A 230686-nucleotide genomic window follows, 5' to 3' on the forward strand; every position below is an offset into this window, starting at 1 on the left:
AAACCGTGCTGAACGGGCCGAAGCCCGCGTCGACGGCGCCGCGACGAGCGTACGGGCCGGGCCGGGCCGCGGGGGAGTCCAGGAGCTGGATGAAGACCCGAAACGGCGAGGCCGGACCAGCCGAACGGGCGGCGCCCTACGCTTGGCGCATGAGCGTCGTCGAGGACATCGGCAAGAGCAGGTACGTCAGCCTCACCACCTTCCGGCGCAGCGGCACAGGCGTCGCGACCCCCGTGTGGCACGCGCTGCACGACGGCGAGCTGTTCGTGGTGTCCGCCGCGGATGCCGGCAAGGTCAAGCGGATCCGCAACGACGGCCGGGTCACGGTGACGGCCTGCGACGTCCGGGGGCGGGTCAAGCCCGGGGCGCCGAGCGCGACCGGGACGGCGCGGCTGCTGGACGACGCGGGGACGCAGGCGGCCCGCGGGTACATCGAGCGCAAGTATCTGCTGTCCCGCCTGGGCAACGGTCTGAGCCGGCTGCTGCGCCTGCGCCGGCCGGACTCGATCGGCATCGTGATCAGCATCTGACCGGCGATAGGGACGACGGGGGACACGGAAGAGGGCCCGGGCGACGCGCGACCCGGGCCCTCAACACGTGGTACCGCTAGCTCAGCGTGACGGCCGTGTCGTCGATGACGAAGGAAGTCTGCAGCGACGAGTCCTCGCTGCCGCTGAACTTGATGCTCACCGTCGAACCGGCGAAGGAGTTCAGGCTGAAGCTCTTGAGCTGGTAGCCGGAGGCCTTGTTCAGGTTGGACAGCGTGCCCAGCGTGGTCGAGCCGGCCGAGATGGTCAGCTTGTCGTACTGGGTGGTGGTCGTCGTCTCAGCCGAGTCGATGTGCACGTAGAACGTGAGTGTCGCCGTGCAGCCGGCCGGGATGGTGACCGACTGGTTGATCGCCTCGGTGTGCGTCGAGCCGTAGCCGTCCAGCCAGGAGCTGTACGTGCCACCGTGGGCGGCCTGGCCCTGGCTGGCCCACTGGCCGATGGTGCCGGTGGTGCCGGACCAGTTCGCCGTGCCGGACTCGAAGCCGGGGTTGAGCAGCTTCTGGCCCGTGCAGCCGCCGGTCGGCGGCGTGGTGGTGGGCGGAGCGGTCGTCGGCGGCGCGGTGGTGGGCGGCGGCGTGGTGCCACCGGTGCAGGTCGGGTCGCCCGACTGCGCCGGCACGGACACCGCGTCCCACGCGGCCTTGACCGTGTTGAACTGGGTGCAGCTGCCCGGGAACAGGTTCTTGGCCGCGGTCAGCGTCCAGGTGCGGTACTTCAGGTACGACGACGACGAGGTCTTCATCAGCATCGCGTTGTACATGACCTTGATGGCGTTCTGGATGCCCAGCGGGTTGCTGACGGTCGAGCTGTTGCAGGTCGGGCTGGCGGGCTGGCCGTTACCGGCGGAACCCTGGGCCATCAGGTAGAACCAGTGGTTGCCGGGGCCGGCGGCCGCGTGGACCTCCTGCGACGGCGTGCTGCTGGAGTAGCAGTTGGAGTCGCCGACGGCCGACGGGTTGTACATGTTGCGGATCGGGCCGCTGCCGACGAGGTTGACCTCCTCGCCGACCAGGTAGTCCGGCGGGTCGTTCGGGTTGTTCGCGTACCACTCGGTGGCCGCGCCGAACGTGTCCGCGACGAACTCCTGGGTGCCGCTCTTGGAGATACCGCCCGGCGTGTGGTCGTCGATGCCGTGGCCGTTCTCGTGGCCGACGACGTCGGCGGAGGCGATCCACTGACCGGCGGTGTTCTTGCCGATCTGGACCTGGGTGCCGTCGTAGTAGGCGTTCTGGTCGTTCAGGCCGACCCGCAGCGGCCAGCCGCCGCCGGCGCCGTCGAAGCCGTTACGGCCGAGCCACGACGACAGCATCGAGATCTCCTGCTGCGCGACGTACAGCGCGTCGACGCAGCCGGTCTCGCGGTTGGTGCCGGTCCCGTTGCCCCACACGTCGTCCGAGCCGCTGAACGTGGTGTTGTTCGCCGCGTCCTGGCAGGACAGGCCCGTGATGGACGGGTCCTTGAGGCTGTAGGTGCTGCCGGAGTGCGTGGTGTTGAGCGTCACCGAGCCGTTGATCCAGCCGGTGCCGGAGCCCTCCATCACGTGCTCGGTCGTGTTGAGCACGGCGCCGGTCAGCGCGTCGACGTCGACGCTGAGCCGGCTCACGCCCTCCGCGCCGATGCCGTTCAGCGTGGTCTCGTAGGCGAGCTTCGCCGCGCCGTCGAGCGTGTAGACGACGAGCTTGGTGCCCTCGACGTTGCTGACGGAGGTCAGCTGCTTGCGGGCGACCGCCTCGGCGTCCGAGGCCTTGATCTTCGCGGTGGTCGAGAGGTTGCCGATCGCCTTGGTCTGCGACACCGACGTGTACGTCGTCGCGCCGGACTTGTCGGTGACGACGACGAAGTCGCCGCCGACGACGGGCAGGCCCTTGTAGGTGCGGTCGTACGCGATGTACTTCGAGTTGCCGTAGGCCGTGACCGACTTCTGCACGTAGGCGTCGTCGGTGCTGGGCTGGATCGCGCTCGGCTTGCTCTTGACGAACGAGTCGACCTGCAGGGCGGCGGCGGCGTTGGAGACCTCGACCCCCTCCGCGGAGGGGGCTGGGGGCGAGGCTTGCACGGCCGCGGCCGTGCCGGCTGTTACCAGCCCGACCGCGAACACACCGGCCGCTGTAGCGAACCGTGGTGAGAGCTTCAAAGGGTGCCTTCTTTCAGCAACGACCCACCCCACCGGGGAATGTTGACGGGGTGCGCCGGAACCAATGGAGACACGCGCTCGTCGAAACGTGTGGTTGACCGGCGTGCGCGCCGTACGGCCGGCCTGCCTCCCCATCGACTTGCAGCGATGCGGTGACGATCACACATTCATCAATCTTTGGACAAGAGTCGATTCCCTAGCTTGACCCTCGCCCCCACCCTGTACTTCGGGTGGTGAAACATGTTGGAAATCTTGCGCTCCGTAGAGACCGGGCCGGAAATACCGCTACTCCTCGTTAACTTTTAACTGGCAAGTAGCTCTTTGTGAGTGATCGACGTCGGTCCGTGGTGGTGTTAGGGTGCCTCGGTGAACGCCGAGCCGATCGACGCGGTGGCCGCCGTCGTCTCGGAATACGGGATCGCGGGGCGCCGGCTGCGCGAGCTGATCGCCCGCCTGACCGAGTCCACCGCGACCCTCGACGATCTCGTCCGCGACTTCGCCGTGCCGCGCCGCACGGTCGAGGCGCTGCTGCGCGCGGCCGGGCCGGACGTGCACGCCGAGGCCGGGCGCTTCACGATCGTTTCGTCGATGCGGCAGCGGTACCGTGCGTGCTTCGGCGCCGACGCCCTGCACCACGACCCCGAGGTGCCGGACATGGCCGGGCTCGTCGCCGCCGCCCCCGCCGCCGACCAGGAGCTCGACCACGTCTCGGCCACCGCGGAGACGGCCGAGCGCCGCGCCCGCTGGCTCGCCACCACCTACGACCTGGCCGGCGCCCACCTGGTGTGCATCGGCGACCACGACCTGACCTCGCTCGCCGTGCGCCGAGCCGTCCCCGGCCTGCGGGTCAGCGTCGTCGACGTCGACGAGCGCCTGCTGGCCTACATCGACGCCCAGCGCGCCGGCATCGCCTGCTACTCCGCCGACCTGCGCTTCGGCCTGCCGCCGGTGCTCGCCGGCAGCGCCGACCTGATCTTCTCCGACCCGCCGTACACCCCCGAGGGCGTGCAGTTGTTCCTCGGCCGGGGCGCCCAGGCACTGCGCGACCGCACCAACGGCCGGCTCGTCATGGCCTACGGCTTCAGCCCGCTGACCCCGGCGCTGGGCCTCAAGGTCCAGCGCGCCCTGCTCGACCTCGACCTGGTCATCGAGGCGATGCTGCCGGCCTTCAACCGCTACCACGGCGCCCAGGCCGTCGGCAGCGCCAGCGATCTCTACGCGTGCCGCCCGACCTCGGGCACCTGGCAGGTCCTGGACCGCCGGCTCGACCGGCTGGCCGGCTCGGCCAACATCTACACCCACGGCGGCCGCTCGCTGGAGGGCACCGCGGCCCGCGGCCCGGCCCGCGTCCTCGGCGGCGGCCCGCTCGCCGCGGACGAGGTCTCCCTCGACCTGACCGCCGACCCCGGCCCGTGGCTGGCCCGGGTGCTGCTCGCCCTCAACGCGCCCGCGGTGACGCTGCTGGTCGCCAACAACCACCCCGACCTGCGCGACGAGCCCTCCCAGGCGGCCCTGCGCGCCCTGGTCGCCGCGAAGTACGACCTGAGCCTGCGCCGCAGCACCCCCGGCCCCCGCCAGGCCACCGTCGAGGCGACCCGCCGCCCCGCGCCCGGCCCCGCCGACGTGGCCGGCTGGCTGCTCACCCACGCCCACGGCAAGGTCGGCAACGTGCTGCGGGATGCCTTGCTGCGCGCGGATCCGACCCTGGCCAGGTCGGCCGCCCGGACCCGGGCCGAGGCGCTGGCCGCCCGGCCCGAGCACCTCGACGCGCGCCTGCTCGACCTGCCCCGGCACGCCATCGTCACCCTCCTGACAGCGGGACAGGCCATCCGATAGTCCGCACAGGTTCAGGGTTCAAGGCGCCTCCGGCGCGGAGGGCCTGAAGAGGTGCGGCTTTGGGTGGAGCGCTATTCATGGTGGTAGCGGCACTGCACGATCTGGACGGTGTCGTCGACGATCCGGTGCACGAGCCGGTGCTCCTGGTCGATGCGGCGGGACCAGAAGCCGGCCCAGTTGCCGCGAAGCTGTTCGGGCTTGCCGATGCCCTGGTGGCCGTTGCGGCGGATGTCCTCGATCAGCGCGTTGACCCGGCGGAGCAGCTGACGGTCCTGCTGCCAGCTCAGGTAGTCCTGCCAGCCCCGGGAGGCGAACTGGACCTTCACGCGGCTTCCGCGTCGCCGTCCGGGTCGATCAGGTCGTGCACCTCGCCGCCGCCGGCGCGCAGTTCCTCGATGGCCTCGTTCAGCCGCCGAGCGTTGGCGGGGCTGGCCATCAGGTAGGCCGTCTCCTTCAGCGACTCGTACTCGCGCAGCGAGATGATGACCGCGGCCTCACGTCCAGACCGCGTGACCACAACCTCTTCGGCATCGTCCACGACCTGGTCGATACAGCAACCAGCCGCACCGAGCCCGGACCACGCCGAAGCTGAAACCGTTGTGCTGCGACGGGTTCAGCTCGTCCCGCTGCCGAGACGTTGTATCAACGCCTCGGTAGCGCAATGATTGGACACATGACCATCGCCGCATGGCCCGTGGCTCATCGTAGTCAGCTTGTTCATGCGTACAAGCCTGGCGAACGCTCAGCCTCGGAGGGCCCGTTCCGGACGCTACGAAAGCACGCTTGGGCAACGTCTGGCGTCCGGGTCACGCCTCGCCATGGAAGTCGGCTTGAAGGTCAATTGACCATATTTAGCTCCCTCAATCTGGAGTCAGCTCGGCTCGCTAGGCACGGAAACAGGGAAGCGGCTGTGCGCATCGCAGCTGCGGCGACCACCCTGGAGTCTGGGCCTACATTCAGATCTCTTAGTGAGATCCTCGCCGAAATGCCCGCATTGGATGCCAAAGACGTGGTGGATGGCGTTATTCCCGACCCTGCGCCTGAAGGATTGATGCGGGCGCTCAGAGCCGTGGCGCACGAGACTGAGCGGATTCGCGACCACGTAGCAGGCGCCGAGCTCGCAGAGATCATCGTCGGCCGGGTCAAGGAAATACACGAAAGTTATGTGCTCCTTGTGCTGATGAGTGGTCCCGAGACACTCATCCCACGCTGGATGGCGCGTGCGGCTGGGAGAGCTACGGTGGGCGCCCTCCTAGCTCTTGTGACGGACAAGCTTGACGGTGCCAGTGCTGTCGTTGAGGCTCTGCCAGCGATAGACGTCAACGACGATACACAGATAGGCGCTTTTACGCCGTTCGGGCGAAGTGACAAGCGGGCGCTCAGCATCACTGCTGCTGATGAGCGCTTGCTTGCCGGAGAACCAGAACCCCTACACGTGCTGATACCGGTCGCGGTCCAGCGATGACCGAGCCCGAGTGGCTTGTCCGCGCGGGTCGGGCAGACGACCGGGAGATCCTTGCCTCGTTCTCCTGCGCGGATCTGGCACACGCATGGGAGCTTGAAGTAGAGCATTTCATCCAGAAGCAACTGCTGGACGAATGGGCTTTGGCGCCCCAGCGCGGCTGACGACGATCCGCGGCTCCTGCTCGGCTTCACTATGCAGGGAGATCTGTTCGGTGTGGCGGCGCACGAGCGAGTATTTTTGCAACGACAAGATGGCGCGAAGTTCGCCGCCACTAAGCTGGAAATTGTCGCGTTGGCAAAGAGTTGGCAGAGGCGACGATTTGCGGCCGGTGATCGAGCGAGTGACGTGCTGATGTCGGCCGCAATGGCCGATATCGCCGAACGAGTGCCGCCACGCGACGCTCGCGTCTTTGCAATCGTGCACGAAGACAACCTGCGCAGCCTGGCGCTTTGTCGTCGACATGGCCTCGTTCAAGAGTTGAGCCGCGCGCATCCGCAGTATCGCCGACCTATCACTGCCCACCGCTCGTCGCCCTAGACGAGTGATTCGTGTGCCCAGCAGAACTGGAGGTGAGACCGTGAGCGGGCCAGGGCTCCGGCAAGGTAGTTGTATGACCGGTTCAGGTGATTCCGAGTAGTTGGAGTGGTCGGTAGGGGTTTCTGCTGTTGTGGCGGAGCACCTGGATGATCATCGAAAGGCCACGCCCGCCCCTATACCGCCACAATCCGGAGCGTCCACACCCAACCACCCGCAACGGTCATATCGCTACCTTGCCGGATCCCTAGGGTGCCGATGCTCTCTCGGGTGTGGAGGCGGAATATGTCGCGGAGGATCGGCGCCTCGGTGTCGTGCGGGACGAGTTTGGCGGTGGTGGGCACCGCGGGTGGCCGGGTGCCCACCGCCAGCAGTGCGGTCAGCGGGTAGCGCACGCCGCGTGGGTCACGCGGGGTCTGCAACCGCGGTCAGCGCGCGCGGCAGGCCGCTGTGTTCGCCACCGGTGACGGCGCGGCCGGGCTGATGGCGGTGGATGCCGTGACGGCCAGTACCGAGATGAACGACGATGCCATCGGCGGGTGCCGCCTTCCTCGGAGCCGTGAAGCGTCACACTCCATGATCATCGATGCGGCCTCACCCGCTTCCTTCGCCTCCGCAGCGGCCAATCACGCTTCAAACCCACTGGTCAAAGGCTTCCCGCCCGCCTATGCAATGGCCCTGACAATGACGCACCTGGCTACCCGGAACCAGCTGAACAGTTGCTCGGAAAACCTCCGGGTGCCGACCTGTGGATCGACCGGACTCGACCGGTTATCCTAGTTGCGCAGCAGCTCGCATCGGCGATGGATCGGTGGTGGCGCTGCGTGACCTGTCATCGTCTACCACCCCATTCTGTCAATGTGGCGACACAGTTTATTGATGTGTCGTTGGCTGTGGCGCAACTGCGCCGTTGCGCATCCCTGATAATGTCCATCTTTGGGAAAATTCCGACAAGCTAGCGTATTGCCGCCGCAATGTCCGCGCGCTCGAGGTTGATCTGGATGGATATAATCACCGAGTAGACGGATACAATCACCGAGCCGGCGCGTCGGGCCACCCTCGGAGGGGACTGATGGAACTGCGACTCCTCGGCCCGCTTGATCTTGTCATAGGTGACCGCTCGCTCCACATCGGCGGGCCGCGGCAGCAGGTCATCCTGGCCATGCTCGCGTTGAACGTCAACAAGGTGACCTCGATCGACACCCTCATCGAGGCGGTCTGGCAGACGACTCCTCCGATCACCGCCCGTGGCCAGGTCCAGGTGTGCATCTCGGGGTTGCGCAAACTGTTCACCGAGGCCGGTTTCCCGGAGGCGATCAGCACCCGGGAGCCCGGTTACACGCTGCGGCTGGCGCCAGAATATATGGACAGCCTGAGGTTCGTTAAGCAACTCGCCGCAGCGAGGGTCCACATCGACGCCGGCCGCACCGTCGACGCGGTCACCACGCTCCGGGCGGCGCTGGCGTTATGGCGCGGCCCGGCCCTTGCCGGGGTGCAGAGCGAGCTCGTCCGGCGCGGCGCAACCGGGGTGGAGGAGTTACGGGCCGCCGCGATCGAGGACCGACTCCGCCTGGAGCTCAAGCTCGGCTGGCACCTGGAGCTTGTTCCCGAGCTCCAGTCACTGATCGGCGAATACCCGCTGCGCGAGCGGCTGTACGGATATCTCATGCTGGCGCTTTACCGGTGCGGTCGCCAGGCCGAGGCGCTGGGGATCTACCGCCGGGCCCGCGCCACGCTGATCGGAGAGGTCGGCGTGGAGCCCGGTCCGGAGCTCCAGGATCTCGAGCGGGCCATCCTGCACCGGGACCCGTCGATCGACGGTCCGCGGGTCGAGGCGGTGCACGAGGCGCCGGCGGTGCGCAGCGAGCCGCTGCCGGAGCTGGGCCGGCGGATGTTGCCGCGGCAGCTGCCGGCGGGCATCGCGGACTTCACCGGCCGGGTCGTCGAGATCGAGGAGATCACCCGGCTGCTGTCCGAGCGGGAGGCCCGCCACGCGATGCAGATCGTGGCACTGTCCGGCCGGGGTGGCGTCGGCAAGTCGAGCCTGGCGGTACATGTGGCGCACATCCTCAACGAGCGGTTCGAGGACGGGGTCCTCTACGCCGAGTTACGCGGCTCCACCGGCGGCGACGGGACCGCCATGCAGTTGGCGCGGTTCCTGCGCGCGTTGGGCATGCAGGGCGCCGCGATCCCGGACGAGGTGGGCGAGCGGGTGGCGCTCTACCGCAGCTGCCTGGCGTCGCGGCGGGTGCTGGTCCTGCTCGACGACGTGATCGACGAGGAGCAGGTGCTGCCGCTGTTACCGGGTAGCCCGACGTGCGCGGTGATCACCACCAGCATCCATCGACTGACCGGCATACCCGGCGCGCACCACGTCACCGTCAACGCGTTCGGGCCGAACGAGTCGATCGAGATGCTCAGCCGGATCATCGGTCCGGCCCGGGTGGAGAGCGAGCAGACGGCGGTCGCCGAGCTGGGCGAGCTCTGCGACGGGTTACCCCTGGCCCTGCGTATCGCGGCGGCCCGGCTGTCGTCCCGGACGCGTTGGCCGGTCAGCCGGCTCGTGCACCGGCTGCGCGACGAGGTCGGGCGGCTGGACGAGCTGGAGCACCGCGGCTGGGAGTTACGGTCCAGCATCGCGCTGACCCACGAGAGCCTCGACGAGTCCGCGGAGCGGTTGTTCCTGCTGCTGTCGATGATCGGGGCCACGGACGTCGCGTCGTGGATCGGTGCGGCGCTGCTCGATACCGATCTGTCCACCGCGGAGGAGACCCTCGAGCGGCTGGTCGACGCGCACGTGCTGGAGATGGTGGAGTTCCCGGACGCCAGGGGTGTGCGGTACCGGTTCCACGACCTGATCCGAGTCTACGCGCGGGAGCAGCTGGCGAAGATCGAGCCCGGCGAGCGGGACGCGGCGCTGGTCAGGGTCCTCGGCGCGTGGCTGGCGCTGGCCGAGTTCGCGCACAGCAAGGAGTACGGCGGCGACTACACGATCATCCACGGCTCGGCGCCCCGCTGGCGTCCGCAGAACGCCGACCTGGGCTTGATCGTCAGCGACTCGATGGACTGGTGGGACAGCGAGCGTCCGGCGCTGGTGGCCGCGGTGCGCCAGGCGGCCGACGCCGGGCACCACGAGGTGTGCTGGGACCTGGCGCTCAGCTGCACCACGCTGTTCGAGTCGCGGGGCTACTACGACGACTGGAAGGAGGTCGTCGGCGTCGCCCTCGCCGCGGTGCAGCGCGCCGGGAGCCCCACCGGGATCGCCGCCATGACGTACTTGACGGGCACGCTGCTCATGTTCCAGAGCCGGTTGACCGAGGCGGCGGACTGCTTCCGGCGGGCCATGGACCTGTTCGAGGCCCAGGGACACGACCACGGCAGGGGACTCGTGCTGCGCAACTGGGCCCACGTGGACGGTCTGCAGGGCAACAGCGACGAGATGATGGCGAAGTACGGTCGCGCGCTGGCCCTCCTGCAGGACGTCGGCGACCGCATCGGCGCCGCGCACGTCATGCGCAGTCAGGCGAAACACTGGCTCGCCAGTGGCGACCTGACCACCGCCCGGCAACTGCTGGGTCCGGCTCTGGACATCTGCCGCGAGGTGGGCTGCGTCCGCGTCGAGTCGCAGGTGCTGCACAGCTTCGCGGAGCTGCACACCATCGCCGGCGACCTGGATCTGGCCCGCGAGCAGCTCAACCGGGTGCTGCGGGTGGTCCGGGACCGCGGCGACCGGATGGGTGAGGCGCACGTGCTCTACGGGCTGGGTATCGTGCGTTACCAGGAGGGCCGGCTGGACACCGCGCGGGCCATGGTCACGCACGCGCTGGAGATGGCCCGCGACTGCGGCGACCTGATGATCGAGGCGAAGTCCCACTTCACCCTCGGGGAGATCGAGATCGCCCAGGGTGACCGGGAGTCCGGCGTCACCCACCTGCGCGCCGCGGCGCGTCTGTTCGAGGATCTCGGCGCGACCGCGTGGGCGGCGCAAGCGCGGGTGCTGCTGCCGGCCGTCGAGGGTAGCGACACCGACGCCGACTCCTACTCCGCGCTCACCGAGAGCTGATCCGGCGGAGCATCCAGGCCGCGTTCGCCAGGGACCCTGGCCCCGCCGCAGCGCCGGCCGGCCGCTGCCGTGCGTACAAAGGCCGGCGAATCCCATTGAAAGCGAACTGGAGGCCGCCCGAAAGCGGCCGGTGATGTGATGTCAGGGGCACAAGACGACGTGGTCGGTTGCCGCCCCGGTCATCATTTCTTCGACATCGACGGACGCGAGGTCGAAATGCCGCACGTGAATATCAAATACTTTCCGGTCGCCCTGTCCGAGACCCAGGAGTCGGTACTGCTGCAAAAAGTGACGGACGCCGTGACAACTGCGTTCGGGGTTGACGAAGGCGTGGTGTCGATTTCCCTCGAACCGGTCGAAAAGGACCAGTGGACCGAGCGCGTGTACCGTCCCGAAATCGTCAACCGCACCGACGTCCTGCGCAAGGTCCCGAACTACTGAAGCGGAAGGACCGGTCCGGTGGAGGACCTGCCAAAGTTACTGCGGACGCTCCGGGAGGACCTGCGCACCGTCGTCGAGCGCGATCCGTCCGTACACACCAAGCTCGAGGCACTGCTGCACCCCGCGCTTCCGGCGGTCTGGACCCATCGCCTGGCCCACCGGTTGCACCGGCGCGGCTGGCGCGTCCTGGCCCGGCTGGCGATGACGATGGCCCGGGCGGTCACCGGCGTGGAGATCCATCCGGGTGCGGTGCTGGGCCGCCGGGTGTTCGTCGACCACGGTGCATCGGTGGTGATCGGTGAGACCGCGGTCGTCGGCGACGACGTCACCATCTACCCCCAGGTGACCCTCGGCGCGGTCGGCTGGCGCCGGGACAACCTGCGAACCGAGGGCGAGCGCCGGCACCCCAAGATCGGCGCCGGCGTCCTGCTCGGCACGAACGCCACCGTGCTCGGGCCGGTCGAGATCGGTGAGGGTGCGGTCATCGGCGCGCAGGCGCTCGTCGTCGACGACGTACCCGCGTTCGCCCGGGTGCTGGCACCCGTCGCCGGTCCGCATCGCCGCGGCCGCGCGGCGGAGCGCCGAGGCGAGCCCGGCCAGCCGCACGCCGTCGAGCTGTTGCGGCACAACGCATCGGCCGGCTCCTGGTGAGTGCGCCGGCACCCGGACGACATTTGCTAACGACACTGGAGGTGGGACTCATGGGCCAGACCGTGCAAGCGACGCGCCGCGTCGCGGACAGCATCGAAGACCTGATCGGCAACACACCGCTGCTGCGTCTGCCGGTGGACGGCGGCGCACCCGGCGTCGAGGTATTAGCCAAGCTCGAGTCCGCCAACCCGATGGCGAGCATCAAGGACCGGGCGGCCCTGTTCATGCTCCGCGCCGCGGAGGCGGCCGGGCTGATAGGCCCGGGCGGCACCGTGATCGAGGCGACCTCCGGCAACACTGGGATCGCACTGGCGGCCCTGTGCGCCGCCCGCGGCTACCGGTGCGTGATCGTCATGCCGGACAGCGCGACGGTGGAACGGATCGGACTGCTGCGCGCGCTGGGTGCCGAGGTGGTCCTCTCCCCGCGGGAGCAGCGCTACCAGGGCGCCATCGACAAGGCCGAGGAACTGCAGGCCGAACTGCCGGGGTCGTGGTTTCCCCGCCAGCACGCCAACGCGGACAACGTACGGGCTCACCGCGAGACGACCGGACCCGAGATCTGGGCCGACACCCACGGCGGGGTCGACATCCTGGTCTGCGGCATCGGCACCGGTGGCACGCTGTGCGGTGCCGCGTCCTACCTGAAGGAACAGAACCCCGCCGTCGCCGCCGTCGCCGTCGAACCGGCGGCCTCGCCGCTGCTGTCCCAGGGATTCGCCGGCACCCACGCCATTCCCGGGCTCAACGGCGGCTTCGTGGCACCCACCACCGACCTCACCTTGATCGACTCGGTCCTGACGGTCACCGACGCCGAAGCCCTGGACACCGCCAAGTGGCTCGCGCGCCGGGTCGGCGTGCTCGCCGGCATCTCGTCCGGCGCGGCGGTGCACGGCGCGCTGCGCGTCGCGCGTCGCGCGGAGAACGCGGGCAAGACGATCGTCGTCGTGCTCCCGGACACCGGCGAACGGTACCTGAGCGTCTGGTCGACCGAGACCGAACCGTCCGCGACCGTCCCGTCAGGAGAGCGACGATGAACCCCGAGAAGACGCTGCTGCTCGTCGGCGGCCTAGATGAGACCCTGGTCAAGGCGAAGGAACTGGGCCTCGATGTCCTGCTGCTGCAGCACCCCGGCAAGGTGACCGAGGAGCAGGAGACCTACGCGGACGTCCGGCACGTGCTCGACTACACCGACTGGTCGCTGACCCGGCCGCTGGTCGAGCAGTTGTACGAGACGTACGGGTTCACCGCCGCGGTGTCGTTGACCGAGCCGGGGCTCGAGATCGCCGGCCGGATCAACGATCTGTTCGACCTCGGCGGCACCGGCTACGACGTGGCGCACCGCATCCGCGACAAGTGGACGATGCGGCAGCACCTGGCGCGGTACGACCCCGCCGCGGTCGGCGCCGCGCTGCTGGTCACCCGGGAGGACCTGGATTCCTTCGGTACACGCTACGGCTTCCCGTTCATCGTCAAGCCCACCGACGCCACCGCTAGCATCGGCGTGTTCCGGGTCGACGGCCCGGCCGACCTCGACCGGGTGTGGAGCCGGGTCGCCGAGCTGCGCGGCACCCGGACCGACCGCATCTCCGACATGTACGTGCTCGAGGACTTCCTGATGGAGGAGTACGTTTACGGCCCGGAGTTCAGCGTCGAGTCGTTCAGCTTCGCCGGCCGGCACGTGGTCGTCACCATCACCGAGAAGTTCTCCGGCGAGGGCCACTTCGCCGAACTGGGGCACGCGGTGCCCGCTCGGCTGGACGAGGAGACCTGGGACTCGATCCGCGAGTCCGTGGCCGTCTTCCTGGACCGGATGGGCTTCCGGGACGGCGTCTGCCACACCGAGGTCAAGGTCGACCCGCGCGGCCCCACCGTCATCGAGGGGCACAACCGCTTCGGCGGCGACGCCATCCCGGACCTGGTCCGGGCGGCCTACGGGGTGGACCTGACGACCCTCGCGGTCGGCTGGCCGTTCGGTCTGGTGGACGAACTGCCCGACCGGCCGCGGGCACACGCCGGTGCGTGCGCACGGTTCATCGTCGGCGAGCCCGGCAGCGTACTGTCGATCGACGGTGTGCAGCGGGCCACCGAGCAGCCGGGCGTCCTCGCCGTGCGGATCACCGCGAAGGTGGGCGACCCGGTGCACGCGTTGCGCGACAACTGGGACCGGCTCGGGCTGGTCGCGGTCACCGCGGCGGACACCGACGCGGCCGTCCAACGCGCCGCGGACGTCATCCGCGACACGGTCGACATCCGGATCGCCGGCGACGGCGGGCAGATCCACGTCGCCCGGGTCGCCGAGGTGGCCGACCGGGTCACCGCGGCGGTGGGTCGGTCATGAGCGTCCTGGTCTTGCACCGCAACCCGTTCGAGCCGTTCCCCTACGACCGGTGGCTCGCCGACTATCCCGGTGAGATCGTCGTGCTGGCCGCCGCCGACAAGCTGCGCAGCTTCGGCGAGCCGGTGCCCACCGGCAATCTCGGGTTCGACCGGCTGGAGTTCCTGGAACGCTTCGACGACGACGAGGAGGTCCGCAAGCACGCGCTGGAGTTGGCCGTCGAGTTCACCGTCGACCGGGTCGTCGCGCACCACGAGGCGGACGTGGACACCGCGGCGTGGTTGCGTGAACGGTTGAACCTGCCCGGCGCGTGGCCGGCCGACCTGCTCCCGTTCCGCGACAAGGCTCTGATGAAGCGGCTCGCGCAGCGCGCCGGCGTCGAGGTCGCCCCGCACACGGTGGCGGGCACCGCCGCCGAGGCGCTGGCGTTCGCCGAGGCGCACGGCTTTCCCGTGGTGCTCAAGGAACGCGCCGGCTACAGCGCGATCGGGCTCAGGATCCTGCACGACCGCGCTGCACTGGCGGACTCGCTTGCCGAGGCGTACTCCGCCGGCCCGCGCACGGACCTGTTGATCGAGGCGTTCGTGCCGGGCCGGATGTGCCACGTGGACGGGCTCGTGATCGACGGCCGGATCGTGCTGGCCTGGCCCTCGCAGTACCAGTACGATCTGGCGTCGTTCGGCTCGGACCCCGGTGCGCGGGTCGACCTCACCCTCGACCCGGACGACCCCCTCACCGACCGCCTGCTCGCGATGACGGCTCGCCTGGTGACGGGGCTCAAGCGCGCGGAGGGCCGGCAGTACCCGCACGCCTTCCACGCGGAGATCTTCCACACCCCTGACGACCGCCTGGTGCTGTGCGAGATCGCGAGCCGCCCGGGCGGCGCCAAGATCCGGGAGGTGTTCCACGCCATGTTCGGCATCAACCTGGGCGAGTACGCCACCCGCGCCCAGCTCGGCCTGCCCCTGCCGGCGCTCGCGGAAACCCTGCGCGGCGGCCCGCCGCCGCGTCCCCGGGTGATGTCCGGCCAGGTGCTGATGATGAAGCGACCGGGCGTGGTGCGGGCGGTTCCCGAGGCCCCTGCCGAGTCGTGGGTGGAGCGGTTCTGGGTGTACGCGCAGCGGGGTCAGACCATCCCCGCGGCGTCGGGTTCAGCGGACTTCCTCGCCGCCGCGATCGCCACCGCCGCGACCCGCACCGAGTGCGAGCACCGGCTCCGCACCCTCGGCGCACGGCTGGTGTCCCAGACCGACATCGTTGCGGAACCCTGAGAACCGAGGAGGCCACCCGGGACCGGGGGAGCAACCAGGACCGGGGAGCAACCTGAGCACAGACGACGATCGGCGCGGCTGGATTCTCCCAGCCGCGCCGTTGTGTTCCGGTGTCACTCGCCGTACAGGAAGACGCCGGCGGCCCGGGTGCTGGCGTTGGCGCTGATGCTGATCACCGCGTCGGTGCTGCTCGGCAGCGCCCGGGCATAGGCGCCGGCGTAACCGTCGGGCATCACGTACATGCCCCAGACCGCCCACCAGTCCTCGACCTGCCCGGTCCGTGGGTCCACGACCGGCTCCGCCCGTGGGGTCACCCGCTCCTGCACCACGCAGCCGGCGACGGACGCCTGCTTGATGGCCAGCCACCACTGCTCGTCGTCGGTCTCCCAGCCGGGCACGATCCCCGAGCCGCCGTTGGTCGCGTTCGGCTTGAGGATCAGCTCCTCGCGCCGTTCGCGGCACTCCGCCAGAGTGTCCTCGTCGTCCACCGTGGACGGTCCGCCGAGTGCGCGGGTCCACGGCAGTACCCGGTCGATCAGGGCCAGTTCCTCGGCGCTGAATCGGTCGTGCCAACGCGGGTCGGACAGCAGCGCCAGGCAACCCTTGTTGCCGTAGAGGCTGCTGGCCATCGGCGTGAACAGCACCGCCGTGCCGGCCTCGTGGGCCCGGAAGATCGGCTCGACCAGCGCCTCGCCGTCCGGCAGCGCGCACGTCTCGTCGACCGCGAAGGTCCGCAGGATGACGTCGATCGGGACGTCGCCGAGGTAGAGCTTGCCCGACCGTTCCACGACGTCGCCGACCTCGCCGAGGTGGAAGTCGAGGCCCAGCTCGCGCAGCCGGCGGCGCAGCGAGCGCCAGATGGCGCCGAGGTTCGTCATCCCGCCGGGCGACTCCAGCAGCGCGACGACCGGTTCCCGGCCGGGTGCCACCGCCTCGCCGGCCCGGCGCAGCGTCGTGGCCGCGTGCTGCGTGGTGTCGGTGAAGCTGAGCCGGTGCGCGTCGGCGAACGCGGCGAACGCGTCCACCGTCAGCAGGCCGGCGGGGATGCCCTGCGACTTGTCGATCCCGCCGAGTTCGCTGGCGATGTTGAACTCCAGCAGGCGGAAGCGCGTACCGTCGTGGTAAAGATCGGCGCGGCCGTACAGCGGCGGGGCGACATCGCCGAGCCGGCGCATCAGTGCTTCCGCGCGCGGGTCGATCCGCAGCTGCGCGCAGTACCGGCCGAAGTCGCCGTCGAACAGCCGGTGCGGTAGCGAGGTCATCAGGTGGAACAGGCCGACGACGTCGTCGGCGAAGGCGTGCATCTCGGCCGCGGCGGCGAACAGCGGCCGGGCGAGCAACCGGCCGTCGACCGTCGCGGCGATCTCGGCCGGCAGCGCCGCGTCGTCCATCGCGGTGCGCAGCGGGCTGCCCGGCGCCAGGCACTGCTCGACGTAATGTCGGGTCACGGGGTCAGTCATGGTCCGTTCTCCTTTGTGTCCGGTAGGGACGGGTGGTTGGTCACCATCCGAACTACGCCTTGGCGCTGACCGGGGTGACGAGCTCGTCCCGGGCGGTGGGGCGGGCGAGGAGGACACGGTACTGCTGCACGATGACCAGCCCCATCGCCGCGTAGAGCAGCGCGATGCCCCACGGCGGGACCACCGAGCCGATGGTGATGAACAGCGCCGCGATCCCCTGCGCCAACCGGAGGTTTAGGTTGTACACCGCCATGTAGCGGGTGCGGGAGTTCTCCGGCACCATGTTGGCCAGCATCGTCTGCCGCACCGGCACGCTCATCAGCTCGCCGACCGTGAACACCAGACCGGCGATCAACAGAGCCCAGCCGATGTCGCTGACCGCCAGCACCATGTAGCCGCCCACGAACATGGCGGTGCCGAGGTACAGCACCGCGCGGTCGGAGAACCGGCGGAACAGCACGTGCGCGAACAGCATGAGCGCCACCACCAGGATGGTGTTCTCCGCGCGCAGGATGCCCAGCATTCGCACGCCGTCGACCCGGACGGCGAAGGACCCGACCTCGACCAGGTTCTGCACCGGCAGGTGCAGGTTCAGCCGTACGGCCACGTAGTTGATGATCTGCAGCTCGATCCCGAGGATCAGCGTGGCCGCCACCATCAGCCGGATGAACCCGCTGTCCCGCAGTACCAGCGCGTAGCCGGCGGTGAACTCCTTCAGCCGCGAGGTGCGCGGCGCTGCGTCCGCCGCGTTCGGAAGGGTCTCCGGGATCAGCAGGTACGTGGTGACCACGATCCCGGCGGTACAGGTCGACGCGATGGTGAGCATCAGTGTGAAGTGCCCGTTGTACAGCCAGGCGCCGAGCAGCGAGCCGACCGCCAGGGCGAGGTTGGTCGCCCAGTAGATGAGCGTGTAGGCCGCCTTGCGGGTCTCCGGCGTGGTGACGTCGACGATCATCGCGTCGTTCGCCGGCAGTGCGACACTGGCGGCGAGCTTGTTGAGCAGATATCCCGCGTAGACCACCAGGGCGTTGCCCCACCAGTGCGAGTTGCCCAGAGCCATCAGGGTGTACGTGGCGAAGATGCCGAACTCCGCGACCAGCAGCGTACGCCGCCGTCCCCGGGTGTCGGAGATGTGCCCGCCGCCCAGCATGCCCAGCGCGCCGATGGTGACCACTACGATGATCAGGACCCCGGCGGCCGCCACGCCGAAGGAGAACGCCAGATAGATGGCCATGAACGACGTGATCATCGAGTCGAGGAGCCGGTTGAAGAAGTTGACCAGGACCCGGATCCGCAGCACCGGGTTCATGGTGAACGGGTTCACGCCGGGTCACCCGCTGTGGGCGCGATGTCGATGGTGAGGAGCGCCTCGACCTGGTGGGCACGCTCCAGCGTCTGCTCGGCCGACTCGCCGCTGACGATGACGAAGCCGTGCCGGGTCCGCCAGTCCACCGTCTCGGGGATCACGTCGCCCGGACCGAAGGGCAGGTTCAGGTCGTAGACGAAGTCCAGTGCCCGGGCCTCGTCGAGGCCGTCCACCGACCGGACGGTACCCAGCGGAAGGGTGAAGTAGTGGATCCGCGCGCTGGCCGTGGGGACGACCGGGTCGAGCGGCCGCCCGGACAGCGCCACGAAGACCGATCGCATGATGTCGAAGCCGCTGGAGAGCTTGACCAGGTGGGGGATCCGGTCACCGCCGAGCCGGGCCTGCGACTCGACGATCCGCGGGCCGTCCGGTGTCAGCTTCACCTCGGTGTGCGCGGGGCCGTTGCGGTAGCCGGCCACGGTCAGCAGATCCACCGTGATCTTGGCGATCGCGTCGGTGTCCGGCGACGGCGGCTCGGGGTGCACGTGTCCGAACTCGACGAACAGCGGTGGCGGACCGAGGATCTTGCGGGTCACCCCGATCACGTGGTGGACGCCCCGCGCGCTGATCGTCTCCACGCTGAACTCCGGTCCGCGCAGGTACTCCTCGACCAGCACCGGGCCGTCGTACCCGTACGACTCCAGCAGCGTTCCCCAGGTGGCCAGGTCGGCCTCGTCGTGCAGCAGCAGCACGCCCCGGCTGCCGGACAGCTCGGTCGGCTTCACCACGACCGGCAGGGTGAACCCGTCGAGCAGCGCGGCGACGTCCTGCCACCGCGGCGCGTGCGCGTACCGCACGGGGGACAGGTCGTGCTCCGCCAGGGTGCGGCGCAACTCCAGCTTGTCGTTGAGGATCTCGATCGACCGGACGGGGTTGACCTCGATCCCGAGTTCCTCGGCGACCTGGTACGCGAGCAGCATGCTCTCCTCGGCGCCGACGTGGTAGAGGTACTCGGGCTCGAACTCGGCGACCGCCTTGTGTAGCGCCTCGCGGTAGCCCTCGTGGTCGTCGAAGTCGGTCACCAGCAGGGTCTCGGCCACCTCGGCGATGTCGGCGAGGTACTTGTCGGTACCAGCGCCGAACGAGCCCTCGGCGACCTTGCGGTCCCAGATCGCGAAGATCTGGAAGCCCTCCTCCCGAGCCTTGGGGATGTAGTCCAGGTACGGCATCACCATGAGGACCTTGGTGGACATCTTCTGATCGGACATTGCGAATTTCTCCTCCGGCGAAGGGAATCGTGGGCGTGCGCGATCTGCCGACCCGGTGGGTCGGCTGCTGATCAATGGCTGCGACGGGACGCCTGTGCGGCTCCGGACGTGCGATCGGGGTAGCGACGCTGTCGCTACCCCCAAGGCGATGCACAACGGAAACGGCCGTTGACGGGCGGCAACGGCGACGATTTTCTTCCCAGTCGTCACCGGATTTTGATAGGGCTCCGCCGTCGATTTAGCGTGACAGTTGCCGACTTCGGCTGTCAACACATGTCACGGCGGGGTGCGGCGGGACGTTCACTGCGACGAGCTTCGTGGATCGTTCGTGTCCAGGCCGTGGCGCCGACCCGTGGTTCACCAGATGGTGTCCTGCGGGGTGTTCGGGTTGGGCACCCCTCCGGCGCCGATCCGCGGGGCCGAGACGCCGTCGCTCTTGCCGGTCCAGTGCGTGTCCCGCACGGTGAGGGCCAGCATGCCGAGGGCCGTCAGGAGCACGGCCGCGAGCATCACGAGCTTCACGCGGACGGGGATCGCAACGGTCGGGGTGGCGGTGGTGCACACGTGATTCCTCCAAGGTGGCTGTCGGTCGACTGACGTGCGTCAATCGACGCCGACATCCTGCGCGCGGGTGACTTCAACTCACCCCTGACCGGCTTCCGACCTCCGCATAGCGGGTCGGAAGCCGACGAGAAGGCACACGGGGCATAGTGCTGCGAAGACCGAACACACGTGAGGCCGTGAGGTGGATCTGGAATGGGCACGACGTTTCGGCTCGGCCTCGACGACGTACACCGAGCGCTCGACGCCATCGACCCGGTGGGACTGGTCGTCGCCGAGCTGACCGGCCGCGGCCTTGTTGTTCCTGGTCCGGTGCTGCAGGTCGAGACCAACCACCCCGAGCCACACGTGGTGACGCGGGAGACGCATTCGTCGATACGCGTTCTCCTCTCGGCGGACGCGTTGCGGGCGGTGCGGTGCGCGAGCCTCACCGTCATCGCGGCGCAGTTGCTGGTCCCGCCGGGAGCGGCGACGGTGTGCGTGCTGGGTTCCGGTCTGCGGGCCGAGCTCATGATGCGCATGCTGGCGCGTTACGTGCTGGGCATCAGCCACATCGCGGTGTGCGCCGTCGACGGGCCGACCGGGGCCATCGTCACCCAACGGGTCATCGATGAACTGGAGCTGTCCGGGATCGGACTCGCCATCACCTCGCGGGTGGACGAGGCGACGTTCGGGGCCAACCTGGTGGGGATCGCCACCACCGGGTCGCTGACCGACCTGGAGAGCCGGCACATCAGCAAGGCGGCGGTGCTGGTCAACTGCGGCGGCCGGCCGGTGCCGCCGAGCGTGGTCGACCACGCGTTGCTGGTCTGCGTCGGCGACCGCGCACTGCGCGAGCAGCACGCACACCGGTACGAGGCGGCGCAGGTCCAGCCCAACTCCGCGCGCCGGCGCCGGGTGCGCTACCCGCGGCCGGTGCCCACCGACTTCGCGGACCTGTTCCAGGACGGCCGGACCGGGCCGACGATCTCGGCGCTGGGCGTCGTGGTGGTGGACGTGCTCGACCCCGACCAGGTGAGCGCCGCGCTCACGTACGAGATGACGTCGGTCGCCCGCCGGCTGGGCCTGGGCACCGCGACCAACCTTCCAGACCACGACGAGGGACGACAATGACCGAGACGCTTTGCGATCTTCCCGCGTGTTCACGATCCGTCATCGACGGCTTCCGGCTGTGCGCGCCTTGCCGGCACACCGCGCGAGAGGAGCTGCGTTTGTTACCCGGGCTGTACCGCGACTGTGAGGAGAACCTGGTCCGGACCCGGCAGGGCATCGCCGAGCGGGTCCGGACCAGCGGGGCGCCCGGCATCGTCCTCAACGAGTCGGCCGTGCGCGTCCGGTCCGACATCGCCGACGTGTTGTCGTCGTGGTGCGCGCTCGTGGTCCAGGAGCGCCGCCCCGCCCGCCGGCCACGCTCCCGTGCCGCGGCCGACCTGACCGCCTTCCTGGACCCGCACGTGGACTGGCTCGCCCGGCACCCGGCCGCCGGCGACTTCGCCGCCGAGGTGCACGCGCTGACCGCCGTCGCCCGCCGGGTGAGCGACCGAACCGATCAGGACCCGCGCACGCTGGGTCGCTGCGACCGCCAGGGCTGCGGAAGCAGCGTGCACCTGTATGACGGCGCCGACGGGACGGCTCGCCAGGCCCGCTGCACGGCCGGCCACGTGTGGCAGCCGCACGAGTGGCTGCGGCTGAGCCGGGGCAACGCGGCCAGGGACGCGGAGCGTGCGGCGTGAACGACAGCGGCAGGCGCCGCCGGACCGTCCCGACGCAACTGGCCGCGCTCGCCGTGGGCGTGTCCGAGGCGACCATCCGCAAATGGGCCAGCCGCGGCAAGTTGCGCCGCTACGGTAGTCCGGGACGCGCCGAGTACGACCTCGATGAATTGTTCGCGATGTGCCGGACGGCCGCGGGCAACTAATCGTCACGAATACGGCAACCCTTGGTCGGACATAACGACCAAGGGTTGCTTGCCGTGTAGATCAGGACACTCAAGAATGGGTGTTGACATGCCGTCGGTGAATCTGTCACGCTTTTCCCGGGGCGCCACCGTGCCCATCGCGAGATGGTTCAGGACGAACCCCGCGGTGCTGCTGAACCCGCGTTCTTCGCGAGCCTGACGGCCTTCCTTTCTTGAATCGGCGCGCGAACCACCGGTCCGTGCCGGCCCTTTGACGCGTCACGATTCCCGCTATTCCCCTTCCGGTCGCGCCTGCGCCGCCGGATGTCGGGGCGATTGTCGAGAACGCGGCACTTCTGGTGCAAGTCCACGTGAATGATCGGAGGTGGCCACGTCCCGTGGCTCGTTCTGACAGTACGCACGAAATCGCGATCATCGGTATTGGCAGTCGCTTTCCAGGTGCTTGCGGACCGGCCGAGTTCTGGCAGCTGCTGCGGTCCGGCACCGAGGCGGTCACGACATTCACCTCCGAGGAACTGGCCGCCGCCGGCGTACCGGCCGCGGTCGCCGCGGATGAGCACTACGTGCCGATCGCGGGAGTGATCGAGCGGCCCGACCTGTTCGACGCCTCGCTGTTCGGCATCAACCCCAAAGAGGCGACCCTCATGGATCCCCAGCACCGGGTGATGCTGGAGTGCGCGTGGGAGGCGCTGGAGGACAGCGGGCACGATCCCAGCGACATCGCCGGCCGGGTCGGGGTGTTCGCCGGGTCCTACAAGAACGACTACCTGAAGCTCCTCGGTCCGCAAACCGGGTCGACGCAGCAGTTCCTGGCCGGGGTGTCCAACGACGCGGACTACCTGGCCACCCGGATATCGTTCAAGCTCGACCTCACCGGCCCGTCGGTGTCGGTGCAGACCGCGTGCTCGACGGCGCTGGTGGCGGTACACCTCGCGGCCGAGTCGCTGCGCGCCGGCTCGTGCGACCTCGCGCTGGCCGGTGGCGTGACGATCAGGGCCGGCCAGCACCCCGGCTACCTGTATCACGAAGGCGGGATCTACTCCCCGGACGGGCACTGCCGGGCGTTCGACGCCGCCGCGCAGGGCACCGTCATCGGCGAGGGTGCCGGCCTGGTGGTCCTCAAGCGGCTGGCCGACGCGCTCGCCGACGGCGACCCGATCCGCGCCGTCATCAAGGGATCGGCGGCCGGCAACGACGGCGCCGACCGGGTCGGCTTCTCCGCGCCGGGCGTGTCCGGTCAGGCCAGGATCGTCCAGGCGGCACTGGAACAGTCCGGGATCGCGCCGGACACCATCGGCTACGTCGAGACCCACGGAAGCGGCACCCCACTCGGTGACCGGATCGAGATCGACGCGCTCACCCGCGCGTACCGGGCCGCCGGCTGGACCGGTGGCACCCGGGCGATCGGTTCGGTCAAGACGAACATCGGCCACACGCACGCCGCGGCCGGCATCGCCGGGCTGATCAAGACGATCCTGGTGTTGCAGCATCGCGAGATCCCGCCCAGCCTGCACTTCACCGAGCCCAACCCGCGCATCGACTTCGACAGCTCGCCGTTCCGGGTCAACGCCGCGCTGAGCCCCTGGCCCGGGAACGGCACCGCACCGCGGGCCGGGGTCAGCTCGTTCGGCATGGGCGGCACCGGCGTTCACATGGTGCTGGAAGCCGCGCCGGACCCGGCGGTCGACGCTTCCGCCGCCGGCCCGCACGTGCTACCGCTGTCGGCGAACCACCCGGCGGCGCTGGACCCGGCCGGCGAGCGGCTGGCCGACCATCTGGCCGCCGACCCCGAGGCCGGCCTGGCCGAGGTCGCGCGCACCCTGCAGGGCGGCCGGCACGCGTTCGACCACCGCCGGGTGCTGGTCGCGGCCGATCGGGCGGACGCCGTCGACGTCCTGCGTGGACGGGCCCCGGCGCGGCTCATGACGCTCAGCTCGACCGGCGTGCCGCGGCGGATCGCGTTCCTGCTGCCCGGCCTCGGCGAGCAGTACGAGCACATGGGCGCGGACCTCCACCGGACCGACCCGGTGTTCCGGCACGCGCTGGACCAATGCCTGGACATCCTGGCCGACGGCGCCGGACTGGACCTGAGGCCGGTGCTCTTCCCGGCCGACCGGCCCCGGCGGGGGGCCACCGGCAAGCCCGACCTGCGCGCGATGCTCGGCCGCTCGGCGGCCGCGCCCCAGCCGTCCCGGCTCGACGAGACCGTGTACGCCCAGCCGGCGACGTTCGCCGTGGAGTACGCGCTGGCCCAGTTCTGGTTCGCCCGCGGGGTCCGCCCCGACGCGCTGGTCGGCTACAGCCTCGGCGAGTACGTGGCGGCCACCCTGGCCGGGGTGTTCTCGCTGGAGGACGCGCTGTACCTGACGGCACAACGGGCCCGGATGATCAGCGAGCTGCCGCCCGGCGCGATGCTCGCCGTGCAGCTGCCCGAGGAACGGCTGGACGACGTGCTCGACGCCGACCTGTCGGTGGCCGCGGTCAACGGTCCGGATCTGTGCGTAATCGCCGGACCGGAGGTCGCTGTCGCGGCGCTGGAGGAGCGCCTCGTGCAGCGGGGCGTCGCCGCGCGGCGGCTGCGCACGACCCACGCCTTCCATTCCACGATGATGGAGCCGCTCGTTCGTGACTTCGTCGGGGTGGTGCGCGGGGTCAGCCGCAACCATCCGGAGATCGCGTACCTGTCCAACGTGACCGGCGACTGGATGACCGAGGCGGACGCCGTCGACCCGGCCTACTACGGCCGCCATCTGCGCGAGGCCGTCCGGTTCGGGGACGCGGTACGGCGGCTGTGGCAGCAACCCGGGCGGGTACTGGTCGAGGTCGGCGTGGGCCGGCCGCTCGGCTCGATGGCCCAGCAGGCGCGTCCGCGCGGCGCCGACGCGGGCTCGCTGGTGCTCGGATCGTTGCCCGGGCTCACCGACGGCGGCTCCGACGGGTCCTGGACCGCGGAGAGCACCGCCAAGCTCTGGCTGTGCGGCGTCGACATCGACTGGGACGGCGTGTCGCCCACCCGGCGGCGGGTGGCGCTGCCCACGTACCCGTTCCAGCGGCGCAGCTTCTGGCCGAAGCCGAACATCGGCGCACCGGCGGTCGTCGAGCCGGACGCCGGCGGCGTGGCGGTCGCCGAGCCCGAGGAAGCCGGCGACGGGCGCCGCGATCTCGCGGATTGGTTCTACACGCCGCGGTGGGAGGTCGTGCCGCCGGCCGCCGGGCCCACGCCGGGCGGAGGCTGGCTGGTCTTCGCCGACCGGCTCGGCGTCGCTGACGAGCTGGTGCGCGAGCTGGCGGACCGCGGCGACGAGGTGACCGTGGTGCGCCGCGGCAGTGGGTTCGCGGCCGACCCGGACGGTTCGTACGTCGTGGATCCCGCGAACGCCGGCGACTACGTCGAACTGCTGAACCGGATCCGGTCCGGCGGCGAACTGCCGCGACGGATCGCCCATCTGTGGCTGGTCGGTCCCCGCGCCGACGACCCGACGGACCCCGCAGCCGTCGAGGAGGCCACGGTCGCCGGCTTCACCAGCGTGCTGGCCCTGGCGCAGGCGATCGGCCGGGAGTCCCTCACCGACCCGGTCGACGTGGCAGTGATCTCCACCGACCTTCACGGCGTCGTCGACGGCGACCGCCCGCACCCGGCCAAGGCACTGGTGCTCGGGCCGTGCCGGGTCTGGCCGCTGGAGAACCCGTCGGTCGCCTGCCGCAGTGTCGACCTCGCCTTCACCGACGCCGGCGAGGACCGGCGCGCGCTGGCCGGCCGGCTGCTGGACGAACTGGACCGGCCGGTCGCCGCCGCCACCGGTACCGCCGTGGTGGCCATTCGCGGCGGGATGCGCCTGCGCCAGGAGCACCGCCCGACCCGGCTGGTCGCCCCCACGGAGCGGACGCGACTGCGCACCGGCGGGACGTACCTGATCACCGGCGGCCTCGGCGGGATCGGCCTGTCCCTGGCCGAGCACCTGGCCGCCACCGTCCAGGCGAACCTGGTCCTGGTGGGCCGCTCCGGCCTGCCGCCCCGCGACAAGTGGCCACAGTGGACGGACCGGCCGGCGACGGACCCGACGGCCGAACGGATCCGCGCGGTGCGACGGGTGGAACGAGCCGGCGGCACGGTGCTGGTCGCGGTGGCCGACGTCACCGACGCCGACCAGCTCCGCGCGGTGGTGACCGCGGCGGTCGACCGGTTCGGCGCTGTGCACGGGGTCGTGCACGCCGCCGGGGTGCCCGGCGGCGGCCTCATGCAGCTCAAGGACGCCGGCCGGGCGGCCGCGGTGCTGGCCCCGAAGGTCGCCGGGGCGCTGGCATTGCGGCACGCGTTCGCCGGGCTCCCGTTGGACTTCCTGGTGCACTGCTCGTCGGGCATCGCCGTCACCGGTGGCGTCGGCCAGGTCGACTACTGCGCCGCCAACGCGTTCCTGGACGCGCTGGCGCACCACGACCACCACGGCGGGCAGCCGGTCGTCTCGGTGAACTGGGATGCCTGGCAGGGCATCGGGATGGCGGCCCGCAGCATCGGCGGCACCGCCGTGGAGCCGCCCACCGACCGTGCGGTCCGGCACCCGTTCATCGAACGGCGACTGGCCGGCACCGACGAGCGCTACGCGATCTACGTCAGCACGTTCGACGCGGCCGATTCCTGGCTGGTGGACGAGCACCGCATGCTCGGCCGGGCAGTGGTGCCCGGGGTGGGGCACCTCGAGTTGGTCCGCGCGGCGTTCGCCGACCACCGCGGGCACGGCGACCGCCGCGACATGGGGGTCGACCTGAGCGACGTGACGTTCTACACCCCGATCGTGGTCGCCGAGGGCGGCCGCACCGAGGTGCGCACCGTGCTGGAACACGACGGCGACGGCACCGGGTTCGTCGTGATCAGCGCACACCCGGACCCGGACGCCGGCCGCGCGCGGTGGCAGCTGCACTCGTCCGGTCGGGTGGCCGCGCTGGACGACACCCCGGCCCGGCGGATCGACGTCGAGTCGTTGACGGCAGTCCTGCGCGACATCGGCCGGCCGGAGCACGACGGGCCGATGGGCTTCGGCGCGCGGTCCCAGTGCCTGCGCCGGATGTACGTCGGGGACGGCGAGTTCCTGGCCCGCATCGAGCTGCCCGAGCAGTTCCGCGCCGATCTGGACCAGTTGGCGCTGCACCCGGCGCTGCTGGACATCTCGACGGCTTTCGTCGGCGTCTACCACGCCCGGGAGTTCCGGATCCCGATCTCCTACGGGCGGCTGCGGATGTTCGCCCCGCTCGCGGCGGCCGTCTACAGCCACCAGGTGTACCGGGACCGCGACGAGGTCGGCAAGGAGACGCTGACCTCCGACGTGACCATCACGGACCTGGCCGGCAACGAGCTGGTGCGGGCCGAGCGGTTCGTGCTGAAGAAGGTGCACGACCTGGACGGCCGGCTCACGGCGGCGCAGGCGGCGGCCACCGGCAAGACGCGGCTGTACGAGCACCCGCCGGTCGCCGATCCGGGTGCGCGCCAGCCGGAGCACACGGCCGGCTTCCTGCGCACCGCCCTGGACCACGGGATGTCGCCGGCCGAGGGGACCGACGTGTTCGACCGGATCCTGGCGGCCGGACCGAGCCCCCAGGTGCTGGTGAGCACCCGGGACCTGGTGGACGTGCTCGACGAGGTGGCGAGGCCGCGCACCGGCGCGACCGGGGACGGCCGGCAAGGTGAGCCCGACAGTGCGCAGTACCACCCGCGTCCGGAACTGCTGACGCCGTACGAAGCACCCCGCGACGGCGTCGAGGAACGGCTCGCGGAGCTCTGGCAGGAACTGCTCGGCCTGGAGAAGGTCGGGGTCAACGACCACTTCTTCGAACTCGGCGGGCATTCGCTGCTCGGGCTGCAACTGGTGCCCCGGCTACGCGAGGCGTTCGCCGTCGACCTGCCGGTCGGCGCGATCTTCGACGCGCCGACCGTCGCCACTCTCGCCGGTGTTGTGCGCGACGCACGCGCGTGAGTCCGGCCGCAACCCCGGAACAGAGGAGAGGACAGCATGCCGGAAATCGAAGTGCGTAACGTCGGCGTCATCGGCGCCGGCGTGATGGGCAGCGAGGTGGCCCTGGTCCTGGCGCAGGCCGGGCTGGGCGTCGTCCTGGTCGACATCACCGAGGACGCCCTCACCCGGGCCCGGCAGAGCATCGACAACGCGTTGGTGCTGCAGAAGATGTTGCGCAAGCGGGACGGCGTCGCCGGGTCCACAGTGGACCGCAAGGAGATCGTCGGCCGGATCGTGTTCACCACCGACCTCGGCGACGTCGCCGAAGTCGACTTCGTGATCGAGAACGTCACCGAGGACTGGGACGTCAAGCGGCCGGTCTTCGAGGCGCTCGACTCGCTGTGCAAGCCACACGTCGTTTTCGCCGTGAACACGTCGATCATCCCGATCACGCAGGTCGGCGGGGTGACCGGGCGGCCGGACAAGATCGTCGGCGCGCACTTCATGAACCCCGTGTCGCTCAAGCCGATGGTGGAGGTGATCAGGGGGTATCACACGTCGCCGGAAACCGTGCAGGCGATGCTCGATCTCCTCGCCACGATCGGCAAGGAGGGCGTCGTCGTCGCCGACTCGCCCGGCTTCGTCTCCAACCGGGTACTGATGCTGACCGTCAACGAGGCCGCGTACCTGGTGCACGAGCGCGTCGCCGAGCCGATCGAGGTGGACCGCATCTTCAAGGGCTGCTTCGGCCACCGCATGGGGCCGCTGGAGACCGCCGACCTGATCGGCCTGGACACCATCCTGCTGTCCATCGAGGGCCTGTACCGGAGCTTCGGCGACAGCAAGTACCGGCCCTGCCCGCTGCTGAAGCAGCTCGTGCACGCCGGCCTGCACGGTCGCAAGAGCGGCCGTGGCTTCTACGACTACCACTAGACACGAGAGGTGCCATCCGTGGTCGAGGCAAAGGTCAGGGACTACCTGGCGGGATTCTTCAAGGAGCACGAGTTCGCCGACGACGAGGACATCTTCGCCAGCGGCTACGCCAACTCGATGTTCGTCATGCAGCTCATCGTCATGGTCCAGCGCGAGTTCTCGATCACGCTGGAGGACGACGACCTCGAGTTCGACAACTTCCGGTCGATCGAGGCGATCGCACGGCTGGTCGCCGCCAAACGCGGCGTGCTGGCCGGGGCGTGAGGCTGGTCGACACATGAACGCGACCGCCGGTGTGCTGTCGCTCACCGACAGCCAGAGCAAGGTTCTGCACGAGTACCGGCAGTTCACCGCGACCGAGATCGCACCGTTCGCCAACGAGTGGGATCGGGCCGGGCGGCTGCCCCGCGACATCGTCGTCGCGATGGGCCGGGCCGGGTACCTGGGTGCGCTGATCCCCGTCGAGTACGGCGGCAGCGCGCTGGACATCATCGAGTTCGGTTTGCTCAACGAGGCGCTCGGCGTCGGCTGCTCCTCGGTGCGCAGCGTCCTGACCGTGCACAGCATGGTGAGCTACGCGATCGCCCGGTGGGGCAAGCCCGAGGAGCGGGAGCGGTGGCTGCCCCGGATGGCCCGGGGCGAGTGCGTCGGCGCGTTCGCGCTGAGCGAGCCCGGCGCCGGCAGCGACGCGGCCCGCATCACCACGTCCGCCCGGCCCGACGGGGACGGCTACGTGCTCGACGGCACGAAGAAATGGATCACCTACGGGCAGGCGGCCGACGTCTTCCTGGTGTTCGCCCGGATCGACGAGCGGATCACCGCCTTCGTGGTGCCGCGGGACAGCCCCGGGCTCACCGTCGTGCCGATCGCCGACATGCTCGGCACCCGCGCGTCGATGATCGCCGAACTGCGGTTCGACAACTGCAAGGTGCCCGGCACGGCGTTGCTCGGCCGGCCCGGGTTCGGGCTGGTCGCGATCGCCGGTCCGGCACTGGAGTATGGACGCTACAGCGTGGCGTGGGGCGCGGTCGGGCTGTTGCAGGCATGTCTGGAGGAGTCCCTCTCGTACGCGCGACAGCGCCACCAGTTCGGCTCGGTCATCGCCGAGCACCAACTGATCCAACGACTGCTCAGCGACATGGCGACCACGGTCTCGGCCGCGCGGTTGCTGTGCCTGCAGGCGGGCCGGCTCAAAGAGACCGAGCACCCCGACGCGGTCGCCGCGATCTGGATGGCCAAGTACTTCGCGTCGACCGGGGCGTTCCGCGCCGCGGCCGACACGGTGCAGATCCACGGCGCGAGCGGCTGCCTGCCCACCTCGTCGGCCCAGCGCATGCTGCGCGACGCGAAGGTCATGGAGCTCATCGAGGGCAGCACCCAGATCCAACAGATAGTGATTTCGGAGCGGGTGTGCGCGACCGCACCCGACGGAGAGGGACCACGATGACCGTGAAGTGCCTGGTGTGGGATCTGGACAACACGCTCTGGCACGGCACGCTGCTGGAGAACGACGAGCTGACGCTGGTCCCGGAGGCGGTCGCCGCCCTCCGGGCCCTGGACGAGCGCGGCATCCTGCACTCGGTCGCCAGCCGCAACGACCCCGGAGCCGCGCTCGCCAAGCTGGAGGAGTTCGGGCTGGCCGGATACTTCCTCTACCCGCAGATCGGCTGGGACCCGAAGTCGGCGTCCATCAAAGCGATCGCCACCGAGCTCAACATCGGCATCGACAGTCTGGCGTTCATCGACGACCAGCCCTTCGAGCGGGAGGAAGTCGCCTTCAGCCTGCCCGAGGTGTTGTGCGTCGACAGCGCCGAGGTGGCCACGCTCGTCGACCGGCCCGAGTTCACCCCGACCTTCGTGACCGCGGACTCCCGTCGGCGCCGCGAGATGTACCAGGCCGACCGCGTCCGCAAGACCGCCGAGGCCGACTTCGGCGGGGTGCAGGAGGCGTTTCTCGAAGGCCTCGAGATGCGGTTCGAGATCAAGGAGGCGACCGAGGACGACCTGCAGCGCGCCGAGGAGTTGACGCTGCGCACCAACCAGCTCAACACCACCGGATACACCTATTCCTACGCCGAGCTCGACGAGTTCCGCAAGCTCGACCGGTATCTGCTGCTGACCTCGACCCTGCAGGATCGCTACGGCCCGTACGGCACGATCGGCCTCACCCTGGTCGAGAAGGGCGACGACGCCTGGACCGTCAAGTTGCTGCTGATGTCGTGCCGAGTGATGTCGCGCGGTGTGGGAACGATTGTCATCAACCATTTGAAGCGGCTGGCGGCGGCCGAGGGCGTGCGGCTCCTCGCGGAGTTCGTGCAGACCGACCGCAACAGAATGATGTACGTCTCCTACAAGTTCAACCGATTCTCCGAATTGGAGCGTCGCGACAGTTTCATCCTTTTCGAAGCCGATCTCAGCGCCATTCCTACCGACCCGTCGTACGTGACGGTGGCCATTCCCCAGAAGGAGTCGAATCAATGACGCAGGCGCCCGTAACCACCCGATTGACCAACGCCGACCTGCTCGAGGCCACCCGCGCGGTCATCGCCGGCGGCGGTAGCAGCAACATGCGCAACCTCGGCATCCAGACCCCGCTGGTGCTCGACCGGTCGGCCGGGTGCCGGATCTGGGACGTCGAGGACAACGAGCTCATCGACGTGAACATGGGCTACGGCCCGCACCTGTTCGGGTACGCCGATCCCGACGTCCTCGGGGCGGTCGCGGATCGGCTCCTGCTGGGTGCCATCACCGGCATCCCGCACCGCCTCGACCACGAGGCCGGCGAGCTGATCGCCGCCACCGTCCCGAGCATCGAGCAGGTCCGGTTCGCCAACTCGGGCACCGAGGCGATCACCTCGGCGCTGCGGCTGGCCCGCTACGTCACCGGCCGGTCGGTGGTGGTCACGTTCGAGGGTCACTACCACGGCTGGAGCGAGACGGTCCTGCGCAAGGCATCGATCACCAGCAACGGCGTCGGCGTGCACGGCGCGCAGCCGGGTGCGCCGGGCATGATCCCCGGTGCGCTGGCGCACACGCTGCAGCTGCCCTGGAACGACTTCGCGGCGCTGGACGAGGTGTTCTCGGCGCGGGGCGATGAGATCGCGGCCGTGATCCTGGAGCCGATCTGCGGCAACGCGGGCATGGTGCACGCCGCGCCGGGCTTCCTGGAGCGGATCGCCGACCTGACCACGAGCCGAGGCGCGCTGCTCGTCTTCGACGAGGTGATCACCGGATACCGGGTGGCCCTGGGCGGCGCGCAGGAACTGCTGTCGGTGCGTCCGGACCTGACCATCGTGTCGAAGGTGCTCGGCGGCGGTTTCCCGGTCGCGGCGTTCGGCGGCAGCAAGGAGATCATGGCGCCGCTGGCCCGCAACGAGGCCTTCCACGCCGGTGTGTTCGCGGGCAACCACGCCGCGATCACCGCGGCCGTCGCCATGGTCACCAAGCTGCGCGCCAACCCGTCGGTGTACGACGCGCTCGACGTCGCCGGTGACTACCTGCAGCAGCGGCTGACCGGGTTGTTCGCCGCGGCCGGGCGGAACGTCCGGATCTGCCGCAGCGGGTCGGTGATGTCGGTGGCACTGCTGACCGACGTCCCCGACGTCGACCTGGACTACGACGCCGCGGTGTCGTCCATCGACTTCGCCGCGCACCGCCGGCTGCAGCTGCTGTGCCAGGAAGGCGGCCTGTACTTCCACCCCAACCCGCTGGAGCCGTGGTTCCTCAGCACCGCGCACACGCCCGATGTGCTGGATGCCGTGGTCTCCGTCATCGAGGAGTCCCTGGCCAGGCTCTGAGCCCGGCCGGGTGGACCGAGCAGGAGACCGCATGAGTATCGAGCAACTGAGCCAGGTCCTGGTGGACCTGGGCGTCGAGGTCGACGACATCTACCCTGGCGTGCGGCTGCGGGCCGGTCTCGCCCTCGATTCCGTCGAGACGGCGGAGCTCGAGATCGAGCTGCGCCGGCAGTTCGCCGTCCAGGTCGACCTGTGGGACGCGCACGACTACTCGCTCGGCGAGCTGGCCGCGCTCGTCGAGGCCGCGTCCGGGGCCGCTGCCGCGCCGCTCGGCGACGGGCTGGTCGAAGCCGGCGCCGCCGCACCGGTGGACCGGCACCACCCGGAAGCCGTCCCGACGGTGCCGGCCGAGCGTGCGCGGGCGTACCGCGACGCTGGCTGGTGGCGGGCGGAACCGCTGCACAGACTGCTGCTGGGCCACGCCGGCCGGGACCCGGACAAGTGCGCACTGGTGGGCCCGGACCGGCGGCTCAGCCACGGCGAGCTGCGCGCCACCGTGGCCCGGGTCGCCGGTCTGCTCCGGGACCGCGGGATCGGTCCCGGCGACCGGGTGGTGGTGCAACTGCCGAACTCCGTGGAGTTCGTGGTGCTCCTGCTCGCGTTGATCAGCATCGGCGCACCGCCGGTGCTGGTCACCTCGACGCTGGGGGAGTACGAGCTGGACCGCATCCTCGAGGTGACCGAGCCGGTGGCGGTCGCGGTGCCGGCGAGCACCCGCCGCGTCGACCACCTCGGCAGCGTGCGGCGGCTGCGGGAGCGGCACCGGTCGATCAGGCACGTGCTGGTCGCCGACCCGGGCGTGCCGGACGGCCCGGACGTGGCCGGCCTGACCGGTTGGTGCGCGTCGACCGGAGGCGCGCCGCAGCTGTCGGCCGGCGGGGTCGACCCGACCGGCGCCGCGCTGTTCCTGCTGTCCAGCGGCACCACCGGGCCGTCGAAGGTGATGGCCCGCACCCACGAGGACTACGGCTACGTGGTCCGCGGCACGTCGGCCGTCGCCGCACTGTCCGAGGAGACCGTGTACCTGGCCGTACTGCCGTCGACCCACACCTTCACGCTCGCCTATCCGGGCATCATGGGCACCCTGGCCGCCGGCGGCACCGTTGTGCTGGGCAGCGCGCAGGATCCCCGGCACGCCCTGGAGCTCGTCGAGCGGGAGCGGGTGACGCACACCGCGGCGGTGCCCGGTCTGGTCACCCAGTGGGTCACCATCCTGCGCACCGAGCCGCGCGACGTGTCGAGCCTGGGTGTGCTGCAGGTCGGCGGGGCACGGCTGGACCGGGCCCTGGCGGAGGCGGCGACCGCCGCGTTCGGGTGCGTGATCCAGCAGGTGTACGGCATGAGCGAGGGCCTCGGGAACTTCACCCGGCTCGACGACCCGCGCGAGGTGACGTTCGCGACCCAGGGACGACCGGCGTCGCCGGGCGACGAGATCCTGATCGTCGCCGAGGACGGGACGGCGGTCGCACCCGGAACGGTCGGCGAGCTGCTGACCCGCGGACCGTCGACCGTCGCCGGATACTTCCGGGACCCGGCGGCCACCCAGCGGGCGTTCACCGAGGACGGCTTCTACCGCACCGGCGACCTGGTCCGGCTGCGGCCGGACGGCAACCTCGAGGTCACCGGCCGGATCAAGAACCTGATCAACCGTGGCGGGGAGAAGGTCAGCGCCGAGGAACTGGAGGAGCTGACCCGGGAACTGCCCGAGGTCGCGGCGGTCGGTGCCGCGCCGATGCCGCACCCGGTCCACGGGGAGGCGGTCTGCCTCTTCGTGGTGCCCGCCGACGGGAGCCGGCCGGACCTGCGGGAGGTCCGTCGCCACCTGCAAGCCCGCGGCCTCGCCGGCTACAAGCTGCCGGAGCGGCTGGAGCACCTCGACTCGATGCCGCTGGTCGGCGTCGGCAAGGTAGACCGCAACGCCCTGCGGCAACGCGCACAGGCCCTGGTCGACGCCGACCGTGCTGAGGCCCTGAGCCGCTAACCGACCGGGTCGTGCCCGGACGGCGCGCCATGGCTGCCGGGCACCAACCGCGCAAACCCTCTTATCGCCCATCACGGGAAGGTGAAAACCATGTCCCTGTCCGAGAAAGCCATCCTCACCAAGGAACAGCGTCTCGCGTTCGCCGCGGACGACACCGTGGGCGGCGGCAACCTGCTCCGGTCGGCCATCAAGGCCAACCCGCGTCCGGACGTCGCGTTCATCCGCTCCGGACGGCCGCTGACCAACACCGACGGCGAGCAGCAGACCGACTTCAGCCTGATCCAGCTCGACCAGCTCGCCCAGAGCTGGTCCGTGTGGTACCTGGGGCAGGGCATCCGCCCGCGCGACCGGGTCGGGATCTACATGAAGGACTTCTTCGCCTACTCCGTGCACTACTACGCGCTGTCCCAGATCGGCGCGGTCGCCGTGCTGATCAACAGCAACGCGTCCCAGGAGATCGCCTCCTCGCTGCTGCGCCGAACCGCCCCGGTCGCGCTCTACACGGACCGGCCGCACCTGGCGGTGCTCGGCGACACGGTCGGCGAACTGACCAGCCTGCGCTGGATCCAGGTGGAGGAGGAACTGCCGGCGCCGCCGGCCGCCACTCTGCCGGAGGAGCAGCGCTGGCGGCACGCGCCGGAGGACCCGGTCTCGATCCTGCACTCCTCCGGGACGACCGGCCTGCCGAAGCCGGTCATCCAGACGCACCGGTCCAGCGTGGCCGGGCCGCGGTTCCGGCTCACCCAGGACGACCCGACGCTGGGTCGTGGCGGCGCCATGATGGCCGCACTGCCGCAGTCGCACCTCGGGTGTATCCACTACATGACGTACGCCATCTTCGCCGGTACGCCGATCGTGCCGCTCTTCGACCCGAGCCCGACGCAGATGGTGGAGGCGATCGCGCTGCACAAGCCGACGTCGGTGATGGCGTTCGGCCACGCCTGCGCCGACCTCGCCGCCCTGGACCTCGCGCCGGGTGCGGTCGACTCGGTCGACGTGTGGGTCACCACGGCCGACGCGGTGCACGAGGCGCACATGCGCAAGCTGCTCGCCCACCGCAGCCCCGAACTGCCGCCGTCGTCGTTCCTGGACCGGCTCGGGACCACCGAGCTCGGTTGGGCGGTGCTGCTGAAGAGCCGGACGCTGGCGTCGCCGCGCAACGACCGCTGCGTCGGCAAGCCGGTCGGCGTCTCCGAGGTCGCCGTGCTGCGCAAGGACGGCACCGAGTGCGGCGTCAACGAGGTCGGCCTGCTCGGCGCCCGCGGCCCGGCGATCACCGCGGGCTACTGGAACGACGCCGACACCACCTACCGCAGCCGGCTCGGCGGCTACTGGACGCCGGGCGACATGGTCTACCGCGACGAGGAGAACAACTTCTACCACGTCGACCGGGCGGTCGACACCATCAACACCAACCGCGGCCCCGGTTACTCCATCCTGATGGAGGAGACGCTGCTCAGTGAGGTCGCCGAGATCCTCGACTGCGCCGTCGTCGCCGGTCGGCAGGACGGGGAGACGGTGGCGGTCGGCGTGGTGACCACCAGCGTCACCGACCCCGACCCGCTGATGTTGGTCAAGCAGGCCAACGAGGCGCTGCGCGCGGCGGGTTACCCGGAGCTCTCGCTGCTGGAAGTGGTCGACTCGATCCCGGTCGGGGTCACCGGCAAGGTCCTCAAGCGCAAGCTGCGGGAGCAGTACGGCGACCTCACCGCGTACCTCGGCGACGGTAGGTCGAAGGCCGTCGCCGTGGCGTCCGCATCGCTGGCCGGGTGACCGCGCCGCGCCCGCACCGTTCCGAACGATCCCGGCTCGGGCCGGCCCGGCGTGGACACGCCGGGCCGGCCGGGTCTGCCGCACATAGGAGCCTCGTATGACGGACACCCGACCGACCATCCTGACCGGGCTGATCGGCGCCGGCATCGGCGCCTCGCTGAGCCCACCCCTGCACGAGCGCGAGGCGGAGCTCAACGGCCTCCGGCTCGCCTACCGGCTCATGGATCTGAACACCCTGGGATTGGCGGTGTCCGAGACCCCGGCGCTGCTGGCGTCGGCCCGCCGGCAGGGCTTCACCGGGGTCAACATCACCCATCCGTGCAAGCAGGTCGTGCTCGACCAACTGGACGACCTGTCCCCGGAGGCGGAGCTGATCGGCGCGGTCAACACGGTGACGTTCACCGGCGGGCGCAGCGTCGGGCACAACACCGACTGGCACGGGTTCGACACGAACCTCGAGACCGGGCTGCCCGGTGCCGCCCGCGGTCGCGTGATCCTGCTCGGCGCGGGTGGTGCGGGTGCGGCGGTGGCCTACGCGATGCTGCGCACCGGGACCGAGAAGCTCGTCGTGATCGACCTCGACCGGTGCCGTACCGACGATCTGGTGCGGCGCATGGCCGACATCTTCGGGGCCGATCGGATCGTCGGCGCCGGCCTCGATCGGCTCAAGGCGACGCTGGGATGCGTCGACGGCCTGATCCACGCCACGCCGGTCGGCATGGCCGCCCATCCCGGCTTGCCGTTCCCGACTCGCTGGCTGCGGCCCCGGGTGTGGGTCGCGGACCTCGTGTACGCACCGCTGCGCACCCGGCTGCTGACCGAGGCCGCGGCCGTCGGATGCCGCACCGTTTCCGGCGGCGGGATGCTCGTGCACCAGGCAGCCGAGGCGTTCCGGCTGTTCACCGGGGTCACGCCGGAGGTCGGCCGGATGATCGAGCACTTCACGGCGCTCACCTCCGGCGTGGCGGTGCAAGCCCGTACCCCCGATCCGGTCGCCGGCTGACACCAGCACTGCCGCAGAGAGGACGAACGATGAATGAGGTGCTGCCCCGGCTGCGCTCGGTGCTGGACGACCTGCCCGGTTTCCGGCCCGGTCCGGTGCATGCCGCCGCGAACGGCACGGTGCACCTGCTCGCGGCCAACGAGTCGCCGGACGGGCCGCTGCCGTCGGTGGCGGCGGCCGTCGCCGACGCGATCGGCGACATCAACCGCTACCCCGATGGCGCCGTCACCGCGCTGAACGAGGACATCGCCCGCCGGCTCGGGACCGACCCGGACCAGGTGGTGGTGGGCTGCGGCTCGGTCGGCGTCGCCCAGATGCTCTTCGAGGCGGTCGGCGAGCCCGGCGCGGAGGTGGTCTACGCCTGGCGCTCCTTCGAGGCTTACCCGGTGCTGGCGGCCCTGGCCGGGTTGCGCAAGGTCGCGGTCCCCCTGCGCGGGGATCGGCACGACCTGACCGCCATGGCCGCGGCGATCACCGCCGACACGCGCCTGGTCATCGTGTGCAACCCCAACAATCCCACGGGTACGGTCATGCGGCGCGCCGAGATCGAGCGGTTCCTGGCGGCGGTGCCGGCCGACTGCCTGGTCGTGTTCGACGAGGCCTACCACGAGTACGTGCGCGACGCCGACGTGCCGGACGCGCTGACGCTGCTGGACGGGCGGCCCAACGTCGTGGTGCTGCGTACCTTCTCGAAGGCGTTCGGCCTGGCTGGTCTGCGGGTCGGCTACCTGGTCGCGCATCCGCACGTCGCCGCGCAGGTCCGCAAGACCCGGTTGCCCTATGCGGTCAACCACCTGGCGCAGGTCGCGGCGCGCGCGTCGCTGCGCGCCGAGGACGAGTTGCGCGCACGGGTCGAGGACGTGGTGAAGGAACGCGACCGGATGCGCAACGCACTGCTCGACGCCGGCTGGTCGGTTCCCGCGAGCGAGGCGAACTTACTATGGTTGAAGCTCGGTGACGAATCGGTCGGCTTCGCCGCCGCTTGCGCCGCGAGCGGAGTGAACGTCAAGGCTTTCCCCGGCGAAGGTGTCCGCGTGTCGGTCGGCGCTCCCGCTGCCAACGACGCTTTGCTGGCGGTGGCGTTCGACTATTCCCGCCCGTCCGAGCACTGATCATGGAGGAGAACCCGATGACAAGCACCGCGGAATCGCCGGCGCCGCCGGATGTGACGCTCTACTTCGACCCGGTCTGCCCGTTCGCGTGGGTCACCTCGCGCTGGATCCTCGAGGTGGAGAGCCTTCGCGACATGGCGCTGAGGTTCCGCGTGATGAGCCTCTCGGTGCTCAACGAGCACCGCGAGATCGACGCGTGGTACCGGGAGTTCTGCGACAACGCGTGGGGCCCGGTGCGGGTCGCGATCGCCGCCGCCGAACACCACGGCGAGGGGGTGCTGCGCGACCTCTACACGGCGATGGGTACCCGGATCCACAACCAGGGCAACGAGGACTACCCGACCGTGATCGCGGAGTCGCTCGCCGAGGTGGGCCTGCCGGCCGCGCTCGCCGAGGCGGCGACCAGCACCGATTACGACGAGGCGCTGCGCAAGAGCCACCGCGACGGCATGGAGCCGGTCGGGGACGAGGTCGGTACCCCGACGATCCACATCGACGGGATCGCGTTCTTCGGGCCTGTGCTCAAGTCGATCCCGCGCGGTGAGCAGGCCGCCCGGATGTTCGACGCCTGCCGCGAGCTGGCCTCGTTCCCGAACTTCTTCGAGCTCAAGCGGTCCCGGGGCGGCAAGTTCGACTTCAGCTGACCAGGCCCGCACCATGAGCTAGGCACCAACAACTACGCCGTTCCAGCAGCGCCAGTCGTCGAACGACTGGCGCTGCTGCTTTGTCATGCCGTTTCTCCACCCTTCATCACCGCGTCTGCGGGGAGGGAGTCCCGGGTTGTCCAGAATCGATGTCCTCTACGCATTCCCGTCCACCGTTCCGTCCACCGAGATCAGCGAGTGGCTGGCACACTTCGAGTCGGCGGGCGCCGATCCGACGCTGTACTGGCTCGGCGCCACCCCGGTGATCGCCGCGAGCGGTACCGCCGGCGCCGGGCCCACCCACCTGACCAGGCCGGACGCCACCGTCCGCACGACCGGTGACTCCCGGCTGGGCCGGCGCGAGCTGCGGCCCGGTGGCACGGTCGTCCCGATCGGTCCCACCAGGGTCGGCGACGGCAGCATCGCCGTCTTCGCCGGCCCGTGCGCGGTGGAGAGCGCCGAACAGTACGACACCATCGCGGCGATCGTCGCCGAGAACGGCGCGGTCGGCCTGCGCGGCGGCGCGTTCAAGCCACGCAGCTCGCCGTACTCCTTCCAGGGGCTGCGCTGGGCGGCCCTCGACCTGCTGGCCGAGACCCGCCGCAAGACCGGGCTGCCGGTGCTGGCCGAGGTGGTCGAGGCCGCGCACGTCGAACGGATGGCCGCGGTCGCCGACGGCCTGCAGATCGGCGCGCGCAACATGCAGAACTTCGAACTGCTCAAGGAGGTCGGCGCGGCCGGCATGCCGGTCGTGCTCAAGCGCGGGTTCGGCTGCCGGGTCGACGAGGTCCTGGCCGCCGCCGAGTACATCCTGGCGGCCGGCAACGACCGGATCGTCCTGTGCGAGCGCGGGATCCGCACGTTCGAGACGGCCACCCGGTTCACCCTGGACATCTCGGCGGTCGCGTTGATGAAGCAGCGCAGCCACCTGCCGGTGATGGTGGACCCGAGCCACTCCACGGGCAACCCGGCGCTGGTCGGGCCGGCGTCGCTGGCCGGCGTCGCCGCCGGGGCGGACGCCCTGCTGGTGGACGTGCACACGGATCCGGAGCGGGCGTTGTGCGACGGCAACCAGGCGTTGCTGCCGGCCGCGTTCCGCGAGCTCATGGCCCAGCTGGAGAGCTTGGCGATGGGCCTGGGCCGGCCGTTGGCCGGCGCTGGTCGACTGCCCGTGCCGGCGGCCGGCATCGCCGTGACCGCCTGAGCCGCGAGCTCTCCGGTATCCGATCGAGGACCTTTACGAAAGGATCCTTGTGTTCAGCGACACGCATGGATACGTCCGGCAGCCCGCCGCCACGCGGGGGCCGTCGTGAGTCACACGTCCTTACCCCACGCGGATCCGACCCGCGACCTCCACGGATCGGGCGGTGGGCCGGTCATCGACGACCGGTGCCTGCCCGATCTGCTTCGCGACCAGGTGGCGCGGCGACCCGGCGACATCGCTGTCGTCGGCGCGGCCGGATGCCTGACCTACGCCGGTTTCGCAGCGGCGGCCGGGGAACTGGCCGCGTACCTCCAGCACCTCGGCGTGCGGGCCGACGACCGCGTCGGCGTGTTCGTCGAGCCGTCCACCGACCTGATGGTGGGCGTCTGGGGCGTGTTGTGCGCCGGCGCGGCCTACCTGCCGTTGTTGTGCGAGTACCCGCGTGAGCGGCTGCGCCACATGATCTCCGACGCCCGCGCGCGGGTCGTCGTCACCCAGCCGGGGCTGCGGTCCCGGCTGGCCGAGCTGGCCCCGGCCGGCACGGTGATCGTCACGCGAGAGGACGCGCAAGGCTTCGGGGGACACCTCGATCGTGCCGCCCGCCCGACCGACCTGGCCTATGTCATCTACACCTCGGGCAGCACCGGAAAGCCCAAAGGCGTGCTCATCGAGCACCGGGCGATCGTCAACCAGATGCGGTGGCTCGAGGCGGAGCACCGGATCGGCCCGGAGCGCACCGTGCTGCAGAAGACGCCGATCGGCTTCGACGCGGCCCAGTGGGAGATCCTCGCGCTGGGCCTCGGCAGCCGGGTCGTCGCGGGCGGACCGGGCCTGCACCGGGACCCCGAACGGCTGATCGAGACGATCGTCGCGCACGGGGTCACCACGCTGCAGTGCGTTCCCACGCTGTTGCGGGCCCTGGTGGACACGCCGGGGTTCGATCGGTGCACGTCCCTCGTCCAGCTGTTCAGCGGTGGCGAGGTGCTGTCCCGGCGGCTCGCGCTGGACTGCTTCCGGGTCCTGCCGGACGTGGAACTCGTGAACCTCTACGGGCCCACCGAGTGCACCATCAACGCCTCCGCCTTCCGGGTCGACCGGGACCAGGTCGCGGACGGGCCACCGAGCATCTCCATCGGCGCGCCGGTGTACCACACCCGCTACCACATCCTCGGCGCCGACCGGCTGCCGGTGGCCGTCGGCGACATCGGCGAGCTCTACATCGGCGGCGTCCAGCTCGCCCGTGGCTACCTGCGCCAGCCGGAGCTGACCGCGGAGCGGTTCGTCGACAACCCGTTCCGGGCGGGACCCGACGACGACCGGCTGTACCGCACCGGCGACCTCGCCTACTGGAACACCGACGGCACCGTCCAGTTCGTCGGCCGCACCGACAACCAGGTCAAACTGCGCGGCTTCCGGATCGAGCTGGACGAGATCCGCCGGGTCATCGAGACCCACGACTGGGTCCGGAACGCGGCCGTGGTGGTGCGGGCCGACCCGCGCGGCGACCGGCAGGACCTGATCGCGTTCATCGAGCTGAACCCGCTGGAAGCGGCGCTGATGGACCAGGGTAACCACGCCGCGCACCACCAGTCCAAGCAGGCGCACCTGCAGACCCGGGCACAGCTGTCCGACGCCGGCTTCCGCGACGCCGATGAGCTCGCCGACCGGCCCTGGGTCGACCTGCCCGGGCGGGTGCCGACGCCGGCCCAACGGCGGGAGGTGTTCGCACGCAAGACCTACCGCTTCTTCGAGGGAGGCGAACTGTCCCGGTCGGACCTCGTCGAGCTGCTCGGCCGGCGTCGGCCCGCCCCGTGGACCCGGCGCGAGCCGGCCGCGCTGGACCTCGCCGAACTGGGCGGGATCCTGCGGTACTTCGGCCAGTTCCACAGTGTGGAACGACTGCTGCCGAAGTACGGCTACGCCTCGCCCGGCGCGTTGTACGCGACACAGCTGTACCTGGAGCTCAACGGTGTCGCGGGCCTCGCGGCGGGCTGGTACTACTACCACCCGGCGCAGCACCGGTTGGTGCTGATGGACGGCGCGGTCACCGCGCCGTCCGGCACGCTGCGGGTGCACTTCCTCGGCAAGCGGCGGGCGATCGAGCCGATCTACCAGAACAACGTGGATGAGGTGCTGGAGATCGAGGCCGGTCACATGGCCGGCCTGTTCGACGAGATCCTTCCCCGCCACGGGCTGAGGCTGGTCGCCCACGGACGCCCGGCGGCGGCCCCGCGGCGCGTGGCAGGCGCGGCCGACGACCACTACATCGGCGCGTTCGACGTGCTGCCCGACGACGGTAGCCCGGTGGACGCGATCGTCGACGTCTACGTGCAGCCACACGCCGGCAGGGTGGCCGACCTGCCCGCCGGGCAGTACCGCTACACCGGCCACGAGCTCGTCCGGGTCGCCGACGAGATCATTCTCGAACGCCACGTGATCGCGATCAACCAGCAGGTGTACGCGCGGTCGGCCTTCGGCATCGCCCTGGTCAGCCACGCGGCCGAGGGCTGGCGGGACTACCTCGATCTCGGCCGCGCACTGCACCGGCTGCAGGCCAACGTGTCGCACGTCGGCCTGATGTCCGCCGGGTACAGCTCGAAGTCGGGGCATCCGTTGCCGGCGGCCACCCGGCTGGCGGCCGTGCTGGCGCCGGTCGGCCGCCGGGCGGGTCCGTGCTACTTCGCCGTGGCCGGCCCGGTCAGCGAGGACCAGGTGCGCGGCATGGGCATGGCGGAGGACGTCGTGCACATGAAGGGTCCGCTGGAGATGATCCGCGACGACCTGGTCAACTACCTGCCCGACTACATGATGCCGAACAAGGTCGTCATCCTGGACCGGCTCCCCCTCACCGCGAGCGGCAAGATCGACACGAGGTCGCTGGCCGAGCTCGAGGTCGGCGGCGCGGACCGCGAGGACCGGCCGTTCGTCGCACCGCGTACGGACACCGAGCGGCGGATCGGTGACATCTGGCGGCAGGTCACCCAGCAGGACCGGGTCTCGGTCCACGACGACTTCTTCGAGTGCGGCGGCAACTCGCTGATCGCGGTGGCGCTGGTGAACCGGATCAACCGGGAGTTCCGGCGGTCGCTGCCGCTGCAGTCGCTGTTCACCGCGCCGACCGTGGAGCGGCTCGCCCGGCTGGTCGACGGCGGCCGGCGCACGTCCAGATCGGACGGAGCGGCGGCGAAGGCCGCCTCCAACCGGCTGATCCGGCTGGCCGCGCACGGCCCGTACCACCCCATCTTCTGCTGGCCGGGTCTCGGCGGCTACGTGATGAACCTGCGCACGCTGGCCAGGCGGATCGAGGGGGACCGACCGTTCTTCGGGGTGCAGGCTCACGGCATCAACGACGGCGAGGAGCCCTACGCCACTCTGGCGGAGATGGCCGCGCGGGACCTCGAGCTCATCCGGGAGCGGCAACCCACCGGGCCCTACACCCTCTGGGGCTATTCGTTCGGCGCGCGGGTCGCCTTCGAGACCGCGTACCACCTGGAACGCTCCGGCGATCAGGTGGAGAACCTGTTTCTCATCGCCCCGGGCTCGCCCCGGATCCCAGCCGACGGAACGCGGGGACAGGGGTACCGCGACAGCGTGTACCTGACGGTTCTGTTCTCCGTCTTCGCCGGCGGCATCGACCACCCGCTGCTGCGCCGCTGCCTGGCCGAGGTCAGCGACGCGGACAGCTTCATCGCGTTCGTCGTCCGGCACTTCACGCTCGATCCCGGCCTGGTCCGCCGGGTCGTGCGGGTGGTGGAACACACCTACAAGCTCAGCTACGCACCGGACGAACTGGCCGACCGTCCGATCAACGCCCCGATCACGATCTTCAAGGCCGGCGGCGACGAGCCCTCCTTCCTGGAGAACGCCGAGGCCTGCCGTACGCACGCACCGGGCGTCGTCGCCCTGCGCGCCGACCACTACGGCCTGCTCCGCGGAACTGGCGTCGAGGAACTGGCGGCGTCGGTCGTCGGGGCACCCGCGCGCTGACCGTTCTCTTCCTACGTCATGGGGGTAATCCGATGGGCATCTCGAGTTGGCGCGTCCTGACCGGAGAGGACGACGAGTTCGCCGCGCCGACCGCGATCGCGCAGTGCGCTTGGGTGAGCCAGCTGCGTCCGCTGATCGCCGAGCTGAGCAAGCCCGGAGATCTCGTGTTCGACCCGTTCGCCGGCTGGGGCACGACCCTGATCGCCTGCGCGGCCGAGGGGAGGCGCGGCATCGGTGTCGAGATCTCGCCGTCGCGCGTCGAGCAGGCGCGCGAGCGGCTTGCCGGCCATCCGGACCAGACCATGCTGTGCGGCGACGCCCGTACGCCACCGGTGGCGGCGGACTCGATCGATCTGGTGCTGACCGACCTGCCGTACTTCGGCACCGCGCTGGACGCCGGGTCCGACGCGGACGGCACCCTCTACGCGCTGCGGGAGTACAAGGACTACCTCGGCGCGCTGGACGAGGTGTTCGCCGCGCTGGCGACCGTGCTGCGGCCCGGCGGCATCGCGGTGGTGTGCGCGCAGAACCGCCGGATCGCCGACCGGTTCGTGCCGCTGGCCTGGGACACGGCCCGGGTGCTCGGCCAGCACCTGACGCTGGGCGATGAGCGCGTCCACCTCTACGACAAGGCCGCGAGCGGCTCCGACCCGCTGGTGACCAACCGCGCGCACGAATACGTGCTGCTCGCCACGAGGAACTGAAGCTCGTCCACGCAACCGACAACCGCTCGCCCCGCCGGCCGCTACGCGCAGGCGAGGGTCGATGAACGCTGCTTTTATGGAGGTCGAATTGGAAACCGTTGGTGCGCGGAGGCCCCGCCCCGCCGCCGTTCTGGACATCTGCGTCATCGGAGCCGGTCCGCGTGGCCTGTGCATCGTGGAGCGCATCTGCGCCAACGCGGAGGCCATGGACCGCGACGTGGTGGTGCATCTGGTCGATCCGTTCGTGGACCGCGGCGGTCGGGTGTGGTCGACAGACCAGTCTCCGGTGCTGTTGATGAACACCATCGCCTCGCAGGTGACCGTGTTCACGGACCCGACAGTGACCTGCCGGGGGCCGATCCGGCCGGGCCCGAGCCTGTTCGACTGGGCCCGGATGCTCCCGCTGATGGAGCCGTTCGACGAGTACCCGGCCGCGGTGCTGGCGGAGGCAGAGCGGCTCGGGCCGGACTCTTACCCGTCCCGCTCCTTCTACGGACACTACCTGAGCTGGGTGCTGCGCCGGCTGCGGCAGACCGCACCTCCCGAGGTGACCATCCAGGTGTACCCGCAGCTCGCGGTCGGTCTGGACGAACAGCCGGACGGCACACTCACGGTGCGGCTCGCCGACCGGTCCACGGTGGACGACGTATCGGTGGTCGTGCTGGCGCAGGGACACCTGGACATGCCGCTGGGTCTCCAGGAGAGCCGGCTCAGCCAGCTCGCCGGGGCCGCCGGACTGACCTATGTCGCGCCGGCGAACCCGGCCGAGGTCGACCTGAGCGCCGTGCTGCCGGGCGAGCCGGTCGCGCTGCGCGGCATGGGCCTGAACTTCTTCGACTACCTGGCGATGCTGACCCTCGGCCGGGGCGGCCGGTTCGACAGCGTCGAAGGCCGGCTGGCATACCGGGCGTCCGGGCGGGAGCCGGTGATCTACGCCGGGTCCCGGCGCGGGGTGCCCTACCATGCCCGCGGTGAGAACCAGAAGGGCGTCTCGGGCCGGCACCAGCCGGTGTTCCTGACCGCCGACGTCATCGAGCGGCTCCGGGCCCGCGCCGACCGCGGCCACCCGCAGACGTTCCGCGCCGAGGTCTGGCCGCTGATCGCCCGCGAGGTGGAACTGGTCTACTACACCGCGCTCATCCGGCAACGCCGGGGCGAGCAGGCCGCGGAGCGGTTCCAGCTCCGGTACGTCGCGGCCGATCCGGCTCTGGTCGGGGACCTGCTGGCCGAGTCCGGGATCGGCGAGGAGGACCGGTGGGACTGGGACCTGATCGCGCGGCCGCACGCGGGACGCCGGTTCGGTTCTCCGGCGCAGTTCCGGACCTGGCTGCTGGATCTGCTGCGGCGCGACGCCGAGCGGGCCCAGGGCGGCAACGTCGACGAGCCGGTGAAGGCCGCACTGGACGTGCTCCGCGACATCCGCAACGAGGTCCGGCTGATCGTCGACCACTCCGGGCTGACCGGCACCTCGTACCGCGACGAGCTGACCGCCTGGTACACCCCGCTCAACGCATACCTGTCGATCGGGCCGCCGGTTCGGCGCATCGAGGAGCTGATCGCGCTGATCGAGGCCGGCGTGGTCACGGTGCTCGGACCCGGAGCGGATGTCGATGTGAGCGCGGACGGGTTCGCCTTCCGCGCGTCCGATGTGGACGGTGCCCAGATCGTGGTGCGTACCCTCATCGAGGCGCGCCTGCCGGAGCTGGACATCCGCCGCACCAGCGATCCGTTGCTCGGCCATCTGCGGCGCACCAACCGGTGCCGGCCGTACCGGATCCCGGACCCTGCCGGGCCGGGCTACGAGTCCGGCGGCCTGTCCGTCACGCCCGGCGACCACCACCTGGTGCTTGCCGACGGCCGGGAACACCCGCGGGTGTTCGCCTACGGTGTACCGACCGAGGCTGTCCACTGGGTCACCGCGGCCGGTGCCCGCCCCGGGGTGAACTCGGTGATGCTCAACGAAGCGGACGAGATCGCGCGGGAGGCGCTGCTTGTCCCGGTGCCGGTCCGCGCCGACGCGCCGACGATGGTACAGCTGCAAGGAGGGTTCCACCATGAGTAACCACGCCACGGACTCCGGCCTGCTCGCACCGGTCTGGGCCGGCACCGACGCGGCCTGCCTCGTCAGCGACGAGGCGTGGCTGCAGGCGATGCTCGACGTGGAGGTCGCGCTGGCCCGGGCACAGGCCCGGCTCGGCGTGGTCCCGCCGTCCGCGCTCACCGCCATCGCCGAGGCGGCCCGGGCCGACCGACTGGACCTGGTCGACCTCGCCGTCCGGGCGCGCGGCGCCGCCAACCCGGTGGTCGCGCTGGTTCAGGCGCTCACCGCGCAGGTGGCCCGGATCGATCCGGCCGCGGCCGAGTACGTCCACCGGGGCGGCACCAGCCAGGACATCCTCGACTCGGCGGCGATGGTGCTGGCCGCCCGGGTGCTGGCCGGGACCGAACGGGACCTGCTGCGCTGCGCCGACGCGCTGGCCGGGCTGGCGCGGGAACACCGGTCGACCGCGATGGCCGGCCGTACCATGGCCCAGCACGCGGTGCCGATCACCTTCGGCCTGAAGGCAGCCGGCTGGCTGACCCTGGTGCTCGACGCGCTGGACCGGGTCCGCCAGCTCACCGAATCCGGCCTGCCGGCGCAGCTCGGTGGCGCCGCCGGCACGCTGGCGTCCTATGTGGAGTACGCCCGGATCGCCGGCGTGCCCGGCGGTCCGAACCACGGCGCCGACCTGATGGCCGCGTTCGCCGACGAACTCGGCCGGCCGGAGCCGGTCGCACCGTGGCACACGATCCGCACCCCGTTGGCCGACATCGGCGCGGTCGTGGCGTTCGTCACCGGCGCGCTCGGCAAACTGGCGCTGGACGTGCAGGGCATGTCCCGGACCGAGGTCGGCGAACTCGCCGAACCCGCGGCCGAGGGACGGGGCGTGTCCAGCGCCATGCCGCAGAAGCGCAACCCGGTCCTCGCCACGCTGATCGTCTCGGCCGCCCGCCAGACCCCGCTCTGCGCGGCGGCGCTCAGCCAGGCGCTGCTCGCCGAGGACGAGCGCTCCGCCGGCGGCTGGCACGCCGAGTGGCAGCCGCTGCGGGAGGCGCTGCGCCTCGTCGGCGGCGCCGCGGCGACCGCCGCCGATCTGTGCGAGGGGCTGCAGGTCTTCCCCGACCGGATGCGCGCCAACCTGGACCTGACCGGCGGCGCGGTCGTCTCCGAGCGCCTCGGGGCGGTCCTAGCGCCGATGCTGGGCAAGGCGACGGCGAAGAAGCTGCTCGGTGGCGTCGCGCTCGCCGGCACCGGCCCGTTCGCCCAGACCCTGTCGGCGACACCGGAACTGGCCGGTCGGCTCGACGCCGGCGAACTGGTGGAGCTGCTGGACCCGACCCGGTACCTCGGCTCGGCGCAGCTCATCGTCGAGCGAGTGGTCGCCCGGTACGAATCCGTCCTCACCTGCGATCTCGGGAGACCGTGATGTCAGACGACAAGCCACGCGCGTTCATCCTCACCGGCGCCTTCTACGTCATCTGCCGCAACCCGCGGTACCTGACCGAGCTGGTGGACCGAAACCTCAAGGTCCTGGTGATCACCTCCGCCTCGTACCGCGACCAGGCGCTCGCCTCGATGAAGGACCTCCGGCACCCGGCATCGGCGGTCGACGACATCGTGTTCGTCGACGGCGAGTTGAGCGTGGAGGGTTCGTTCACCGCCGGGTGTATCGCGGCGGCGCAGGAATGGCGCCGCAAGTACACCGTCGTCGGCGTGCACTCGGTCGGCGAGACGGTGGTCGACGCGACCGGGCTGCTCGCGGACGGGTTCGGCCTGCGCGGGCCCGGCCTGCGCGCGACCCGCGCCAGCCGCAGCAAGCACCTGCAGCGCTGGTACCTGCCCGAGTTCAGCCCGCCGTCGGTGGTGGTTCCGCCCGCGGAACGCGCGGCCTTCGACTGGAGCAGGGTGGAGTTCCCGGCCGTGGTCAAGCCGGCCAGCCGGCACTCCAGCTCCGGGGTGGCGACCGTCTCCGACCGGATGGAGCTGCTCGAACAGGTCATGAGCTACCCGCCGCACGAGGTCATCCTGGTCGAGAAGAAGGTGGTCGGCCAGGAGTTCTCGGTGGAGAGCCTGGTGCAGGACGGCGACGCGATCCTCGCCTCGGTCACCCGCAAGGAGACGACCGAGTCCTCCGACCGCACCTTCGTCGAGCTGTCCCACTCGGTCCCGCACACCGTGCCCGCGGAGTGCGAGCTGCTCCTTGACGCGAACCGCCGGATGCTGGACCTGCTGGCGTTCCGCGACGGGATCGCCCATTCCGAGTGGCGCATCGACGGCGCCGGCCGGCCGTACCTGATGGAGGTGGCCGTGCGGACGCCGGGCGACGGGCTGACGGTGCTCTACCAGCTCGCCACCGGGCGTCCGATGGAGCCGGAGGTCATCCGGATCGCGCTGGGCGAGCCCGCCTCCTACCCCGCGCTGCGGCGCTACACCCGGCAGGTCTACCTGGAGCACGAGCCGGCGACCCTGCTGCAGGACGTGACCGTCGACTGGCCGGGCGTACAACCCGTGTGGGTCGGTGAGAACGCGGTATGGCCGGAGATCGAGGCCGGCGGGGCGGATGAGCCGCCGACCCTGCGCGCGGTGCTGGTGCTCAAGGAAACCGGCGCCGAACTGGGCCCGCTGCTCAGTTCCGCGGACCGCGCGGTGACCTTCCTGATCGACGCGCCGACGCCGGAGCAGCTCGACGAGGTGGAGCGGCGGGTGCGGGCCGCGATCACGATCCACGCCACGCCGGCCCGGCCGTTCACCTCCCGGCGTCCCGATGCGAGTAGCGTGCGCAGCGCTTGAGAGGATCGTTGCCCATGACGCTCAGTACCGCCGAGCAGGCACAGCGGGCAGCCGCCTTCCGTGACCTGCACACGGGACCCACGTTCGTGACGCCGAACCCGTGGGACGCCGGCACCGCCAAGCTGCTGACCGCCGCGGGCTTCCCGGCGCTGGCCACCACTAGCGCCGGGCTCGCTTTCTCCCTGGGCCGGCCGGACGGCGCCGGTCTGGTCAGCCGGGAGGAGACGCTGGCCAACGTCGCGGCCATCGCCGCCGCGACTTCGCTGCCGGTGGCCGCCGACCTGGAGAGCGGCTTCGGCGCGACCCCCGAGGACGTCGCCGAGACGATCCGGCTCGCCGCCGCGGCCGGCGCGGTCGGTGGCTCGATCGAGGACTCCACCGGTGACCCGGCCGTGCCGATCCGGCCGGTCGACGAGGCGGTGCGCCGGATCCAGGCGGCCGCGCGGGCGGCGCGAGAGTTGCCGTGGCACTTCACGCTCACCGCGCGCGCGGAGAACTTCCTGCACGGCATCGCGGATCTGGACGACACCGTCGCCCGGCTGCATGCCTACCAGGAGGCCGGCGCCGACGTGGTGTTCGCACCGGGGCTGCCGTCGCTGGCCGCGGTGCGCACGGTCTGCGCCGCGGTGAAGGTGCCGGTCAGCTTCATGGCCGGATTCCAGGCCGAGCTGACGGTCGCCGCGCTCAGCGAGGCCGGCGTGCGGCGGATCAGCGTGGGACCGACGCTCACCCTGGCAGCTCTGTCGGCGACGTTCCGAGCCGCACAGGAGCTGCACGAGCACGGCACGTTCGAGTTCACCCGTGGCGTTCTCGGCTACGGGGAGATCAGCCGGTTGTGCACCTGACTGGTTTCGCTTCGAAGCGGACCTGCCCTCGGGCGGGTCCGCTTTTCGCGTTTGCCTGTCCGGCTTCTCTTGTCCGGCTTCTCGCCTGTCCGCTTCTCGCCTGTCCGGTTACAGCCGGCCCGCGAGGCGGTGCAGGATCCCGGCGGCCGGCTCCTCGGTGGCGTGCCGGAAACCGGTGCCGGCCCAGAGGTGTACCCGCTCCGGGTCACCCGCGGCCGCCGCGGCCTTGCGCACCGGGCTGGTCAGATGGTGCAGCGCGGGATAACCGAACGGCGCCACCGGCTGGTACTCGTCGATGAACGCGTTGCGCAGCCCGCGCGCGGTGCGGCCGGTGAACGCGTGCGTCCGCACGGTTTCGGTGCGCGCCGGATCGGCGAGCGCGGCGCGATGCGTGGCCGACGTGCCGGCCTCGACGCAGCGCAGCAGCACCGTCCCCACGCTCACCGCCTCCGCCCCGGCCGCCAGGGCGGCGACGACTGCCGCCGGGGTTGCCACACCCCCGGCGGCGACCACCGGAAGCCCTACGGCCTGCCGCACCGCGGCCACCAGCTCGGGCAGCGGCACGGCGGCGGGCGGCCTCAGCGGCGTCAGAGTTCCCGAGTGGCCACCGGCCTGCACCGACTGCACGACGACCGCGTCGACACCGGCCGCGGCGGCGCGCTTGGCCTCGTCAACCGACGTCACTGTCTGCATCAGGACCGCACCCGTAGCCCGCAGCGCGGCGAGGTCGGCCGCGGCGGGGATGCCGAATGTGAAACTCACCAGCGGCACCGGCCGTTCCCGCAGCAACGCGACCTTCTCGTCCCACGAGTCGTCGTCCTCGACCGGCTTGTCGACGGGCACGACGACCCCGTAGCGCTCCGCCTCGAGGGTGACAAGCCCGGCATAGCGTCGGTAGGCCGCCCGGTCAACCGGTAGCGGATTGGGCACGAACAGGTTGACCCCGAACGGCCCCCCGACGGTTTCGATCTCGGCGGCCAACGCCTCCGGGCTCTTGTACCCACCGGCGAGCAGACCCATCCCACCCGCCGCGGCCGCGGCCTCGACGAGCGCGACCCCGCCCGGCCCGCCGGCCATCGGCGCCGCCAACACCGGCAACGACACACCCAGGGCCGCCAACAGCCGCCCGGCCATCAGTACGCCCCGCCAACCCGAACCATGCCCCGCATGCTATCCCGGTGGGCCGGCGGCCGTGCGTTCGCGATGACCTGGTGTGGACCCGACGTTCAATGATCGGGTTCATTCTCGGTACCTGGGCAACGATACGAGCTGTTTCAGGTCTCGTTTCGGCCAGGAGCGCCGAAGGAGACGCCGCAGTGAATGTCGCGTGCCTGCACCACATTGCCCTCGACGTGCCCGAAGAGACTGTTGACCAGGTCGCCGTCGCCGGCGTTCAGGTGCGGCAGGAGCGTTTGCCATAGGTCTCGTAGATCCGCCGCGAACGGAGGGTCTTCCGCGGCGGCCTGTGTCAATGCCTGGCGAAGAACCCCGACCCGCGAGACATCCGCCGGATCGGCTTCGGCCTCGGAGAGCGCCGCTCGTGCGGAGACGCGACCTTCGAATCTGCGCCGCACTAGCCGAGCCAACGCCTTGAACGCCGTCCTGCCGCCCTCGGCGAGGGTCTCCGCGCCCTTGGCTGCCAAGGTGACTGCGATCGCGGACAACATCTGTTGGTCTGTCATCGCGGCGACATCGCGGTTATCGGCTCGAATTCAGTGGTCGCCATCAGATCTGACTCCCAGCGTGGGCCTGATCATCGAGTCGAGTTCGAACTGGTGCCACAGCCGTTCCGGCTTGCCGATGCCGTCCGCGTTGCCGTTGCGGAGGATGTCTTCGATCAACTGGTTGATCCGGCGAAGCAGCCGACGATCATTACCCTGCCACCAGCGGGAGCAGGTTCGGGCCTTGCGGATCTGGTTCTGAACAACGGCTCGGCGACAGTTACTGATTCGCGCCAGTCGATCTTGTTCGGCAGTGGGTGGGTTTTAGCTCAGGGTGTCTTCCAGCGTGTCTGCGGTGAGGACGCGGGCGGTCCAGGTTTCCAGCTGGTCGGTGGAGGCGGCGTGCACGGTGTCGGGCACGGCCTGAGGTAGCGGGCCGAACTTGAGGGTTAGCAACTGCACGAGCGCCCCGGCACGACCCCGGGCCACACCTTCGGCCTGGCCTTGGGTGCGACGCCGTGTTCGCCGACTCACCAAGCACCCGGCGGAACACCGCGTCATGCGGGCTCGACTGACTCGACACGCCAGCCAACCTACCGGCAGACACCGACGAATGTTGACCCGTGGCGCGTCAGGGGCCGGCGGTGAAGCGCTCGACGTACCGGCGTTGCCAGGGGGTCTCGACGGAGCGCGGGTGATAGTGCCGGCGGACGTAGGCCACCGCCTCGGCCGGCGGTAGCCCGTCGAGGATCGCGATGCAGGCCAGCGCGGTGCCGGTGCGGCCGCGGCCGCCGCCGCACGCCACCTCGACCCGCTCGCGCCCGGCCCGGTCGAGGGCCTCGGCGAACGCGGCAGCGGCGCGCTCGCGATCGGCGGGCAATCGGAAGTCCGGCCAGCGCAGCCAGTCCGACGGCCAAGGCATCGGGGGCGGTGGCTTGCCGAGCAGATACAGGCCGTACCGCGGCTCGGTCTGACCGGTCATCGGCCGGCGCAGGCCCCGGCCCCGGATCAGCCGCCCCGATGGTAGCCGTAGCACGCCGGGCTCCGCCGGATCCCACATCGGCCCACGATAGCGCTGCGGTCCGCGGCCGGTCGTGGTCGAATCCTCCGGTGGGTCCCATCGAGTGGCTGCGCCACCGCGACGCCGGCCTCGCCGTCGTGCGGCGGGCGGCCCGGACCGCCGTCGTCATGCCGGTCGTGTTCGGGGTGGCCGAGGGGGCGGTCGGCGACCCGGTCTTGGCCACGTACGCCGCGTTCGGCTCGTTCGCGCTCCTGCTCTTCGCCGACTTCACCGGCTCGATGGCGGACCGCGTCCGGGCCCAGCTCGGCCTCGGCGTCGCGGGCGCGCTGTCCATCGCCCTGGGTACCCTCGTCTCGCCGGTCACCTGGCTGGCCACCCTCGCCACCGCCGTGGTCGCCTTCGCTGTGCTCTTCGCGGGCGTGGTCAGCTCGGTGCTGGCCGGCGCCGCGACCGCGCTGCTGCTGCCGTTCATCCTGTCCTCGTCGTTGACCGGGCCGCCCGCGGCGATCGGGGTGCGGCTGGCCGGCTGGGGGCTGGCGACCGCGGTCAGCGTGGTGGCGATCGCCGTGCTGTGGCCGGCGCCGACCCCGGAGCCGCTGCGCGGCCGGGTCATCGAGGCGTGCCAGGCCCTCGCCGACCGGCTGCGCGCGGAGGTGGCCGCGACCCTCGACCTGCCCGGCGGCGAACCGGCCGAGGTGGCGGCGGCGGCCGAGCGGGCCGGGATCGTGGTTGCCGGGCTGCAGCGCGACTTCTACGGCGCGCCGTACCGCCCGACCGGCCTCGGCACCGGCGCCCGCGCCCTGGTCCGTCTCGTCGACGAACTGACCTTCCTCGTCTCGATCATGGACCCCGACTCGGCGCGGGACCGGCCCCCCGACTCGGCGGGAGACAGGCAGCCTGGCTCGGCGCGGGACGGGCAGCCTGGATCAGAAACGGCCGAGCGTTTCGGGTCGGAAGCGGGTGAGACGCTGGAGTCGGAAAAGTCAGGCGCTGGCGCGCCTGACTTTTCCGACATTTCACGATTTATCGCGCCGAGTTGGCCCGTGGAGGCGTGCCGGGTTCGCTTTGCCGCCTCGGCGGTCCTGCGCCGGGGGGCCGAGCTGCTGGAGTCGCACGACGGCGACGCGTCGCGGCTGCACGAGTCGCTCGAGGACCTGCGCAAGGCCGCCCGCGCCGTCGGCGATGGGCCGCTGGCCGACGCGACCGCCCTCGACCCGAACTTCCGCGCCCAGGAGATCGGCTTCGCGGTCGGCGCCATCGCCGCCAACATCGAGCTGACCGCGGCCGCGGACCGGCGTACGCTGCCGCAGCGCCTACTCGGCTGGCAGCCCAGCGGCATCGGGAGCCCGTTCGCCTCGGCCCGGGAGCGCGCCGCCGCCCACCTGGAGCCGCACTCGGTGTGGCTGCACAACAGCATCCGGGCCGCCGCGGGACTGGCGGCGGCCGTGCTGGTGGCGCGGCTGACCGGGGTACAACACTCGTTCTGGGTGGTCCTCGGCGCCTTCGCGGTGCTGCGGTCCAACGCGCTCAACACCGGCCAGACCGCGCTGCGCGCACTGCTCGGCACGTTCGCCGGCATCGTGGTCGGCGGCGTGGTCGTCTCCGTCATCGGCGACAGCCGGACGCTGTCGTGGGCGCTGCTGCCCCTCGCCATCCTGCTCGCCGGTCTGGCCCCGGCCGTGGTCTCCTTCGCGGCCGGCCAGGCCGCCTTCACCATCGTGCTGTTCGTGCTGTTCAACCTGCTGGAGCCGACCGGCTGGCGGACCGGCATCGTCCGCTTCGAGGACGTGGCCATCGGCTGCGCCGTGAGTCTCGCCGTCGGCCTGCTGTTCTGGCCGCGCGGCGCCGGCCGGGCCCTGAACATCGCGCTCGCCGAGGCGTACGCCGGCAGCGCCGCCTACCTGCGCGCCGCCGTCTCCTACGGGGTGATCCGCTGCGCGGTGGGCGCCCCGGCCGGGCTCGCGCCGCCGTCCGCCGCGTCCCAGCGGGCGGCCGCCGCCGCGCGCCGCCTCGACGACGCCTTCCGCACGTACCTCGGCGAGCGGGGCGCCAAGCCGGTGCCGCTCACCGACGTCACCCGCCTGGTCACCGGCGTGGCCGGCCTCCGCCTGGCCGCGGACGCGGTGCTCGACCTGTGGTCCACCGATGCCGCGGCCACCGCGGACACCGGCGACCGGACCGCGGCCCGCGATCGCCTGGAGGCGGCCGGCGCCGCGGTCGCCGACTGGTACACGGACCTGGCCGCCGCCCTCACCGGCGACGGCGCCGTCCCCGACCCGCTGCCGCCGGTCCCCGGCACGTCGGGCCTGCTCCGCGACGCGGTCGAGCGGGACCTGACCGACCCGTCGGGCGCGCCCACCCCGACCGCCGCCCGCATGGTCTGGACCGGCGGCCACCTCGACGCGGCCCGCCGCCTGCAGCGAGCGCTCCTCACCCCGGCCCGCGACCTGGCCGCGGCCTGAACCGGCTGGTTACTGCTTCGGGCGGAAGCTGGCGAATACCACGTCGAGTTGGGGCCGGGCGGCGGTCCACTGGGAATCAGCGGTCTGCCACCAGATGCCGTAGGCCTTGTTCGGTGTCGCCACCACGCCCCGGTTGTTCACGTGCTGGCGGGTGGAGCCGTCGAAGGTGAACTCCCAGTCGGCGGCCTTGATGAAGTAGTCGACGGGCACGATGCGGATTCGGGTGTAGTTCTTGAAGTCGCCGTCGTTGACGCGGGCCTTCTCCTTCTCCGTCCAGTCGGCGACCGGGTCGGGCCGCGGGCTGTCGGACTGGTCGATGCCCAGCACCTTGCCGTCGCCGCGGAAGTACATCATCGTGCCTTCCTTCGAGCGTCGCCAGGACGCCGGGACGTACACGGAGAATCCGCTCGGGTCGTGGTAGTCGACCCAACCCTGCGGCAGTGGCGGCAAGGTGTTGCCGGTCGCCTGGGTCGGGGGCGCCTGCGTCGGGCCCTGGGTCGGCTGGCCGCCGGCCGGCTGCGACGGCGTCGCGCTCGGTGCGGCGGACGGGCTCGAGGTCGGGGCCGGTCCGGCGCCGGCCGCGGTGGTCTGCGGTCCGGGGCCGCCCTGACCCTGGGGCTGTGTCCCGTCGCCGTCGTCGGTGCTCACCGCGAGCCAGACGAGCAGGGCCACCACGACCAACGCTGCCACGCCGCCGACAAGGAGCTTTCCCGCATTGGTACGCCGAGCCGGCGCCTCCGCCACGGGAGCGGGCCGCACCACGGCGGTCTTCCCGGCCGGGATCGCTGGCACCACCGTCGTCGGCGCGGCAGTCTCGAGGGGCTCGATCGCTTTGTTCGGCGCGACCGCCGCCTCGGGCTCGGGCTCGCCCGCCGATTCCGCTTCCGGCGAGAGCTCGTCCATCCCGGCGCCCGGGGAGAGTTCGTCCAGCCCAGCGTCCGGCGAGAGTTCGTCCAGCCCATCGACTGCGGATGCGGAAAAGTCCGGCATATACGGAGTTTCGGGCTCCACCCGATCGGCATCGCCGTCACTGGATGCGTCCGCATCGGCGGCCGAAGGCAGCGGCGCGGCGGACAAGGCCCCCTCGGGCGTGGACGGCCCGCGCTGCGCCGGCACGGCAGGCGCCCCGGACGCGGCGGCCGCAGACGCGGCCACCTCGGATGCGGCGGCCCCAGACGCGGCGGCCCCAGACGCGGCCACCTCGGATGCGGCGACCCCGGACGCGGTCGCCCCGGGCGTCGCGATCGGAGCGGCAAGCGATGACTTGGCCGCCCCGGGCGCCGCAGCCGGGGCCGATCCCGACCGAGCGGCCGGCAGCGCCGCCGCAGCCGGTGCGGCTGGCGCCGCCGCCCCGGATGGCGTCGAAGACCCGGACGGCGTGAGAGATCCGGGCGGCGTCGAAGATCTGGATGGCGTGGAGGATGCGGACGGCGTGGAAGATGCGCCCGCCCGGCCCGGTGCAGCCACCCCGGGCGTTGCTGAAGGCGTGCCTTGAGCCGCCGGCCCAGGTGGTAGGGTCGGCGCGGCGGTGTCCGCCGTGCGCCCCCAGCCGCTCAGCCAAGAACGGCGACGGCGCGGCGTCGAGCGGTCGACCAGAGCCTTGCGCAGCAGCTCCTCGGCCTGCGCGAAGTCGGCCCGGACCCGCGGGTCCTTGCGCAGCAGCGCCCGCAGCGCCGGGGCCAGGGCGCCCGCGCGCTGGGGCGGGTCGGCCTCCTCCGACGCCAGGGCGGTCAGGGTCTCCATCGCCGAGCCGCGGCCGAACGGGGAGCGGCCCTCGACCGCCGTGTACAGCGTCGCGCCCAGCGACCACAGGTCGCCCGCCGGGCCGGCGACGCCCTCCCGGGCCCGCTCCGGCGCGATGAACTCGGGTGAGCCCAGCACCAGGCCGGTGCGGGTCACGTGGCCCTCGCCCTCGACCCGGGCGATGCCGAAGTCGGTGAGTACCACCCGGCCGTCGTCGGCGAGCAGGACGTTGCCCGGCTTGATGTCGCGGTGGTCGACGCCGGCCCGATGGGCGGCGCGCAGCGCGTCGAGGACGGCGAGGCCGATCTCCGCGACCCGCCGCGGCTTCAGCGGGCCGTCGTTGCGGATCACCTGGTCGAGTGAACGCGACGGGACGTACTCCATGACCAGCCAAGGCTGCCCCTCGGCGGCCAGGACGTCGTAAACGCGCACCACATTGGGGTGGCTCAAGCGTGCCGCCGCCCGCGCCTCGCGCAGCGTGCGCTCCATGGCCACGTCACGGGCGCTGTCGAGCAGCTCGGGGGGCAGGACGATCTGCTTGACGGCGACGTCACGGTGCAGCGTCTCGTCACGGGCGCGCCACACCCGGCCCATACCGCCGACGCCGAGTTGCTCGAACAGACGGTAACGGTCGGCGACGACGGGGGGCGCGGCGGTCATGCACCATTGTGTACCCGATGCGAGCCCTCGCCACGCACCGCCCTCGCCCCGGTGTGGCGCGGCGCTCGTCCGCCGTTCGCCGCGCCGCCCCCGCCCGATCTGATGACAAGCGGCACCGAACCGCTCGCATACGGTGGTTGCAAGTTGGTTGCACGACGGGGGAGGCTCGGGTGCTGCAGGCGTTGTTCCATTTCGGCGGTACTACCGGAGAATCCCTCATCCTGGCCTACCTGCTCGGCGGGGTGGTGACCTTCGCCGCCGCGTTCCTGCCCGGCAACGTCACCCTGTACCGCGTCGTCTGCCTGATCCTCGGCGCCGTCATGGCGGTCTGGGCGGCCAAGGTCCTGCTGTTCGGCGGGACGCTGATCGTCACCGCGTTCGCGCTGCTCGCGCCGGTGGCGCTGCTGCTGATCGGTGCCGTGGGCGCGGTGCGCGTCGCGTTCGGCCGCTCGCGGTCCGGCTCGGCGACCCGCCTGCCGCCGCCGCGCCCGCACCCGGCCGCGCGCCAGTTCGGCGGCCCGGAGTCCTACCTCCCGCACCCACCGGCCGCCTACCCGCAAGACTTCCCCCCGAGGCCGCGCGCCGTGCGGGCGCCCGCGGAACACCCGGCCGCCGGCCCGCGGCACGCCGCGCACGTGCCGGCCCCGCGCATGGAGATCGCCCCGCTGATCGAACCGGAACCGCCCGCCCGGCCACCGGCCCGCGCCCGGCACCGCGCCGCGGAGCACCGGGCCTGAGCCGGCCGCGAGGAAACCGGAAAGAAGGTTTCTTGACGGTTACAGAGATCACATTAAATTGGTGGTCATGAGCCCGATGCGGGAGCCGACCTTCCTCATCCTCACCGCGCTCGCGGTGGGGGCGCTGCACGGGTGGGCGGTGATCCAGGAAGTCGCGAAGCTCTCCGGCGGGCGGGTCCTGATACCGGCCGGGACGCTCTACGCGGCGCTCGAGCGGCTCACCGCCGAGGGCCTGGTCGAGCCGGACCGGGCCGAGATCGTCGACGGCCGCCACCGCCGCTACTACCGGCTGACCGACTGCGGCGCCCGGGCCCTCGCCGCCGACGCCGACCGCCAGCACCGCAACGCCGCCACCGCCGTCGAACGCCTTCGCCTGAGAGCGGCCGGCGCGGGCGCCCAATAGCACCCGCGCCGGACCGCTGCGGCCGACAATGACCCGATAGAGACCGTTACGAGTCGGGCTAGACCGCGGTGGCGAGGGTCAGGGCGAAGCGGTCCAGGTGGTCGGTCCACCAGTCGCGGACCGCGAAGCCGGCCGCGGCCAGCTCGCCGGTCAGGCCCTCGCGGCGGAACTTCGCCGACACCTCGGTGCGCAGTTCCTCGCCCTCGGTGAAGGAGACATCGAGGGCGAGGGCTTGCAGGTGCACCGTCATCGGCCGCAACGCCCGCAGGCGCATCTCGATCCACTCGTGGTGGGAGTCCCAGAGGGCCACGTGGGCGAAGGACCGCGGGTCGAAGTCGGCGCCCAGCTCGCGGTTGAGCACGTGCAGGACGTTGCGGTTGAACTCGGCGGTCACGCCCGCCGCGTCGTCGTAGGCGGGCACCAGCACCGCCGGGTCCTTGACCAGGTCGGCGCCGAGCAGCAGCCACTCGCCCGGCGCGAGCCGGGCGCGCAGCGCGGCCAGGAACGGGGCCCGCTCGGCCGGCGTGAAGTTGCCGATCGTGCCGCCCAGGAACGCCACCAGGCGGGTGCCGGCCTCCGGCAGTACCTCCAGGTGACCGACGAAGTCGGCGACAATGCCGTGCAGGTGCAGGTCGGGGTAGTCGGCGCGCAGCGCGCCGAGCGCGTCGCGCAGGGCCGCGCCGGACACGTCCAGCGGGGCGAACGAGCCCAGCGTGCCCTGCTCGCGCAGCGCGTCGAGCAGGAGCCGGGTCTTCTCCGAGGAGCCCGAGCCCAGCTCCACCAGCGTCTTGGCGCCGGTGATCCGGGCGATCGCGCCGGCCCGCTCGGCGAGGATCTCCCGCTCGGCGCGGGTCGGGTAGTACTCGGGCAGCCGCGTGATCTCCTCGAACAGCTCGCTGCCGCGGGCGTCGTAGAAGTACTTCGGCGGCAGCCACTTCGGCGTCGCGGTGAGCCCGCGGCGGGCGTCGCGACGCAGGGCCTCGGCCCGCTCGGCGTCGGTCAGGTGGACTTCCAGCTCAACATCCGGCACGGTCACGGTGCACCACCTTCCAATGCTGTGACGGTCGCCGACGACGGGGTGGCGACCAGCAGTGATCGGTCGGGTACGGGTATCCAGGCGGGGTCGGGGGAGAGCGGCTCGCTGGCGACGAGGACCCCGCCCTCCGCGGTGGACAGGTACGACAGGGAATGGCCGAACACCGTCGCGGCGATCGTCTCGCCGTCGGTGAGCAGCAGGTTGAGCCGCGACCCGGGCGCGGCCGCGGCGACCTGCGCCACGACCGCGCCCAGCGCCTCGGCGAGCGGCTTGCCGGCCCGCAGCCGGGCCCGCACCAGGGCCCACAGCAGCGCGCTGTCGGTGGGCGCGTCGAGCGTGAGCAGGTCGCGCACCGGCAGCTCGGCGGCCGGGCCGGTCATGCTGTCCGGCCAGCCCGCCACCCGGCCGTTGTGGCTGAACAGCCACGGCCCGTCGGCGAACGGGGCGACCGCGGCCTCGGTGACCGGCATGCCCTCGGTGGCGGAGCGGACCGCGGCCAGCACGGCCCCGGAGCGGGTCGCCGCGGCCAGCGCCGGCAGTCCCGCGTCCGTCCAAATTGGACTGCTCCGGCGGTACCGGATGAAATGCTCCTCGAAACGCCAGCCGAGGCCGAAACCGTCGGCGTTGATGGTGCCGCCGCCCCGCATGTCCGTCGGCGCCCAGGACTGCCGGGACAGCGAGTGCGGCGGCGTGAACAGCAGGTCGGACAGCGGGATCGGCGGCCCCAGGTACGCCAGGTGCCGGCACACTTAGCCGAGCTCCGCTGGGCCGGCGTCGCGCGCGGTGCGGAACCCGCTGAAGATCTGCCGCCGGATCGGGAAGTCCCAGTTGCGGAACGTGCCCCGGCAGGCGGCCGCGTCGGTGCCGAAGGAGCCGCCGCGCAGCACCTTGTAGTCGGGGCCGAAGAAGACCTCCGAGTACTCGCGGTACGGGAACGCGGTGAAGCCCGGGTAGGCGGCGAAGTCGCTGTCCACCCACTCCCACACGTCGCCGATGAGCTGGTGCACGCCCAGCGGCGAGGCGCCCGCCGGATACGCTCCGACCGGCGCCGGGGCTAGGTGCCGCTGGCCGAGGTTGGCGTGCTCGGGGCCGGGATCCTCGTCGCCCCACGGGTACCGCCGGGAGCGGCCGGTCGCCGGGTCCCAGCGGGCCGCCTTCTCCCACTCCGCCTCGCTCGGCAGCCGCCGGCCCGCCCACGCCGCGTAGGCCGCGGCCTCGTGGAAGGACACGTGCACCACCGGCGCGTCGGGCACGATCGGCGCCGTGCGGCCGAACTCGGTGGCCAGCCAGCCGCCCGGGTCGCGGCTCCAGTGCAGCGGCGGGGTGCCGCCGCCCTCGTCGACGAACCGGGCGTACTGCCCATTCGTGACCGGCGCCCGGTCGATGAAGAACGCCGGCACGTCGACCGCGTGCGCCGGCCGCTCGTTGTCCAGCGCCCAGGCCTCGGTGGACGTGCCCATGGTGAACGGCCCGCCCGGCACCAGCACCTCGCCGCGAGCGTCCACACTGGACGGTGGCGGCGCCGCCGCGTGCAGGACCGGCTCGCCGGCCCGCAGCTGGTGCGTGGCCAGCATGGTCTCGTCGTGCTGCTGCTCGTGCTGGACGATCATGCCGAAGGCGAAGGCGTCCTCGGTCAGCCGTCTTCCTTCGAGGTGTACCCGTTCCAGCACGTCGAGCGCCTTGTCGCGCACGGTGGCCACGTAGGCGCGCGCCTCCTTCGGCCCGAGCAGCGGCAGCGCCGGCCGGTCCCGGCGGGCGTGCTTGAACGCGTCGTAGAGGTGGTCGATGTCGGCCCGGACGGGATCGCGCCCGCCCACGTCGCGCACCAGCCACAGCTCCTCCTGGTTGCCGATGTGCGCCAGGTCCCAGACCAGCGGCGACATCAGCGGTGAGTGCTGCTTGACCAGGTCGCCGTCGTCCACGGCCTCGGTCAGCACGGCGGAGCGCAGCCGGGTCCGTTCCAGCTCCCGCGCGACGCGCTCCCTCAGGTCAGCCATTGCGTGTACTCCCTTCAACGACGTCGTCGAGCAGCCGCGGCGGCAGGTCCAGCCGCTCCAGGGCCAGCTCGCGCACGGCCCGGGCGGAGCGGGCCAGGACCGGATCGGTCATGCCCTCGCGGGCCGCCGCCACCCAGCGACCGGCGGCCGGTGCGCACAGCTCGAGGACCCGTGAGACGGTGCGCGGGTCCTCGAGCAGCGCGGACAGGATCGCGGCGGGCGCGAACCAGGCGCGCCCGGGCTGGGTGTCGAGGTAGCGGATCTCCAGGTACCCGCGCGGGCGGACCGGCGGGAACAGGGTGCTGATGTGGTAGTCGAGGTCCGCGTAGGTCGGCTTCGAGTCAAGTGCGCCGCGGATCCAGTCCGCGAACGTCACCCCGGCCGGGGCGTCCCAGGCCCCGTCCGGCCGGCGGATGCACAGCAGCTGCGCGTCGAGCACGTAGCTGGCCCAGGCGGCGGCCGGATCCGCGCCGGTGCTCACCTGGCGGGTGCGGGACGGGTCGATGCCCCGCCAGGCCTGCTGGCGGGCGGAGGCCCAGCCGGTGTCGCGCCCGGCGAACCGCCCGGAGTTGGCGAACAGCGCCAGCAGCGGCGGCCCGAGCGCGTGCACCGCGGCCCACCGCTGGGTCAGCTCGGCCGCGGGGCCGGGGTCGAGGCAGACCTGCAGGCCCGCCGTCGAGCACATCATGATTTTGCCGGACACGCCGCGGCGGTCGAAGGCCGCTTCCATCGCGTCGTATCGGGGGGTGGAGAGCAGCCGCCGCGGCGTGCGATGCGGGTCGACGCCGGTTTCGCCGAGGACCAGTCCGGCCTCGGCCAGCAGGGCGGAGAGCTGCTCGATCTCGGCGCCGACGGCCGCGTGGAGCTCGGCCAGCGAGGCGTGCGGCCGGCTGGAGATCTCCACCTGGCCGCCGGGCTCGAGGGTGACCCGCCCACCGTGGCGCAGCGGGAGGGCGGGGCTGTCGGCCCGCAGGGTCACCGGCGCGTGATCGCCGAGCGCCCGGCAGAGCCGGTCACGATCCAGCAGGAGCGAAGGATCGTCGCGTAAATGAACGGTGAACTCAAGCTCGACACCGACCGCTGCGGGTGGACCGGTCTTGAAGCAGATCGATGCAATGTAGCCCTCGGCCTGCTCGATCTCGGTGATGACCGCGTCGTGGTCGGCGGCCGTGCGGATCCCCTGCAAGGTCGCCATGCGAACCGACGCTACCGCGCGATCCGTCGATCGGCGAACCCTTCCGCTGAACAAATCCTTACGTCCGGTCACCCTTTCGGGTACCGTACCCAGCCGGTTCTATCGCCCCCGACGATGAGTTCCGGGCCCGGCAGCAGCACCAGCGCGATCGCGCCGTCGGGCAGGACCGTGGCCAGGTCCGCATGCACCATCGGCTCGGGCAGCGGCTCGAACTGCCCCTCCCGCCAGACGCCGAGGCCGCTCGTCGGCAGCCGGACCAGCAGCCCGCCGCCGTCGACCGGGTTCACCTCCTTGGCCGTCACGGTCGTGGGGAAGCCCGGCACCTCGCTCGCGCCGTCCTCGCGCAGCCGCCACAGCCGCGTCGGCTGGTCGGTGAACAGCCACGCGTCCCGCCCGTCGGGCGACACCCGCAGCACGCCCTGGGCCGGGAACTCCTCCGGCAGCACCGTCCAGGTGCGGCCCCCGTCGCGGGAGGCGGCGACCCGGGTGATCAGCCCGTCGTACACCTGCGCCCACAGCGGCCCGCTCCGCCCGCTCGCCAGCCCGGTGACGGTGCCCCGCACGGCCGGCCAGGCCGGTGGCGCCGGCGTCGCGGACAGCCAGGCCGCGATGCCGATGGGATCGCCGTCGATGCGGTGGAAGCCCGTCCCGCCGATCTCCCACGCGCTGCGGGCGGCGTCGTCGTCGCCCTCGGACACCTCCAGCACGGCCGAGCCGGCGTCGCGCGCCTGGAAGGTGACGGAGACGGGCCGGGCCGGCAGTTCCGGCAGGTCCACCCGGGCCCAGCTGCGCCCGCCGTCCGCGGTCTTGCCCATGGTGTACTCGCACGAGCCCGCCGCCGGGCACCCGCCGATCATCACCCAGCCGTGTTCGGCGTCGACGAACTGCACGCGCATGTAGCCGTTCGCCCCGTCCAGGTGCACCGGCCGGTCCTCGATCCGCACCCCCGGCGGCCCGTCGCCGCCCACGGGCTGCAGCGCGTTCACGGACACCGCCGCGACCAGGGCCACCACCAGCCCGCCCAGCCACAGCGCCCCCTTGCGCCGCGCCCGCCGCCAGCCCGGCATGGCCTCGACCGGCACCGGCCGGAACGACCCGGTGTACTCGTCGGCGAACCGCGCGAACGCGTCCTCGACCCTCGTGTCAGCCATGCCACACCTCCGCGGTGAGCCGCGCGGCGAGCCTCGCCCGGCCGCGGGTGAGCCAGGAGCGCACGGTCCCCTCGGCGACGCCTTCCTGCTCGGCGATCTCGGCCACGCCGAGGTCCCCGAGGTGGTGCAGCACGAGCGCCCGCCGCTGCGCCGCCGGCAGCCCGGCGAGCGCCGCGACCAGCGCGACCCGGTCGGGCGTCGGACCGTCGACGTGCTGCTCGCGCTGCCGGGCCAGGAACCGGACCACGGTCTGCAGCCGCCGCAGCCGGCTGGTGGCGAGGTTCCACGCGACCCGCCGCACCCAGGCGACGGGATCGTCGTACCGCGCGACCCGCGCCCACTGCTCCAGCGCGCGGCAGAACGCCTCCTGGGCGAGATCCTGCGCCTCGGCGTGGTCACCGAGGTAGGCGTAGAGCTGCACGGCGATGCGCTGGAAGTGCGCACCGTAGAACTCCGCGAACAGTGGCGGCTCGGGCATGTCCATGTCACGCGCGAGCCTGCCCTACCGCTGCACCTTTGTTGACGCGACGTTGTGCCGAACTTTCCGGCTGCCGTCGATCACGCGATCGCCGGTGGGTGCCACCCCGGTATCCGCTGCGACGGGAAGTCTCCGCGATCATGCCGAACCCGCCACCGGCACCACGGCTTTTCGTGATCGTGGAGCGCTGATGTACCCCCGTGTACCTTATGTGTCCGCGATCATGGCGAACCCGCGGTGCGACCGCGGTGTTGCGCATGATCACGGAGACATTCAGCCGCCCCCGGACTGGGTGGGCGCACAACCGCACGGCGATGCGCCGGAATCGCGCACCGTTGACGCTTTATGCCGAAATTTCGGATAAATCCGGACGCCGGAGGTGTCTGGATTTATCCGGCAAAATTACAGGGCGGCGATCAGTAAGGCGGTGACCAGCAGGGCGAGGTGGTGCAGGGCCTGGTCGGCGACGTACATGCCGTTCACGGGGGTCGTCGCCTGGGCGAACTGCGGCGAGCGGGTCGCCCGCAGCACGGCGCGGACCGGCCAGCGGCGGTCCAGCAGGCCGTGGGTGGCGATGGAGAAGGCCAGTCCGGCGGCAACGCCCAGCGGGGACAGCGGCAGGCGCAGCGCGAGCGCGGTCACCAGCAGCACGGCGGCCAGGGTCAGGTGGTAGCCGAGCAGGTGGCCGCCCAGCGCGCGCCAGCCGGCCAGGCCCGGCGCGGCCTTCTGGGCGGCCTGATGGTCGGTCTGCGCGATGTGATCGCCCAGCGAGTGGCCGACGAGCAGGGCGACCATCGCCACGGCGAAAACGACGGACCTCGTAAGCGTGTCATGCGACATGATGGGATGGCTCCTCACTGGGCGGATGCGCGGGAGGAAGCAGCGGGGCGGCTCGGTCTTGGCGGATGGGGCCGTCCCGCCGCGCCGGGACTGGAGTTTCGATCATCCCCCGGCCCTAGGTCGACTTCTACGTCGTACGTTGCAGAACACATGTGTCCTGAGTCGCGGTCACCCGGTCGTACCAGGAAAAAAACGTAACTATCCGGACATGTCGCACGTTGCGTAAAGGTGCGCAGCGACCCGACTTCGACGACCCGCGTGCTCTACCTGGCCGGGTGGGGGCGCAGCGGCAGCACCCTCGCCGAGACCATGCTGGACCGGGTGCCGGGGCTGGTCGGGGTCGGCGAGATCAAGTTTCTGTGGGAGCGGGGGCTGCTGCAGAACCGGCGGTGCAGCTGCGGCACGCCGCTGCGCTCGTGCGAGTTCTGGGTCGAGGTGCTCGGCGAGGCGTTCGGCGGCATCCCGGACGACGCCACCGTGCGGGCGCTCGACGCCGCCTCCCGCCGGTTCCGCACCCGGCACCTGCCCGGGCTGCTGCTCAAGCCCGCCAGCCCGCCCGGCGCGGACCGGCTCGCCTGGTACTACGCGGCCCTGGAGCGGCTCTACCGCGCGGTCGCCGCGGTCAGCGGGGCACAGGTCGTGGTCGATTCGTCGAAGTTTCCGTCGTACCTCACCGCACTGCTCGCCTCGCCCGCGCTCGACGTGCGGGTGGCGCACATCGTGCGGGACCCGCGCGCGGTCGCCTACTCGTGGCAGCGGCACCGGCACGACCCCGACGCACCGGGCGGCGCGCGGATGCCGCGGATGCATCCGGGCTTCACCGCGCTGTACTGGTCGGCCTGGAACCTCGCCACCGAGCGGATCGCGCGCCGCTGCGCCCGGCCGTACCTGCGCTTCCGCTACGAGGACCTGGTCGCCGACCCCGACGCCACGCTGCGCGCGGTCACCGAGCTCAGCGGCGTGCCCGCGGCCGCGGCGCCGGTCGGGCGCGGGGGCGAGGTGGTGGTGCCGCGCACCCATCAGGTGTCGGGCAACCCGATGCGGTTCCAGACCGGGGCGGTGGCCCTGCGCCTGGACGACGAGTGGACGACCGGGATGTCATTGCCGCATCGGTACCTCACGGGCGCGGTCACGGTGCCCCTGCGCCACCGCTACGGGTACAAGGACACCTAAAGGCGGCTCCCGGAGCGCCGATCCTGCCGGTGTGAAGGCGTGGCTCGTCTCGGCCGCCGCCGTCGCCGCCCTCCTCGTCGGCGGCGGGCTGACCTGGCAGCACTACGCCGGCACCGTCGACCAGGCGGACCTGCTCGGCGACACCGGCCGGCAGCGCGCCGGCCCGCCGCGGCGGATCGACATCGAGTCCGCGCCGCGCATGTCGGCCGGCCCGGTCCGGCCCAGCGCGGGCACGTGGCTCGACGCGCAGCCGGGCCGCAACATCCTGCTCGCCGGCCTCGACGCGCGGCCCGGGGAGGACCGGGCGACCGCGCGCGCCGACACGGTGATCGTGGTGCACGTGACGGCTGCGGGGGACCGGGCGTACCTCGTCTCGCTGCCCCGCGACACCCGGGCCGACATCCCCGGGCACGGTGCGGGCAAGCTCAACGCCGCGTTCGCCCTCGGCGGCTTCGAGCTGCTGGCCCGCACCGTCCAGGAGCCGACCGGGCTGGTCTTCGACGCCGGGGCGATCATCGACTTCGCCGGCCTGCGCAAGGTCGTCGACGCCGTGGGCGGGGTCGAGCTGTGCGTCGACGAGGAGACCACGTCGGTGCACGTGGGGTGGGACGCGCAGGGGCGCGAGACGCCGCCGTACCGGCTGATCCCGCCCTCCTTCCGCGCGGAGAAGATCGCCGGGGTACGACCCCAGGTGTACCCCGTCGGCTGCCGCCACTTCACCGGCTGGGAGGCCCTGGACTACGTCCGCCAGCGCGAGCTCATCCCGGACGGCGACTACGGCCGCCAGCGCCACCAGCAGCAACTCCTGCGCGCCCTGGCGCAGAAGATCACCTCGGCCGGCGTGCTGGCCAACCCGATCACCCTCGACCACGCCCTGACCGCCGTCGGCGGCTCCCTCACCTTCGACGGCAACGGCGACTCGCTCACCGGCTGGATCGTGCGGCTGCGCGGCCTCGGCCCGGCCGGGCTGACCCTGCTGCGCACCAACGGCGGCCGGTTCCGCACCGAGCAGCGCGACGGCCGCGACTACGAGAACCTCGACGACACCACCGCCGAGCTCTTCGCCGCCGCCCGCGACGACCGCCTGGCCGGATTCGCCGCCCGCCACCCCACCTGGGTCATCCCGCCCTGAGGGGTACCGCCGGTACCAGCCTTGTCCCGGCCTGCCCCGGCGCGGCCCGGGCGCGGGAGAGTGGGACGATGACGAACCGGAAGGTGCTGTTCGGGCTCGGCCTGCCCGAGACCGCCGAGCTGCTGGCCCAGGCCGTGCGGGCGGACCGCGACGGGCTCGACCTGGTCACCGTGTCCGACCATCCGTACCTGGCGGGCCGGGTCGACGCCTACGCCGCGCTCGGCGTCGTGCTCGGCGCGACCACGAGCGTCGCCGGGGCGGTGAACGTGACGAACCTGCCGAGCCGGCCCGCCCCGATGCTGGCCCGCACGCTCGCCGGGCTGTCCGAGCTGTCCGGCGGGCGGGTCGTGCTGGGCATCGGCGCCGGCGGGCGGTGGCCGGACATCGTGAAGCTCGGCGTCGACCCGCTCACCCCGGCCCAGGCGGTGCGGGCGATGGAGGAGGGGATCGTCGTGGTGCGCGCGCTGTTCGGCGGTGGCGCGCCGGTGACGTTCGAGGGGGAGTTCTACCGGGTCAGCGAGCTGCCGCCGGCGCTGATGGCGGCCCCGCCGATCTGGACCGGCGCGGTCGGGCCGCGGTCCCTCGCCGCGACCGGGCGGCGGGCCGACGGCTGGATCCCCGGGCACGCGGCCGACTGGCTCAGCCCGCGGTACACGCGGTCGCGGCCGGTCATCGACGCCGCGGCGGCCGCGGCCGGGCGGGACCCGGCGGAGGTCGCCACCGTGTACAACTTCCCGGGGCGGATCACCGCCGCGCCGCTGCCGGGGACCCGGGACGAGGACGGCCGGTGGATCGGGGGCTCGGCGGCGCAGTGGGCGGAGGAGCTCACCGGGGCCGTCGTCGAGCACGGCGCGGCCGGGTTCGTGCTGTTCCCGCGGGACGACCGGACCGCCCGGGGGTGGGCGCAGGAGGTCGCGCCGGCCGTCCGCGAGGCGGTGTTAAAGTGGAGGAGTACCTCCGATACAAGGTGACGATCGTATGCAGATCCAGCCCGGCGTGCGCCGCCCACAGCGCGCCGACGCGCGGCGAAACTTCGACGCGCTGCTGGCGGCCGCGCGCGAGGCGTTCGCCGAGCACGGCAGCGGCACGTCGCTGGAGGACATCGCCCGGCGGGCCGGGGTGGGCATCGGCACGCTCTACCGCAACTTCCCCACCCGCCAGGACCTGTTCGACGCGGTGTACGTCGGCGAGATCGAGGCGCTGTGCCAGGCTGCCGACGCCGTCGCCGGGCTCGAGCCGTGGGACGCGCTCACCGGCTGGCTGCACCGGTTCGTCGACTACGCGGCGACCAAGCGGGCGCTCTCCGAGGAGATCAACCGCGACTCGCCGATGATCCGCGAGTGCCGCACCGCGATCCACGAGGCCGCCGGGCCGCTGCTGGCCCGGGCCCAGGCGGCCGGCGTCGCCCGCCGCGACGTGAGCGCCGACGACCTGCTGCGGCTCATCTCCGGCCTCACCGCCGGCGGCTACGTCGATGACGCCCAGCGTGAGCGGGTCCTCACCATCGCCCTGGACGGCGTGCGCGCCCGCTGAAATTCGGTTGTTTGCCCCCGGTGGCAGGGCGGGTAACAGCGACGCATGCGAATGGATCTGCTGGACCGCCCGGTCGTCGATCTGGCCGGCCGGCCCATCGGCAGGGTCGACGGCGTCGAGACCGTGGTCGGCCGGGACGGCACCTTCGAGATCGCCAGCCTGCTCGTCGAGACCCCGCCGCGGATGTTCGCCCGCACGCCCGGACCGACGATGCGCATCTCCTGGGACCTGGTCGCCTTCTGTGACCGGACCATCACCCTTCTGGTACGGAAGGATCGGCTGCGCCTGTCCTGATCACTGGAACCGGCCCCACGCACCCTGGGGAGGCGGGACAGTAGGCGGGTAGCCTGGTCCGACGTGCGCCTCGCACCGTGATCACGGTTTGTGGTCGTCCGGTCCGGGGTTGAGGGATCGTAACGAGTGGATGGGGTGCATCGCAGATGTCCGACCTGGCGCAGATCGGCGTGACCGGCCTGGCCGTCATGGGCCGCAACCTGGCCCGGAACCTTGCCCGCAACGGATACACCGTCGCCGTGCACAACCGCTCGTACGAGCGCACCCGCCGCCTGGTGGACGAGTTCGGGCACGAGGGCACCTTTGTGCCGGGCGAGTCCATGGCCGACTTCGTCGCCTCGCTGGCCCGTCCCCGCTCCGTGATCATCATGGTGAAGGCCGGCGGCCCCACCGACGCCGTGATCGACGAGCTGGTGCCGCTGCTGGAGGAGGGCGACATCGTCATCGACGCCGGCAACGCCCACTTCGGCGACACCCGCCGCCGCGAGCAGGCCCTGCGCGAGCACGGGCTGCACTTCGTCGGCACCGGCGTGTCGGGCGGCGAGGAGGGCGCCCTGCTGGGCCCGAGCATCATGCCCGGTGGCTCCCCGGAGTCGTACCAGACCCTCGGCCCCATGTTCGAGAAGATCTCGGCCAAGGTCGACGGCACCCCGTGCTGCACCCACATCGGCCCCGACGGCGCCGGCCACTTCGTGAAGATGGTCCACAACGGCATCGAGTACGCCGACATGCAGCTCATCGCCGAGGCCTACGACCTGCTCCGGGCCGGCCTGGGCGCCTCACCGGCGGAGATCGCCGACATCTTCCGCACCTGGAACACCGGCGACCTCGAGTCGTTCCTCATCGAGATCACCGCCGACGTGCTCGCGCACATCGACGACGAGACCGGCAAGGCGTTCGTCGACATCGTGCTGGACCAGGCCGAGCAGAAGGGCACCGGCCGCTGGACGGTGCAGAGCGCGCTCGACCTGGGCGTGCCGATCACCGGCATCGCCGAGGCCACCTTCGCCCGCTCCCTGTCCGGCCACGCCGACCAGCGCGCCGCCGCCCGCGCCGCCTTCGGCACCGACGTCACGCCGCTGCAGATCACCGACCGGGACCAGTTCATCGAGGACGTCCGCGCCGCCCTCTACGCCTCGAAGATCGTCGCCTACGCACAGGGCTTCGACCAGATCCAGGCCGGCAGCGAGGAGTACGGCTGGAACATCGACCGCGGCATGGTCTCCACCATCTGGCGCGGTGGCTGCATCATCCGCGCCCGCTTCCTCAACCGCATCCGCGAGGCGTACGACGAGAACCCCGGCCTCAAGAGCCTGATGGTCGCCCCGTACTTCGCCGACGCCGTCAACGCCGGCGTCCCGAACTGGCGCCGCATCGTGGCCTCGGCCGCCGCGGCGGGCATCCCGACCCCGGCCTTCTCGTCGTCCCTGGCCTACTTCGACGGCCTGCGCGCCGAGCGCCTGCCCGCCTCGCTGATCCAGGGACTGCGCGACAACTTCGGCGCCCACACCTACAAGCGCACCGACAAGGACGGCACCTTCCACGTGGAGTGGGCCGGCGACCAGAAGGAACACACCGCGTAGCGCGCCACCACCGCGCCGGGGTTCCACCCGGAGCCCCGGCGCGTCACTCAGCCGTCCACCTCGCCGCCGGCGCGTTGCGCAACCCCGGCGGGCCGCGGGTCGGGCCGCCAGCCGCCGAACGACCACCGGGCCTAACCGCTGGTCACGGCCGCCTCGCGTAGCAACCCCGCCAGCCGCCGGACGACGCCGCGTCATGTTCGCGGTTACTGCAGGCGCGTGCCGCGGTTACGCTCCGCGTGCGCTTAAGGCTGTCTTGGCCGCGGCGGACAAACTCTCCACGATCATGCACATGGCCACTCGGACACCACGGGTTTTTCATGATCATGGATACATATGGTACCTATGGGTACATAAACACTCCGTGGTCATGAAAACCCGGGGTGCGAGTCGTGGGTTCGGCATGATCACGGAGACTTACGGCCGTGTCGGCCGGGCGGCGGGCGATGGCCGGGCGGCGGGGCGACGGCTGACCGACGGGCGGCGGGTGCGGGTGGATATGGCCGAGCCGCCGGTGGCCGGGGGCGGCTGCGGCCGGCGCGGCGGTGGCGTCGGCCTGGCGGGCGGACTGCACCTGCCTGGTCAGGCCGGGCGGACCGGCAGGGGACCGCTGCGGAACAGCAGGGCGGACAGCGCGGCGCAGGTCAGGAAGACCGCCGAGGCGACCCAGAACACCAGGTGGTCGCTGGCGAGGGTGGCGCCGGCGATCGTCGCGGGGTCTGACGCCGTGGCCGCGTGCGTCGCGAGATAGTCCGCGATCGCCGTCGCGGTGAGCGAGCTGAACACGGCCGTGCCGATCGAGCCGCCGATCTGCTGAGCGGTGTTCACCAGGGCCGACGCCACGCCGGCCTCGTCGGGCCGCACGCCGCTGGTCGCGGCGTTCTGCACCGGGCCGAAGATCATGCCGAAACCGAGGCCCGTGACGAGCAGCGCCGGGAGCACGCCGCCGGCGTAGGTGGAGTTCGCGGCGATGCCGGTGAGCATCGCCATGCCGGCGGCGGCCAGCACGCAGCCCATCGGCACGAGCGGGCGCGGGCCGGTGCGCGGCAGCAGGACCGCGCCGGAGAAGACCGACGTCACCATCACGGCCCCGATCATCGGCAGGAAGGCGGCGCCGGTCTCGATCGGCGTCAGGCGGAGCGTCTCCTCGAGGTAGTAGGTGAGGAACAGGAACACCGCGAACATCCCGGTGCCGCAGATCCCGACCGACAGGTACGCCGCCCCGCGGACCCGGCCCAGAAGCACCCGCAGCGGCAGCAGCGGATGGGCCACACGGCGCTCGATCAGCACGAAGGCGCTCAGGAGGACGACCCCGGCGATCACCGGACCCAGCGTCCAGAAGTCCGTCCAGCCCTTCGACTCGGCGTTGCCGAGGCCGTAGACGACGCCGACCAGGCCGAGCACCGCGGCGACCGTCCCGGAGAGGTCGAGCCGGACGCGCTCCGGCCGGTCGCCGTCGCGGAGGAAGGCCACCGCGCCGGCGAACGCGACCGCGGCGATGATCAGGTTCACGTACAGGCACCACCGCCACGACAGGTCCTGGGTGAGGACTCCGCCGAGCAGCAGTCCCAGCGCGCCGCCGGCGCCCGAGATCGCGCCGAAGATCCCGAACGCTCGACCGCGCTCGGTCGCGTCGTCGGCGAACGTCACCGACAGCATCGACAGCGCCGCCGGCGCGAGCATCGCCGCGAACACGCCCTGGGCGACGCGGGCGAGCAGCAGCGCAGCGAATCCGCCGGCGGCGCCGCCGACCGCCGACGCGACCGCGAACCCGGCCACACCGGCGATGAACAGCCGCTTGCGGCCGAGGTAGTCCGAGAGCCGCCCGCCGAGCAGCAGCAGACTGCCGAACGCGAGGGCATACCCGGTCACCACCCACTGCCGGTCGCCGGTGGAGAAGCCCAGGTCGCGCTGCGCCGTCGGCAGCGCGATGTTCACGATGGTGGAGTCCAGGATGACCATCAGCTGGGCGAGACTGAGCACGACGAGCGCGAGCCATCGAAACGCGCCGGAGTCGCTGGGCGCGGCCGGCCGGCCGGGCTCCTCGAGTGCCGTGTCGGGGCGCATCAGCGGCCGCCGACCAGGAGCACGAGCTTCCCGCCGGCGTGGCCCTCCTCGCTGACCCGGTGCGCCTCGGCGACCTCGGCGAGCGGGAAGGTCCGCACGGCCGGGAGCGAGAAGCGCCCGGACTCGATCAGCCCGCCGATCTCGGCGAGGGCGTGCAGCGCGCGGCCGGAGTCGCCCCGGCTGAACCGCACTCCGTGCCGCTGCGCGCCGGCGAAGTCGGCGACCGTCAGGACGTGCTCCGGGCCGCCGGCGAGCTCGATGAGCTCGGGCAGGACGCCGCTGCCGGCGACGTCGAGCGCGAGGTCGACGCCGCCGGGAGCGAGCGCCCGCACCCGCCCGGCGAGGCCCTCGCCGTAGACGACGGGCTCCGCGCCCAGCGAGCGCAGGTAGTCCTGGTTGGCCGCGCCGGCGGTGCCGATCACGCGGGCACCGCGCGCCACGGCGAACTGGACCGCGGCGCTGCCGATGCTTCCGGACGCGCCGTTGATGAGCAGCGTGCTGCCGCTGCCGACGCCGAGCTGGTCGAGCGCGCGAACGGCGGTCTCGATGGCGGCCGGCAGCGCGGCGGCGGCCGGGAAGTCGAGCGACGGCGGGATCGGCGCATAGGCGGACAGCACCGCCAGCTCGGCCTGGGCCGCCCCGTCGGCGCAGGCGCCGAACACGCGATCGCCGACCGCCACGTCCGTGACGCCCGCGCCGAGCTCGTCGACGACCCCGGCCGCCTCGTAGCCCATGGTCTGCGGGAGCTCCTGATCCATCAGGCCCTTGCGCTTCTTCCAGTCGCTCAGGCTGACGCCGGCGGCGCGCACCGCGATCCGGACCTGCCCCGGCCCCGGATGCGGGTCCGGAAGATCCGCGATCTCGAGGACCTCCGGACCCCCGAACCGGCTGAAACGGGCTGCTTTCATCGTGTGCTCCGATCTCGACCCCGGGTTCGTGCCCAGAACTGGAGCGTACACGATTTTTTGAGTCCACTACAAATTTATGGTTGATAGACTCCCGGCGTGGCCGAACCCGGACTTCGTGATCTCAAGAAGGCGCGCACCCGCCGGCTCATCGTCGACACGGCGGCCCGGCTGTTCGCCGAACGGGGCTACGAGCGGGTGACGGTCAGCGAGATCGCGCGCGCGGCGGAGGTGGCGGAGCAGACGCTCTACAACTACTTCCCTACCAAGGAACAGCTGGTCACCGACCGTGAACAGCAGATACAGGACCGGCTGGACGACCTGATCCGCTCCCGGCCGGCGGGGACCAGCCCGGCCGCCGCCGTCCGCGACTTCGTCCTGGAGACGGTGACGGCGATCCGGGGCCGGCCGCCGGAGATCGCCGCCGGCACGCTGGGCTATCTCGCGGCGATGAGCCCGGCGGTCAACCGGCTGGCCCTGGAGCTGATCGACCGCCTGGCCGCCGCGGTCGCCGCCGCCATCGGCGAGACGAGCCCGATCGCGCCCGAGCTCGCCCGCCTGCAGGGCATCGCGCTGGCCGGCGTGTTCCGGATCATCATCGGCGAGACCGGCCGCCGCGCCCGCGCGGGCGAGACCCCGGACGAGATCGCCGACGCGCTCCATCCGGAGGTCGAGCACCTCCTCGCCGAACTGGACCGCTGGCTGACGACCCCGCCCGGGTCATGACCACGCCGCGCGGGTCATGACCATGCCGCGCGGAGGGTCAGCAGGGCGCCGGTGGCCGCGGCCGCCGCGGTGAGCCAGAAGGCCGCGGCGTAGGCGCCGCCGTGCAGCGGCAAGGTGAGCAGCGCGACGGCGACCGCGCCGGCCAGATACTGGGCGGTGGTCATGACCGCGCCGGCCGAGGACTGCTCGGCGGGCGGGACGTCGCGGGCGCCCACGTTGAACATCGACGTGTAGACCACGCCGTGGGCGAAGCCGCTGACCAGCAGCCCGGGCAGCACCCCGGCCGGGTAGCCGCGCCCGGCCGCCAGCGCCAGCCAGGCCAGGCCCAGCGCGGCCAGGGCGAAGCCGGCGCCCAGCGTGCGGGGCGCGCCCAGGCGGCGGACCAGGGCGCCGGTCACCGAGCTGCCGGCGGTGACCAGGGCGGCCAGCGGCAGGAAGGCGAGCCCGGCGCGCAGCGGGGTGAAGCCGTCGCGGTCCTGCAGCATCAGCGTGACGACGTAGAACTCCGAGCCGACGCTGGCCATGTACAGCGCGGCGGCGGCCGCCCCGATGCGCAGCGACCGGGGGCCGGCGGGACGGCGGCGGGCCAGCAGCGCCGCGCCGAGCGCCGCCGCGGCCAGCAGTGTCCCGGCCGTCGCCGGGTCGGCCCAGCCCCGGGCGCCGGCGAAGGTCAGCCCGAGCACCGTGGCCAGCACGGCGCCGGTGCCCAGCAGCGGGCCCGCGAGGGGGACCGGCTCGGGGCGGGCCCGGGCCGTTGCGAGCAGCCACGCGGCGGCGCCGGCCGCGCACAGGACGGTGACCGGGACGTTCACGAGGAAGGTCCAGCGCCAGGTGTACCGCGTGAGCGCCCCGCCCAGCACGACGCCCGCCGCCAGCCCGGCCGCCCCGACCGCGCCCCACACCGACAGCGCCCGGGTGCGGGCCGGCCCGGCCGGGAAGCGGGCGCCGATCAGGCCCAGGATCGCCGGCTGCAGCAGGGCGGCGGCGAACCCCTGGGCGCCGCGGGCGGCCAGCAGCACGGCGCCGTCGCCGGCCAGCCCGCCGGCCACGCTCGCCGCGCCGAACAGCGCGGTCGCGGCCAGGAACAGCCGGCCGGCCCCGACCCGGTCGGCGAGCCGGCCGCCGAGCAGCAGGAAGCCGGCAAAGGGCACCGAGTACGCGCTCACCACCCACTGCGCGGCGGCCAGGTCGAGGCCCAGGTCGCGGGCGATGGCGGGCAGCGCGACGTACACGATCGAATAGTCCAGGGCGAGCAGGAACTGGGCCGTGGACAGCACGGCGAGGATCACGTCGCCATCGTCGGACCTTCACATTAATGTGAAGGTCAACCGCTGGGAGGCAGGTCACATGCGCATCGGCGAGCTGTCCGCCCGCACCGGCACGCCCGCGCGCCTGCTGCGCTACTACGAGGAGCAGGGCCTGCTCCGCCCGGCCCGGCTGGACAACGGCTACCGCGACTACGGCGAGCCGCTGGTCGACCGGGTGGGGCAGATCCGCGGCCTGCTCGAGGCCGGGCTGCCCACCCGGCTCATCAAGGCGGTGCTGCCGTGCCTGGACAACCCGTGCGGCATCGCGATCTCCGACGCCGGGCCGGAGGTCGTCGAGCTCCTGCGGCGCGAGCGCGACCGGATGGACGCCCGGATCGCCTGCCTGAGCCGCAACCGCGACGCCATCGACGCCTACCTGTCGAAGGTCACCGGCGAAGGTCGTTCGTGACCGTGCGGCCCTGGCCGCCCAGCAGCGACTCGAAGTCGGTGGTCGGCGCGAACGGGTCCTGCACCGTGACCGGCTCGCGGGCGGCGACCAGCGCGGCGAGCTCCGCGCCGGCCCGCTCGATCCGGGCGTGCAGCGTGTCCTTGCCCGCGCCCGCCCAGTCCTCGGTGGCGGCGAAGACCGCGGTCGGCGCCACCGTCGCGTGCAGGTAGGCGAACAGCGGCCGCAGCGCGTGCTCCAGGGCGAGCGAGTGCCGGGCGGTGCCGCCGGTCGCGCCGAGCAGGACCGGCTTGTCGTGCAGTACCCCATCGTCGAGAACGTCGAAGCAGGACTTGAACAGGCCGCTGTAGGAGGCGTTGAAGATCGGCGAGACGGCGATCAGCCCGTCGGCCGCGGCGACGGCGTCCAGCACCTCCTTCAGCGCCGGCGACGGGAAGCCGGTCAGCAGGTGGTCGGTGATGTCGTGGGCGACGTCGCGCAGCTCGTAGACCTGCGTCGTGACGCCCTCGCCGAGCTTGCCGCGCACGGCGGCCGCGAGCCGGTCGGCCAGCAGCCGGCTGGACGACGGCTGGCTCAGGCCCGCGGTCACCGCGACGATCGAGCGCGTCATGCCTCCACCTTCTCCTGCTCGGCCCGGGCGGCCGTCTTGAGCGACTCGTGGGTGGGCGCGTCCGGCACGTGGGCCGGGCGGCCGATGGCGAACTCCTTGCGCAGCACCGGCACGACCTCCTCGCCGAGGATGTCGAGCTGCTCCAGCACCGTCTTCAGCGGCAGGCCCGCGTGGTCGACCAGGAACAGCTGCCGCTGGTAGTCGCCGACGTACTCGCGGAAGGTCAGTGTGCGGTCGATGACCTCCTGCGGGCTGCCGACGGTCAGCGGGGTCTGCGCGGTGAAGTCCTCCAGCGAGGGACCGTGGCCGTAGACCGGCGCGTTGTCGAAGTAGGGCCGGAACTCGTGCTTCGCGTCCTGCGAGTTCTTGCGCATGAACACCTGCCCGCCGAGGCCGACGATGGCCTGGTCGGCGGAGCCGTGGCCGTAGCGCTCGAACAGCTGCCGATACAGCCCGACCATGCGCTGGGTGTGCTCCTTGGGCCAGAAGATGTGGTTGGCGAAGAAGCCGTCGCCGTAGTACGCCGCCTGCTGAGCGATCTCCGGCGTGCGGATCGAGCCGTGCCACACGAACGGCGGCACCCCGTCCAGCGGGCGCGGCGTGGCCGTGAAGCCCTGCAGCGGCGTGCGGAAGCTGCCCTCCCAGTCCACGACGTCCTCGCGCCAGAGCCGGCGCAGGAGCGCGTAGTTCTCCACGGCGAGGGCGACGCCGTTGCGGATGTCCTGGCCGAACCAGGGGTACACCGGACCGGTGTTCCCGCGCCCCAGCATGAGGTCGACCCGGCCGTCGGCCAGGTGCTGCAGCATCGCGTAGTCCTCGGCGATCTTGACCGGGTCGTTGGTCGTGATCAGCGTGGTCGCGGTGGACAGCAGCAGCTTGCTGGTCTTCGCCGCGACCCAGCCCAGCATCGTGGTGGGCGACGACGGCACGAAGGGCGGGTTGTGGTGCTCGCCGAGCGCGAACACGTCGAGCCCGACCTCCTCCGCCTTCAGCGCGATCGCCATCATGGCCTTGACCCGCTCCGCGTCGGTGGGCACTCGCCCGTTCGTCGGGTCCTGGGTGACGTCACCGACGGTGAACACTCCGAACTGCATCTCGAACGCCCGCCTTCACCTCGCCGGAACCCGGGCTGGCCCCGGCTCTCTGGCGCGTACAACATAGCTGACCCGTCAAACATTCCGCCACTAAACAGTCAAGGTTGGTGACTTCTTGCCGGGCTTGACTTCAAGCGCTTGAGGACTGGTTCGCTGGTGGGCATGACGATGACTGACCCTGGAACCGTGCTGATCACCGGCCCGACCGGATCGCTGGGCCGCGTCGCGACGCTGGCGATGGCCAGTCGTCCCGCCGCCGCCCGGCCGGACCTGCTCCTGGTGGGGCGGGGGAGCGAGAAGCTCGCGGAGGTGGCCGCCGAGGCCCGCGCGGCCGGTGCGACCGTCCACGAGATCTGCGCCGACCTGTCCCGGCTGGCCGACGTCCGCGCCGCCGGGGCCGCGGCGCGTGACCTGCTGGCCTCGGGAGCGGTGCGCCCGCTGCGGGGGCTGGTCGGCAACGCCGGCATGTGGTCGGCCGACATCCGCCGCGCGACCGAGGACGGCTACGAGGTGACGTTCGCCGTGAACTACCTCGCCCACGCCCAGCTCGTCGGGGACCTGCTCGGCTCGTTCGCGACGCCCGGCCGGATCGTGCTGCTCGGTTCGGACACGTACCGGGCCGGCCGCTTGCGGCAGATGATGGGCGTGCAGCCCGCGAAGTGGCGCGACCCCGTCACCCTCGCCCAGCCCGCGCCCGCCGGCAGCAAGGCCAGGATCAGCGACGCGGCCGTCGCCTACTCCACCTCCAAGCTCGCGGTCCTGTACTACGCCCACGAGCTGCAGCGGCGGGTCGGCGACGGGATCGGCGTGTCCGTGTTCGAGCCCGGCTGGATGCCCGGCACCGGCCTGGGCCGGTCGGCACCCGCGGCCTTCCAGGCGCTGGCCCGTGGCGTGCAGCGCCTCCCCGGCATACCGACGCCGGAACGCTCGGGCCGGATCCTCGCCTCGCTCGTGCTCGACGCGGAGTGGGCACACCTGCGCGACGGCGCCTACGTGTTCGTCGACAAGGTGGACGAGCAGCCGGCGTGGGCCCACGACCGCGACCGCGAGCGGCGCCTGTGGGACGCGACCGCCGAACTGCTGGCGAAGGCCAGCGTCTGACGCTCCGGCGGCCATGAGTGAGCGGTTGGGGTGCGCGATGCCGGGTATGAGTACCACATGGCTGCACGAAAGCAACGAGGATCGAATGAGCTGGATGCCGCCGGGCGCAACGCGATGCCGGACCGGACGTATGCGTTCCCGCGGCTACGCAAGGAGCCGCTGAACGACGCGTCGCACGTCCGCAACGCGATCGCCCGGTTCGATCAGGTGCGGGACGCCTCCGACGCGGAGCGGCGGGAGGCGTTCACGCGGATCAAGCGGGCCGCGGACCGCTACGGCGTGGAGCTGTCCGCGACCCGTTGGCAGGACCTGGGCAAGCCGTCCGCGGGCATGAAGTCCTCCGACCGGCCCAAGTCCAAGGAACAGCTGCTCAGCGAGGCCAAGCGGCGCAACATCCGCGGCCGTTCCTCGATGACCAAGGCCGAGCTGGAGCGGGCCCTCTCCTAGGACTCCGGCGGGAGCAGGGCGAGGCGTCGCCGCTGCAGCTCCGCGAGCTCGTCCGGCGTGAGCTGCTCGTGGTACTGCCGGCGGCGCTCCGCCAGCTCGGCGAGCTCCGCCTCGGAGAGCGTCTCGGTCATGCGGCGGCGGTGCTCGTTGAGCTCCTGCAACTGTTCCGGGCTGAGCGGTCGGTGCATGGTGATCATCCCCTCGATGACGTCGATGAGCGTGGTGGCCGACGGCTCGGCGGCCTCGTCGAGCGCGCGGAGCACGGCCCGCAGGTCCAGCCGCAGCCGGAATGCCACCGCGATGCGCTGCTCCACCTCGGCCAGCTGGCGGCGGATCAGCTCGCGCGGGTCGCCGCCGCCGGCCAGGACCGCGCGGATCTCGGCCAGCGACATGCCGAAGCCGCGCAGCGCCAGGATCCGGTGCAGCCGCCGCACGTCGGCGGCGGTGTACCGGCGGTGCCCCGCGGTGTCACGCGACGACGGGCGCAGCAGGCCGATCTCGTCGTAGTGGTGCAGCGCGCGGACCGTGAGCCCGGTGCTCCCGGCCAGCTCGCCGACCCGCCAGGTTCTGCGGTCGGTCACGAGATCGACGCTACGACCTCACGCCGCGTGAGGCGCAAGCCCGCGCTGCTACGGTCGGCCGGTGAGCGAACTTGGGTTGTTCTTGCGCACCCGGCGCGCGGCGGTCGCGCCCGGCGCGGTGGGCCTGCCGGCCGGGCCCCGCCGGCGCACGCCGGGGCTGCGCCGCGCCGAGCTCGCCGCGCTGTCCGGGGTGAGCGTCGAGTACGTCACCCGCCTCGAGCAGGGCCGCGACCGCCGCCCCTCCGCCCAGGTGCTCTCCGCCCTCGCCGACGCCCTCGGGCTGTCCGTCGCCGAGCGGGTGCACCTGCACCGCCTCGCCAAGGGCGCCGAGCCGGGCTTCACCTGCCGCGGCCCGAACCAGCCGCCGAGCGCGGTGCGCCCCACCGTCCGCGCCCTGCTCGACCGCCTGGAGCCGAGCCCGGCCGCCGTGCTCGGCCGGACCGGCGACGTCCTGGCCCGCACAGCCGGCTACGAGCACCTCTTCGGCCCGCTCGGCCTCCTCGACGGGCCGCGCCCCAACCTGACCCGCTACGTGTTCGGCGACCCGCGCGCCCGGTCCGCGTTCCCCGACTGGGACCGCGTCGCCGACGAGCAGGTGGCGGTGCTCAAGCAGGGGCCGTTCCGCGGCGACCCGCGGGTCGCCGCGATCGCCGACGAGCTGACCCTGGTCGCCGGCGACGCCTTCACCGCCCGCGTCGCCGCGGTGTCCGGGCCGCCCAGCGGCACCGGCGTGCTGCGGCTGGTCCACCCGCGGGCGGGGGACCTGCGGCTGTCCTACGAGACGCTCGATCTACCGGCCGGCGACGACCAGCGGCTGATCTTCTACGCGGCGGCGGTGTAAGTTTCCTGGATCTTGACGTACAAAAACGAATAAATCGGGCGGAAATCCGTCTCCCCTCCATCGGGCCCGCATGGTGCTCCCTGGAAGGGAGACCACCTATGCGCAGAAGCATCAAGGCCGCGCTGGCCGCGGCCGGGCTCCTGGCGGCCACCGGGGCCGTCGTCGTGCTCACCACCGGCTCGGCCCAGGCCGACACCACCATCTGCGAGAAGTTCGGCTCGACCACCATCCAGGGCGGTCGGTACGTCGTGATGAACAACGTCTGGGGCACCGACCAGCCGCAGTGCATCAACGTCACCAGCACCGGCTTCAGCATCTCGCAGGCCAACCACAACGTGCCGACCAACGGGGCGCCGGCCGCGTACCCGGCCGTGTACTACGGCTGCCACTACGCCAACTGCAGCACCGGCAGCATCCTGCCGCTGCGGGTCAGCGACTCGCGGTTCGCCGGCATCCAGACCTCGGTGGGCATGAGCTTCCCGTCGTCGGGGCAGTGGGACGCGGCCTACGACATCTGGTTCGACCCGACGGCGCGTACCGACGGGCAGAACACCGGCGCGGAGATCATGGTGTGGGTCAACCACGCCGGCGCGCCCCAGCCGGTCGGGTCCAAGGTCGGCACGGCGAACATCGCCGGCGGCGCCTGGGACGTGTGGGAGGGCAACATCGGCTGGAACGTCGTGTCCTACGTGCGCCAGCCCGGCACCGGCTCGGTGAGCTTCGCGCCGGCCTCGTTCTTCAACGACGCGGTGTCCCGCGGCTACGCGCAGAACAGCTGGTACCTGACCAGCATCCAGGCCGGCTTCGAGCCGTGGACCGGCGGACAGGGCCTGGCCGTGAACACCTTCAGCGTCACGACCGGCGGCCAGCCCCCGACGTCCACGCCCCCGACGACGACGCCGCCGCCGTCGAGCCCGCCGGTGACCACCCCGCCGCCCACCGGCGGCCCGGCCGGGTGCAGCGTCACGTACACCAAGAACGACTGGGGCAGCGGCTTCACCGCCGACGTCAAGGTGACCAACACCGGCGGCTCCGCGCTGAGCGCGTGGACGGTCGGCTGGACGTTCTCGGGCAACCAGAGCATCACGAACTCCTGGAACGCGAACGTGACCCAGTCCGGCACCGCCGTGACGGCGAAGAACATGTCCTACAACGGCACGATCCCGCCGGGTGGCTCGACCACGTTCGGCTTCCAGGCGACCTACTCCGGCTCCAACCCGGTGCCGTCGCCGACCTGCTCCTGAAAACGCGTTCCCGGTCGGGGCGGCTTCGGCCGCCCCGGCTTGCGGTTCGCTCGGAGAGCGCTCTCCGATTCGGCGCCAGGCATTGACAGGGTTTCACAGAGGGCTCATTGTGGCTTTCTGAGAGAGCGCTCTCTCACGCCGCCGTAACACCCCCGCCACGAAGGAGTAATCCATGGACTGGTCGGTCTCCGCCCCCGGCCATCGATCAAGGCGCACACTTCGATACGGCGTCATCGCGATCGCCGTGGCCGCCATGCTGTGCGCGTACATCGTCACGGTCGTCACCCGCGCCAACGCCGCCGAGACCCTGCTGTCGCAGGGCAAGCCGACCACCGCCTCGTCCACGGAGAACGCCGCGACCCCGGCCGCGAGCGCCACCGACGGCGACAACGGCACCCGCTGGTCCAGCGCCTTCTCGGTGCCGCAGTGGATCCAGGTCGACCTCGGCTCCGCGCAGACGATCACCCGCGTCGCGCTGAACTGGGAGGCGGCCTACGCCACCGCGTTCCAGATCCAGACCTCCACCGACGCCGCCAACTGGACCAGCATCTACAGCACCACCACCGGCACCGGCGGCACGGTCAGCCTGCCCGTCACCGGCAGTGGCCGCTACGTGCGGATCAACGCCACCGCCAAGGCCACGCAGTACGGCGTGTCGCTGTGGGAGTTCCAGGTGTACGGCGGCTCCGTCACCACGCCCGGCAGCTGCGGCGCGAGCAACGCGGCGCAGGGCAAGCCGGCCACCGCCTCCTCGACCGAGAACGCGGGCACCCCGGCCTCGTCCGCGGTCGACGGCAACACCGGCACCCGCTGGTCCAGCGCGGCCGGCGACCCGCAGTGGCTGCAGGTCGACCTGCAGTCGGTGCAGCAGATCTGCGGCGTCACCCTGAACTGGGAAACGGCCTACGCCACCGCGTTCCAGATCCAGACCTCCACCGACGCCGCCAACTGGACCAACATCTACAGCACCACCACCGGCACCGGCGGCGTGCAGACGCTCAACGTCACCGGCAGCGGCCGCTACATCCGGGTGTACGGCACGGCCCGGGCCACCCAGTGGGGCTACTCGCTGTGGGAGTTCCAGGTCCGCGTCGGCGGCGTGCCGTCGACCTCCAACGACACCCCGACCAGCCCGAGCCCCACGCCGACCGGCTCGGGCAACGCGGTGCTGCTGTCCTACAACAAGCCGGCCGTCGCCTCCACCTGGCAGAACGACACCAACTGCAACCCGTGCTCGGCGGACAAGGCCTTCGACAACGACCCGGCCAGCCGCTGGGCGACCAGCCCGACGAACGGCTGGGTCGACCCGGGCTGGATCTACGTCGACCTCGGCGCGCAGGCCCACATCACGCAGGTGATCCTGCAGTGGGACCCGGCCTACGCCGTGTCGTACCAGATCCAGACCTCCACCGACGCCACCAACTGGACCAGCATCTACAGCACCACCACCGGCAAGGGCTTCAGGGAGACCCTGAACGTCAACGGCAACGGCCGCTACGTGCGGATGTACGGCACCCAGCGCTCCAACGGCTACGGCTACTCGCTGTGGGAGTTCAAGGTCTACGGCACCGGCGGCAACCCGGTGCAGCCCCCGGCCCCGCCCGCCGACCCGATCTTCCCGGCCACCAACCTGGTCTGGAGCGACGAGTTCAACACCGGCACCAACGTCGACACCTCCAAGTGGACGATCGACCCGGGCACCGGCCAGAACGGTGAGATCCAGTACTACACCAACCTGGAGAACACCAGCATCCAGGGCGGCTCGCTGGTCATCGAGGCCCGCAAGCAGACCGAGGGCGGCCGCGACTACACCTCGGGCCGGATCAACACCAGCAACAAGTTCTCCACCCAGTACGGCCGGGTCGAGGCCCGGATCAAGGTGCCGAAGGGCAACGGCCTGTGGCCCGCGTTCTGGATGATGGGCGCCGACTTCCTGCAGGGCCGGCCGTGGCCCTACAACGGCGAGATCGACATCATGGAGATCCTCGGCAAGAACACCAACGAGGTGTACTCCACGCTGCACGCCCCGGCCTACAACGGCGGCGGTGGCTACGGCCAGAAGCTCGCCACGGTCGACCTGTCGGCCGACTACCACGTCTACTCGGTCGAGTGGGACAGCAAGCACATGACCTTCCGCGTCGACAACCAGGTGATCCTGGTCGCCGACAAGGACACGGTCGAGACGACCCGTGGCCCGTGGGTCTACGACCACCAGTTCTACATCATCCTCAACCTGGCCGTGGGCGGTGACTTCCCCGGCCCGATCGACGCCACCACGCCGTTCCCGTCGCGGATGTACGTCGACTACGTCCACGTCTACAAGTAGGGTTCCCGCCCACAAACTGGCCGCGGGTGGACGTGACATGCGGATCCGTCCACCCGCGGCTCCTCATTGCATCGGGGCACGAATTACCGTGGCATCCATGACGGGCAGCGACGCGCGACCGCCGACCCTCGAGCAGGTCGCCAACTACGCCGGGGTATCCCGGGCCACGGTCTCCCGGGTCATCAACGGCGTGCAGACGGTGGACCCAGAGCTTCGCCGCACGGTGGAGCGGGCCATCGCCGCGACCGGGTATGTGCCGAACCTGGCCGCCCGGTCGCTGGTCACCGGGCGCACGGACTCGATCGCGCTGGTCGTGTCCGAGCCCGCGAACCGCGGCTACGCCACGCCGTTCCTCACCCGGATGTTCACCGACCCGTTTCTGGGCCGGGTCACCGCGGGCGCACAGGAGGTGCTCCGCCCGCTCGGCATCCACCTGGTCATCTTCCTCGCCGACCCGCCCGCCCGGCCGCACCTGCTGCGGTACCTGCGCCAGGGCCACGTCGACGGTGCCCTGCTGATCTCCAGCCACGTGGACGACCCGCTGCCCGCGCAGCTGGTCGACCTGGGCGTGCCGGTCGTGCTGTCCTGCCGCCCCGGCCACCCGGTCACCATCAGCTACGTCGACGTCGACCAGCGGGCCGGCGTGCAGCTCGCCGTGGACCGCCTGGCCGAGCTGGGCCGCCGCCGGATCGCCACCATCACCGGCCCGCTCGACATGCCGGCCGCCCAGGACCGCCTGGCCGCCTTCGAGGAGGCCGCCCGGGCCCACGGCCTCACCCCGTCCCACGTGGAGGGCGACTTCACCCGCGCCGGCGGCGAACGCGCCACCGCCCGCCTGCTCACCGAGCTGCCCGACGTCGACGGCGTGTTCGTCGCCAACGACCTGATGGCCGACGGCGCCCTGCGCGTGCTGCAGGAGGCCGGCCGGGCCGTGCCGGACGACGTGGCGGTGATCGGCTTCGACGACAGCACCGCCGCCCTCGAGTGCCACCCACCGCTGACCACGGTCCGCCAGCCGGTCGAGGAGATGGCCGGGGAGATGGCTCAGCTGCTGCTCACCCGCATCCGCGAGCCGAGCCGATCCCCACGCTCGGTCATCTTCAACCCGGAGCTGGTACTGCGCGCCTCCGCCTGACCACGCGCCGGGGGGTCAGGCGAGCCGGTCGACCAGGCCGGCGAGCCAGACCCGCCAGCGGCGGCTCAAGTACACCCGCTCCGGCACCAGGTAGTGCTCGCCGTCGATGCGGCGGATCACGTCGTCGCGGACCGGGATCACCTCGAAGCTGGCGTGGAAGCCGCGGGCCCGCCGACCGGCGCGGCGCTCGAACTCGGCCACCACCTCGGTCGAGCGCAGGTCACCCGGGGGATGGGCGGCCAGCTCGCGGCGCTTGCGGGCACTGTGCCACTCCAGCGCCTCCCGCCAGCGGGCGGCGACCAGGTCGTGCAGCCCGGGCGCCTCGGTGAGCCCGTCGGCGCCCGGGAAGTCGCCGCCGCGCACCGCGTGCGGGGCCATCAGGATCGCCCGCCACCAGCCGATCCACTCCTCGCCGAGGGCCGAGCCGGCCGGCGCGTCCGGCGCGGGCACGTCGTCGGCGTCGAGCGGGCCGGGCACGAGCCGGTCGCCGGTCGCCTCGATGCCCGCCGCCGCGCGCACCCACAGCGCGAGGCCGGCGAGCTGGTCGAACTGGGAGACGCTCACGCGCCAGGAGTCGAAGCCGGAATACTGCACGAGCCGGCCCTCAGCAGGTCGAGTGGAAGAGGCCGCCGACCGCCGCGGTGGCGGCGAGGTCGTTGTAGAGCTCGACGGCCTCCGTCGTCTCCGCGACGTGGACCTCGACGCCGGCCTTGTCGAGCAGCTCCAGCGTCTCCGGGGCGACCTCCAGACGCTCCTCCATGCCGCGGGAGAGCACGACCACCGTGGCCCCGGCGTCGAGCAGCTCCGCGACGTCGGCGGGCTGGATGCCGGGGGAGTGCGACGTGCCGGTCTCCGACCAGTCCCACGCGCGCCCGCCGCCGGGCCACGCCTTGAGGTCCTTCACCGTGCCGAGCCCGTCCACCTCGATGCGGCCCCACACGATCGAGAGGATTCGCGGGGAAGCTGCCACCATGGCCCACACCCTACCGCCCGGCGCGGGATAGAACGGAGTCATGCGACTTTCGATCTGGCCCGGGGCCGGGCAGCGGTACGACGAGATCCTCGAGGTGGCCCGGCACGCGGCCGAGACCGGCTGGGACGGCGTCTACATCGCCGACCACTTCATGCCCAACGCCGTGCCCGGGCGCGACCCCGACTCCCCGATGCTCGAGTGCGGCACCGTCGTCGCGGCGCTCGGCGCCGTGGTGCCGCGGGTGCGGATCGGGACGCTGGTGTACGGCAACACCTACCGCCACCCGGCCGTGCTCGCCAACATGGCGGCCACCGCCGATCACGTGTCCGGCGGCCGGTTCACCCTCGGCGTCGGGGCGGGCTGGCAGGTCAACGAGCACGAGCAGTACGGCATCGAGCTGCCCCCGGTGCGGCAACGGCTGGACCGGTTCGTGGAGGCGCTGCAAATCCTGCACGGGCTGCTGCGCACGCCGCGGACGACCCTGCACGGGGAGTACTACCGGGTCACCGACGCCGTCTGCGAGCCCAAGCCGGTCCAGGACCCGCTGCCGATCCTCATCGGCGGCGGGGGAGAGCGGCGGATGCTCGGCATCGTCGCGGAGTACGCCGACCTGTGGAACACCTGGGGCCGCCCGGACCTCATCGCCCACAAGTCCCGGGTGCTCGACGACTTCTGCGCCGCCCGCGGCCGCGACCCGGAGGCGATCCAGCGCACCGCGCAGGCCATCGTCGTGGTCGACGGCCCGCTGCCGGAGCTCAGGCAGCCGGTCGTCGGCGGCTCGCCGGCGGCGCTGGGCGACCTGCTCGCGCAGTACCGCGCCATCGGCCTCGACGAGTTCATCGTCCCCGACCTGCTGCTCGGCACCGGCGCCGACCGGTTGAAGGCGATGGACACGATCCTTTCGCTCAACCGCGGGTGAAGACCAGGAAGCGGTAGTTGAGCAGGCCGTTGAGCAGGCACCACTGCAGGGCGTCGCCGCCGGCGAGCATCAGCCAGTACTCCCCGCGCGGGTGTACCGGGCGGCCGGCGGCGACCAGGGCGGCGATGAACCGGTCGCGGGGGCGGCGCAGCTCCAGGTGCTGGGTCAGGTCCGTGTCGGAGGCCAGGACCAGGCCGTGCTCCGCGGCCGCGGCCACCGTCTGCTCGACGGTGAGCAGCGAGCCGACCCGCCAGCCCTCGCGGAACTCGGCCAGCCGGCGGGCCTCGCGCGGCGGCAGGGCCGGGTCGGCGGCGGCCGGGGTGAGGAAGTCGTCGCAGACCGCCAGCCGGCCGCCCGGGCGCAGGGTGCGGGCGGCCTCGCGGAAGTAGCCGCCGGCGTCCGGGCTGTGCAGGAAGGCTTCGATGGAGAAGGTGAGGTCGGCGGTACCGGCGAGGTCGTCCGGGACGGCCAGGTAGTTGCCCTCGCGGCAGCGGATCCGCCCGTCCAGGCCGGCCGCGGCCAGCAGCCGGGCCGCGCCCTCGGCCTGGCGCGGGCTGATCGTCAGCCCCTCGCCCCGGATCGGCGCCCGGCCGGCCAGGTAGGCCAGGCTGGCACCCAGCCCGCAGCCGAGATCGACCACCGACGGCTCGGCCGCCCCGTCCGGCAGCTCGTCCAGCAGCAGCTCGTCGACGTGGTGGAAGGCCTCGTCGCGGGTCGTCACGCCCGGGCCCCAGACGGCCCGGTGGATGGACGCCCCGCCCTGGCCCAGCCGGTCGAACGCGGCGGTGTTGCGGTCGTAGTACCGGCGGACGAGCTCCGCGTGGGTAGTCGTGGTCACGACCCTGTCTACGGCAAAACTGGGCCGGCGGGTTCAACGGGGGGCCGGGTTACCCTGATCGGTGATGAAACAGAGTCGTGAAACACGATCGGACGGACGCGTCACGATCCGCGACGTGGCGAGCCAGACCGGGCTGTCGATCGCGACCATTTCGCGGGTCCTCAACGGCCGGGCCAACGTCGCGCCCGACACCCGGGAGCGGGTGCTGCAGGCGATGGGCGGCCTGGGCCGGCGCGCGCCCCGCCGCCGCGGCGGCGGCCTGCAGAAGGCCGACAACGGTGTCTACGTGCGCTGCCCGTATGTGCTGAGCGACTACTTCGGCATCATCGTCTCGGCCATCACCGAGGCCCTCGACCGCCACGGCATGCACGCGATCGTCGACGCCGGCGAGTCCGCCTGGCGGCGCACCGGCGTGCTGCCCACGCTCAGCGCCGGCTGGCCGCAGGTCACCGGCGCGATCCTGATCCTGCCGGTGGAGGGGGCGGACGAGCTGGAGCGGCTGCGCGACCGCGGCTTCCCGTTCGTCGTGGTCGACCCGCGCACCGCGCCGCCGCGCAACATCGCCGCGGTGTCGGCGGCCAACTTCGCCGGCGCCCGGCGGCTCATGGCGCACCTGGTGGAGCTGGGCCACCGGCGGGTCGGGGTGCTCGGCGGGCCGCCGGAGTGGACGGCGATGAGCGACCGGATGGCCGGCTACACCGCGCCCCTGGTCGGCGTCGGCGTCTACCCGGCCCCCGAGCTGCTGCGCAGCGTCAAGGACCCGACCATCGAGGCGGGCCGGGCGGTCGCCGCCGAGCTGCTGGACCTGCCGCGGCGCCCGACCGCGCTGGTCGCCTTCAACGACAAGATGGCGGCCGGCGCGCTGCAGGCCGCGGCCGAGCGGGGCCTGCGCGTGCCCGGCGAGCTGTCCGTGGCCGGCTTCGACGACATCGACGTCAGCCGGGCCACCCTCCCGGCGCTCACCACGGTCCGCCAGCCGCTGGAGGAGATGGGACGGATGGCGGTCAGCCTGCTCGGGCGGATGCTGACCGGGCACGAGCTCGACGCCCTGCACGTGGAGCTGGCCACCGAGCTGGTCGTGCGGGGCTCCACCGGCCCGGCGCCGGCCGGCTCTTGACGCGTGTTACACAGAAACTTCCAGCGATTCATTGACATGATTCGGCAGAGCGTTGTTGTCTGGCGGTTCCCCCACCACCCGCCAGTGGAAAAGGAAACGCTGTGCGACGCATGATCACCGTCACCTCGACGGCCCTGCTCACCCTGCTCACCGCCGCCGCGCCCGCGACCGCGGCGCCCGCACACCGCACCGAGGTCGTCACCGGCACCTACTCGGCCGGCGCCGCGCACGCCTGGCAGCCACTGCCCGCCGTCAAGGTGGGTGACCGCGCCGGGTCCGCGGCGGACGTCACCGTGGTCGTCGACCCGAGCCAGATCCGGCAGCGGTACTCCGGGATCGGCTTCTCGCTGGACGAGACCAGCGTCTCGAACCTGTGGAAGCTCACCCCGCAGCAGCGCGAGGACGCGATCCGGCTGCTGGTCGATCCGCGCACCGGCGCCGGGCTGAGCCGCTTCCGGCTCACCATCGGCAGCCCCGACCTCATCGAGCACCTGCCCTTCTGGTCCGAGGACGACCTGCCGCCCGGCGTCGCCGACGACTTCGGGCTGCGGTACTTCTCCATCCAGCGCGACATCGACCTGCACATCGTCGACACGATCAAGCTGATCCAGAAGTACAACCCCCGGGCCTCGTTCTTCGCCTCCGCCTGGAGCGCCCCGGCGTGGATGAAGACCAACGACAAGTTCCTCGGCGAGGTCGCCCTCAAGCCGGGCAGCACCACCGACTACTACCAGGTCGGCAAGCTGCGCGACGACTGCATCGACGTGTTCGCCCGGTACTACGCCAAATACGTCGAGGCCTACGCCCGTCGCGGCATCCACATCGACGCGCTGACCCTGCTCAACGAGCCCGGCATCGACGTCGTCTACCCGGCCATGGACATCTCCGTCGCGCAGCAGCAGCGCCTCGCCGTCGCCATGCGGCGCTACCTGCCGCGGGACGTGCAGGTGTACGTCCACGACTTCAACTTCTGGGACTGGCGCGACCCGAACAGCACCGCGACGAAGAACTACTACCGCATCCTCGACGACCCGGCGGCGCGCAAGGCCGCCGACGCGATCGCCTTCCACCCCTACTGGGGCGACCCGGCGGTCATGCGCGACGCGTTCGAGCAGTACGGCAAGCCGGTGCACATGACCGAGACCAGCGACCTGTCGCCGGCCACGATCCTGAGTTACTTCCGCCTCGACGCGTCGTCCTACGTGCTGTGGGCGCAGACGACCGACCAGGACGGCGGCACCCTGCACTGGACGCCGCTGCGGGACAACAACGTCGACTGGGACCAGATCGCGGCGACCACGAAGTGGCCGGACCGGCTGGTGAAGGTCGACACCACCACCCGCACGTACTCGGTGCGCGACGAGCTCTACGCGATGGGCCAGTTCGCGAAGTACCTCGGGCCCGATTACACCCGCGTCGAGTCCAGCGCCACCACCGGCGGGGTCGGCAACGTGGTCTTCCGCGACGGCGACGACTTCGTGGCCGTCGTCGGCAACGCCAACCCGGCGCCGCGCACCGTGCGGGTGGTGCTCGCCGGCCGCCAGTTCACCGAGACCGTCCCGGCCGGCGCGTACGCCACCTTCCGCTGGCACGCCGACGTGCCCGGCGCCCACGGCAACCACGCGCCCAAGCTGGCCGCGGTGCCGGACGTGGTCGCCGACCAGTACACGACCACGACCTTCCGGCTCAGCGCCACCGACCGCGACCGCGACCCGCTCGCGTTCTACGCCCCCGACCTGCCCGACGGGGTCACCCTCGACGCCGCCACCGGCCAGGTCAGCCTGCACCCGACCACGGCCGGCAGCCTCAGCCTGAAGTTCCGGGTCACCGACGGCGCGGCGAGCGACGAGGTCACCGTCCACGTCACGGTCCGCCCGCACGGCGCCCCGATCGGCGAGAAGGTCGAGGCCGAGGCCTACGTGGCCGAGCACGGCTGGACCGACGGCGGCCCGAACTTCGTCGAGTCCACCCCGGCCGCCAGCGGCGGCAAGAACATCGGCTGGACCGCGGCCGGCAACTGGCTGCGGTACCGCCTGGACGTCGCCCAGCCCGGCACCTACGACCTGGAGCTTCGCGTCGCCAACGGCACCGGCGCCCCGGCCCCGGACGCGCTCACCTTCCGTGACGCGAACAACCAGGTCCTGGCCACGGCGACGGTCCCGGCCACCGGCGGCTGGGCCTCGTACGAGTCCGTCCACGCCACCGTGACGCTGCCCGCCGGCGACCAGCTCGTCACGGTGTACTGCGAGACCGGCGGCTTCAACCTGGACTACTTCCGCCTGACCTGACCCGCCCCAACCTGACCCGCCCACCCTGGCCGGCACCGGGAGCCCAGCCCGGTGCCGGCCGCTCGTATCGGGCGGCCGTGCGCCGCGCCGCCTCGGCCACTTCGGCGCGCAGCTCGATCGGCTCGAGGACCTCCGCGTCGGCGCCGAACCCGAGCAGCCGCCGCCGCGCGGCCGCGACGGAGTCGAACCGCAGCCGCACGGTCCGCCCGCCGTCGTCGCCGTCCCCGGGGCCGGCTTCGGGCAGCGGCGCCCCCAGGACCTCGGTGGCGGCCCGGACACCGTCCGGGCTGAGCCGCACGGTGACCGTGAGGCCGCCGAAGCGGGCCTCGAACTCGGCGGTCCAGCGCGCCCAGAACGCCGCCAGGTCGAAGCCGGCGGGCGGCTCGAACGGCTCGTCCAGCAGCTCCGCCGCCGAGATCCGGGCCGCCCGGTGCGCCACGACGCCGCCCGGGCCGGCCGCCACCAGGTAGTACGCCGCGGCCTTGGCAACCAGGCCCAGCGGGTCGACCACGCGCCGCGTCCCGCGGTGCTCGATGCGCAGCCGGCGGCCCAGCCGCACCCCGTCGACCAGGACCGCGAGGTGCGGCACGGCCTCGGCCGGGCAGAACCAGGCGGCCGGGTCGAGGTGGAACCGCCCGGCCACCGCCGCCGCGCCGGCCCGGTGCCGCTCGGGCAGCCCGGCGACCAGCTTGCGCCGCGCGTCGGCCAGCGCGGATTCCATGGCCGCCGGTTCCGCACCGCCCGGCGCCGAGCGCCCGCCGCCGGCGAGGAGCGACGGGCCGGCGACCGACGCGGCGAGCAGCGCGGTGGCCTCGGCCGGGTTGAGGCCGAGCAGCGGGCTGCGGTAGCCGTCCAGCAGCATGCAGCCGCCGCCCGGCCCGCCGACGGCGACCACCGGGACGCCGGCCGCGCCGAGCGCATCGAGGTCGCGGTAGATCGTGCGCACCGAGACGCCGAGCTCGGCGGCCAGCGCGCGGGCGGTCATCTTGCCCCGCGCCTGCAGCCGCAGCAGCAGCGCGAGGAGACGGTCGGCCCGCATCCGGCGATTATCGCTGACAGATGGTGTCAGCGATGCCGGGCTACGGTGCCGTACATGATCACTGGATGCGTCATCGCCGAGAGCCTCCGCCCGGGCGCCGTCTTCGACCCGCCCGGCGTGCGGATCCGCCGGATCGCCCGGCTCGACGTCGCGGCGAGCGCCCGCGGGTCGCAGCCGGCCGTGTGGACCGCGATCGACTTCGCCGCGGACGACGACGCCGCCGAGGCGGTGGCGGAGCGGCTCGCCGGGTGCCTGTCCGCGGAGGGCGGCTGGTACGCGGACTTCCGCGCCGGCGACGAGCACGTCGTCGTCTTCGCCGGGGCCGTGTTCCGCTACCGGGTCGGCGACGCGGCCGGCCGGGCGGCCGCGGTCGCGCACGGCCGGGCCGCCGGGGTGCCGGAGCATCAGCTCGACTGGGCGGACTGAGCCGGCGGGTCGAGGGCCTCGGCCCGGCCGGTGGCGTGGTGGCCGTGTGCTAGAACGGGCCGCGTGACCAGACTCGGCATTGACGCGCCTCGCTTCGATCGGTTCCGGCCCGACCTGGAAGGCATCGAGTGCCTGGACCTCAACTGGGGCCACGCCGTCAACGAGGAGCCGCGCAACTTCGGCCTCGGCTTCGTCAACTCGATCGGCAACACCGGCCACCGGTGGGTCGCCGCGTGCGTGATTCCCGGGCTGCCGCCCGAGCGGTACCCGATCGCGATGGCCGACGAGGAGGGGCCGACGATCGACGTGTTCGCGTCCTCGATCGAGACGTGGCTGCCGTGCTACCTGATCCGCTTCGCCGAGGCCCAGGCGAGGTGGGGCGGCCTCGACGCGCTGCGCGCGGAGGAGCCGGCGCTGCGTGAGGCCCTGGCGGCGTTTCCGGGCGATGTGCTCACGCCGCTGCTGAGCGAGCGTCCGCCGAGCCGGGCCGAGCTGTACGCCATCGCGGAGCCCGGCGGCGCCGTGGCCGCCTACGAGCGGCTGGCCGCCGAGGACGGCGACTGGGCCGGGCTGATCCGCCAGTACCCCTCCTTCAACCAGCCGCTCTTCGACCGCTTCGACCGGCAGCCGAGCGCCGAGCTGGCCGGGGAGGTGCTCCGGCGCCGGATCATGCAGGGCGGCGACGGCACCGCGAAGCGGCTGGAGCGGGCCGCCGCCACGCTGCGGGACTCAGGCGTCGAGCCGGCCGAGCCGGTCGCGCCGCTGTTCCCCCTCGCCGAGGACGAATATGAGCTGGCGGAGGCGTACTTCGCCACCGGCGAGCGCTGGGAGGCGGCCGGCGACCCGGCGCAGGCGCTGGTCTGGTACGAGAACGCGATCAACGAGTACGGCTTCGAGGAGGAGTGGCACGAGGGGGCGGTGGCCCGCATCCGGGCGCTGACCGCGGACGACCCCGACTATGTGTACTACCTGAAGGACTTCGTGCACTGTTGACCTCAAGTGCGGTTGAGGTTCTACCGTCGGGCGGTGAGCGTGGACATCGAGGCCGGCGTGGCGGAGCTGTTCAAGGCGGCGTTCCGCGGCTATCCGACCGGGGTCGCCGTCATCACCGCGCCGGGGCCCGACGGCCCGGTCGGGCTGACCGCGTCGAGCGTCGCCTCGGTGTCGCTCACGCCGCCGGCGCTGTCGTTCTCGGTCATGGACTCGCCGTCGGCGCGGGTCCTCGCGAGCGCGGACAGCCTGGTGGTACACCTCCTGGCGGCGGCGCACGCCGGGCTCGCGCAGGACTTCGCCCGGCCCGGCGGCGCGCGGTTCACCGCCGAGCAGGGCTGGACGACGCTGCCGACCGGCGAGCCGATGCTGCTCGGCGCCCAGGCCGCGCTGCGCTGCGTGCCGCTGCACCGGGTCCCGGTCGGGGCGTCCACCGTGGTCGTCGCCGCGGTGACCGGCGTCGTGGCGGGTCCCGCGGGCGGGCGGCTGATCTACCACGAGCGCCGGTTCATCCTGGACAGCTGATCCGGCGGGATTGCCGCCCGGATCGTTGACAATCCGTTCGCTCCGCGCCGGTGACGCCCCGGGTAGGCTGGTGGTGGCGTTGTCGTCGTCGATGGCTCGCGTGCGCCGAGAAGCACGCCCCGCATGACTCTCGCAACCCCCGCGATCCGGGTCCGGACCCGCCAGGAGCTCCGCTCGGCCCGTCGTCCCCGCGCCCACCGCTGCTGGGGCCATCTCATCGCCGCACCGCTGTGGCCCATGCACGGCGCCAACCTCGGCACCCTGCTGCGCACCTGCGACGCCGTCGGCGCCTGCCTGGCCGTGCCGCCGTTCCGCTGGGTCGACGAGGCCCTGGCCCGCGGCAACACGCTGCGCCGCCCGACCTGCGTGCACCGCATCGGCGACCCGCTGCGCTGGCTGGCCGCGGAGCGCGGCACCGGCACGCGGATCATCGGCGTGGAGCTGGCCGACGAGGCGATCCGCCTCGCCGACCTGCCGGCCGCCCGGGGCCGCACGGTCATGGTCCTCGGCCACGAGTCCACCGGCATCCCGCCGGAGGCCCTCGACCTGCTCGACGCCGCGGTGGAGATCCCGATGGTCGGCACCGGCATGAGCCTCAACGTCGCGGTGGCCGGCTCCCTGGTGCTCTACAAGCTCGCCGGGCTGCTGTGACCGCTCAGGCCGCCGGCTCGACGACGACCTTCAGGCCGGCGCGGGCGTCGGCGGTGGCGAACGCGGTGCGGACGTCGCTCAGCGGGTAGCGGTGGCTCACCAGGCTCCGCACGTCGGCCAGGCCCGCGGTGACCAGGGCGGCGGCGCGCGGGTACACCTCCTTCATCCGGCGGACCATGGCCAGGGTGAGGCCCTTGCGCCGGGCCGTCGACGCCGGGAAGGACGACGTGTCGGTGCTCGGGATGCCGCCCAGCACCACGCGCCCGCCCGGCCGCGCGGCGGTCACGGCGGCCTCGATCGCCGCGTCGGTACCGGCGATCTCGAACGCCACGTCGACGCCCAGCCCGGCGGTAAACCCGGCCAGCGCCGCCGCGTAGCCGTCCTCGGCCGGGTCGAGCACCAGGTCGGCGCCGTAGCGCCCGGCCGCGGCCCGGCGGTGCGGCAGCGGGTCGGCGGCCACCACCCGGGCCGCGCCGGCGGCCCGGGCGACCTGGATGAGCAGCAGCCCGATCGGGCCGCAGCCGAGCACCGCCACGGCCGCGCCGAGCGGGACGTGCCCGAGGTCGACCGCGTGCACGGCCACGCCGAGCGGCTCGAGCATGGCGCCGTCGGCGTCGGTCAGCCGGTCGGGGAGGGGGAACAGGCGGTCGGTCGGCCAGGCGAGGTACCGCTGCAGGCCACCGTCGCGCCGCCCGTGCCCGGCGAACACGATGTGCCGGCACAGGTTGGGATGGCCGGCCCGGCACAGGTCGCAGCGGTGGCACGGGATCGCCGGGTCGACCGCGACCCGGGTGCCGTCCAGCGGCCCGCCGCGCACGACCCCGGCCATTTCGTGGCCGCCGACGATCGGGTGCTCGATGCGGGCGTCGCCGATGCCGCCCTCGGCATACCAGTGCAGGTCGGAGCCGCACAGCCCGACCGCGGTGACCTCGACCAGGCTCTCGCCCCCGGCCGGCTCGGGCACCGGCTCCTCGGCGAGGCGCACGTCACGGGCCGCATACAGCCGGGCGGTGGTGTTCACGATTCGGATCGTAGGCCCGCCGCCCGCCCGGTGCCGCGTCGGATATGTCCGCCACTCCGTGACGGACATATCCGACATTTCGGTAATGACGGTTTTTTGGATGGCGTGTCCATCGCGGACCGGCCCCGGTACCGGCCGCGATGCGCCGCGTGCGGTCCGGGGTGGCCGGCCCGCCGCCGTGCTCCGCCCGTACCCGGCACCACCGGGCACCGCCCGGGAGCCGGCACCGCCCGGGAGCCGGCACCGCCCGGGAGCCGGCACCGCCCGGGAGCCGGCACCGCCCGGGAGCCGGCACCGCCCGGGAGCCGGCACCGCCCGGGAGCCGGCACCGCCCGGGAGCCGGCACCGCCCGGGAGCCGGCACCGCCCGGGAGCCGGCACCGCCCGGGAGCCGGCACCGCCCGGGAGCCGGCACCGCCCGGGAGCCGGCACCGCCCGGGAGCCGGCACCGCCCGGGAGCCGGCACCGCCGGCCGCGATGCGTGCCGGCGGCCACGTGGTGCCCGATCTGCGGCGTCCCCAGGGTGGGCGCGGTCGGCGATCACGTCCCACCCGTAGGGCGCTGCACGCCGCGGGGCGCGGCGCAGCGACCGGAAGTCTCCGTGATCTGTGAAGGGTTTTGTCAAGCGTCGACGGCGTTGGCTTCCAGGAAGCGGTAGAGCTGGCGGATGGCGTAGCGTTTGAGGCATCGAAGGATTTCTTTGTTGGAGAGGCCTTCGGTGGTGCGGCGGGTGATGTAGTCGCTGGTTGGTGGGTGTTTCATCCGCCGGCGGGCGGTGACGATGGTGTGCAGGGCGGTGTTGAGGGCGCGGTCACCGCCGCGGTTGAGCCGGTGCCGGACGACCCGGCCGGAGCTGGCTGGTAGGGGGCTGATCCCGCCGATCGCGGCGAACGCGGCCTCGCTGTGGATACGGCCGTGGTGGGACCAGACGGTGAGCAGGGTCGCGGCGGTGACCGGGCCGACGCCGGGCTGGTCGAGCAGGCCGGGACAGGCCTGCTTGACCAGCCCGGCGAGCTGTTTCTCGGCCGCGGCGATGGCCCGGTCCAGCTCGGCGATGGTGGCCGCGGCCCGGCGCAGGGCCTGCAGCCGGACCCGGGTCTCCAGGTCGGCGGCCGGGTCGTCGGGCAGGCCCGCCACGGCGCGGACCTGCCGGGTGGTAGTCAGCCCGCGCAGCGTCTCGCGCAGCTGCCCGGCGCCGAGCAGCAGCGATTTGAACAGGTTGACCGTGGCGGTGCGCACGTCGGAGTCGTGCCGGCGGGTGACCAGCAGCATCCGCAGCGCCTCCCGCCGGCCGTCGGCGCGGGGTTCGGCGTGCCGGGCGGCGGGGTCCCGCTCCACGGCCTGCGCGGCCAGGGCGGCGTGGGTGGCGTCCATCGGGTCGGACTTGCCCCGCCGCCGGCGGGCCGGCTCGGGTTTCACGGCCTCCACGACCCGGTACCCGGCGGCCTGCAGGTGCCGGGTCAGGCCGTGCCCGTGCGAACGGGTGCCCTCCACCGCCCAGAACATCCGCTGCCCGGCCGGGATCTGCCGCTGCGCCCAGGCCTGCACCTGCGCGTAGCCGGCCGGGGTGGCCGGGACCTCGGTCTGGGCCAGGACCGCACTCACCTCGTCGACCAGGGTCGCGGTGTGGGTGTCGGTGTGCGTGTCGACCCCGACCACCCACGCGGTGGACACAGCCCGGCCGCCCTGCCCGGCGGGCGCTGCCCGGCGACGCCGGCCCCGACGATCTGTCACCATGGTCATTACGGTGGTTCCTTCCATGAGCGCTGCCGTTGCAACGGCGTCGGCCCGGGAACACGGTGCTGACCATGGCACATCTGTGATGAGTCACGTGGTTGAGCACGGACAGGCTTCTGATCAGGCCAAGGGACAGCGAGCTGGGCCGACGCCGGTGACCTTGTCGACACGTCATGCGAAAGACACACCACACGGTGGTCAGATCACGGAAGAGTCATCCAAGATCACCGGCATCGAACCTAGCGGATCACGAACCCCGGGCCCGATCACCTTCCCTATAGAAGCGTCATGCGCGACCCGCCTTCGACACCAAGGGTTTTTCATGATCGTGGAGTGGTGATGTACCCCTGTGTACCGAAAGGTTCCGGGATCATGGCAAACCCGTGGTGCGGCCAGCGCGGACAGCATGATCGCGGAGACTTTCATCGTAACTATTCAGGTACCCCGCCCATCTCGCTGACCTGCACCTACGCGGCGGTCGGAATTCGCGAATCGGGGAGATGGCCAACCGCTATCTCCCGCATTGAGTAGGTTTATCGTCCACTGTGGAGTGTCCGACTAGCGCCAGCACAAGGCTTTGACCAGCACGCCCTCCTCCGTTCGGAGGACCTGAATAGTTACCTTTCATCCGCCGGCACCGGCCGCGCAGATCGGGCTGGCCTCAGGTCGCTTCGGGGCTGTCGGGCGGGTGGTGGTCGTCGGGTTCGCCCGGCAGGGTGGGCAGGGGCAGCGCGGCCAGGACCGTGCCGAGGGCGGTGGCGCCGAGCACGATGCCCCAGGCGACCGGGCCCAGCGGGCGGCAGCCGAACAGCCCGCTCACGCCCGGCGTCTGCACCACGCCGACGAGCGCGGCCGCGGACGCGCCGGTGGAGGCGAGCACGACCGGGTCGCGGCCGGCGGCCAGGGCGGTCTGCGCGAGCTGCGTGCCGACCAGCGACGCGAGGGCCACCGTGCTGGCCCGCTCCTGGGTACCGGTGAGCCGGCCGGCCACCCACGCCGCGGCGGTCGCGGTGCTGGTCGCGATCGCCCGGCGGACCACGTCGCGGGTCAGCGCGCCGCCGAGCGAGGACTCCGGGCCCTCCCGGATCGCCTGCTCCGGGGTGACCCGCCGGGGCGGCCGGGCGGCGACCGTGATGGCCGGCAGCAGGTCCGTCATCAGGTTGACGAACAGGATCTGCCGGGCGTTGAGGGGAGCGGTGTCGGACAGTACCGAACCGGCGACGGTGAACAGCGTCTCGCCCAGGTTGCCGCCGAGCAGCAGCGCCAGGGACTCGCGGACCGAGGCCCACATCGCCCGGCCCTCGACCACGCCGTCGGCGATCGTCTCGATCCGCCCGTCGAGCACGATCAGGTCGGCCGCCTCCCGGGCGGCGGTGGTGGCGTCCTCGCCAAGCGCGATGCCGACGTCGGCCAGGCGGATCGCCGGGGCGTCGTTGGCGCCGTCGCCGGTCACCGCCACCGCGAGGCCGGTCCGGCGCAGCGCCCGCACCACGGCCACCTTGTCGCCCGGGCTGACCCGCGCGAACACCGACGCCTTGGACACCAGCGCGTCGACGGTGTCCGGGTCGGCGCCGGACAGCTGCGGTCCGGTGACCACCGTCCCGCCGTCGAGCAGGTCGAGCTCGGCGGCGATCGCGGCGGCGGTGCTCGGGTGGTCGCCGGTCAGCATGACCACCTTGATGCCGGCCTCGCGCAGCCGCTCCACGGCCGCGGCCGCGCTGGGCCGGGTGGGGTCGGCCAGGCCGAGCAGCCCGAGCAGCTCCATGCCGTCCACCCGCTCGGAGTCGAGGCTGCGCCGGGCCGACGCGGACCGCTCGGCCACCGCCAGCACGCGCAGCCCCTGCCGGGCCAGCCGGTCGACCTCGGCCTCGATCTCGTCCCGGTCGGCCCGGCTCAGCGCCCGCGACCGGCCGTCCGGCCGCCACGACACGCAGCGCGGCAGGGTCGTCTCCGGCGCGCCCTTCACGCTGATCACCTGCCGCCCGCGGGCCGTGCCGAGCACGGCGTGGAAGCCGCGGGCCGGCTCGAACGGCAGCTCCCGCACGACCTGCCAGCCGCTCATCGACTCGTCGGCGCGCACCCCCGCGGCCTGCCCGCCCGTCACCACGGCCTGGTCGGTCGGGTGGGTCAGCGCCGCGGAGCCGGGCGGCGGGCTGGCCCGCAGCGCCGCGGCCAGGATCCGCCGGTGGTGCGCGGCGACCTCGCCGACGGGCAGCCGGGACCGGCCGTCCGACACGGTACGCAGCGCGATCCGCCCCTCGGTCAGCGTCCCGGTCTTGTCGAAGCACACGACGCCGACCCGGCCCAGCGCCTCCAGCGAGCGCGGGTCGCGCACGAGAATGTTGCGCCGCGACAGCCGCCGGCTCGCGCTGAGCTCCGCGGCGGTGGCGATGAACGGCAGCCCCTCCGGGATCGCCGCCACCGCGAGCGCGACCGACGACCCGATCGACTCGGCCAGCCGCCCGCGCAGCAGCCCGGCGCCCAGCAGGGCGGCCGCCGCGCCGCCGGCCACCGGCAGCGACGCCCGGGCGAGCCGGCTCAGCCGCTCCTGGACCCCGCCGGCCGGCGCCTCCTGCACGGCCGTCCGCGCGCCGCGCCCGGCCTCCGTCTCCGCCCCGGTCGCCACGACCACGGCGGTGGCCGATCCCGCGGCCACGCTCGTGCCGGCGTAGACCATGTTGGTGCGCTCGGCGACCGCGGCCGCCCGGCTGATCCCGGCCCGCTTGGCCACCGGCGCGGACTCGCCGGTGACCGCCGCCTCGTCGGTCTCCAGCCCGGACGCCTCCAGCAGCCGGCAGTCGGCGGGGACGGCGTCGCCGGCCTCGAGCAGTACCACATCGCCGGGCACCAGCTCGTCCATCGCGGCCGTCCGCTCGCCCTCGGCGCGGCGCAGCCGGACCCGCGGCCCGGCCGCGGACACCAGCCCGCGCAGGGTGCGGCCCGCGGTCAGGTCCTGCACGCTGGTCAGCAGGGCGTTGGCCAGGATCACCGACAGCACGAGCACGGCGTCACCGCCCGACCCCGTCACCGCCGACAGGCCCGCGCCGCCGGCGAGGGGGATGGTCAGCGGGGTGTCCAGCTCGGCGACGGTGGTGGCCAGCAGTCCCGGCTCGGGCTCCTCATGCGCGGCCGCCGCGGGAATCCGCCGCCGGGCCTCCGCATCGGTCAGTCCGGTGGCTTCGGTACCGAGCGTGTGCAGTACCTCCTCCGGCGGCAATGCGTGCCAGTCCACCCCGGCATCGCCGGCCGGCGTCGTGCGACGGCCCAGGCCGCGCACCGACCACACGGCCGAGGCGAGGTTGGCCACCCGGGCCACCTTCGTGGCGAGTATGGCCCGGTGCACGCCCGCCGGCCCCGGGTCGGCGACGCCGAGCAGCCCGCCGGTGGCCGCGCCGAGCAGCGCGGTCTTCACGCCGCGGGCGCTGACCTGGCGGGCCAGCGCGGCCGCCTCCAGCAGCAGCCACGCGGTCTCCAGGCCCGGCCCGCCGAGCAGGCTCGCCCCGTCGGGCGCGCGCCGCCGTTGTCGCAGGATGCCGAACCCGAAGTCCGCGGCCCGCAGGGCGGCGTCGTTGCGGTCGGCGATGACCAGCACGACCCGGCCCTCGCGCCGCAGCCGGCGGACGGCGGCGGCCAGCGGCGCGCCGCCCGGCACCGTGCCCTCGGCCCGCAGCCGCTTGGCCAGCTCGTCGTCGCCCCCGGCGACGAGCAGCCGCCCCGCCCCGCGCGCCGCCTCCGCCACCGCGACCGCCAGCGGCTCGGGCCTCGGCCCCCCGCCGTTCGCGCCGATCGTTGCGTTGGTCCGGTTGCCGCCGTTGCCATGCCGGCGGCCGCTGGTCGCCGGCTCGGCGTGCAGGGCTCCGGCGTCGATCACGACCGTGTCGATGCGGTCCAGCAGGCGGAGCACGGCCGGTTCCCGCACGAGCACCCCACGCTGGGCGAGCAGGGCGCCGAGCCGCCCCGCGTAGGCCTCCCGCCCGATCGTGGCGGTCCGCGGCGCCCCGGCCATCAGCAGGCGCGCCGCCCGACGCGCCCCGGACGGCAGCATCGCCGCGGCACCGGCGGCCAGCAGCGTCACCGTGCTCATCCGGCGCGCGTACCGCTCGATCGCGCCCTCCGGCCCCTCCCCGTGCGCGCCCTCCGGCCCCTCCCCGTGCGCGCCCGGAGCGCCGGGCCCGTTCGGCGGGTCGTCCGGTTCGCCCGGCGATCCGGGCGTCGGCGGGTCCGGGGCCGGCGGCCGGGGGGAGTGGCCTTCGGCGGCTCGGCGGGCCCAGGCCTGGCGCTCGGCGGCCGTCTCCAGCAGCAGGATGACCCGGAGGATGGCGTCGGCGAGGTGGGCGGTCCTCGACTGGGCCGCCGCCGCGAGCGCCGCCGCCGCCAGCGACAGCCCCAAATCGGCCCCGCGCTCACCGGCCACCCGGTGCAGGGCGCGGCGCAGCGGCGGCAGGTGGTCGACGGCGGTGAGGATCGCGGACAGCTCGCGCGGCACCTTGGGCAGCCGCAGCGCCCGGGCCGCGAACGCCGCCGCGGTGCCGGCGACGTCGATGCCCAGCGCGATCGCGTTGCCGCGCCAGTCACCGACGAACTCGTCGGCCCCTTCCGCCCCGCCGGTCTCCTCCGCTTCGTCCGCGAAGGCCTCGTCTTCGGCCCCGGCGGCCTCATCGGCCTCGCCCTCGACGGCGGCCGCGATCCTGGCCGCCTCGGCCACCGCGGCCATGACACCGGGCTCGGCCGCGCCGTCTTCCGCGCCACTTCCCGCATTGCGGCGCGCTCTCCCCGCCGCGCCGCTGTTCTCCGGCGCGTTGTCCTTGGTGTTGTGTCGTCGGCTCCTCGCCGTGTCGTTGTCTGCGTTGTGTCGTCGGCCTTCCGCCGTGTCGTCCTCCGTGTTGTGGCGCCGGCCCTTCGCCGCGCCTCGCGCGGGCCCGGGCGAGCGCGCCGGCGTCTCCGCTGCGCTCATCGGGCGCCGAGGAGGTGCCCGCGGCCGCGGTCGGCGACCCACACGCCGGCGCCGACCACCGCCGCGACCGGCCACTCCAGCACGCCGAGCAGGGCGAGTGCGCCGAGCCCGCCGTAGTACAGCAGCCGCGACGGCGCCGGCAGCGTCGACGCGATCGCCTCGGCCACCCACCGGGTCTGGGCCAGCAGCGGCCGGGCCGGTGGCAGGGGCACGTGGACGACCGGCACCCGGACGTGGGTCAGCGGGAGTTCCTCCCAGTGGACCAGGCCGTGCTCGTGCTCCTCGGCCTCGGCGCCTCGGGCCTGAGCCTCATGCGCCTCCCGGCCGCGTGCCCGGGTCGCGGTCTCGCGCGCCCGCGCCGCCGCGCCCCGGTCCCGTTCCGTGGCGCCGGCTGCCCGGCTCGTGCCGGTGCGGGGCCGGGCCGTGGCGGTGGTGGCCCGGCTCGCGGCACCCCGGGACCGCGCGGCGCTCGGCGACTGCCGTGCGCGGGATCGGGTTGTGGTGCTTTGTGTCTGGCCCGCGTTGCCGCGGGACCGCGTTGTGGTGCCTTGTGTCTGGCCCGCGTTGCCGCGGGACCGTGTTGTGGTGCCTTGCGCCTGGCCCGCACTGCCGCGGGACCGGGTTGTGGCGCTGGCGGTCTGGCCCGCGTTGCCGCGGGATCGGGTTGTGGTGCTGGTGAACTGGCCGGTGGTGGTGCGGGGCTGGGCCTCCGCGCTGCGCGACCGGCTCGCGTTGGCGCGGGCCTGGGCGGTGCTGCGGCCGGCACCCGCCGTGCCCCGGGCCGCCGCCGTCGTGGGCCGCGACCGCGGGGCCGTGCTCGTCTGCCGGCGCGCGGCCGGCTCCGGCGTGGACCGGGCGGACGACTGCTGCCGCGAGCCCGTCTCCTGCCGCCCGCCGGAGGGCTGCTGCCGTGATTCGGTCGCCTCCCGCGCGCCCGAGGAAGAGCGCCGCCGGGTGCGAGTATTCGTGTCGGCCATGGTGAGCTCCTCAGTGCGATGCGTCCGTCTCTGCGGCGCAACTGCCGTGCCTACCCCGCCCCGCGCCGGTCAACCCCGGCGTTTGCCGGCGTAGCAGGGCCGGTACCCGATCGGGGCGAGCGGTGGAGAGCAGGCCGGATGCGTGCGAGGATGCCCAACGGAGGTGAGGCCGGTGAGCGGCGTCCGGGTGCTGGTCGGCACGCGTAAGGGAGCGTTCATCCTGACCGCCGACGGGGCACGGCGGGACTGGCGGGTCGACGGCCCGCATTTCGGGGGCTGGGAGGTGTACCACGTCAACGGCTCAGCGGCGGATCCCGACCGGCTCTATGCCTCGCAGTCCGGCGGCTGGTTCGGGCAGCTGATCCAGCGCTCCGACGACGGCGGCCGGACGTGGGAGCCGGTGGGCAACGACTTCACGTATTCGGGCGACGTCGGCGATCACCTGTGGTACGACGGCACGCCCCGGCCCTGGGAGTTCAAGCGCGTCTGGCACCTCGAGCCGTCCCGCGACGACCCCGACACCGTCTACGCCGGGGTGGAGGACGCGGCGCTGTACCGCTCTACCGACGGCGGCCGCGAGTGGCAGGAGCTGACCGGGCTGCGCACGCACGAGTCGGGGCCGCGCTGGCAGCCCGGCGCGGGCGGCATGTGCCTGCACACGATCATCCTCGACCCGGTGCACAAGGACCGCATCTACGTGGCGATCTCGGCGGCCGGCGCGTTCCGCTCCGACGACGCCGGCGCGACCTGGCGGCCGATCAACCGCGGCCTGGTCTCCGGGCAGATCCCCGACCCCGACGCCGAGGTGGGCCACTGCGTGCACCGGCTGGCGATGCACCCGTCCCGGCCCGACGTGCTGTTCATGCAGAAGCACTGGGACGTGATGCGCTCCGACGACGGCGGCGGCTCGTGGCGGGAGATCAGCGGCGACCTGCCGACCGACTTCGGCTTCCCGATCGCGGTGCACGCGCACGAGCCGGAGACCGTCTACGTCGTGCCGATCAAGAGCGACTCCGAGCACTACGTGCCCGACGGCAAGCTGCGCGTCTACCGCAGCCGCAGCGGCGGCGAGGAGTGGGAGCCGCTGAGCGCCGGGCTGCCGCAGGAGCACTGCTACGTCAACGTGCTGCGCGACGCCATGGCCGTCGACACGCTGGACGAGTGCGGGATCTACTTCGGAACGACCGGCGGCCAGGTGTACCACTCGGCCGACAGCGGCGACAGCTGGGCGCCCATCGTGCGGGACCTGCCGGCGGTGCTCTCGGTCGAGGTCCAGGCGCTGCCGTGATCCGCATCGTCCTGCCCGCGCACCTGCGCAACCTGGCCAAGGTCGCGGGCGAGGTCACGCTCGACGTCGGCGGTGAGGTCACCCAGCGGCGCGTCCTGGATGCCCTGGAGGAGGTGTACCCGGTGCTGCGCGGCACGCTGCGCGACCGGGCCAGCGGGCAGCGCCGCGCGTTCGTGCGCTTCTACGCCTGCGAGGAGGACCTCTCCAACGACTCCCCGGACGCGCCGCTGCCCGCCGAGGTGGCGGCCGGCCGGGAGCCGCTGCTGATCATCGGGGCGATGGCCGGCGGATAGCCTCACCCCGGTTCGAGGTGTCCTTCGCAGGTACCATCGGTCGATTTCACGCCGTCCGGGCACACCGCGTTCACCCACGTGACGCCGGACAGGTCGGCGTGGTCGAACCGCGCACCGCGCAGGTTGGAGTCGGTGATCGTCGCCCCGGACAGGTCGGCGCCGCGCACGTCGGCCGCGCCGAGATCGGTGCGCACGAACGACACCGCCCGCAGCCGGGCGTCGCGCAGCCGCGCCCCTTCCAGCCCGACGTCGGTGAGCGTGCTGGCGCGCAGGTCGGCGCCGCCGAGGTCGGCCCGGACCAGCTTCACGCCGGTGAACTCCGCCTCCTGCGCCACGGCCAGGGTGAGGTCGGCGCCGCTGAGGTCGACGTCGGTCAGCGCCGCTTGGTGCAGCGTCGCCCGGTGCAGGTTGGCGCCGCTGAGGTTGGCCGCGCCCACCGGCCCGTTGACGGTCGCCCGTTCGAGGTCGGCGCAGCGCAGCCGCTTGCCGTCGAGGTCCAGCGCGGTGACGCTGCGGCCGCCGAGGCTCGCCGCATTGGGGTCGTCGCACCGCCGTCCGTGGTCGGCGCCGTCCCCGCGGTGCCACGACAGCCCCGCCGCCACAATGGCGAGCGCCACCAGATAGAGCGCGCCGACGGTCCGCGGGGCCGGCATGCCTTCATCGTGCCCACGGACCGTCCCCGCCACCGTGCCCCGGCCGGGGTGACCGCGGCCGGTTGGTCGTGGCCACCGTGCTTCGGCCGGGTTGACCCGCGGTCAGTTCGTCGCGGCCTGGCCGGGGGCGGCCTGCGGCAGGTTCGGCGCGGCGGCGGCCGGGTAGACCCCGCGCCGACAATCCCGTGAACCGCTGGAGGAACCGTGGCAAATGACCTGCGCGGCCGGAAGGTCGCGATCCTGGCCACCGACGGCGTCGAGCGCGTGGAGCTCGAGAAGCCCCGGGGCGCCCTGATGGGCGCCGGCGCCAAGACCGAGCTGCTGTCCATTCACCCGGGCGAGATCCAGGCGCGCCAGTTCGACATGGTGCCGGCCGGCACGCTGCCGGTCGACCGGGTCGTGTCCGACGCGAAGGCGGAAGACTACGACTGCCTGCTGCTGCCCGGGGGTACCGTCAACCCGGACACCTTGCGCATCAACGCCCACGCGATGAAGTTCGTGCGCGACTTCTGCGCCACCGGGCGCCCGGTCGCGGCCATCTGCCACGGCCCGTGGACCCTGATCGAGGCCGACGTGGTCCGCGGCCGCCGGATGACCTCGTGGCCGAGCCTGCGCACCGACCTGCGCCTGGCCGGCGCGGAGGTGGTCGACGAGGAGGTCTGCGTGGACGGCCAGTTCACCACCAGCCGCTCGCCGGCCGACCTGCCCGCCTTCTGTGCGGCGATCGTGGAACAGTTCGCCAAGGCCGGCGCCCGCCGCTGACGAAACTCCGGCCGCGCGTGGCGGCGCGCGGCCGAATGTTTCGTGCTTGTTAACATAGGCGCCGGAGAATACCCCGTCAACATCGGCGGCGTGCCACCTCGGCCCGCTCTCGCCTCGGGTCCTCCAGGCGCAGAGCGCCGTCAATGCTCGCCGCCGCCGATCTGGCCATCAGTCGCGCGCCGCGCTGTGCATCGCGGCCATCGACGGCACCACCCCGCACCTGGAACTATCCGCAGGCGCTGTATGTCTCCGTGATCATGCTCGACGGGTCGTGTGCACCCTCGGTTTTTCGTGATCACGGAGACAAAACGTACGCCCGTGTACCACAAGTCTCCGGGATCATGGCGAACCCGGTGTGTCGGTGTGGTCGCGTGCATGATCGTGGAGTCTTACGGCTGCTGCTGAATCCGACATATGACCTGCCGGGGTATAAATCCGAAGAGCCACGGCCCGGAGTGCGCGGTGCTCGCCGCACTGACGTTGCCGTCGGCCCGGCGCCGCCGCGGCGAGGCGGCTACCGCGCCCTGTTCACCGGCGGGGTGGTACCGCGTGGTGTGCCCGGCCCCATTCACCGGCCGGGCCATCGAGGTGGACGACGGCGCCGAACTGCGCCTGCGCTACACCGTCGTGATCGCCGACGGCGAGCCCGACGCCGAGACCTGCGCCGCCCTCGCGGGCCCCATACTGCAACAGTGACCGGCTACGTGGGCCTGACCTTCGACGACGGCCCCAACCCCGACACCACCGAGGCACTACTGGCCGCCCTCGCGGCCAGCGGCGCACCGGCCACGTTGTTCAACATCGGCCAGCACGTGCGCGACCACCCGGCGCTGACCCGCGCGCAGCTGAGCGCCGGCATGTGGGTCGGCAACCACAGCTGGACCCACCCGCACCTCACCACGCTGCCCCCGCCCCGCATCGGGTCCGAGCTGCGCCGGGCCTCGCAGGCGCTCGGGGACACCATCGGTGCTCAACCGCAGTTGTTCCGGCCGCCGTACGGCGACACGAACCCGTCCGTCCGCGCCGCCGCCGCCGACCTGGGCCTGACCGAGGTGCTGTGGGACGTCGACTCGCGGGACTGGGCCGGCGCCACCGCCGACGAGATCGTCGCCGCCGCGACCCGGCTGACCGACGGCCAGGTGATCCTCCTGCACGACGGGTACACCGCGACCATCGCCGCGATCCCACGCATCCTCGCCGATCTGCGCGCCCGCGACCTCGCCCCCGGCATGGTCTCCCCGGCCACCGGCCGTGCCGTCGCACCGGCCTGACCGCCGTCAGACCCGGCTCGCAGCGCTGGCTCGAGCGCCGTTAGACCCCGGCTCGCGGCGCGTCCGCGCCTCGCGCGAACCCCGCCGGCCGGAGCGCGGTCACGCCCCGGCGAGCAGCGCCGCGGCGGCCACGTCCGCGCCGTCGGTGCGCATCTCCCCGGCGGTGTTGCGGGCCCGCTCCGCCACGGCCGGGTCGAGGGCCGCCCGCAGCGCGTCGCTCAGCGACGCGGTGGTAGGCGCACCGGGCGCGTGGGCGGTGCCGATGCCCAGCTCGCGGACGCGCCCGGCCCAGTAGTGCTGGTCGTACAGCTGCGGCACCACCACCTGCGGCGCCCCGGCCAGGGCCGCTGCGGTCGTGGTGCCGGCGCCGCCGTGGTGGACGACCGCGGCCACCCGCGGGAACAGCGCCCGCTGGTTGACCTCGCCGATCACCAGGCAGTCGGCGCCGTCGTCCGGCGAGAGCCCGGCCCAGCCGCGGGAGACGACCGCCCGCCGGCCGGCGGCGCGGGCCGCCGCCACCATCGTGCCGCCGAGCTCCGTTGGCGCGCGCATGCTGCCGAACCCGAAGTACACCGGCGGGTCCCCGCTGTCCAGGAACGCCTCGAGCGCGGGGGAGAGCGGCCGGTCGTCCGCCACCAGCCAGGCACCGGTCTGCCACACCGCGCCGCCCGTTTCCGGCCAGGGGCCGAGCACCGGGTCGGCGGCCAGCCACGGCCGGTCCCCGAACACGTGGCCGCGCACGTCCCCGACCGCCGGCAGCCCGAGCTCCGCCCGGTGCGCGTTGAGCGCCGCGCCGAACGCGGCGTCGAACCGCTGCGCGTCCAGCGCCCACAGCTCGGCGTTGGTCGCGCCCGCCGGCCCCGGCAGCGGCGGCGCGTGGTGCGGCGAGGGCAGAACGTTGGGGCTGTAGGCGGCGAAGACGTACGGTATGCCGCGCAGCTCGGCCACCGACCGCGCCGCGATCTGCAGCGCCGTCGCCGCGACGATGACGTCGCACCCCTCGGCCGCCGCGGAGACGGCCGCGAACTGGTCCGCCACCGACCGGGGAATGTCGACCGGGACCGGCCCCGGCCGCAGCTCGGGCCCGATCGGGGTGACCGGCAGGCCGAGCCCTTCGAGCCAGCCGGTGAAGTCCGGCGGTACACACAGCCGGACCTCCCCACCCCTCTCCCGCAGCCGCAACGCCAGCCCCGCCAGCGGCTGAACGTCCCCCCGGGACCCGATCGTCGACAACAACACGCGCATGTCCCCTCCTTCGTCGCCCCGGCATTTTGGGCGATAACGGGGGTCTTGCCGCAAGTACCGGGTTGCCGTATACGTTGAAGTGGGGAAATACGCTGGCCGTCGTGACCGCGCCGCAGCCGCCGAACCTCGCCAGCCTGTCCTCGTTCCGCGGCCTGTTCGACGCCGACCTGCGCGACCTGGCCGCCGCGCTGCTGTGGGCGGGCTGCGCGCACAAGCTGTATGCGCAGCTGCCGGAGCTGACGGTCGCCGAGGTCTTCCGCACGCTGACCAAGACGATCCCGGAACTGGCCCGCATCTCGTTCCTGGAGGAGTCCCCACATGCGAGGCCCGCCCGGCACGTCCTCTACGAGGCGGTCCAGGTCTTGGAGCACAACCGCTTGGTCCTCTGGCGCTACCGCGGCTCGGAACAGACCCACGAGGAGATCACCCTGACCCGCCTCGGCCGCGCCGCCATCATGAGCGGCGACATCCGCTCCTATCTGCCCCACTGATACCGCCACGCGGGCGAGCCCGCCCACGACCTGGACCTCGCTGCGACACTGTCACGGTCGTCGGCGCTGTCACTGTCACGGTCGTCGGCGCTGTCACTGACACTGACACTGTCACGGTCGTCGGCGCTGTCACTGACACTGACACGGTCGTCGGCGCTGACACTGTCACGGTCGTCGGTGCGGGCATCGTGACACTGTCACGGTTCAGCGCATCGTGACACTGTCACGGTCGTTGGCTCTGACCGTGACACTGTCACAGTTCGGCGCGCGGGCATCGTGACACTGTCGAGGTCGGGTCGGGTCGGGTCGGGTCGGGGTCGGGTCGGTGGCGCTGTGACGCTGTCGCCGGCAGGACGTCGGTGCTGGTCGCGGCGTTTTCCGGGGCGTGGCCGGGACGCTTCGCGACACTGTCACTATCACTGTCGTCGGCCCCAGGCATCGTGACACTGTCACGCTCTTCGGCTCCGACACTGACGTTGACACTGTCACGGTCCTGGTGCGGGCATCGTGACACTGTCACTGTCGTTGGCGCGCGGGCATCGTGACACTGACACTGACACTGACCTGGCGCAGGCATCGTGACACTGTCACCGTCGTTGGCGTAGGCATCGTGACACTGTCACGGTCGCCGCCCGATTTGGCGGGCCGCTGGCTGCGGCGGTCATAAGTCTCCGCGATCATGATGGACGCGCTCCGACACCACGGGTTTTCCATGATCGTGGAGACAATGTGTACCCATAGGTACAATATGGTTCCACGATCATGAGAAACCCGTGGTGTCGGAGCGGACGCGAGCATGATCGCGGAGACATAGTGCCGTAGCGCGAGCGATAGTGCCGTCGTAGTGCCGTCCCGGGCCGGGCAAGGGAAGATGCGGGGCTCGGGTCAGGTGCGCTCGTGGTTCAGGAGCGGAACCAACGGCGGGCGGATCGATCGAACGCTGCAGGATCAGGGGCGCGGTCGGCCGCCCGGGCGACGGTGCCGTCCGGCCGGACCGGCGCCGCGCCGAAGCCGAAGCCGAAGCCGCGGTGCATACGGCCGGGCTCGCCGAAGCGCACGGGCAGTATCACGAGGCCGCCGCCCGGCTGTGCGGCGCGCCCGGCGGCGCCGACCCGGAGGCGCGCGAAACTCACAAATCGGGCAGGCCGCCCTGGGTGGGGCGGTCGTCGCCGTGGGGACGGCAGGACCGCCGCGGTGACAATTTGTAACGTCGCGGGTGAATCTTGCGGGCGGTTGCCGTGGTTAGGATACCGGAGCTTCGAGCCGGTCCCTTACTAGGAGTAATCATGGCGTCTCCGTGCGCCCGGTTTTCCGGGGCGGTGCTGTTCGATCTCGACGGCACGCTCATCGACAGCGAGCCCGTGTGGGCGGCCGCCAACGGCCGGCTCGCGCGGTCGCGGCAGGCGTCCATGACCGAGGAGATTCTGCGGAACCTCAGCGGGCTCGATTCGACGCTGGCGATGCGGTACCTGCACGAGCAGTTCGGCTGGGTCGGGCTGGACGTGGCCGGCGACGTCGCCTGGGTCGAGAACCAGGTGCGGCAGCGCTACGCCCGGGGCGTGAACTGGCTGCCGGGGGCGCGGCGGCTGCTGGCCAAGGTGCGGGCCGAGGGGCTCGCGATCGGGCTCGTCACCTCGACGTACCGGACGCTCGTGTCGTACGTGCTGCGGGAGGCCGGGCCGGGCTGCTTCGACGTCGTGGTGTGCGGCGACGACGGCTGCGCGCCCAAGCCCGACCCCGAGCCGTACCGGTGGGCCGTCGAGCGACTGGGCCTGCCGGCGTCGGCGTGCGTGGCGGTGGAGGACTCCCGGCGCGGCGTCGAGAGCGCCAGGGCGGCCGGGTGCAAGGTCATCCAGATCGGCGCGTCCTGGAGCGCGGTGGCCGCCGACCGGCGGGTGGCGGCGCTGCGCGACATCAGCGCCGCGCAGGTCAGGGGCCTGATCGGCGTCGCGGTGTCCTAGCCGGGCCGGGTGGTGGCGGAGCCGGGCGGACCGCGTCGTGGGCTCGCGACGTACGATCCTGGCCGGCCGACTGCCAGGTGAGGAAGAACTCGATGAAGCTTGCATGGGGACGGGCCGTGGCGCTGGTCGTCGCGGCCTCGGTCATGTTCGGGGCGGCCGCCTGCGCGCGTGCGACGTGGAAGAACAAGGTGCCCCCGCCGAAGGACGTGCTGGTGAGTTCGCTGTCGGAGTACAACAAGGGTGTGTACGCGCTGGACTTTACGGCGCTCGACGGGCCGGGGCGGGCCGCCGTCGATTCGCTCGGGCAGCGGGCGTACGTCGAGCTCAACTCCAAGCGCCCGGACGCGTCGTACACCGTGGAGGTACTGCTCATCGAGCCGGACGCCTATGTGAAGCTGAACATGGGCCAGCTGGCCGAGCAGCCCAGCATGCGGCAGCTCAACGGCATGACCTGGATGCGCCTCGACCCGTCCAAGGTCAAGCACGCCAAGAGCCTGGGGCTGAAGGCCGACGAGACCGACCTGCTCGGCCTCAAGGCGATGCTGCAGAGCGCCCGCTCGGTGAAGCCGGACGGCGACCGCAAGTACACCGGCACGCTCGACCTCGCCAAGGGCGGGGAGTCGCCGCTGACCGACGAGGACGTGGTCAAGTCGCTGGGGGACAAGGCGGCCGGCGTGCCGTTCACCGCGGCCCTCGACTCCGACGGGCGCCTGCGGGACCTGGTCATCGGTGTCCCGGCGGCCGGCGACAAGCAGGCGCACCAGCTCAAGGTCAGCGTCACGCAGTACGGCGCGGCCGCGGTGCCGGCCAAGCCCGCGGCCAAATCCTTGGTGGAGGCGCCGGCCAAGGTGTACGAGACCCTCAACGGCTGATCGCGCGGGATGGTCGCGGCCGGGGCTCCCGGCGTGGCGCGGATCCACTAGGCTCCCGCAGGTGCATGCGACGTCCGTAGAAGAGCCGGCGACCGCCCCGGTCGCGGAACCTGGGCCCGACCTGCAAGAACGAGCGCCGCGCTTACTGGCGCTGCTGGAGTGGTCACTGACCGTCGCCGGGGTGGCCGTGCTGGTGCTCTTCCAGAAGCCGATGCTCATCGGCGACGGCTGGGTGCGCTACCGGGCCCTCGACGCGCTGCTGCACAATCCGCACCATCTGACCTCGGAGCGGTATTCGCTGGTCGGCCCGCTGTTCTCGACGCCGCTGTGGATCATCGGGTGGCTGACCGGCGACGCCGGGCGGGGCGTCGCGCGGTACAACCAGGTCCTCTTCACGCTCGCGCTGGTGGCGCTCTTCCTGCTGCTGCGCGGCCGGCTCAACCCGACCGTGCTGCGCCGGTTCCTGCTGGTGCTGGTCGGCGCGACCATGATCGCGCCGAGCGCGTTCAACTACTACGGCGAGATGTTCACCTGCGTCACGGTGGGGGTCGGCCTGCTGGCCGCGTTCGACCGCCGGCCCGGCCGGTCGGGGCGGATCGTCCGGTTCGCCGGCTGGGTGGCGGTGACCCTCGGCGTCGCGAACACCTTCGCGCTCCTGCCCGCGCTGGTGCTGGTCGCCGGCTGGCAGACGGTCCGCACCCGGCGGCTGCGCTTCGTGCTGCCGGTCGTGATCGCCGCCGTCATCGCGCTCGGCGAGAACTGGCTGCGCCGGGGCGGGCTGTTCATCACCGGCTACGAGATCGAGACCGTGCCGCACAACATGATGCCGTATTCCGGAAGGGCCGGCTTCCCGTATCCGCTCCTGCTGGGCGCGCTGTCGATCCTGTTCTCGTTCGGCAAGGGCCTGGTCTTCTACATCCCCGGCCTCATGCTCTACACGCGCCGGCGCTGGCTGGCCCGGATCTCCGATCCGAAGTCGATCGATCTGCACGGCGCCTACGTCATGTGGTACCTCTTCATCGCCGGCGGCGTGTGCGTCTACGCGAAGTGGTGGGACTGGTCTGGCGAGCTGTTCCACGGCCCCCGGTTCTTCCTGGTCGCGATCGTCCCCGGCTCGCTGGCGCTGGCCGTGTGGATCAGCGACCGCGCGCTGGGCCTGTGGGCCAACGTGGCCACGCTCGGCGTGCTGTTCCTGGCCTCGTGGGGGGCCGCGATCGCCACCGTGTTCGGCTACCGCCAGCCCCCGATCTGCATCGGCAACGGCTACGAGCTCGACCCGCTGTGCCTGTACACGCCCGACTACAGCCACCTGTGGTATCCGCTCTGGAGCGACCCGGTGATCACCCACCGGGCCGAGCTGGCGTTCGTCTACTACGCCGTGGTCTTCGTCGTCCTGGCGGCCACCCCGGTCACCACGCTGCTGCGCAACCTGCGCACCTGGTCGGCCCTGCAGGACTGGACCGTCCTCACTCCCCGCACCTGGCGGGTCTGACCGGCGCGGGTCAGTCCAGCGCCAGGCGGGTCGGGGTGCGCCGCAGCCACAGGTCCAGGCTCAGCGCCTGCTCCATCGACCGGCGGGCGGTGCCGAAGCCGTCGCGCTCGTAGGGCGCGGCGGCGAGGCCGGCCAGCCCGGCCGGGTCGAGCAGGGCGGCCGCGGGCGAGTCGGCGCCGAGGCGGACGGCGGCGTCGCGCAGTGCCCGCTCGTAGAGCGGATCCTGGGTCGACGGGTAGGGACTCTTCACCCGCCCGACGACCGAGGCCGGCAGCGCGTCGGCGGTGGCCGCCCGCAGCAGGCTCTTCTCCCGGCCGTCGAAGGTCTTCAGCCGCCAGGGCGTGTTGTAGACGTACTGCACCAGCCGGTGGTCGCAGAACGGCACCCGGACCTCGAGGCCGTGCGCCATGCTCATCCGGTCCTTGCGGTCCAGCAGGATCTGCACGAACCGGGTCAGGTGGACATACGACAGCTCCCGCATGCGCCGGTTGGCCGGATCGGTGTCGTCGCCGTGGTCGACCTCCGCGAGGGCGTCGCGGTAGGCGTCGGCCTGGTACTCGGCCAGGCGCAGCCGATCGACCAGGTCGGGGTGCAGCCCGGCGCCGGACGGCCCGCCGACCGTCAGCCACGGGAAGCGGTCCGCCTGGACGTACTCCGGCCGGTGGAACCAGGCGTAGCCGCCGAACACCTCGTCGGCCGCCTCGCCGGACAGCGCCACCGTCGAGTGCTCGCGCACGACCCGGAACAGCAGGTACAGCGACGTGTAGAGGTCACCGAAGGCGGACGCCAGGTCGGTGGCGCCGACGACGGCCGAGCGGGTGAGCGGGTCGATGAGCGTGGCCGCGGACAGCACGATGTCCTCGTGGTCGGTGCCCACGTGCTTGACGACGTCGTGGACGAACGGCGTGTCCGGGGTACCGCGCATCGCGTCGGGCTGGAAGTGCTCGGTCTGCCCGACGAAGTCGACGGCGAACGAGCGCAGCGGCCCGTCGCCGCGGGCGGCCAGCGCCGCCGCGGACAGCGCGGTGATCGCCGAGGAGTCCAGGCCGCCGGAGAGCAGCGCGCACAGCGGCACGTCGGCGATGGTCTGCCGGGCCACGATGTCGTCGAGCAGCTCGCGGACGGTGCGCACGGTGGTGTCGACGTCGTCGCGGTGCTCGGCGTAGCCGGGCCGCCAGTAGCGGCGGCGGTGCAGGCCGGTGCGGTCGACCCGGACCACCTCGCCGGGCTTGACCTCGTGCAGGTCGCGGTAGACGCCGTGGCCGGGCGTCTTGACGAAGGCGAGCAGCTCGCGCAGGCCGTCGGTGTCGACGACCGCCTCGGCCCCCGGGTGCGCGAAGATCGCCTTGGGCTCGGAGGCGAACAGCACCCCGTTGCCCGCGCCGGTGTAGAAGTACAGCGGCTTCACGCCCATCCGGTCGCGCACCAGCACCAGCCGTTCCCGGCGGGCGTCCCAGACGCCGAAGGCGTACATCCCGTTGAGCCGGTCCACGCAGTCCTCGCCCCATTGGACGTACGCGCGCAGCGCCACCTCGGTGTCGCTGTCGGTGCGGAACCGGTGCCCGAGCCCGCGCAGCTCGGCGCGCAGCTCCCGGTAGTTGTACACCTCGCCGCTGTACGTGATGGCGGCGACCGTGCCGCGGTCGTCCTCGACGGTCATCGGCTGCACGCCTCCGGCCAGGTCGATGACGGCGAGCCGGCGGTGGCCGAACGCCACGTGCTCGCGCACCCAGACGCCCTCGGCGTCCGGCCCGCGCAGGGCCATCGTGCCGGTCATCGCGCGCACGGCGGCGCGCTCGGCGCGCAGCTCGCGCGCGAAGTCGACCCATCCGACGATGCCACACATGTCTCATACCTCCCGCCTCGCAGGGCATGTTGCCTGCCCGGTACGAACGGGAGTAACCCAACGTGAGACCCGTGGAACACCCGCGGTTACGGCGCCTCCTCGGCCGGGGCGGGCCGGGCCGTGGCGGCGCCCGCCCGGGCGAGCATCAGCCGCCAGACGGCCAGCTGGACCAGTGACAGCACCAGCGCGAACGGCATCAGCGTGCGGATCCCGACGTGCTGGGCGAGCCAGCCGGCCAGCCACGGCAGGCCGGAGCCGCCGAGGACCGACACGCCGTTCATCACGCCGATCGCGGTGGCCACCAGCCGCGGCTCGACCACCTCGGGCACCACCGCCATCGCGGTCGGGAACAGCGGCGCCAGGCAGAAGCCCAGCAGCAGGAAGCCCGCCGTGGCGACCGGCGCGGCCGGCGCCGCCCAGATCAGCGCGGTGCTCGCGGTCACCCCGGCCAGGCAGGCGGTGGCCATGGTGGCCGGGGTGAGGCCGAGGCGGGTCGCCGCGGGGCTGATCACGAAGCGGCCGAGCGTGAGGCCGAACCAGTAGCCGCTGACGGTGTACCCGGCCGCCAGGGTCCCCACGGCGTGCACGCTGACGAGGAAGGTGAAGGCCCAGGTGCCGACGCCGATCTCGAGGCCGACGTAGACGGAGAGGAAGATCGAGGCGAACACCACCGCGGGGCTGCGCACCGCCTCGGCGAGGGTGCCGCGGCGCGGCTGCTCGCCGGGCCCGGCGGCCGGTTCCGCGGCGGTGCGCGGGTAGGCCACCAGGAACGCCACCGTGAGCGGCACCGCGAGCAGGCCGAGCACCAGCCACACCGCCGTCCACGCCTGGGTCTGCAGCAGCCACGCCGCGAGCAGCGGGCCGAGCAGCGCCCCCAGGCCGAAGAACGCGTGCAGCCGGTTCAGCAGCGTCGTCGCCCCGGGCAGCTCGGCCAGGTAGACGTTGAGGACCGACTCGAGCAGCCCGCAGCCGTAGCCGGCCAGCAGCTGCACCGCGACCAGCCCGGCGAACGGCGGCCGGGCGGCCATGCTCAGCGCCGCCAGGGCGAAGGCGGCGCCGCCGAGGACCAGCACGGACCGCACGCCGATCCGGTGCACGAGGGCGCCGGTGGAGGCGCCGGCCGCCATGAACCCGGCCGAGGTCGTGAAGAACGTCAGGCCGATCGTGGTCTCGTCGACGCCGTAGTCGGCGATCTGCGCGGGGATCAGCACGCCGCCGACGCCGGCGCTGAGGCCGACGAGGACGAACGCGAAGTACGACAGCAGCACCGGCGCCTTGGTCACATCCACGATGGTAAGGGGACGGCCAGCGCACCGGCGGGGCGTAAACCTATCTAAACGATAGGAATAATGGTAAGGTGACCGGCATGCGGCAGTTCCTGACCCTGCTGGCGCACCGCGCGATCGGGCTCGCGGACCGGCTGGCCCGCTTCGGCGCGCCGCCGCCCGAGGACGACGAGGCGGAGCCCTACGCACGCACCGCGGCCCAGGAAGCCCCGCTGCTGGCCGAGCTCGCGGTCGAGCTGCAGCTGCGCCGCATCGCCGGCCGCTGACCCGCGCCGCTCGCCGCGACCGTGCCGCGCGTCATCGGTGGCGAACGCGTGGCCGCGGTGCGGTTCAGCGCACAGACTTGCGGATGTGGAGCGTGCGGGCCGCCTCGACACCACCGGTCGAGAGGAAACACTGTTTATTCCTACCGGGGCAGTGGTTATCATCGCGGCCATGCGTCCCGCGACCCTCCTGTTCGCGGCCGGGCTGGCCTCCTTGATGGTGGCCGCGGCCGGCTGCGCCCCCGCCGACGAAACCACGGCGCCGGCCGCCTCGGCCGGCTCCACCTCCGGCGCCGCTTGCGCGCCCGCGCAGCTCAAGACCGTCGCCGCGGGCAAGCTCACCATCGGCACCGATGACCCCGTGTATCCGCCGTGGTTCACCGACAACAAGCCGGACAACGGCCAGGGCTTCGAGGGCGCCGTCGCCGCCGCGGTGGCCACCAAGCTCGGCTACGCCAAGGACCAGGTGGCCTGGACCCGGGTCACGTTCAACAACGCGATCGCGCCCGGGCCCAAGGCGTTCGACTTCGACATCAACGAGTTCTCCATCACCGACGAGCGCAAGCAGGCCGTCGACTTCTCCGCGCCGTACTACGACGTGACCCAGGCCGTCATCGCGCTGAAGAGCTCGAAGATCGCCGGGGCCAAGACTCTCGCCGACCTCAAGGGCGCCAAGCTCGGCGCGCAGGTCGGCACGACCAGCTACCGCGCCATCACCGAGGTCGTGAAGCCCGGCGCGCAGCCCGCGGTGTACAACAACAACGACGACGCCAAGCAGGCGCTGCAGAACGGCCAGATCGACGGGCTCGTGGTGGACCTGCCGACCGCCTTCTACATCACCAGCGCCGAGATCGACGCCGCCACCATCGTGGGCCAGCTGCCCCAGCCGAGCGGCACCCCGGAGCAGTTCGGCCTGGTCCTCGACAAGGGCTCGCCGCTGACCGGCTGCGTCAGCCAGGCCGTCGACGCGCTGCGCGCCGACGGCACCCTGCAGCGGCTGCAGCAGCAGTGGCTGTCGACCACGCAGGGCGCACCGACCCTGACCTGATGAAGAGTCCCTTACAACTCGAACGCGAGGCGTACCGCCGCCGGCAGACGATCCTGTCGGTGGTGGTCGCCGCCGTCTCCACCGCGGTCGTCGGCGGGCTGCTGTATGCGGCCGTCACCGGCTCGCCCGGCTGGCCGCGGGTCCGGCACAGCTTCTTCGACTGGCCCACCGCCCGCAAGGCGCTGCCGGCCGTCCTCGACGGGCTGTGGCTCAACGTGCGGCTGCTGGTGGTCTGCGCCGCCGCCGCGCTGCTGCTCGGGCTCGCCGCGGCGATGCTGCGCACGCTGCGGCTGCCGGTGTTCTTCCCGCTGCGGGCGCTCGCGGGCGGGTACACGTACACCTTCCGCGGACTGCCTCTCGTCATCACCATCTATGTCTTCGCGTTCGGCGTGCCGGGGCTGCGCCTGGCCGGCACGCCGCCGGTGCTGGTGCTCGGCGGCGCCGCGATCGTGCTGACCTACGGCGCCTACATCGCCGAGGTGTTCCGCGCCGGCATCGAGTCGGTGCACCCCTCGCAGCGCGCCGCCGCCCGCTCGCTCGGCCTGACCTACCGCCAGACGATGCGCCACGTCGTGCTCCCGCAGGCGGTCCGGCGGGTCGCGCCGCCGCTGCTCAACGACCTCGTCGCGATGCAGAAGGACGTCGGGCTCATCTCCCTGGCCGGGCCCATCGACGCCGTCCGGGCCGCGCAGATCGAGACGTCGACGTCGTACAACTACACCCCCTACGTCGTCGCCGGCGTGCTCTTCGTGCTGCTGGCCATCCCGCTCATCGCGGTGACCGACTGGGTCACCCTGCGCGCCGCCCGCCGCCAGTCCGGAGACCTCGCCCTATGACCCCCGTGCTGTCCGTCCGCGACCTGCACAAGGTCTTCGGCACCCGCCCGGTGCTGCAGGGCGTGTCCCTCGACGTCGCCGAGCACGAGGTGGTCGCGCTCATCGGCGCCAGCGGCTCGGGCAAGTCGACGCTGCTGCGCTGCGTCAACCTCCTCGAACCGGTCGACGACGGCACCATCCACCTCGATGGCGAGGACATCACCGACCCGCGGGTCAACCCCGACCGGGTCCGCCGCCGCATCGGCCTGGTGTTCCAGGCGTTCAACCTCTTCCCGCACATGACGGTGCTGCAGAACGTGACCCTCGCCCCGCGCCGGGTGCACCGGCGGCCCGCCGCCGAGGCCCGCGAGCGGGCGACCGCACTGCTGGCCCGGGTCGGCCTCGACGGGCTGGCCGGGGCCTACCCGGACCGGCTCTCCGGCGGCCAGCAGCAGCGGGTGGCGATCGTGCGGGCCCTGGTCAACGCCCCGCGGCTGCTGCTGCTCGACGAGGTCACCTCGGCCCTGGACCCGGAGCTGGTCGGCGAGGTCCTGGCGCTCATCCGCGACCTGAAGACCGACGGCATGACCATGGTGCTGGCCACCCACGAGATGGGCTTCGCCCGGCAGGTCGCCGACCGGGTCTGCTTCCTCGACGGCGGCGTGCTGGTCGAGCAGGGCCCGCCGGAGCAGGTCCTCGGCGACCCGGTGCAGCCCCGCACGCGCCAGTTCCTGCGCAGCGTCATCGACTCCGGGCGCCTCTGACAGTACCGTCGGGGTCATGATCGAGCTCGAGGAGCACGGCGCCGTCCAGATCGTGCGGCTGCGGCACGGCAAGGTCAATGCGATGGACCTGGAGCTGCTGGTCGCGCTCCGGGAGACGTTCGAGCGGCTGCGCGACGCGGCCGCCGTGGTGCTGACCGGCTCCGGCGGGTCGTTCAGCGCGGGCGTGGACCTGCGGCGGGTCCTCGACGGCGGGCACGACTACGCGGCCGCGTTCCTGCCGGCGCTGAACGCCGCCTGCCGGGCCGTGTTCGAGCATCCCCGGCCGGTCGTGGCGGCGGTCAACGGCCACGCCATCGCCGGCGGGTGCATCCTGGTCGCCGCGTGCGACCGGCGGTTCATGGCCGGCGGCACCATCGGCGTCAGCGAGCTGGCGGTCGGTGTTCCCTTCCCGACGGTACCGCTGGAAATCCTCCGCTTCGCGGCCGGCCCGGCCACCGCGGAGCTGGTCCTCACCTCCCGCACCATGCCGCCGCCGGAGGCCCTCGCCGCCGGGCTCGTCGACGAGGTCGTGCCGCCCGACGAGCTGCTGGGCCGGGCGCTGGGCGAGGCGGAGCGGCTCTCCCGGCTGCCGGCCGCCACCTTCGCGGTCACCAAGGAGCAGCTGCGCCGCGACACGATCCGCCGCATCGAGGCCGGTGAGCCCGCCGACGCCGAGCGGGTGCTGGCCGGCTGGACCAGCCCCGAGGTCCGCGCGACGATCGCCGGCTTCCTGGAGGCGCTCACCACCCGCCGGGCCTGAGCCGTTCCGCGGTGCGCGGGCACAGACTGGAGGTGTACTCGCCGAACTCCTGGACATGGGATGTCCGAGTGTGTCGAGCGCGTAAATTTGTGCGGAAGGCCGTACCGGCCCGGCCCCGGACGTGGGACGTTCAGCGGGGCAGGGAGGAGCGGGGATGGCCACGCGCGCGGGTGCGACGGTGCAGGAGCGGATCGTCGAGCTGATCCACGACCGGCGGCTCCCGCCCGGTGCGCCGATGCCGACCGAGCCGCAGCTGGTGGACCTGCTCGGGGCGAGCCGCAACAGCGTCCGGGAGGCCATCCGGGCCCTGCAGGCGCTCGGCATCGTGGAGATCCGCCACGGCTACGGCACGTTCGTCGGCCGGGCCTCGCTCGCCGCGCTGACCCCGTCGCTCACCTTCCGGGTGCGCACCGGCCCCGGCGGCGGCCTGCGCGCGCTGCACGACCTGGTCGAGGCCCGCGAGCTGCTGGAGACCGGGCTCATCGGCGAGGTCGTCGGCACCGTGAGCGAGGCGCGGCTGGCCGCGCTCGAGGCGCTCGTCACCGGCATGACGCACGACGCGGGCGCCGACCGGGCCTTCCACGCCCTGCTCTACGAGGGCTGTGGCAACGAACTGGTGCTTCAGCTGATCGCCTTGTTCTGGGACGTGTACCACGAAACCGGCGGCCTCCTCGCCCCGCCCGACGGGCGGGCCGGGCCGCACGGCACCGGCCACCGGCGCATCGTCGACGCGCTGCGCGCCCACGACCGCGACGCCGCCCGGGAGGCGATGCGGCTGCACTTCCGGGACGTGAAGCAGCGCATCGCCGAGGCCGGGGCCGGCGTCGCGGCCGTCGCCTGAGCCGGCTTGGGCTGGCCCAGGCCAGGGCGGGCGTCGCGCCCGGTGGCCGGGCAAGGCGCCGCGCCGGCCCGGCCGGATCGGTGACAGGATGGCGCGATGACCACCGTCCTCGCCATCGACCAGGGCACGTCCGGCACCAAGGCGGTCGTGGTCGACGGCGACGGCCGGGTGCGGGGGCTGGCCGAGCGGCCAGTGCATCCCGCGTACCTGCCCGGCGGCGGGGTCGAGCAGGACCCCGGGGAACTGCTCGAGTCGGTGCTGCGGGCCGGGCGGGAGGCCGTCGCGCGGGCCGGGCTGGCCGTCGACGTGGTCACCCTGGCCAACCAGGGGGAGACCGTGCTCGCCTGGGACCCGGACACCGGGCGGCCGCTGACCAACCTCATCGTCTGGCAGGACCGGCGCTCCGAGCGCATCTGCGCCGACCTCGCCGCCGACCGCGACCTTGTCGCCCGCCGGACCGGGCTGGTCCTCGACCCGTACTTCTCCGCGCCCAAACTGGCCTGGCTGCGCCGTACCGTCACCCGCGCAGGGGTCGTCACCACCTCCGACAGCTGGCTCGTGCACCACCTCACCGGGCGGTTCGTCACCGACGCCACCACCGCCAGCCGCTCGCTGCTGACCGGCCTCGACACCGGCGGGTGGGACCCGGAGCTGCTCGGGCTGTTCGGGCTGGACGGCGAAGCGCTGCCCGAGATCGTGGCGTGCGACGCCGTGGTCGGGCACACGACGGCGTTCGGCGGCGACGCCGCGGTCGGCGGGCTCGTCGTCGACCAGCAGGCGGCGCTGGCCGGCGAGGGCTGCCTCGCGCCCGGGGACGCCAAGTGCACCTTCGGCACCGGCGCGTTCCTGCTGGCCAACCTCGGTACCACCGCCACCCGGTCCGCCGCCGGCCTCGCGGCCTCCGTGGCGTGGCGGCTGCGCGGGGAGACCACCTACTGCCTGGACGGGCCCGTCTACACCGCCGCGTCCGCGGTGCGCTGGATGGAGGGCCTCGGCTGGATCCGCGGCGCCGCCGACCTCGACGACGTGGCCGCCCCGGACGCCGGCGGCGTGCTCGCCGTCCCCGCCCTCGCCGGGCTCGGCGCGCCGCGCTGGCGGCCCGACGCGACCGCCGCCATCAGCGGCCTGACCCTGTCCACCACCACCGGGCAGCTGGTCCTCGCGATGCTGCAGGGCATCGCCGCGCAGGTCGCGGAGCTCGGCGCCGCCGTCGAACGGGACCTCGGCCGGCCGCTGCGCCGACTGCGGGTCGACGGCGGCCTCACCCGCTGCCGCACCCTCATGCAGGCCGTCGCGGACCTGATGCAGGTCGAGATCGAGGTGTACCCGTCCGCGCACGCCACCGCGCTCGGCGCGGTCGCGCTGGCCCGCACGGCCGCCGATCCCGGCCTGATCCTCGCCGACGCCGTCGTACCGTGGGAGCCGGGCCCGCTCTACGCGCCCCGCTGGACGGCGACCGCGGCCGCCGACTTCCGGGACCGCTGGTCCGCGGCGGCCGATCGCGCCTGAAGGGGAGTACCACACCCATGATCTTCGACATCGCGGTCGTCGGCGCCGGGCTCGTCGGATCGGCGATCGCCCGCACGCTGTCCGGCCACCGCGTGTCGGTCGCGCTCGTCGAGGGCCGCGCCGACGTCGGCGACGGCACCAGCAAGGCCAACACCGCGATCCTGCACACCGGCTTCGACGCCAAGCCCGGCACCCTCGAGTCGCGGCTGGTGCGGCGGGGGTACGCCCTGCTGTCGGACTACGCGGCCGCCACCGGCATCCCGGTCGAGCGCACCGGCGCCGTCCTGGTCGCCTGGGACGCCGAGCAGCTGGCCGCGCTCCCCGGCCTGCTCGACAAGGCCGGGCGCAACGAATACCGGCACGCCCGCATCATCGAGGCGCCCGAGGTGTACCACCGGCTGCCGCACCTCGGCCCCGGCGCGCTCGGCGGCCTCACCGTGCCCGACGAGTCCATCACCTGCACCTGGACCACCAACCTGGCCCTCGCCGTCGACGCCGTGCGCCGCGGCACCACCCTGCTGCTCGGCCACCGGGTGGAGCGGGTCACCGTCGGCGCGGCCGACACCGTGCTGCACACCACCCGCGGCGACGTGCGGGCCCGCTGGGTGGTCAACGCCGCCGGCCTCGGCGGCGACATCCTCGACCGCCGGTTCGGCCACGACCGCTTCCACCTCACCCCGCGCCGCGGCGAGCTGATCGTCTTCGACAAGCAGGCCCGCCCGCTGGCGGACAGCATCGTGCTGCCGGTGCCCACCGCGGCCGGCAAGGGGGTACTGATCAGCCCGACCGTCTACGGCAACGTAATGCTCGGCCCGACCGCCGAGGACCGCACCGACCGCGCCGACACCGGCACCTCCGCGGAGGGCCTCGCCTCCTTGCTGGACAAGGGCCGCCGGCTGTGCCCGCCGCTGCTGCGCGAGGAGATCACCGCGACGTACGCCGGCCTGCGCGCCGCCGCCGACCGCGACGACTACCTCATCGAGCTGGACCCGGCGCGGCGGTACGTGCTCGCCGGCGGCATCCGCTCCACCGGCCTGTCGGCCTGCCTGGCCATCGCCGAGCACGTGGAGACGCTGCTGCGCGCCGCCGGCGCACCGCGGCTCGAACCGCGCGACGACCTGCCCGGCCCGCCCCGCATGCCCAACCTGGGCGAGGCGTTCCCGCGGCCCTACCAGGACGCGGCGCGCATCGCTGCGGATCCGCAGTACGGCCGGATCGTCTGCTTCTGCGAACGGGTCACCGCCGGCGAGATCCGCGACGCGCTGCACGGCCCGATCCCGCCCGCCACCCTCGACGGCCTGCGCCGCCGCACCCGCGCGATGAACGGCCGCTGCCAGGGCTTCTACTGCGGCGCCGAGATCGCGTCCCGCTTCGAGGCCGCGGCATGAGCGCGCTCGTGTGTTGCGGCGCGGCATGAGCAGCCTTTCGCCCGATGTCGTGATCGTCGGTGCTGGCCCGGCCGGGTTGCGCGCCGCGGCGGACCTGGCCGGCGACCTCGACGTGCTCGTGCTGGAGCGGGAGGCCGAGGCCGGCGGCATCCCGCGGCACAGCGAGCACCCCGGCTACGGCCTGCGCGACCTGCGCCGGTTCGTGGACGGCCCGCACTACGCCCGGCTGCTGCGCGACCGGGCCGCCGCCGCGGGCGCCACCGTGCTGACCGAGGCGACCGCCACCGGCTGGGCCGGCGAACGCTCCCTCGACGTGACCGCGCCCGGCGGCCGGATCCGGGTCGACGCGAGGGCCGTCGTGCTCGCCACCGGCGCCCGCGAGCGCCCCCGAGCCGCGCGGCTCATCCCCGGCGACCGCGCCCAGGGCGTGTTCACCACGGGCCACCTGCAGCAGTCGGTGCACCGCGGCCAGCACGAAGCCATCGGCCGGCGCGCGGTCGTCGTCGGCGGCGAGGCCGTGGCCTGGTCGGCGGCGCTGACCCTGCGCCACGCCGGCTGCCGCACCGTGCTCATGACCACCGAACACCGCCGCCCGGACGCCTACTGGATCTTCGCCGAGGCGGGCCGCGTCGCGCTCGGTACCCCGGTCGCGACCCGCACCCGGGTGGCCCGCATCGTCGGCCGCCCCCGCGTCGAGGCCGTCGAGATCGAGCACCTCGACACCGGCCGCCGGCGCACGATCGCCTGCGACACGGTGGTGCTCACCGGCGACTGGATTCCCGACAACGAGCTCGCCCGCGCGGCCGGCCTGCCGCTCGACCCGGGCACCCGCGGCCCGCTCGTCGACACGGCGCTGCGCACGCCGCGTCCGGGCGTCTTCGCCGCCGGCAACCTGCTGCACCCGGTCGACACCGCCGACGTGGCCGCGCTCGACGGGGCGGCCGTGGCCCGGCACGTGCGAGCGCACCTGGCCGGGCACGTCCCCGCCGCCGCGCACGTGGAGCTGCGCGTCGAGGCGCCGCTGCGCTGGGTGGCGCCGCAGCTGCTACGGCCCGGCGACCCCGAGCCGCCGCGGCGGCGCCTGTCGCTGTGGACCGACGAACTGGTCCACACGCCGACGATCGTCGTCCGCCAGGCCGGCCGCCCGGTCGCCGTGCGGCGCCTGTGGTGGCCCGCCGCTCCGGGCCGCGTCCTCCGCGTGCCGTCGGACGTGCTCGCGGGGATCGACCGGTCAGGCGGTCCGGTGACCATCGGCCTGCGCCGCTCGCCGCACTGAGGCCGAATACGGGCACCGGCAGGGCCGTGATGCGCCGCGTGCGGTCCGGGGGTGGCCGGCCCGCAGCTGCCGTGCTCCGCCCGCACCCCGGCACCGGCCGGCGCGACCCGGAAACCGGCACCGCCGGCGGCCATGCCGGGCGCCGCACGCCGCGCGGCACGGTGCGGCGACCGGAAGTCTCCGTGATCATGCGCACCCAGGCGTCGACACCAACGGTTTTTCATGATCGCGGAGCGCTGATGCACCCCTGTGTACCGAAGGTTCCGGGATCATGGCAAACCCGTGGTGCGGTCACGGCGGGCAGCATGATCGCGGAGACATACGTCCGCCCCGCCCTGGGGACGAGCTCAGGCGGACGGGGCCTGACCATACTGCCCCGGCCGTCCTCGGCCAGCAGGGTGACGTCCCGGTTGATCCGCAGCCGTTCGCGGTACATGCCGGACTGCACGACGGGCCGTCCCGGGACCCGGTTCAAATTTCGCTGAACCCCCGCCCGCCCCGCCCCGTCGTGCCGGGCATGCCGAAGCTCGCCCGGGCCGTGGGACGATCAAACGGTAACGGGCGCCGATCAGTCGGCGGAGAAGGACTCGAAGGTGTTGGGGCCGATCCAGGACTCCACCGGCGTGAAGCCCTTCACGTCGCGGTTCTCCACCCAGCCCACGCCGGCGATGTGCAGGGACCTGGGGTCGAGTGGGCCAGCGCTCTGCGCGCCCGCGCCGGTCGGCGGCGGCACCAGGTAGACCGCGCTGTCCTTGCCCATGTCGTGCACGTCGAACGAGCCGTAGCCGGGCAGCGCCGGCGCGTCCCAGCCGGCGTCGTAGGGCGTGTGGTCGTGCGCGAGGCCGCGCCGGCGGGCCTGGAAGCCAATGGTGTAGAGGCGCAGGCCGTCGGGGGTGACGAAGCTCGACTCGCGGGCCACCCCGGGCGCGTTGAAGCCGGTCGGATCGACGGGCGTGATGAGCACCAGGGAGTCGGGGCCGGTGCTGAGGTCCAGCCGCGCCGGGCCGTCGTTGCGGATCGAGACGCGCAGGCTGACCCAGCCCGACGGGACGCTCGCGGTCTGCCCGCCCTCGACGGCGGCGAAGTAGTGCCGCACGGAGATCTGCACGCTGCCCCGCGACCACCGCGTCTCCGCCTGCTCCAGCCGGGTGTCGGAGGGGGTCGGCAGCACGAACGGCAGCACCGGGGTGGCTGCCGGCGGCGGGCCGCCGGCCAGCGCCGCGACCGCGCCGAAGCCGAGCAGGGCGGCCGCCGCGCCGGCGCCGGTGAGCAAGGCCGGGCGGCGCCACCGCGGCCGGTGCGGGCCGGGGCCCGGGACGGGCGGGCCCGGGCGCCGCCGCGGCTGCTGCGGGCCGGCGCCCGGCACGGGCGAGGCCGGGCGGCGCCATCGGGGTGCACGGGGGCCGGGGCCCGGGCCGGGCGAGGCCGAGGCGGGCCGGGAGGGGAGCCGGTCGAGGGCCGCGTCGAGGGCCGATAGCCAGCGGGTGGCGCTGGGTCGCTCGCGCCGGCGCAGGCCCTCCAGGGTGAGCAGCTCCAGATCGGGTAGCCGGACCGCGTCGCGGGGCAGCGCCGGGCGGGCCGCCGGGGCGGTGGCGCCGTAGAAGGCCCGGTAGCAGACCAGGGCCAGGGCGCGCCGGTCGCTGTTGACGTCGGGCTGGTCGCGCAGGTCCAGGCCCGGGTCGTGCCACTCGCCGCGCGGCACGGCGATGTACTCGGCCGGCACCCGCACCGCGCCGAGCCGCACGTCGTCGCAGTCGATGACGAACACCCGGGGCCGCCCGCGCAGCGTCCACAGCAGGGTGGTCTCGCCGAGGTCGCCGTGCACGAGCTCGTGGCGGGCGAAGAACTCCAGCAGCTCGGCCAGGTCGCGCACCAGCCGGAGCCGGTCCGCCGGGCCCACCGGCCCGCCGCCGCCCGCCGGAGGGCGGATCAGGTCGCCCAGCTCCGCCACCCGGCGCTCGCCGCCCGAGCCGGCCCAGAAGTCGTCCGGGGCGGCGTTCATGAGGTAGCCGTGCGTCTCGGCGCCGCGCCCGACCCGCCGCAGCGGCCAGGCGCAGTGCGCGTCGAGGTAGGCGGCGTCGTCGGGCAGCAGCCCTTCGCGCCACCGGATCAGCCGGTCCAGGTGCGCGCCGTCGACCGGGCGGCGCCGGTACTCCTTGTAGAGCCGCTCGCCGTCCTGGCGGTACACCCGGCCGGTCTGCCCCGTCCGGCCGACGGGATGGTCGCGGTCGATCTGCTCGGGGTCGACGGGCTCAGGCATCGCGCTCCTCCTCGGCGCCCCCGCGGCAATTCCCCGAGGCGGGCCGGAATTCATTTTCCGGGCACCCGGAGGAATGCTCGAAGAATCGCGCTGGAAATTTGCCGTACGGCACGAAAATTCGGACATTAGCGGGCGCGCCGAGCGTTACGCCCTTTCCCCGCGGAGCCGGTGGTACCGCGCCAACCCGCGCCATCCGGCCCGTCGGGTCCGCATTTCGGAGGATGCCGTTCCGGCTCATTCTCGGCTCTTCTTGTGTCAGGTTTGACCAGACGTTGTACGACTAGACCTTAACGGCGCGAACAATGTTTCCCAAAGGGGCTCGCAATGACCGACTTCAGGGCCGAGACCGACAGAATCAGGGACACCGCGAACCAGGTGCGGGCCCGGGCCGACAGCATCGACAATGAGCTGTCGGCCCTCCGCGGCCAGGTCGGCGCCCTCGACGGCGCGTGGAGCGGACCGGCCTACGCGACCTTCCAGCAGCTCTACGAGCAGTGGGAGCAGCAGGCACAGCATTTGCACGCCACGCTCGCCGACATCGCCGAGCGGATGCACCGCATCGCCGAGGACTACGAGCGCACCGAGCACGGCGTCGTCAACGTGGTGCGCCCGTCGTGAGGATGGACGTCAGCACGGCCGGCCTGCGCGAGCTGTCGGCCGCCGTGGGCAAGCTCGACACGGACGTGACTGTGGCCCGGGGCATGGTGGCCGGGGCGGCCGGGCCGCGCGACGCCGGCGTGGCGGGCAGCCCGCAGACCGCCGCGCTGTACAGCGAGCTGCAGAACGAGTGGACCGCGGGCCTGGAGCGGCTCGCCGCGTCGCTGGGCGGCCTGGCCGCCGCCGTGTCCGCGGCGGCCGCCGCCTACGACCGGGCCGAGGCGGCCAACGCCGAGCGGGCCGGCGGGGCCGCGCAGGGCGCGGAGGGCGGGGCCGGGCATGGACGTTAAGTCTCTGGCGATGGACCTGATCGGCGGCATTCCGCAGCCGCCGCCTGGCGACCCGGTGCGCCTGCGGGCGGCCGCCGACCTGTGGACGAGGGCCGCCGACGGCCTGCAAGCCTCGACCACCGAGGCGCGCGGGCGGGTCCAGACGCTGGCCGCCCCCTGGACCGGGGTCTCCCGGGCCGCCTTCGACCAGCAGTGGGACACGCTGCTCAACGCCGCCGGGCACGCCGCCGAGGAGATGCACGGGCTGGCCGGCGTCCTGCTGCGGGCCGCCGACGGCATCGAGCGGGCGCAGCGCGCCTACGAGGTGGCCATGGGCGCCGCCGTCCTCACCGGCCTGGCCGGGCTGATCCCGGCCGTCGTCACCTTCGGCGAGTCGGAGGTCATCGCGCTCGAGGCGGCCGTGCAGGAACTGCTCGTCGCGGTCGGCATCGCCGAGGAGGCGGCGGCCACGGCCGCCGCCGCGTTCGGCGTGGCGGCGCAGGCCCTGCGGGAGATCGTCGTGTACTTCACGGTCGACCTCGCCGCCCAGGCCGGGATGAGCCTCGTCGTCGACCCCGGCCACAACCCGCTGGCCTACCTGGACCCCGGCGACGCCGCGCAGACTGCCCTCGGCATGGTCGGCGAGCCCAAGCCCGCCGGCCGCCGCGCGCACGCCGAGGAAGCCGGCGACGCGGCGACAGCGGCGGCCTGACCGTGCCACAGCCCTCGCCCGACCGCCGGCCGGTCCACCGCCGGGCCCGCGTGCTCGGCGCCCGCCCGGCGGTGACCGTCTTCGACCTGCCCGCCGTGCCCGCCGTCGAGTCGGCGAAGCCGCCCGCCTGGACCACCGTGCTGGTGCCGGTCCTGTCCACCGGATCGGTGGTCTTCTTCGGCATCGTCAGCGGCCAGCGGTACCTCATCTGGACCGGCCTGATCGTGAGCCTCGCCGCGGTGGTCACGCCGTTGCTCACGTTCCTGGCCAACCGGCGCGCCGTGGCCGGGCGCAACGAGCGCCGCCAGGCCCGCTACGGCACGCTGCTGTCCGACACCGCGGACCGGGTCGACCACGCCCGGCGGGAGATCCGCAAGGCGCTGCGCCAGGCCCACCCGGCCCCGGCCGACCTGCTGGAGTGGATCGAGGAGCACCGGCTGTGGGAGCGCCGCGCCGCCGACGAGGACTTCGCCACGGTGGCCGTCGGCATCGCGACCGTGCCCTCCGGCCTGCGCGTCGACGTCGCCGCGGCCGCCCCGGTCGACGCCGACCTGCCGCCCGGGCTCGACCGGCACGCCCGGGAGCTCGCCGCCGGGGCCGCCACGCTGGACGACGCGCCGCTGTGCGTGGACCTGACCGGCAGCGGCGTGCTCGGGCTGGAGGGGCCCCGGCCGCTCACCTCCGCCCTGGCCCGGGCGATGCTGCTCGAGGCGGTGGTGTGCTGCGGCCCGGACGAGCTGGCATTGCTGGTCGTCGCCGACGAAGGCCGGCACGCCGAGTGGGGCTGGGCGACCCGGGTCCCGCACGCGCTGCGCTGGACCGAGTCACGCACCGGCGCGGCGATCGCGACCGGCGCCACCGCGCCCGCCGCGCTGGCGCGGGCCGTGGCACCCCGCATCCGGCTGCGCGACGAGAGCCACGCCTCGGCCCGGGCGGCCGGCCTGCCGCATCTGATCATCGTCGTCGACGACTACGGCCGGGCCTATGCCGCCGACCGGCAGCCGCTGCTGCACCAGGCCGTGGCCGGCGCGGCCGGGCTTGGTATCACCGTGCTCACCCTGGCCGAGCCGCCGGGCGCGGCGAGCCCGGCCGAGGCGAGCGCCGTGCTGCGCCTGCGCCCCGGCGCCCGGTCGAGCCTGCAGCCGATCCGTCGCCCGGTCGCGGCGACGCCGTTCGCGGCGTGGGGCGCCGACGTGCGCACCGCCGACGCGGTGGCCGCGCGCGTCGAGGGGCGGTGGCCGGTCACCGACCTGACCTTCGCCCGCGACACCGGCGGCGACCTGCTGCTCGACCTGCTCGGCGCCCGCGTGGCCCTGGCCGGGCCGGCCCGCTGGGCCGTCCCGCCGCAGGCGCTGACCGCGACGCTCGGCGTGCTGGCCGACGGCGATCCCTGCCGGCTCGACCTGCGCGAGAGCGCCGTGGGCGGCGCCGGGCCGCACGGGCTGCTCGTCGGGGCCACCGGCTCGGGCAAGAGCGAGCTGCTGCGCACGATGATCACCTCGCTGGCGCTCGCCCACGACCCGGCCTGGCTGCGAGTCGCGTTCGTGGACTTCAAGGGCGGCGCCGCCTTCGAGGAGCTGGCCGGGCTGCCGCACTGCGCCGGGCTGGTCACCAACATCGACGACCCGGCCCTGATCGCGCGGATGCGCGCCGCCCTCGTCGGCGAGCTGCTGGCCCGCCAGCGGCTGCTCGCCGAGGCCGGGCCCGACGTGCAGAACATCCGCCACTACTGGGACCGGCGCACCCGGCGGCCGGACCTGCCGCCGCTGCCGTACCTGCTCCTGGTCATCGACGAGTTCGCCGAGCTCACCGAGGCCGACCCGGCATTCCTCGACGCGCTGATCTCGATCGCCCGCATCGGCCGCAGCGTCGGCATGCACCTGCTGCTGGCCAGCCAGCGGCTCGAGGGCGGGCGGATCCACGGCCTGGAGCCGCACCTGAGCTACCGCATCGCGCTGCGCACGTTCACCGCCGAGGAGAGCGTCACGGTCATCGGCTCCCGGGTCGCCGCCGACCTGCCCGCGGTGCCCGGCCACGGCTACCTGAAGACCGGGCCCACGCCGCAGCGCTTCAAGGCCGCGCAGGTGTTCCAGCCGCACGGCGCCGACGCCCGCTCCGACCTGGCCCGGGTCGTGGCCTGGACGATGGACGTGCCCCGCGCGCCGCAGTTGTGGCTGGAGCCGCTGCCCAACGCCGCGCGCCTGGAGTTCCTCCCGCTGGATCACGAGCGGCTCGACGCCGGCGTCGAGCCGGGCGGGGCGGACGCGGGACTGCCGGTCACCGTCGGGCTGCTCGACGACCCGGCCCGGCGGGTCCAGCCGCCGGTGCTGTTCGACGTCGCCGGGCCGGGCGGGCATCTCGCGGTCGCCGGCGCGCCGGGCTCGGGCAAGAGCTCCGTCCTCGCGGTCGAGCTGCTGCGCGCGGCGCTGGCCCACCCGGCGTACCTGCTGCGGTTCTTCGTCCTGGACTTCGGCGGCGGGGCGCTGGCCGCTGCCGCCCGGCTGCCCAACGTCGCCGCCTACGCCACCCCGCAGGAACCGAACCGGGTGGCCCGCATCCTCACCGAGGTCGCCGCCCTGCTGGACCGGCGGGCCCAGGAGTTCCAGCGCGACGGCGTCACCGGCATGGCCGACCGGCGCCGCCGCGCGGCCGTGGCGCGCAGCGAGTCGCAGCAGGCCCACACCGTGCTGATCGTGGACAACTTCGCGGTGTTCGAGGCGCGCTGCCCGGAGCACGCCGACGTGATCGCCCGGGTCCTGAACGAGGGCGCCGGCTTCGGCGTGCACCTGCACGTCGCCACGCCCCGCTGGAGCGACCTCGGCCCGCGCCGGCTCGACCAGATCGCGGCCCGCTTCGAGCTGCGGCTGCTCGACGCGATGCAGACCGCGCACAGCCGGGCCCTGGCCGCCACCCTCGCCGCCGCCGGCCCCGGCCGGGCGCTCGGCCCGAGCGGCCTGCACGTGCAGTTCGCCGCGCCGTTCCACGCGGCGTCGCGGGCCGGCGGCCCGCGGTCGCTGAGCGCCACCGTGGAGCGGGTCGCGGCCGAGGCGGCGGCGCTGCACCCGGGGGTGGCCGCCGAGCCGCTGCCGCTGCTGGAGGATCTGACCGCGGCGCGCTTCCACGCCGCCGAGCGGTCCGCCGCCGGCGGGCAGGTCGTGCTCGGCGTCGACGAGGCCGGCTTCGCGCCGGTCTGCTTCACCCCTGGCCGGGACGGCAACCTGCTTTACCTCGGCGACCCGCACACCGGCCGGACCACCGGGCTGGCCCGGCTGCTGGCCCGGGTGAGCGAGGCCGGGCTCGCCGACGCCTACGTGGTGGACCTGCGTGGCGACCTGCTCGCCGCGGCGCCGCCGCCGACCGCCGCGGCGACGTCCACGGAGGAGGTGGAGGCGCTGGCGGCCGGCCTGCGCCGCCGCCTGGACGCCCGGCTCGCCGGCGCGCCCGGCGACGAGCACCCGGTGTTGCTGGTCGTGGACGACGCCGAGCTGCTGCAGGCGGTGTACAGCATCGGCAAGGTGAACCCGCTGGGCGCCCTCGCTCCGCACCTGATGCTCGCGCAGCGCCTGGGCTTGAGCGTCGTGCTCAACCAGCTGCCGGCCCAGGCGATGACCCGCGACCCGCTGGTGATGCGCGCCGTCGAATCGGGCGCGGCCCGCCTGCAGTTCTCCACCGTGCCCCGCTACGACCTGCCGACCGGCTTCTCGGGCCGCCTGCTGCCGCCCGGCGTGGCCCGGCTGATCCGCCCCGGCCGCCCGGAGGCCCTGCTGCGGACCCTGCCCCCACGCTGACCACATGGATGCGGGCCGGAAACTTGGGCTGAACCTCGGGCCGCCCCGCCGCGTCGTGCCGGGCATGCCGAAGCTCGCCCGGGTCGTCGTCGCCTGTGCCGCCGCGGCGCCTGGCGGCCTTGAGACGCCGAGGGTGGCAGACTCCAGGGATGGACCAGGGCCAGGACCTCCGGGTGCGCGGCGGCGGCGAGGGTGACCCGTTGCTGCTGTTGCTGCACGGGCTGGGCGCGACCGGTGCCGTGTGGTCCGGGTGGGGGCCGATGCTGGCGCACCGCTGGCCCGGGCGGTGGCTGGCGCCCGATCTGCCCGGTCACGGCGGGTCGGCGGCGCTGTCCGTGTACACGTTCGATGCGCTCGCCGAGGCGGTGCGCCCGCTGACGGCGCCGGCGGGCCGCACCGTCGTGCTGGGGCACTCGCTCGGCGGCGTGGTGGCCCTGGCGCTGGCCGCACGGTCCCCGGTGGCGGCGGTCGTCGGGCTGGGCATCAAGGTCGCCTGGAGCGGCGAGGAACTGGACCGCGCGCAGGCGCTGGCCCGGCGCCCGGTGGCCTGGTTCGGCTCGCGGGAGGAGGCCATCGCCCGGCACCTGCGGGTGTCCGGACTGGCGGATCTCCTCCCAGACGAGGATCCCGCGGTGCAGGACGGCATCCGCGAAGAGGACGGCCGGTGGCGGCTCGCCCTGGACCCGCCCGCGTTCGGGGTGGGTGCGCCCGACATGGCCGGCCTGGTGGCGCGGTCGACGTCGCCGGTCGTCCTGGCCCGGGGCGAGCGCGACCGCTTGAACACCGATGAGCAGCTCGCGCGGCTGGGTGTTCCGGTCGTCACGCTGGCCGGGTTGGGTCACAACGCCCACGTGGAAAGCCCGCAGCAGTGCATGACGCTGCTGGAGGCGTACTCGTAAGGGCTCAGGCGGGGATGCGGTAGACGTGGGCCGTGCCGTCGCGGGCGCTGACGCAGATCCCGGCGCCGTCGGCCAGCCAGCGGCACCGGAGCACCGCGGGGCTCGGGGTGCGGGTCGTGGCGAGGGTCGCGCCGGTGGCCGCGTCCCGGATCAGCACGAGGCCGTCGGTGCCGGCGCTGGCCAGCCGGGTGCCGTCGGGGGAGACGGCGACCGCGGCGGCCCAGCCGGCGTGCCCGGGCAGGGCGGCGAGCTGGCGGCCGCTGCCCGGGTCCCACAGCCGGACCGTGCCGTCGAGGCCGCCGGTGGCCAGCCACGCCCCGCCGGGCTCGACCGCGGCCGAGAGCAGCCCCTCGGCGCTCAGCACCCGGCGGCTGCGGGCGGTGGCCACGTCGAGGATGCGCACCCGCCGGTCCGAGCACACCGCGGCCAGCCAGGCGCCGTCCGGTGCGATCGCGAGGGCGTCGGCGTTGGCGCGGTTGATCCGCACCGTGGCCAGGCACCGGCCGGTGTCGATCTCCCAGGCCTGGACCACCTTGAGCAACCGGGTGACGAGCATGGTGCCGTCGGGGGAGAAGGCCGCACCTCGCGTGTAGGCGTGGGCCGGCAGGTGCGCCCGGTCGCGGTCCGCGACCGGGTCCCAGATCCGCACGGTCCGGCCCTCGATCCTGGCCAGCCAGACGCCGTCGGGGGACACGTCGGACACCTCATGGCCGGAGGTGTCGGTGTCGACGGTGAACGCCGCCCGGCCGGTGGCGGCGTCGACGACCTCGTCGACCCGCCCGGCCGGGGTGTCCACGCTGGAGATCAGCCAGGTGCCGCCGGCGTTGCCGGTCAGCTCGGGCCGCTGGGTCAGCGGCGGATCGGCGCCGACCGTGCCCAGCAACAGGGTCATCGTCACCGCGCCACCGTACCGGTCACTCCGGCAGGCCTTCGCCCGACCAGGCGGTCTGGATCAGCCGGGCGCCGCGGCGGGTGCACAGCAGTGCCCGGCCGGGCGGGAGGTGCCGCGGCTTGGTGTTGCCAAGCACCGGGCCGCCGGTAGTCGACGATCATGATGCGGGCCTCGGCCGGTCCATCACCGCCTTGGCGACGTGCCGCAGCAGGTTGGTATTGCCGCTCTTGGCGTCGCCGAGCACGGTCAGGTGCGGCAGCTCGTCGAAGCGGTGCCATCCTCATCGAGTTGTACTTTCACGGCCACTCCACCGACGAGGCCGCCCTCCACCTCGGCATTCCCGACGGCACGGTGAAGTCGCGCGCACACTATGCGCTACGGTCGCTGCGCGCCGCGATCGGCGCGCTGGACGTAGCCTGAACACATGTCGGCGCCGTTGGATTTGAACGCGGCACGCCTGCGCAACGTCGTTGTGACGACCGCACATCCGCCGCTCAACCCGCCTTTGAATAGAGTCTGGCCAAGATGACGGAGCTCCAGCGCGAAGACGACGTGCACGGCGCGGGTGCGCTGTACCTGCTCGGCGCCCTCGACCCGGCCACCGAGGCGGCGTTCGAGCGGCACCTGGCCGGCTGCCCGGCCTGCCAGCAGCAGTGCGAGGACTTCGGCCCGGCCGCCACCGGGCTGAGTCACCTGCCCGCCGCCGACTTCGCCGACCTGCTCGCCACGCCCACCGCGCTGGGCGACCTGGCCACCGTCGACTTCTCCGAGCCGCTCACGCCGCCACACCTCACCGCCGTGCCCACCCCCGACAGCCCGACCACCCCCAACGGCACGGCCACCCCGCGCACCGGTCCGGCCGAGAAGAGCGGGCCCGCCGGGGATGGCGTGGGCGCCCCGGAGGGAGCATTGGCCTCGGTGACGCCGTTGTCGTCGCGGCGCCGCTCCCGGCGCGGCGTGCTGGTGGGGCTCGTGGCGGCGGCCGCCGTCGCCGTGGGCGCGACCGCCGTCGGCGTCAGCGAACTGGTCACCGCGCCCGGCCCGATCAGCCCGGTGAGCGCATCCGCGCGCGCCGAGGGCGTCGGCGCCTCGGCGCGGCTCACGGTCACCATGGCCGCCCGCGGCACCGGCACCACCACGATCGTGGCGTCGATCGTCGGCCTGGATCCGGGCCGCCGCTATCAGCTCTACGCCACCACCGTGGCCGGCCAGACCTTCCTCGTCGCCGACCGGACTGGCGCGACCGGCGCGCAGGAGGTCACCGGCGAGGTCGCCGCCCCACTGGCTGAACTGGCCTTCTTTTCGGTGACCCGCGACGACGGCACGAGCATGGTCTTGGCCCGCGTCGAGCGTGCCACCCCGCGTTAGCCCCGCCGCCCGCCGCCTCGGGCCCGCCGCCGCTGTGGGCGCTGCTTGCCGCCCGATGTGGCGGCCCGGTGGCTGCAGCGGTCATAAGGCTCCGCGACCCGACCGGCCCGTGGCAGGAGATCGCCCCGCCCCCGCCCGGCGGCGGCCCGGCCGCGTGGACGCCGTCGACCGTCTACAACACCGGCGACCGGGTCACCTACCAGGCCACACCTACGAGGCCAAGTGAGAAGCCGGGCGACCCCAACGCCCCCTGAAAACTTCTCGGCTAGGAGCGATTTCCTCCGGTCGCCTACAGTGGACCCGGCTGGACTCCGGGGGTGCGCGTGCAGGCGTGGCTGGGTTTGCTCGACGACGGCACCGCCGACGACCTGTGCGACAAGGGCCGCTGATGGCCGACATCGGCATCGACCTGGGCAGCTCCAGCACGGTCGCGTTCCTGCGCCGCGACGACGGCACCACCGAGCCGGTCCTCTTCGACGGGGTACCGCTGCTGCCCTCCGCCGTCTTCGCCGGCCCCGGCGGGGAACTGCTCGCCGGCCGCGACGCGGTGCACTCCGCCCGCGCCCACCCGGAGCGCTTCGAGGGCAACCCCAAGCGCCGCATCGACGAGGGCCGGGTGTTCCTCGGCGCCGAGGTCCCCGTGGAGGCGCTGCTCGGCGCGCTGCTGCGCCGGGTCGCCGCCGAGGCGCACCGGGTCGCGGGCGTACCGGTCGCCGCGGCCACCGTCTGCCACCCTGCGGCCTGGGGCCCGGGCCGGCGCTCGACCCTGTGGCGGGCCGCGGCCGGCGCCGGGCTGGGCGAGGTGCGCCTGGTCCCGGAGCCGGTCGCGGCCGCCGCCTTCCACCTGCGCCGGCACGGTGCCATTTCGTCCGATCTCCTGGTGTACGACCTGGGCGCCGGCACCTTCGACGTCGCCGTCGTCCGCCACGACCCGCGCCCCGGCGGCGGCGCCGCGATGCAGGTGCTGTGCAGCGCCGGCCTGGACGACACCGGCGGCCAGGACGTCGACGCCGCGATCGTCGGCCTGCTGCGCGCCCGCGGCGGCGCGCCGGAGCTGTGGCGGCGGCTGGACGAACCGGCCACCGTCGCCGACCGGGCCGCCCGCCGGCAGCTGTGGGAGGACGTGCGCGGCGCCAAGGAAATGCTGTCGCGCACCAGCTCGGCGACGGTGTACCTGCCGCTGCTGGACACCTCGGAGCTGCTCACCCGCGACGAGCTCGAGCGGCTCGCCGCGCCGCTGATCCAGCGCACGGTCAACGCGATCGGCGTCACCCTGGCCGCGTGCCCGGTGCCGCTGCGCCCGCTGGGCGCGGTGATCCTGGTCGGCGGGGCGAGCCGGATGCCGCTGGTCGCCACCATGCTGCACCGGGCGCTGCACATCGCCCCGACCGTCATCGACCAGCCGGAGCTGGTCGTCGCCGCCGGCAGCGTCGACCCTCTGCTCACCGGCCTGGGCGCTCCACCGCCTCGTTATGCGCCGCCCCCAACGCCCGCGCCGGCCCCGCCTTATGCGCCTCCGGTGCCGGCCGGGCCGCCCGCGCCCGTTGGGCCGGGCGTGCCGGTGACGGGGCCGGCGCGGGCGCAGGAGGCGGGGCTGGTGCTCACGGTGGTCGAGGTGATCGAGCTCAACACGCCGGGCAACGACGGCGTGACGCTGCGCGGGCAGCTGCACGGGGGCTACGGCGTGGTCGAGTATGTCTTCCCGACCGACGGCGACGGCAACCTGCTGCTGTTCGCCGACACCATGGCGCTGGCCCGATACGCCGCCCGCGACGCCTCCGATCCGCTCGTCGCGACCCCGCCGTGGCGGGTGCGCAACGACGGTGCCGACGAGCGCCGCTACGACCTCGACCTGCTCGCCGAGCACCTCGCCGCGCCGCCCGAGGAGTGGCTGCCGAGCTACCTGTGCCGCTGCCGGGACGTCTGCGCGCAGCTGGCCGTGTTCCTCGGCCTCGACGGGGCCGACGACCTGATCGGCGAGCACTCGACCATCGACCGGGCCGACGAGATCCTGCGCCGGCACCGGACCCAGACCATCCCGCGCGCCGCCGCCCGCCGGCTGGCCAAGCTCGACCGCGCCCAGCTGGTCGAGGACTGGACCGATCTGCTCGCCCTCATCGACGCCGCGGTGTCCTTCCAGCGGTGAACCAGCGTCAGCCGGCCCGCTGCTGGTTGACCAGGTCCGCGGGCACGTCGACGCCTGCCGCGCCGTACACCTCCTCGGCCTCGGCCTGCAGGGTGGTGATGGCGGCGCGGCGGCCGCGGGGCAGGGCCCAGGTGACGACGGCGGCGGCGGCCAGGGCCGCGACCGTGCCGGTGGCGAAGACGAGCACGAACTGCTCCTCGTGCGGCAGCGGCACCGGGGCGCCGGGGATGAGGTTGCGGGTCGCCATCGTGACCACGAACGCCGTGCCGAGGGACATGCCGACCGAGCGGGCGATGGAGTTCACGCTGTTGGCGATGCCGGTCTCGGCCGGGGACACGTGCTGGATGAGCAGCGCCGGCAGGGCCGCGTAGCCGAACATGATGGCCGTGTTGACCGCGAACGCCCCGGCGATGATCTGCCAGGTCATCGCGTGCAGCGCGGCCAGCATCGCGAAGCCGGCGCCGGCCAGCAGCGCGGCGAACACCAGCGTCGCCTTCGCGCCGAAGCGGCTGACCAGGCGCCCGCCGAGCGGCGCGGTGAGGATGCCGCCGAGGGTGCCGGGCAGCAGGTAGACGAGGCTGGCGGCGAGGACCGTCGAGCCGAAGCCGTAGTGCGCGATCGCCGGCGGCGTCTGCACCATGGCGGACACGGCCAGGAACACGGCGAACATCGAGAAGCCCAGGAACAGGCCGGCCGCGTTGGCCACCACGATCGGGCGGTGGGTGAGCATCCGGGTGCTCACCAGCGGGTGCGCGATCCGCCGCTCGAACAGCACGAACACCGCGAGCACGACGACCGCGGCGGCGAGCGAGCCCAGCACCCGGGGCGAGCCCCAGCCCCAGCCGTTGCCCTCCTCCAGCGGCAGGATGAGCAGCACCAGGCCGAGGCCGAGCAGGGCCGCGCCGGCCCAGTCCAGGCCGCCGGAGGCCATCCCCGCGCGGCGCGGGAGGGCCCACGCCCCGGCCAGCCCGACCGCGCTCAGCGCGGTGGCCAGCCAGAACAGCCGGTGGTAGTCGCCGCCGTCGCGCATGAGCAGGCCGGTGACCGCCAGCCCCAGCCCGGCGCCGACCGACAGCATGCCGCTGACCAGCGCCATGGCGCCGGTGAGGCGCTGCGGCGGGAGCTCTTCGCGCAGTACCCCGATGGAGAGCGGGAACAGCCCGAAACTGGCCGCCTGCAGCACCCGGGCGAGCAGCAGCAGCGGCAGGTCCGACGTCGTCGCGCCGAGCACGGAGCCGATCAGCACGGCGGCCGCCACGCCGATCATGACCGGGCGGCGGCCGTGCAGGTCGCCGAGGCGGCCCAGCAACGGCGTGAGGACCGCGGCGCCGAGCAGGTTGGCGGTCACCACCCAGCTGGCGGCGGTGGCCGAGACGCCCAGATGGGCCTGGATGGCGGCGATGACCGGCACCACCAGGGTCTGCAGGGCGGAGACGAGGAGCACGGCATAGCACGCGATCGGCAGCACGAGGCGGGGCGGTGGGGTCGGCACGACGGATCTCCTTCAACGCTTCGATGCACTCAAGCCGAACCTAGACATCCGGACGGTTTTTCTCAACACACTGTCGAAAATCGAAGATGTGACGTCAATTTCACCTGACGGCGGGTTGTACCATCACCTCGTGCCTGCCATCGGAAGCCGCCGCGGACCCACGAAGGGTGACCAGCGGGAGCGCGCCCTGCTCGCCGCCGCCCGGGAGCTCTTCCGCGTCAAGCCGATCTCCCAGGTCACGATCGACGAGCTGGCCAACGCGGCCGGCATCGCCCGCTCGGGCTTCTACTTCTACTTCGAGTCCAAGCAGGCCGTCCTCGCCGCGCTGGTCGACCAGGTGCTCGGCGAGAACGACGAGGAGATGGCCGAGTGGCTGGCCTCCGACGGGCTGGACCGCGGGGCGCTGCGGCGCGGCCTGGCCCGGGCGCTGGCCCGCTGGAAGGTCGACGGCCTGTGGATGCGCGAGGCGTTCGTCGCCCCCGACCCGGGCCCGGACGTGCTCGCCGTCCGCCGCCGCTTCGTCGACGAGGGCTGCTCCGCCTTCGCCGACCGCATCGCCCGCGACGCGCGGGCCGGCCTGACCGTGCAGGGCCCGCCGCTGCTGCTGGCGACGATGACGATCCACCTGCGCAGCGTCGTGTTCTCCGACGCCTACGCCAGCCCGGACGAGCACACCGACGACGAGCTGCTCGACACGCTGACCGACGCGATCCTGCGCCTGGTCTACGGCGTCACGCCGGGCGGCGGCGCCTAAGCTAAGCGATGGTCAGCTCGGTCTCGATCCCGTAGTGGTCGGAGAGGTGAGCGGTCCGGCCGCCGGCGAGCGGTACCAACTCGTCCTGAAACACCAGGCGGCAGCGGGCCTTCAGCTCCGCGCCGGGCGCGGAGCGCAGCAGCACGTGGTCGAAGGCGGGCGGAGTCGGCCAGCTCGGCGTGGGCCGGTAGGTGGGGCGCGGGTCGCCGGCCATCGCGTCGCGCAGCCCGGCCGCCGCGCGGAACTCGGCGAGCACCGCGGACTCGCGCGGCAGGTTGAGGTCGCCGGTCACGACCAGCGGCACGGCCGGGCCGAGCCGGGCCAGGGCGCGCTCCAGCCGGCGCAGCTCGGCGCGGGCGAGCCCGCTGTAGCGGTTCCCGGGCGACCAGTCGTCGTCGCGGTTGGCCGACAGGTGCGTGTTCACCACGGCCAGCCGCCCGGCCGGCGTGTCCAGCAGCGCGACCTGCGCGCCCTTGCGCATGAGCAGCTCGGGCCGCAGGGGGCGGGAGATCGGATACGGCACGAACGCCGCCGCCGCGACCGGCCACCGCGACAGCAGCACCAGCCCGCCCCGGACCAGCAGCGCCCCGCCGAACCGCCGATGCGCGAACCCGGCCGCCAGCCGCCGCGCGGCCCGCGGATCCATGACCTCCTGCAGGCACACCACGTCGTAGCCGGCCCGCTCGACGATCGCGCCGAGCGCGGCCAGCCGGGCCCGCACGTCGCCCTTGAACAGCGCGTTGAGCGTCAACATGCGCAGCGGGGCGGCGGGCACCCGCCGAGGCTACACGAGCGCGATGTCCCGCACGCCGGTCAGCCGGTCCGGGCGCAGGCGGCAGAGCAGGTTACCCGGGCCGCTGTTCACCTCGCCGTACCGCTTCGCCTCGCCCTGCGGCACATACCGCGCGGCGATCCGGGTCGTCCACTCCCGCAGGTCCGGCGGGTCCTCGACGACCGAGACCTGGCCGTGGGTCGCGGCGAAGTGGTACGGGAACTGCTCCACGTCGACGGTGATCGCCGCCCGCGGGTTGTTCCGCAGGTTCCGCCCCTTCACCGAGTCGCGGCCGGTGGTGAACACCAGGTCGTGCCCGTCCAGCACGAACCAGATCGGCACCACGTGCGGGTCGCCGGACGGGCCGGCGGTGGCGAGCTTGCCGGTGTGGGTTCCGTCGCCGAGAAAGGCGATCGCTTCCTGGTCAGTCATCGTCGGCACACCTGAAGTCTGCCCCGCCGCGGCGGCCGCGGCGGAGGAACCGCGGGATGAGCTCAGGCGCCGTCCTGCAGGGCGCGGCGGATCGCGTCGGCGACGAGCTCCGGAGCGCGGCGGTCGTGCAGGACCACGACCGTCGAGCCGCCGTCGCCGGCCGGCACGGCCGGGCGGGTGAACAGCGAGATCACCTCGGCCATCGCCGCGTCCAGCTCCGCGGCCGGGTCGGCGGTGTCGCGGCGCAGCCAGCGGCGCAGGACATGGTTGTGCGCGGAGACGACCGCGGCGGCCATCAGCTCGGCCCGCAGCGGCGCGCCCGGCTCCGGGCCCATCCAGTCGGCGATGAACTCGCGGAACAGCCGCTGGTACCGCGCGACGCTGGCGATCTCCCGGTCGCGCAGCGCGGCCACCCGGCTGGTCAGCTTGTAGCGGCGCCGCGCCCGGTCGCCCTCCTCGAGGTAGCGCAGCAGCACCAGCCGTACCGCCTCGGTGACCGCCACGATCGCGGTGCCGGCGGTGGACGTGGCGAGCCGGTCCCGGATGGCCGCGATCATGCGCTCGTGGTCCGGGAAGATCACGTCCTCTTTGGACCGGTAGTGCCGGAACAGGGTCGTGCGCCCGACCCCCGCCCGGTCGGCGATGTCGTCGACGGTCGTCTGCTCGTAGCCGCGCTCGTCGAACAGCTCGAGGGCCGCGTCGACGAGGCGCTCGCGGGCCGGGATCGCGCTCACCGCCCCATCCTTCCTGATCGCCTGTTGCCCTTCCGGAGCGGGATCTAGTACCGTCGCAATGGTACTCGGTACCACCGCCGCGCCGAGGAGGCACCCCATGTCACTGCTGTACGTTTCCGGCGACCGGTTACCCGACCAGATCCTCGGCGAGTCCGGCCTGTTTGAGTCCGGCCTGTTCGAGTCCGCCGGACCCGACGAGGCCGAGTCCCTCGCTGCCGAGTTCGAGACCGTCGACGCCCACCGCCGCACTGTCCTGTTCCGCGAGGGCGACCCCGGCGATTACCTGTACGTCCTGCTGTCGGGCAAGGTGAAGCTCGGCCGCCACGCCACCGACGGGCGCGAGGGCCTGCTCGCCCTGGTCGGCCCGGGGGAGCAGTTCGGCGACGTGGAGCTGTTCGACGGCGGCCCGCGGGTCACCACCGCCACCGTCGTGGCCGACGCACGGCTCGCGCGTCTGCACAAGACCGCGCTGTACCGCTGGATCGCGCAGCACCCCGACGTGGCGGAGCGGCTGCTACGCGTGGTCGCCCGCCGCATCCGCGGCAACCGCAGCACGGTGCACGACCGCCTGTTCAGCGACGTCCCGGGCCGGGTGGCCGGCCAGCTGATCCAGCTCGCCAGCCAGTTCGGCGTGGCGGAGGACGGCGCGACCCGCGTCGTGCACGACCTGACCCAGACGGAACTGGCCCAGTTCGTCGGGGCGTCGCGCGAGTCGGTGAACAAGGTGCTCGCCCACTACGCCAGCCGCGGCTGGGTGCGCCTGGAGCACAAGTGCATCGTCATCCTCGACGACGCGCCGCTCGCCCGCCGCGCCCAGCACAAGCGCCGCCGCTGAAATTTCCGGACTCCGGTCCGCGCAACTGACGACCGTTCCTCCCGTGAGACACCGGGCCGGGGCCCAGCTTCGCTGGCCCTGGCCCTGCCGGGCCCGCAGTGCCAAGCCCCGCCCCGCCAAGCCCCGCCCCGCCGCGCCGCGCGGCCCCGCGCTGCGCGGGGCTGCGCGGGGCTGCGCGGGGCTGCGCGGGGCTGCGCGGGGCTGCGCGGGGCTGCGCGGGGCTGCGCGGGGCTGCGCGGGGCTGCGCGGGGCTGCGCGGGGCTGCGCGGGGCTGCGCGGGGCTGCGCGGGGCTGCGCGGGGCTGCGCGGGGCTGCGCGGGGCTGCGCGGGGCTGCGCGGGGCTGCGCGGGGCTGCGCGGGGCTGCGCGGGGCCAGCCCGGGCTGCGCCGGGCGTTCGCTGGCTTCGGGCCTGTCAGGTCCGCGGCGCTAAGGGCCGCCGTGCGTCTGGGCGCCCGGTCCGGAATGCGGCCCGCACCGTGTCGGATAAATCCAGCCACTCCGTGGCCGGATTTATCCGACATTTCGTATTTGCCCTATTCGCCACCATCACCACCACGCGCCACGCCGCGCGCCGCCCCGCGCCGGCCCTGGGCCTCCAGCGTCAGCGCCGCCTGCACCGCGGCTGGAACCCGTCCTGCCGGCGGGGTTCATCGCGGCGCCGTCCTATCGCGGCGACCATCGCCCCTGCCCGCCCGCTGTGACCGGAAGTCTCCGCGATCATGCCGGACCTGCCGTCGACACCACCGGTTTTTCATGATCACGGAGTGAACATGTACACCTGTGTACCAAATGTCTCCGCGATCATGGCAAACGCGTGGTGCGGCTGCGGCGACATGCATGATCGCGGAGACTTGCTGCCGGTCCGGCGCCTGGCCTGTGACGACTTAACGGATATGTCGGCCGTCAGGGTATAAGTCCGAAAAGTCGTGGCGCGGAGCGCCCGACTTTTCGGGTTGCTCTTGGCGCCGCGGGGCTGAGGCAACATTGGCACGTGGCTGGAAACTTGCGGTGGGTGGCGGTTCGGACACTGGTGAGGGTGCGGCGGGCGGTGCGAAGGTGTGGGGGATGGACGGGGAGATCCACCGGGTGGCGGTGCTGGTGCTCGACGGGGCGAAACCGCTCGACGTAGGCATCCCCGCCCAGGTGTTCACCAACCGGCCGAGCATGCCCTACGAGGTCCACGTCTGCGGCGCCGCGCCCGGGCTCGTCGCCGGGGGTGACGGGCTCGCGTACCACGTCGCCGAGGGGCTCGAGGCCTTTGACGCGGCCGACACGATCTTCATCCCGGGGTACCGGCACCCGGACCGGGAGGAGCCGCCGGCCGAGGTCGTCGCCGCCCTGCGGGCCGCGCACGCGGCCGGGGTGCGGCTCGCGGCGATCTCGACCGGGGCGTTCGCGCTCGCCGCGACCGGGCTGCTCGACGGCAAGCGGGCCACCACGCACTGGCACTACACGCACGAGCTCGCCCGCCGGCACCCCGCCATCCGGGTCGACGAGGACGTGCTGTTCGTCGACGAAGGGGAGGTGCTGACATCCGCCGGCGCCGCCAGCGGCATCGACCTCTGCCTGCACCTGGTGCGCCGCGACCACGGCGTGGCGCTGGCCAACCGGGTCGCCCGGCGGCTGGTCGCCGCGCCCTACCGCAGCGGGGGACAGGTGCAGTACATCCCGCACAGCGTGCCGGAAGCCGTCGGCGAGCACTTCGCGGCCACCCGGCAGTGGGCTTTGGAACGCCTCGGCGAGTCGCTCGCCCTGGGCGACCTGGCCCGCAACGCGAACGTCTCGGCCCGCACGCTGTCGCGCCGGTTCGTCGCCGAGACCGGCTATACGCCGACCCAGTGGATCCTGCGCGCCCGCGTCGACCGGGCCCGGGAGCTGCTGGAGCGCAGCCAGCTCGGCGTCGAGCAGATCGCCGCGCAGGTCGGGCTCGGCACCGGCGCCAACCTGCGGCTGCACTTCCAGCGCATCCTCGGCACGTCGCCGAGCGAGTACCGGCGCACGTTCGCCCCTGGCGCGAAACTTGCGCGGGCTGGCCAGGGAGCGGCTGTCGGCGGGGACGGCGCGGCCCGAGCATCGAAGGCGTGACAACCCGCATCGCCATCAACGGATTCGGCCGCATCGGCCGCAACGTGCTGCGCGCGCTCGTCGAGCGCGGCAGCGAACTCGAAGTCGCCGCCGTCAACGACCTCACCGGCCCCGCCACCCTCGCCCACCTCCTGCGCTACGACAGCACCCTCGGCCGGTTCGGCCGTACCGTCGAGGTCGACGGCGACACGCTCGTCGTCGACGGCCGCCGCATCGCCGCGCTCGCCGAGCGAGAACCGGGCAAGCTGCCCTGGGCCGAGCTTGGCGTCGACGTAGTCCTGGAGGCGACCGGCCGGTTCACCGCCGCCGACGCCGCCCGCGCCCACCTGGACGCCGGGGCCCGGCGGGTGCTCGTCGGCGCCCCGTCGGCCGGCGCCGACGTCACGCTGGCCTACGGCGTCAACACCGCCGCCTACGATCCCGCCGCCCACACCGTCATCTCCAACGCCTCCTGCACCACCAACGCGCTCGCGCCGCTCGCCGCCGTACTCGACGACCTGGCCGGCATCGAGCACGGCTTCATGACCACCGTGCACGCGTACACCCAGGAGCAGAACCTGCAGGACGGCCCGCACCGCGACCTGCGCCGGGCCCGCGCGGCCGGGGTCAACATCGTGCCCACCACGACCGGCGCCGCCAAGGCCATCGGGCTCGTGCTGCCGGGCCTGGACGGCCGGCTCTCCGGCGACTCGATCCGGGTGCCGGTGCCGGTCGGCTCGCTCGTCGAGCTCAACACGACCGTCGAGCGCGAGGTGACCCGCGACGAGGTGCTCGCCGCCTACCGGGCGGCGGCGGACGGGCCGCTGGCGGGCGTTCTGGAGTACTCCGAGGACCCCATCGTCTCCAGCGACATCGCCGGCAACCCGGCCTCCGCGATCTTCGACGCCCCGCTGACCCGGGTCGCCGGCCGGCACGTCAAGGTCGTCGCGTGGTACGACAATGAATGGGGCTTCTCCAACCGCGTGGTCGACACGCTGGAGCTGCTCGCCGGGTGAGCCGGGTGAGCCGGGTGAGCCGGGTGAGCCGGGTGAGCGGAACGTCCCGGGCCTAGGGTGACCTTTGGCCCTGATTCACCGGCTCCAGCTGGCAATAATCGGCCATATGGACGCGCTCGACCTCGCCCGGTGGCAGTTCGCGATCACCACCGTGTACCACTTCATCTTCGTGCCGATCACCATCGGCCTCTCCGCGCTCGTCGCCGGGTTGCAGACCGCGTGGGTGCGTACCGGACGGGAGGAGTATCTTCGGGCCACCAAGTTCTGGGGCAAGCTCTTCCTCATCAACTTCGCCATGGGCGTGGTCACCGGCATCGTGCAGGAGTTCCAGTTCGGCATGAACTGGAGTGCGTACTCCCGGTTCGTCGGCGACATCTTCGGCGCCCCGCTGGCGATCGAGGGGCTGCTCGCCTTCTTCCTGGAGTCGACCTTCCTCGGCCTGTGGATTTTCGGCTGGGACCGGCTGCCCAAGCGCGTGCACCTGGCCACGATCTGGCTGGCCTCGATCGGCACGATGCTGTCGGCGTACTTCATCCTGGCGGCGAACTCCTGGATGCAGCACCCGGTGGGGTACACGGTCAACGCGGAACGGGGGCGGGCCGAGCTGACCGACATCGGCGCGGTGCTGACCAACAGCACCGCGCTGGTGACGTTCCCGCACACGATCACCGCCTGCTTCCTCACCGCCGGCGCGCTGCTGCTCGCGGTCAGCGCCTGGCACCTGCGCAAGGGCAACCAGGTCGAGGTGTTCCGGCCCGGGCTGCGGCTGGGCGCGTGGGTGGTGCTGATCGCCGGCGTCGGCGTGCTGATCACCGGCGACCTGCAGGCGCGCGTGATGACCGAGCAGCAGCCGATGAAGATGGCCGCCGCCGAGGCGCTGTACAACACCAGCAAGCCGGCCTCGTTCTCGATCTTCACCATCGGGTCGCTGGACGGCCGCGAGGAGGTCGCCAGCGTGCGCATCCCGTCGCTGCTGTCCTTCATGGCCACCGCCGACCCGAACGGCGAGGTCGAGGGGATCAACGACATCCAGCAGGGGTACTCGCAGAAGTACGGTGAGGGCGACTACGTGCCCTACGTGCCGGTCACGTACTGGTCGTTCCGGCTGATGATCGGCTTCGGCGGGCTCGCCATGCTGGTCGCCGCCCTGGCGCTGTGGTTCACCCGCAAGGGCCGGCAGCCGGCCTCGCGGTGGCTGTGGATCGCCGCCGTGTCCACGGTCGGCATGCCGCTGCTGGCCAACTCCTTCGGCTGGATCTTCACCGAGCTCGGCCGCCAGCCCTGGACCGTCTTCGGGCTGTTCAAGACCTCGCAGAGCGTCTCGCCCGCGGTGTCCGCCGGCAACGTGGCGACCTCATTGATCGTGTTCACGCTGTTGTACGGCGCATTGGCCGTCGTCGAGCTCATGCTCATGATCCGCTACGCGCGGGCCGGTGCGCCAGAAATTGTCGTACCCCCGAGCGAAGATGAGCCCGACCGCCCGCTCGCGTTCGCGTACTGAGACGAAAGGAGGCATCGTCATGGCACTGACCACCGTCTGGTTCATCCTCATCGCCGTGCTCTGGGCCGGATACTTCCTGCTCGAGGGCTTCGACTTCGGCGTCGGCCTGCTGCTGCCGGTCCTCGGCCGCGACGAGCGCGAGCGCCGCCTGCTCATCAACACCATCGGCCCCGTGTGGGACGGCAACGAGGTGTGGCTGCTCGTCGCCGGCGGCGCCACGTTCGCCGCGTTCCCCGAGTGGTATGCCACCCTGTTCTCCGGGTTCTACCTGCCGCTGCTGCTCATCCTGGTGGCGCTGATCCTGCGCGGGCTCGCGTTCGAGTATCGCGGCAAGGTGGACAGTCCACAGTGGAGGAAGCGGTGGGACGTCGCCATCATCGGCGGCAGCCTGGTCCCCGCGCTGCTGTGGGGCGTGGCGTTCGGCAACATCGTGCGCGGCGTGCCGATCAACGCCGACCATGAGTACGTCGGCGGCTTCTTCAACCTCCTCAACCCCTACGCGCTGCTCGGCGGGCTGACCACGCTGTCGCTGTTCGCGCTGCACGGCGCGGTGTTCCTGGCGCTCAAGACCGACGGCGACATGCGGGCCCGGGCCGGGCGGCTGGCGTTCCGGCTGAGCCTGCCGGCGGTGGCGCTGGCCGGCGGGTTCCTGCTGTGGACCCAGCTGACCCACGACGACCCGTGGGGCTGGACGCTGTCCGCGGCCGCCGCGGTGGCCCTGGTGCTGGCCATCCCGGCCGCCCGGACCGGGCGCGAGGGGTGGGCGTTCCTGGCCACCGGAGCGACCCTGGTGCTCGCCGTCGCGGCGCTGTTCGTGACGCTGTTCCCCGACGTCATGCCGACCACGCTCGCCGGCGGGCAGGGGCTGACCGTCGACAACGCGTCCTCCTCGCCGTACACGTTGAAGGTCATGACCTGGGTCGCCGTGTGCTTTACGCCGATCGTGCTGGCCTACCAGTCCTGGACCTACTGGGTGTTCCGCCGCCGGCTGCGCGTCGAGCAGATCCCGGCGGGCCACTCGTGAAGCCGCTCGACCCCCGGCTACTGCGCCACGCCCGGGCCGCGCGCACCTATCTCGCGCTGTCCGTGGCGCTCGGCGCGGCCCTGGCCGCCCTGCTCGTCGCCCAGGCGACCCTGCTCGCCGACGCGATCACCGATGTCTACCTGCACGGCGCCGGGCTGCGCGACATCGCGCCCGCGCTGGGCTGGCTGGCCGCGGTGATCGCGGCCCGGGCCGCGGTGGCCTGGGCGCAGGAGACCGCGGCGGCCCGCTCGGCCGCCGCGGTCAAGCAGCGGCTGCGGGCCAAGCTGCTGGCCCACGTGGCGGCCCTCGGCCCGGGCCAAGCGCCCCCGGCCGGTGCGGTCGCCACGCTGGCCACCCGGGGGCTCGACGCGCTCGACGCGTATTTCGCGCGGTATCTGCCGCAGTTGGTGCTGGCCGCGCTCGTGCCGTTCGTCCTGCTGCTGCGCATCGCCCCGGCCGACCTCGTCGCGGCCGGCACGATGGCCGTCACGCTGCCGCTCATCCCGGTGTTCATGGCGCTGGTCGGCCTGCAGACCGAGGCCGCCAACCGCCGCCAGTTCCGGCTGCTGAGCCGGCTGTCGCACCACTTCCTCGACGTCGTCGCCGGCCTGCCGACGCTGCGGGTCTTCGGCCGGGCCGGGCGCCAGGCCGCCGTGATCGCCCGGGTCAGCGCCGAGCAGCGCCGGGTCACCATGCGCACGCTGCGGCTGGCCTTCATGTCCGCGCTGGTGCTCGAGCTGCTGGCCACGCTGTCCGTCGCGCTCGTCGCGGTCGGCATCGGGCTGCGCCTCGTCGACGGGCGCCTCGGCCTGGCCACGGCGCTGCTCGTGCTGATCCTGGCCCCGGAGGTGTATCTCCCGCTGCGCCAGGTCGGCGCCAACTACCACGCCAGCGCCGAGGGCCTGGCGGCCGCCTCCGAGGTGTTCGCGGTCCTGGAGACCCCGCTGCCGGACCGCGGCGCCGCCCCCGCGCCCACCGGCGAGATCCGCTTCGACCGGATGGTGGTCCGCCACCCCGGCCGCACCGAGCTGCCGCCGTTCACCGCGGTCGTGCGCCCCGGCGAGCTGGTCGCCCTCACCGGCCCGAGCGGCTGCGGCAAGTCGACCGCCCTCGCCGTGCTGATGGGCTTCGCCGCTCCCGCCTCCGGCACCGTCACGGTCGGCGGCGTCGACCTGTCCACCGTGGACCCCGACGCGTGGCGCCGCCGGGTCGCCTGGCTGCCGCAGCGCCCCTGGCTGTTCGCCGGCACCATCGCCGACAACATCCGCCTCGGCACCCCCGACGCCGACGACGCGGCCGTCCGCCGCGCGGCCGCCCAGGCCGGCGCCCTCGCGTTCATCGACGCCCTCCCCGACGCCCTGGCCACCCACATCGGCGACGACGGCGCCGGCCTGTCCGCCGGCCAGCGCCAGCGCATCGCCCTGGCCCGCGTCTTCCTCCGCGACGCACCCCTCGTCCTGCTCGACGAGCCCACCGCCGCCCTGGATGCCGACACCGAGTCCGACATCCTCGCCGCCATCCGCGCCCACGCCGCGGGCCGCACCGTCCTGCTGGTCGCCCACCGCCCTTCGCTGCTGTCCATCGCCGACCGCGAAATCGCGCTCACCCCGGCCGCGGTGTCCTGATGCTGCCCCGCCCGCTCCTGGCCTTCCGCCACTCCCAAGCCGCCCTCGCCCCGGCCGCCCCGGCTCCGTCGGTGCCCCTGTCTCACGCCGAGCCTGCCTCGCCGTCGTCGGTGGCTTTGTTCGACGTCGCGCCTGCGCCGGCTTCGCCGGTGGTCTCGTCTCACGCCGAGCCTGCCTCAGCGTCGTCGGTGGCTGCGTTCCCCGTCGCGCCTGCGCCGGCTTCGCCGGTGGTCTCGTCTCACGCCGAGCCTGCCTCAGCGTCGTCGGTGGCTGCGTTCCCCGTCGCGCCTGCGCCGGCTTCGCCGGTGGTCTCGTCTCACGCCGAGCCTGCCTCGCCGTCGTCGGTGGCTTTGTTCCACATCGCGCCCGCGTCGGCTTCGCCGGTGGTCTCGTCTCACGCCGAGCCTGCCTCGCCGTCGTCGGTGGCTTTGTTCCACATCGCGCCCGCGTCGGCTTCGCCGGCGTCGGGAGCGGTTTCGTCTTCGGCTCGGTCTGGTGCCGGGTCGGGGCCGGTTTCGTCGTCGGCCGGGTCAGGTGCCGGACCCGGCGGGCGGCGGCCGGTGCTGTTCCGGCCGGCGGCGCGGCGCGTGGTCGCCGGGCTCCGGGCCGCGCTCGGGTGGTGCCGGCCGGCCGGCGGTGGCCTGGTCATCGCCGTGCTGGCCGGGCTCGGCGCGGCCGGGTCGGCGGTCGGGCTGATGGCCACCTCGGCGTGGCTGATCTCCCGGGCCGCGCAGCACCCGCCGGTGCTGCACCTGATGGTCGCCATCGTCGCCGTGCGCGCCTTCGGCATCGGCCGGGGCGTGCTGCGCTACGCCGAGCGGCTGGCCGGCCACGACGCCGCGCTGCGGATGCTCGCCGCGCTGCGGGTGCGCACCTACCGCCGGCTCGTCCGGCTCGCCCCCGCCGGCCTGGCCGGCTTCCGCCGCGGCGACCTCGCGGTGCGCCTCGCCGCCGACGTCGACGCGGTCGTCGACCTGGTCGTGCGGGTCTGCCTGCCGATCGCGGTCGCCGCGGTCACCGGCCTGGCCGCGGTCCTGCTCGTCGGCGCCCTGCTCCCCGCCGCCGGCGCCGCCCTGGCCGCCGGCCTGCTCGTGGCGGGCGTCGGCGTGCCCGTGCTGCAGTCGGCCCTGGTGCGCCGCGCGGACGCCCGCCTGTCCCCGCTGCGTGGCGCGCTGGCCGCCGGCGCCACCGACCTGGTCCACGGCCTGCCCGACCTGCTCGCCGCCGGCGCCACCGACGCCGCCCTGGCCGCCCTCGACCGCACCGACCGCGCCCTGCTCACCGCGTCCCGCCGCTCCGCCGCCCTCACCGGCGCCTCGGCCGCGGTCACCGCCGCCTGCACCGGCCTGAGCGTCCTGGCCGGCCTGGCCGCGGGCGCCGCCGCCGTCCGCGCCGGCTCCCTGCCGGGCGAACTGCTCGCGGTCGTCGTCCTCACCCCGCTCGCCGTCTTCGAGACGGTCGGCGCCGTGCCGGCCGCCGCCCAGGGCCTCGCCGCCGCCCGCGCCGCCCTCCGCCGCCTCACCGAACTCGCCGCCATCCCAGACCCGGCCCCCGACCCCACCTCCCCGGCCGGCCTCCCCGTCACCCTCCCACCCGCCGCACCCTCACCGCTCCCGCCGCCCGTGCCCTCGCCGGCTGCGCTCCCGCCGCCCGTGCCCTCGCTGGCTGCGCTCCCGCCGGCCGCGCCCTCACCGCTCTCGCCGGCTGCGCTCTCGTCGGCCGCGCCCTTACCGCTCTCGCCGGCCTCGTTCTCGCCGGCCTCGCTCCTGCCCGCTGCGCCCGCGGCGCTCTCGTCGGTCTCGCTCTCGTCGGCCGCGCCCGCACCGCTCTCGCCCGCACCGGTCTCGCCCGCCGCGCCTTCGGGGCTCTCGCCGGCCGCGGGGTCCGCGCCGGCCTCGGCGTCGGTGCTTTCAACCGCTTCGTCGATTGCCTCGCCGTCGGTGCTCCCTCCCACTTCGGCGTCTGTGCTTTCGCCTGCGGGGGTCGAGCCGCCGGTGTTGCGGGTGGAAGGGGTCACGGTCGGGTGGACGGCGGCTCGGCCGGTGCTGCGCGACCTGTCGCTCACGTTGCGGCCGGGCCAGCGGGTCGCGCTGGTCGGGCCGAGCGGCGCCGGCAAGAGCACGGTCGCCGCGCTGCTGCTGCGCTGGCTCGACCCCACGGCCGGGCGGGTCACGCTCAACGGCGTCGACCTGCGGGAGCTGCGCGGCGACGACGTGCGGCGGGTGGTGGGGCTGCTCGGCGACGACGCCTACCTGTTCGACACCACCATCGAGGCCAACCTGCGCATCGGCCGGCCCGAGGCGACCCGCGAGGAGCTGTTCGAGGCGCTGGCCGCCGCGCGGATCGACGGGTGGGTGCGGTCGCTGCCGGACGGGCTCGACACGCTCGTCGGTGAGCATGGCGCCGCGGTGTCGGGCGGGCAGCGTCGCCGGCTCGCCCTGGCGCGGGTGCTGCTGGCCGATTTCCCCGTGCTGATCCTGGACGAGCCGACCGAGCACCTCGACGAGCAGACCGCCACCGGCCTGCTCGACGACCTGCTCGACGCCACCCGCGGCCGCACCGTCCTGCTCATCACCCACCGCGCCGACGTGGCCGCCCGCGTCGACGAGGTGATCTCCCTGGCCCCGGACGCGGCGACCCGCCGGCCCGCCGCGGCCACCACGTCGGCGAGATAGCGCCGCGATGCCCGCCGGCGACCACGTGGTGGCCTGCCCGCGCGTCCCAACACCGGGGGTGGGTGCGATCGGCGATCACGTCCCACACCTCGGGTGCTGCGCGCCGCAGGAGTGCGGCGCGGCGACCGGAAGTCTCCGTGATCATGCGCAGCCGGCGTCGACACCAACGGTTTTTCATGATCGTGGAGTGCTGATGTACCCCTGTGTACCGAAAGGTTCCGGGATCATGGCAAACCCGTGGTGCGGTCACCGCGGGCATCATGATCACGGAGACTTTCGTCCGCCCCTGGCCCGGTGGATCGGACGTCGCGCCCGGCGGGTGCGATGTCCGCACCGACCCGTCGCGCTGCGCTGCCTGGGGGTTCTCGGGATTGGGGGCTTTGGTCCTGCGTGACGGGTGGGGTGGCGAGGCAGGGTTGAACTGAACGGTTCGAGACCCTGGAGGTGAGTCCCATGCGTACGGCCAGGCAGATCCTCGCCGAAGCGCGGACGGTCGCGGTCGTCGGGGCGTCGCGCGACCCGCTGAAGCCGGGGCACTGGGTGCCGCGCATGCTGCAGGAGTTCGGGTGGCGGGTCATTCCGGTGAATCCGCACGCGGGGCGGCTGTTCGGCGAGCGGGCGTACGCCTGGCTGCGCGACGTTCCCGTCAAGGTCGACGTGGTGAGCGTGTTCCGGCCCGCGGGGGAGGCGCCGCAGGCGGTGATCGACGCGGCGGCGATCGGCGCCGGTGCGGTCTGGCTGCAGCCGGGCATCGTCAGCCCGGCGGCGCGCGAGCTCGCCGCCGAGGCCGGCATCGACTACGTCGAGGACACGTGCATCGGCACCGAGCGGGCCCTGGCGCAAATGGTCGTGGGCGGGGTGACGCCGCCGCCCGTGCTCTACCGCGGACTGCGGCCCCGGCCGCTGCACCGCCGGGCGGCCGGCGGTTCGGCGCAGCGCAAGCTGCGTGGTGGTCGGCTGCTGGGCGGCGGGCTGGGGGCTGCCGCCGGGTGAGCCGCAGCGCTTCGGCGCGGCCCGCGGTGCGCGGCGGCGCGCCCCAAGCCGCAGGCGGGCGGTCGGCGGCTCGGCGCAGCGGGCCGGGGCCCGCCGGGTGAGTCGCGGCACTGCCGGGCGGCCGGTGGTTCGGCGCGGCACGAGGTGCGTGGTGGTCGGCTGCTGGGCGGCGGGCTGGGGGCTGCCGCCGGGTGAGCCGCAGCGCTTCGGAGCGGCCCGCGGTGCTCGGCGGCGAACGCCCCAAGCGCAAGCCTCGCCGCACCGCCGGGCGGCCGGTGGTTCGGCGTAGCGCAAAGCGCGAAAGCCCGGAGGCGGGTGCCTTCGGGCTTTCGCGCGGATGGGGTGGGCGGCTCGGGTGGTCAGATGAGCCAGCGGTTCTTCTGGACGAAGGGCAGCTTCGCCCACCAGCGGCCCAGGCCCCAGGTGTGGCCGGCGTACGCGGCGGCCAAGACGATGAGCACGGCAGCGTAGATGAAGTGGTAGTCGGTGATCGGGTTGGTCGAGCCGGTGGCCGCGCCCTTGGCGGTGTGCTGGGCCAGGGGGAACTCCGCCAGCCACATACCGGCCATGATGATCGTGCCGGAGACCGCCGCGATGCGCAGGCCGATGCCGGCGAACAACGCGATACCGATGCCGAGCATGCCGAGCATGAAGAGCCAGTTGGCGTACCAGGTGCCGGCGATGGTGTGGAAGAAGCCCTGCAGCGGACCCGCGTCCACCGACGCCAGGAAGCCCTTGGTGGGGTTGCCGCCGTTGATCCAGGCCTTCGCTTCGGGGGTCGAGTAGCCCAGGCCGAAGGTCTTGTCGAGGAACGCCCACAGGAAGATGAAACCGGTCGCGTAGCGCAGCACCGCGAGTGCCTTGGCGGCCGTCTTGGTCAGCATGCTGCCCGGGGCCTCGACGCGCTCGAGGTGGTGGGCGCTGGTGTGGTGGAGGTGCGAGGTGCTCATCGGGGTCTCCTTGTCGCTTCGCTTCGATGCCTTCAGCCTTGTCGGGGCGAGGGGCGGGCGCCCGTGCCGAACCGCCCGAAGCGGTGGGACCCACGGCCCGCCGGAGGCGGGACCCACGCCCGCCGGAGGCGGGACCACCGACAAAACCCAGATCACCCACACAAGGGACGACAGCGAACGCCTGGTGTCCAACGGCTTGCCGGGGACGTGCCGTTGGGCCCTGTGGCGGGCCGTGAGCCGGTCATACGTTCGGTGCATGACGGCCTGAAGCCACAGGCGAGGGCCGTGACGACATCAAGCCACGGTGAAAGGCCGTGACGACCTGATGGCACGGTGAAGGAGGCCGGAGATGAGCCGCTGGAATGTCGCGGACGTGATGACCATGGGGGCGGTGTCGGTGCAGGCGGACACGCCCTTCAAGGAGATCGTCGACCTGATGGAGGCGCACGAGGTCAACGCCGTGCCGGTCGTCGACGAGTTCGACCGGGTGGTGGGCGTGGTGTCGTCGGCCGATCTGCTGACGAAGATCGAGTTCGCCGGGGACGACGACCGGGTGCGGCTGTTCGAGAGCCGGCACACCCGGCAGGCGCGGGGCAAGGCGCACGCGACGGCCGCCGGTGAGCTGATGAGCGCGCCCGTCGTCACGGTCATGGGTACGACCTCGCTGCCCGCCGCGGCGCGGATCATGGAGTCGGCCGGGCTCAAGCGGCTCCCCGTCGTCGACGACCTGGGCCGGCTGATCGGCATGGTGACCCGCCGCGACCTGCTCAAGGTGTTCCTGCGCTCCGACGAGGAGATCCGCCGCGAGATCGAGAACGAGGCCCTGGACGGGCTGGTCGGGGTCGAGCGCTCGCAGGTGCGGGTCGAGGTCGACGACGGCGTGGTCACGCTGCTGGGCGAGGTGGAGCGGTCCTCGGTCATCCCGTCGGTGATCCGCCAGATCGAGCGGGTCGACGGGGTCGTGGACGTGGTCAGCCACCTGTCCGCCTCCGCCGACGACGAGCCGCAGGGCTTCCGAGCCCCGGTCATGTTCTAAACAAACAGGCAGCGACGGCGAAGGGCGGCGACCGCGAGGCGGTCGCCGCCCGAAGACGTTTACCGCCGGTAACGACTCCCGGCCGTGGCGGCCGGAGGGCGGCTGAAGGCGGTCGAGCGCAGCGGCAGCGACGTGCCGTCGGCGGGCAGCAGGACATCGCGCAGCGGGCGCCTAGGCCCGGTGTCGACCGGCCGGCCGTACCCCACGCGCAGGATCATCTGCGGGAACCAGCGCCCGTCCTGGGCCGCGAGCATCCGCCGCAGGTTGGGGACCTCCAGCGCCTGGGTCATCGGCTGCACCGCCAGGCCGTGGACCACCGCGGTGAGCAGCACGCGCTGCAGGGCGCGGCCCGCGTCGAGCCACTCCGCCCGCCCGTCGCCGCGCGAGTGCAGCACGAGCAGGTGCGGGTGGCGCTCGAAGCGGGCGAGGCCGCGCTCCTTGGGGGGCAGGTCCAGGCCGAAGTCGCGCAGCGGCAGCGCGGCCGTGGTGGCCCGCGGGCCGAAGACCCGGGCCGGGACGCCGTCGCGCCGGTCGGCGTGGCCGGTGGTCCAGGCCGTCAATTCGCGTTGGTACCGCGGGTCGGCCCGCTGCACCGCGTCGGCCGCCTGGGTCAGCGCCAGGACGGCGCCGCGCCGCACCGGGTCGAGGGCCACGAGGCGCACCCCGCCGGCCGCGCCCGCCCGGCACAGCGCGTCGAGCGTGGCGTCCGGGATCACCGCGTCGTCGTAGGGCTCGCGGTTGGTGCGGCGCCGGGCGATCGCACCGGCCAGCGCCCGCACGGAGCCGTCCGGCTCGCGTGAGGCGGCCAGCGCGACCCGGGCGGCCCGCCCTTCGGGGCCGCCCCGCTCGAGCCGGGACACCCAGCCCTCGGCGGCCAGCGCCAGGCGCAGGTTGCACACCGCCGCGCCGACGCTGAGGTACATCCCGCGGTGCTGCGGGTCGATCGCCTCCAGCCGGCGCGCGGGGTCGCCGAACACGTCGAATCCCCCGCCGTCGAAGCGGAATCGCCACGGCTGGGTGTTGTGGATCGAGGGCGCGGCGACGGCGGCCCGCAGACACGCCGCGGCCGCCCGGTCGGACAGGCTCTCGCTCATGCCGCCAGGGTGACCCTCGCGACGCGAGTACGGCAGAGGCGATGGTCCCGCGCGGCCCGGCCGGAGCGGCCCGATTCGGGCAGGGGGATCGGAGGTCCCGGCGAACCCGGGTCTTTCGCCCCTGGTTCGAGCGCGCCCGGGCCCGCAGAGTGCTCTGCATCGAAAGGGGAAACGCCGATGGCTCCGTTGCGAGCGCTGGGCCGGGAACGCTGCCTGGAGCTGCTGGCCTCCGTGCCGGTCGGCCGGGTGGTCTTCTCGATGCGTGCACTGCCCGCGATCAGGCCGGTCAACCACCTGCTCGACGGCGACACCATTGTGATCCGCAGCGACCTGGGCACCAGCCTGGCCTCGGCCGCCACCGCGGACGGCGCGGTCGTGGTCGCCTACGAGGCCGACGTGATCGACCTGGAGCGCAAGACCGGCTGGACGGTGGTGGTGACCGGCGCCGCCCGCCTGGTGCTCGACGAGGAGCGGCTCGAGCGCTACGAGCGCGAGCTCACCCCGTGGGTGGACGAGCCGATGAACTGCGTGATCGGCATCGACTGCGATCTCGTCAGCGGCTACGAGCTGAACCCGGTTCCCCGGTAGGTCCGACGGGAGGCCCGCCATGCGTGTCCTGGTCATCGCCGCGAGCAAGCACGGCTCCACCACCGAGATCGCCGAGCTGATCGGCGCGGTCCTGGGGGAGGAGGGCCACGACGCCACCACGGCCGACGTCGGCGCGGTGGGCGGGCCGGACGGCTGGGGCGCCGTGGTGCTCGGCAGCGCCGTCTACGCCGGGCAGTGGCTGCGGCCCGCGGTGCACTTCGCCGACCGGCACGCGGCCGCGCTGGCCGCCCGGCCGGTGTGGCTGTTCTCCAGCGGTCCGATCGGCGACCCGCCGATCCCCCGCGACGAGGCGGTCGACGTGCGGCACGTGGTCGCCGCGGTGCAGCCCGTCGAGCATCGCATCTTCCCCGGCGCCCTGCACCGCTCGCGGCTGGGCTTCGCCGAGCGGGCGCTCGTCGCCGCGCTGCGGGCGCCCTACGGCGACTTCCGCGACTGGGACGCGGTGCGGCACTGGGCCCGCCAGATCGCCGCGGACCTCACCCAGCGCGGCGGCGGCCCGGGACCTTCGTCATCGCCGGCCGGGGCGTCGGGCACTGGGCGCGGCCGCTGACCCGGACCAGAGTGGCAAACGGACCGGACCGGGTCCGCGCCACCCTGCGAAGGGAAGTGATTGACGGTGACCGGGATCCTTGCCCCGTTGCCCGCCGAGCTCGCCGAGGACACGACTGCCGAGCAGACCATCGCCGATGCGGTTGATCAATTGGTACGCCGGGCGCGGCGGGCGCTGGACGAGTACGCCGGCTTCGATCAGGAGCAGATCGACCACATCGTGAAGAAGGCCTCCGTCGCGGCGCTGAGCCACCACGGCGACCTCGCCGAGCTGGCGATCTCCGAGACCGGGCGGGGCGTGTTCGAGGACAAGGCGGTCAAGAACGTCTTCGCCTCCGAGCACATCGCACACAGCCTGGCCGGCCTGCGTACCGTCGGCGTGGTGGCCCGCGACGAGATCAACGGCATCGTGGAGATCGCCGAGCCGGTCGGGGTCGTGTGCGCCGTCACGCCGGTGACCAACCCGACGTCGACCACGGTGTTCAAGGCGCTCATCGCGCTCAAGACCCGCAACCCGGTGGTCTTCGCCTTCCACCCGTCGGCCCAGCGCTGCAGCGCCGAGGCGGCCCGCGTGGTGCGCGACGCCGCGATCGCGGCCGGCGCACCGCGGCACTGCGTCCAGTGGATCGAGGAGCCGTCCATCGCGGCCACCCAGGCGCTCATGGCCCACCCCGGCGTGTCGGTCATCCTGGCCACCGGCGGCGGGGCGATGGTCCGGGCCGCCTACTCGGCCGGCAAGCCGGCGCTGGGCGTCGGGCCGGGCAACGTGCCCGCCTACATCGACGCCAGCGCCGACGTGGTCCGCGCGGTGCACGACATCGTGGTGTCGAAGACCTTCGACAACGGCATGATCTGCGCCTCCGAGCAGGCCGTCATCCTCGAGGAGCCGATCGCCGAGCACGCCCTGGCCCAGTTCGAGCGGCTGCACGCCCACGTGGCCACGCCCGAGGAGAAGCAGCGCCTGGAGCGGTTCATCTTCGGCGAGGGCGGCCGGCTCAACGCCGACGTCGTCGGCCGGCCGGCGGCCTGGATCGCCGCCGCGGCCGGGTTCGACCTGCCCGAGGACACCTCGCTCATCCTGGTGCCGGTCGCCGGTGTCGGCCCGCGCGAGCCGCTGACCAGGGAGAAGCTCTGCCCGGTGCTGGCCGTGCTGCGCGCCGCGGACCGCGCCGCGGGCTTCCGCCTGGCCGAGCAGATGGTCGAGCTCGACGGGCTGGGCCACAGCGCCGTCATCCACGCGGCCGAGGCTTCCGTCGCCGAGGAGTACGGCCGGCTGGTCAAGGCGGTGCGGATCATCTGGAACTCGCCGTCCTCGCAGGGCGGCATCGGCGACGTGTACAACGCGTTCCTGCCCTCGCTCACCCTGGGCTGCGGCAGCTACGGCGGCAACTCGGTGTCGGGCAACGTCTCCGCGCCGAACCTGCTCAACATCAAGCGGATCGGCCGGCGCACCAACAACCTGCAGTGGTTCAAGGTCCCGCCGCGGATCTACTTCGAGCCCAACGCCATCCGGTACCTCGCCGACATGCCCGAGGTGCACCGGGTCACCATCGTCACCGACCCGACCATGACCCGGCTCGGCTACGTGGACCGCATCCGGGGCGCGCTGCGCCAGGGCGCGAACCCGGTCACCGTGCAGATCCTCGACAACGTCGAGCCCGAGCCGACGATGGCCACCGTGGAGCGCGGCGCCGAGCTGATGCGCGCGTTCCGGCCGGACACCATCATCGCGCTCGGCGGCGGCTCGCCGATGGACGCGGCGAAGGTGATGTGGCTGCTCTACGAGCACCCCGGGACCGAGTTCAGCGACATGCGGGAGAAGTTCTTCGACATCCGCAAGCGGGCCTTCATGTTCCCGACGCTCGGGAAGCTGGCCCGGCTGGTGTGCATCCCGACGACGTCGGGGACCGGCGCGGAGATCACCCCGTTCGCGGTCATCACCGACACGGCGACCGGGATGAAGTACCCCCTGGCGGACTATGCGCTCACCCCGAGCGTGGCGATCGTCGATCCCGTGCTCACCGCCGACCTGCCGCCGGCCGTCACCGCCGACAGCGGGTTCGACGCGCTCACGCACGCGACGGAGGCCTATGTCTCGGTGTACGCCAGCGACTACACCGACGGCCTCGCCCTGCACGCGATCCGGCTGGTCTTCGAGCACCTGCCCGCGGCCGTGCACCGCGGCGCGGCCGACCCGCTCGCCCGCGAGAAGATGCACAACGCGGGCTCCATCGCCGGCATGGCCTTCGGCAACGCGTTCCTCGGCATGGTCCACGCCTGCGCGCACACCCTGGGTGCGACCTTCCATGTCGCGCACGGCCGCACCAACGCGATCCTGCTGCCGCACGTCATCCGGCACAACGGCCGGGTGCCGTCGAAGCTGACCGCGTGGCCGAAGTACGAGCGGTACGTGGCGCCGGAGCGCTTCGCCGAGATCGCCCGCATGCTGGGGCTGCCCGCCGCCACGGCGGAGGAGGGCGTGGAGTCCTACGCCCGGGCCGTGGAGCGGCTGCGCGACGAGGCCGGCATCGAGCCGTCGTTCCAGGCGGCCGGCGTCGACGAGCAAGAGTTCCTGCGGGCCCTGCCGCAGCAGGCGATGAACGCGTACCTCGACCAGTGCGCCCCGGCCAACCCGCGCATGCCGATGCTGGCCGACCTGCGCGACATCATGCGCGCCGCTTACTACGGGCAGTGAGCGGGCACGGGTGACGGGGGAGGCCGGTCGGCCCGGCCGAATTCGGGTCGACCGGCCCTGACCGCCGGTTCACGGGGCGGCGATGCTTGATATGAAGCAACGATGAGGGGAGAAGGGCCATGATGCAGCCACCGCGCGCCGAGATCGACCAGGTCGCCGAGGCCTCGATCGCCGCCCTGCGCGCCCCGTCCGTGTTCAACACGCAGCCCTGGCGCTGGCGACTGGCCGGCGAGCACGGCGAGCTGTGGGTCGACCGGTCGCGGCAGCTGGCCGGGCTCGACCCGGACGGCCGCCTGCTGCTGCTCAGCTGCGGCGCCGCCCTGCACCACGCGACCGTCGCACTGCTCGCCGCCGGCTACACCTCGGACGTGGCCCGGCTGCCCGACCCGAACCGGCCCGACCTGGTGGCCCGGCTGGGGCAGGGGCCGGCGTGCGAGCCCGACGACCGGCTGTACCGGGCCATCTACCAGCGGCGCACCGACCGGCGCCCGTTCGGCGACGAGCCGCCGCCGGCGGCCGGTCTCGACGAGCTGCGGGCCGCGGCCGGGCGGCACACGGTGCACCTGCACGTCGTGCGCCCGGACCAGGCGACCGAGTTCGCCGCGGCGGTGGCGCATGCCGGGGCGGTCGAGCACGACGACCCGCACTATCGTGACGACGTGCTGGCCTGGACCACCCGCGAGCGTCAGGAGCGCGACGGCGTCTCGGCCCGCTCGGTCGTGCCGCCGACCCAGCGGACCATCGCGCCGCGCGACTTCGCCCTGGCCTGGCCGGCCGGGCTGGAGCCGGGCCCGGGCACGGACCGCGGCACGGTGTACGTCGTGCTGGCCACCGACGGCGACGAGCCGCAGGACTGGGTGGCGGCCGGCGAGGCGCTGTCCGACGTGTGGCTGACGCTGACCGCGCAGGGCCTGGCGGCCTCGCCGATCAGCGAGGTCGTCGAGGTGGCAGCGGTCCGTCACGCACTGCGACGGCTGCTCGGGGGCGTCGGAAACCCCGCGATTGCGATGCGCATCGGTACGCCGGTGGGGGAGACTGGTCCCGTTCCGGCTTCCGTTCGCCGATCCGGCACCGACGTCGTGGGCCTGCCGTGAACGTTGGCCCCCGCGGCGGTGCCAGGCTCATGCGGTACCACATATGAAGGAAGGAACACGCGGTGACCACAGTCGCGGAACGTCAGGTCGGCCAGCTGAGCGACGAGGATGTCGCGCAGCTCGATGCCTGGTGGCGAGCCAACAATTACCTCACCATCGGTCAGATCTACCTGCAGGGCAACCCGCTGCTGCGCCGGTCCCTCGAGGCCGATGACATCAAGCCCCGGTTGCTCGGCCACTGGGGCACGAGCCCCGGCCTGTCGTTCATCTACGCCCACGTGTCCCGGCTCATCCGGCTCACCGGCCAGCGGGCCATCTATCTCGCGGGCCCGGGCCACGGCGGCCCCGCGCTCGTCGCGGCCGGCTACCTGGAGGGCACGTACAGTGAGATCTACCCGGCCGTAGGGCTGGACGAGCCCGGCATGCTGCGGCTCTTCCGGCAGTTCTCCAGCCCCGGCGGCATCCCCAGCCACGTGTCGGTGACCACGCCCGGCTCCATCCACGAGGGTGGCGAGCTCGGCTACGTGCTGGTCCACGCGTTCGGCTCGGTGATGGACAACCCCGACCTGCTCAGCATCGCGGTCGTCGGTGACGGCGAGGCGGAGACCGGCCCGCTGGAGGGCTCCTGGAAGGGCATCTCGTTCCTCAACCCGGCCCGTGACGGCGCGGTACTGCCGATTCTGCACCTCAACGGCGCGAAGATCGCCGGGCCGACCGTGCTCGCCCGCAAGGACCCGGCCGAGGTGCGCTCCCTGCTGGAGGGGCACGGCTACGAGGTGCTCGAGGTGTCCGGGGAGGACCTGCCCGGCATGCACCACCGGTTCGCGGCCACGCTGGCCGACGCCTGGAACAAGATCCGGGCGATCCAGCACGCGGCCCGCGACGGCGAGTGGGACGGCAAGCGCCCGCACTGGCCGCTGATCATCCTGCGCTCGCCGAAGGGCTGGACCGGCCCCGACAAGGTCGACGGCGTCCAGGTCACCGGCACGTGGCGCTCGCACCAGGTGCCGCTCGCCGGCGTCAAGGAGAACCCGGAGCACCTGGCGCTCCTGGAGGAGTGGATGCGCTCGTACCGCCCGGAGGAGCTCTTCGACGCCTCCGGCGCGCCGGTGGAGCTGGTGCGCTCCCTGGCCCCCGACGGCGACCTGCGCATGAGCGCCTCGCCGCACGCCAACGGCGGCCTGCTCACGCAGGACCTGGCCATTCCCGATTTCCGGCAGTTCGCGATGGACGTGCCGCTGCCGGGCACCGTGCGGGCGGAATCCACCCGCCGCCTCGGCGAGCTGCTGCGCGACGTGTACCGCGACAACCCCGGCCTGTTCCGGCTGTTCTGCCCCGACGAGACCAACAGCAACCGCCTGGGCGCGGTGTTCGAGGTCACCGACCGGGGGTTCGCCGAGCGGGTGACCCCCGATGACGTGGCGATCAGCCGCGACGGGCGGGTCATGGAGGTGCTGTCCGAGCACAACTGCCACGGCTGGCTGGAGGGGTACACCCTCACCGGCCGGCACGGCATGTTCGCCACCTACGAGGCGTTCGCGATGGTGTCCGCGTCGCAGACCGTGCAGCACGGCAAGTGGCTGCAGGAGGGCCGGCGGCTGCCGTGGCGGGCCAAGGTGCCCAGCCTCAACGTGCTGCTGACCTCGACGGCGTGGCGCAACGACCACAACGGCTTCTCGCACCAGGGGCCGGGCCTGATCCAGGTGGTGCTCACCCAGCGCGGCGACATCGCCCGGGTGTACCTGCCGCCGGACGCCAACTGCCTGCTCTCGGTGGCCGACCACTGCCTGCGGTCCCGGTCGTACATCAACCTGATCGTCATCGACAAGCAGCCCCAGCTGCAGTGGCTGACCATGGACGAGGCGGTCGAGCACTGCACCCGGGGCGCGGGCATCTGGCCGTGGGCCGGCACCGACGACGGCTCCACCGACCCGGACATCGTGCTGGCCTGCGCCGGCGACGTGGTCACCATGGAGACGGTGGCGGCGGCGCAGATCCTGCGCGAGCGGCTGCCGAAGTTCCGGGTGCGGGTGGTCAACGTCGTCGACCTGATGACCCTGCCCCGGCCCAAGGACCACCCGCACGGCATGAGCCAGACGCAGTTCACCGAGCTGTTCACCGATACTGTGGATGTCGTGTTCGCCTTCCACGGGTACCCGGGCGCCGTCCACCAGCTGGTGCACGGCCGGCCCGACGCCGACCGGTTCCGGGTTCGCGGGTTCATCGAGGAGGGCACGACCACGACCCCGTTCGACATGACGGTGCGCAACCGGGTCTCGCGGTACCACCTCGTCATGGACGCCATCAACAACGCCCGACGGCTCCCGCCCGGCGCCACCGAGCTCAAGGAGTGGTGCGAGCGGAAGCTCGCCGAGCACGACGCGTACGTCGTGGACCACCTCGAGGACATGCCCGACGTGCGGGACTGGAGTCTCCGATGACCGTTTCGGTCACCGATGCGCTGGCCGCGGCGGCGGACGCCGCCCGGCTGGCGCCGTCGGTCCACAACACCCAGCCGTGGCGGTGGGTGGTGCACGGCGACCGGATGGAGCTCTTCGCCGTGCCGGACCGGCAGCTGCGTGAGCAGGACCCGGACGGCCGGCTGATGGTGCTCAGCTGCGGCGCCGCCCTGCACCACGCGCTCGTCGGCCTCGCCGCCGAGGGCTGGACCGGCCGCGTCGAGCGGCCGGCCGCCGAGCCTCTCGCGGTCGTGTACGCCGAGAAGCACGAACCCGCCGACCCGCACACCATGCAGCGCATGCAGCTGCTGCGGGTCCGGCACACCGACCGCCGCGCGGTCAGCGAAGAGCCGGTTGCTTCGGAGGTACGCCAGGCCCTGGTCGACGCCGCCCGCGCCCACGGCGCGCAGCTGCACGTGCTCGACCGCGACCAGGTGCTGCAGCTGGCCGTCATGATCGAGCACTCCGGCGCGGCCGAGCAGCAGGACGAGCGGATGCGCGCCGAGACCGCGACCTGGGTCGGCGGCGCCCGCCCCGAGGGCACCGGCGTGCCCGACGCCGCCATCCCGTCCGAGCTGCCGCTCACCACGGTCGCCGAGCGGGACTTCGGCGTGGCCGGCACCCTGAGCGCCGGCCCCGGCCACGACAACGCGGCCGCCTACGCCGTGCTCTACGGCGACGGCGACGAGCCCATGGACTGGCTCGCCGCCGGGGAGGCGCTGAGCGAGCTGTGGCTGTCGGCCACCGCCCTCGGCGCCGCGGTACTGCCGCTGAGCAGCCCGGTCGAGCTGGACTTCAGCCGCCAGGCACTGCGACGCATGCTCGGCGACGTCGGCTACCCGTACCTGGTCCTGCGCCTTGGCACCTCCGACCCCGACCACGCCGGCCCGCCGCACACACCGCGCCTGCCGGCCGAAGAGGTCATCGAGATCGCCGGCTGAATATGGTTGATGGCGCCCCCGTCCCCGGGGGCGCCATCTCTTTTTGCGTCGCTATCGGTGCGCGTGCACGGCCTGCCGGTCCAGGCGGGCCTGCAAGCGGTCCTGCAGCAGGTCCAAGGCCTCGTAGGCGCTGTCGGCGCACGCCTCGGCGTGCAGCACCTGCCCGTTGAGGTCGATCTCGGCACGGGCCGTCACCGGCCGGACGGCGGCGGGGTTGGCGGTGCGGTCCAGGCGGACGCGCGCGAAGAGGATCGGGCGGGCGGTGTGCCCGAGCACCGCGGTGACCTTCTCCCGGGCGTACCGCTGCAGCTGGGTCTCCATGCCCGGCTGGAGCTGCACGTTGACCTCGACCTCGTCGTGAGTGCGGGACATCGTCGTCGTCCTTTCGCTCGGCCCGGCGGCGCGCGACCGGCCGCCGTTCGCTCGGCCCGGCGGCACGGATCTAGACCGCCGTTTCGTTGGACCCGGCGGCGCTGGATCGGCCGCCTGAGATCATTTGATCTCCGGTGGGTGTGACCGCTCCAGGGCCTTCCGGCCCCCACAGACGGACCGAGGTCCCTTCGCCGGCGTTCGCCGCCCGCAGGCGCGTCGCCCTGAAGACGCCGCCGAGCGAGGTCGCCGGTGTCCGCGAGGGTCGCCGGCCCGGCCATGAGGGGCGCCGAGACGGCCGGCAGGGGTGTCGTCGTCCACGGGTCCAGCCCCGCCTTCCGCCACGCCGGTCGACATTGCGGGTTGTCGCAGCACGTGCCTTGCTGCGAAACGTCGGATAAATCCGGACACGTTCCGTGTCCGGATTTATCCGAAAAATCATGATGAAACCGATGGACCGATGGCCGGAGGCCGGCCTGGTTCGACTCCGGCGTCGAGCGGTGCGAGCCCGAGCCGGCCACGGCCGCCGCCAGTTGGGCATCGATGGCCGGGAGCACGAACGTCATCGCGCAGACCCTCCGACGCGGCGGGGCGGGCGTGCGCGGCGGGGCGGGCGGGCGCGGCGGGGCGGGCGGGCGCGGCGGGGCGGGCGTGCGCGGCGGGCGGGCGTGCGCGGCGGGCGGGCGTGCGCGGCGGGGGTGCGGTGGGGGTGCGGTGGGGCGGGCGTGCGCGGCGCGGGGGGCGGTGGGGCGGGCGTGCGGCGCGGTGGGGTGGGGGTGCGGCGCGGAGGGGCGTGCGCGGCGGGGCGGGCGCGGGGCCCGGTGCGGTGCGGCGGACGTTGCGGATGTCTCATCCGCCGGGCGCAATAGCCGATCTGCGAGGCCGGGCCGGATGTATGTCTCCGTGATCATGATGTCCGCGGTGGCCGTTTCACGGGTTTGTCATGATCCCGGAGACTTGTGGTACCCAGGTGTACATCATCGCTCCGTGATCATGAAAAACCGTTGGTGTCGGTGCCGGATGCGCATGATCGCGGAGACTTCCGGTCGCTGCGCCGTGCTCGCGGCCCGCAGCTTCCGACATGTGGGACGTGATCGCCGACCGCGTCCGGCCCGGGCGTTAAGACGCGCGGGCCGGGCACCGCTGGCGGCCGGGTTCGCGTCCGCGGAACTGGCGTCGCAGTGCCGGCCGGCGGGCGGGCGGCCGGGTCCAGCAGCCAGCGCCGGCCGATGGTCCAGCCCACCAGGGCTGCCGTCTCGTCCCCGGCCTCCGGGGCCCGGCCGGGGAACGGCGCACGTGTGGTCGGCCGCGATGCAAGCCAGGCCGGTGACGGTGGGCGTGAGGCGTGCACCGGCCCGCTGCCGCGGGTTCCGGGTCCAAGGCCGGCGCTGTGTGCCTGAGCTACACGCTGCCGGCGGCCCGCGCTGGCGATAGGCCGTGTGGTCGCCGAGCGCCTCGGCGTTTCAGGGCGCGCCACAGCTCGTCGGCGCCCCAGACCAGGACGGGGAAGGGCAGGAGGAGGGCGAGCTGGGCGGGAGAAGGCGGGGCGGTGTCGAAGAGCGACTGCAGCGGCGGCAGGTACACCAGCGCGGCGGCGAAGGCGACCTCGAAGGCGACGCCCCACAGCAGCAGCCGGTTGGTGAACACGCCCACCGCGAGCAGTGGCGCCGTCTGGGTGCGGGCGGCGAAAGCGGTACCGATCTGGCAGGCGACAATGCCCAGGAAGGACATGGTGGTGGCCTGGCGCCACACGTGGTGCAGCGGCGTGCCGGGGCCGGTGGGGTCGCCGGGGTGCCAGCCGCCGGCGTGCAGGGTGAGCAGGAAGCCGGCCATCACCAGCAGCGCGGACACGCCGCCGAGGACGGCCCAGGCGCGGACCAGCATGCGGCGGTTGATGACGCCCTCGGCGCGGTCGCGGGGTGGGCGGTCCATCAGGCCGGGCTCGGCCGGTTCGCGGCCCAGGGCCAGCGCGGGGAGGGTCTCGGTGCCCAGGTCGATGGCGAGGATCTGCAGCACGGTGAGCGGCAGCGGCACGGCGCCGCCGGAGAGGGCGAAGACCAGGAACGGCACGACCTCCGGCGTGGCGTGGGCGAAGATGTAGAGGATGAACTTGCGGACGTTGTCGTAGACCCGGCGGCCGGCCTGCACGGCGGTGACGATCGTGGCGAAGTTGTCGTCGGTGAGGATCATGGTGGCCGCCTCGCGGGCGACGTCGGTGCCGCCCCGGCCCATGGCGACGCCGATGTCGGCGCGGCGCAGGGCGGGGGCGTCGTTGACGCCGTCGCCGGTCATCGCCACGACGTGGCCCTGGGCGCGCAGGGCGTCGGCGATGCGCAGCTTGGCCTCGGGGGAGCTGCGGGCGAAGACGAGCTCGCGGTGCCCGGCCAGCAGGCGGTCGAGGTCGGGTTCGCTCATGGCGTCGAGTTCGGCGCCGGTGACCACCGTGGTCGCGCCGGTGGCGATGCCGACGCGGCGGGCGATCTCGGCGGCGGTGAGGCCGTTGTCGCCGGTGACGACCATCAGCCGGATGCCGGCGGTGTGGCACCGCTCGACCGCGGCGGCCACCTCCGGGCGGGGCGGGTCGAACATGGCGACCACACCGAGCAGCGTGAGGTCCCGTTCGGCATCCTCACGCCGATTCGGTACGTCCACGCCGGGCAACACGCGATCGGCGACGGCGAGCAGCCGCAGCCCGTGCGCGGCCAGCTCGGTCACGGCGGCGTCGACCAGGTCCCGGTCGGCGGGCGTGAGCGGCCGGTCGCCGGCGGCGTCGGCGATGCGGGTGCACAGCGGCAGCAGCTCCTCCGGCGCACCCTTGGCGTGCAGCCGCAGGCCGCCCGCCTCCGCGTCGACGGTGGACATGCGCCGCAGCGCCGGATCGAAGTGGAACTGGCGGCGCTGGTCGCGCTCCCGGGCGGCGGTGTCCACGACACCACCGAGTTCGGCGGCGGCGTGCAGCAGCGCGATCTCGGTCGGGTCACCGGTGTCCGGGTCGAGCGAGGCGTTGTTGCACCGCGCGGTCGCGGCGGCCAGCCGTCCGGCGATGTCCGATGCCGCGGCTGTACGCCCGGACTCCAGGTCGATCCGCTCGTGCGGGGTCCACACCGTGGTCACCCGCATGCGGTTCATCGTCAGCGTGCCGGTCTTGTCGGTGCAGATGACGGTGGTCGAGCCGAGGGTCTCCACCGCGCTGAGCCGCTTGACCACGGCGCCGCCGCGGGCCAGCTCGCGCACGCCCATGCCCAGCGCCAGGGTGATGGTGGGCAGCAGCCCCTCGGGCACGTTGGCCACGAGCAGCCCGATGGCGAAGGTGAACGCCGCCGCCACGCCCAGGTGCGCGGCGAACGCGCCCAGCGGCAGGAACGCCAGCCCGGCGGTGACCGCGACCAGCGCGATGAGCCAGGCCACCCGCTTGACCTGGGCCTCGAGCGGGCTGTCGGCCCGGCCCACGCCCTGGGTGAGCGCGGCGATGCGGCCCAGCTCGGTGCGCATCCCGGTGCCGTAGACCAGGGCGAGGGCCTCGCCGCCGGTGCAGCCCGTACCGCTGAACACCAGGTCGCGGGCCTCCAGCACCGGGCCGCCCGGGTCGGGCTGGTCGGTGGAGCGGTAGGCGGGCAGCGACTCCCCGGTCAGGGTCGACAGGTCCACCTCGACGGCGCCGGACAGCAGCCGGGCGTCGGCGCAGATCCGCTCGCCCTCCTCGACGACCAGCACGTCGCCGGGGACGAGGCCGGCGGCGGGGATGGCGGTGCGCGCGCCGTCGCGGATGACGAACGTCTGCTGCGGCAGGTACGCCGCGAGCGCCTCGACCGCCCGCTCGGCCTGCTGCTCCTGGACGAACGCGAACACCGCGTTGACGATGACGACCACCACGATCGCCACGGCCAGCGCGGTGGTGCCGGCGACGAGGGCGAGGGCGGCGGCCAGCCAGAGCAGCGCGGCGAGCGGGTGCACCAGCTGGCGGACCAGCTCGCGCCACCACCGCCGGCCGCTGCGCCGGGTCAGCTCGTTGGGTCCGTAGACGAGCAGCCGGCGGGCGGCCTCTCGGCTGGAGAGGCCGCCCGGTCCGCAGCGCAGGTCGCGCATCAGCAGGTCGACCGGCTCGCGCGGGTCGCGCGCGGCCGGTGCGGCGCTGCCCGCAGCGGTCACCGTGGTCATGGCGGTGCGCTCGCCGTTTACGCGGCCTTGGGCTCGTGCGCGATGAGCACGGGGCACTCGGCGTGGTGCATGAGCTGCTGGCCGACCGACCCGAGGAGCAGGCCGGTGAAGCCGCCGTGGCCGCGGCTGCCGACCACGACCAGCTGGGCGGTGTGCGACAGGCCGATCAGCACCTTGGCGGCGCGGCCGGTGGCGACGAGCGGCTCGACCCGGACGTCCGGGTACTTCTGCACCCACCCGTCCAGCGCGGACTCCAGCGCCACCCGCTCGTAGGTCTCGATGTCGGCCAGCGGCAGCGACGGCTGGGGCGGCACGACGTGGGCGCGGACCGCGACCAGGTGGGTGCCGCGGGCCCGGGCCGCCTCGAAGGCGAGCGCCAGCGCGGCCTCGCTCGACGGTGAGCCGTCCACACCGGCCACGACCGGCCCGTCGGTGGCGGCGGAGCGGCCGCGGATCACCGCGACCGGGACCCGCGAGTGGGTGGCGACCTGCTGGCTGACCGCGCCCATGAGCAGGTTGGTCAGCCCGCCGGCGCCGCGGTTGCCCACGACCAGCAGGCTCGCGCCGGCGTCGCCGAGCTCCAGCAGCGTGGCTGCGGGCGGCGCCTCCACCGCGATGCCGAACACGTCCAGGCCGGTGCCGCGCTCCCGGACCCGCCCGACGATGTCCGCGATGAGCTGCTCGCCCGCCTCGCGTGCGGCGTCGGTCTGCTCGGCGACGGCCACGTAGTACGCGCCCGGCCAGGCGATCTGGTAGGCGTTGACGATCTGCAGCTGGCTGCCGGTGCGCTCGGCCTCGGTAGCGGCCCAGTCGACCGCCCATCCGGCCTCGTCCGACCCGTCGTAGCCGACGACGATGCGCCGCGGGCTCACCGTTGCGTTCATCGCTTCCTCCTCGGTGAATTCCTGACTTCAGCCTGGTCCGGGTGAGACCGGGGAGGCAGGGGAGTAAGGCGGGACCGGCCCGGGACCTACGTCCCGGACCGCAGCGCCACCGCGATCTGGTGGGCCCAGCCGCACACCTCGCCCGGGTCGGGGTCCAGCGCGTGCGGCGTCCAGGCCGGCGCGGCCGGGTGGGCGGGCAGGAACGGGTGGTGGTCGAGCGGTACCACGGCGTCCTCGACGGTGTCGACGTCGATGTGCCGCTCCGGGCTCAGCGCGTCGCCGGCCGTGCTGTTGGAGTACAGCCAGACCGGGACCTGCCGCAGGCTGTCCTCCCGCGCGACCGCGAACCGGGTCGCGCGGCGCAGCCAGTGCCCCGAGCGGGCGGTGCTGCCGAGCACCACCGCGTCGTAGCCGCCGGCGGGAGCCTGCTCCACCGGCCGGACCGTGCTCTCCAGCCCGTGCAGGACGAGCGTGTCGCCGATGATCCGGGCCGTCGTCGCGGCGGCCCCGTCGTCGTCGGCGTAGGTGACCAGAACTCGCATGACCTTTCCTCAGCGGGTGTCGGAGCCGGCCGCGGTGACTCCGCAGCGGCCCGCCTCGAGCCGGGCGACGGGCACCCGGAACGGCGAGCACGACACGTAGTCCAAACCGGCGTCGTGGAAGAACCGGATCGATTCGGGGTCGCCCCCGTGCTCCCCGCACACCCCGATGTGCAGGTCCGGCCGGGCCGCGCGGCCCTCGGCGACGGCGATGCGGATGAGCCGGCCGACGCCGTCGCGGTCGATCGACTCGAAGGGCGAGACGCCGAAGATGCCGAGTTCGAGGTACCGCGTGAAGAACGCGCCCTCGACGTCGTCGCGGGAGAAGCCCCAGCCCATCTGGGTCAGGTCGTTGGTACCGAAGGAGAAGAAGTCCGCGGCCCGGGCGATCTCGCCGGCCGTCAGCGCCGCTCGCGGCACCTCGATCATCGTGCCGATCCGGGCGTCGACGCCGAGCTCGCGCAGCAGCCGCTGGGCCTCCTCCCGGACCGCCTCCAGCTCCTGCACGGCGCCGACGAGCGGTACCATGATCTCCGCCTGGGCGCCGGGCACCTGGGCGGCCGCCTCGGCGATGGCGCGCACCTGCATCGCGAACAGGCCCGGGATGACCAGGCCGAGGCGCACCCCGCGCAGGCCCAGCATCGGGTTCTCCTCGTGCATGCGGTGCACCGCGTCGAGCAGCTCCCGGTCGTGGCCCGGGTCCTGCCCGCGCTCCTCGGCCCGGGCGACCCGCACCGCGAGCTCCTCCAGGGGCGGCAGGAACTCGTGCAGCGGCGGGTCGATCAGCCGTACCGTCACCGGCAGGCCGGCCATCTCGTGGAACAGCCCGGTGAAGTCGGCCCGCTGCAGCGGCAGCAGCGCGGCCAGCGCCGCGTCGCGGTCGGCGTCGGTGCGGGCCAGGATCAGCCGCTCGACCAGGGTCCGGCGCTCGCCGAGGAACATGTGCTCGGTGCGGCACAGCCCGATGCCCTGCGCGCCGAACCGGCGGGCCCGGGCGGCGTCCTCGGGAGTGTCGGCGTTGGCCCGCACCGCGAGCCGGCGGCGCTTGTCGGCGTGGGTGAGCAGCCGGTCGACGGCGCGCACCAGCGGATCGGCGTGCGGCGACAGGGTGCCCTCGAAGTAGCGGACCACCGGCGAGGGCTGCACGGGCACCTCGCCGAGGTAGACGGATCCGGAGGTACCGTCGATGGAAACGACGTCTCCCTCGGACACCACGTGACCGTCCACCGTGAACTGTCCCTTGTGGACGTCGACCTCGAGCGCCTCGGCCCCGCACACGCACGTCTTGCCCATGCCCCGGGCCACCACGGCCGCGTGCGAGGTCTTGCCGCCGCGGCTGGTCAGGATGCCCCGCGCGGCGATCATGCCGGGCAGGTCGTCGGGGTTGGTCTCGCGGCGCACCAGGATCACCGGCGTGCCGGTGGCGGCGAGCTCCGCGGCGCGGTGCGCGTCGAAGACGGCGGCGCCCACGGCCGCGCCCGGGGAGGCGGCGACGCCGTGCGCGATGCGGGTCGGCCCGCCGGACAGGTCGAAGGCGGGGAACATCAGCCGGGCCAGCTGGTCGCCGCTCACCCGGGTGAGCGCCTCGTCGAGGTCGATCATGCCCTCGTCGACGAGCTGGGCGGCGATGACGAAGGCCGCCGCGGCGGTGCGCTTGCCGACTCGGGTCTGCAGCATCCACAGCTTGCCGCGCTCGATGGTGAACTCGATGTCGCACAGGTCCTGGTAGTGCCGCTCCAGCGTGGCCATGTGCGCCAGCAGCTCGTCGTAGCTGGCCTTGTCGAGGTGCTCGAGCTCCTGCAGCGGCACCGTGTTGCGGATGCCGGCGACGACGTCCTCGCCCTGGGCGTTGGCGAGGTAGTCGCCGTAGACGCCGGGGGCGCCGGTGGCCGGGTCGCGGGTGAACGCCACGCCGGTGCCGGAGTCCGCGCCGCGGTTGCCGAAGACCATGGCGACCACGTTCACGGCGGTGCCGAGGCCGGCCGGGATGCGCTCCTGCCGGCGGTACAGCACGGCCCGCTCCGCGTTCCACGAGCCGAACACGGCCCGCACCGCCTGGTCGAGCTGCTCGCGCGGGTCCTGCGGGAAGTCCTCGCCGGTGTGGTCACGAAAGACGCGCTGGTACTCCGTCGTGAGGCTCCGCAGCCCGGCCGCGTCGAGCGCGGCGTCGTCGACGTCGCGGAACGCCTCCGCCGGCACCCCGCGCACCGTCCGGCCGAACATCTGCACCAGCCGCCGGTAGCAGTCCCACGCGAACCGCTCGTCGTCGGCCCGGGCCGCGAGCCCGGCCACGGTGGCGTCGGTCAGCCCGACGTTGAGCACCGTCTCCATCATGCCCGGCATCGAGAACTTCGCCCCCGAGCGCACCGAGACCAGCAGCGGGTCGGCCGGGTCGCCCAGCCGCCGGCCGGCCTGCCGCTCGAGGCGCTCCAGGTGCAGGCTCACCTCATCGCCGAGGCCGTAGGGCTCGTGCCCGGTGCGCAGGAAGGCACGGCAGGCGTCGGTGGTGATGGTGAAGCCGGGCGGCACCGGCAGCCCCAGCCCGGCCATCTCGGCCAGGTTGCCGCCCTTGCCGCCGAGCAGGTCCTTGAGCTCCCGGCCGCCCTCGGCGAAGTCGTAGACGTACTTGGTCATGGCGCACCTCCACAGCGGGTCCCCCAGGAACCGACGCTGGCACGCCGCGGCGCCCCGCGGCAGGGCCCATCGCCCAGGTCGGGCGGGACTTGCGCCCCTGCCCGCGGCGGCGGCCCCCGAGCCAGGGTGGAGGGGAAGCGAGGCGATCGAGGAGGAACCATGACCATCATCAGTGTCCCCGCCGGCACCGAGCTGGCCGCGTGGCGCGGCTTCCGGGGCGGTCGGTGGCGGGACGAGGTCGACGTCGCCGGTTTCATCCGCGCCAACGTCCGGCCGTACACCGGTGACGGCACCTTCCTCGCCGGCCCGACCGAGCGGACCCGGCACATCTGGGGCCTGCTGGAGGAGATGTTCCCGCAGGAGCGCGAGCGCGGCATCTACGACGCCGACGCGCGCACCCCCGGGTCGATCACCGCGCACGAGCCCGGCTACATCGACCGGGACCGCGAGCTGATCGTCGGACTGCAGACGGACGCGCCGCTGCGCCGGGCCATCATGCCCGCCGGCGGGCTGCGCATGGTGGAGAGCGGGCTGCGCGCCTACGGCTACGAGCTCGACCCCGCGGTCAAGGAGACCTTCACGAAGTACCGTAAAACCCACAACGACGGGGTCTTCGACGCCTACACGCCGCAGATCCTCGCCGCGCGCAAGGCCGGGATCATCACCGGGCTGCCCGACGCCTACGGCCGGGGCCGCATCATCGGCGACTACCGCCGGGTGCCGCTCTACGGCGTGGACTTCCTGATCGAGGCGAAGCGGGCCGACAAGGCGTCGCTGGACGACCACGCGGCCACCCCGGACGTGGTCCGCGACCGGGAGGAGCTCGCCGAGCAACTGCGCGCCCTCGCCGAGCTCAAGACGATGGCCGCGGCCTACGGATACGACATCTCGAAGCCGGCCCGGACCGCGCGCGAGGCCGTGCAGTGGCTCTACTTCGCCTACCTGGCCGCCACCAAGGACCAGAACGGCGCCGCGATGTCGCTCGGGCGCACCTCGACGTTCCTCGACGTGTACCTCGAGCGCGACCTCGCCGACGGCACCCTCACCGAGAGCGCGGCGCAGGAGCTCATCGACGACTTCGTGATCAAGCTGCGGATCGTGCGCTTCCTGCGCACGCCCGACTACGACCAGCTGTTCTCCGGCGACCCGACCTGGGTCACCGAGGCGATCGGCGGCATGGGCGCCGACGGGCGGACCCTGGTCACCCGCACCTCCTACCGCTACCTGCAGACCCTGTACAACCTGGGCCCGGCGCCGGAGCCGAACCTGACCGTGCTGTGGTCGCCGGCCCTGCCCGAGCCGTTCAAGCGGTTCTGCGCCAAGGTGTCGCTGGACACCAGCGCGATCCAGTACGAGAACGACGACCTGCTGCGCCAGTACTCCGACGACGACACCGGCATCGCCTGCTGCGTCTCGGCGATGCGGATCGGCAAGGACATGCAGTTCTTCGGCGCGCGGGCCAACGCGGCCAAGGCGCTGCTGTACGCGATCAACGGCGGCCGCGACGAGATGAGCGGCGCCCAGGTGGCCCCGCCCACCGAGCCGGTCCGCGGCGACGTGCTGCGCTACGACGAGGTCCTGGCCGCCTTCGACCGGACGCTGGACTGGCTGGCCCGCACCTACGTCGACGCGCTGAACATCATCCACTACATGCACGACAAGTACGCCTACGAGCGGATCGAGATGGCGCTGCACGACTACCCGGTGCGCCGCTTCCTCGCCTGCGGCATCGCCGGGCTCTCGGTGGCCGTGGACAGCCTCTCGGCGATCCGTTACGCCACGGTCCGCCCGGTCCGCGACGACACCGGCCTGGTCGTCGACTACCTCGTGGAGGGCGAGTACCCGGCCTACGGCAACGGCGACGAGCGGGCCGACGCGATCGCGGTGTGGCTGGTGGAGACGTTCATGGACAAGGTGCGCGGCAACCCCGCCTACCGCGACGCGATCCACACCCAGTCGGTGCTCACCATCACCTCGAACGTGGTGTACGGCAAGCACACCGGCAACACCCCGGACGGGCGCCGGGCGGGGGAGCCGTTCGCGCCGGGCGCGAACCCGATGAACGGCCGCGACGTGCACGGCATGGTCGCCTCGGCGCTGTCGGTGGCGAAGCTGCCGTACTCCGCCGCCCGCGACGGCATCTCGCTGACCAGCACGGTCACCCCCGACGGGCTGGGCCGCGGCGAGGCCGAGCGGGTCACCAACCTGGCCCGGATTCTCGACGCCTACACCGGGGCCGGCGGCTTCCACATGAACGTCAACGTGCTCGACCGGGCGACGCTGCTGGACGCGATGGAGCATCCGGAGCGCTACCCGCAGCTGACGATCAGGGTTTCGGGGTACGCCGTGAACTTCGTGAAGCTGAGCCCGGAGCAGCAGCGGGACGTCATCGGCCGCACCTTCCACGGCGCGCCGTGAGCGAGCTCGAGGTCGCCGGGAGGCTGCACTCCTGGGACGTGTCCACGGGCGTCGACGGGCCGGGCACCCGGTTCGTCGCGTTCGTGGCCGGCTGCCCGCTGCGCTGCCTGTACTGCCAGAACCCGGACACCTGGCGGCTGCGCGACGGCACCCGCACCTCCGCGGATGTCGTCCTGCGGCGGGCCGAGACCTTCGCCGGGTTCGTCAAGGCGACCGGCGGCGGCCTCACCGTCAGCGGCGGCGAGCCGCTGCTGCAACCGGGGTTCACCCGGGCGCTGCTGACCGGCGCCAAGGAGCTCGGCCTGCACACCGCCCTGGACACCTCCGGCTCGCTCGGCGCCCGGGCCGACGACGAGCTGCTGGACGCGACCGACCTGGTGCTGCTCGACATCAAGGCGTGGGACCCGGTCCACTATCGCCGGCTCACCGGCGGCGACCTGGCGCCGACCCTGGACTTCGCCCGCCGGCTGGCCGAGCGGGGCACGCCCCTGTGGGTCCGCTACGTGCTGGTGCCCGGGCTCACCGACGGCGAGGCGGACGTCGACGGGGTGGCCGGCTTCGCGGCCGGCCTGGGCGCGGTGGAGCGGGTCGACGTGCTGCCGTTCCACCGGCTCGGCGCGGCCAAGTACGCCCGGCTGCGCATCCCGTTTCCGCTGCATGACACCGCCCCGCCCGGCCCGGACCTCATCGAGTGGGCCCGCGGCCGGTTCCGCGCCGCCGGGCTGGCGGTCTACTGACGGTCGTGGGGTTCCATGGCGAAGACGGCCGTGCGGATCCCGCGGATGATCCGGTCCAGCTCGTCGACGTTGGCGAGCAGGGCGGCCCGGGCCTCGGGGCTGGCGACCCGGGAGGCGGTGCCCTGTAGTGACAGGCCCAGCCCGAACAGGTCCCGGATCAGGGTTTCCTGCAGGTCGCCGGCGATGCGCTGGCGGTCCTCCAGCACCCGGATCCGCTCGGTGTCGCGGCGCAGCGCGGCGACGTCCAGGGCCAGGCCGGCGTGCGCGGCGAAGGCGGCGAACAGCTCCAGGTCGACCGGGTCGAACTGGCCGGCGTCGTGGCGGTGCGCCACGACGAGCACCCCGTGCGCGCCGCCGTCGCCGGCGACCGGGGCGGCCATCAGCGCGCCGAGCTGCGGCAGCTGCTCCACGGCCGCTTCGGTGCGTGGGTCGGCCCCGGGGTCGCTCACCAGCACCGGCCCGCCCTCGGCGAGCACGGCGTCGGCCAGCGCCGAGGCGTCCGGCCACTGCTCCAGCAGGCCGACGGCGGCGGCCGCGTCCGCGGGCGCGACGACGGCGGCACCGGCGGCGCCGGCCGCGCGCAGCGCGCACTCGGCGAGGGCGCGCATCGCCCGCTCGCGGTCGGCGCCCTCGAACAGGGTGGTGGTGACGGCGGTCATCGCCTCCTGCCACACCCGGCGGCGGCGGGCCTCGTCGAACAGGGTCGCGTTCTCGATCGCGATGCCGGCCGCGCCGGCGAGGGCCTTCACGACCTCCTCGTCGTCGCGGCTGAACTGCGCGGCGCCCCGCTTCTCGGCCAGGTAGAGGTTGCCGAAGACCCGGTCGCGGACCCGGATCGGCACGCCGAGGAAGCTGTGCATCGGCGGGTGACCGTCGGGGAAGCCGACGCTGCCGGGGTGCTCGCCGATCTCGACCAGCCGGATCGGCCGCGGGTCCTCCACCAGGGCGCCGAGCACGCCCTTGCCCTCGGGCAGGTGGCCGATGCGGGCCTCGGCGTCGTCGGGCATCCCCTCGTGCAGGAACCGCACGAGGTGGCCCTGCCGGGCGACGCCGAGGGCGGCGTAGCGGGCGTCGACCAGCTCCCGGGCGGCGGAGACGATCTGCCGCAGCACCTGCTCCAGGTCGACGCCCTGGGCAATGTCGAGATTGGCCCGCAGCAGCCCGCGCAGCCGGCCCTGCGTGCTCTGCACGTCCCGGATCCGCTCGACGAGCTGCTCCAGCAGCTCGTCGAGCTCCAGCCGGGCCGCGGCCACGAAACCTACGTGCGACTCCTCGCTCATCCCGCCTCCGATCTCCGCGTCAGTGTGCCGCGCGGGCCGGGCGGGCCGCCAGCCGGGTCCTACTCCTGTGCGCCGGCGAACAGCAGCGCCAGGTCGACGAGGCGGTTGGTGTAGCCCCATTCGTTGTCGTACCACCCGAACACCTTCACCAGGTGCCCGTCGGCGGCGGTGAGGCCCGCGTCGAACACGCACGACGCCGGGTCGCCGATGATGTCGCGGGACACCAGCGGCGCCTCGCTGTAGCGCAGGATGCCCCGCAGCGGCCCTTCCGCCGCCGCGGCGAACGCGGCGTTGACCTGCTGCGCGGTCGCCGCCTGCGACACCCGCACGGTCAGGTCGGTCATCGAGCCGTTCTCCACCGGCACCCGCAGCGCCACGCCGCCGAACCGCCCGGCCAGCTCCGGCAGCACCAGGCCGATCGCCTTCGCCGCGCCCGTGCTGGTGGGGATGATGTTCGTGGCGGCGGTGCGGGCCCGGCGCAGGTCCTTGTGCGGCGAGTCGAGGACCACCTGGTCGTTGGTGTAGGCGTGCACGGTGGTCAGGAAGCCCTGCTCGACGCCGAACGCGTGGTGCAGCACCTGGGCCATCGGGGCGGCGCAGTTGGTGGTGCAGGAGGCGGCGGAGACGACGTCGTGCAGCTGCGGGTCGTAGGACTCGCCGTTGACGCCGAGCACGATCGTCGCGTCGACCTCCTTGCCGGGCGCGGAGATGAGCACCTTGCGCGCGCCGGACTTGAGGTGCACGGCGGCGTCCTCGCGGCTGCGGAACTTGCCGGTCGACTCGACGACGAGGTCGACGTCGAGGTCGGCCCACGGCAGGAAGGCCGGGTCGCGCTGGCGCAGCACCGAGATGTACTTGCCGCCGACGGTGATCCCGCCGCCGGACGGGTCGACGTCCACCGTCGCGCGCAGCCGCCCGAACGTGGAGTCGTGCTGCAGCAGGTGCCCGAGCGCCGCCGTGTCGAACAGGTCGTTGATCGCGACGACTTCGACCTCCCGGCCGAGCAGGTCCCGCTCCACCAGGCACCGGACGAGATCCCGGCCGATCCGGCCGAAACCGTTGATGGCGATGCGGTACGTCATGACTTCCTCCTCCTGCCGTGCGGGGCATGGTGGCCCCACAGTTCTCACCCTCGTCGCGACGGCGATCGCGCACACGGGCCGGAAGGCCCGCCGGCTCGGGTCGTCGGCCTCGCGCGCCCCGGCGGACGCCGGCAGGACCGTCGGACGTGGAGGTGAGAGCGATGAAGTATCGCGGTCTGGGGGCGGTGCTGCTCGGCGTGGGCGTCGCGGCGGTCGGCGCCGGCCTGAGCGACGTGCTGGCCCGGATGACGGTCCGTGCGCTGCAGGAACCGGCCCGGCCCGGGCGGGACCTTCGACCCGTGCGCCCGGTGCCGGCGAGGTCCACTGTGGAGATGTGAGCGGGGGCCTCTAGCGAGAAGGGATGACGACGATGAGTGCGCTGCTGGTACGCGATGTCATGACCAAGAGCGTGGCGACGGTCCCGCCCGACCTGGGCTACCGTGAGATCGTCGAGCGGCTCGTCGAGCGCGGCATCAGCGCACTGCCGGTCGTCGGCGACGACGGCGCGGTGCTGGGCGTGGTGTCCGAGGCCGACCTGCTGCACAAGGTGCAGTTCAACGGCGCCGACGTGCACGCCGGGCTGTTCGAGCGGCGCCGGGCGCGCCAGGCCAAGGAGAAGGCCACCGGCGAGACCGCGGCCGAGCTCATGACGAGCCCGGCGGTCACCGTGGCCGCCTCGGCGACGCTGACCGCCGCCGCCCAGCTGATGGAGCGGCACGAGGTCAAGCGGCTGCCCGTGCTCGACGACGACGGCAAGCTGGTCGGCGTCGTCGCCCGCAGCGACCTGCTGCGCCGCTACCTGCGCAGCGACGACGACATCCGCTTCGACGTCATCGACGGGGTGCTCGGCCGCGTGCTGTGGCTCGACCCGATGGACGTCGCGGTCTCCGTCAGCAGCGGGCACGTGACCCTGATCGGCAAGGTCGACCGCCGCAGCACGGCGGAGATCGCGGCCCGGCTCGTCCGTGGCCTCGACGGCGTCGTCGGGCTGACCGACGAGCTCGAGTGGGGCTTCGACGACACCACCGTGCAGCACCGGTACACCTTCGACGCCTGACGCTGTTCAGGCCTGAGCGATCGGGGAGCGAGATGCCGACTATCAGCCGGGTCGTCGCCGGATACGACGGGTCGCCGGGTTCGGTGGCCGCCGTCGGCCTGGCCGCGGCCGAGGCCGACGCGGCGGGCGCGGTGCTGCGCATCGTGCACGCCCAGCTGGCGCGGTCGGCATACGCGTACCTGGCGCCGCCCGGGGCGGTCGGCGACGCGGCCGTGGAGGCCCGGCGGCTGGTCGACACCGTCCGCGAGGCGCTCCTGCGGGCCCACCCGGGCCTGGTGGTGCGCACCGTGGTGACCACCGTGTCGCCCGGCGCGGCGCTGATCCGCGCGGCCCGCTCGGCCGACCTGCTGGTGATCGGCCGGGGCGGCCACGCCGCGTTCGGACCGGCCGATCACCACCGCCCACCCTCCGGCGCGATCGCCGCGCACGTCCTGGCCTACGCGGGCTGCCCGGTGGTGATCGTCGGCGCGGACGCCGCCACGGCGTCCGAGCCGGACGGCAGCCGCCCGGTGGTGCTGAGCTTCGACCCGCGCACCACCCCGGCCGCCGCCGTCCAGCACGCCTTCAGCGCCGCCGAGCGGCGCGGCACCGGCCTGCGCGTCTGCTACGTCCGCCGGCCCGACGGGCAGCCGTGGCCCGACGACGCCGAGGCGCGCCGGGTGCTCAGCGAGGCCCTCGCGCCCTGGCGGGCCGCGTTCGCCGACGTGCCCGTCGCCGTCGAGGTGCTGACCGGCCTCGACCCGGCCGCCCAGCTGCTGGACGCCTCGACCGGCGCCGCGCTCGTGGTGGTCGCCGAGGCGCCGGCCGCCGGCCGGCCGAGCCGCCTGCCCGACGTGCTCATCCACAACGCCGCCTGCCCGGTCGCGGTCGTCCCGGCCCAGGCCGCCCGCGCCGCGCTCCGTCCCATCCCGGTCGGCTGACCGCTTCGGTCTTTCCGCGGCTCTACCCGGTGCCCTTGGCCTTGGCCCAGGGCCGGGTCAGGGCCGGTCGGAGCCGGCCACCGGGTCGGCGACGACCTCGATCATCTCGGCCGCCCGGCGGCGCGGGGCCTTGGGCGGGGGAGGACCCGGGGCCGGCACGCCGATCCGCACGCCGATCGCCGGGTAGCCGACGCCGCCGAGCATGCGCCGCAGCGTCCGGCGGGGTACCTCGTGCTCGACCAGGTCGCTCATCGTCGACGTGGCCAGCCGGTCGGCGGTCGCGGTGAGCAGCACCGCGGACAGCGCCACCCCGGCCAGCAGCCAGTCGCCCGGGCCGTCGCCGTCGGTGACGATGATGCCGTAGCGCGCCTCACGGTCGGCGACGTCGACCCGGCTGAAGATCCCGGGCGCGCCGGCGACGGCGGTGAAGTCGCGCACCGGCACCGTCCGCGCGCCGACCGGCGCCAGGGTGTCGATCGGGAGGCCGTCGTGGCCCTCGCCGGGCGGCCGGACCCACTCGGCGAGCTCGGCGCGGTAGCCGGGGTCGGCGAGCAGCGCGTCCGCCGCCTGCCCGGCCGCCACCGCGATCTCGGTGAGCTCCCGCGACCAGGCCACGTGCAGGTGGGCGCCCGGCCGCTCGGCCGCCGCGCGGAGCCGTTCGATCGCCTCGTCCGGCACCGGGGTACCGGCGAACGGCCGGCGGTCGGACCGGCGCACCGGGATGGCCCGGCGCAGCCGCTGCGCGGCCGCCGAGGGCCGGGCCCGGCCGCGGTGGCGCACCACGGCGAGCAGGTCCGTCCCGCCGTCGCCGGCCATCGGCTCCACCTCGAAGTCGACGCCCGCGGCGGCGAGGGCGACGCAGGCGTGGTGCAGGGCGGCGCCGCAGCTGAGCACCTGCAGCCGCCCGCTGGGGTCCATCGCGGCCAGCCGGCGGCGCGGGTCGGCGGAGAGCAGGGCCGAGTCGTGGGTGAGCCGCCACCGCCACGGCTGGGTGTTGAGGAACGACGGCGCCTGCAGGGCGGCCAGCGCGGCGCGGGTGAGGTCACCGCAGGCCGGCGCGATCTGGTACCTGGTGGGCGGGTCGGGTTGCGTGGCGGCCATGGCGCTGTCCCCCTCGGTGTCGTCGGGTCCGTGAGCGTTCCTGCCCACGTCCGCCGCCCGCACACACGACCGCCGCGGAGCCAGGCCCACTACGATCAGGCTCCGCGGCGGTGGTCAGGGAGTTACTTCTTGGCGGCGGCCGCCGGCTTGCTCGTCACCGGAATCTCGCGGCCCGGGCTCACCGTGCCGGCGAGCGGCACGCGAACCTCGAGAATGCCCGCCACGTAGCTCGCCGTGATGCCCTCCTCCTGGGCGTTGAGCGGCAGCTGCACGCTGCGCGTGAACGAGCCGTAGTGGAACTCCGAGTGGGCCTTGTCGATCCGCTCCTCGTTGCGCTCCACCCGGATGTGCAGCCGGTTGCCCTGCAGCGACACCGTGATGTCCTTGTCGGGGTCGAGTCCGGGCGCCTCGGCCCGCACCACGTAGGTGTTGCCGTCGGTGTACTCCTCGACGCGCACGGCCTGCGCCCCGAACAGTGCGGTCGGCAGCTGTCCGAGGTCGAGCGGGAAGAGCCTGCTGGTCGTACTCATGTCACACCTCCTCCAGGCGTGTTGTCCCGCCTCCATCTGACCCCCGCCGCCCCTGTGGCGGGACGGCCACAGGACCCGCCCCGGCGGGACCTTGGCCCCCTCCCGCGACCCGCCGCCGGCTCAGGCCCGGCGGGAGAGCGCGTAGGAGATCAGCCCGGGCCCGGCGGCGATCGCCGCGCACGCGGCGAACTGCGCCGCTCCCAGGGGTTCGGTGCCCAGCAGCGCCTGCAGCGGCGGCAGCCACAGGGCGCCGAGCTGCAGGGCGAGGGAGAGGGCGACCGCCGCGTCGAGGCTCCAGTTGCGCCGGCCGCCGCCGCGGGAGCGCAGCGCCAGCGCCACGCCGAGCTGGGCCAGGCCGAGGACCACGAACAGCGCGCTCTGCCACGGCCCGCCCACGTGCCGGATCCACAGCGCGGCGCCGAGCGCGGCCGCGGTGATGAGCGCGGCGTTGAGGGCGATCCGCCCGGTGAGCCCGCCGAGGATCGCCTCACCGGGGCGGCGCGGCGGGCGGCGCATCAGGCCCGGGCCGGCCGGCTCGCCGCCGAGGGCGACCCCGGGCAGCCCGTGCGTGTTCATGTTGATCCACAGGATCTGCGCCGGCAGCAGCGGCACGGGCAGCCCGAGCCACGGCCCGGCCAGCATGACCAGCACCTCGGCCGAACCACCGGACAGCGCGTACACCAGGAACCGCCGGATGTTGGCGTAGATCCGCCGCCCCTCGCGGATCGCCCGGCCGACGGTCGCGATGTTGTCGTCGGCCAGCACCAGGTCGGCCGCCTGACGCGCGGCCTCGGTCCCGCCCCGGCCCATCGCGACGCCGATGTCGGCCCGGCGCAGGGCGGGCGCGTCGTTGACGCCGTCGCCGGTCATCGCCACGACCGCCCCGCCGTCCTGCAGGCGCCGGATGATGGTCAGCTTCTGCTCCGGGCTGGTCCGGGCGTAGACGGCGGTGCGCAGATCGGCGGTCGCGGCCGCATCGCCGGTGACCACCCACGGCACCACATCGGCCCCGGCCGTCGCCGGCGGCGCGGCGCCGGTGGCCGTGTCGGCGGTGGCCGCCTGTAGTGGTTCGCCTGCGGCGGTGGCGTGCGGTGGTTCGGCGCCGGTGGTCGTGTCGCTGGAGGCGGTCAGGGACGGCGTGGCGGTGAGGCCGACCCGTTGGGCGATCGCGGCGGCGGTGGCCGGGTGGTCGCCGGTGATGAGGACCAGCCCGATGCCGGCCTCGCGGAACGCGGCGACGGTGTCGGCCGTCTCGGCCCGCACCGGGTCGGCGAGCACCACCAGGCCGAGCAGGTCCAGGTCCCGCTCGGCGTCCGCGGCGCGGATCGTCCCCGGGCGGTCGGCCCCGGCCACGGCCAGCAGGCGGTACCCGGCGCCGGACAGCTCGGCCGCCGCCGCGCTCACCCGCCGCCGCTCGTCGGCGTCGAGGCGCAGCGGGCCGCCGGGCGCCAGCAGCGCGTCGGGCGCGCCCTTGCACACGATCCGGTACCGGCCGTCGGGCCGCTGGTGCACGGTCGTCATCCGCCGCCGGTCGGCGTCGAACGGGACCTCGTCGGCGCGGGGGAGCAGCTCGCGCACGTCCAGCCCGACACCGCAGCGGGCCGCCGCGACCAGCAGGGCGGCCTCCATCGGGTCGCCGACCGGCCGCCAGGCGGGGTGCTCGCCGTCGGGCTTGGCGAGCCCGGCGTCGTTGCACAGCACGAGCGCCTCGGCGAGCCGGCGCGCCGCCGGGTCCGGTTCCGGTTCGGCGGTACCGCCGGGGTCGTACCCCCGCCCGGAGAGCGTCACCGTCCCGCCGCCGGGCAGCAGGAGCCGCTCGACGCTCATCACGCCCTCGGTGAGCGTGCCGGTCTTGTCGGTGGCCAGCACGGTGACCGAGCCGAGCGTCTCCACCGCCGGCAGCCGGCGCACGATGCCGGCCTGGCGGGCCATGCGGTGCGCGCCCAGCGCCAGGGCGAGGGTCACCACCGCCGGCAGCGACTCCGGTACCGCCGCCACGGTCAAACTGACCGCCGCGAGCAGCATCTCGCCGAACGGCTGGCCACGCAGCACGCCGACGGCGAGCACCACGGCGGACAGCGCGACCGCGGCGACGGCCAGCACCCGCCCGAGCCCGGCCAGCCGCCGCTGCAGCGGGGTCGCCCGCCGGGGCTGCCCGGCCACCAGCGCGGCGATGCGGCCCAGCGCGCTGTCCGCGCCGATGCGGGTCACCTCGCCGACCGCCCGGCCGGTGGCGGTGACGGTGCCGGCCGACAGCTCGTCGCCGGCCCGGCGCGTCACCGGCATCGACTCGCCGGTGAGCGCGGCCTCGTCGAGGCTGAGCCGGACCGCCTCGACGACCCGCAGGTCGGCCGGGACGATGTCGCCCGCCTCGACCCGCACCAGGTCGCCCGGCACCAGTTCGGCCGCCGGTACCGTCGTGTCGGCCCCGTCGCGGCGCACCCGCGCCGACGGCGCGGCCATGCGCTGCAGCGCCGCCACCGCGCGGTCGGCCCGGATCTCCTGCACCACGCCGACGGTGGTGTTGAGCACGATGACCAGCAGGATGACGACGGTGTCGCTGAGGTCGCGCAGGACCAGCGTCACCACCATGGCCGCGAGCAGGACGATGACGAGCGGGTCCCGCAGCTGCGCGGCGGCGCGCCCGACCACGGACGGCGGCCGGGCGGCGGGAAGCTCGTTGCGGCCGAAGCGCTGCCGGCGCTCGGCGACCTCGGCGGCGGACAGCCCGGACGGAACGAGTGTCGTAGGGGTCGTCATGATTCTACGGTCCCCGCGTGATCACCGTCCGCTCAGGGCCAAAGGTCATCGGGCGCCCAGGATTGCCCTCCGGCCGCATGCCTGTGTCAGGCGGCGGGGGTCACCAGGCCGGCGCCGCCGTCGTAGCGGCGGTAGACCAGGTTGCCGCGGCCGGTCGCCGGGTCGGTGAAGAACAGGAACGGCAGCCATCCCTCCGCCATGCGGGCGGCCGCGTCGGCGGGGGTCAGCACCGGGGTCCGCCGCGGGTTGACCGTCGGCGCCGGCGTGCCGAAGCTGTGGTCCGGGTGCATGCTGCGCTGCCGGGACAGCTGCAGCCCGGTCGGCCCGGCCCGGTGCACGAGCGCGTCCTCGCCGGTCTCGGCGTCGGTGAACAGGTAGGCGTCGTAGTCCATCGCGGCGAGGTGCGCCCCCGCCTGGCAGCTGCGGCGACGGTACAGCCGGACCGGCTTGCGGCGGGTGATGACCGCCCGGCCGGGCACCGCCAGCGCCCGCCGCTCCGGGTCGGGCCACGGCCACGGCTCCCAGGCCGTGGACAGCCGGCGAACCTGCCGGTCCAGCCGCACCGCCCCGGCGGCCAGCGCCATCGCGGGGTCGCGCCCGGTCACCTGGATGCGCGCGGGCGCGCCGAAGACCCGCAGGTTGGCCTGCACCAGCAGCGGCCCGCCCGGGCACGGCCCGGCGGTGAGCCGGACCCGGACGCCGCCGGACAGTTCGTGCCGGGCCACCACCGCGCCGAAGAGGCCCCGGGCCGACTCCAGCTCAACGTCGCCGACCGGCCCGCTCCGGCGGACGTCAACGGTATGCGTCGCGATCCGCGTGTCCGACATGGCCATGCCACCTCCTGCAACGTGCGGACCGAACCACTCTGCGACCGGCGCCGACCGGCCGGACAGTGCCGAAAGTCCCGTTCGGGGGTGGATTCAGGACTCAGGTTCGATCACGTCCGCGACCGGCCGCCGGTTGGTGAAGCACGTCGTCGGCGCGTACCCGAACCGCAGCACCAGCTGCGGCGCGTCCGCCCGCCCCAGCAGCCGGCGCAGCCGCTCGCGGACCGCGGGCACCTCGATCGGCTGGGAGAACATCGCCGCGGCGAGGCCGAGGTCCGCGGCGGTCAGCAGGACTCGTTGCAGTACCATTCCGGCCCGAACCTCGTCGGCGGGCGCCTCACCGGGCACGCCGAGGACCGCGACCAGCGGCTCGCGCGACAGCTCCCGGGTGGTGTCGTGGGCGGGCCCGCCGAAGTCGCGCCGGGTGAGCAGTTCCGCCGGGTGCGGCGCGGCGCCCGCGGCCCGCCGGTCGACGCCCTCGACGCGCTGGTCCGCCGCGCTGCTCCACGCCCGCAGCTCGGCGACGTACGCCGGGTCCGCGCTCAGCTTCGCGTCGGCGGTCCGGATCAGCTCCGCGACATCGGTCAGGGCCTTTCCCCCGGTCACCAGGTGCAGCCAGCCGCCCTCGTCGTGCGCCGCCTCCACGAGCCGCGCGACCGCCGCCGCCTCGACCGGCACCTCGGAGAACGGCGACCGGTTCGTGTGCCGCCGCCGGATTTCCCGGTACAGCCGGTGCTGCTGCGGGTTCGCCGGCCGCGCCGCCGCCGGGGTGAGGCGCACCAGCACGCCCGCCCGCCCCAGCGCGTATTCCGCCGGAGCGCCCGCGACGGCCAGTGCCAGCCGGAGGTTGTACGCGGCGGCCCCGCACGACACCCGCACGGCCCGCCCGTCGGGGTCGCAGGCCGGCAGCCCGCGCCCCGGGTCGGCCAGCAGGTCGATGCCTGCCTGGGTACACCGGAATCGCCACGGCTGGCTGTTGTGAATCGACGGTGCCCAGACCGCGTCACCTACGGCCGCGGTGAAGACCTCCCAGTCCCATGCCAGCGCGTTCATGACCGGACCTACCTTTCCGCACCGATCCTCCCGAAACCTTCCGGCCCTTCCGGTCTACCCCGGCCGCGGCGTCACCGGGCCTGCATGACTGCGCCGATCTGTTTACGCCGGCGGCGGGGTCACCGGGCTTGCATGACCGCGCCGATCTTCTTGCGCCGGCCGCGGCGTCACCGGGCCTGCATGACCGCGCCGATCTTTTTGCGCCGGCGGCGGCGTCACCGGGCCTGCATGACCGCGCCGATTCGGCCGGCGACGCCGAAGCGGACCAGGGCCGCGGGCCGTCCGGCGCCGGCCGGGAGGCACCGCGGGAGCCACTGCGGCACCGAGGCCGGGGGGAACGCCGAGATGGACGTCGCCAGGCCCTCGGCGGTGGCGGTGAGCACGACCGCGGAGAGCGCCTCGCCGGCGGCCAGCCAGTCGCGCGGCTCGTCCCCGGCCGTGGCGATCACCGCCTGCCGGGCGAACGCCGCCGGCCCGCCCACCGCCGCGGGCGAGATGAGGTGCAGCTGCGCCCCCGACGCCTCGGCCGCGGCCCGCAGCATGCGCGCTGTCGCCGCCGGGACCGGCTCGTCGGCGAACCGCCGCCGGTCACTGTGGCGCTGCGCGATGGCCCGGCGCAGGCGCTCGGTCCGCGGGTCCCGCGGAATCGAACCGGTGTGGTGCAGGACCGCCATCACGTCCGGCTCCTCCGGCCGCGGCAGGCGGGTAACCTCGGCCCCGGCCCCGTCGGCGGCGAGCGCGATCAACGAGTGGTGGAGCGCCGCGCCGCAGCTGATGGTGAGCTCCCGCCCCTGCGGATCCTCGGGCGAGCGGAAGCGATGATCGGCGAGCAGTTCGGCCCGCTCGCCGTCGATGTGCCAGCGCCACGGCCGGGCATCGCCGAACGAGGGCGCCTCCAACGCGGCGAGCGCCGCCCGGGTCAGGGCGCGGGAGGCCGCACCGAGCCGCACCGCGGTCCCGCGGTCGGTGTAGTGGATCGCAACCATGGCGCGCTCCTCGGCATAACGGATGTACTTCTTGTTAGACAAAGGTGCCCCGCCGCGCCGCGCCCAGTCAGGGGCGAAGGTCCCGCCCCCGCCGGGCCGCGCGCCGCAGACTCCGCCCGTCATCCCCGCCCCCGGCAGTGCCGCCCACCACACCCCCACAACCGCGACCGCGTCACGATCCCCCCGCCCCCAACCGCACCAGCACCAACGTCGGGATCGCGACCGTGCCCCGCCACTCGCGACGGCGCCGCCGCCCCAGCGGCCCATCCGCGTCCAGCCCGTCCGCGTCCAGCCCGTCCGCGTCCTGGCGCGAGCGGCGCCCGGGTCCGAGCGCCCGGGGTCCGGGTCCGAGCGGCGCCCGGTCCGAGCGGCCCGGCCGCGCCCAGCTCGCCCGGCCCGCGCCCGGCTGGCCCGCGCCCGGCTGGCCCGCGCCCGGCTGGCCCGCGCCCGGCTGGCCCGCGCCCGGCTGGCCCGCGCCCGGCTGGCCCGCGCCCGGCTGGCCCGCGCCCGGCTGGCCCGCGCCCGGCTGGCCCGCGCTCGGCGCGAGCGGGACGTGGCACGAGCGCGACCTAGCGCGAGCGGCGCCTGGTCCGAGCGGCGCCTGGTCCGAGCGCGGCCTATCGAAAAGTCGGGCGCTCCGCGCCGCGACTTTTCGGACTTATACCCCGACAGGCGAAAAATCCGTTAAGTCGGGCGCTCCGCGCCCGACTTAACGGAATGCGCGACGCCGAGCCTCACTCGGCACACCGCGGCGGGCACGATCCCGGTGATCATCGCTCAGGCGCCGGGCGCCTCGGAGCACGGCGCAGCGACAGAAAGTCTCCGTGATCATGCTGAACCCGCCAGCGACACAACGGTTTCTCATGATCGCGGAGTGTTGATGTACACCCGTGTACCAGGACTCTCCGGGATCATGAAAAACCCGGGTCGCGGCCGCCGCGAGCATCATGATCGCGGAAACATTCGTCCGCCCTGGTCGGCCTCGGGTCGGATATTTCACCTGTCGGGCGAAATGTCGGGAATGTTCGTTGTGGCGCTCCGTGCAGGGGCGCCGCCGATGACAAGTGAGCTGGTCTGGGACCGGACGTGACGAGTGCCGTCCGGGGAGGAGTGGGCGGGGCGGGTCAGATTGGGATGTGCCAGGCGACGCGGGTGCCGCGGTCGCCGGCCGGGCCCAAGGTGCAGTCGCCGCCCAGGTCGGTGGCGCGGGCGCGGATGTTGGGCAGGCCGTTGCCGGTGGTCGGGGTGGTGTCCGGGTCGGCGTCTCCCGGGGTGGCTTCGGATGCGGCGGGGGGCAGGCCGCGGCCGTCGTCCTCCACCTCCAGGTCCAAGTTGCCGCCGGTGGCGGTGATCGTCACGCGGGCGGAGGAGGCCTGGGCATGCTTGGCGACGTTGCTCAAGGACTCGCGCAGGACGGCCAGCAGCGCGGTGCGGGCGGTGTCGGGCACTGCGGTGTCGACCGGGCCGTCGATGCGCAGCACCGGGCGGAAGCCCAGCGACTCCGCGGCCTCGTCGATCAGGTCGCGGATCTCCTTGCGCAGGCTGTGCTGGCCGGCGCCGCGCAGCTCGAAGATGGCGCCGCGGATGTCGCGGATGGTGGTGTCCAGGTCGTCGGTGACGCGGCCGATGCGCTCGCGGACGTCGTCCTGGGTGGCGCGGTACGCCGCGCCCTGCAGCTGCATGCCGGCCGCGAACAGCCGCTGGATCACCACGTCGTGCAGGTCGCGGGCGATGCGCTCGCGGTCGCCGACCACCGCCAGCATCTCGCGCTCGTCCTGGGCGCGGGACCGCTCCAGAGCCAGGGCCGCCTGGCCCGCGAACGTCTCGACCATCGCCAGCTCGACGCCCTCGGTGATGGTGGCGCCGCCCTTGCCGAAGGCGACCACCAGCGCGCCGAGGGCGACGCCGCCGACGGCCAGCGGGACCAGCAGGGCGGTGCCGGTCGGGAGCAGGATGGGCCAGTTGGCGGCGGCGCCCAGGTCGGTGATGACGGCGACGCGGCGGTGGCGCAGCACGTCGGCGAACTCGCTGCCGGCGACCGGGATGGACCAGCCGGCCGCGTCCTGCGGGCCGCCTTCGGCGACCTCGACGGTGAGGCGCTCGCCGTCCTCGCCGGCGAGCAGCACCATGGTCAGCTCGGCGCCGGCGACCTCGCGGGCGCGGGCGGCGACCAGCTCTAGGGCCTCGGTGCGGCGGACCTCGCCGAGCAGGACGCCGGTGATCTCGGCGGCGGCGACCAGCCAGCGCTGCCGGCGCTCGGCCTGGGCGTAGAGGCGCGCGTTGTCGATCGCGGCGCCGGCGGCCACCGACAGCGCCACCATGAGGTCCTCGTCGTCCTGGGTGAACTGCTCGCCGCCGTGCTTTTCCGCGAGGTACAGGTTGCCGAACACCTGATCGCGGATGCGCACCGGAACGCCCAGGAAGCTGTGCATGGGCGGGTGGTTGGGCGGGAAGCCGTAGGCGCGCGGGTGCTGGGTGATGTCCTCCAGCCGGATCGGGGTCGGCTCGTCGATGAGCAGGCCCAGCACGCCGTGGCCGCGGGGGAGCTCGCCGATGGAGTCGCGCTCGCCCCGGGTCACGCCGTGGTGGATGAACTCGACCAGCATGCGGTCGGAGCCGATCACGCCCAGGGCGCCGTAGCGGGCGTCGGCCAGGCGGCACGCCGCCTCGACGATGCGCTCCAGGGTGCTGTGCAGGTCGAGGTCGGAGCCGATGCCGACGACCGCGTCGAGCAGCGCCCGCAGCCGCTCCCGGCTGGTCATCACCTCGCCGACCCGCGCGAGCAGCTCCTGCAGGAGCGCGTCGAGGTCGACTCGGGACAATTCCGGCAGCGGCAGGGAGGTCACGGCTTCTTTTGTAGCAGCTTCGACGCGAGGACCGCGGCTTGCGTGCGCCGCTCGAGGCCGAGCTTGGCCAGCAGGCTGGAGACGTAGTTCTTCACCGTCTTCTCGGCGAGGAACATCCGCTCGGCGATCTCCCGGTTGGTCAGGCCCTCGGCGACCAGCAGCAGGATCTTGCGCTCCTGCTCGGTGAGGTCCTTGAACTCGTCGGGCTGCTCCGGGCCGCGCCGGATGCGCTCCAGCACCCGGGCGGTCACCGCCGGGTCGAGCAGGGACTGCCCGGCCGCGACCCGGCGCACCGCGTCGACCAGGTCCGTGCCGTGGATCTGCTTGAGCACGTAACCGGCGGCGCCCGCCATGATCGCGGCGAACAGGGCCTCGTCGTCGTCATACGACGTCAGGATCAACGCGTTGATCGTCGGGTCGACCGAGCGCACGTCCCGGCACACGTCGATGCCGCTGCCGTCGGGCAGCCGCCCGTCGAGCACGGCCACGTGCGGGCGCAGCGCCGGGATGCGGTGCGTCGCCTCGACGGCCGAGCCCGACTCGCCGACGACCTCGATGTCGCCCTCGCGCTCGAGCAGCTCGCGCAGGCCGAAACGGACCACCTCGTGGTCGTCGAGCAGAAACACGCGGATCATAGGTTCCTTCCTACCTGAACATTGTCACTGCTGGCCAGGCCGAAAGTCCCCAAGTTCGCTCACTGGCGTCTGGCGACCAGCACGGGGGCGTCGGCGTGCTGCAGCACCTGCCAGGCCGTGCCGCCCAGGCGGAGGTCCTCGAAGCCGCCCCGGCCGCGCGCGCCGACGACGACCAGCAGAGCGCCGGCGGCCTCGGCCAGCAGCACCGGTGCGGGCCGGCCCTCCACCGCGCGCGGCTCCACCTCGACGTTCGGGTACTTCGCCCGCCACGGCTCCAGGCTCGTGGCGAGGTCGCCGAGCACGGCCGCGCAGGCGCGGTCGGGGTCCGCCGAGCGGCCGAACCGCCGCGGCGGGCACTGCCAGGCGCGGACCGCTCGCACCGGCGCCTGCCGCAGCGCCGCCTCCTGGAACGCCAGCTGCAGCGCCGCTTCCCCCGCGTCGGAGCCGTCGGCGCCGACCACGACCGGGCCGTGCGCGGGCAGGACCGACTCGGGGCCGGCCCAGCGCTCCGCGTGGTGGATCACGAGCACCGGGCACGGGGCGTGCGCGGCCAGGTGGATGCCGACGCTGCCCAGTCGCAGCGACGGGAACCCGCCGATGCCGCGCCCGCCGACCACGACCAGGGCGGCGTGCCGGGAGTGCTCGAGCAGGACGGCGGCCGCGCTGCCGCGACGGGTGGCGGTGGTCACCTCCAGCCCGGGCTGCCACTGCCGCGCCTCGGCCGCGGCATCCAGCGTCAGGCGCTGTTCGTCGATGTCCTCCCGCGCCGGGTCGGGAGCCTCCAGTGCGTGGGCGATGCGCAGCGGGCGGCGCAGCCGGACGGCCTCGTCGGCGGCCCAGCGGACCGCGCCCGAGCCGGCCGGCGAACCGTCCACGCCCACGACGACTGGGCGCCGGTTGGTGTCCATGACGCCCTCCCTCGATCGAGAAACGGGTCGTTCACCTTTCACGGTGGCACCCCCGCACCGGCGGCGGCAGGGCCTCCGGTCCCGCCCGGGCCGGGACCGGCGGCCCGGGTCCGAGGGGCGGAGCCGGGTGGCACCTGTAGCGGCGGCGGCAGGGCCTCCGGTCCCGCCCGGGCCGGAGCCGGCGGCCCGGGTCCGAGAAGCCGAGCCCGGTGGCCCCGCAGCAGCGGCGGCAGGGCCGCGGGTCCCGCGCCGGCCGGGACCGATGGCCTACGCGCGGGCGGCGGAGCGGTCCGAGGATCGAGGCAGGGAAGGCAACCAGGCCGAGGACGCCGAGGAGGACGCCATGAACGACAACGACGTGGTCGTGGGCATCGACGGCACGCCGGCGAGCGACGCCGCGCTGCGCTGGGCCGCCGCGGAGGCGGACCGGTCGGGTCGGCGGCTGTGTGTCGTGCTCGCCCACCGGGCCGAGCCGCGGGCCCGGGAGCGGGCGGCGGTGCTGGTCGAGGCGGCGATCGCCGCGGCTCGCGCCGCCCGGCCGGGCCTCGCGGTCTGCGGGCGGCCGGTGCCCGGCGACGGGGTGGCCGTGCTGCTGCGCCTGGCCGCCGACGCCGGGCTGCTGGTCGTGGGCAGCCACGGGCACACCGCCCTGTCGGCCGCCCTGCACGGCGGGACCGGGCTGCGGGCCGCCATGGGCGCGCCGGGCCGGGTCGTCGTGGTACGCGGCCGGGTCGAGGCGGCCGACGGGCCGGTGGTGGTCGGCGTCGACGGCTCGCACCACGACAACCGCCTGCTGGCGGAGGCGTTCGAGGCGGCGGCGCGGCGCGGCTGCGAGGTGGTCGCGATCCGGGCGCTGACCCCGCAGGTCGCTCCCTGGGGCGTCGGCATCCCGCCGCTGGGCAGCAACCCGGTCCGGCTGCGCGCCACCCTGCACGCCGAGCTCTCCGACGACGTGCAGCGGTGGCACGAGAAGTACCCCACCGTGCCGGCCTTCGCCCGGATGCCCCTGGGCGATCCGGCCTCCGTGCTGCTCGACGCCTCCGCCGAGGGACAACTGCTGGTGATCGGCGGGCGGGCGCACGGCCCGGCCGGGGCACTGCTGTCCGGCTCGGTCGGCCAGCGCCTGCTGCACCACGCCGACTGCCCAATGCTGCTCGTGCACAACGACGCACCGGCAAAAGCGAGAAAACCCGTGCACAACGACGCACCGGCAAAGGCCTGAAAACAGCAGACAAGACAGCAGACAAAAAGGCCCCGGGCCAACCGGCCCGGGGCCAAACTCTCGGAGGTCAGGCGCTGGTGAGGGACTTGGACTCCTCGGGGACCGCGAAGCCCTGGCTGTTCGGGGTGCGGGCGGCGTGGAGGAGGCCGGCGGCGCCGAGGATGAACAGCAGGCCGGCGGCGAGGTAGGCGACCAGGGAGGCCTGTTCGGCCTTGGTGCCGAACTCGCTGAAGCCGTAGGAGGTCAGCAGCATGCCGCGCAGGCTCTCGCCCTTGAAGACGGTCTCCCGGTCGGTGTTGCTGGCGGTGAGCTGCTTCTGCAGGTCGGCGATGGCCGGGTCGTCGGGGTTGGCCTTCTGCGCGGCGGCGATCTTGGTCTTCAGTTCGGTCTGGACGTCGCCGAGCTGGGCGTAGGTCTTGCCGCCGCCGATGGACTTGAGGTGCAGTCCGATGAACTCGTTGGCGTAGCATTCGGCCTGCTTGCCGGTGGTCAGCTGCTGGCCGGCGTACTTGACCAGGCAGGCGGACTCCTTCTCCTCGGGGGTGAGGGTGTCGGCGGTCTTGAAGCTGATCTGCTGCTGGCTGAGCTGGTCCTTGACGTAGTTCTTGGCGAAGTTCGCGTTGCTGGTCAGGACCAGGCCGGCGACCAGCAGGAGCCCGGCCAGGATCACCAGGCCGGCGCCGACGATGATGTCGAGAGTCTTGCGCTTCATGGGGCCCTCCTGGGCTTCCCGGGTGGCGTTTCGCTGTGTCGCCAACAGCGTGCGGCCCGGCGCGCAAGACCGGTTAGAGGACAACCACCCGGCCTGGGAGGACCTACGACCTGCCGCGGCGGCGCCGAGTGGCCGGCTGCGGGTCGGGGCGGCCGCGGGTGCTGTTCGCGGTACGCCCGCGGACAATCCCGATCATCTCCTCGACCAGCTCGGTGTGCCCGTCGCGCGGCCACGCCAGGGCGACCGACGACGCCGGGGCGCCGGTGAGCGGCCGGTAGGTCAGGTCCCGCCGGTGGTACAGCCGGGCCAGCGACTGCGGCACGACGAGCAGCCCGGCGCCCGCCGCCACCAGCTCGACGGCCTCCGCGGTGGTCGCGGGCCGATAGCCGGCCGCCGGGGGCGGGGCGGGCCGGGGCAGCACGTCGTCGAGGGGGTACAGCAGGGGCTCGTCGAACTCCGCGACCTCGGCCGGGGTCAGCTCGTCGGCGGCGGCCAGGGCGTGGTCGCGCGGGATCACCACGACCGTGGTCTCGGTGTACATCGGAATGGCATGCAGCGCCTCCCGGTCCACCGGCAGGCGGACGAGCCCGGCGTCGGCCCGCCCCGGCATCAGCCCGGGCGCGTCGGCCGCCTCGGCCGGCACGACCTCCAGCGGCGTCGCCGGCACCCGCTGCGACCAGGTGCGCAGCCACCGATCCACGACGACCCCGGGCACCACCACGAGCCGGAAGCTGGTAGGCACCTTGCAGAGCCTACCGGCGGGCCGGCCGCTACCCTGGCCGGGTGAGCAAGCCGAGGAAGCCCCAGGTCTTGAAGCCCGCCACGGCCGCGGCGAAGCTCGACGTCTATCTGCCGGCCACCCCGCGGGAGTTCCAGGAGGGCCAGGTCTCCCGCGACGAGCTCGACGAGCTGCAGCGCAACCCGCCGCAGTGGCTGGTCGACCTGCGCCGCGACGGCCCGCACCCGCGCAACGTGGTCGCGGCCCGGCTGCGGGTCTCCAACAGCGGCCTGGCCCGCGGCGGGGTCACCGAGGCGCTCACCACCGCCGAGATCAACGCGCTCGCCGCCGACCCGCCCGAGTGGCTGGTCCGGGAGCGGGAGTCCTACGCCGAGGTCCGCCGCGAGCAGCGCCGCATCGAGGAGCGCCGCCGGGACGGGGCCGGCTAGACGCAGTCGGACTCCAGGCGGACCTCCTGGTCGTGGCAGTGCTCGTCGTGGATGTAGATGCCACCGCGGAACAGCGACACCACCGCGCCGACGGCGGAGAGGGCGGCGGCGACGAGGAAGACCACCACCAGGCCGTCGTGGAACGGGCCGGAGATCACCTGCGGCAGGTAGGTCCGGCCGGTCACGGTCGTGACGGTGGCCGCCGGCAGCGTCCCCAGCACGCCGGCGTTGGCCAGCAGCGAGGCGATCGGGTTGACCCCGAGGAACGCGGCGAACAGTAGCCCCACCGGGGGCACGGCGGCGACCGTGGCCGCCGCGTGCGCGGGCACGCCCTGCGCCGCGAGGTCCTGGCCGAGGACCTCCGGCAGCGAGCGGGACAGCCCGGCGATGAGCAGCGAGAAGAACACGCCCACGGACAGCACCATGCCGGCGTTCTGGAAGGTCGCCCGCACCCCGGAGGCGACCCCGCGCTGGCCGGCCGGCACCGCGTTCATCACCGCCGTCGTGTTCGGCGCGGAGAACAGGCCCGAGCCGACCCCGTTGGCCACCAGGAGCACCGCGAACAGCGGGTAGCTGAAGTCCACCGGCAGCAGCAACAGGCCGACGAACGTCAGCGCCATGAGGCTCAGGCCGCCGGTGGCGAGCAGCTTCGCGCCGTAACGGTCGGACAGGTAGCCCGAGACCGGGCCGGCGGCGATGAACCCGAGGGTCAGCGGCACCAGGTAGATGCCGGCCCACAGCGGGGTCTCGGCGAAGTCGTAGCCGTGCAACGGCAGCCAGATCCCCTGCAGCCAGATGATCAGCATGAACTGCAAACCACCTCGGGCCACGGCGTTGAGCAGCGCGGCCAGGTTGCCGGTCCAGAACGCCTGGATGGTGAACAGGCGCAGGTCGAACATCGGCTGCGCCACCCGTGACTCGATCACGCAGAACGCGACCAGCAGCAGCCCGCCGCCGGCGATGCCGCCGACGACCATGGGGTTCGTCCAGCCCTCGGTGTGGCCGCCGTACGGCTGGATCCCATAGGTGATCGCGGCCAGCACGGCGGTGAGGCCCACCGCGAGGGTCAGGTTGCCCAGCCAGTCGATCCGGACGCCCTGCGTCCTGCGCGCGGTCTCGTGCAGGTTACGGTACGCCCACCAGCCCCCCACCACCCCGACCACGACGCTGACCCAGAAGATCGCCCGCCAGTTCCACGCCGACAGCACCCCGCCCAGGATCAGCCCGATGAAGCTGCCCGCCAGCCCGGCGACCTGGTTGACGCCGAGCGCCGTGCCCCGCTGCCGGGCCGGGAACGCGTCGGTGATGATCGCCGTGGAGTTCGCCATCAGCATCGCCCCGCCGACGCCCTGCGCCAGGCGCCAGCCGATCAGCCACAGCGCGCCGCCCTTGCCGCCGGCCGGGGTCAGCGCCAGGGCGACCGACGCCGCCGCGAACACCAGGAAACCGGCCCGGTAGACGCGCACCCGCCCGAAGAGGTCGCCCAGCCGCCCGAGGGTGACCACGAGCACGGCGGTCACCAGCATGTACCCCATCAGCATCCACAGCAGGTAGCTGACGTTGCCCGGGGCGACGGGGTCGAGGTGGATGCCGTCGAAGATCGCCGGCAGCGAGATGATCACGATAGAGGCGTTCACCGTCGCCAGCAGCATGCCCAGCGTGGTGTTCGACAGCACCGACCACTTGTGAACCTCGGCCATGACCGGCCCCGCTACCCGCCGTTTGCCCCCGGCACACCTGGGTAGCCCGATGCTCGTGATCGGTGAGCGGCTACCGCGCCGGGAGGACGACCGGCTCGTCCGCGGCACCGGCCGGTACGTCGCCGACCTGCGCGAACCCGGCTGCCTCGACGCCGCGTTCGTGCGCAGCGACCTCGCCCACGCCGCCCTGCTCGGCGTCGATCTGGCCGCCGCCCGCCGGGTGCCCGGCGTCGCCGGCGCCTGGTCGGCCGCCGACCTGAGCCTGCCGGAAACGCCGCCGATGCTGGAGCCGGAGACGGTGGCGGGCCGGCCCTGGCCGCCGCTGGCCACCGACCGGATCCGCTACCACGGCGAGCCGCTCGCCATCGTCGTCGCCGCGAACCGGTACGTCGCCGAGGACGGCCGGGACGCCGCCCGCGTCTCCGCCGAGGCGCTCCCGGTGCTGCTCGACCCGGCCGAGGCCGCCGAAAGCGACGTCGAGCTGTTCCCCGGCCGCTCCAACGTGGCCGTCGACCGCGACTTCGGCCCGCCCATCGACGACGGCGTCTGGCGGCGCGCGGCCGTGGTGGTGGAGGCGAGCTACCGCCAGCAGCTGCTGGCCCACACGTACATGGAGCCCAAGGCGATCCTGGTGCGCCCCGAGCCCGGCGGCGGCCTGACGGTGTGGGCCTCCCACCAGGCGCCGCACCGGCTGCGCCGCGACCTGGCCGGCGGCTTCGGGCTGCCCGAGGAGCGGATCCGGGTGATCGTGCCCGACGTCGGCGGGGCGTTCGGCGGCAAGAGCGAGACCTGGCCGGAGTACCTCGCCGTGGTCGCCGCCGCCCGGCGGCTCGGCCGGCCGGTGCGCTGGATCGAGGACCGCGCCGAGTCCCTCGCCGGCCCGCCGCACGGCCGGGGCCAGAACCAGCGGACCCGGATGGCTGCCGACGCCGACGGGAAGATCCTCGCCTACGAGCTGCACATCGACGCCGACGTCGGCGGCTACCCGCACACCGGCGCGTTCGTGCCCGTGGCGACGTCGATGATGGCCACCGGCGCCTACGCCATCCCCCAGGTGCACGTGCGCACCCGGACCGTGGTGACCAACACCGCGCCGACCAGCCCATACCGGGGCGCCGGCCGGCCCGAGGCGGCGGCGGCCATCGAGCGCACCGTCGACCTGCTCGCCGAGCGGCTCCGGCTGGACCCGGCCGAGCTGCGCCGGCACAACTTCATCAGGCCGCAGGACTTCCCGTACCGCACCCTGACCGGCTTCACCTACGACAGCGGCGACTACGCGGGCGCGCTCGGCGTCGCACTGCGCGAGCTGGACTACACCGGCTGGCGCGCAGAGCAGGCCCGCCGGCGGGCGGACGGCGGCCTCCCGCTCGGCATCGGCCTGAGCACCTACGTGGAGCGCTCCGGCACCGGCGAGGAGTTCGGCGCCGTCGAGGCCTGCCCCGACGGCACCTTCGTCGCGCTGTCCGGCTGCTGCTCGACCGGCCAGGGCCACGAGACGTCGTTCCCGCAGGTCGTGGCCGCGGTGCTGGGCGTGGACGCCGAGCGCGTCACGCTGGTGGAGGCCGATACCGCGGTGGTACCCCGGGGGATCGGCTCGTACGCGAGCCGTTCGATGCAGACCGGCGGCGCCGCGCTGTACCGGGCCGCGGGCAAGCTCGTCGAGGCCGCCGTGCACCGCGCCGCCGAGGCGGGCGGCGTGCCGGCCGGCGAGGTGGAGTACAAGGCCGGGGAGCTGCACGCCGGCGGGCGGACGACGACCCTGGCCGAGCTGGCGGCCGCGGGCGAACCGCTGCGCGCCGAGCACGTCGAGGACTCGCCGGAGGCGTTCCCGTTCGGCGCGTACGCCGCCGTGGTCGAGGCCGACCCGGAGCTCGGCGAGCTGCGCGTGCTGCGGCTGGTCGCCGTCGACGACTACGGCGTCGTGGTCAACCCGCTCATCGTCGGCGGGCAGGGGCTCGGCTCGACCGTGCAGGGCATCGGCCAGGCGCTGTGCGAGGACCTGCGCTACGACCCGGACGGCCGGGTCGCCACCCGCGGGCTGCTGGACTACCTGATCCCGACCATGTCCGAGGTACCGCCGCTGCGCTTCGCCGAGACCTGCACGCCGAACCCGAACACCCCCCTCGGCGCCAAGGGCGCGGGGGAGGCCGGGTGCATCGGCGCGCCGCCCGCGATCGTCAACGCGGTCGCCGACGCCCTCGGCCCGGCCGCCCGCGGCCGGCTGCAGCTGCCGCTCACCCCCTACACCGTGTGGAGCGCCGCCCGATGAAGCCGGCACCGTCCTGGGAGCGCCGCCCGATGAACCCCGGACCGTCCTGGAGCGCCGCCCGATGAGGCCGGCACCGCCCTGGGGCGTTGCCCGATGAAGCCGGCGCCGTTCGACTACGTCGCCGCCCGCAGCGCCGGCGAGGCGCTCGCCGCGCTCGCCGACGGCGACGGCCGGGTGCTCGCCGGCGGCCAGAGCCTCGTGCTGGAGATGAACTACCGCACCGCCCGGCCGCGCAGACTGGTCGACGTCAACCGGGTGCCCGGCTTCGACCGCCTCGAGGCGGCGGACGGCACGCTGCGGGTCGGGCCGCTGGTCCGCCACCACACGTTCGCCGACGGGGCCGTCGCCGGGCCGCTCGGCGCGCTGCTGTCCCGGGTCGCCCACCACATCGCCCACCCGCCGATCCGGGCCCGCGGCACCATGCTCGGCAGCCTCGCCTACGCCCACCCGGCCGCCGAGTGGCCCGCCGTCGTCACCGCGCTGGGCGGGCGGCTCGAGCTCGAAAGCGCCGCGGGACGGCGGACGGTCGACGCGGAGACGTTCTTCGCCGGGCCGTTCCGCACCGCGCGGCGGCCGGACGAGCTGCTGCGTGAAGTACACCTGCCGCAGCTGCCGCAAGGTTCCACGGTCGGGTTCGCCGAGCACCGGCGCACCCACGCGAGCTTCGCCCAGCTCGCCGTCCTCGCCGCGGTCACGCTCGCCGGCGGCCGGGTCATCGCGGCCTCCGTGGGCCTGGTCAACGCCGCCGACCGGCCGGTGCGGGCCCGGGCCGCCGAGGCCGCCCTGCGCGGGCAGCCGCTGGACGACGCCGCCATCGCGGCCGCAGCCGACGCCGCCGCGCACGTCGACGCCGACCCGCGGCCGCAGCCCTACACCGACCTGGCCTACCAGCGCCACGCCGTGGCCGTGCTCACCCGCCGGGCGCTGGCGCAGGCCCGCGGCCCGCAACCGGACGGAGGCTGACCCGTGCAGATCGCGCTGACCGCCAACGGCCGCCGCTTCGACCTCGACGTCGAAGCGCGCCGCACCCTCGCCGACGCCCTGCGCGACGACTGCGGCCTGACCGGCACGCATCTCGGCTGCGAGCACGGCGTGTGCGGCGCCTGCACGGTGCTCGTGGACGGTACGGCGGTGCGCTCCTGCCTGATGTTCGCGGTGCAGTGCGACGGCGCCCAGGTGCGCACTGTGGAAGGCCTGGCGGGCGAGGACGGCGCGGCGCACCCGCTGCAGGCCGCGTTCTCCGCCGAGCACGCGCTGCAGTGCGGCTTCTGCACCCCCGGCTTCCTGATGCTCGCCGCCGGCGCCCTGGAGGCCGACCCGGGCCTGGCCGCCGACCCGGACCGGCTGCGCGAGCTGCTCACCTCGAACCTGTGCCGGTGCACCGGCTACGAGCCGATCCGCCGCGCGGTGATCGCCGCCGCGCGGGCGATGACCCCGCGCGCCTAGGAACAGGTCAGCTCGGCGCACAGCGGCGGCAGGACCCGGGCGAAGCCGGCGCTCGCGAACTGCCAGTTGTGCCCGCCGGGCGCGACGAACCGGTGCGTGACCACGCCGTCCCGGACGGCGTCGGCGGCCAGCCGCTTCCCGGCCGCCACGCCGGGCCGGTCGTCCGCGCCGGCCCCGAACCACAGGGTGACGCCCGGGTACCGGCGGGCGTCGAGCAGCCGGGCCGGGTCGTGCGCCCGCTCGGCGGCGGCGTCCCCGCCGTACAGCGCGGCGAGCGTGTGCGCCGGCCCGCCCAGGCTGGGCCGGGGGTCGCCGCCGAGGTCGACGGCGTGCCGGTAGACGGCCGGGTGGCGCAGCACCAGGTCCAGGGCGCAGGTGCCGCCCTCGGAGAAACCGGCCACGCCCCAGCCGGCGGCGTGCCGGATCCCCAGGGTGCCGGTGACGAAGGCCGGCACGTCGACCGTGAGGTACGTCTCGGCCGCGCCGTGCGGGCCGTCGACGCATTCGGTGTCGCCGGTGGCGGAGCCGTTCTGGTCGACCACGACGAGCACCGGCGCCCGGCCCCGGTGGGCGGCGGCGAACGCCTCGTCGGTGGCCTGCGCGTGCCCGGAGCGCAGCCAGTTGATCGGGGCGCCCGGCGTGCCGGCCAGCAAAACCAGCACCGGCAGGGTGGCGCGGCCCGGGCCGAAGTACGCGGGCGGCAGGAACACCGCACCGGGCCGGTGCCGGAAGCGCGACCGGGTGGCCGGCGCGTCGAGGGCCACGGCGACGCCCCGGGCGGGCCGGCCCCGCCCCACCGCGCCGGCCAGGGCACCGGAGTGGCCGAGCGCGTCGCCGAGGTCGGGCCATACGCCGTACCGCTGATCGATCAACATGAACCCGCCGATCAGCGTCAGCGGCACCGCGGCCACGGCCGACGCGCGCCGCCACCGGCCCGCCCGGCGCAGCACCAGCGGGAGCCCGGCGAGGGCCGCGAACCCGGTGCCCACCCAGAGAGCGAACGACGGCGGGTACCCGTCGGTCACCGTCCCGGTCGCCCGCAGCGCGACCGCGACCGCGGCGACCAGCGCGGCCACGCACAACAGCAGCACCGGCAGCGTGCGGGTGCGCCACCGGCGGTCCCGGCCCCACAGGGCGGCGAGCAGCAGCGCGCCGCCGGCCGTCTCGACCCCGCCGGCCACCCGCCCGTCGAGCAACGGCACCCCGTCGAGCAGCCCGGCCCAGGCGGCCCCGGCCAGCCCGGCCACCCCCGCCGCGGCGAGCGCCGCGCCGGCCGCCCGGCCGATCCCCACGACTCCCATGCAAGCGCGGCCCCGGCCGGCCCGGGACCCTCGCCGCGGGTGGCGAGGCCCGAAACTTGCCAGGACAGGCTTGCTGCTGTCGCTCGCGACGCCGGGGCCGCGCTCCGGCAAGGCGCTGGGCGAGCACTTCACCGCGGAGGGTCACCGCGATCCGCCGGGCCGCGCCCCTCATCGAGCGCCTCGCGCAGCTGCTGTGCTCGCCTCGACGGCGGCCGCGGCCGGCGGTTCACGACGCCGTTGTTCGCCAGCTCGGCACTGGACCGGTCAACCTGCGGATCGCCGGGGTCGCCAGCGCGTCGGTCGGCATGCCGGGGCGGACGAATGTCTCCGTGATCATGCTCTTCGCCGTGGCCGCGCCCCGGATTTTTCATGATCCAGGAGACTTTCGGTACACGGGGGTACATCAGCGCTCCGTGATCATGAAAAACCTCGGTGTCGGCGGCGGGTACGGCATGATCGCGGAGACTTCCGGTCGCTGCGCCCTGGTCCGCGGCGGCCGGCGGCCGGCGGCCGGCGGGTGGCGGGTGGCGGGTGGCGGGTGGCGGGTGGGACGTGATCGCCGACTGCGGCCGCGGTCGGCGCCCGGGCGGGGTCGGGTTGCGGGTCGGTGCCACGATCGCGGTGTGAGCGACTTCCGCCCGGGTGAGTGGTCGTATCTCCTCCTCGCCCTGCTGCCGCCGGCCGCCGGGCTGGCGTTCCTGCGGGCGCTGTGGCTGTCCGGCGACGTCACGGACGGGTGGGTGTGGCTCTGGGCGAGCCTGGTCGCCGGGCTCGCCGCGGGTGCGGTGCTCGCGCCCTACCTGCGGACCCGGCCCCGCGTGGTGTACCGCTCGCCACAGACCGTGACCGCCGTGGCGCTGGCCGCGTTCGGCCTGCCGACCCTCGGCGACCTCGACGTCGCGCCGGCCTTCGCGCTGCCGATCGTGGCGGTCATCGCCGGTCTGGCGTTGGTCGCGACCGTCGTCAGCGCGCTGTGGATCGCCGGGCACTACACGATCGAGGTCCGGCACCGGGCGACGGTGTGCGCGGGCTCCGCCGGCGACGACGACTTCTACCAGGCCGGCTGCGAATGCGGCTGGCGCAGCGCGCGCTGGCCCATGACCGCGGACGACGACTCCGAGGAGCGGGCGTTCGCCGCCGCCCGCGGGCACACCCCCAGCGTCCGGCGCACCGTCGCGGTCGGCTCCTGGCCGCCGTTCGACTAGGAATGCTCCGGCTCACCAGGGGCGTCGCGCGGCGCGCCGCCCTGGTGTGCGGGGCCGGGGGCGACCTGGTGCAGACTGGCCGGGTGAGTCGAGCCAGCCGGCCCCGCCGGGGCAAGCAGAGTTCAAGATCTGGCCGCCGCCCCGATCTGGTCGTGGTGCGCGGGGCGGAGGAGCCATGCGGCTGTCCCGCGTGTTCGGGCGAGGAGCCGGATCCCGGGCAGTTGCTCGCCGAGTTGGTGGACGCGGCCGCCGACCTGGCCGGCCGCGAGGACCCGCTGGAGGCGGAGCTGGCGGGCGCGCTGTTCGTGGCGGCGCTGGTGGGCGGCGACGACGATGACGTGTCCGCGTTCGCCGGGGCGTTCATCCCGGCGATCGAGGCGCGTGGCGGTGACGCGGCCCTGATGATGCTGACCGCGATCGGCGCCGCGGCCTGCGCGGGTCCCGAGCCGGTGGCGAAGGCGGCGGTGGCGGCGGCCGGCCGGCTGGCCGCCGGCGGCATTCCCGTGCCACCCTGGGCCCGGGAGCTGGAGCAGCCGGTGGTCGCCGGCAGCTTCGCCCGGCTGTATGACACCGACGGGAGCATGTCGGTGCTGGCCGGCTCGTTCCGCCGGGCCGGCCGCGAGCACGCGTTGATATTGGCGGTGGATCACGGCGACTGCGGCGCCGCCCAGGACATCGTCATGCTGGACGCCGCCGAGCTGCCGGCGGCGCTGGACGACATCCGCGACCGCGGCCGCCGCGAGGGCCTGATCATCAAGACCCAGACGCTGGCCGCGCCCGAGTTCCGCTGGCACGTCGAGCAGGCGATGCGGGTGCGCGCCGAGCACGACGCCGAGAACGGTGACGATGACGGCCCGGACGAGGCGGACCTGCTCGACGAGGAGCACGGGCCCGGGTATCCGGTGCTGGCGGTGCTGGCCCGGGCGCGGTTGGATGCCCTGCCGCCGCCGCGGCAGCCCAGGGGCGCGGTGGTGTCCGGGCACGGACCCGGTGGCCAGGACGCCCTGGTCGCGCTCCAGCAGCTGGTCAGCATGGTCGCCCGTTCGAGCGGCCGCTCCGCTGTCGCTCCCGGCTTCCCGACCGGCCGGGCGCAACCGGCGAAGCTCCCGGCGAAGCGGCGCAAGACGGCCGGCCCGGCGCCGGTGTACCAGATCAAAGTGAGCCTGCGGGGAGCGAAACCGCCCATCTGGCGGCGGCTGCTGGTGCCCGCGGACATCACCCTGGCCCGGCTGCACACCACCGTGCTCGCGGCGTTCGACTGGCATGGCGGGCACATGCACGCGTTCGAGACGCCCTTCGGCACCTTCGGGCGCGCCGACCGCGAGCTGGGGCACCGGGCGGACGGTTCGGTGACGCTCGAGCAGGTCGCGCCGCAGGAGAAGGACAAGATTCGGTATACCTACGACTTCGGCGACGACTGGGCCCACGACATCGTGGTCGAGAAGGTCCTCGACCACGATGCGACGGTTGCCTATCCGCGGTGTACCGGCGGAAAGCGGGCCGCCCCGCCCGACGACTGCGGCGGCCTCTGGGGATATGCGGAGCTCGTGGAGGTGCTGGCCGACCCGTCGCACCCGGAGCACGGGGAGCGGCTGGAGTGGCTGGGCCTGACGGATGCGAGCCAGTTCGCGCCGGACGCCTTCGACGCGGAGGAGGTGAACCGCCGGCTGGGCGCCCTGCGCTGAGCCGGCGGCCGGCCGGTCCGGGCGGACCGCCCTGCGCGTTGCCCCTGGTCTCCATGCTGGCCGGACGCAGAGGCGAAGGCCTGAACGGCGCGGGCGGGGCCCCGGCTCGGCCGGGGCCCCGTCGCGGGTGGTGCGGTTAGTTCGGGGCTCCGTTGAAGACGAACTGCGAGCCCGGTTCCTTGACGACGCTGCCCGTCGCCGAGTTGGTGATGGTGACGTTGGTCAGCGTCGCGCTGCCGCGGGCGCTGCCCATGGCCAGGATCCCGGCGCCGTTGTTGGACTTGTCGATGCGGACGTTGGTGATGGCCACGTTCGGGTAGGCGCCACTGCCCGCCTTGAACTGGATGCCGTCATAGGTCGAGTCGATGACGTCGGTGTCGCGGATGGTGACGCCGGGGATGTCGCCCTGCGGGGAGAACAGGGTGATCGCGCCGAACTTCTGCTGCTCGCCCCAGAAGACTCCGCCGCAGCGGTACAGGCCGTTGTTGGCGATGGTCGTGGTGCCGGAGAACGGGATGGGGGAGTGGTCGGTGGCGAGCATGATGCCGGGGTAGTTCATCGTGTCCGAGATCAGGTTGTTCTCGATCGCGTTGCCGTATCCGCCGTACACCGCGATGCCGTTGGCCCGCCAGGGCAGCTGCACCGTGTTGTTCGTGAAGTGGTTGTCGTGGCCGATGTCGACCGACTGGTCCTTCACGTACGTGCTCGACCACACGGCGAGCGAGTCGTCGCCGGTGGTGCGGAACGACGAGTTGAACACCGTCGAGTTGCGCGAGCCGTTGGAGAAGTTGATGCCGTCGGCGAACGTGTCGCGGATGCGCATCCCGCTGAACTGCAGGCCGTCGGCCGGGTTCCAGTAGGCGGGCGTGTCGGAGTAGTCGCGGCCGACCCACGCGCCGACGTTGGTGTGCTCGATCCACACGTTGCTGATCTTCGTGTTCTTGCCGAAGCGGCCGTTGAGCCCGTGGCCGCGGTCCTTGCGGTTGGTCGTGTCGCCGAAGATGGCGATGTCGGAGAGCTGGACGTTGTCGTCGATGTCGAAGCCGACGTTGCCCTCGTGCGGGTGGTTGATGTTGCCGACCACGTTCTGCGGCTCGGTGGTCGTGTACAGCTGGGAGTACCACATCCCGGCGCCCTTGATGACGGCGTTGCGGATGCCCTTCTGGTTGTACTGGCCACGGGTCGGGTCCGGGGTCAGGATCTTCTGCTCCTGCCGCCACTGCCCGGCCGGGATCCACACGCAGCTGATGACGCCGTTCTGGTCGTCCATCACCGCCTGCTGGATCGCCGCCGTGTCGTCCTGCCCGTCGTCGGGCACGGCGCCGTACTGCGTGATCGACGTGCACTCGGCGGGCTTGTTCAGCTGCGGCGCCACCTGCTCCAGGTCGATCAGGTCGATGACGTAGTACGCCGCGCTGTCACCGTTGTCGCGCTGCAGCTTGAACCGGGTGCCGACCGGGTAGCTGGTGGACAGCAGCGCGTGCGACTCGTCGAAGAGCCGGCGCGCGTCGCTGCCCGGGGAGTTGGACAGGCTCTCGGTGTCGTCGGTCGTGCCGTACAGCCAGCTGAAGTGCGAGGAGAACGTCAGCTTCTGCACGAAGACGTCGTTGGCGTAGAGGCTGATCGTGTAGTTCTGCCCGCCGCCGGACGGCGAGTCCGGCACCGAGTTGCGCACCACGATCGAGTTGGTCTGGTTGGTCGAGGTGAACTGCACGTACTGCCCCTGCGCGTCGAGGCGCACCGACTTGCGGCCCGAGGACTCGGTGCCGAAGTTGGTGTGGCCGAAGGTGCGCAGCGGGTCGGCGGTCAGCAGCGTGCCGGTGTAGGTGCCGTTCTCCGCCTCGTACTCGGTGTACGGCACCGCGGCGCCGCGACCGACCACAATGGACTGCGACAGCGAGTTGTTGGTCTCGCTGGTCTCGGCGACCACTCCGGTCGCGTCGGCGGTGGCGACGATGGTGGCCCCGCCCGCGACCGCGGTCCAGGTGCCGGGGATCGCGACCGTCACGCTCTGCCCGGCGCCGATCGTGCCGGTGTTGGCGTTCAGGGTGGTACCGCCGACCGCCACGCGGGTGACCGTGGTGGCGGTGACCGCGGTGGTGCCGCGGTTGTTCACCACCACGCTGAAGGAGACCGCGGCGCCGGCGGCCGGGCTGGCCGGGTTGCTGGCGATCGAGAGCACCTGCAGGTCCGGGCCGGGCGCCTGGGTGACGACCAGCGAGGTGGCGGCGGTGAGGCTGTTGTTGTCGTTGTTCTGCTCGATGACGGTGTTCGTGGGATCCACCGTCGCGCTCACCGGGTACGTCCCGATCGGCCGGGTGCCGGCGTTGAACGTGACGGTCGTGGACGCGCCCGCCTGCAGCGCGCCGACCGCGGCGCTGCCCGCGACCGTGCCGCCCAGGGCGAAGTTCACGGTGGTGGCCGGTGCGGCGGCGGTACCGCTGTTGCTCACCGTGGCCGACAGCGTGATCGGGGTCGTCTCGTTCACCGACGACGGCGACCAGGACACGCCGGTGACCACGAGGTCGGGGTTGGGCGCCATGGTGCCGATCGCCTGCAGCTCGGCCACCTGACCGCCGGGCGCGCCGGTGTTGGAGAAGAACTGCAGCTGCACGTCGGCGACCCGGGCGCTGACCGCGATCGTGACGCTGTTCTGGTTGCCCGACGGGCTGAACGCGTAGTCGGTGCGGGCCGCCAGCGTGGTGAACCCGGTCGCGGACTGCTCGCGGCCGAGCACGGCGAAGTTCTGCGTGCGCGCGCCCCAGGCGGTGTCCGGGTTGAGCTTGACCACGAGCGAGGTGAGGTCGGCGTTGGCGCCCAGGTGCAGCGTCAGCGTCGAGGTGAAGCCGTTGGACTCCCAGTAGGTGGTGACGTTGCCGTCGTTGGCGTTGGCCGCGGCGAACGTGAACACCGACGACGACGCCTCGATCGCCTTGCCCACGGCCAGGTTCGTGCCGCCGGGCGGGGTGGTGCCGGTGCGGGTCACGTGGTTGCTGTCGGCGGACTGGTTGCCGGCGGTGTCGTTGGCGCGCACCCAGTAGGTCACCGTGGCGGTGGTCGGCTGGGTGTCGGTGTAGGTCAGCACGCCGGCGCCGGTGGTGGTGCGGGCCGTGCCGTTGGCGTAGACGGTGTAGCCGGCGATGCCCAGGCTCGACGAGGACGCCGTCCAGGTCAGCGTGATCTGGCCGGGCGTGGGCTCGGTGAAGGCCAGGTTGCCGGGGGCCGTCGGCGGCTGCGGCGGGACGACGTCGGTGCCGTAGACCTCGAACTCGGACACCTGCCCCGCGTTCTGCACGCTGTTCGCGGTGAAGTTCAGCCGGACGTACCGCGCGTTCGCGGCCCCGAAGCTGATGGTGACCGTGTTCGCGGCGCCCGGGTTGAACGCGTACTGCGCGGAGGCGACCAGGTCGGTGAAGTTCGTCCCGTCACTGCTGCCGCGCACCGCGAAGGTCTGGTTGCGCGCGCCCCAGCCGGTCGGCAGCTTCACCACGACCTGGTTGACCTGCCGCAGCGAGCCGAGGTCGACCTGGATCCACTGCGGGAACGCCCCGCCGTTGCTCTCCCAGTAGGTGCCCTGGTTGCCGTCGACGGCGTTGCCGGCGGGGAAGCCGCCGACGCTGCTGCTGGCGCTGGTGGGCTTGCCGGCGGCCAGGTTCGGCCCGGTGGTGGTGCCGCCGCCCGCGCCGTACACCTCGAACTCCGACAGCTGCGCGGCGGGCCAGCCGTTGTTCGCGGTGACGTTGACCCGCACGTAGCGCGCGGACGCGGCGGTGAAGTTGACGGTGACGGTGTTGGCGGTGCCGGGATCGAAGACCCGGCCGGCCGACGCGGACAGGTCGGTGAAGTTCGTGCCGTCGGTGCTGCCGCGCACGCTCAGCGTCTCGGTGCGCGTGCCCCAGCCGGAGGGCAGCTTGAGCACGACCTGGTCGACGCTGGTGGCGCTGCCCAGGTCGAGCTGGATCCATTGCGGGAAGGCGTTGTTGGGGCTCTCCCAGTAGGTGGCGGCGTTGCCGTCGTTGACGTTGGTGGCCACGTACTGGCCGTTGACGCCGCTGGCGGTGACGGTCTTGCCCAGTGCGAGGTTCGGCCCGCCGGCGGCGTGGGCGGGGGTTGACGCGACGGCGGCGCCGCCGGTGGCCAGCACGGCCGCCAGGGCGCCGGTGAGCAGCCTCAGTCGAGACTTCATGGGGGTGTCCTCTGCTCCGTTCGGACGACAGCATGGATCGCCCCGCGACCCTGCGCAGGCGGTTGGCGGTGGCACCTGCCGGAAGTTGCAGAAGAATGCCAACTTCTTGCGGACGGGGGAATCTAAGATTGCAGATATTTGGGCATTTCGTCAACGTACATGGTGTGCCGTTTTCCGCAGCACGCTCGAAATAGGGGTGAAACCGGGCACTGCCGTGAGGGCCATCTCACGCGGAGTTGTTCCGGATGAAACCGCGCCGAAACATCAGATTCCTTCACTGTTCCGCATCGCCAAGCGCCCTACCTGGGCGGATGGGCCGGTGAAGGGAGCGCAGCGTGAGCGAGCACCTCGGCGTCGCGGTCATCGGCGGCGGGCAGGCCGGGCTGTCGATGAGCTGGCACCTCCGCGCCCTCGGCGTCGGCCATCTCGTGTTCGAGCGCGACCGGGTCGGCCACGAGTGGCGGGAGCGGCGCTGGGACTCCTTCTGCCTGGTCACGCCGAACTGGCAGTGCCGGCTGCCGGGCTTCGCCTACACCGGCGACGATCCGGACGGCTTCATGGCCGGGCCCGAGGTCGTGGCGTTCCTGGAGAAGTACGCGGCCAGCTTCGACCCGCCGCTGCGCGAGGGCGTCGGCGTGACCCGGCTGCGGCGGACCGCGACCGGGGTGTTCGAGCTGGTCACCGGCGCCGGGACGTGGACCGCCGACCAGGTCGTCGTGGCCACCGGGCCCTACCACCGCCCCGCCGTGCCGCGGGTCGCCGAGCGGCTGCCGGAGCGCATCGTCCAGCTGCACTCGGCGCAGTACCGCAACCCCCAGCAGCTGCCCGAGGGCGCCGTCCTGGTGGTGGGCACCGGCCAGTCCGGCTGCCAGATCGCCGAGGACCTGCACCTGGCGGGCCGCGAGGTGCACCTCGCGGTCGGCGGCGCGCCGCGGGCCGCCCGGCGCTACCGCGGCCGGGACACCCTCGCCTGGCTGTCCGAGATGGGCCACTACGACAAGGGCATCGGCGAGTTCGGCGACGCCGACGCCGTTCGGCTGCGCGCCAACCACTACATGACCGGCCGGGACGGCGGCCGCGACATCGACCTGCGGCGCTTCGCGACCGAGGGCATGCGGTTGTACGGCCGGCTGCGCTCCGTCGAGGCCGGCCGGGCGCGGTTCGCCGCCGACCTGGAGGCCAACCTCGACGCCGCCGACGCGGTCGCCGAGGGCATCAAGGACGCGATCGACGCCTACCTCGCCGCGCACGGCATCGACGCCCCGCCCGAGGCCCGCTACACGCCGCTGTGGCGGCCCGGCGAGCCGCCGGCCGAGCTCGACCTGGACGGGATCGCCGCGGTCGTGTGGAGCACCGGCTTCCACCGCGACCACCGCTGGATCGAGGTGCCGGTCTTCGACGGGCGCGGCTACCCGACCCACGAGCGCGGCGTGACCGGCTGCCCCGGCCTGTACTTCCTCGGCCTGCCCTGGCTGCACACCTGGGGCTCCGGCCGGTTCGCCGGGGTGGCCCGCGACGCCGCCTACCTGGCCCGGCAGATCACGGCCACCCGCCGCCGCCAGATCACCGAGGGCGTGAGCTGGCTGGCCGGCACGCCGACCGAGACCTACCCCGACCTGGAGTGGGCGGCATGAACGACGCGCACCGCCATTTGGGGGTACTGCCGGCCTACCCCTTCTACGGCGGGCCGCCGGTCCGCCCGGACACCACGGCCCGGGCCACGATCGGCGAGCTGATCGCCGACCTGGACCGGGAGGGCACCGAGCGGGCGCTGGTGCTGCCCAACTACGGCGTGCCCGACCCGGACGTGGCCTTCGGCTTCAACGAGCTCGTGGTCGAGGCCGCGCAGCGCGACGAGCGGATCCGGGCCGGGCTGTGGGTGTCGGCCAAGGCCTCCGACGCCGGGCGCACCGCGGCCGCGCTGCGGCTGGCCGGCGAGCCCGGCGTGCGCGCGCTGAAGCTGTCCTTCCTGCTCGGCGGCGGCACCGACGACCCCGGGCTGGACCCGATCTTCGCCGCGGCGCGGGAGCACGACCTGGTCGTCCACGTGCACACCTCGCCCGGCGCCGCGTCCGACATCGACCGGGTCGGCGAGCTGGTCGAGCGGTACGCCGCCGACGTCAAGATCCACCTGGTGCACTTCGGCGGCGGGATGAGCGGGCACATCAAGCTCGCCGGCGGCCGCTTCTTCGACTGGATCGCCGCCGGCAGGCAGGTCTACACCGACCTGTCCTGGGCCATCGGGTTCACCCCGCGCTGGCTCGCCGCCGAGATCGACCGGCGCGGCCTCGGCCACGACCGGGTGCTGTTCGCCAGCGACGAGCCGTGGGGCGACCACGCCGGGGAGTCCGCCCGGCTGCGCGCGGCCGTCGCCGGCACCGAACTGTCCGGCCTCGTGTTCCACACCACGTTCGACAAGCTCTACGGCTGATTCCGATCTGTGAAGGAGACCGTCATGTCCGACCTGACCGAGCTCGAGCAGAAGAGCCTCAACGAGATCCCCCACCCGGCCCTGGCCGAGGGGTCCAGCATCTACGGCGGCACCAAGGTCTTCCCCGACTACAAGGCCGAGGAGGGGCAGAGCTACTTCACGCTCGTGCACGGCATCGCCCACGAGTCCTCGGTCAGCTTCGTCGCGATCCTGCAGGCCACCCGGGCGCTGCGCAAGGGCTTCGAGTCGGCGATCTACTTCTACGGCCCCGGCTCGCTCAACTGCCTGGCCACCCGCGGCTTCCCGACCACCGGCAACTCGGCGTTCCCCGGCGAGCACAACATCAACAACTCGCTGCAGACGTTCATCCAGGAGGGCGGCAAGGTGTACTGCTGCCGCTTCGGCCTGTCCCTGCACGGCGCCCGCGAGGAGGACCTCATCGAGGGCGTCATCCCCACGCACCCGCTCGACGTGCAGGACGCGCTCATCCACTACGCGCGCAAGGGCGCGATCATCAACTCCACGTACATGTTCTGACGGCCATGAGCATCGACGTGCGCGCCGACCTGGCCGTGCGCGGCGTGCGGGTGCCCACACCCGTGCGCCGCCCGGCCGGGGCCGGCCCCAGCGACGACGGGCACCTGGTCATCGACGGGCGCAACGCCGCGCTGCCGATCAACCCGCACAGCCCCTACGAGGTGCGCGACGACCGGCTGTGGCTCGGCGACACCGACACCGGCCTGACCCTCGACGTCGTGCGCCGGCCCCGGTTCTACGACCTGGTCACCGCCGACGGCGTGCCCTATGAGCGGATCGCCCGGCTGCACGGCCGCGACGTGCTCGCCACCACCGTCGTGCAGACCTGCATCCGCTACGGCGAGGAGCAGCGCTGCCGCTTCTGCACCATCGAGGAGTCGCTGCGCTCCGGGGCGACCACGGCGGTCAAGACCCCGGCCCAGCTGGCCGAGGTGGCCGAGGCGGCGGTGCGGCTCGACGGCGTGCGGCAGATGGTGCTGACCACCGGCACCACGGCGGGCCCGGACCGCGGCGCCCGCAACCTGGTCCGCGCGGTCCGGGCGGTGCTGGCCGCGGTGCCCGGCCTGCCGATCCAGGTGCAGATCGAGCCGCCGCGCGACCTGGAGGCGATCCGGGAGCTGCGGGCGGCGGGCGCGGCGTCGATCGGCATCCACGTCGAGGCGCTCGACGACGAGGTGCGCCGCCGGTGGATGCCGGGCAAGGGCGCGGTGCCGATGGCCGAGTACGAGGCGGCGTGGGACTGCGCGGTGTCGGTCTTCGGGCGCAACCAGGTGTCGACGTACCTGCTGATCGGCCTCGGCGAGGACCCCGACGACCTCGTCGCGGGCGCCGCCCGGCTGATCGAGCGGGGTGTCTACCCGTTCGTGGTGCCGTTCCGGCCGATGCTCGGCACCCTCGCCCGGCGCGACGGGATACCCGGCCCGGCGCCCTCGCTGGTGCGGGACGTCACGGCGCGGGTGGCCGCGCTGCTGCGGGCGGCCGGCATGTACGGCGCGGACCAGAAGGCCGGCTGCGCGGCGTGCGGCGCGTGCGGCGTGCTTGCGGCGGCCGGCGCATGACCGACCTCGTTCCCGCGCTGCTGGGCGCGCCGCGGTTCCTCATCGGGCCGGCCGGTTCGGTCCGGGAGTACCACCGGCTGCGCGCCCGCGTCTTCGTTGACGAGCAGCAACTGTTCGCCGGCACCGACCGCGACGACCGCGACGACGACCCGCGCACGGTCGTGCTCGAGGCCCGCTCCGCCGGCGGGGAGCTGCTCGGCGGCGTCCGGGTCGGCCCGGCCACCGACGGGCCGGACATCGGCTGGTGGGTGGGCGGCCGGCTGGCCGTCGAGGAGTCCGTGCGCGGCGCGCAGCGGATCGGCCCGGCGCTCGTGCGGGCCGCCTGCGCCTACGCCGAGCAGGCCGGCGCGCTGCGCTTCGACGCCACCGTCCAGGCCCGCTGGCAGCGGATGTTCGAGCGGCTCGGCTGGCGGGCCGTGCGCCCGGTCACCGTCGCCGACCGGCCCCACGTGCTCATGCGCTGGCCGATCGGGCGGATCGCGGCCCTGGTGGCGGCGACCAAGCGGCCCCTCGGCGGCCTGCTGGCCGGCCTGGCGCCGGGCGGCCCCGGCTACCTCGGCGACGACGGCGCCCCGGTGCCCGGCTCCGACCTGGTCGCCGCCTGCGACGCGATCCTGCCCTCGATGGTCGAGCGCGACCCGGACTGGGCCGGCTGGTGCGCGGTGCTGGTCAACGTCAACGACCTCGCCGCGATGGGCGCGACCCCGGTCGGGCTGCTCAACGCGGTCGGCGCCCGTGACGCGGCGGCCGCCGCGCGGATCCTCGGCGGGCTGCGCCGGGCCGCGGCCGCCTACGGCGTGCCGATCCTCGGCGGCCACACCCAGCTCGGGGTGCCCGCCGCGCTGTCCGCGACCGCGCTGGGCCGGGCCGAGCGCCCGGTGCCCGGCGGGGGCGGCCGGCCCGGCCATCCGGTCCGGCTCACCGTCGACCTCGGCGGCGGCTGGCGGCCCGGCTACCACGGCCGGCAGTGGGACTCGACCAGCCGGCGCAGCGCGGCCGAGCTGCGCGCGATGCTCGGCCACGTGGCGGCGGGCCGCCCGGCGGCCGCGAAGGACGTGTCCATGGCGGGCATCGCCGGGACGCTCGGCATGCTGGCCGAGGCGAGCGGCTGCGGCGCGGTCCTCGACGTCGCCGCCGTGCCCCGGCCGTCCGGCGCGACCGCGGGCGACTGGCTGACCTGCTTCCCCGGCTACGCGATGCTCACCGCCGGGCCGGCCCGGCCCGCCCAGGCCGGACCCGCGGTCACGGCCGAGTGCGGCGCGCTGGTCGCCGGGGCGGGGGTCCGGCTGCGCTGGCCGGACGGAGAGCTCACCGACGCGATCGACGGCGGTGTCACAGGGATGGGGGCGGCGGCATGATCAGGATGGCGGCGGTGGCGGAGGCGTTCGACCGCGACCTCGAGGCGGACTTCGGCCGCATCGAGGGGCTCGTGACACAGGCGCGCGATCGTGGCGTACACCTGCTGGCTCTTCCCGAGGCGTGCCTCGGCGGCTATCTGGCGCACCTCGACGGCGGCGCCGACGGGCCGCCGGCCCTGCGCCTGGACGGGCCGGAGATCGCCCGGCTGGTCGCGATCGCCGGTGACATGGTCGTCTGCGCCGGCTACTGCGAGGACGCCGGCGACGGCGTGCGCTTCAACAGCGTCGTCTGCGTCGGCGGCGGCCGGGTGCTGGGCAACCACCGCAAGGTGCACCAGCCGCTGCAGGAGCACGCCAGCTACGAATCGGGCGACTCGTTCGCCGCGTTCGACACCCCGGTCGGCCGGCTCGGGCTGCTGATCTGCTACGACAAGGCGTTCCCGGAGTCGGCCCGGTCCCTGGCGCTGGACGGCGCGCAGATCATCGTGTGCGTCTCGGCCTGGCCGGGCAGCCGCACCAACGCGCCCGAGGACCTCGCCGAGGACCGCTGGACCCGCCGCTTCGACCTGTTCGACCGGGCCCGGGCGCTGGAGAACCAGGTGGTGTGGCTCTCGGCGAACCAGTCCGGCCGGTTCGGCTCGCTGCGCTTCGTGTGCAGCGCGAAGGTCGTCGACCCGGGCGGCGACGTGCTGGCCACCACCGGCGTCGCGCCCGGCATGGCGGTGGCCGACGTCGATGTCGCCGCCGCCCTGGCCGCGGCCCGCCGCTCCATGGCCCACCTGCGTGACCGGCGCCCGGACGCGTACCGCCCGCTGGCACCGTCGATGATGTGACCCATGGCAGTCACCCGGATCGCCGCCGCCGCGGCACACTTCGGCCGCGACCTCGACCACGACCTCGGGCGGATCGGCAAGCTCATCTCCGACGCCCGGGCCGAGGGCGCCGCCCTGCTCGTGCTGCCCGACGCGGCGATCGGCGGCTACCTGGCCGACCTGCGCCACCCCGACCCCGAGGCGCTCCCGCCCGCGCTCAAGCCCGACGACCCGATCTTCGAGCACATCGGCGCGCTGGCCGGCGACATGGTGGTGTGCGTCGGGTTCTGCGAGGCCGAGGGCAACGACCGGTACAACGCCGCGGTCTGCCTGACCGGCGCCGGCGTGCTCGGCCGGCACCGCAAGGTGCACCTGCCGGCCGCCGAGGGGATCGTCTACCGGGCCGGGGACAGCTTCGCCGCGTTCGACACGCCCGTCGGGCGGATCGGCATGCTCATCGACTACGACAAGACCTTCCCCGAGTCGGCGCGCACCCTCGCCCTCGACGGCGCGCAGGTCGTGGCCTGCCTGTCGGCGTGGCCGGCCAGCATCACCAACGCCGCGCCGAAGATGAGCCAGGACCGGCAGTCCCGGCTGTTCGACCTCTACGACTGCGCGCGGGCGGCGGAGAACCAGATCGTGGTCGTGTCGTCCAACCAGACCGGTGCGGCCGGCGGGATGCGCTTCCTCGGCCAGGCGAAGGTGGTCGGCCCGGCCGGCAACGTGCTGGCCCGCACCTGGGCCAAGGCCGGGCTGGCCGTGGCCGAGCTGGACGTGGCCGGCGAGATCGCCGCCGCCCGGCGGGTGCTGCGCCACCTCGACGAGCTGCGCCCCGAAAGCTACCGGGTGAGCCGTTGAGGATCGCGCTGCTGACCTACTCGACCCGCCCGCGGGGCGGGGTCGTGCACACCCTCGCGCTCGCCGAGGCGCTCGCCGCCCTCGGCCAGGACGTGACCGTGTGGACGCTCGGCCGCGGCGACTTCTTCCGCCCCGTCGACCCGCGGGTGCGCCTGGCCGTGGTGCCGTTCCCCGAGATCGACGGCGAGGGCGTCGGGCCGCGCATCCTGCGCTCGATCGCGCTGCTGCGCGCGGCGTTCACGCCGGCCGACTACGACGTCGTGCACGCGCAGGACTGCATCAGCGCCAACGCGGTCGACCGCTGCGTGCGCACCGTGCACCACCTCGACCACTTCACCACCCCGGAGCTGGCCGCCTGCCACGAGCGGGCGATCGTGCGCCCCTACGCCCATCTCACCGTGTCCGCCGCCGTCGCCGCCGAGCTGGCGGCCGGCTGGGGGATCGCCGCCACCGTCATCCCCAACGGCGTCGACGCGGCGCGCTTCGCCGCCGCCGTCCCGGCCGTGCGCGCGCGGCCCTACCTGCTCTCGGTCGGCGGGATCGAGCCGCGGAAGGGCTCGCTCGACCTGCTCCGGGCGTACCGCGTCCTGCTCGGCGAACTGCCCGGGATCCGGCTGGTGATCGCGGGCGGCGAGACGCTGTTCGACTACCGGGACTACCGCGACGAGTGGGAGGAGCTGGCCGGCACCCTGCCCGTCGCGCCCGAGGTGCTCGGGCCGGTCGCCCACGACGAGCTGCCGTCGCTGGTGGCCGGCGCGGCGGCGTTCGCCTTCCCGTCGACGAAGGAGGGCTTCGGACTGGCCGCGATGGAGGCCCTGGCCGCCGGGGTACCGGTCGTGGTGCGCGACCTGCCGGTGCTGCGCGAGGTGTTCGGCGCGGCCGTCGGCTACGGCGCCGACCCGCCGTCGCTGGCCGCGGCCCTGGCCCGGGCGGTCAAGGAGCCGGACCCGGCCCGCCGGGCCGCCGGCCGGGCGCTCGCCGCGGCGCACACTTGGGCGTCCGCGGCCCGCCGCCACGTGGCGTTCTACGAGGGCCTCGCCGGCTGAGCCGCCGGTCCGTCAGCCGGCCGTGGGCTCGGCCTCCTCGAGCGGCGGCAGCGGCCACGACGCGATGGGCGTGGCGGCCAGATCGGCCAGGGGAATCTCCGCGGACAGGCTGGTGCCCTGCCCCTTCGGGCTCTGGCAGCTGAACCGGCCACCCAGCGCCTCGACGCGGTCCCGCAGGCCGACGAGCCCGGTGCCCCGGTCCGGATCGGCGCCGCCGACGCCGTCGTCGCACACCCGCAGCAGCACCGCCGACGCGGTCGTCTTCGCCGTCACGCAGACCACCGAGGCGTGGGCGTGCTTGGCGGCGTTGGTCAGCGCCTCCGACACGACGAAGTACACGGCCACCTCGACCGAGTCGGGCAGCCGCCGCTCGATGGCGAGCTCGATCTCCACGGGCAGCGGGCTGCGCCGGGCGAGCGTGCGCAGCGCCGGGCCGAGGCCGCCCGCCGACAGCAGCGCCGGGTGGATGCCCCGGCCCAGCTCGCGCAGGTTTTCGTGGACGTCGGTGAGGTCGTCCACGGCGTGCGAGATCATCCCGCGGACCTCCGGCAGGCAGTCCGGCACCGCGGCCTCGGCCATGCGCAGCTCGAGGGCGAGCGAGACGATCCGCTGCTGCGCGCCGTCGTGCAGGTCGCGCTCGATCTTGCGGCGGGCCTCGTCGGCCGTGGTGACCAGGCGCGCCCGGGAGCGGGCCAGCGCCGCCCGGCTGTCGGCGTTGGCGATCGCGGCGGCCAGCAGGTCGGCGAAGCCGCGCAGGCGCTCCTCGGCGTCGTCCGGGATCGGGTCGGTGTGCGAGGACCCGACCACGGCCACGCCCCACAGCCGGCCTTCCACCAGGATGGGCACGCCGACGGCGGAGCGGATGCCCAGCTTGCGCAGGCCGGCCGCGATCGGGCCGGGCGCGTGCTCGTATTCGGCGCGCGCCGCGCGGCCGCTGGCCAGCACGGCGCCGGTCACGTTCTCACCGTCGACGGCGGCGTTGAAGGGCGGCCGGAGGTTGCCGGCCTCGTCGCGCCCGGCGACGGACGTGACGGTGCCGTCGGGCTCGTAGCGCACGAGCGCCGTGCTGAAGCCGGAGAAGATCCGGTGCAGCTCGGTGGTCACCGCGGCGAACACCTCGGCCGGCAGGGCGCCCCAGGCGACCTGCGTCGCCACCCGGCGCAGCGCCGCCTGCTGGGCGAGCAGCCGGCCGGACTCGCGCCGGCTCTCCCGCAGCGAGCCGATGACCGCCTGGCGCTCGCGGGCGGCGCGGGCGGCCTCGGCGGCCCGGGATCGGGCCACGTTGGCGATGGCGCTCACGAGCAGCGCGGCGACCATGAAGACGGCCAGCTGCTTCGCGTCGCGCAGCGTGAGGTTGAGCCCGGCCGGGCCGAGCTGGAAGTAGTTGAAGACGACCGTGCTCAGCACGGCCGTGATGACGCCGGCGGCGGCACCCCACAGGCTCGCCATGACCAGCACGCCGAGCAGGTAGACCTCGCCGCCCTCGGCGGCCCCGCCGACCGCGTCCAGCGCCACCTTCTCGGCCGCGATCATCGCCACGGCGACCGCGAGGCCGACCAGGACCGGCGGTCGGCCCGCCGTCAGCGGATCCGCGGCCCGCAACCGATCCCACCAGGCGAAACCCGGTCGCCGCAATCCCGGCATCCTAACCCCCGGGATCAACCATACGCCGCTTACGGGCCCGCGACGGACGGCCGGATCCGCAGCCCGGACGGTCCACTGTGGACGGTGACCGAGCCGTCGGCCGTGACGCCGACGTCCAGCTCGCCGCCGGCGATGCGCAGGCCGCGCACCCGGTAGGCGCCGACCGGCGAGGGCGCCAGGGGCGCCAGCGTGACCACCCCGGCCGGCGCGTCGGGCTCGAGCCCGAGCAGCGCGGTGAGCAGCGCCGGGCCGGCCGCCGCGGCCCACGCCTGCGGGCGGCAGGCGGCCGGGTACGCCGTCGCCGCGTCGTCGCCCGAGTACAGCTCGGGCAGCCGGAAGTCGAAGCGCTCACCGGCGTCGAGCAGCGCGCGCACCACCGCGGCCGCCTCCTCCCGGTGCCCGTCGCGGACCAGGCCGAGCAGGGCGATGGCGGTGTCGTGCGGCCAGACCGAGCCGAGGTGGTACGACAGGACGTTGTAGCCGGCCGACGACGGCGCGACGGTGCGGATGCCGTAGGGCGAGCGCAGCTTCGCCAGGTGGCCGGCGACCGCGGCGCTCTCCCGCGGGTCGAGCAGGCCGGTGCCCAGCAGATGGCCCATGTTCGAGGCCACGCTGTCCACCTGCGCCCCCGCGCCGTCCAGCGCGATCGCCGGGTAGCCGCCCGGGCACCAGAACGCCGCCCGGAACCGCCGCGCGAGCTCGGCCGCCCATGCCCGCCAGCGCGGCGCGCCCGGGCGGCCGAAGGCGTCGAGCAGGGCGGCGCCGTCGAGGGCGGCGCGGTAGGCGTACCCCTGGACCTCGCTCAGCGCCAGCGGGCCGGTGGCGAGCCGCCCGTCGGCGTGCTGGACGCCGTCGCCGGAGTCCTTCCAGCCGTGGTTGGTCAGGCCCTTGCCGGTGGAGCGGTACACCACGAACCCGTCGTGCCCGCCGAGCCAGGCCAGGGCCCGCTCGACGGTGGGCAGCAGCGCCTCCACCTCGGCGGCCGGCATGCCCCAGCGGTAGGCGTCGGCGAGCGTGCTCACCCACAGCGCGGTCGCGTCGACGGTGCCGTAGTACACCGGCGGGAGGTGGTAGGCGGCGTCGGCCGGCCGCACCTCGTGCAGGATCTTGCCCGGCTCCTCGTCGGTGTCCGGGTCGTGCCGCACACCCTGCCGGCGGGCCAGGGCGCGCAGCGTGCCGGCCGCGACCTCGGTGCCCAGCGGCAGGCCGAGCCGGGCCGCCCAGAGCGAGTCGCGGCCGAACAGCGTCAAGTACCACGGGCTGCCCGCGGTGTAGTAGACGTCGGGCCCGTCGGCGCGGCGCAGCGCCGCCAGGTCCTCGACGCCGGTGCGCACCAGGCGGTCCAGCCGCCGGTCGCCGGCGTCGACCCGCAGCCCGGCGGGCGGGCCGGGCGGCGGCGGGACGGTCAGGCCGGTGCGGGTGAAGGTCAGCCGGGCGCTCCATGTCTGGTGCGGCGGAAGCGTCACCGCCCAGCGCAGCCCCGGCCCGGCCGGAGCGGGGCTCGCCTCGAGGCGCACCGCCGCACCGCCGTCACCCGCGGTGTCGCCCGGCCCGAGGTCCGCCATGGACAGCCCGCCGGTGCGGCCGTCCTTGACCGCGCCCATCCGGGCGAAGTCGGTGGCGGCGGCCACCTCCACGACGACGGTGAGCGTGCCGTGGGAGGCGTTGGACAGGGTGAGCGTCTCGGTGCCGCCGAGCGGCCCGGCCAGCCGGGACCGGGTGAGCGTGACGGTCGGGTCCGGCCCGTCGTCGCCGAGGTGGCGCAGGACCCCGGTGAACTCCGCCGCGCCCGCGCCGGTGCGGCGCGCGCCGATCGGGACCGCGGGCCGGCCGGCGACGGTCACCGCGAGCCGGGCGAGGATCCGGCGGTCCTCGACGTAGAGCCCGTCCGGGTCGCCGGCGAGGTCGCCGGACGGGCCGGAGAGCCAGGTCGCGGGGGCGGCGACGCACGTGACGTGCTCGTGCAGGTACGGCTGGGCCATGGGCTACCTCTTGACAAGCCGACGGGGGAGTGAGACTGTCCCGACATCCGGAGTTGAACGTTCAAACGCGGCCTTGCGCCAGATTTGAACGTTCAACTCGAAGCACCTTACGACATCGGGGAGCGATTGTGCAGCCCACCGTCGAGGACGTGGCGCGGGAGGCCGGGGTGTCCCGGCAGACCGTCTCCAACGTGCTCAACGCGCCCGAGCGGGTCCGGCCGGAGACCCGGGAGCGGGTGGAGGCGGCCATCGCCAAGCTCGGCTACCGGCCCAACCGCCTCGCCCAGGGGCTGCGCGCCTCGACCTCCCGCATGATCGGCTACCGGATCGAGCCGGTCCACCCGCACGCCCTCGGCAGCATCCACGACCGGCTCCTGCACGCCCTCGCCGACGCCGGCCGGGCCGAGGACCACCACCTGCTGCTCTACACCGCCGACGACCCGCGCGACGAGGCCGCCAACGCGGTCGCGCTGCACCGCGCCGGCGCGATCGACGGCGTCGTGCTCTACGGCCTGCACGCCGGCGACCCGCGCCCGCCCGCACTGCTCGAGCACCGGGTCCCGTTCGCCGCCTTCGGCCGCACCGGCGCCGACGACGGCCACCCCTGGGTCGACGTCGACAACGCCGCCGGCACCGCCGCCGCGACCCGTCACCTGGTCGAGGCCGGCCACCGCCGGATCGCCTTCGCCGGCTACCCGAAGGGCACCGACGTCGGCGACCGCCGGTGGGAGGGCTGGCGCTCGACGCTCGACGCCGCCGACCTGCTGCCCGGCCCCGACCTGCGCGGCGAGGACTCCGTCGCCACCGGCGCCCGGCTCGCCGCCCGGCTGCTCGACGCGCCCGACCCGCCGACCGCCGTCGTCGCCGCCACCGACACGCTCGCCGCCGGGGTGCTGTCCCTGGCCCGCGAGCGCGGCGCCCGGCTCGCGGTCGTCGGCTTCGACGACACCCGGACCGCCGCCGTCCTCGGCCTCTCCAGCGTCCGCCAGCCCATCGAGGCCGTGGGCCACGCCATGATCGACGCCCTGCTGAACGGCCCGCCGGCCGTCCGGCTGCTGAGCCCCGAGCTGATCGTCCGGGGGTCCAGCTACCCACTCTGACACCCCCTTGGAGCGACCCGTGCCCAGAATCTCGAGTGTTTTGGCCCTGCTGCTCATCGGCACGTTCGCCACCGCCGCCTGCGGTGACGACGGCAGTGGTACCCAGGGCGAAGCGAGCGGCGCCAAACTGACCATGTTCGCGTTCTCCTCGTCCCCCGCCGAGGACTCGGTGCTGCGCAAGGCCGTCGACGACTACAACCAGCAGGGCCGCAACACCGTCGAGCTCAAGGTCCTGCCCGAGTACGACACCGCGCTGACCACGGCGCTGGCCGGCGGCCAGCCGCCCGACGTGTTCTACGTCAACGACAACAAGCTGCCCGACCTGGGCAAGAACGGCGCCCTGGAGCCGATCGGCGACAAGGTCGACAACCCCGGCGACTTCTACGACACGCTGAAGCAGTCGTTCACCTACCAGGGCACCTACTACTGCGCCCCGAAGGACTTCTCGACGCTGCAGCTGGTCTACAACACCGCCGACTTCACCGCCGCCGGGCTGCAGCCGCCGACCACCTGGGACGCGCTCACCGCCGCCGCGAAGCAGCTCACCAAGCCCGGCCACCCCGGCCTGGTGCTCAACCCGGAGTTCTACCGCTGGGGCGTGTTCATGGCCCAGGCCGGCGCCTGGCCGACCGACGACGCCGTCACCAAGATGACGATGGACACCCCGCAGATGCGCACCGCGCTGCAGTACGTCGCCGACAACCACAAGGCCGGCTGGTTCGGCACCCCCGCGGCGGTCGGCGCCGGCTGGGGCGGCGAGGCGCTGGGCAAGGGCCTCACCTCGATGACGATCGAGGGCAACTGGATCGTCGGCGCGATGAAGAACGACTTCCCCGGCGTCAAGTACGCCGTCGCCGAGCTGCCCGCCGGCCCGGCCGGCAAGGGCACCATGTCGTTCTCCGTCTGCTACGGCGTGGCCAAGGCCTCGCAGCACAAGGCCGCCGCCCTCGACTTCGTCAAGTTCCTCACCTCGCCCGACGAGCAGTTCGCGGTCACCAAGGAGTTCCCGGTCATGCCCTCGCGCAAGTCGCTGGCCGACAAGTGGCTGGCCGGCAAGCCGGAGCTCAAGGCCTTCGTCTCCGGCGGCGACTACGCCAAGAAGTCGGTCTTCGTGCCCGGCTTCAGCACCGTCGTCGACACCCTCACCGACGGCATCCAGGGCCTGGCCAAGGGCAACAAGCAGGTCGACGAGGTGGTGACCGGCACGCAGCAGGCCGGCGAGTCGGTGCTGCGCTGATGCGTTCGATCCGCGGGCGGCAGGGACTGGCCGGCTGGCTGTTCGTGTCGCCCGCCCTCATCGGGCTGGGCCTGTTCATGGTCGCGCCGATCCTGCTCGCGCTCTGGGTGAGCTTCCGGGACTGGAGCGGCCTGACCCCGCTGTCCGGCTCCACGCCGGTCGGCCCGGCCAACTATCAGGACCTGCTGACGCAGACCGGGATCGTGCGCGGCGACTTCGCCAAGAGCCTGCGCAACAACCTCTACTACGTGCTCGGCGTCGTGCCGGCGCAGACCTTCCTGGCCCTCGTGCTCGCGGTCGCGGTCAACGCGAAGCTGCTGCGCGGCCGCACGTTCTTCCGCACCGCGTTCTACTTCCCCTCGGTGACCAGCTCGATCGCGGTCGCGTTCATCTTCGTGTTCCTGTTCAGCCCGTCCGGCGTGGTCAACACGGTGCTGTCCGCGCTGCTGCCCGGCAAGGTCGGCCTGGTCTGGCTCGACGACTCCGACGGCCTGATCCACCTGCTGCTGCGCGGGGCCGGCGTCGACGCCCCGCCGGGCCCGCTGCGGCACGAGTTCCTCGACCTGTCGTGGTGGGACTGGCTGTCCGGCCCCAGCGTGGCGCTCACCTCCGTCATGATCCTCGCGACCTGGACCACGACCGGCACCTTCATGCTCATGTTCCTGGCCGGCCTGCAGAACATCCCGGTCGAGCTCGAGGAGGCGGCCGCCGTCGACGGCGCCTCGCGCCGCCAGCTGTTCTGGAAGGTCACCCTGCCGCTGCTCCGCCCGACGCTGTTCCTCGTGGTGACCCTGGGGCTGATCGGCACCTGGCAGGTGTTCGACCAGGTGTACGCCATGACCGCGGGCGGGCCGCAGAAGACCACGCTGACCCCGGCGTACCTGGTCTACCGCGAAGGCTTCCAGAACTCCGCGATGGGCCGCGCCGCCGCGATCGCGTTCATCGTGTTCGTCATCATTCTCGTCTTCACCGGCCTGCAGCGGCTGGTGCTGCGCAAGGAGCGGTGATGCTGCGCCGGCTGCTGCTGACCGTCTTCGCGGTCATCTTCATCTACCCGTTCGTGCTGTCACTGGCCACCTCGTTCAAGTCCCGCCCCGAGGTGGCGGCGCATCCGGTCGTACCATGGCCGCGACATCCGGACCTGCGCGCCTGGTCCGACGTGCTCCTGCACAGCGACTTTCCACTGTGGACGTTCAACTCGATCCTCGTCACCGTCCTGGCCACCCTCGGCCGGGTCTTCCTGGACTCCCTCGCCGGCTATGCCCTGGCCCGCCTGCAGTGGCGCGGCCGGGGCCTGGTCTTCGCCGGCGTGGTTTCCGTTTTGGCGGTACCGCCCATTGTCCTCACCGTGCCCCGGTTCCTGGTGCTCAAGGAGCTGTCGCTGCTCAACTCCTACACCGGCCTCGTCCTGCCGCTGGCCGTGGACGCGATGGGCATCTTCCTGATGCGCCAGTTCTTCGTGGAGCTGCCCCGGGAGCTGGAGGAGGCGGCCCGCATCGACGGCGCCTCGATCTTCGGCGCCTACTGGCACATCGTGCTGCCGCTGGCCCGCCCGGCGCTGCTGACCCTGACCATCCTGTCCTTCCAGGGCGTGTGGAACGAGTTCCTGCTGCCACTCATCGTGGTCCGGGCCAACCCGTCGCTGTGGACGCTGCCGTTCGGCCTGTCGACCCTGGGCCGCGGCGGCGCGGGCGGGCAGAGCTACGACTATCCGGTGATGATGGCCGGCTCGATCCTGACCATCATCCCGGTCGCCGTCGTCTTCATCGTCTTTCAGCGCTTCTTCGTCCGCGGCGTGGCCGCCTCGGGTGTCAAGGGCTGACCCCGCACCGGGCTTCGGGGGGTTTCGCCTCCTCCGCGCCGGGTAGCCCGGGCGGTTCGGGCAGTGCTGCAGTACCCCTCGGATGCGGTTGATTTCGGCCAGGTACCGGATGGTGGCGTGGCCGTCGGCTCCGGGGCGGAAGGAGGGAACATGAACTGCCGAACGCAGATGTTGCTCGCCGCCGGGGTGGGTTACGCCCTCGGCCGCCGGCGCAAGCTGCGGTGGGCGATCCTGCTGGGGGCCGCGGCGGCCGCCGGGCGGATCAGCGGGCCGGGCGACATCCTGCAGCGAGGGCTGAAGACCCTTGGCGGCTCCTCGGAGCTGAAGCGACTCACCGACCTGGGCGGCCCGCTGGTCTCCGCGGCCAAGGACGCCGCCCGGACCGCCGTCACCGGGCAGATCGACTCGGTCACCGGCAAGCTCCGCGACCGCGCCGACCTGTTGCGCAAGCCCGAGGAGGAGCCGGAGGAAGAGCGTCCTCGCCGGCGGCGCCCGGCCGCGCGGGAGGAGCCGGAAGAGCCGGAAGAAGCGGAGGAAGAGCGTCCTCGCCGGCGGCGCCCGGCCGCGCGGGAGGAGGAAGACGAAGAGGACGAGGACTACGAAGAGGAGCCGGCGCGGGTCGCCCGGTCGCGTCCCGAGACCGGATCGCGGCCGCCGGTGCGGCGGCGGGGCGGGTGATGCGCGATGGCGGCGAAGCAGGGAGCCGGCGGGCTGGCCGGCGGGCTGCTGAGGGACGCGGCGCGCAGTCTGGCCTCGGCCGCCGGGGAGCGGGTGCTGTCCTCGGTCGGTGACCGGATCGGGTCGGTGACCGACCGGCTCACCGAGTACGCGAAGGGCACCGGCAACACCGGCCTGATCGCGGCCGCGACGGGCGCGAAGCAGATGGCCGAGGGGCGCTCGCCGGTCGCGGCGGCGGCCAGCGGCGGGTTCGCCGGCCTGAAGGAGAAGGTCAAGGGCCTGTTCGGCAAGGGCGGCGGCGGAGGCGCGAAGAAGGACTTCAACCGTAAGGTCACCAACATCGTGGAGACGCTCGACGTCGGGGTGCCGGTGCGGGTCGCCTACAACGTGTGGACGCAGTACGAGGACTTCCCGTCCTTCACCAAGAAGCTGGAGAACGTCAAGCGGGAGTCCGACGAGCGGAGCAACTGGAAGGCGCAGGTCTTCTGGTCGCACCGGGAGTGGAAGGCGACCATCGTCCAGCAGGTGCCGGACTACTGCATCGTCTGGCGCTCGGAAGCGCCGAAGGGGCGCGTCGACGGCGCGGTGACCTTCCACGAGCTGGCGCCGAACCTGACCCGCGTCCTGCTGGTGCTGGAGTACCACCCGCAGGGCCTGTTCGAGCAGACCGGGAACATCTGGCGGGCCCAGGGGCGCCGGGCGCGGCTGGAGTTCAAGCACTACCGGCGGCACGTCATGACCCGCACGATTCTCAACCCGGACGAGGTCGAGGGCTGGCGGGGCGAGATCCGCGACGGCGAGGTGGTCAAGGACCACGAGACCGCCCTCTCCGAGGAACAGGAGCGGGAAGGCGCTCCCGCGGAGGAGGAAGAGCGTCCGGAGGAAGAGCCTTCGGAGGAAGAGCCTTCGGAGGAAGCCTTCGAGGAAGAGGAAGAGCCCGAGGAAGAGCCGGCATCGCCGCCGAGGCGGCGGCCGAAGGCCCGGGCACGGGAGGAGTGACGCCATGACCACGGCTGTGCAGCCGGCCGGCGGTGGCGCGCTGGAACGCCCGTCCGCGGGCACGCTGGCCGACGTCATCGACACGATTCTGGACAAAGGGCTGGTCATCGACGCGTTCGTGCGCGTGTCGCTGGTCGGCATCGAGCTGCTGACCATCGACGCCCGGATCGTGGTGGCGAGCGTCGACACGTACCTGCGCTTCGCGGAGGCGGTCAACCGGCTGGACATCGCCGAAGACAAGCAGGGGCTGCCCGAGCTCGTGGGTGGCCTGGAGCAGGGCGGCGCCAAGCGCAAGACGAAGGGCGCCCTGGAGGGAGCGCTGGAGAGCACCGGCGAGACGTTGAAGGACCTGCTCGGTGATCGCAAGGAGCCGTCCCGCCGCGGCCGCCGGGACGAGGAGGAGTGAGATGTCTGCCGCTGAGTACGTGTACGCCGTCGTGCCCGCCGACGTCGAGGTGGACCCCGAGGCGCGCGGCTTGGGGGATCCGCCCTTGCCCGTGCAGCTGATCCGGCACCGTGAGATCGCCGCGCTGGTGAGCGAGATCGACGCCGATCGCCCGCTGGGCCGGCCGGACGACCTCGTGGCCCACGAGCGCCTCCTGGACGCCACCGCGGCCGAGGTGCCGGTGCTGCCGATCCGGTTCGGCGCGGTGGTGGCCGGCGCCGGCGCGGTGGTCGACGAGTTCCTCGAGCCCCACCACGACAAGTTCAAGCAGGCCCTGGACGAGCTGGACGGCCACGCCGAGTACATCGTCAAGGGTCGTTTCGTCGAGGAAGCGGTACTGAACGAGGCCGTCCGGGAGAACCCGGAGGTGGCCCGGCTGCGGGGGGCGATCCGCGGCAAGCCGGAGGAGGCCACCCGCAACGAGCGCATGCGGCTCGGCGAGATCGTCAACCAGGCGATCGAGGCCCAGCGGCGGACGGCCACCCGGACCCTGGTCGAAGTGCTCAACCAGCACGCGGTCGCGGTGAGCGAGCGCGAGCCGTCGCACGAGCTCGACGCGGGCAACGTCGCCGCGCTGGTCGAGACCGCCCACGAGGGGGAGCTCGTCAAGGCCCTGGAGGGCGTGGCCGGGGACTGGGACGGGAAGGTCCGGCTGCGGCTGCTGGGGCCGTTGGCGGCGTACGACTTCGTCTCGACCATGCGGCCGG

General features: G+C 73.4%; 197 protein-coding genes and 2 pseudogenes (1 of these 199 cut by a window edge). 129 read left to right on the forward strand and 70 right to left on the reverse strand.

Going from position 1 to position 230686, the window contains the following annotated elements; all coding sequences use genetic code 11:
* The first annotated feature begins 149 nt into the window (after positions 1 to 149).
* A complete protein-coding gene (locus ACQPXD_RS16470) occupies positions 150 to 530 on the forward strand; it encodes a PPOX class F420-dependent oxidoreductase (RefSeq protein WP_432839281.1) in 381 nt (126 codons plus the stop codon).
* A gap of 76 nt (positions 531 to 606) precedes the next feature.
* Here ACQPXD_RS16470 and ACQPXD_RS16475 read toward each other — a convergent pair whose 3' ends face one another.
* Positions 607 to 2685, reverse strand: a complete 2079-nt coding sequence (locus tag ACQPXD_RS16475; RefSeq protein ID WP_432839283.1) for a M4 family metallopeptidase — start codon at positions 2683 to 2685, stop codon at positions 607 to 609.
* Between the two features lie 366 nt (positions 2686 to 3051).
* Between ACQPXD_RS16475 and ACQPXD_RS16480 the strand changes: the two genes are divergently transcribed.
* On the forward strand, positions 3052 to 4521 hold the full coding sequence (locus tag ACQPXD_RS16480) for a bis-aminopropyl spermidine synthase family protein (protein WP_432839285.1): 1470 nt from the start codon (positions 3052 to 3054) through the stop codon (positions 4519 to 4521).
* Between the two features lie 71 nt (positions 4522 to 4592).
* On the opposite strand, the gene ACQPXD_RS16485 is transcribed toward ACQPXD_RS16480, so the two are convergent.
* Together ACQPXD_RS16485 and ACQPXD_RS16490 are read right to left on the reverse strand one after the other, a co-directional pair.
* Positions 4593 to 4847, reverse strand: coding sequence for a Txe/YoeB family addiction module toxin (locus ACQPXD_RS16485; RefSeq protein ID WP_432839287.1), 255 nt, complete (start codon positions 4845 to 4847; stop codon positions 4593 to 4595).
* The gene (locus tag ACQPXD_RS16490) at positions 4844 to 5071 is read right to left on the reverse strand and encodes a type II toxin-antitoxin system Phd/YefM family antitoxin (RefSeq protein WP_432843872.1); all 228 of its coding nucleotides are present in this window, start codon (positions 5069 to 5071) and stop codon (positions 4844 to 4846) included. Before ACQPXD_RS16490 ends, ACQPXD_RS16485 begins: the two co-directional genes overlap by 4 nt.
* A gap of 360 nt (positions 5072 to 5431) precedes the next feature.
* Between ACQPXD_RS16490 and ACQPXD_RS16495 the strand changes: the two genes are divergently transcribed.
* The 10 genes from ACQPXD_RS16495 to ACQPXD_RS16540 all read left to right on the forward strand — a co-directional run bounded on the left by ACQPXD_RS16495 (position 5432) and on the right by ACQPXD_RS16540 (position 15281).
* Positions 5432 to 5986 carry a hypothetical protein gene (locus ACQPXD_RS16495; RefSeq protein ID WP_432839289.1) on the forward strand — a complete coding sequence of 185 codons (555 nt, stop codon included), beginning with the start codon at positions 5432 to 5434 and terminating at the stop codon, positions 5984 to 5986.
* Entirely contained in the window at positions 5983 to 6147 is a 165-nt protein-coding gene (locus ACQPXD_RS16500) for a hypothetical protein (protein WP_432839291.1), read from the forward strand. Before ACQPXD_RS16495 ends, ACQPXD_RS16500 begins: the two co-directional genes overlap by 4 nt.
* Before the next feature lie 52 nt (positions 6148 to 6199).
* The gene (locus ACQPXD_RS16505) at positions 6200 to 6523 is read left to right on the forward strand and encodes a hypothetical protein (RefSeq protein ID WP_432839293.1); all 324 of its coding nucleotides are present in this window, start codon (positions 6200 to 6202) and stop codon (positions 6521 to 6523) included.
* 447 nt (positions 6524 to 6970) lie between these two features.
* Positions 6971 to 7300: a hypothetical protein gene (locus ACQPXD_RS16510; RefSeq protein WP_432839295.1), complete on the forward strand. Its 330-nt coding sequence runs from the start codon at positions 6971 to 6973 to the stop codon at positions 7298 to 7300.
* 292 nt (positions 7301 to 7592) lie between these two features.
* Entirely contained in the window at positions 7593 to 10583 is a 2991-nt protein-coding gene (locus ACQPXD_RS16515) for an AfsR/SARP family transcriptional regulator (protein WP_432839297.1), read from the forward strand.
* Positions 10584 to 10721: 138 nt separating this feature from the next.
* Positions 10722 to 11024, forward strand: a complete 303-nt coding sequence (locus tag ACQPXD_RS16520; protein WP_432839299.1) for a hypothetical protein — start codon at positions 10722 to 10724, stop codon at positions 11022 to 11024.
* A gap of 18 nt (positions 11025 to 11042) precedes the next feature.
* Positions 11043 to 11675, forward strand: a complete 633-nt coding sequence (epsC, locus tag ACQPXD_RS16525) for a serine O-acetyltransferase EpsC (protein WP_432839301.1) — start codon at positions 11043 to 11045, stop codon at positions 11673 to 11675.
* 50 nt (positions 11676 to 11725) lie between these two features.
* Positions 11726 to 12709 (forward strand): cysteine synthase A, encoded by a 984-nt coding sequence (gene cysK, locus ACQPXD_RS16530; protein WP_432839303.1) that lies wholly within the window; start codon positions 11726 to 11728, stop codon positions 12707 to 12709.
* A complete protein-coding gene (locus ACQPXD_RS16535; protein WP_432839305.1) occupies positions 12706 to 14013 on the forward strand; it encodes an ATP-grasp domain-containing protein in 1308 nt (435 codons plus the stop codon). Before cysK ends, ACQPXD_RS16535 begins: the two co-directional genes overlap by 4 nt.
* A complete protein-coding gene (locus ACQPXD_RS16540; protein ID WP_432839307.1) occupies positions 14010 to 15281 on the forward strand; it encodes an ATP-grasp domain-containing protein in 1272 nt (423 codons plus the stop codon). The genes ACQPXD_RS16535 and ACQPXD_RS16540 overlap by 4 nt, the downstream gene beginning before the upstream one ends.
* A gap of 113 nt (positions 15282 to 15394) precedes the next feature.
* Here the strand turns inward: ACQPXD_RS16540 and ACQPXD_RS16545 are convergent, their stop codons facing one another.
* The 4 genes from ACQPXD_RS16545 to ACQPXD_RS16560 all read right to left on the reverse strand — a co-directional run bounded on the left by ACQPXD_RS16545 (position 15395) and on the right by ACQPXD_RS16560 (position 19879).
* A complete protein-coding gene (locus tag ACQPXD_RS16545; protein ID WP_432839309.1) occupies positions 15395 to 16729 on the reverse strand; it encodes a hypothetical protein in 1335 nt (444 codons plus the stop codon).
* A 64-nt stretch (positions 16730 to 16793) separates the two neighbouring features.
* Positions 16794 to 18065, reverse strand: a complete 1272-nt coding sequence (locus ACQPXD_RS16550) for an MFS transporter (RefSeq protein WP_432839311.1) — start codon at positions 18063 to 18065, stop codon at positions 16794 to 16796.
* Positions 18062 to 19315 carry an ATP-grasp domain-containing protein gene (locus tag ACQPXD_RS16555; RefSeq protein ID WP_432839313.1) on the reverse strand — a complete coding sequence of 418 codons (1254 nt, stop codon included), beginning with the start codon at positions 19313 to 19315 and terminating at the stop codon, positions 18062 to 18064. Before ACQPXD_RS16555 ends, ACQPXD_RS16550 begins: the two co-directional genes overlap by 4 nt.
* A 357-nt stretch (positions 19316 to 19672) precedes the next feature.
* Positions 19673 to 19879, reverse strand: coding sequence for a hypothetical protein (locus tag ACQPXD_RS16560; protein WP_432839315.1), 207 nt, complete (start codon positions 19877 to 19879; stop codon positions 19673 to 19675).
* A 192-nt stretch (positions 19880 to 20071) separates the two neighbouring features.
* Between ACQPXD_RS16560 and ACQPXD_RS16565 the strand changes: the two genes are divergently transcribed.
* From ACQPXD_RS16565 to ACQPXD_RS16665, 21 genes are all read left to right on the forward strand, one after another.
* Positions 20072 to 20989, forward strand: coding sequence for a hypothetical protein (locus ACQPXD_RS16565; protein ID WP_432839317.1), 918 nt, complete (start codon positions 20072 to 20074; stop codon positions 20987 to 20989).
* Between the two features lie 98 nt (positions 20990 to 21087).
* Positions 21088 to 21609 (forward strand): hypothetical protein, encoded by a 522-nt coding sequence (locus ACQPXD_RS16570; protein ID WP_432839319.1) that lies wholly within the window; start codon positions 21088 to 21090, stop codon positions 21607 to 21609.
* A complete protein-coding gene (locus tag ACQPXD_RS16575) occupies positions 21606 to 21794 on the forward strand; it encodes a hypothetical protein (protein ID WP_432839321.1) in 189 nt (62 codons plus the stop codon). Before ACQPXD_RS16570 ends, ACQPXD_RS16575 begins: the two co-directional genes overlap by 4 nt.
* Positions 21795 to 22171: 377 nt before the next feature.
* The gene (locus tag ACQPXD_RS16580; protein ID WP_432839323.1) at positions 22172 to 27763 is read left to right on the forward strand and encodes an SDR family NAD(P)-dependent oxidoreductase; all 5592 of its coding nucleotides are present in this window, start codon (positions 22172 to 22174) and stop codon (positions 27761 to 27763) included.
* Positions 27764 to 27799: 36 nt separating this feature from the next.
* A complete protein-coding gene (locus ACQPXD_RS16585) occupies positions 27800 to 28675 on the forward strand; it encodes a 3-hydroxyacyl-CoA dehydrogenase family protein (protein WP_432839325.1) in 876 nt (291 codons plus the stop codon).
* 18 nt (positions 28676 to 28693) lie between these two features.
* Positions 28694 to 28939, forward strand: coding sequence for an acyl carrier protein (locus tag ACQPXD_RS16590; RefSeq protein ID WP_432839327.1), 246 nt, complete (start codon positions 28694 to 28696; stop codon positions 28937 to 28939).
* A gap of 13 nt (positions 28940 to 28952) precedes the next feature.
* Positions 28953 to 30122: an acyl-CoA dehydrogenase family protein gene (locus tag ACQPXD_RS16595; protein WP_432839329.1), complete on the forward strand. Its 1170-nt coding sequence runs from the start codon at positions 28953 to 28955 to the stop codon at positions 30120 to 30122.
* Positions 30119 to 31156: an HAD-IIIC family phosphatase gene (locus ACQPXD_RS16600; RefSeq protein WP_432839331.1), complete on the forward strand. Its 1038-nt coding sequence runs from the start codon at positions 30119 to 30121 to the stop codon at positions 31154 to 31156. Before ACQPXD_RS16595 ends, ACQPXD_RS16600 begins: the two co-directional genes overlap by 4 nt.
* Entirely contained in the window at positions 31153 to 32472 is a 1320-nt protein-coding gene (locus ACQPXD_RS16605; protein ID WP_432839333.1) for an aspartate aminotransferase family protein, read from the forward strand. The genes ACQPXD_RS16600 and ACQPXD_RS16605 overlap by 4 nt, the downstream gene beginning before the upstream one ends.
* Before the next feature lie 31 nt (positions 32473 to 32503).
* Positions 32504 to 34453 carry an AMP-binding protein gene (locus ACQPXD_RS16610; protein ID WP_432839335.1) on the forward strand — a complete coding sequence of 650 codons (1950 nt, stop codon included), beginning with the start codon at positions 32504 to 32506 and terminating at the stop codon, positions 34451 to 34453.
* A gap of 90 nt (positions 34454 to 34543) precedes the next feature.
* The gene (locus ACQPXD_RS16615) at positions 34544 to 36226 is read left to right on the forward strand and encodes a class I adenylate-forming enzyme family protein (RefSeq protein ID WP_432839337.1); all 1683 of its coding nucleotides are present in this window, start codon (positions 34544 to 34546) and stop codon (positions 36224 to 36226) included.
* Positions 36227 to 36323: 97 nt separating this feature from the next.
* Positions 36324 to 37229, forward strand: a complete 906-nt coding sequence (locus ACQPXD_RS16620) for a shikimate dehydrogenase (RefSeq protein WP_432839339.1) — start codon at positions 36324 to 36326, stop codon at positions 37227 to 37229.
* Between the two features lie 29 nt (positions 37230 to 37258).
* Complete coding sequence (gene hisC, locus ACQPXD_RS16625) at positions 37259 to 38341, forward strand: histidinol-phosphate transaminase (RefSeq protein ID WP_432839341.1); 1083 nt, start codon at positions 37259 to 37261, stop codon at positions 38339 to 38341.
* A gap of 17 nt (positions 38342 to 38358) precedes the next feature.
* Complete coding sequence (locus ACQPXD_RS16630; RefSeq protein ID WP_432839343.1) at positions 38359 to 38985, forward strand: mycothiol-dependent nitroreductase Rv2466c family protein; 627 nt, start codon at positions 38359 to 38361, stop codon at positions 38983 to 38985.
* 136 nt (positions 38986 to 39121) lie between these two features.
* Positions 39122 to 40189, forward strand: coding sequence for a 3-deoxy-7-phosphoheptulonate synthase (gene aroF, locus ACQPXD_RS16635; protein ID WP_432839345.1), 1068 nt, complete (start codon positions 39122 to 39124; stop codon positions 40187 to 40189).
* Between the two features lie 105 nt (positions 40190 to 40294).
* A complete protein-coding gene (locus ACQPXD_RS16640) occupies positions 40295 to 44176 on the forward strand; it encodes an amino acid adenylation domain-containing protein (protein ID WP_432839347.1) in 3882 nt (1293 codons plus the stop codon).
* A 32-nt stretch (positions 44177 to 44208) separates the two neighbouring features.
* Positions 44209 to 44880: a TRM11 family SAM-dependent methyltransferase gene (locus ACQPXD_RS16645; RefSeq protein WP_432839349.1), complete on the forward strand. Its 672-nt coding sequence runs from the start codon at positions 44209 to 44211 to the stop codon at positions 44878 to 44880.
* A gap of 175 nt (positions 44881 to 45055) precedes the next feature.
* The gene (locus tag ACQPXD_RS16650) at positions 45056 to 46942 is read left to right on the forward strand and encodes an FAD/NAD(P)-binding protein (protein ID WP_432839351.1); all 1887 of its coding nucleotides are present in this window, start codon (positions 45056 to 45058) and stop codon (positions 46940 to 46942) included.
* Entirely contained in the window at positions 46935 to 48347 is a 1413-nt protein-coding gene (locus ACQPXD_RS16655) for a class-II fumarase/aspartase family protein (RefSeq protein ID WP_432839353.1), read from the forward strand. The genes ACQPXD_RS16650 and ACQPXD_RS16655 overlap by 8 nt, the downstream gene beginning before the upstream one ends.
* Complete coding sequence (locus tag ACQPXD_RS16660; RefSeq protein ID WP_432839355.1) at positions 48347 to 49711, forward strand: ATP-grasp domain-containing protein; 1365 nt, start codon at positions 48347 to 48349, stop codon at positions 49709 to 49711. The genes ACQPXD_RS16655 and ACQPXD_RS16660 overlap by 1 nt, the downstream gene beginning before the upstream one ends.
* A gap of 14 nt (positions 49712 to 49725) precedes the next feature.
* Positions 49726 to 50556, forward strand: coding sequence for an isocitrate lyase/PEP mutase family protein (locus ACQPXD_RS16665; protein ID WP_432839357.1), 831 nt, complete (start codon positions 49726 to 49728; stop codon positions 50554 to 50556).
* A gap of 108 nt (positions 50557 to 50664) precedes the next feature.
* Here ACQPXD_RS16665 and ACQPXD_RS16670 read toward each other — a convergent pair whose 3' ends face one another.
* The 5 genes from ACQPXD_RS16670 to ACQPXD_RS16690 form a co-directional block, all read right to left on the reverse strand.
* Positions 50665 to 51690: a nitronate monooxygenase gene (locus tag ACQPXD_RS16670; protein ID WP_432839359.1), complete on the reverse strand. Its 1026-nt coding sequence runs from the start codon at positions 51688 to 51690 to the stop codon at positions 50665 to 50667.
* A gap of 140 nt (positions 51691 to 51830) precedes the next feature.
* A complete protein-coding gene (locus ACQPXD_RS16675; protein ID WP_432839361.1) occupies positions 51831 to 52238 on the reverse strand; it encodes a hypothetical protein in 408 nt (135 codons plus the stop codon).
* 30 nt (positions 52239 to 52268) lie between these two features.
* The gene (locus ACQPXD_RS16680) at positions 52269 to 52397 is read right to left on the reverse strand and encodes a hypothetical protein (protein ID WP_432839363.1); all 129 of its coding nucleotides are present in this window, start codon (positions 52395 to 52397) and stop codon (positions 52269 to 52271) included.
* A gap of 144 nt (positions 52398 to 52541) precedes the next feature.
* On the reverse strand, positions 52542 to 52679 hold the full coding sequence (locus ACQPXD_RS16685) for a hypothetical protein (RefSeq protein ID WP_432839365.1): 138 nt from the start codon (positions 52677 to 52679) through the stop codon (positions 52542 to 52544).
* A gap of 169 nt (positions 52680 to 52848) precedes the next feature.
* Entirely contained in the window at positions 52849 to 53277 is a 429-nt protein-coding gene (locus ACQPXD_RS16690; protein WP_432839367.1) for a phosphatase domain-containing protein, read from the reverse strand.
* A 50-nt stretch (positions 53278 to 53327) separates the two neighbouring features.
* Between ACQPXD_RS16690 and ACQPXD_RS16695 the strand changes: the two genes are divergently transcribed.
* Positions 53328 to 55700 carry an FUSC family protein gene (locus ACQPXD_RS16695; RefSeq protein ID WP_432839369.1) on the forward strand — a complete coding sequence of 791 codons (2373 nt, stop codon included), beginning with the start codon at positions 53328 to 53330 and terminating at the stop codon, positions 55698 to 55700.
* Between the two features lie 9 nt (positions 55701 to 55709).
* Here ACQPXD_RS16695 and ACQPXD_RS16700 read toward each other — a convergent pair whose 3' ends face one another.
* Positions 55710 to 58103, reverse strand: coding sequence for a protein kinase domain-containing protein (locus ACQPXD_RS16700; protein ID WP_432839371.1), 2394 nt, complete (start codon positions 58101 to 58103; stop codon positions 55710 to 55712).
* A 170-nt stretch (positions 58104 to 58273) separates the two neighbouring features.
* Here ACQPXD_RS16700 and ACQPXD_RS16705 point away from each other — a divergent pair, with 170 nt between their 5' ends.
* Together ACQPXD_RS16705 and ACQPXD_RS16710 are read left to right on the forward strand one after the other, a co-directional pair.
* On the forward strand, positions 58274 to 58840 hold the full coding sequence (locus ACQPXD_RS16705; protein WP_432839373.1) for a hypothetical protein: 567 nt from the start codon (positions 58274 to 58276) through the stop codon (positions 58838 to 58840).
* Positions 58841 to 58907: 67 nt separating this feature from the next.
* Positions 58908 to 59243 carry a PadR family transcriptional regulator gene (locus tag ACQPXD_RS16710; RefSeq protein WP_432839375.1) on the forward strand — a complete coding sequence of 112 codons (336 nt, stop codon included), beginning with the start codon at positions 58908 to 58910 and terminating at the stop codon, positions 59241 to 59243.
* A gap of 58 nt (positions 59244 to 59301) precedes the next feature.
* Here the strand turns inward: ACQPXD_RS16710 and egtD are convergent, their stop codons facing one another.
* The 7 genes from egtD to ACQPXD_RS16745 form a co-directional block, all read right to left on the reverse strand.
* A complete protein-coding gene (gene egtD / locus ACQPXD_RS16715) occupies positions 59302 to 60273 on the reverse strand; it encodes an L-histidine N(alpha)-methyltransferase (protein WP_432843874.1) in 972 nt (323 codons plus the stop codon).
* Between the two features lie 2 nt (positions 60274 to 60275).
* The gene (gene egtC / locus ACQPXD_RS16720; protein WP_432839377.1) at positions 60276 to 61028 is read right to left on the reverse strand and encodes an ergothioneine biosynthesis protein EgtC; all 753 of its coding nucleotides are present in this window, start codon (positions 61026 to 61028) and stop codon (positions 60276 to 60278) included.
* Positions 61029 to 62276, reverse strand: a complete 1248-nt coding sequence (gene egtB / locus ACQPXD_RS16725; RefSeq protein ID WP_432839379.1) for an ergothioneine biosynthesis protein EgtB — start codon at positions 62274 to 62276, stop codon at positions 61029 to 61031.
* Complete coding sequence (egtA, locus tag ACQPXD_RS16730) at positions 62269 to 63471, reverse strand: ergothioneine biosynthesis glutamate--cysteine ligase EgtA (protein WP_432839381.1); 1203 nt, start codon at positions 63469 to 63471, stop codon at positions 62269 to 62271. Before egtA ends, egtB begins: the two co-directional genes overlap by 8 nt.
* Positions 63472 to 63539: 68 nt before the next feature.
* Positions 63540 to 64622 (reverse strand): hypothetical protein, encoded by a 1083-nt coding sequence (locus ACQPXD_RS16735; protein ID WP_432839383.1) that lies wholly within the window; start codon positions 64620 to 64622, stop codon positions 63540 to 63542.
* On the reverse strand, positions 64615 to 65106 hold the full coding sequence (locus ACQPXD_RS16740; RefSeq protein WP_432839385.1) for an RNA polymerase sigma factor: 492 nt from the start codon (positions 65104 to 65106) through the stop codon (positions 64615 to 64617). Before ACQPXD_RS16740 ends, ACQPXD_RS16735 begins: the two co-directional genes overlap by 8 nt.
* Positions 65107 to 65502: 396 nt before the next feature.
* Positions 65503 to 65940, reverse strand: a complete 438-nt coding sequence (locus ACQPXD_RS16745) for a DUF3307 domain-containing protein (protein ID WP_432839387.1) — start codon at positions 65938 to 65940, stop codon at positions 65503 to 65505.
* A 228-nt stretch (positions 65941 to 66168) separates the two neighbouring features.
* Here ACQPXD_RS16745 and ACQPXD_RS16750 point away from each other — a divergent pair, with 228 nt between their 5' ends.
* The 6 genes from ACQPXD_RS16750 to gndA all read left to right on the forward strand — a co-directional run bounded on the left by ACQPXD_RS16750 (position 66169) and on the right by gndA (position 71655).
* Positions 66169 to 67113 carry a sulfotransferase gene (locus ACQPXD_RS16750; protein WP_432839389.1) on the forward strand — a complete coding sequence of 315 codons (945 nt, stop codon included), beginning with the start codon at positions 66169 to 66171 and terminating at the stop codon, positions 67111 to 67113.
* A 31-nt stretch (positions 67114 to 67144) separates the two neighbouring features.
* Entirely contained in the window at positions 67145 to 68245 is a 1101-nt protein-coding gene (locus ACQPXD_RS16755) for an LCP family protein (RefSeq protein ID WP_432839391.1), read from the forward strand.
* Positions 68246 to 68313: 68 nt separating this feature from the next.
* The gene (locus ACQPXD_RS16760) at positions 68314 to 69216 is read left to right on the forward strand and encodes an LLM class flavin-dependent oxidoreductase (protein WP_432839393.1); all 903 of its coding nucleotides are present in this window, start codon (positions 68314 to 68316) and stop codon (positions 69214 to 69216) included.
* Positions 69217 to 69223: 7 nt separating this feature from the next.
* Positions 69224 to 69778 (forward strand): TetR/AcrR family transcriptional regulator, encoded by a 555-nt coding sequence (locus ACQPXD_RS16765; RefSeq protein WP_432839395.1) that lies wholly within the window; start codon positions 69224 to 69226, stop codon positions 69776 to 69778.
* Between the two features lie 45 nt (positions 69779 to 69823).
* Positions 69824 to 70072: a hypothetical protein gene (locus ACQPXD_RS16770; protein WP_432839397.1), complete on the forward strand. Its 249-nt coding sequence runs from the start codon at positions 69824 to 69826 to the stop codon at positions 70070 to 70072.
* Positions 70073 to 70218: 146 nt separating this feature from the next.
* Complete coding sequence (gene gndA / locus ACQPXD_RS16775; protein ID WP_432839399.1) at positions 70219 to 71655, forward strand: NADP-dependent phosphogluconate dehydrogenase; 1437 nt, start codon at positions 70219 to 70221, stop codon at positions 71653 to 71655.
* Between the two features lie 579 nt (positions 71656 to 72234).
* On the opposite strand, the gene ACQPXD_RS16780 is transcribed toward gndA, so the two are convergent.
* Both ACQPXD_RS16780 and ACQPXD_RS16785 read right to left on the reverse strand, forming a co-directional pair.
* Positions 72235 to 73719, reverse strand: coding sequence for an MFS transporter (locus ACQPXD_RS16780; protein ID WP_432839401.1), 1485 nt, complete (start codon positions 73717 to 73719; stop codon positions 72235 to 72237).
* Positions 73719 to 74627, reverse strand: a complete 909-nt coding sequence (locus ACQPXD_RS16785; protein WP_432839403.1) for an NADP-dependent oxidoreductase — start codon at positions 74625 to 74627, stop codon at positions 73719 to 73721. Before ACQPXD_RS16785 ends, ACQPXD_RS16780 begins: the two co-directional genes overlap by 1 nt.
* 96 nt (positions 74628 to 74723) lie before the next feature.
* Between ACQPXD_RS16785 and ACQPXD_RS16790 the strand changes: the two genes are divergently transcribed.
* Entirely contained in the window at positions 74724 to 75350 is a 627-nt protein-coding gene (locus ACQPXD_RS16790) for a TetR/AcrR family transcriptional regulator (RefSeq protein ID WP_432839405.1), read from the forward strand.
* Positions 75351 to 75364: 14 nt separating this feature from the next.
* Here ACQPXD_RS16790 and ACQPXD_RS16795 read toward each other — a convergent pair whose 3' ends face one another.
* Positions 75365 to 76639: an MFS transporter gene (locus tag ACQPXD_RS16795; protein ID WP_432839407.1), complete on the reverse strand. Its 1275-nt coding sequence runs from the start codon at positions 76637 to 76639 to the stop codon at positions 75365 to 75367.
* Between the two features lie 58 nt (positions 76640 to 76697).
* Between ACQPXD_RS16795 and ACQPXD_RS16800 the strand changes: the two genes are divergently transcribed.
* Positions 76698 to 77066: a MerR family transcriptional regulator gene (locus tag ACQPXD_RS16800; RefSeq protein ID WP_432839409.1), complete on the forward strand. Its 369-nt coding sequence runs from the start codon at positions 76698 to 76700 to the stop codon at positions 77064 to 77066.
* Here the strand turns inward: ACQPXD_RS16800 and ACQPXD_RS16805 are convergent.
* Together ACQPXD_RS16805 and ACQPXD_RS16810 are read right to left on the reverse strand one after the other, a co-directional pair.
* Entirely contained in the window at positions 77044 to 77673 is a 630-nt protein-coding gene (locus ACQPXD_RS16805; RefSeq protein ID WP_432839411.1) for an FMN reductase, read from the reverse strand. The genes ACQPXD_RS16800 and ACQPXD_RS16805 overlap by 23 nt on opposite strands.
* Positions 77670 to 78767 carry an LLM class flavin-dependent oxidoreductase gene (locus ACQPXD_RS16810; protein ID WP_432839413.1) on the reverse strand — a complete coding sequence of 366 codons (1098 nt, stop codon included), beginning with the start codon at positions 78765 to 78767 and terminating at the stop codon, positions 77670 to 77672. Before ACQPXD_RS16810 ends, ACQPXD_RS16805 begins: the two co-directional genes overlap by 4 nt.
* Positions 78768 to 78935: 168 nt before the next feature.
* On the opposite strand from ACQPXD_RS16810, the gene ACQPXD_RS16815 reads away from it, so the two are divergent.
* Positions 78936 to 79868 (forward strand): SDR family NAD(P)-dependent oxidoreductase, encoded by a 933-nt coding sequence (locus ACQPXD_RS16815; RefSeq protein WP_432839414.1) that lies wholly within the window; start codon positions 78936 to 78938, stop codon positions 79866 to 79868.
* 57 nt (positions 79869 to 79925) lie between these two features.
* Entirely contained in the window at positions 79926 to 80315 is a 390-nt protein-coding gene (locus ACQPXD_RS16820) for a DUF6582 domain-containing protein (protein WP_432839415.1), read from the forward strand.
* On the opposite strand, the gene ACQPXD_RS16825 is transcribed toward ACQPXD_RS16820, so the two are convergent.
* Positions 80312 to 80707 (reverse strand): hypothetical protein, encoded by a 396-nt coding sequence (locus tag ACQPXD_RS16825; RefSeq protein ID WP_432843876.1) that lies wholly within the window; start codon positions 80705 to 80707, stop codon positions 80312 to 80314. The genes ACQPXD_RS16820 and ACQPXD_RS16825 overlap by 4 nt on opposite strands.
* Positions 80690 to 80896, reverse strand: a pseudogene (locus ACQPXD_RS16830) (MerR family transcriptional regulator); the annotation flags it as partial. The gene ACQPXD_RS16825 and the pseudogene ACQPXD_RS16830, both read right to left, overlap by 18 nt.
* Positions 80897 to 80957: 61 nt before the next feature.
* Between ACQPXD_RS16830 and ACQPXD_RS16835 the strand changes: the two are divergent.
* From ACQPXD_RS16835 to ACQPXD_RS16850, 4 genes are all read left to right on the forward strand, one after another.
* The gene (locus tag ACQPXD_RS16835; RefSeq protein WP_432839416.1) at positions 80958 to 81737 is read left to right on the forward strand and encodes a helix-turn-helix domain-containing protein; all 780 of its coding nucleotides are present in this window, start codon (positions 80958 to 80960) and stop codon (positions 81735 to 81737) included.
* A gap of 98 nt (positions 81738 to 81835) precedes the next feature.
* A complete protein-coding gene (locus ACQPXD_RS16840) occupies positions 81836 to 82981 on the forward strand; it encodes a GH12 family glycosyl hydrolase domain-containing protein (protein WP_432839417.1) in 1146 nt (381 codons plus the stop codon).
* Between the two features lie 172 nt (positions 82982 to 83153).
* On the forward strand, positions 83154 to 85307 hold the full coding sequence (locus ACQPXD_RS16845) for a discoidin domain-containing protein (RefSeq protein ID WP_432839418.1): 2154 nt from the start codon (positions 83154 to 83156) through the stop codon (positions 85305 to 85307).
* A 97-nt stretch (positions 85308 to 85404) separates the two neighbouring features.
* Entirely contained in the window at positions 85405 to 86442 is a 1038-nt protein-coding gene (locus ACQPXD_RS16850) for a LacI family DNA-binding transcriptional regulator (RefSeq protein ID WP_432839419.1), read from the forward strand.
* Positions 86443 to 86457: 15 nt separating this feature from the next.
* On the opposite strand, the gene ACQPXD_RS16855 is transcribed toward ACQPXD_RS16850, so the two are convergent.
* Positions 86458 to 87006, reverse strand: a complete 549-nt coding sequence (locus tag ACQPXD_RS16855) for a hypothetical protein (protein ID WP_432839420.1) — start codon at positions 87004 to 87006, stop codon at positions 86458 to 86460.
* A 40-nt stretch (positions 87007 to 87046) separates the two neighbouring features.
* Positions 87047 to 87415 carry an Mth938-like domain-containing protein gene (locus ACQPXD_RS16860; protein ID WP_432839421.1) on the reverse strand — a complete coding sequence of 123 codons (369 nt, stop codon included), beginning with the start codon at positions 87413 to 87415 and terminating at the stop codon, positions 87047 to 87049.
* A 40-nt stretch (positions 87416 to 87455) separates the two neighbouring features.
* Here ACQPXD_RS16860 and ACQPXD_RS16865 point away from each other — a divergent pair, with 40 nt between their 5' ends.
* Positions 87456 to 88334, forward strand: a complete 879-nt coding sequence (locus ACQPXD_RS16865) for a TIGR03560 family F420-dependent LLM class oxidoreductase (protein ID WP_432839422.1) — start codon at positions 87456 to 87458, stop codon at positions 88332 to 88334.
* On the opposite strand, the gene ACQPXD_RS16870 is transcribed toward ACQPXD_RS16865, so the two are convergent.
* Positions 88321 to 89172 carry an SAM-dependent methyltransferase gene (locus ACQPXD_RS16870; RefSeq protein ID WP_432839423.1) on the reverse strand — a complete coding sequence of 284 codons (852 nt, stop codon included), beginning with the start codon at positions 89170 to 89172 and terminating at the stop codon, positions 88321 to 88323. The genes ACQPXD_RS16865 and ACQPXD_RS16870 overlap by 14 nt on opposite strands.
* Before the next feature lie 115 nt (positions 89173 to 89287).
* Between ACQPXD_RS16870 and ACQPXD_RS16875 the strand changes: the two genes are divergently transcribed.
* Together ACQPXD_RS16875 and ACQPXD_RS16880 are read left to right on the forward strand one after the other, a co-directional pair.
* A complete protein-coding gene (locus tag ACQPXD_RS16875) occupies positions 89288 to 90289 on the forward strand; it encodes a LacI family DNA-binding transcriptional regulator (protein WP_432839425.1) in 1002 nt (333 codons plus the stop codon).
* A 110-nt stretch (positions 90290 to 90399) separates the two neighbouring features.
* Positions 90400 to 92577 (forward strand): carbohydrate-binding protein, encoded by a 2178-nt coding sequence (locus ACQPXD_RS16880; protein ID WP_432843878.1) that lies wholly within the window; start codon positions 90400 to 90402, stop codon positions 92575 to 92577.
* On the opposite strand, the gene ACQPXD_RS16885 is transcribed toward ACQPXD_RS16880, so the two are convergent.
* Complete coding sequence (locus ACQPXD_RS16885) at positions 92549 to 93616, reverse strand: helix-turn-helix transcriptional regulator (protein WP_432839426.1); 1068 nt, start codon at positions 93614 to 93616, stop codon at positions 92549 to 92551. The two genes, ACQPXD_RS16880 and ACQPXD_RS16885, sit on opposite strands and share 29 nt — an antisense overlap.
* A 54-nt stretch (positions 93617 to 93670) precedes the next feature.
* Between ACQPXD_RS16885 and ACQPXD_RS16890 the strand changes: the two genes are divergently transcribed.
* The 4 genes from ACQPXD_RS16890 to ACQPXD_RS16905 all read left to right on the forward strand — a co-directional run bounded on the left by ACQPXD_RS16890 (position 93671) and on the right by ACQPXD_RS16905 (position 96208).
* Positions 93671 to 94042: a hypothetical protein gene (locus ACQPXD_RS16890; RefSeq protein WP_432839427.1), complete on the forward strand. Its 372-nt coding sequence runs from the start codon at positions 93671 to 93673 to the stop codon at positions 94040 to 94042.
* Positions 94043 to 94105: 63 nt separating this feature from the next.
* Positions 94106 to 95035, forward strand: a complete 930-nt coding sequence (locus ACQPXD_RS16895) for a hypothetical protein (protein ID WP_432839429.1) — start codon at positions 94106 to 94108, stop codon at positions 95033 to 95035.
* 33 nt (positions 95036 to 95068) lie between these two features.
* Positions 95069 to 95557, forward strand: coding sequence for a flavin reductase family protein (locus ACQPXD_RS16900; RefSeq protein ID WP_432839431.1), 489 nt, complete (start codon positions 95069 to 95071; stop codon positions 95555 to 95557).
* Positions 95558 to 95680: 123 nt separating this feature from the next.
* Positions 95681 to 96208 (forward strand): TrmH family RNA methyltransferase, encoded by a 528-nt coding sequence (locus ACQPXD_RS16905; RefSeq protein WP_432839433.1) that lies wholly within the window; start codon positions 95681 to 95683, stop codon positions 96206 to 96208.
* Between the two features lie 4 nt (positions 96209 to 96212).
* Here the strand turns inward: ACQPXD_RS16905 and ACQPXD_RS16910 are convergent, their stop codons facing one another.
* The 4 genes from ACQPXD_RS16910 to ACQPXD_RS16925 all read right to left on the reverse strand — a co-directional run bounded on the left by ACQPXD_RS16910 (position 96213) and on the right by ACQPXD_RS16925 (position 104896).
* Entirely contained in the window at positions 96213 to 97229 is a 1017-nt protein-coding gene (locus ACQPXD_RS16910) for a zinc-dependent alcohol dehydrogenase (protein ID WP_432839435.1), read from the reverse strand.
* Positions 97230 to 97849: 620 nt separating this feature from the next.
* Positions 97850 to 98902: an IS110 family transposase gene (locus tag ACQPXD_RS16915; protein WP_432824726.1), complete on the reverse strand. Its 1053-nt coding sequence runs from the start codon at positions 98900 to 98902 to the stop codon at positions 97850 to 97852.
* A 724-nt stretch (positions 98903 to 99626) separates the two neighbouring features.
* Positions 99627 to 103679: an HAD-IC family P-type ATPase gene (locus tag ACQPXD_RS16920; RefSeq protein ID WP_432839437.1), complete on the reverse strand. Its 4053-nt coding sequence runs from the start codon at positions 103677 to 103679 to the stop codon at positions 99627 to 99629.
* Positions 103680 to 103915: 236 nt separating this feature from the next.
* Complete coding sequence (locus tag ACQPXD_RS16925; RefSeq protein ID WP_432839439.1) at positions 103916 to 104896, reverse strand: hypothetical protein; 981 nt, start codon at positions 104894 to 104896, stop codon at positions 103916 to 103918.
* Positions 104897 to 105068: 172 nt separating this feature from the next.
* Between ACQPXD_RS16925 and ACQPXD_RS16930 the strand changes: the two genes are divergently transcribed.
* Together ACQPXD_RS16930 and ACQPXD_RS16935 are read left to right on the forward strand one after the other, a co-directional pair.
* Positions 105069 to 106184: a WD40/YVTN/BNR-like repeat-containing protein gene (locus ACQPXD_RS16930; protein ID WP_432839441.1), complete on the forward strand. Its 1116-nt coding sequence runs from the start codon at positions 105069 to 105071 to the stop codon at positions 106182 to 106184.
* A complete protein-coding gene (locus tag ACQPXD_RS16935; RefSeq protein ID WP_432839443.1) occupies positions 106181 to 106477 on the forward strand; it encodes a hypothetical protein in 297 nt (98 codons plus the stop codon). Before ACQPXD_RS16930 ends, ACQPXD_RS16935 begins: the two co-directional genes overlap by 4 nt.
* 2 nt (positions 106478 to 106479) lie before the next feature.
* On the opposite strand, the gene ACQPXD_RS16940 is transcribed toward ACQPXD_RS16935, so the two are convergent.
* Positions 106480 to 107130: a pentapeptide repeat-containing protein gene (locus ACQPXD_RS16940; protein ID WP_432839445.1), complete on the reverse strand. Its 651-nt coding sequence runs from the start codon at positions 107128 to 107130 to the stop codon at positions 106480 to 106482.
* A gap of 204 nt (positions 107131 to 107334) precedes the next feature.
* Here ACQPXD_RS16940 and ACQPXD_RS16945 point away from each other — a divergent pair, with 204 nt between their 5' ends.
* From ACQPXD_RS16945 to ACQPXD_RS16955, 3 genes are all read left to right on the forward strand, one after another.
* Positions 107335 to 107892: a type 1 glutamine amidotransferase domain-containing protein gene (locus ACQPXD_RS16945; protein ID WP_432839447.1), complete on the forward strand. Its 558-nt coding sequence runs from the start codon at positions 107335 to 107337 to the stop codon at positions 107890 to 107892.
* A 462-nt stretch (positions 107893 to 108354) separates the two neighbouring features.
* The gene (locus ACQPXD_RS16950; protein WP_432839449.1) at positions 108355 to 108588 is read left to right on the forward strand and encodes a hypothetical protein; all 234 of its coding nucleotides are present in this window, start codon (positions 108355 to 108357) and stop codon (positions 108586 to 108588) included.
* On the forward strand, positions 108585 to 109163 hold the full coding sequence (locus ACQPXD_RS16955) for a polysaccharide deacetylase family protein (RefSeq protein WP_432839451.1): 579 nt from the start codon (positions 108585 to 108587) through the stop codon (positions 109161 to 109163). Before ACQPXD_RS16950 ends, ACQPXD_RS16955 begins: the two co-directional genes overlap by 4 nt.
* Positions 109164 to 109262: 99 nt before the next feature.
* On the opposite strand, the gene ACQPXD_RS16960 is transcribed toward ACQPXD_RS16955, so the two are convergent.
* Entirely contained in the window at positions 109263 to 110408 is a 1146-nt protein-coding gene (locus tag ACQPXD_RS16960) for a glycosyltransferase (RefSeq protein ID WP_432839453.1), read from the reverse strand.
* Between the two features lie 101 nt (positions 110409 to 110509).
* Here ACQPXD_RS16960 and ACQPXD_RS16965 point away from each other — a divergent pair, with 101 nt between their 5' ends.
* The 4 genes from ACQPXD_RS16965 (at position 110510) to ACQPXD_RS16980 (ending at position 115224) form a co-directional block, all read left to right on the forward strand.
* Positions 110510 to 110899, forward strand: coding sequence for a hypothetical protein (locus ACQPXD_RS16965; RefSeq protein WP_432839455.1), 390 nt, complete (start codon positions 110510 to 110512; stop codon positions 110897 to 110899).
* A gap of 1286 nt (positions 110900 to 112185) precedes the next feature.
* Positions 112186 to 112860, forward strand: coding sequence for an HAD family hydrolase (locus ACQPXD_RS16970; RefSeq protein ID WP_432839457.1), 675 nt, complete (start codon positions 112186 to 112188; stop codon positions 112858 to 112860).
* A gap of 92 nt (positions 112861 to 112952) precedes the next feature.
* Positions 112953 to 113732: a hypothetical protein gene (locus tag ACQPXD_RS16975; protein ID WP_432839459.1), complete on the forward strand. Its 780-nt coding sequence runs from the start codon at positions 112953 to 112955 to the stop codon at positions 113730 to 113732.
* Between the two features lie 61 nt (positions 113733 to 113793).
* Positions 113794 to 115224 (forward strand): hypothetical protein, encoded by a 1431-nt coding sequence (locus tag ACQPXD_RS16980; protein ID WP_432839461.1) that lies wholly within the window; start codon positions 113794 to 113796, stop codon positions 115222 to 115224.
* A gap of 10 nt (positions 115225 to 115234) precedes the next feature.
* Here ACQPXD_RS16980 and asnB read toward each other — a convergent pair whose 3' ends face one another.
* Positions 115235 to 117070: an asparagine synthase (glutamine-hydrolyzing) gene (gene asnB, locus ACQPXD_RS16985; protein ID WP_432839463.1), complete on the reverse strand. Its 1836-nt coding sequence runs from the start codon at positions 117068 to 117070 to the stop codon at positions 115235 to 115237.
* A gap of 86 nt (positions 117071 to 117156) precedes the next feature.
* Positions 117157 to 118353, reverse strand: a complete 1197-nt coding sequence (locus ACQPXD_RS16990; RefSeq protein ID WP_432839465.1) for an MFS transporter — start codon at positions 118351 to 118353, stop codon at positions 117157 to 117159.
* An 83-nt stretch (positions 118354 to 118436) separates the two neighbouring features.
* Between ACQPXD_RS16990 and ACQPXD_RS16995 the strand changes: the two genes are divergently transcribed.
* The 9 genes from ACQPXD_RS16995 to ACQPXD_RS17035 all read left to right on the forward strand — a co-directional run bounded on the left by ACQPXD_RS16995 (position 118437) and on the right by ACQPXD_RS17035 (position 127020).
* On the forward strand, positions 118437 to 118622 hold the full coding sequence (locus ACQPXD_RS16995) for a hypothetical protein (RefSeq protein ID WP_432839467.1): 186 nt from the start codon (positions 118437 to 118439) through the stop codon (positions 118620 to 118622).
* Positions 118623 to 118791: 169 nt separating this feature from the next.
* Positions 118792 to 119667 carry an ABC transporter substrate-binding protein gene (locus tag ACQPXD_RS17000; RefSeq protein WP_432839469.1) on the forward strand — a complete coding sequence of 292 codons (876 nt, stop codon included), beginning with the start codon at positions 118792 to 118794 and terminating at the stop codon, positions 119665 to 119667.
* On the forward strand, positions 119667 to 120503 hold the full coding sequence (locus ACQPXD_RS17005; protein WP_432839471.1) for an amino acid ABC transporter permease: 837 nt from the start codon (positions 119667 to 119669) through the stop codon (positions 120501 to 120503). Before ACQPXD_RS17000 ends, ACQPXD_RS17005 begins: the two co-directional genes overlap by 1 nt.
* Entirely contained in the window at positions 120500 to 121246 is a 747-nt protein-coding gene (locus ACQPXD_RS17010; RefSeq protein WP_432839473.1) for an amino acid ABC transporter ATP-binding protein, read from the forward strand. Before ACQPXD_RS17005 ends, ACQPXD_RS17010 begins: the two co-directional genes overlap by 4 nt.
* A 16-nt stretch (positions 121247 to 121262) precedes the next feature.
* On the forward strand, positions 121263 to 122006 hold the full coding sequence (locus tag ACQPXD_RS17015; protein ID WP_432839475.1) for an enoyl-CoA hydratase/isomerase family protein: 744 nt from the start codon (positions 121263 to 121265) through the stop codon (positions 122004 to 122006).
* 154 nt (positions 122007 to 122160) lie between these two features.
* The gene (locus ACQPXD_RS17020; RefSeq protein ID WP_432839477.1) at positions 122161 to 122847 is read left to right on the forward strand and encodes a FadR/GntR family transcriptional regulator; all 687 of its coding nucleotides are present in this window, start codon (positions 122161 to 122163) and stop codon (positions 122845 to 122847) included.
* Between the two features lie 96 nt (positions 122848 to 122943).
* The gene (locus tag ACQPXD_RS17025; RefSeq protein WP_432839479.1) at positions 122944 to 124356 is read left to right on the forward strand and encodes an FGGY family carbohydrate kinase; all 1413 of its coding nucleotides are present in this window, start codon (positions 122944 to 122946) and stop codon (positions 124354 to 124356) included.
* A 17-nt stretch (positions 124357 to 124373) separates the two neighbouring features.
* On the forward strand, positions 124374 to 125744 hold the full coding sequence (locus ACQPXD_RS17030; RefSeq protein ID WP_432839481.1) for an NAD(P)/FAD-dependent oxidoreductase: 1371 nt from the start codon (positions 124374 to 124376) through the stop codon (positions 125742 to 125744).
* Between the two features lie 25 nt (positions 125745 to 125769).
* Positions 125770 to 127020, forward strand: coding sequence for an NAD(P)/FAD-dependent oxidoreductase (locus tag ACQPXD_RS17035; RefSeq protein WP_432839483.1), 1251 nt, complete (start codon positions 125770 to 125772; stop codon positions 127018 to 127020).
* Between the two features lie 568 nt (positions 127021 to 127588).
* Here the strand turns inward: ACQPXD_RS17035 and ACQPXD_RS17040 are convergent.
* The gene (locus tag ACQPXD_RS17040; RefSeq protein WP_432839485.1) at positions 127589 to 129280 is read right to left on the reverse strand and encodes a hypothetical protein; all 1692 of its coding nucleotides are present in this window, start codon (positions 129278 to 129280) and stop codon (positions 127589 to 127591) included.
* 324 nt (positions 129281 to 129604) lie between these two features.
* Here ACQPXD_RS17040 and ACQPXD_RS17045 point away from each other — a divergent pair, with 324 nt between their 5' ends.
* From ACQPXD_RS17045 to ACQPXD_RS17065, 5 genes are all read left to right on the forward strand, one after another.
* Entirely contained in the window at positions 129605 to 129898 is a 294-nt protein-coding gene (locus tag ACQPXD_RS17045; protein WP_432839487.1) for a WXG100 family type VII secretion target, read from the forward strand.
* The gene (locus ACQPXD_RS17050; RefSeq protein WP_432839489.1) at positions 129895 to 130227 is read left to right on the forward strand and encodes a hypothetical protein; all 333 of its coding nucleotides are present in this window, start codon (positions 129895 to 129897) and stop codon (positions 130225 to 130227) included. The genes ACQPXD_RS17045 and ACQPXD_RS17050 overlap by 4 nt, the downstream gene beginning before the upstream one ends.
* Entirely contained in the window at positions 130217 to 130918 is a 702-nt protein-coding gene (locus ACQPXD_RS17055) for a WXG100 family type VII secretion target (protein ID WP_432839491.1), read from the forward strand. The genes ACQPXD_RS17050 and ACQPXD_RS17055 overlap by 11 nt, the downstream gene beginning before the upstream one ends.
* 2 nt (positions 130919 to 130920) lie before the next feature.
* Positions 130921 to 134706, forward strand: coding sequence for an FtsK/SpoIIIE domain-containing protein (locus ACQPXD_RS17060; protein ID WP_432839493.1), 3786 nt, complete (start codon positions 130921 to 130923; stop codon positions 134704 to 134706).
* Between the two features lie 149 nt (positions 134707 to 134855).
* Positions 134856 to 135605, forward strand: a complete 750-nt coding sequence (locus tag ACQPXD_RS17065; RefSeq protein ID WP_432839495.1) for an alpha/beta fold hydrolase — start codon at positions 134856 to 134858, stop codon at positions 135603 to 135605.
* 4 nt (positions 135606 to 135609) lie between these two features.
* On the opposite strand, the gene ACQPXD_RS17070 is transcribed toward ACQPXD_RS17065, so the two are convergent.
* On the reverse strand, positions 135610 to 136497 hold the full coding sequence (locus ACQPXD_RS17070) for a WD40 repeat domain-containing protein (protein WP_432843880.1): 888 nt from the start codon (positions 136495 to 136497) through the stop codon (positions 135610 to 135612).
* A 162-nt stretch (positions 136498 to 136659) separates the two neighbouring features.
* Here ACQPXD_RS17070 and ACQPXD_RS17075 point away from each other — a divergent pair, with 162 nt between their 5' ends.
* From ACQPXD_RS17075 to ACQPXD_RS17090, 4 genes are all read left to right on the forward strand, one after another.
* The gene (locus tag ACQPXD_RS17075) at positions 136660 to 136917 is read left to right on the forward strand and encodes a sigma factor-like helix-turn-helix DNA-binding protein (protein WP_432843882.1); all 258 of its coding nucleotides are present in this window, start codon (positions 136660 to 136662) and stop codon (positions 136915 to 136917) included.
* A gap of 105 nt (positions 136918 to 137022) precedes the next feature.
* Positions 137023 to 137865: a zf-HC2 domain-containing protein gene (locus tag ACQPXD_RS17080; protein ID WP_432839497.1), complete on the forward strand. Its 843-nt coding sequence runs from the start codon at positions 137023 to 137025 to the stop codon at positions 137863 to 137865.
* A 68-nt stretch (positions 137866 to 137933) separates the two neighbouring features.
* Positions 137934 to 138119, forward strand: a complete 186-nt coding sequence (locus ACQPXD_RS17085) for a hypothetical protein (protein WP_432839499.1) — start codon at positions 137934 to 137936, stop codon at positions 138117 to 138119.
* A gap of 134 nt (positions 138120 to 138253) precedes the next feature.
* The gene (locus tag ACQPXD_RS17090; RefSeq protein ID WP_432839501.1) at positions 138254 to 140011 is read left to right on the forward strand and encodes an Hsp70 family protein; all 1758 of its coding nucleotides are present in this window, start codon (positions 138254 to 138256) and stop codon (positions 140009 to 140011) included.
* A 7-nt stretch (positions 140012 to 140018) separates the two neighbouring features.
* On the opposite strand, the gene ACQPXD_RS17095 is transcribed toward ACQPXD_RS17090, so the two are convergent.
* Positions 140019 to 141503 (reverse strand): MFS transporter, encoded by a 1485-nt coding sequence (locus ACQPXD_RS17095; protein WP_432839503.1) that lies wholly within the window; start codon positions 141501 to 141503, stop codon positions 140019 to 140021.
* Between the two features lie 130 nt (positions 141504 to 141633).
* Here ACQPXD_RS17095 and ACQPXD_RS17100 point away from each other — a divergent pair, with 130 nt between their 5' ends.
* On the forward strand, positions 141634 to 142257 hold the full coding sequence (locus ACQPXD_RS17100; protein WP_432839505.1) for a TetR/AcrR family transcriptional regulator: 624 nt from the start codon (positions 141634 to 141636) through the stop codon (positions 142255 to 142257).
* Position 142258: 1 nt separating this feature from the next.
* Here the strand turns inward: ACQPXD_RS17100 and ACQPXD_RS17105 are convergent, their stop codons facing one another.
* From ACQPXD_RS17105 to ACQPXD_RS17115, 3 genes are all read right to left on the reverse strand, one after another.
* Entirely contained in the window at positions 142259 to 143032 is a 774-nt protein-coding gene (locus ACQPXD_RS17105; RefSeq protein ID WP_432839507.1) for an endonuclease/exonuclease/phosphatase family protein, read from the reverse strand.
* Between the two features lie 9 nt (positions 143033 to 143041).
* On the reverse strand, positions 143042 to 143461 hold the full coding sequence (locus ACQPXD_RS17110) for a PPOX class F420-dependent oxidoreductase (protein WP_432839509.1): 420 nt from the start codon (positions 143459 to 143461) through the stop codon (positions 143042 to 143044).
* A gap of 62 nt (positions 143462 to 143523) precedes the next feature.
* A complete protein-coding gene (locus ACQPXD_RS17115) occupies positions 143524 to 144195 on the reverse strand; it encodes a TetR/AcrR family transcriptional regulator (protein ID WP_432839511.1) in 672 nt (223 codons plus the stop codon).
* Positions 144196 to 144292: 97 nt separating this feature from the next.
* Between ACQPXD_RS17115 and ACQPXD_RS17120 the strand changes: the two genes are divergently transcribed.
* The 8 genes and pseudogenes from ACQPXD_RS17120 to ACQPXD_RS17155 form a co-directional block, all read left to right on the forward strand.
* Positions 144293 to 145030: a Crp/Fnr family transcriptional regulator gene (locus tag ACQPXD_RS17120; RefSeq protein ID WP_432839513.1), complete on the forward strand. Its 738-nt coding sequence runs from the start codon at positions 144293 to 144295 to the stop codon at positions 145028 to 145030.
* Between the two features lie 1065 nt (positions 145031 to 146095).
* Entirely contained in the window at positions 146096 to 147115 is a 1020-nt protein-coding gene (locus ACQPXD_RS17125; RefSeq protein ID WP_432839515.1) for a GlxA family transcriptional regulator, read from the forward strand.
* Positions 147112 to 148110 (forward strand): type I glyceraldehyde-3-phosphate dehydrogenase, encoded by a 999-nt coding sequence (gap, locus tag ACQPXD_RS17130; RefSeq protein WP_432839517.1) that lies wholly within the window; start codon positions 147112 to 147114, stop codon positions 148108 to 148110. The genes ACQPXD_RS17125 and gap (ACQPXD_RS17130) overlap by 4 nt, the downstream gene beginning before the upstream one ends.
* A 106-nt stretch (positions 148111 to 148216) precedes the next feature.
* Positions 148217 to 149611 (forward strand): cytochrome ubiquinol oxidase subunit I, encoded by a 1395-nt coding sequence (locus ACQPXD_RS17135; RefSeq protein WP_432839519.1) that lies wholly within the window; start codon positions 148217 to 148219, stop codon positions 149609 to 149611.
* A 19-nt stretch (positions 149612 to 149630) separates the two neighbouring features.
* Positions 149631 to 150635: a cytochrome d ubiquinol oxidase subunit II gene (cydB, locus tag ACQPXD_RS17140; protein ID WP_432839521.1), complete on the forward strand. Its 1005-nt coding sequence runs from the start codon at positions 149631 to 149633 to the stop codon at positions 150633 to 150635.
* Positions 150632 to 152260, forward strand: a complete 1629-nt coding sequence (gene cydD, locus ACQPXD_RS17145) for a thiol reductant ABC exporter subunit CydD (protein WP_432839523.1) — start codon at positions 150632 to 150634, stop codon at positions 152258 to 152260. Before cydB ends, cydD begins: the two co-directional genes overlap by 4 nt.
* 560 nt (positions 152261 to 152820) lie before the next feature.
* Positions 152821 to 154935, forward strand: a complete 2115-nt coding sequence (locus ACQPXD_RS17150) for an amino acid ABC transporter ATP-binding/permease protein (RefSeq protein ID WP_432839525.1) — start codon at positions 152821 to 152823, stop codon at positions 154933 to 154935.
* A gap of 453 nt (positions 154936 to 155388) precedes the next feature.
* Positions 155389 to 155775: pseudogene (locus ACQPXD_RS17155) on the forward strand (CoA-binding protein); the annotation flags it as partial.
* A 512-nt stretch (positions 155776 to 156287) separates the two neighbouring features.
* Here the strand turns inward: ACQPXD_RS17155 and ACQPXD_RS17160 are convergent.
* A complete protein-coding gene (locus ACQPXD_RS17160) occupies positions 156288 to 156878 on the reverse strand; it encodes a hypothetical protein (protein ID WP_432839527.1) in 591 nt (196 codons plus the stop codon).
* 349 nt (positions 156879 to 157227) lie between these two features.
* Between ACQPXD_RS17160 and ACQPXD_RS17165 the strand changes: the two genes are divergently transcribed.
* A complete protein-coding gene (locus tag ACQPXD_RS17165) occupies positions 157228 to 157914 on the forward strand; it encodes a CBS domain-containing protein (protein ID WP_432839529.1) in 687 nt (228 codons plus the stop codon).
* A gap of 59 nt (positions 157915 to 157973) precedes the next feature.
* Here ACQPXD_RS17165 and ACQPXD_RS17170 read toward each other — a convergent pair whose 3' ends face one another.
* Positions 157974 to 159008 (reverse strand): Acg family FMN-binding oxidoreductase, encoded by a 1035-nt coding sequence (locus ACQPXD_RS17170; protein ID WP_432839531.1) that lies wholly within the window; start codon positions 159006 to 159008, stop codon positions 157974 to 157976.
* A gap of 177 nt (positions 159009 to 159185) precedes the next feature.
* Here ACQPXD_RS17170 and ACQPXD_RS17175 point away from each other — a divergent pair, with 177 nt between their 5' ends.
* The 6 genes from ACQPXD_RS17175 (at position 159186) to ACQPXD_RS17200 (ending at position 167355) form a co-directional block, all read left to right on the forward strand.
* Positions 159186 to 159596 carry a pyridoxamine 5'-phosphate oxidase family protein gene (locus tag ACQPXD_RS17175; protein ID WP_432839533.1) on the forward strand — a complete coding sequence of 137 codons (411 nt, stop codon included), beginning with the start codon at positions 159186 to 159188 and terminating at the stop codon, positions 159594 to 159596.
* Positions 159597 to 159615: 19 nt separating this feature from the next.
* Entirely contained in the window at positions 159616 to 160167 is a 552-nt protein-coding gene (locus tag ACQPXD_RS17180; RefSeq protein WP_432839535.1) for a flavodoxin domain-containing protein, read from the forward strand.
* Between the two features lie 66 nt (positions 160168 to 160233).
* Complete coding sequence (gene adhE, locus ACQPXD_RS17185) at positions 160234 to 162861, forward strand: bifunctional acetaldehyde-CoA/alcohol dehydrogenase (protein WP_432839537.1); 2628 nt, start codon at positions 160234 to 160236, stop codon at positions 162859 to 162861.
* Between the two features lie 119 nt (positions 162862 to 162980).
* Positions 162981 to 163955 carry an Acg family FMN-binding oxidoreductase gene (locus ACQPXD_RS17190; RefSeq protein ID WP_432839539.1) on the forward strand — a complete coding sequence of 325 codons (975 nt, stop codon included), beginning with the start codon at positions 162981 to 162983 and terminating at the stop codon, positions 163953 to 163955.
* Between the two features lie 62 nt (positions 163956 to 164017).
* Positions 164018 to 166396, forward strand: coding sequence for a phosphoketolase family protein (locus ACQPXD_RS17195; protein WP_432839541.1), 2379 nt, complete (start codon positions 164018 to 164020; stop codon positions 166394 to 166396).
* Complete coding sequence (locus tag ACQPXD_RS17200) at positions 166393 to 167355, forward strand: Acg family FMN-binding oxidoreductase (protein ID WP_432839543.1); 963 nt, start codon at positions 166393 to 166395, stop codon at positions 167353 to 167355. Before ACQPXD_RS17195 ends, ACQPXD_RS17200 begins: the two co-directional genes overlap by 4 nt.
* A 51-nt stretch (positions 167356 to 167406) precedes the next feature.
* On the opposite strand, the gene ACQPXD_RS17205 is transcribed toward ACQPXD_RS17200, so the two are convergent.
* The 5 genes from ACQPXD_RS17205 to ppdK form a co-directional block, all read right to left on the reverse strand.
* Complete coding sequence (locus tag ACQPXD_RS17205; RefSeq protein WP_432839545.1) at positions 167407 to 167727, reverse strand: HPF/RaiA family ribosome-associated protein; 321 nt, start codon at positions 167725 to 167727, stop codon at positions 167407 to 167409.
* Between the two features lie 1398 nt (positions 167728 to 169125).
* Positions 169126 to 171882, reverse strand: coding sequence for a cation-translocating P-type ATPase (locus ACQPXD_RS17210; protein WP_432839547.1), 2757 nt, complete (start codon positions 171880 to 171882; stop codon positions 169126 to 169128).
* A 17-nt stretch (positions 171883 to 171899) separates the two neighbouring features.
* Complete coding sequence (locus ACQPXD_RS17215; protein WP_432839549.1) at positions 171900 to 172766, reverse strand: universal stress protein; 867 nt, start codon at positions 172764 to 172766, stop codon at positions 171900 to 171902.
* 86 nt (positions 172767 to 172852) lie between these two features.
* Positions 172853 to 173308, reverse strand: a complete 456-nt coding sequence (locus ACQPXD_RS17220; protein ID WP_432839551.1) for a hypothetical protein — start codon at positions 173306 to 173308, stop codon at positions 172853 to 172855.
* 9 nt (positions 173309 to 173317) lie between these two features.
* Positions 173318 to 175939, reverse strand: a complete 2622-nt coding sequence (gene ppdK / locus ACQPXD_RS17225) for a pyruvate, phosphate dikinase (protein WP_432839553.1) — start codon at positions 175937 to 175939, stop codon at positions 173318 to 173320.
* Positions 175940 to 176098: 159 nt separating this feature from the next.
* On the opposite strand from ppdK, the gene pflB reads away from it, so the two are divergent.
* A complete protein-coding gene (gene pflB, locus ACQPXD_RS17230) occupies positions 176099 to 178357 on the forward strand; it encodes a formate C-acetyltransferase (protein WP_432839555.1) in 2259 nt (752 codons plus the stop codon).
* Positions 178354 to 179094 carry a pyruvate formate-lyase-activating protein gene (gene pflA, locus ACQPXD_RS17235; protein ID WP_432839557.1) on the forward strand — a complete coding sequence of 247 codons (741 nt, stop codon included), beginning with the start codon at positions 178354 to 178356 and terminating at the stop codon, positions 179092 to 179094. The genes pflB and pflA overlap by 4 nt, the downstream gene beginning before the upstream one ends.
* Here the strand turns inward: pflA and ACQPXD_RS17240 are convergent.
* Together ACQPXD_RS17240 and gap (ACQPXD_RS17245) are read right to left on the reverse strand one after the other, a co-directional pair.
* A complete protein-coding gene (locus tag ACQPXD_RS17240; protein ID WP_432839559.1) occupies positions 179088 to 180374 on the reverse strand; it encodes a GAF domain-containing protein in 1287 nt (428 codons plus the stop codon). The two genes, pflA and ACQPXD_RS17240, sit on opposite strands and share 7 nt — an antisense overlap.
* A gap of 59 nt (positions 180375 to 180433) precedes the next feature.
* Entirely contained in the window at positions 180434 to 181456 is a 1023-nt protein-coding gene (gene gap, locus ACQPXD_RS17245; protein WP_432839561.1) for a type I glyceraldehyde-3-phosphate dehydrogenase, read from the reverse strand.
* A gap of 161 nt (positions 181457 to 181617) precedes the next feature.
* Between gap (ACQPXD_RS17245) and ACQPXD_RS17250 the strand changes: the two genes are divergently transcribed.
* Genes ACQPXD_RS17250 through ACQPXD_RS17260 form a run of 3 tightly spaced genes read left to right on the forward strand, consistent with a single transcriptional unit; the run spans position 181618 to position 183433 of the window.
* A complete protein-coding gene (locus ACQPXD_RS17250; protein ID WP_432839563.1) occupies positions 181618 to 181794 on the forward strand; it encodes a hypothetical protein in 177 nt (58 codons plus the stop codon).
* A 32-nt stretch (positions 181795 to 181826) separates the two neighbouring features.
* Positions 181827 to 182513 (forward strand): CBS domain-containing protein, encoded by a 687-nt coding sequence (locus ACQPXD_RS17255; RefSeq protein WP_432839565.1) that lies wholly within the window; start codon positions 181827 to 181829, stop codon positions 182511 to 182513.
* Between the two features lie 32 nt (positions 182514 to 182545).
* On the forward strand, positions 182546 to 183433 hold the full coding sequence (locus ACQPXD_RS17260; protein WP_432839567.1) for a universal stress protein: 888 nt from the start codon (positions 182546 to 182548) through the stop codon (positions 183431 to 183433).
* 57 nt (positions 183434 to 183490) lie between these two features.
* On the opposite strand, the gene ACQPXD_RS17265 is transcribed toward ACQPXD_RS17260, so the two are convergent.
* The 6 genes from ACQPXD_RS17265 to ACQPXD_RS17290 form a co-directional block, all read right to left on the reverse strand.
* A complete protein-coding gene (locus ACQPXD_RS17265) occupies positions 183491 to 184534 on the reverse strand; it encodes an Acg family FMN-binding oxidoreductase (RefSeq protein ID WP_432839569.1) in 1044 nt (347 codons plus the stop codon).
* A gap of 122 nt (positions 184535 to 184656) precedes the next feature.
* Complete coding sequence (locus ACQPXD_RS17270) at positions 184657 to 185064, reverse strand: Hsp20/alpha crystallin family protein (protein WP_432839571.1); 408 nt, start codon at positions 185062 to 185064, stop codon at positions 184657 to 184659.
* A 120-nt stretch (positions 185065 to 185184) separates the two neighbouring features.
* On the reverse strand, positions 185185 to 187824 hold the full coding sequence (locus ACQPXD_RS17275; RefSeq protein WP_432839573.1) for a cation-translocating P-type ATPase: 2640 nt from the start codon (positions 187822 to 187824) through the stop codon (positions 185185 to 185187).
* Between the two features lie 86 nt (positions 187825 to 187910).
* Positions 187911 to 188657: a sigma 54 modulation/S30EA ribosomal C-terminal domain-containing protein gene (locus ACQPXD_RS17280; protein WP_432839575.1), complete on the reverse strand. Its 747-nt coding sequence runs from the start codon at positions 188655 to 188657 to the stop codon at positions 187911 to 187913.
* A gap of 87 nt (positions 188658 to 188744) precedes the next feature.
* Positions 188745 to 189704, reverse strand: a complete 960-nt coding sequence (locus tag ACQPXD_RS17285; protein ID WP_432839577.1) for an Acg family FMN-binding oxidoreductase — start codon at positions 189702 to 189704, stop codon at positions 188745 to 188747.
* Positions 189705 to 189919: 215 nt separating this feature from the next.
* Entirely contained in the window at positions 189920 to 190690 is a 771-nt protein-coding gene (locus ACQPXD_RS17290) for a hypothetical protein (protein ID WP_432839579.1), read from the reverse strand.
* 22 nt (positions 190691 to 190712) lie between these two features.
* Between ACQPXD_RS17290 and ACQPXD_RS17295 the strand changes: the two genes are divergently transcribed.
* Positions 190713 to 191378, forward strand: a complete 666-nt coding sequence (locus ACQPXD_RS17295; protein ID WP_432839581.1) for a pentapeptide repeat-containing protein — start codon at positions 190713 to 190715, stop codon at positions 191376 to 191378.
* A 436-nt stretch (positions 191379 to 191814) separates the two neighbouring features.
* Here ACQPXD_RS17295 and ACQPXD_RS17300 read toward each other — a convergent pair whose 3' ends face one another.
* The 3 genes from ACQPXD_RS17300 to ACQPXD_RS17310 are packed head-to-tail and all read right to left on the reverse strand — an operon-like array spanning position 191815 to position 195079.
* Entirely contained in the window at positions 191815 to 193521 is a 1707-nt protein-coding gene (locus tag ACQPXD_RS17300; protein WP_432843884.1) for a sensor histidine kinase, read from the reverse strand.
* An 11-nt stretch (positions 193522 to 193532) separates the two neighbouring features.
* Positions 193533 to 194171 carry a response regulator gene (locus ACQPXD_RS17305; protein WP_432839583.1) on the reverse strand — a complete coding sequence of 213 codons (639 nt, stop codon included), beginning with the start codon at positions 194169 to 194171 and terminating at the stop codon, positions 193533 to 193535.
* A 59-nt stretch (positions 194172 to 194230) separates the two neighbouring features.
* Positions 194231 to 195079: a universal stress protein gene (locus ACQPXD_RS17310; protein ID WP_432839585.1), complete on the reverse strand. Its 849-nt coding sequence runs from the start codon at positions 195077 to 195079 to the stop codon at positions 194231 to 194233.
* 343 nt (positions 195080 to 195422) lie between these two features.
* On the opposite strand from ACQPXD_RS17310, the gene ACQPXD_RS17315 reads away from it, so the two are divergent.
* Positions 195423 to 196301, forward strand: coding sequence for a universal stress protein (locus ACQPXD_RS17315; RefSeq protein ID WP_432839587.1), 879 nt, complete (start codon positions 195423 to 195425; stop codon positions 196299 to 196301).
* A 67-nt stretch (positions 196302 to 196368) separates the two neighbouring features.
* On the opposite strand, the gene ACQPXD_RS17320 is transcribed toward ACQPXD_RS17315, so the two are convergent.
* Both ACQPXD_RS17320 and ACQPXD_RS17325 read right to left on the reverse strand, forming a co-directional pair.
* Positions 196369 to 197013, reverse strand: coding sequence for a hypothetical protein (locus ACQPXD_RS17320; protein WP_432839589.1), 645 nt, complete (start codon positions 197011 to 197013; stop codon positions 196369 to 196371).
* 103 nt (positions 197014 to 197116) lie between these two features.
* On the reverse strand, positions 197117 to 197755 hold the full coding sequence (locus tag ACQPXD_RS17325) for a LysR substrate-binding domain-containing protein (protein WP_432839591.1): 639 nt from the start codon (positions 197753 to 197755) through the stop codon (positions 197117 to 197119).
* Between the two features lie 41 nt (positions 197756 to 197796).
* Between ACQPXD_RS17325 and ACQPXD_RS17330 the strand changes: the two genes are divergently transcribed.
* On the forward strand, positions 197797 to 198180 hold the full coding sequence (locus tag ACQPXD_RS17330; RefSeq protein ID WP_432839593.1) for a DUF5997 family protein: 384 nt from the start codon (positions 197797 to 197799) through the stop codon (positions 198178 to 198180).
* Here ACQPXD_RS17330 and ACQPXD_RS17335 read toward each other — a convergent pair.
* Positions 198177 to 199880, reverse strand: a complete 1704-nt coding sequence (locus tag ACQPXD_RS17335; protein ID WP_432839595.1) for an MFS transporter — start codon at positions 199878 to 199880, stop codon at positions 198177 to 198179. The genes ACQPXD_RS17330 and ACQPXD_RS17335 overlap by 4 nt on opposite strands.
* Before the next feature lie 49 nt (positions 199881 to 199929).
* Between ACQPXD_RS17335 and ACQPXD_RS17340 the strand changes: the two genes are divergently transcribed.
* The 3 genes from ACQPXD_RS17340 to ACQPXD_RS17350 all read left to right on the forward strand — a co-directional run bounded on the left by ACQPXD_RS17340 (position 199930) and on the right by ACQPXD_RS17350 (position 203595).
* Entirely contained in the window at positions 199930 to 202149 is a 2220-nt protein-coding gene (locus ACQPXD_RS17340; protein WP_432839597.1) for a xanthine dehydrogenase family protein molybdopterin-binding subunit, read from the forward strand.
* A 93-nt stretch (positions 202150 to 202242) separates the two neighbouring features.
* Complete coding sequence (locus ACQPXD_RS17345; RefSeq protein WP_432839599.1) at positions 202243 to 203112, forward strand: FAD binding domain-containing protein; 870 nt, start codon at positions 202243 to 202245, stop codon at positions 203110 to 203112.
* A gap of 3 nt (positions 203113 to 203115) precedes the next feature.
* Positions 203116 to 203595 carry a (2Fe-2S)-binding protein gene (locus tag ACQPXD_RS17350; RefSeq protein WP_432839601.1) on the forward strand — a complete coding sequence of 160 codons (480 nt, stop codon included), beginning with the start codon at positions 203116 to 203118 and terminating at the stop codon, positions 203593 to 203595.
* Here the strand turns inward: ACQPXD_RS17350 and ACQPXD_RS17355 are convergent.
* On the reverse strand, positions 203592 to 204887 hold the full coding sequence (locus tag ACQPXD_RS17355) for an alpha/beta hydrolase (RefSeq protein WP_432839603.1): 1296 nt from the start codon (positions 204885 to 204887) through the stop codon (positions 203592 to 203594). The genes ACQPXD_RS17350 and ACQPXD_RS17355 overlap by 4 nt on opposite strands.
* Before the next feature lie 632 nt (positions 204888 to 205519).
* Between ACQPXD_RS17355 and ACQPXD_RS17360 the strand changes: the two genes are divergently transcribed.
* Positions 205520 to 206101, forward strand: a complete 582-nt coding sequence (locus ACQPXD_RS17360) for a hypothetical protein (protein ID WP_432839605.1) — start codon at positions 205520 to 205522, stop codon at positions 206099 to 206101.
* 83 nt (positions 206102 to 206184) lie between these two features.
* A complete protein-coding gene (locus ACQPXD_RS17365) occupies positions 206185 to 207786 on the forward strand; it encodes a plasmid pRiA4b ORF-3 family protein (protein WP_432839607.1) in 1602 nt (533 codons plus the stop codon).
* A gap of 136 nt (positions 207787 to 207922) precedes the next feature.
* Here the strand turns inward: ACQPXD_RS17365 and ACQPXD_RS17370 are convergent, their stop codons facing one another.
* The gene (locus ACQPXD_RS17370) at positions 207923 to 211972 is read right to left on the reverse strand and encodes a discoidin domain-containing protein (protein ID WP_432839609.1); all 4050 of its coding nucleotides are present in this window, start codon (positions 211970 to 211972) and stop codon (positions 207923 to 207925) included.
* 335 nt (positions 211973 to 212307) lie between these two features.
* Between ACQPXD_RS17370 and ACQPXD_RS17375 the strand changes: the two genes are divergently transcribed.
* The 8 genes from ACQPXD_RS17375 to ACQPXD_RS17410 are packed head-to-tail and all read left to right on the forward strand — an operon-like array spanning position 212308 to position 220072.
* Positions 212308 to 213606 carry an MSMEG_0569 family flavin-dependent oxidoreductase gene (locus ACQPXD_RS17375; RefSeq protein WP_432839611.1) on the forward strand — a complete coding sequence of 433 codons (1299 nt, stop codon included), beginning with the start codon at positions 212308 to 212310 and terminating at the stop codon, positions 213604 to 213606.
* Positions 213603 to 214403 carry an amidohydrolase family protein gene (locus ACQPXD_RS17380; protein WP_432839613.1) on the forward strand — a complete coding sequence of 267 codons (801 nt, stop codon included), beginning with the start codon at positions 213603 to 213605 and terminating at the stop codon, positions 214401 to 214403. Before ACQPXD_RS17375 ends, ACQPXD_RS17380 begins: the two co-directional genes overlap by 4 nt.
* 24 nt (positions 214404 to 214427) lie before the next feature.
* Positions 214428 to 214940 carry an MSMEG_0572/Sll0783 family nitrogen starvation response protein gene (locus ACQPXD_RS17385; RefSeq protein WP_432839615.1) on the forward strand — a complete coding sequence of 171 codons (513 nt, stop codon included), beginning with the start codon at positions 214428 to 214430 and terminating at the stop codon, positions 214938 to 214940.
* Between the two features lie 5 nt (positions 214941 to 214945).
* Positions 214946 to 215998: an MSMEG_0568 family radical SAM protein gene (locus ACQPXD_RS17390; protein WP_432839617.1), complete on the forward strand. Its 1053-nt coding sequence runs from the start codon at positions 214946 to 214948 to the stop codon at positions 215996 to 215998.
* Positions 215995 to 217356 (forward strand): MSMEG_0567/sll0787 family protein, encoded by a 1362-nt coding sequence (locus ACQPXD_RS17395; protein ID WP_432839619.1) that lies wholly within the window; start codon positions 215995 to 215997, stop codon positions 217354 to 217356. The genes ACQPXD_RS17390 and ACQPXD_RS17395 overlap by 4 nt, the downstream gene beginning before the upstream one ends.
* Positions 217353 to 218189 (forward strand): carbon-nitrogen hydrolase family protein, encoded by an 837-nt coding sequence (locus tag ACQPXD_RS17400; protein WP_432839621.1) that lies wholly within the window; start codon positions 217353 to 217355, stop codon positions 218187 to 218189. The genes ACQPXD_RS17395 and ACQPXD_RS17400 overlap by 4 nt, the downstream gene beginning before the upstream one ends.
* 3 nt (positions 218190 to 218192) lie before the next feature.
* Positions 218193 to 219026, forward strand: a complete 834-nt coding sequence (locus ACQPXD_RS17405; RefSeq protein ID WP_432839623.1) for a carbon-nitrogen hydrolase family protein — start codon at positions 218193 to 218195, stop codon at positions 219024 to 219026.
* Entirely contained in the window at positions 219023 to 220072 is a 1050-nt protein-coding gene (locus ACQPXD_RS17410) for an MSMEG_0565 family glycosyltransferase (RefSeq protein ID WP_432839625.1), read from the forward strand. The genes ACQPXD_RS17405 and ACQPXD_RS17410 overlap by 4 nt, the downstream gene beginning before the upstream one ends.
* Before the next feature lie 12 nt (positions 220073 to 220084).
* On the opposite strand, the gene ACQPXD_RS17415 is transcribed toward ACQPXD_RS17410, so the two are convergent.
* Together ACQPXD_RS17415 and ACQPXD_RS17420 are read right to left on the reverse strand one after the other, a co-directional pair.
* Positions 220085 to 221707 (reverse strand): sensor histidine kinase, encoded by a 1623-nt coding sequence (locus ACQPXD_RS17415; protein ID WP_432839627.1) that lies wholly within the window; start codon positions 221705 to 221707, stop codon positions 220085 to 220087.
* A gap of 38 nt (positions 221708 to 221745) precedes the next feature.
* Complete coding sequence (locus ACQPXD_RS17420; protein ID WP_432839629.1) at positions 221746 to 223698, reverse strand: glycogen debranching N-terminal domain-containing protein; 1953 nt, start codon at positions 223696 to 223698, stop codon at positions 221746 to 221748.
* A gap of 128 nt (positions 223699 to 223826) precedes the next feature.
* Between ACQPXD_RS17420 and ACQPXD_RS17425 the strand changes: the two genes are divergently transcribed.
* The 8 genes from ACQPXD_RS17425 to ACQPXD_RS17460 all read left to right on the forward strand — a co-directional run.
* Positions 223827 to 224798 (forward strand): LacI family DNA-binding transcriptional regulator, encoded by a 972-nt coding sequence (locus ACQPXD_RS17425; RefSeq protein ID WP_432839631.1) that lies wholly within the window; start codon positions 223827 to 223829, stop codon positions 224796 to 224798.
* 19 nt (positions 224799 to 224817) lie between these two features.
* Positions 224818 to 226035 (forward strand): sugar ABC transporter substrate-binding protein, encoded by a 1218-nt coding sequence (locus tag ACQPXD_RS17430; RefSeq protein ID WP_432839633.1) that lies wholly within the window; start codon positions 224818 to 224820, stop codon positions 226033 to 226035.
* Positions 226035 to 227042, forward strand: coding sequence for a carbohydrate ABC transporter permease (locus ACQPXD_RS17435; protein WP_432839635.1), 1008 nt, complete (start codon positions 226035 to 226037; stop codon positions 227040 to 227042). The genes ACQPXD_RS17430 and ACQPXD_RS17435 overlap by 1 nt, the downstream gene beginning before the upstream one ends.
* Positions 227042 to 227857: a carbohydrate ABC transporter permease gene (locus ACQPXD_RS17440; protein ID WP_432839637.1), complete on the forward strand. Its 816-nt coding sequence runs from the start codon at positions 227042 to 227044 to the stop codon at positions 227855 to 227857. Before ACQPXD_RS17435 ends, ACQPXD_RS17440 begins: the two co-directional genes overlap by 1 nt.
* 150 nt (positions 227858 to 228007) lie before the next feature.
* On the forward strand, positions 228008 to 228535 hold the full coding sequence (locus tag ACQPXD_RS17445) for a hypothetical protein (protein WP_432839639.1): 528 nt from the start codon (positions 228008 to 228010) through the stop codon (positions 228533 to 228535).
* A 6-nt stretch (positions 228536 to 228541) separates the two neighbouring features.
* On the forward strand, positions 228542 to 229534 hold the full coding sequence (locus ACQPXD_RS17450; protein WP_432839641.1) for an SRPBCC family protein: 993 nt from the start codon (positions 228542 to 228544) through the stop codon (positions 229532 to 229534).
* 4 nt (positions 229535 to 229538) lie between these two features.
* On the forward strand, positions 229539 to 229940 hold the full coding sequence (locus ACQPXD_RS17455; protein WP_432839643.1) for a gas vesicle structural protein GvpA: 402 nt from the start codon (positions 229539 to 229541) through the stop codon (positions 229938 to 229940).
* 1 nt (position 229941) lies between these two features.
* Positions 229942 to 230686, forward strand: the 5' portion of a protein-coding gene (locus ACQPXD_RS17460) for a GvpL/GvpF family gas vesicle protein (RefSeq protein ID WP_432839645.1). The gene runs 8 nt beyond the window's last position; the window shows 745 of its 753 coding nt (coding positions 1-745); its start codon is at positions 229942 to 229944; the stop codon falls past the right edge of the window.

It is taken from the genome of Dactylosporangium sp. CA-092794, from assembly GCF_050948465.1.
Classification (GTDB): Bacteria; Actinomycetota; Actinomycetes; order Mycobacteriales; family Micromonosporaceae; genus Dactylosporangium.

Coding starts and splice junctions, on each gene's coding strand:
- ACQPXD_RS17120 (WP_432839513.1), top strand. CDS start 144,293: ATGTCACTGCTGTACGTTTCCGGCGACCGGTTACCCGACCAGATCCTC.
- ACQPXD_RS16940 (WP_432839445.1), bottom strand. CDS start 107,130: ATGCCGGCCCCGCGGACCGTCGGCGCGCTCTATCTGGTGGCGCTCGCC.
- ACQPXD_RS17290 (WP_432839579.1), bottom strand. CDS start 190,690: ATGGTTGCGATCCACTACACCGACCGCGGGACCGCGGTGCGGCTCGGT.
- ACQPXD_RS16745 (WP_432839387.1), bottom strand. CDS start 65,940: ATGTCGCATGACACGCTTACGAGGTCCGTCGTTTTCGCCGTGGCGATG.
- ACQPXD_RS16630 (WP_432839343.1), top strand. CDS start 38,359: ATGACAAGCACCGCGGAATCGCCGGCGCCGCCGGATGTGACGCTCTAC.
- ACQPXD_RS17380 (WP_432839613.1), top strand. CDS start 213,603: ATGAACGACGCGCACCGCCATTTGGGGGTACTGCCGGCCTACCCCTTC.
- ACQPXD_RS17005 (WP_432839471.1), top strand. CDS start 119,667: ATGAAGAGTCCCTTACAACTCGAACGCGAGGCGTACCGCCGCCGGCAG.
- ACQPXD_RS17310 (WP_432839585.1), bottom strand. CDS start 195,079: ATGGACACCAACCGGCGCCCAGTCGTCGTGGGCGTGGACGGTTCGCCG.
- ACQPXD_RS17305 (WP_432839583.1), bottom strand. CDS start 194,171: ATGATCCGCGTGTTTCTGCTCGACGACCACGAGGTGGTCCGTTTCGGC.
- ACQPXD_RS16645 (WP_432839349.1), top strand. CDS start 44,209: ATGGGCATCTCGAGTTGGCGCGTCCTGACCGGAGAGGACGACGAGTTC.
- ACQPXD_RS17010 (WP_432839473.1), top strand. CDS start 120,500: ATGACCCCCGTGCTGTCCGTCCGCGACCTGCACAAGGTCTTCGGCACC.
- ACQPXD_RS17285 (WP_432839577.1), bottom strand. CDS start 189,704: ATGAACGCGCTGGCATGGGACTGGGAGGTCTTCACCGCGGCCGTAGGT.
- ACQPXD_RS17340 (WP_432839597.1), top strand. CDS start 199,930: ATGCTCGTGATCGGTGAGCGGCTACCGCGCCGGGAGGACGACCGGCTC.
- ACQPXD_RS16920 (WP_432839437.1), bottom strand. CDS start 103,679: ATGGCCGCGGTGGCCGAGGCGGCCAGGATCGCGGCCGCCGTCGAGGGC.
- ACQPXD_RS16805 (WP_432839411.1), bottom strand. CDS start 77,673: ATGACGCGCTCGATCGTCGCGGTGACCGCGGGCCTGAGCCAGCCGTCG.
- cydB (WP_432839521.1), top strand. CDS start 149,631: ATGGCACTGACCACCGTCTGGTTCATCCTCATCGCCGTGCTCTGGGCC.
- ACQPXD_RS17035 (WP_432839483.1), top strand. CDS start 125,770: ATGAGCAGCCTTTCGCCCGATGTCGTGATCGTCGGTGCTGGCCCGGCC.
- ACQPXD_RS17170 (WP_432839531.1), bottom strand. CDS start 159,008: ATGAGCGAGAGCCTGTCCGACCGGGCGGCCGCGGCGTGTCTGCGGGCC.
- ACQPXD_RS16765 (WP_432839395.1), top strand. CDS start 69,224: ATGCAGATCCAGCCCGGCGTGCGCCGCCCACAGCGCGCCGACGCGCGG.
- ACQPXD_RS17200 (WP_432839543.1), top strand. CDS start 166,393: ATGACCGTTTCGGTCACCGATGCGCTGGCCGCGGCGGCGGACGCCGCC.
- ACQPXD_RS17335 (WP_432839595.1), bottom strand. CDS start 199,880: ATGGCCGAGGTTCACAAGTGGTCGGTGCTGTCGAACACCACGCTGGGC.
- ACQPXD_RS17320 (WP_432839589.1), bottom strand. CDS start 197,013: ATGAAGCGCAAGACTCTCGACATCATCGTCGGCGCCGGCCTGGTGATC.
- ACQPXD_RS17175 (WP_432839533.1), top strand. CDS start 159,186: ATGGCTCCGTTGCGAGCGCTGGGCCGGGAACGCTGCCTGGAGCTGCTG.
- ACQPXD_RS16810 (WP_432839413.1), bottom strand. CDS start 78,767: ATGCAGTTCGGAGTGTTCACCGTCGGTGACGTCACCCAGGACCCGACG.
- ACQPXD_RS17180 (WP_432839535.1), top strand. CDS start 159,616: ATGCGTGTCCTGGTCATCGCCGCGAGCAAGCACGGCTCCACCACCGAG.
- ACQPXD_RS17110 (WP_432839509.1), bottom strand. CDS start 143,461: ATGACTGACCAGGAAGCGATCGCCTTTCTCGGCGACGGAACCCACACC.
- ACQPXD_RS16825 (WP_432843876.1), bottom strand. CDS start 80,707: ATGTCGCTGGCCGAGATCCGCGCGGTCCTGGCCGGCGGCGGCGACCCG.
- ACQPXD_RS17205 (WP_432839545.1), bottom strand. CDS start 167,727: ATGTCCCGCACTCACGACGAGGTCGAGGTCAACGTGCAGCTCCAGCCG.
- ACQPXD_RS17315 (WP_432839587.1), top strand. CDS start 195,423: ATGAACGACAACGACGTGGTCGTGGGCATCGACGGCACGCCGGCGAGC.
- ACQPXD_RS16605 (WP_432839333.1), top strand. CDS start 31,153: ATGACGCAGGCGCCCGTAACCACCCGATTGACCAACGCCGACCTGCTC.
- ACQPXD_RS16785 (WP_432839403.1), bottom strand. CDS start 74,627: ATGAAAGCAGCCCGTTTCAGCCGGTTCGGGGGTCCGGAGGTCCTCGAG.
- ACQPXD_RS16800 (WP_432839409.1), top strand. CDS start 76,698: ATGCGCATCGGCGAGCTGTCCGCCCGCACCGGCACGCCCGCGCGCCTG.
- ACQPXD_RS17275 (WP_432839573.1), bottom strand. CDS start 187,824: ATGACGACCCCTACGACACTCGTTCCGTCCGGGCTGTCCGCCGCCGAG.
- ACQPXD_RS16665 (WP_432839357.1), top strand. CDS start 49,726: ATGACGCTCAGTACCGCCGAGCAGGCACAGCGGGCAGCCGCCTTCCGT.
- ACQPXD_RS17030 (WP_432839481.1), top strand. CDS start 124,374: ATGATCTTCGACATCGCGGTCGTCGGCGCCGGGCTCGTCGGATCGGCG.
- ACQPXD_RS16540 (WP_432839307.1), top strand. CDS start 14,010: ATGAGCGTCCTGGTCTTGCACCGCAACCCGTTCGAGCCGTTCCCCTAC.
- ACQPXD_RS16995 (WP_432839467.1), top strand. CDS start 118,437: ATGCGGCAGTTCCTGACCCTGCTGGCGCACCGCGCGATCGGGCTCGCG.
- ACQPXD_RS16470 (WP_432839281.1), top strand. CDS start 150: ATGAGCGTCGTCGAGGACATCGGCAAGAGCAGGTACGTCAGCCTCACC.
- ACQPXD_RS17055 (WP_432839491.1), top strand. CDS start 130,217: ATGGACGTTAAGTCTCTGGCGATGGACCTGATCGGCGGCATTCCGCAG.
- asnB (WP_432839463.1), bottom strand. CDS start 117,070: ATGTGTGGCATCGTCGGATGGGTCGACTTCGCGCGCGAGCTGCGCGCC.
- ACQPXD_RS17135 (WP_432839519.1), top strand. CDS start 148,217: ATGGACGCGCTCGACCTCGCCCGGTGGCAGTTCGCGATCACCACCGTG.
- ACQPXD_RS16885 (WP_432839426.1), bottom strand. CDS start 93,616: ATGCGGGCCGACCGTCTCCTCGCGCTGCTGCTGCGGCTGCAGGCGCGG.
- ACQPXD_RS17220 (WP_432839551.1), bottom strand. CDS start 173,308: ATGCGAGTTCTGGTCACCTACGCCGACGACGACGGGGCCGCCGCGACG.
- ACQPXD_RS16735 (WP_432839383.1), bottom strand. CDS start 64,622: ATGGCTGACACGAGGGTCGAGGACGCGTTCGCGCGGTTCGCCGACGAG.
- ACQPXD_RS16740 (WP_432839385.1), bottom strand. CDS start 65,106: ATGGACATGCCCGAGCCGCCACTGTTCGCGGAGTTCTACGGTGCGCAC.
- ACQPXD_RS17025 (WP_432839479.1), top strand. CDS start 122,944: ATGACCACCGTCCTCGCCATCGACCAGGGCACGTCCGGCACCAAGGCG.
- ACQPXD_RS17250 (WP_432839563.1), top strand. CDS start 181,618: ATGAAGTATCGCGGTCTGGGGGCGGTGCTGCTCGGCGTGGGCGTCGCG.
- ACQPXD_RS16670 (WP_432839359.1), bottom strand. CDS start 51,690: ATGGCCGGGCGGCTGTTGGCGGCCCTGGGTGTGTCGTTGCCGGTGTTG.
- ACQPXD_RS17210 (WP_432839547.1), bottom strand. CDS start 171,882: ATGACCACGGTGACCGCTGCGGGCAGCGCCGCACCGGCCGCGCGCGAC.
- ACQPXD_RS17345 (WP_432839599.1), top strand. CDS start 202,243: ATGAAGCCGGCGCCGTTCGACTACGTCGCCGCCCGCAGCGCCGGCGAG.
- hisC (WP_432839341.1), top strand. CDS start 37,259: ATGAATGAGGTGCTGCCCCGGCTGCGCTCGGTGCTGGACGACCTGCCC.
- ACQPXD_RS17080 (WP_432839497.1), top strand. CDS start 137,023: ATGACGGAGCTCCAGCGCGAAGACGACGTGCACGGCGCGGGTGCGCTG.
- ACQPXD_RS16600 (WP_432839331.1), top strand. CDS start 30,119: ATGACCGTGAAGTGCCTGGTGTGGGATCTGGACAACACGCTCTGGCAC.
- ACQPXD_RS16595 (WP_432839329.1), top strand. CDS start 28,953: ATGAACGCGACCGCCGGTGTGCTGTCGCTCACCGACAGCCAGAGCAAG.
- ACQPXD_RS17215 (WP_432839549.1), bottom strand. CDS start 172,766: ATGAACGCAACGGTGAGCCCGCGGCGCATCGTCGTCGGCTACGACGGG.
- ACQPXD_RS17450 (WP_432839641.1), top strand. CDS start 228,542: ATGGCGGCGAAGCAGGGAGCCGGCGGGCTGGCCGGCGGGCTGCTGAGG.
- ACQPXD_RS16610 (WP_432839335.1), top strand. CDS start 32,504: ATGAGTATCGAGCAACTGAGCCAGGTCCTGGTGGACCTGGGCGTCGAG.
- ACQPXD_RS16660 (WP_432839355.1), top strand. CDS start 48,347: ATGTCAGACGACAAGCCACGCGCGTTCATCCTCACCGGCGCCTTCTAC.
- ACQPXD_RS17000 (WP_432839469.1), top strand. CDS start 118,792: ATGCGTCCCGCGACCCTCCTGTTCGCGGCCGGGCTGGCCTCCTTGATG.
- ACQPXD_RS16770 (WP_432839397.1), top strand. CDS start 69,824: ATGCGAATGGATCTGCTGGACCGCCCGGTCGTCGATCTGGCCGGCCGG.
- ACQPXD_RS16975 (WP_432839459.1), top strand. CDS start 112,953: ATGAAGCTTGCATGGGGACGGGCCGTGGCGCTGGTCGTCGCGGCCTCG.
- ACQPXD_RS17455 (WP_432839643.1), top strand. CDS start 229,539: ATGACCACGGCTGTGCAGCCGGCCGGCGGTGGCGCGCTGGAACGCCCG.
- ACQPXD_RS17240 (WP_432839559.1), bottom strand. CDS start 180,374: ATGAGCGAGGAGTCGCACGTAGGTTTCGTGGCCGCGGCCCGGCTGGAG.
- ACQPXD_RS17070 (WP_432843880.1), bottom strand. CDS start 136,497: ATGACCCTGTTGCTGGGCACGGTCGGCGCCGATCCGCCGCTGACCCAG.
- ACQPXD_RS16555 (WP_432839313.1), bottom strand. CDS start 19,315: ATGTCCGATCAGAAGATGTCCACCAAGGTCCTCATGGTGATGCCGTAC.
- ACQPXD_RS16970 (WP_432839457.1), top strand. CDS start 112,186: ATGGCGTCTCCGTGCGCCCGGTTTTCCGGGGCGGTGCTGTTCGATCTC.
- ACQPXD_RS16710 (WP_432839375.1), top strand. CDS start 58,908: ATGAGCCCGATGCGGGAGCCGACCTTCCTCATCCTCACCGCGCTCGCG.
- ACQPXD_RS16620 (WP_432839339.1), top strand. CDS start 36,324: ATGACGGACACCCGACCGACCATCCTGACCGGGCTGATCGGCGCCGGC.
- ACQPXD_RS16850 (WP_432839419.1), top strand. CDS start 85,405: ATGACGGGCAGCGACGCGCGACCGCCGACCCTCGAGCAGGTCGCCAAC.
- ACQPXD_RS17370 (WP_432839609.1), bottom strand. CDS start 211,972: ATGAAGTCTCGACTGAGGCTGCTCACCGGCGCCCTGGCGGCCGTGCTG.
- egtA (WP_432839381.1), bottom strand. CDS start 63,471: ATGGCGACCTTGCAGGGGATCCGCACGGCCGCCGACCACGACGCGGTC.
- ACQPXD_RS17090 (WP_432839501.1), top strand. CDS start 138,254: ATGGCCGACATCGGCATCGACCTGGGCAGCTCCAGCACGGTCGCGTTC.
- ACQPXD_RS16780 (WP_432839401.1), bottom strand. CDS start 73,719: ATGCGCCCCGACACGGCACTCGAGGAGCCCGGCCGGCCGGCCGCGCCC.
- ACQPXD_RS17160 (WP_432839527.1), bottom strand. CDS start 156,878: ATGAGCACCTCGCACCTCCACCACACCAGCGCCCACCACCTCGAGCGC.
- ACQPXD_RS16960 (WP_432839453.1), bottom strand. CDS start 110,408: ATGCGCGTGTTGTTGTCGACGATCGGGTCCCGGGGGGACGTTCAGCCG.
- ACQPXD_RS16820 (WP_432839415.1), top strand. CDS start 79,926: ATGGCTGCACGAAAGCAACGAGGATCGAATGAGCTGGATGCCGCCGGG.
- ACQPXD_RS16865 (WP_432839422.1), top strand. CDS start 87,456: ATGCGACTTTCGATCTGGCCCGGGGCCGGGCAGCGGTACGACGAGATC.
- ACQPXD_RS17125 (WP_432839515.1), top strand. CDS start 146,096: ATGGACGGGGAGATCCACCGGGTGGCGGTGCTGGTGCTCGACGGGGCG.
- ACQPXD_RS17270 (WP_432839571.1), bottom strand. CDS start 185,064: ATGAGTACGACCAGCAGGCTCTTCCCGCTCGACCTCGGACAGCTGCCG.
- ACQPXD_RS16860 (WP_432839421.1), bottom strand. CDS start 87,415: ATGGTGGCAGCTTCCCCGCGAATCCTCTCGATCGTGTGGGGCCGCATC.
- ACQPXD_RS16905 (WP_432839433.1), top strand. CDS start 95,681: ATGACTCTCGCAACCCCCGCGATCCGGGTCCGGACCCGCCAGGAGCTC.
- ACQPXD_RS16515 (WP_432839297.1), top strand. CDS start 7,593: ATGGAACTGCGACTCCTCGGCCCGCTTGATCTTGTCATAGGTGACCGC.
- ACQPXD_RS17040 (WP_432839485.1), bottom strand. CDS start 129,280: ATGCCTGAGCCCGTCGACCCCGAGCAGATCGACCGCGACCATCCCGTC.
- ACQPXD_RS17075 (WP_432843882.1), top strand. CDS start 136,660: ATGCGGGCCTCGGCCGGTCCATCACCGCCTTGGCGACGTGCCGCAGCA.
- ACQPXD_RS16760 (WP_432839393.1), top strand. CDS start 68,314: ATGACGAACCGGAAGGTGCTGTTCGGGCTCGGCCTGCCCGAGACCGCC.
- ACQPXD_RS17390 (WP_432839617.1), top strand. CDS start 214,946: ATGAGCATCGACGTGCGCGCCGACCTGGCCGTGCGCGGCGTGCGGGTG.
- ACQPXD_RS17065 (WP_432839495.1), top strand. CDS start 134,856: ATGGACCAGGGCCAGGACCTCCGGGTGCGCGGCGGCGGCGAGGGTGAC.
- ACQPXD_RS16565 (WP_432839317.1), top strand. CDS start 20,072: ATGGGCACGACGTTTCGGCTCGGCCTCGACGACGTACACCGAGCGCTC.
- ACQPXD_RS16880 (WP_432843878.1), top strand. CDS start 90,400: ATGATCACCGTCACCTCGACGGCCCTGCTCACCCTGCTCACCGCCGCC.
- ACQPXD_RS17400 (WP_432839621.1), top strand. CDS start 217,353: ATGATCAGGATGGCGGCGGTGGCGGAGGCGTTCGACCGCGACCTCGAG.
- ACQPXD_RS16815 (WP_432839414.1), top strand. CDS start 78,936: ATGACTGACCCTGGAACCGTGCTGATCACCGGCCCGACCGGATCGCTG.
- ACQPXD_RS17260 (WP_432839567.1), top strand. CDS start 182,546: ATGCCGACTATCAGCCGGGTCGTCGCCGGATACGACGGGTCGCCGGGT.
- ACQPXD_RS17420 (WP_432839629.1), bottom strand. CDS start 223,698: ATGGCCCAGCCGTACCTGCACGAGCACGTCACGTGCGTCGCCGCCCCC.
- ACQPXD_RS17295 (WP_432839581.1), top strand. CDS start 190,713: ATGTACTTCTTGTTAGACAAAGGTGCCCCGCCGCGCCGCGCCCAGTCA.
- ACQPXD_RS16520 (WP_432839299.1), top strand. CDS start 10,722: ATGTCAGGGGCACAAGACGACGTGGTCGGTTGCCGCCCCGGTCATCAT.
- ACQPXD_RS16675 (WP_432839361.1), bottom strand. CDS start 52,238: ATGACAGACCAACAGATGTTGTCCGCGATCGCAGTCACCTTGGCAGCC.
- ACQPXD_RS16500 (WP_432839291.1), top strand. CDS start 5,983: ATGACCGAGCCCGAGTGGCTTGTCCGCGCGGGTCGGGCAGACGACCGG.
- ACQPXD_RS16845 (WP_432839418.1), top strand. CDS start 83,154: ATGGACTGGTCGGTCTCCGCCCCCGGCCATCGATCAAGGCGCACACTT.
- ACQPXD_RS17015 (WP_432839475.1), top strand. CDS start 121,263: ATGATCGAGCTCGAGGAGCACGGCGCCGTCCAGATCGTGCGGCTGCGG.
- ACQPXD_RS16655 (WP_432839353.1), top strand. CDS start 46,935: ATGAGTAACCACGCCACGGACTCCGGCCTGCTCGCACCGGTCTGGGCC.
- ACQPXD_RS16890 (WP_432839427.1), top strand. CDS start 93,671: ATGATCACTGGATGCGTCATCGCCGAGAGCCTCCGCCCGGGCGCCGTC.
- ACQPXD_RS17440 (WP_432839637.1), top strand. CDS start 227,042: ATGCTGCGCCGGCTGCTGCTGACCGTCTTCGCGGTCATCTTCATCTAC.
- ACQPXD_RS16585 (WP_432839325.1), top strand. CDS start 27,800: ATGCCGGAAATCGAAGTGCGTAACGTCGGCGTCATCGGCGCCGGCGTG.
- ACQPXD_RS17255 (WP_432839565.1), top strand. CDS start 181,827: ATGAGTGCGCTGCTGGTACGCGATGTCATGACCAAGAGCGTGGCGACG.
- cysK (WP_432839303.1), top strand. CDS start 11,726: ATGGGCCAGACCGTGCAAGCGACGCGCCGCGTCGCGGACAGCATCGAA.
- egtB (WP_432839379.1), bottom strand. CDS start 62,276: ATGGCTGACCTGAGGGAGCGCGTCGCGCGGGAGCTGGAACGGACCCGG.
- ACQPXD_RS17045 (WP_432839487.1), top strand. CDS start 129,605: ATGACCGACTTCAGGGCCGAGACCGACAGAATCAGGGACACCGCGAAC.
- ACQPXD_RS17020 (WP_432839477.1), top strand. CDS start 122,161: ATGGCCACGCGCGCGGGTGCGACGGTGCAGGAGCGGATCGTCGAGCTG.
- ACQPXD_RS17165 (WP_432839529.1), top strand. CDS start 157,228: ATGAGCCGCTGGAATGTCGCGGACGTGATGACCATGGGGGCGGTGTCG.
- ACQPXD_RS16925 (WP_432839439.1), bottom strand. CDS start 104,896: ATGGCCGACACGAATACTCGCACCCGGCGGCGCTCTTCCTCGGGCGCG.
- ACQPXD_RS17280 (WP_432839575.1), bottom strand. CDS start 188,657: ATGGCCATGTCGGACACGCGGATCGCGACGCATACCGTTGACGTCCGC.
- ACQPXD_RS17445 (WP_432839639.1), top strand. CDS start 228,008: ATGAACTGCCGAACGCAGATGTTGCTCGCCGCCGGGGTGGGTTACGCC.
- ACQPXD_RS16840 (WP_432839417.1), top strand. CDS start 81,836: ATGCGCAGAAGCATCAAGGCCGCGCTGGCCGCGGCCGGGCTCCTGGCG.
- pflB (WP_432839555.1), top strand. CDS start 176,099: ATGACCATCATCAGTGTCCCCGCCGGCACCGAGCTGGCCGCGTGGCGC.
- ACQPXD_RS17405 (WP_432839623.1), top strand. CDS start 218,193: ATGGCAGTCACCCGGATCGCCGCCGCCGCGGCACACTTCGGCCGCGAC.
- gap (WP_432839561.1), bottom strand. CDS start 181,456: ATGACGTACCGCATCGCCATCAACGGTTTCGGCCGGATCGGCCGGGAT.
- ACQPXD_RS17190 (WP_432839539.1), top strand. CDS start 162,981: ATGATGCAGCCACCGCGCGCCGAGATCGACCAGGTCGCCGAGGCCTCG.
- ACQPXD_RS16615 (WP_432839337.1), top strand. CDS start 34,544: ATGTCCCTGTCCGAGAAAGCCATCCTCACCAAGGAACAGCGTCTCGCG.
- ACQPXD_RS17265 (WP_432839569.1), bottom strand. CDS start 184,534: ATGGCCGCCACGCAACCCGACCCGCCCACCAGGTACCAGATCGCGCCG.
- ACQPXD_RS16690 (WP_432839367.1), bottom strand. CDS start 53,277: ATGTGGGATCCGGCGGAGCCCGGCGTGCTACGGCTACCATCGGGGCGG.
- gndA (WP_432839399.1), top strand. CDS start 70,219: ATGTCCGACCTGGCGCAGATCGGCGTGACCGGCCTGGCCGTCATGGGC.
- ACQPXD_RS16700 (WP_432839371.1), bottom strand. CDS start 58,103: ATGACCGCCGCGCCCCCCGTCGTCGCCGACCGTTACCGTCTGTTCGAG.
- ACQPXD_RS16535 (WP_432839305.1), top strand. CDS start 12,706: ATGAACCCCGAGAAGACGCTGCTGCTCGTCGGCGGCCTAGATGAGACC.
- ACQPXD_RS17435 (WP_432839635.1), top strand. CDS start 226,035: ATGCGTTCGATCCGCGGGCGGCAGGGACTGGCCGGCTGGCTGTTCGTG.
- ACQPXD_RS17385 (WP_432839615.1), top strand. CDS start 214,428: ATGTCCGACCTGACCGAGCTCGAGCAGAAGAGCCTCAACGAGATCCCC.
- ACQPXD_RS17395 (WP_432839619.1), top strand. CDS start 215,995: ATGACCGACCTCGTTCCCGCGCTGCTGGGCGCGCCGCGGTTCCTCATC.
- ppdK (WP_432839553.1), bottom strand. CDS start 175,939: ATGACCAAGTACGTCTACGACTTCGCCGAGGGCGGCCGGGAGCTCAAG.